Genomic DNA, 230,686 nt, shown 5'->3' on the forward strand with positions numbered 1-230,686 from the left:
GGTTCATCGTATACGAAACCTGACGGTCGCCAAGAACGATGTCTGTTGCAATATAATCTGCTGTCTTCGACTTGATGCCGTAAGTAATCACCTTACCTGACACTTCAGGCAATAAAGAAATCACGTTCTCGTCATCTGCACACACAATCGCAGTGCCGTCTTCACGTGTCTGGTTCATAAACTGTACGTAAGCAGCCTTGAGACGGTTAAAATCTCCGCCGTAATTCTCCAAGTGATCTGCTTCCACATTCGTGACAATTCCAAGCCAAGGATGATAGTGCAAGAAAGAGCCATCGCTCTCATCCGCTTCCGCCACTACATAATCGCCTTGTCCTGCCTTTGCATTCGTACCGACATTCATAATCTCTCCGCCGATAATATACGTAGGATCAACTTCACACTCTTCCATTACAAGCGCGATCATGGAGGAGGTAGTTGTTTTACCATGCGCTCCGGCAACGGCTACCCCTTTACGTTCGTTCAATAAACGAGCCAGCATTTGTGAGCGGTGCAGAATTGGAATCTTAAGACGCTCTGCTTCCACCCATTCCACATTATCGCTGGACAAAGCCGTAGAGTACACGACCAGATCCGCACCTTTTACTTGTTCTGCTGTATGCCCAATATAAATCTTGGCACCTTTAGCAATCAATTTATCCGTCAATTCTTGGGCAGCCACATCGGAGCCCGTAACCGTATATCCCATTTCTAGCATTACTCGGGCAATCGCGCTCATACCGTAGCCGCCGATCCCTATAAAATGCACACGTTCAGTAGTATCCAACAGTCGTCACCAGCCTTTTTCAGTATCGGGTTGCTGCAAAAGTGTACCGCGCACGTCAGAAATCAAATACAGCGTACCAGATACGACGGCAAGGTCATCCTCCGCTGTAATCGACTTCAGTTGTTGCAGCGCTTTTCCCCAATTATGTTCTACTATGATTACCAAGTTTTCCTTGGCATATTTATCCCGCAGACTTTCTGCGATAACCTGCAGATGCTCCGCGTCCATTTTGTTCTGGAAATCCGGTTCGGTCAGGATGAGCGTATCCACTATAGGCAGTATATGCTTAAAGTAGGATTCATGATGCTTATTTGCCATCATTCCCATAAGTAAATTTAATTTACCGTATTTATAGAGCTGTGGCAGGCTTTTGGCAAGGCTCTCCGCGCCTTCCGGATTATGTGCTCCATCCAGTACGATCCTCGGAGATTTACTTACCTCTTCCAGCCTTCCAGCCCAAAATGCATGACGCAATCCTTCCAGAACATCTTCATCCTCTAACATGAACGCCATATACTGGCGCAAAACTTCAAGAACCATCATGGCTCCTGCCGCATTGCTATTCTGGTGTTCGCCTTTCATCACAATCCCAAGTTCAAGCGAACGGAAGGGACCCTTAAAGTTAAAGGTCTGCACATCCCCATGGATTCCAGTAGCTTCATAGCTAAAATCTTCTCCGGCAAGATAAAGAGTAGAGCGGCAAGCCGCCGCTTTCTCCTTGAGTACAGCCACGACTTCCGGTTGATTTACGCAGCTAACAACAGGTACACCGGGTTTGATAATTCCGGCCTTCTCCATTGCAACCTTCTCAAGCGTATCTCCCAAAATATCCATATGGTCATGGCCGACATTTGTAATCACCGACACGATCGGAGTAACGATGTTCGTTACATCCAGCCTTCCCCCAAGCCCAGTCTCCCATACGACAACATCCGGACAAGAAACACCCGCAAAAAATAGAATGGCCACAGCTGTAGTTACCTCAAACATCGTTGGTGAGCCAAATTCCGTTTCTGCAATCTCATCTACCAAAGGACGAAGGGTATTCACTAGCTCAAGAAGAGTTTCTTCAGGAATGTCCGTATTATTATATTGGAACCTGTTCGTGAACTTCGTAATATACGGAGACGTGAAGGTGCCGACAGAATAGCCGCTTTGCAAAAGTGCGCTTGTCAAAAAAGCACAGGTGGAGCCTTTGCCGTTGGTACCCGCCACATGAATAAATTTCAGCCGACGGTGCGGGTTTCCCAGCTTGTCCATCAACATCTCAATTCTGTCTAAACCTGGCCGGATTCCAAAAGGAATCAAGCCCTTGATCCAGTTAACCGCTTCGGTATATGTCGCAAGAGGGGCGGTGCTCCCGCCCCGATTTAGGTCATCCATGTCTCTTATCCTCTCAGCTCTGCTATGCGGGCAAGTACTTTCTCACGTTTGGCAGAATAATCTGCCTGCTTCGCCTGCTCCTCTTCGATAACTTTTGCGGGAGCTTTGGCCACGAAGCCCTGATTGCTCAACTTTTTCTCTACGCGTTCTACTTCGCTGTTCAGCGTCTGCACTTCTTTTTCCAGACGAGCGATTTCTTGTTCAATATCAATCAGCCCCGACAAAGGCAGAAGCAGTTCCGCTCCCGTTACTACAGCGGACATTACCTTGTCTGGCGTTTCCGGATTCAGACCAGCTTCGAAAGAAGAGGTATTGCAGAAACGTCCAATGTAGTTGTCGTTACGAGTAATGATGCTCAGCGTTTCTTCATTGCTCGCTTTAATAATCAATTCAACCTTCTTGCTCATCGGTACGTTCACTTCAGCACGGATATTACGAACGGCCCGGATTACATCCATCAGCAGGTTCATTTCCGCTACCGCTTGCGGGTTCTCCAGAGCAGCATCATACTCAGGCCATGCAGCCAGAGTAATTGTCTCTCCTTCATGCGGCAGATGCTGCCAGATTTCCTCCGAAATAAACGGCATAAACGGATGAATCAAGCGCATCGTGCGGTCGAGTACATAAGCAAGTACGGACTGTGTCTTCGCTTTGGCTGCGGCATCCGTTCCGTAAAGCGACAGCTTCGCGAACTCAATATACCAGTCACACAAATCGTCCCAAATGAAGTTGTACAGCTGGCGGCCAGTCTCGCCGAACTCGTACGAGTCAATTAGACGCGTAATTTCACGAGAAGTTTCGTTCAGGCGGTGTAAAATCCAACGGTCAGCCGTAGTTAGCTCACCAGTAATGTCAATATTCTCGAAGCTAACCCCTTCAAGATTCATGAGGGCGAAGCGTGACGCATTCCAGATCTTATTAGCGAAATTACGCGCCTGCTCTACCTTTTCCCAGCGGAAGCGTAAATCCTGACCCGCTGTGCTGCCGGTAGAAATCATATAACGCATAGCATCTGCGCCGTACTTCTCGATAACCTCAAGCGGATCTACACCGTTGCCGAGTGATTTGGACATTTTTTGTCCCTCAGCATCCCGTACCAAACCATGCATCAATACGTCGGAGAATGGTTTCTCTCCCGTGAATTCCAGTGCCGAGAAGATCATCCGCGCTACCCAGAAATAAATAATATCGTAGCCCGTTACGAGCACATCGTTCGGATAGTAACGTTTGAAATCTGCGCTGTCTTCATTCGGCCAGCCTAGGGTTGCAAACGGCCAGAGGTTGGAGCTAAACCAAGTATCCAGAACATCCTCGTCCTGTTTCAAGTCGGTTAGGCCGCTGATCCGGCGCGCTTCTTCCTCATCATTCGCCACAACCAGCTCACCGGTAGATTCAGAATACCAAGCCGGAATACGATGTCCCCACCAAAGCTGACGGGAAATACACCAGTCGCGTACGTTTTCAATCCAGTTCAGGTAGGTTCTTTCGAACCGTTCAGGTACAAAGTTAACCCCATTACCATCCTTCTGTGCATTGATGGCAGCTTCGGCGAGCGGCTGCATCTTCACGAACCATTGTGTGGACAGGTACGGCTCAACAACCGCTCCTGAACGTTCACTGTGTCCAACTTGATGCACATGATCTTCAATGGAGATCAGAACACCCTGCTCTTTCAGATCCGCCGTGATGGCCTTACGGCATTCACTCCGGTCTTGACCTTGGTAAGGTCCTGCTTCTTCGTTCATTGTGCCGCTCTCATCCATTACGTTGATCTGCGGCAGATTATGACGTTGACCTACCTCGAAGTCATTTGGATCATGAGCTGGCGTGATCTTAACCGCACCGCTGCCAAACTCTTTATCTACATACTCGTCAGCGATAATTGGAATCTCCCGGCCGATAATCGGCAGGATCAGCGTTTTGCCAATCAGATCTTTATAACGATCATCCTCAGGATGAACAGCAACTGCCGTATCACCCAACATCGTCTCCGGACGTGTGGTCGCTACAGTGATATGTCCGCTGCCATCTTTAAGTGGGTAACGCAGATGGTACAGATGACCGTTAACTTCCTTATATTCAACCTCGATATCCGACAACGCCGTACGAGCCGCCGGGTCCCAGTTGATGATACGTTTACCGCGGTAGATCAAGCCTTTATTATAAAGCTTAACAAATACCTCGCGAACTCCCTTCGACAAACCCTCATCGAGGGTAAAACGCTCGCGGGAGTAGTCAAGGGAAAGTCCCATTTTAGCCCACTGCTCATGAATGGTGTTTGCGTATTTGTCTTTCCAATCCCACACCTGCTCCAGAAACTTCTCACGTCCGAGGTCATGTCTGGAAATCCCCTGCTCGCGCAGCTTCTGCTCTACCTTCGTTTGTGTTGCAATACCTGCGTGGTCCGTACCTGGCAACCAAAGCGTATCGAAGCCCTGCATCCGTTTGGTACGAATCAGGATATCCTGTAATGTGAAATCGAGCGCATGCCCGATGTGCAGCATTCCTGTTACGTTTGGCGGCGGGATCACAATGCTATAGGCTTGAGCATCCGGACGCTGGCCTGCACGGAAATATCCGCCCTCTGTCCAGTAGGAATACCATTTCTGTTCTGCTGCCTTCGGATCATACGTTGTTGGCATCTCGTTTTTAGATTCATTCGTAGCGGCAGCATCTGCCGCTGTTAGATGGTTTTGGTCAGCCATTCTCTGATACCTCCACTAGTTTACTTGTAGTTGCTTATAGTTGTTAATAAAGTTGCTGTATAGAGCGCACAGGTCTCTGAAAAAAACAAAAAGACCCCTCGTCTCAAAGGACGAAAGGTCATTCTTTCGCGGTACCACCTTTGTTTCGCGCCAATGAAAAATAAAACTACACTTCTTACCCAACGGATTCAGAAGCTTAGCGCGACACTCGTACAGATAACGGCTGCTACCGGCCACAACCTAACTTATCCTTCATAGATATGAAGATAAGCTCAGAAGGGCGACTCCGGGGCGACTTCGGGGGCTGTTTCCTACGGAATGTCACAGCACTTGCAATTCCGCTCTCTGAAGGGCTGACCGCCTACTCTTCCCGTTCCCAGTCTTTACTTAGATATTGCTTACTCCATAATACATTTTGAGCCCCCCCTAGTCAACCTGGATACGCCTTTGCAGCGGGACTTTAGGCTGAATTTCGACTTATTTCTTCTGAAGCATTCATTCCAACAATGAAACAGCAAAAATCCCGACCCTAATACCTGATCGGGATTCACCTATTCATTTGTGTACGCATCACGATTCGATTACGGGATGTACAACACTTGGCCTTCCTCTACACTCTGCCCGGACAAGCGATTATACATCACCAGCTCCCGCGCACTTAGCTGATACTTCTCTGCAATGGTATCCAGTGTTTCTTCACGCTGTACAATACACAGCCGAACTTTGCGGAACATGTTAGCTCCGTCCGCGCTGGCAATGAATCTGCTCTTCCATTCCGTATTATTACCAACCTCTGGAACGTCCACTGCTGCAGATGTGTTTCCTTCCGACTGCAGAGCTTCCTGCTCTTTACGGACACGACTGGAGCTTAGTAAAGAGGAGAAGGTGAGATGTTCTTTTTCCGGAACCTCTGCTTCTTTTTTACTGCCCAAGGCGATCTTAAGATCTTGTTTCTCCTCATGAGAAGCCACACTCTCTTGTGAAACAAAAACTTCGTTCGCATTCTCATGGATGGGTTCAGCATTCTCATCCTGTTCATGAAGCTCATGATTAGCCTCACTCTCAGAAGCAAATACAGGTATATCTTGATTCGCTTCTGCACTAGCCGTTGGAACAACGGTCTCTCTAGAAGCAAAAGAATATTCCTCTTCCGGCTGCTGCTTCTCTTCGCTCACATAACTTGCTTGATTCAGCTGGGACACTTCAGCTTCCTTGATCTGTGGCTCGGCTTTAAACCAGTAATCGGATAAACCCGCTTTGGCATCCTCTGCTTGTGACTCTAGACTATGTGTCCGGGCTTTTGCGCCCTTGTCCTTCTCCTGAGCGGATGAGAAATTGACTACAGGGGACGTATGAGCCGCTCCGCTTGAGACTAGTAACTCTTGTGCGTCCTCAGCCGCATCGGCCTGTTCATGTTCTTCTACAGCAACCTGTGATGCATCTTCACCAAAGGTCCACTGTGAATTTTCATAAAGGGTATCATTTTCGTGTTCTTGGTGCTCAGCAGTTGCTTCTATCACCCTGTCATCATTAACAGGAGAATAGGCGACTGTATACTCCTCTTGCTGCCAGGCCGGTTGAGGTTGAGGATCCGTACTACCGATCCCCCGCAGCGATAGTACGCCTGTTATATTCACAGTGCGCATCGTGAGCAGATCAATATCAAAATTCTCGATCTCCACCCCAATATCTTCAATCGAGCTGACGCGTGTAAGCGGAACAGTGATTTCGACGGGAATGGCATGCTCCAGACGTTGTGTTCGGTCATCTTCACTCCGGTAAAGCCCGGTAAGCAACAGCTGACCATATAACTCGGCCCGATCCTCCCGCTGAATCACCTGAATTTCCGGAAGTAGTTCAACCTCCTCCAGCTCAGCTATTCCCGGAAGCTCTTCCGAAAGGTGAATGCGTTCGTAAATATCAAACCGCAAGCCGTGGGACTGATCAAACACGGGATATGTCCTCCTTCTTGGCATAATCTAACCCTGAGACAGGCCCAGAGCATAAGCCCAAAATGTTACTCCCCACATGTATATGCTTCAAACAGAGAGGCATGACAACTTTGGTAGTACTAACCGGACAGGATGCTAATAAATTTCATGAATTTAAGAGCTCATCAAACCTTAAGCCTGCTGATAGATGCACTACTTCGTAAGAACAAAGTATTATATGCTGCTTTTATTAATAAGACATGGATAGATGTTTTTTTTCTGAAAAAAATAGAAAAAGAACAGCAAAACCAGCTTTTGCTGATTCTACTGTTCTTTAGTTGCTTACGTATCCGTCAGGGTGCTTCAGACAGCAGCTCTCGCAGCTGCAGCATATCCTCCGGCCACGGATCGCTGACTTCCAGCTGTTCTCCGCTCCAAGGATGGCGGAAGGACAACGACTCGCCATGCAGGGCATGGCGGCCGGCAGCGCTGGAAGCCCAAACCGGGCCGCCATATAGTTCATCCCCATACAAGGGATGACCCATATGGCTGAGATGGACGCGAATCTGATGCGTCCGCCCGGTCTCCAGCTGCACATGCACCAGGCTTCCGCCATGCAGTGCCTCGCGCTCGATGATTCGCGTCGCGGCAGATTGTCCGCCGGGCGAGACCCGTCTGCGCGCAGCGTGATGCCGATCGCGCCCAATCGGGGCATCGATCACCTTAAGCACAGGCGGCACTGTGCCTTCGACGATCGCGGCGTAGTGCCGTGATATGCTTTTTTCACGCATATTCTCGTCCAGAACTAACTGTGCGAACTCATTTTTTGCATACATCACCGGACCCGTTGTATCTTTGTCCAAGCGGTGAATATGGCGCACAGCCACACTCTCGCCGGAAGTGATATAATGCGCAGCTACGAGGTGATCCAGAGTTACACCTGTTCCACTGCCATCTGGATGAACCGCCATCCCAGCTGGTTTATGAGCTACCAGGCAAAAATCATCCTCGTACAGCACCTCAAGCTCTTCCCATATCGGTTCAATCCCCGCTTCACGATCGGGAAAAAGTGCCAGCCGAAGCCGGTCACCTTTCCACTGAATACCTCCCTCGCGGCGTAACCGCAGATGAAGTTTCTCGGGCATGCCCACAGTTTCTAGCAGCCACTTATCAATCGTCGCCTGCGTATCCTCAGCTCCAGTAATGATTTTGCCGGGTGTTACCTCCAGCCATTCTCCACGCCGAGTCCAAGCGCCACCACCGGTTGTTTCTCCGGCTCCGATGCTCAAAGGGCCTTCAGGGCATTATAATGGCCCTCAATGGTATCATCAATATCCTGCTCACTATGTGCAGCCGATACGAACATACCCTCAAACTGTGAAGGTGGCACACTGATGCCTTGGCTCACCATATGACCAAAATAACGACAGAAAAGATCCGTGTCACTCGTCTTAGCCGTTTCAAAATTGATTACAGGTCCTTCAGTGAAGAATGGACAAACCATTGATCCTACCCGGTTGATCGTGAGCGGAATGCCAGTCTCGATTGAATTCTTTCTCAAACCCGCTTCCAGACGTGCACCCAACTGTTCCAGTCGGTCATATACTTCCGGTGTCAACAGCTTGAGCGTAGTATATCCGGCTGCCATCGCTAATGGATTACCACTTAGTGTGCCCGCCTGATAAATCGGTCCAGTAGGAGCGATTTGCTCCATGATCTCTCTTTTCCCGCCATAAGCACCCACTGGAAGTCCGCCGCCGATAACTTTGCCAAAACAAGTAATATCCGGAGTAATCCCGAACAAGCCTTGAGCACAGCCGCGATTAACACGGAAGCCTGTCATAACCTCATCAAAAATAAGCAGCGAACCATTGTCAGAAGTTAATTTACGCAGCCCTTCCAGGAAGCCTGGAAGCGGTGGAACAACGCCCATGTTGCCGGCAATCGGCTCTACGATCACTGCCGCAATCTCATTGCCAAAACGTTCGAAAGCAATCTGAGTGGACTCCAAATCATTGTAAGGAACCGTAATGGTATTCATTGCAACGCCTTCTGGGACACCCGGGCTATCCGGCAATCCCAATGTAGCTACACCAGAGCCAGCCTTAATAAGCAAACTATCCGCGTGACCGTGGTAGGAGCCTTCGAACTTCAAGATCTTGCTGCGTCCAGTGTAACCACGTGCCAAACGAATCGCGCTCATCGTAGCTTCCGTTCCGGAGTTAACCATGCGCACGATATCTACAGATGCCACACGTTCAACAACGGTTTTTGCCATTTCCGTTTCGAGTAGCGTTGGGGCGCCAAAGCTTGTCCCTTTTACCGCCGTCTCCTGCAATGCCTTCACAACCTCAGGATGCGCATGACCCATAATCAGCGGACCCCATGAGAGCACATAGTCGATAAAGCTGTTGCCGTCGATATCAAAAATACGCGAACCGATCCCATGATCCACATAAATCGGAGTCAGACCTACGGATTTAAACGCCCGTACAGGGCTGTTCACCCCGCCGGGAATATATTGTTTTGCTTCATCAAAAGCCTTCCGGGACGCTTCCTCTTTACGCGCCATTGGCACATTACTCATGTATCTTCACTCCTATTCTCTTCTTGGTTACACAAGCTTGTACAAACATATATTAGCTGCCGCGATGTCGGTGTGATGAAGATTAGCCTCGCAGCCAGCGGGCTGCATCTTTTGCAAAATAAGTAATAATAATGTCCGCACCAGCGCGTTTCATGCCCGTCAGCATTTCCAGCACAACGGCTTGCTCGTCGATCCAGCCTTGTAATGCCGCTGCTTTTACCATGGAATATTCTCCACTCACATTATAAGCCACCAAAGGAAGATCAAACTGATCACGAATCGTACGAATCACATCTAGGTAAGCCAGGGCTGGCTTCACCATTAACATATCCGCGCCTTCCAACACATCGGATTCTGCTTCACGGAGCGCTTCGCGCAGATTGGCAGGGTCCATTTGATACGTTTTGCGATTCCCGAATTGTGGCGCTGAATCCGCTGCTTCGCGGAAAGGGCCATAAAATGCCGAAGCATATTTGACCGAATACGACATAATCGGCACATGCTCAAAACCGTTCTCATCAAGTCCCGCACGAATCGCGTGAACGAATCCATCCATCATGTTGGAAGGGGCGATAATATCTGCTCCAGCTTTTGCTTGGGATACCGCCGTACGAGTCAAAAGCTCCAGCGAAGCATCGTTGATAACATCGCCATGTACCACACCATTCACCGTATGCGTATGCACCATTCCACAATGTCCGTGATCCGTAAATTCACAAAGGCAGGTATCTGCAACGACCAACAGCTCTGGGTACCAGTGCTTGATCAAGCGAGTAGCCTCTTGCACAATTCCATCCTCTGCAAAACCGGAAGAACCGATAGCATCCTTCGTCTCAGGAATCCCGAACAACAATACAGCCGGGATGCCTAGTGCGGCGATCTCGTCCACTTCTGCTTTTAACGTATCCAGCGAAAAATGATACACGCCCGGCATCGAGCTAATCTCATTCTTCACACCTGTTCCATAAGTCACAAAAATAGGCTGTACCATATCCAGCACATTCAGTATCGTCTCCCGCACCATGCCACGAATTCCAGCAGAACCGCGCAAACGGCGGTGACGTGTAATTGGAAAGCTCATTTGTTCATCCTCCTGAAAAATAAAATATAAAACCAAATTATGTGTCTGGCAGCAAACCACAACTAGCCGCAGCCAAGTCCAAATTAGCCGCAACCAAACCGCCGACCACTGGCTAACTGCGTATAGTTGTAGTTTGTGCAACTATCTCGATGTTTTGTCCTAATTGTAAGCTTTAGTTGCATTCTCTACAGTTATTTATTACAAAAGAGCGAAGATTCCTCATTTAGCGGATATTTAATTGTACATACTACAACTAAACTCGACTTTAGCTGATATATAGGAAATTTAATTGTATGAAGTACAACTAAAACTAAAATTCAAGCAGATCTGATCACATTAACCTACTGCATATTCTCTACATACCAGTTAGTTTACAACCAAATATTATACTCCGAACTCCATAAGTAACTACTTTCGGAGTTCAATTTATATGTTACTTGAAGGTTGCGATGTGGCACTTTTGAGCGTAGATATAACGGCGAGCAAACCAACACATGCAATTAGTAAATGTAAGCGCAGACTCAACTACCAATTCACACGTAAACCCAACTATTTAGCAACTACCAGCTCACATGTAACCACCAACTATTCAGTAACTACGAACTCACATGTAACCACCAACTATTTAGTAACTACCAACTCACATGTAACTACGAACTATTTAGTAACTACGAACAAAACTCTAGCCTGTAATGTAACTAATTATAAGCTGAGCGCTATATTTCTAAGCAGGCACTGCCTTTCTCCGTTGAACAGCTACTACTCTCCCCGCAGAGTAATCAGCTTCTACCTTCCCACCAGAAAGTAAGCTAAACAAGCCAAGCTCACCAGTAAACTATTGCTTCGTTCTATCCTCGATCCGAGCGCTACTGCAGCTGAGTCTCCGCATTCCAGCGGCAGAGCTCCTGCACCAAACCATCTATGGTTGCCTCTTCAGGCAAGAGTCCCGGTGTCAGTCCCGCTTCTACCGCAGTCTGCTCCGTTAACGGGCCGATGCAGGCGATTTTCACGTTTGCAAGTAGCGGGAGCGGTTCTTCAAGTCCCATCCGTTTCAGGATGTGTATGAAATTACGCACGGTTGACGAGCTGGTGAAGGTTACCGCGTGTACGCGACCTTCCTCTAGCAGCTTCAACAACTCGTCGTCATCCTCACCAGTGACAACCGTCTCATAAGTATCCACGTCTGTCACCTGTAGGCCAAGCTCTCTCAGCTTGTCCGGCAGCCAGTCCCGCGCCAGATCGCCGCGCGGCAAAAGCACGTTCTGCCCCGGCAGCAGCTGGGGACCGAACGTCTCAATCAGACCTTCCGCCTGAAACTTCGCCGGAAGTTCCTCAGCGATCACCCCGCGCTGCGCCAGCGCGGCGGCTGTGCCTGGCCCCACCGCTGCAATACGCGCGCGGTGTAGCCCGCGAATGTCCGCCCCCAGCTCCGCCAAGTGGCGCCAAAAAAACTCCACGCCGTTCGGGCTAGTGAAGAATACCCAGTCGTACGATTCCAGCGCGCCAAACGCCGCTGCAATCTTCGCCTTCTTCTCTGCCCCTTCCGGCATGATCGTCTCGATCACCGGGAACTCGTAGGGTTCCCCGCCGAGTTCTTCAATTCTATCCACCAGCTCGCTTGCTTGGCTGCGAGCCCGTGTCACCACGATGCGTTTGCCGAATAACGGCATCGCCTCGACCCACTTCAGCTGCTCACGCTGCAGCACCACGTCGCCGACGACGATGACTGCCGGCGGCTGAAAATCCGCCGCCTTCACCTTCGCCTCAATATCGGCGAGGGTTCCCGTCAGCGTCTCCTGATCCGCGCGGGTGCCCCAGCGCACAAGTGCCACTGGTGTTTCTGGCGGCCGCCCGTGCTTGATCAGCTGAGCGCTGATATAACCTATTTTAGCTACGCCCATCAGAAACACTAACGTGCCTGTGGCGTTCGTTACTTTATCCCAATGTATGGAATGATCCAGTTTATCCGGACTCTCATGCCCGGTGATAATCGACAGGGAAGAGGCATGATCGCGGTGCGTAACAGGTATACCCGCATAGGCAGGTACACTGATCGCTGACGTGATGCCTGGTACGATTTCGTAATAGATCCCATTTTTGCGCAGCAGCTCCGCTTCTTCACCCACTCGGCCAAAAATCGTAGGGTCCCCACCCTTAAGCCGCACCACTGTTTTCCCCTGTAAAGCCAAATCAACTAACAATTGATTAATCTCTTCCTGCTTCATCGTGTGGCGATCCGGGAGCTTGCCCACATAAATCTTCTCCCCGCCGGGTTTCATGCATTTCAGCAATCTAGGACTTGCCAAGCGATCATACACCAGTACGTCGCTTTTTTGGATACACTCGAGGCCTTTCACAGTAATCAGCTTTGCGTCCCCGGGACCTGCACCTACCAAATAAACCTTCCCCGTCAATCCACTCATCCCCTAACGTCTGACAGTATCTTCTCCGCTCCTCTTGCAATCAGCTTTTTAGCGACTTCTTCGCCGAGCTGTACCGGGTCAATCCCCGTGCAAGTTTCTTTCAAAATCGTTGAACCGTCCGGTGTTCCCACCATCCCCGTTAACGAGATTACTTTGTGCTCAGCGGTAGCAGCTTTGTCGGCTGCGTCAAGCACCGCATGAGCACCAATCGGCACTTGGCAGCCGCCATTCAGCACGCCAAGGAACGTGCGCTCCGCCGCTACCGTCAACGCCGTATCGGCATCGTTGTATAACGCCAGCAGCTTCCGCAGGTCAGCGTCATCTGCGCGGCACTGGATGCCGAGTGCACCCTGCCCTACTGCGGGCAGGCAAACCTCCGGCGGCAGGTAGGCGCTCACGCGATCCTGCCAGCCCATGCGCGACAGCCCCGCCGCTGCCAGCAGGATTGCGTCGTATTCCCCGCTCTCCAGCTTGCGCAGCCGCGAGTCAATGTTGCCGCGCACGGGCTCAATGACCAGATCAGGCCGCAGCGCAGCAAGCTGGCTGGATCGGCGTAGGCTGCTTGTGCCTACGCGTGCACCCTGAGGCAGCTCGTCTAGCGAGACGCCTCCGTTAGAGATCAAAACATCACGCGGATCGACACGCTTCGGCACAGCACCATTGATCAGCCCATCCGGTAACTCGGATGGCATATCCTTCATGCTGTGCACCGCCATGTCGATTTCTTTTTCCAGCATCGCTTGCTCGATTTCCTTCACGAACAACCCTTTGCCGCCTACCTTGGATAAAGTAACGTCAAGAATGCGGTCACCTTTGGTGACGATCTTTTTCACTTCAAAAGTAAATCCAAAACCATGCTCTTCGCTAAGTCGCTCCAAATCAGCAATCACATGTCCCGTTTGCGTCAACGCAAGCGCGCTCTGTCTACTCCCCACTATAACCTTACGCATTGTCCATTCCTCCTGGTAACGTTCGCCTCTTACTCTTCACCACAGAACCTTGCACTAGAAATCCAAACCCAAACTAACCAATTAACTACTCTCACTCTAAAAAAGGCATTATTGCCTTTGAATTCGCTACTTCGGATGACTCCCACCAACCTGAGGCATTCTTGCCTTTCATTTGGCTCCTTCGGCGACTGTGGCTCGTTTAGAGGGCATTGTTACCGTTCATTCCGCCATCACAGCTACTTAAGTCCAATTCAACGGGATTTATACCGTTCATTCCACCCTCTAAGCCACTTCAGCCGAATTCAACAGTATTTATACCGTTCATTTCACCAAACTAGCTACTTCAACCCAATTCAACGGGATTTATACCGTTCATTTCACCATTCCAGTTACTTCAGCCCAGTTCAACGGGATTTATACCGTACATTCCGCCATTCCAGTTACTTCAACCCAATTTAACGGGATTTATACCGTTCATTTCGCCATTCCAGCTACTTCAACCCAATTTAACGGGATTTATACCGTTCATTTCGCCATTCCAGCTACTTCAACCCAATTCAACGGGATTTATACCGTTAATTTCACCATTCCAGTTACTTCAACCCAATTTAACGGGATTTATACCGTTCATTTCGCCATTCCAGCCACTTAAACCCAGTTCAACGGGATTTATACCGTTCATTTCACCATTCCAGCTACTTCAACCCAATTCAACGGGATTTATACCGTACAATTCACCATTCTAGCTACTTCAACCCAATTCAACGGGATTTATACCGTAGATTCCACCATTCTAGCTACTTCAACCCATTTCAGCCATTCATTATGGTTACCCAAACAACCGCTCATCACTTCATATCTTAATCTAACCCAATTTTCTAATCTTTACAGTGTCCATGCGCACTTTTACTCCAACCGCTGCTCAGCAATCCAAGCGTCCATATCCTCCGGGCTCCACGCTATAAAGGTACCCTTGCTCATCTCGTTCAACACATCCAGCGCCCCAAGCTTCAGCAAAAGCCTTCCACGAACTTCAGCAGAAGGTTCTTTTTCCTTAATCCGGGTTCGCATGGCATGCACAAAATCCAAATATGGCTCATACGCCGCATCCAGCGCTTTTTCAAGCACATTTTTGATCTTCGTTGCCGCAAGCGGGCCAGCACCCGAAGTAGATACAGCTACCGTCAAACGTCCCCTCCGAACCACTCCAGGCGTGATAAAGTTTCCCGCTTCGGCATGGCTGGCCACATTTACATGAATTCCAAGCCGTCTAGACTCCCGCGCAACCTCTTCATTAACCGCCCTATCGTTAGTGGCTGCATATACGAGAAAGGCCCCACGGAGATCTCCGGGAGCATAAGTACGGTCCATCCAGATCAGGAGACCTTTTTCAGCTAGAGAATCAAGCGAATCTGTCAAAGAAGGACTAATCACCTTAACCGCCGCTCCAGCTTCCAACAGCCCGCTCACCTTACGTTCAGCCACGACACCACCGCCAATAACCACACAGTGCTGCCCTTCACAATCCAGCATTATGGGTAAATAACGCGTCATGCCCCTCACTCCCCGCTCCAACCGTGAAAATCAGACCAAGAATTCAACAGAAAATTTAAGATAATAAAAGCATATCCTAAAATCGCCCAGCGAGCCATACTTACTCCACTTTTCCGCCCGGACTTCTTAAAGATAATATAAAATATGTAAATCCCAAGACCGATAAGAGTCGTTAATACTTTTAAATCCTTCAATAAAAGCGTCCGTCCCTCAGATACTATAGATAAACCAGCCACCACCAGTGATATTCCCAGCAAAGGAGTGCCCACCAAAATAGCGGTGTAAGAGTATTTATCTGTAGTCTCCAGGTTCGGCAAACGACGGATCCGGTCGCTCCATTTCTTGCTTTTGAGTCTGGTGTGCAGGAACAAGTACAATATTGCAAAAACCGTCCCTAACGTCAGTGCTGCAAAACTCATATTTGCCAAAATCACATGCATCGTCAGCCAGCCATACACCGCACTCCAAGTCTCAAGCGTATGCCCACCCGCCGTCAGCCACACCCGATTAAGCAGAAAAACACTAAACCCGGCCATACTGAGCAGCAAAATCGTAAACTCGCCTCCACGTGTAAAAGCCACCGCAAGCGAAGTCAGCACAATACTAAACGCAAACCAAAACAAGAAATCATAAGGTGTGAAAATAGGCAGGCCTTTCTCCTGAGAGAAACGAATTCCAAGTCCTGCAACTTGCAAAAGACCTACAACAACAAGAAGCCCCGTGCCTAGCCGCTTCCCACCCGGACTCCTTTTAAGGCAATCCGAGAAAACAAACAGCAGGCTCAGGGCATAGACCAGCAGAGCGGCATCATATATTCCGTTCAGCAGTTGCATATTATTCACCCACCCAGCAAGCCTGCCGGAGCAAGTGCCGTCTTAGGCACAGAAAAATCAGCGCTGCCAGCCGTACGTTCTCCAGAACTAGACTCCTTAACCGAGGCAATATCTCCATCATCTGAATCGGATTTGAGCTGTTCCTGCAATGCAAAGATTTTGGAAAAATAATCAAGAGCTTCATTCCCCTGCTTACCGCCGGACAGCTCTTTAATTACATTGATCGGATCATGCATCATCTGGTTCACGATACTTTTAGTCAGACGGCGGATTACTTTCCGCTGATGCTCGTCCAGCTCGGGCAGCTTATTGAACAGACTCTCCATCGTTTCTTCATGAATCGTATTCGATTTATCCTGGAGCGCCCGGATCACCGGTCTTACCCCAAGCGTCTTGAGCCACAGCTGGAACTCATCCATTTCCTCACTGATCATCACTTCGATCTTCGCAGCTTCACTTCGGCGCATTTCCAGATTGTTCTCCACAATGCCCTCCAGATCATCAATATCATACAAAAAAACATCCGGCACATTTGCCGCCGCAGGATCAATATCACGTGGTACAGCAATATCAATCATAAAAAGCGGCCGCGAAGGGCGGCGTTTCATAGCATGCGCTACCTTATCAGCCGTAAGCACATACCCATCTGCTCCTGTTGAGCTGATCACGATATCTACTTCATTTAGAGTTGTTAACGCATCTTCAATCGTGCTCGGCTTACCCGAGAACTTCTCCGCCAATTCAATCGCACGCGACAGCGTACGGTTAGCGACAATCACTTCTGCCGCACCACTACTGTATAGATGCTTCACGGTAAGCTCGCTCATTTTTCCGGCGCCGAGAATCAGTACTTTTTTCCCAGTGAACATGCCAAAAATCCGCTTGCCCAGCTCCACAGCCGCATAACTGACAGATACTGCACTCTCGCCGATTGACGTTTCACTATGTGCTCTTTTGCCCAGCGTCACCGCTTGCTTGAACAACCGATTGAACCAAGTTCCAGTTACACCCTCAGCCTGAGCTGTGAGAAAAGAACTCCGCACCTGTCCCAGGATCTGCGTCTCCCCAATCACCATGGAATCCAGACCGCAGGTCACGCGGAACAAATGCGCAATCGCCTGTTCGTCTTCATAAATATACATGTGCTGAGCAAATTGCTCGCTTTTCACACCAAACCATTGCTCCATAAAGCCGCGGATGAAATAACCAGCCATATGAAGGCGGTCCATCACCACATAAATTTCCGTACGGTTGCAAGTAGCTACTAAGACCCCTTCTAGCACACCCTTCGTCTTCATCAGTTGATGGAGCGCTGCCGGAAGGTCACTTTCCGCAAAAGCAAACTGTTCCCGAACCTCCACGGGAGCCGTACGATAATTCAGGCCAACGACGACGATGTGCATCGATAGTTCACCATCCTAGTCTCTATAAGTTACTGAAATCCAGTTATATAAATTAATATCTTACATACCGTTCACTTTCACAACATCCCAAAACACTGTGTTAAGTATATCACACGAAAATAAGACTTTTTACAGATTTTTTGAACGCTTTATGAAATCCAGATAATAATTATTATAAATAAAAAACCGTAGGTTCGCTACGGTTAGGATGAGTTATTTTTAGCTAATTTATAAGGTTGTGGAAGTGAGAATGAAATATTATGGCCTACTAGTTCTTAAAATCGTCAAAAAGTCCGTTCTCCAAAAAAAATAAGTCACTGCTAAGTGACTTAAAACTTCTCAGGTTTCTTAACTTTTATCGACGCTACTTCTCCACACCTTTTGCAAAATGTGAAGATAACTGGTGAGCCAAAAGAGAAGGCTTTCCCAATAGGCATGACGTTAGCATATCCGTTGCTCATTTCGCCTTTAGCGAATGTAGTATTCCCACATGATTTACAAACTAAATTGTCTTGACTCATGAGATCACCTCGGAAGTTGGACAAAAATATTAATTATATAGTAGACTCTACCCTTTTTAGAAGTCGCCGATGCTTAGACCAAACTTTAACCCAAACACGATTTTCATCATCTAGATAAAAACGAATATTCACTAATTTTAAAGGCGTCCATATTTCGTTAAAATAGTAATTAGGCATTTGGCGTCTCTCCCACGAGAATAATATTGATATAGTTATAAGTATAAAACTATTAAACAATATTGTTTGTCGTAATGCGCCTTAAGCCAAGATAAGAAAAAAACTGTTTTTGTCGGATTATAGTGTGAACATTCTACAGCAGATTAGCGAAACCAGTTCTTAATCTGATCAAGAGTACTTTTTGCCTCCGGACCATTGTAACCAAAGGTGTTGCCGATCATTTTCACATATTCGTTGAACGTTGTTTCTCTACTTTTTCGGTCACTCCACCAGCGTTTAGCGTTATATCCTGATGCAGAACCCACATACGTCAGCTCGATCTCCGATTTTTTGTACATACGACCAAAAAGAAATTTCACCCTCCGCATGTGAAAGTCAGAGGAAATAACAATCGCAGATTTAAAACCGTATTCTTTCATTATAGGAAGAGTGTGCTCGGCATTCTGATGAGTGCTTTTTGCCGCGTTCTCAGTATAAATAACATTCTGGGGTATGCCTAAGGCTAGGGCATTTTGGACCATGTCACCCGACTTACTTGTAGACTCTTTAGCATTGGAAAGAATTATATAAGGCGCATAGCCTGCTTTATATAACTCAGCTGCCTTTTCTACACGACCTTGACCTCCGCTTAGGACGATGATCACATCTGATTGTTTGGGAGATTCAGTTAGAGCTAAGAAGTGGCCTGCACTGAAGAAACCAGTAATCAACAATAGTAAGCATACGAAAAGGACAAATCTTCTATTCATTAAATTACCTTTTCTTTTCTTAACCGTTAAGTCGTGCATAAATCACTTATGCGATTCGTTACTAAGGATTTGTTGCCACCATTCAGCATTATCAATATACCATTGGATCGTCTGCGCAATTCCTGTCTCAAAAGTATAAGTTGGCTTCCAACCTAAATTCTCAAGTTTCGTTGGATCAATGGCGTAACGTTTATCATGTCCTAATCTATCTGTTACGAATTCAATCAAATCATCAGATTTCCCCAAGGTACTGATAATCGTCTTAACTACTTCAAGATTAGTTCTCTCATTATGACCACCTACATTATAAACTTCACCACTTACGCCTTGGTGCACGACAAGATCAATGGCTGCGCAGTGGTCCCAGACATGGAGCCAGTCGCGAATATTTTTTCCATCTCCGTATACAGGAACTTTCTCTTCGTTTAATACTCTTGAAATGGTTAGTGGAATCAGTTTCTCAGGAAAATGATAGGGGCCGTAATTGTTCGAGCAGCGTGTTATGTTCATTGGTAAACCAAAGGTCTCATAATACGCACGAACTAACAAATCAGACGCTGTTTTGCTAGCACTATAAGGACTGTTAGGCTGCAAAGGTGTTTCTTCGGTAAAAAATACAGTAGGATCAAAATCGAGTTCACCATACACTTCATCCGTAGAGACATGGAGGAATTTAGTAATGCCGAATTTTTTAGCTGCATCCAGTAGTACCTGTGTCCCCATAACATTCGTACGAACGAATATCGCAGGATCAGTAATTGAGCGATCCACATGACTCTCCGCAGCGAAATGAACAACATAATCGAATTTCTCCAACTCAAAAAGTGACAATATTGCCTCTCGGTCAGCAATATCAGCTTGAACAAACCGATAGTTGGATTTGGACTCAATATCCTTATGTTTCGTTAGATCACCCGCATAAGTTAGCAAATCCAAATTCACAATATCATAATGCGGATATTTATCTACCATATACTGTACGAAGTTGCCTCCAATAAATCCGGCACCACCCGTAACCAGCATCTTTTGCTTACTCAATGAACGCACTCCCGATCTATTAGCTTTATTAGTTATTGTAAAAAAAATTCAAATTAGCATCTTTTAATAAAGGCGCCTTCTCATCCTTGGCAGATAATACAGGTGTAATATGAAGAGGCCATTCGATGCCAATAGAAGGATCATTCCACAGAATACCCCCATCACATTCCGGGGCATAAAGCTCATCGCACTTATACTGAACCTCTACGTCTTCTGTTAGCGTCATGAATCCATGTGCGAATCCTTTTGGGATCAGCAGTTGCTTTTTGTTCTCAGCATTCAGTTCAATGCCGAACCATTTACTATAGGTAGGACTACCTTTTCTAATATCTACGGCTACATCAAAAATAGCACCACGTGTACACCGAACCAGCTTCGTCTGTGCCTTAGGATGTAATTGAAAATGCAAACCACGTAATGTTCCTTTAGTCGCAGAGTAGGATTGGTTGTCTTGTACAAACTCCATGTCAATTCCATGCTCTTTAAACTTAGCTCCGCTATACGTCTCCATAAACCAACCACGGTGATCCCCAAAAACAGCCGGTTCAACGACTAATACGCCTTGCAAAAAGGTTTCTGTAATTTTCATCTCTGCCACACTTTCAGTTATTAGTATTGTATTTTACCTGTTGCTACTTTCATCAAATACTGACCATACCCCGTCTTACTTAACTTCTCCCCGCAATTCCACAAGTCTTCTTTAGTAATCCATCCATTAATATATGCAATTTCCTCCGGAGCGGCGATCTTGATTCCTTGATGATCTTCAATAGTCCGTACAAAGTTAGTTGCGTCGACAAGACTTTGATGAGTTCCTGTATCTAACCAGGTGAATCCCCGACCTAGGAGTTCCACATCAAGCTCACCAAGATTTAAGTAAGCTTCATTAATGGAGGTAATCTCCAATTCTCCACGTGAAGAGACCTCAACGTTCTTAGCAATCTCAATAACTCTGTTATCATAAAAATATAGACCAGTAATTGCGTAGTTAGATTTTGGCTGTGTTGGTTTTTCTTCTACGCTCAATACTTTACCTTCTTCATTAAACTCTACCACACCGAAGCGCTCTGGATCTTGCACGTGATATCCGAACACCGTTGCTCCTTGTTGTTTAGAAGAAGCACGTTGCAACATCTTCCGCATTCCATTGCCATAGTAGATATTATCTCCAAGGATCATGGCAACTGAATCATCACCTATAAAAGATTCACCCAAAATAAAAGCCTGCGCTAAACCATCAGGACTTGGTTGAACTTTGTATTGTAATGAGATGCCAAATTGAGAACCGTCACCTAATAAACTTTCAAATCTAGGCGTGTCCTCTGGAGTGGAAATAATTAGAATTTCTTTAATGCCCGCTAGCATTAATGTAGATAGTGGATAGTAGATCATTGGTTTGTCGTAAATAGGTAAAAGCTGCTTGCTTGTGACCATTGTTAATGGATATAGGCGCGTACCGCTACCGCCTGCTAGGATAATGCCTTTCATAATGTCGTAACTCCTCTTCGTATTATTTCTCTTTATAATAATCTACATACCAATTAGCAAATCTCTGTAAACCTTCTTCAATGGAAGTTTTTGGCTTAAATCCTACAGCTTGTTGTAATAAATCCGTTGATGCATATGTTGCTGGTACATCCCCTGGTTTAATAGGCTCAAATACTTTATTAAATATCACTTCTCTACCAGTAGCCTTGCTTAAACACTTTTCTAATGTTTCAATAAATACCATTAACTTTTCCGGGCTGTTGTTTCCTATATTAAAAACCTTATGAGGAACTGCCTCTGTCGGTGCTTTACTTAGAAGTCTCTCAATACCCTCAACAATGTCGTCTACGTAAGTAAAGTCCCGATAAAGATCATTTTTAAAATCACCATTATTAAATATTTTAATAGATTCACCAGCAAAATACTTCTGAGTAAATCCGAAATACGCCATATCTGGACGACCCATTGGACCGTAAACAGTAAAAAAGCGTAGACCAGTAGTCGGTATCTTATACAGATGACTATAAGTATGCGCCATTAGCTCATTCGACTTTTTCGTAGCTGCATAAAGCGATTCCGGATGATCTACAACATCTGATTCTTCAAAAGGAACCTTTTTATTAGACCCATAAACTGAGCTAGATGAAGCATATACAAGATGGTCAACAGGATAATTTCTACAAGCTTCAAGAATGTTAAAGAAACCTACAATATTGCTTTGAATATACACATCTGGGTTCTCTATAGAGTAACGCACTCCAGCCTGAGCTGCAAGATTCACCACAATATTCGGTTTATATTCTTCAAAGATCTTTGTAATCATGTCCTTATCTGATATATCAACTTTTACGAATTCAAAACGGCTAAATAACTTTAGTTGCTCTAAGCGAACGTGTTTGAGGTTGACATCATAATAATCATTTATATTATCAACACCGATCACTCGACTCCCTTGCTCCAATAACCTTTTAGATAAATAAAATCCTATAAAGCCAGCTGTTCCAGTAATTAGATATGTTTTCGTGTGATCTACAGGTATATCATTCAAATAGCTCGCCCCTTCAACTATCTTCCGATGGAATAATACTCCACACCAGCTTCTTTCATATCTTGAACCCCATACAAATTCCTGCCGTCATACACTAACGGCGTTCTCATTAAATCTTTATAAACTTCCGGCTCTATTGCTTTAATTTCTCCCCACTCAGTAAATACAAAACAGACATTCGCACCTTCAAGAGCTTCTTTTATGCTCTCAACATATTTGATACCGCCCTTACCATTCCTACCTTCTGGATACTCCTTAGAAAAATTCACTTTTCCTACAGGATCAAAAGCATAGATTTCTGCTCCCTGATTTAATAACAAAGGTATATTTTCTAGCGAAGCAGCTTCCCTCAAGTCATCGGTCCCAGGTTTAAATGTCAGTCCTAGCACCGCTACTTTTAGACCATTAAAGGTGATAAGTCTTTTAGATGCTTTTTTAAAAAGAATTGTCTTTTGGCTAGTATTGACATCAATAGCTGCTTTAACGGTTTTAAGCTCATATCCATTTTGTCTCGCTAAGTACTCTAGTGCCTTCGTATCCTTAGGAAAACAGCTACCTCCATAACCAATACCTGCATTTAAGAACTTGCTTCCAATGCGTTCATCAAACGACATTCCTCTTGATACATCTTGAATATCTGCTCCTACCAATTCGCAAAGATTAGCAATATCGTTCATGTAAGATATTTTCAGAGCAAGAAAATCGTTAGATGCATATTTGATCATCTCTGCAGATCTTCTTTTAACAGATACAACTGGGATATTAAACGGCTCATAGATTTTCATAAGAATATCTTCTGCCCATTTGCTCTCAGTTCCAATTATGATTCTTGCTGCTTGCAAAGTATCCCTAACAGCTGTACCTTGTGCTAAAAACTCTGGATTAGATGCTACTTCAACTCTGATGTCTCTACCTACTCCATTACCGTTACCAACAAGTTTTTCTCCTTCACGAGGTAGAAAATCATGTATAAACTGCTGCACCTTATCATTTGTTCCTACAGGAACAGTAGATTTAACCACAACAAGGCAATCTTTTTCTATTGTTTCTGCTATTTGTCTTGCAACTGTAGCTATGTATGAAAGATTAGCCGATCCATCAGGCTGCTCAGGAGTTCCAACACCAATAAATATCGCATCTGCTTCTTTATAAGCTGACTTATAATCAGTAGTATATTCAAGTCTACCTGCTGCATAATTCTTTTGCATAAGTTCTTCTAAATCCGCTTCATAGATTGGTGACACACCAGATTTCATCAACTCAACTTTGTTTTCATCGATGTCCACACAGGTTACTTGATGGCCTACTTCGGCGAAACATACGCCTGCTACTAAGCCTACGTAGCCGGTTCCTGCTACTGCTATTTTGAACAAAACAGTACCCCTCCTTCATTCTATATCCGTATTAATTGCTTGATGTCTTTAAGTGTATTGATAATATCTTTTTGCTTTATTACTAAATACACCGAATAAGCTATAACATATATTAATACTGCAGTCCAAGAATTAAGATACCAGCCTGTAATAATAAAAATACATGTTAAAGATAATTCCAAGCCTACATCCTTAAATATTGATATCCCTAATATTCTTGATAAAAATACTTCCGACAGGATGCACTTAAAGACCAATATAAATACAATGGATAGTATTGCTAGATCCAAATTTTTTATTATTACAGTAGTAACCACTGTAATAATAAAGCTCAATAAAAAGGAACATAAATTTAATTTCAACATTAGATTTTCTTTTCTCAAGGTTTTAAAATATGTACTTATCAGAAGTGACATCTTCCCCTCATAAACACACATTGGAAATAGTATCGCCATATACATTAAACTATCCGCATACTGAGGTAACCAGTTTGATAATACAACTTTAAAAGGATAATAACTGATAAGAATACCTAGCAAGATTATCATTAGAAAGTTTCGCATAGTTGCATATATTTTTGGTAGCTTGGTTTCATCCGTTCTTCTAAGAATAGGAAACATAACAATACCTACCGCATTAATAAAAATCATTAGTAGATTAGAAATACTTAATGTTAAGGATACTTTACCAAATGTGGCGACATCCCATGATCGTTCAATTCCGAATCGAACAACTCCAATTATCAACATACTTGCAATAGTTGCAAACATTAGATTTATTCCAACCGTAATATTCTGGATCATTTCTTTAAAGCTAAAGTAATAAGTCGAAAATCTATTAAATACAATATCTTTACAACAATACATAGAGTAAATTAAAGATAGTAACTTCCCAACCAAGTCAGCAATTATCATTAATTTATATTCTCTTACTCCAACAGTTAATAAGATTATGATCAAACAGCAATATATTAACCTATCTAACATTGTTATCTGTGCATATTCTTTAATTCTATTAGTACTTTGCAAAACATAAAGCAACATAAATCTAAGATTTACAATTATCGTACATAAAGCTATCATTTGAAGTATAAACTTTCTATCAACATCAATAATAGCAAAATATGAGATAGTCATTAGAGCTATAACTATTATTAATTGTTGTGCAAGCAACATGTAAAACTGTGAGCAAAATAACTTTTTATCCAAGTCTCTATACTCTTTCCCACCATACCTAAGGTATATTCCATCAAGCCACCCAAAATGTAAAAATCCCACATAAGAAGAATAAAATAAATATAGCTGCCAATATCCATATTCCTTGATACCAATCAACTTTGGTATTATTAGAATTACTAATGTTGACACCATAATAGAAACGAAATTCGAAGTTATAGTATACGAAAAATCTCTGATGAATTTTTTAACTCGATCATTCAATATAGTATCCTCAGCATTCTATTCTTTATTTTAAAATCTAGAAGAAATAATCAATAATTTTAAGTATAAAGTTCCCTTTACAGTATCTCTTTTAAGTTTTTTATTAAATAGCAATTTAATCTTCTTTGATAAAGAAGATTTATAAGTACTAACATCATTTAACATACCATAATCTTCAGCAGTTAATTGATCACCATAACCTTCTAATATTTCGCTTGCCAAGATAGAATGGAAATTCTTATTAATTTTCAACTGCTTTAATCTATAATTAAAAACTTCAAGTAAGGAACGTCTTCCACCGAAGATATTATTAGTATGTTGTCTATAAAGGATGTAAGAATTCGCATCATAAATAACCCTTCCTAAAAATAAAACTAGCAATGGTAGCCAGAAATCATGTGCATATTGTTGTTTAGGTTTATATTTAATAATTAAATTTCTAGTGTTGGAATTAAATACCGTAGTACATCCATGGGCAAATCCTTGTGCCAAAGCTTTAATCTTACTCGTAGGTATCATATTCTCCTTAATATTAAGTAAATTGATGTAATTCAAATTATTATCAACCAATATACAATTAGAACAATACACTACTGCTAGATCCTCTTCGATCTCACTGATTTTCCTAACCGCCTCTGATAATTTTTCCTCTTTCCATATATCATCTTGATCGGCAAAAGCATAGTAATCAAAATCCCCAGACATTTGTACTAGTGTAAAAAAACTAGACTTATATCCTACATTTCCATCAAAAACAACCTCTAAATTCGAATATTTCTGCTGATACTCAGATAGTATAAGCCTAGTATTATCATCTGAACCATCATCTCTCACCAAACAGTGTACAATAACTCCTTTTTGATTAAAGATACTATCTAATTGTTCTGATAAATACTTTTCTCCATTATACGACGATAACAAAACTTGAACCTTTTTCATAAAAATAACCCCAGTTTATATCAATATAGTTTAACAGATAATACTTAACTAGAGATACTATCATTCGATTGTTCGCTCTCAAACTTTCCAACAATTAAGAATCCTTTTCTAGTAAATAACCAAAACCAAAAAATAAGTTGTAACCATGTTGATAAAATTGTTAAGTACTGATCAGAAAAAAATTGATAAATTAATGGAAAGTAAAAAATAGAATGCAAAGCTATAAAAAAAGGAGATAATGTTGTTGAAACGACTGCTTTTTTATATAAAAAACCATGAGTTAAACCCAAAAGGGTAAGTATTACAAACGAATAAGTCAAACCATAATCAGCTGCATAATAATGTAAGACCGTAAAGACATTAGTTCTATCACCATAAACAATAACGAAATCCTGTACCGTACTTGAGACATCAAAGTTATACCCTATTACATTCAAGAACTCAATAAAGAATCTAAATGTATTCGTACCATATAAATAATAATTAAAAGTTTCCATCCATCGTACAAATGCTATCATAGAAGTTGTAAAATAAATTCTAAATTGCTTCATTACGAATTCAAAGGTATTACTTTGATCTTCATATACATATTTCATATAAGCAAAGGCGATAAAGGTAGTAAGTACTATAGACAATAATACAAATAAAATAACTAAAATCTTCTTGTTTCCATATTTTTTAATAATAATTGCACTAAAACACACTCCGAATAGAAGCATGAAAATAATCCCTCTACTGCCCCCTGTTACTGTGAAAAACAAGGCTATTATAAAAGATATCAAAAAGTAATTTTTATTTTTTTTCGTAGGATTATTAAAATATGCGATACTACAAACAATAGTCAGCGCGATAATTGCGTTTCTTGAATATGAAATTATTAAACCTTCTGTGAACATTCCAGTTGCTTTCCCAATACTTAAGGTTTGCCAAAAATTATAGGCGAAATTTCCAGAAATATAAAGAGTAACCTTCACAAGGAAAAACAAAAACAAAGCTATCTCTATAAGAATAATTATCTTCATATTAAATGAATTAAATCTGATTTTCCCTGGATTTTGCCCAGATATTGAACTTATTGTTCTTTTAGAATTCCTAACTATAAAGTAAAAGCCTATTGTAAAAAAGAGAAGTCCAATAACAAAAGAAGAATAATATATGCTACTTAAATCAACAGTTTCTTTTCTAAGTAGCAGTGCCATATACATAATGGTCCATATAGTTCCTATAATAAAAGGTGGAGCAAGGATATCTTTCGATTTTTGCCAAATGAAAAACAATATTATTATGCATCCTATTATACTAGCATATACCATTTAATAATCCCTCTCTGTCATCATGTCAAGAAATGACTGGACATGAAAGAGACAGCCTTTCTTAAAATGTACTTTAACAGTTTTTAAAATAATTACTTTCCATATACTCATTCTTTATATGTACCCATATTATTTAACCGAGCGTCTTTTAGTCCCTTTAGGCCCATTTTTATCTTTTTGAATTTCATATCTTCGTAGAGTAGTATTTTAATAATAAATTTATACAAATGCACATCAATAAACGAGTTATAATTATCCCATTTTTTCTCAAGATACTTTTGATTTCTAAACAAGTAATATGTCCTTACTGGTGAGGCAAATGATGGATAAATAGTCTTCCAAAAAAATTTTTTGGGTTTGGAATTTCCAAATCTTTGATATATAATCGCATTCCCTATTTGTATTATTTTTCCACCAAACTGATCAAATTTGATAGCTATATCAATATCGATATGCGCAATAAACAAGGACTCATCAAATCCCCCAGCTTTTTGATAATCTTTCAGACACATTAACGAACCTGAGGTCATTACCCAATTACGCTCAACAATCTCATCATTTTTTAAATGAGTGTATGCAATTTCATCCTGATTCGAACTCTCATCATAATAAACTGAAGATACATTTGGTGAAACAATTGAATAATGAACTGCTGATTTCTCAATAAAAGAGATCATTTTATTCACAGCAAACTTTTCAAACCTTGAATCCTGATCCATTGTTAATATGTAATCAAAACCATCCAACACTGCTTTTCGACACCCTAAGTTTAAAGCATAAGCCAGTCCCATATTTTCACCTAATGGAATATACTCTAGTTTTTCCCTTGTTCTTATTTCATTCAACAAAAGGTTATTTTCAACTTTTGAATTATCTATGATATATAATTTCGACACTGATTCAAGATAAGAATCAATATTTATTCTTACGTCATCGTCAGGATTAAATAACACAACAACTCCACAATACTTCTTCATGTATATACTTCCTTTATAAGCATTTTCGAATAAAATTTTTCTAAAAATTCACTTGATTCAGCAATATTATATCCGCTCTTTTTCACTTCGATATAAGCATCTAACCTGTTATTAATAATTTCACTATTTAATATTTCATTAGCCCATTCGGTAGCACTTAGTGATAATGATAATGATTTTATCAAATTTGTAACATGTGCTTCTGAAGGTACTGTATCCGAAACAATACAGGGAAGCCCGGCTGCTTGTGCCTCAATAACAACCATTCCTAATCCTTCGAAATGTGAAGGAAACACAAAAATATCCATAATCTGCATAAAATCATTCACATTAGATATGACACCAGTAAAAATAACTTTCTCCTGTATCTCTAGATCTAATATGCGTTGTTCCAAATCCCCCCGTAGTTCTCCATCTCCAATAAGCAACAATACCGCATTGCTTCTACTTTTTTGCAATTCAAAAAAAACTTCCAGTAAAAATTCATGATTCTTCTGTATGTTAAATCTCCCAACATGGCCTATCACATATTTATCGCTAAGGTCTAAACTTTTCCTCATATTGTTCCTCAGGTGATCATTGTACATATAAGAATCGCAATCAATAGAGTTTTCAATAATTCTATATTTCTTATTATTTATGACGTTTTTACCGAAGAGCCATTTACCAGCATCATCAGAACACGCAAACAGATAATCTGCAATATATCTAATCGGAATTTGCATCACGTTTTTAATCACAGCGGCTACTCCACTACCAGAAGAAGTATTGTGACTGTGTGCTATTGTTTTCAATTTATACTTTTTAGCAATATTTAAATATATAGCAGCAGTACTCCTCAAATGACCATGAATAATTTTATACTCAGAGTGTAATCGAAAGAATTTATGCCATACATTTTTATAAACTATATGATTCTTACCATTATAACGTGGAACCCTATAGATCTCTCCTCCTAATTTTTTGATTTCATCTTCATAATCACATTTTTCTGTAGTATGTATAATAAAATCAAATTGAATTTTCGAACGATCAATATTACGATATACATTCATAACCATCGTCTCTGCACCACCTCTGTTTAACCCTCCCAACACATGTAGTATTCTTATTTTTTCTTTCATTATATTACTCCTCATTAATAGATTAAATAAGATTCAATCAATTAGTATTAAAAAACAGAGATAAAATAATGGATATAACAAAATCATCCAATTGTGATTATCTAATTAAAATGTAAACAACATTTAAAATAGATGAAAAAATAAATTTTCACTCCAAAGTCTTAACCTTTTCTAATTCTTCTATATATGCTTCAATTACAAACCGTCTATCAAATTGTCTTTCCACCTTTTCTCGCCCAAGTTGCCCCATTTGATTCCTTTCATTATTTGATAATTGTATAAATTGCTCCAATTTAACAGATAAGTCACCACGACTACCTGTTTCAAATAGATAACCTGTAACACCATCAGTAATAACATCATTTGAACCATTAATGTTTGATGCGATACAGGCACGTCCCATTGCAGCTGATTCTAATAAAACATTAGGTATACCTTCTCCTCCATGTGACGGAAGAACAGTACAATGACATTTTTGAATCCATGTTTTAATATCCTTTTGAAAACCTATGTATTTAATAATCCCTTGATTGCTATATTCCTTAATAATTTTTTTATACTTATCCTCTTCTATAAATCCAGCAATATAAAAATTAACATTAGAATATCTCCCTTTTAAAATCTCTGCGCATGACAAATACTCTTCAATTCCTTTTAATTTCATTATTCTTCCGATGAAGATGAAATTGATCTCACTTCCACTAGGCATATCAGTAGCAGAATATTGCTCCAAATTCACGCCTGATCCCGGTAAAACTATATAGTTATCCCGTATCATTTTATGATCTATAAAGAAATCTTTATCTCCACTATTCTGAAAAAAGACCATCCATGAATTCTTCACAGAAATCTTATATAACAAAATTACTAATCTACTTACAAAACTTTCTTTTAGAAATGTTGCACCCGTTCCAGTTATATTATTAACTTGTATTCTTTTTGTTATATTTGAAGCAATTGAACCATATATATTAGGCTTAATCGTATATGAAAAAATAATATCAGGAATTATCCCCTTCATAATTTTGACATACTTACACAATAAATAAAAATCCTTAAATGGATTTATTCCTCTTCTGTCAACAGAAGTTTCAACTATCTTGCAACCCATATTAGAAAAATAAGAGTTTTCATCAGATTTAGGAATTGAAAGATATACTTCATGTCCATCCTCTATAAGTCTTTTTATCAATTCTTTTCTAAAGGAGTAAAGTGTAATGAAATGATTGGAAAGAAATAGAATTTTCATAATCTAAAAGTCTCCTCATGGTTTCTATCTCCGATAGATGAAAATCCTGTTTTCACTTTCATTAAATCTCTAGATCCTCCCTCTACTACCCCATCACTCTTCAGGACCTTAATTATTGTAAAAAAAAAGCATTTCACATCCAACCCCATAGTCATTTTATTAACATACTCCCCATCCAGACTCGCCTTCTTCTCAATAGGCAACTCATCTCTACCATTAATCTGAGCCCATCCAGTCAACCCAGGTTTAATATCATTAGCTCCATATTTATCACGTTCAGCAATCAAATCATATTGATTCCATAATGCAGGACGAGGTCCCACGATACTCATTTCACCTTTTAGGATATTGATAATCTGAGGCAATTCATCCAAGCTTGTTTTTCTTAGGAACTTACCTACTTTAGTAATGAAGAAATCAGGATCTTCCAGTAGATGCGTCGGCATGTCTTGTGGTGTATCCGTACGCATTGTTCTAAATTTTAGTATGTAGAATTCCGATTTATTTTTACCTAAACGTTTTTGTTTAAATAATATAGGGCCTTTGGAAGTTGTCTTAATTGCGATCGCAATGATTAAAAAGACTGGCCATAACACTAGCATCCCAATTAAAGCTAATAGAAAATCTATGGTTTGTTTCGTGTAAACATAAGGTCTCATAAGTTCACCTGATCCTTTTAGTTACTATTTCTCCATATATGTAGATCATCTCTATGCCAAATGAGCATAGAGATGATCTTCTTACTACTCTCTTAATTCGCCATCTTCTCAGCTATATCTTTACCCGCCTGAAGCTGTGCCTCAAATTCACTTTTATATTGACTAATAATCTCCGTGCTATAGCCGTTGCTGTTCAGTTTTTGTTCAGTGTCAGTAACTATACTATTGAAGCTAGCAGTAAATGAGGCCAGCTGTTGCAACCCTTTTTCTTTAATGCTTTTCTTACTCGCTTCATCTGTCGCTCCAAGATACTCAAACCCAATACTCATTAATGTCGATTGACTTTGATTTTTAAGCGCCGTAAGCTTAGCTTCTGTGTCACTAGTGATAGTTTCATATGAAACCTTTCCAGTTCCTGCAGAACCACCACCTGGTGCACCTGTTGTATCCGTTGGCGCTGGTGTCGCTACTGGAGATGGTTCCTTAACATTGTCATTGTTTGTCGATCCATTAGTGGCTTGTTCCTGATAAGCCTTGGAAGCTGCAGTAATGGTCTTCGTCTTCTGATCCCAGCTAATGTTATGACCTACAGATTCCGATAAAAAACGTAGAGGCACATATAAGGAACCATTCAGGATGAAGCTAGATTGACCTGTAGGCAAAGCCTTGGTTGCATCGTTAAATACATAACTTGCCTTAACTTGATTGAGGACAATATTCTTCGCTGCTGCTGAAGTACTATTCCCGTTCTTTGCATTCATTAGATATTCTTTAATCACAACTAGCTCTGAGCTGCTAGGCTCTGCTACGGTAACTTTAACATTCTTAGCATCCCAAGCTACACTCTTTTGTAAAGCATATGACATAAACCGTAATGGAACATAAGTTGTATTGTTGTACATGAATACATACTGGCCTGCGGGTGGCTGAATACTCACGCCGTCAAAAATCAAATTCACGTTCATACTTTGCACTTTAATCGTATTAGTTGCTGCCTTAGTCGTTGCACTTGGTACTGCCGCTGCTGATACTGATATAGGTGCGGATGCTGTTAAGGGTGCTAAACCAATTGAAGCAATTAATGATAAAGCTACGACTGATAGTATTGCTTTAGACATGCTTATTCACTTCCCTTTTCTTTCGCTTTTAATTGTTCTTCTTCAGCAATGATTTGGTCATGTGTTTTTCCTTGACTGACTCCGTACTTCTTAGCAATCTGAGAAAGCTCATTGTACTGCTCTGTGGATACTTTACCTAGGATGATACTGCGCGCCTCACGCTTCTCCTCAGTCGTTAAGCCACCCTTTGCCAAATCTTTAAGACGATTAATATCGGATACGCTAAGTTGACCAAGAACAATAGAAGCGACATCTGCTTTATCTTTAATCGTTACGTTTTCTTGAATTTGCTTAGCTTTATCTGTGGAGACCTGTGCTGTATAACCATCTGAATTCGCATTTTTTGAATCTGATGATGGAGCTTTGGTCGGTTCACTAGTAGTAGAAGCTGTTGTTTCTCCACTAGGTTTATCGTTATTTTCACTACTTTGATTACTACTTCCCTCATCATTTGCTGGTGGAGTAGTAGGCACCGCGGACTCTACAGGATCGACATTACTATCATCAACTGTATCAGTTGGCGCTGTTCCGTGATCTTGACCACCACCAACATTATCCTCAGACTCCAGATCAAAGCCATCTACCATTGAATTCATCAGCTTATCGACAGCATAATTTGCGGCGAACAAGCCGCCAACACCCAGCACTACAATAACTGACAGCGTCCATAAAAGGATCTTTTTCCATCGTTTGTTGAACACTTTATATCCCCCTTTATGAATTAGTTAACTAATAGCAACTTGAGCAACGGGCTGCATCGGCACAATCTGATTGATTATTTCGCGTATAACTTCTGGTTCCTCAGCGAGAACACGTTCCAAACGTTTAAACTCCAACTCTAACTGATTTAGACTTATTACATTAGGCCTACCAATGAAAATTCTTCCATGATCTGTAGAACCTAGATTTTCTTCATCTGTAAGCAACTCTTCATATAACTTCTCACCCTCACGAATACCGGAGAAATGAATATCAATGTCCTTATAGGGTTCATATCCAGAGAGCGTAATTAAGTCTTCCGCCAACGTTAGAATCTTAACCGGCTCTCCCATATCCAGAATGAACACTTCTCCGCCTTTGGCGAAAGAACCAGATTGGATGACAAGCTGAACAGCTTCTGGAATCGTCATGAAATAACGCACCATTTCTGGATGAGTGACAGTGACTGGACCTCCGGCAGCGATCTGCTGCTTAAAGGCTGGAATTACACTGCCGCGACTACCAAGAACATTCCCAAAACGCACAGCAGAGAACTTCGTTTGACTTGTAGTGTGCAGGCTCTGCACATACATTTCCGCAATCCGCTTAGTGGCACCCATCACACTGGTTGGGTTAACCGCCTTATCAGAAGAGATCATTACGAATCTCTCGGCACCATATTTATCTGCACAATCCGCAACATTTTTGGTGCCGAAAACATTATTTTTAATAGCTTCCGAAGGATTACGCTCCATTAAAGGAACGTGTTTATGTGCTGCTGCGTGAAAGACTACATGCGGTCTATGGCCACTGAATATGTCCATCATTCGACTGCGATCCTGCACATCTGCTATCACGGTTACAATGTTCAACTCCGGAAAACTCTTACGAAGTTCCATTTCAATCGTGTAAATACTGTTCTCACCGTGTCCAAGTAACATTAGCTTGTCCGGACCAAAAGGAGCAATCTGCCGGCATAACTCTGAACCAATAGAGCCCCCAGCCCCCGTAACTAACACCGTCTTATGATGTACATAACCTAAAATACTGTTCAAATCAGCTACGATCGGTTCACGACCTAATAAATCTTCTACGCTAACATCGCGAAGTTTCTTAACTGATATTTTTCCAGCGATCAGATCATTAAGAGCCGGTATAATCTTCAGCTTTGCTCCAGTCTTTTTGGCAAGATTAATAATTTCAGAAATCTCAGTACGTGAAACAGAGGGCATGGCGATGATAATCTCATGAATTTCTCTTTCTTTCACAATCGCTGGGATTGCATAACGATTTCCAATTACAGGAACACCCATAATGTACATATGGTATTTATTCGCATTATCATCAATGAAACCGACTAATTTGGTATGCGCAAAAGAGGGTCCCATCATTTCCCGAGCAATTAATATCCCACAATCACCAGCACCTACAATTAGTGTATGGGTCTTAGTGTCTTTGTAATTGATTCGGTCATTATGAAGTACTCTCCACAAAAATCGGACTCCACCTACTAATAAAAGAATAGTCTCCATGGACCGAACTTCTATGGCAAGAGGTACTCTATCCGGCAAAATTAGATATGCCAGTGCAAATGAAAATAAAGACCCTACTACAATAGCTTTAGAAACCGATATAATTTCACCGATACTGGCATATTGCCACATTCTTCGGTAAAGACCGAAGTATATCAGGCTTCCACCAAATGCAAATGTTGCAATCAAACCAAATTGCAGCATCTGTACAACGTATTCCTGAAGAGCATGGTTAGGGTACCGAAACAAATAAGATGTCACAATACTGAACCAAATGATCGCAAGATCAATGAAGAATAAAAGAATCACTCTAGATTTCGCTGTCATTTTCAGTGCCTCCAAAAATAACATTTTCAATTATGAATAAATCAATTTCCATAGTAGTAGTAATAGTACCCTTCACTAGCTTTACGTTTTACATTATTGAGAACAACGCCAAGCATTTTTGCACCCACGCGATCCAGATTAGCTTTAGCTTTTACTGCGATATCGCGTTTTACCTTACCATAACTTACAACCATAATAACGCCATCACTCTTCGAGGCCACAATTTGTGCATCCGTAACCGCTAATAATGGTGGAGTATCAATAAGAATGACATCATACCGCTGACGCAAGTCCTGTAAAAGAGTGCTCATCCGATTAGATGCCATCATTTCCGCCGGGTTGGGCGGGATTGGTCCAGAGGTCATGATTGAAAGATTATTAACACCGGAGTCTTGGACAGTGTCCTCAAGAACTGCCTGTTGCGACAGTAGGGAGGATAAACCAAAACGGTTGCTTAGTGTAAAAGTCTTATGTGCCGTCGGCTTCCGCAAATCGGCGTCAATCAACAATACTCTTTTATCTGCTTGTGCGTAAGCTGCCGCCAGGTTAGCAGATACCGTAGATTTACCTTCTTCCGGTCCGGATGAAGTGACCATAATCACTTGAATAGTCTGATCTACAGAAGAAAAATCAATATTCGTGCGCAATGCGCGAAACGCTTCAGAGACAGGAGAGCGTGGGTTCGTAACGGTGATCAGATGGCGTTGTTTATTTGGAAGCTGTGACATGTTCGAGGTCCCCCGCCTTTCTGGATGATTGTTTCTGTGTTTGTGCGGCACCTTGCTTGCTTTCATCTTGACCCAATCTTGTAATCATAGCTATGGTAGGCAAACCAAGATACTTCTCAATGTCAGCTTCTGTCTTCAGGGTGTCATCCATATATTCCAACAGGAAGGCAATCCCTAACCCAATCATCAAAGAGACGATAAAAGCAATAGCCATGTTCAGTAAAACATTTGGTTCTACCGGCCGTGGCTCAACAGTTGGATTCACTTTAGCTTCATTCAGAATCGATACATTTTCCACATTAAATAGACTTGGAATTTCTTCCTTGAACACAAGTGAAATGGCATTCACGATTTCAGCAGCCCGCTGATAAGAATTATCTCGAACGACAAGTGTCATCACCTGCGTATTATTTACGGAACTCACATTAACCTTTTTTAATAGCTCTTCCGCAGTGATATTGAATTGCGGATAATCCTTTGTAACAATATCAAGGATGGCCGGAGTCTTAATAATTTCCTTATACGTATTAATTAATTGAATATTGGTATTAATCTGGTTTAAATCAAGCTGCCCCACCGCTGACTGCGTTGGTGTTTGGTTAACGATAATCTTCGTGGATGCCTCATATACCGGGTTTTTAATATACAGACTATATACACCAGCAATACCGCACACCAATACAACTATGCTGAAAATGAGCCATAGTCTCTTCCTGACGATCTGAAAATAATCGCGAAGATCCAATTCTTGTGATGACAAGTGAAATTACCCCCAAGCTATTTCTGAAATATTTCGATGCCTGTTCAAATCTTCCCTATTTGCAAAAAAATCGCCTCCTCTCACCTACATGAGAGGAGGCTGTATACTATAAGTTTTATTTACTTGAAGTTAATAGTACGGTAGATAATTACTGCTGCTTCAGCACGGGTAGCTGTATCGTTCGGGTTGAACTTGCCAGCATTTCCGATAACCAGGTTGTGGCTTGCTGCAAACGCTACGCCATCTCTTAGGGATGCGCTGATCTTAGCAGCATCAGAGAATTTGCTGATTGCAGTAGAATCGGTTTTTGCATCAGGATTGATAGATTTCAACGCACGGGAGATCATTGTTGCCATTTCTGCACGTGTAATAGTTGCATTAGGATCAAATTTGGCCGCACTGCGTCCAGTAATAATCCCTTTTTCTGCTGCAACTGCTACATATGGTGCATACCAAGCAGTTGAACTTACATCGCTAAAGCTTTGTACAGCAGAGTTGTTTTCCAGGTTAAGCGCACGAATCAACATTTTGGAGAACTCAGCACGAGTTACGTTGTTCTTCGGTGCAAATTTACCTGCTCCGACTCCTTCAATCGCACCTTTAGCAGCTACGACTTGAATTTGTCTACCAGCCCATGCTTGTACAGCAGCAATATCATTAAAGGAGACTTTATTCTCAAGTACTGCATAAGAAGAGAATGTATCACGTGGTTCTACGATGAAATCTCCATCAAGAACTCCACCTTGGAATTGCAGGTCGCCGTATACAAGTTTACCAACGGAAAGCAATTCTTTATCAAGACCATCAGTATTCTTAAGTGGCAATTTGATAGTAATTGGTTGTTTAAATGTGCTTTGTGCTACACCGTTCACACTAAGTGTGAATTCATACACATCCGAAGCCAATTTCAGCTTGGTAACGGAAGTTACAACTTCTGGTTTAGCAGTAGTTACTGTCAATGAAATCGCTGTGCTGAATTGGCTTACAGGAATCGTTACAGTTACACCGTTGAAAGTAACGGCGATATTCGCAATACCTTTAGCTTTTGCAGCTTCAATAATGGCTTGGGAAAGTGGAACTTCAACTGTAGTAGCGTTTACTGTTCCCAGATTCAGGGTCAAAGTAAGACCAGTTTTACCAGGGTTCGCTGCAACCAGCTTATCAAATTCTTTAATTACATCAGCATCAACCAATTTCAAGGTTGCTTTACCGTCAACAATGCTTACGAGCTTAGATACGTCGTAGATTCCTGGAGTTTGAACAGGAGCTACAGGCGTTGTAACACTTCCATTCCCACTTCCACTGCCACCGCTACCAGGACCGACTTCGCCGCCAGTACTAAATCCATAAGCTTTAACGTAAGCAACAGCAAGTGATTTTGCCGCAGGTTTTGCGGATTTAATATTATTGTTCAGGTTTTTCAATGTTTGCTTAACATCATTAGCAGTAACTCCAAGCTTGTTCAAAGCCTGACTTACTGTAAGAGCTCCTGCACCTGTAGTGTGGTTCATCACTTTCGCAATGGCTTCATCCAACAAAGTCTCGTAACCAGATTCAGATGTAAGAATTGCCAACAAATCTGCTGATGACTTGTTACCTACCAGATCACGAAGTTCTGTTTCAATACTGCTCAAGAATTCAGCAACACTATCAACAGTAAGTCCAGACACACCCGCTTTAGCTGCAATTTTGCTTACCAAAGCAATGTTTTTGTCATCGTTACGGATCACTTGGATTCCTGAGTAGTCATTTTCATAGACATCGTAGACTACACTAGTAACGCTTTGGAACAATTTAAGTGATGTTTTTGTTTCTTCTCCATCCAGTGAAAGCTTGTTCAGTACTGGAGCAAAAATTTCTGTAAATTCTTTCTCACTCAGTGCTGCAACCTCAGTCTTCAAATTGTAGAGATAAACTGCATCAGTTGCGGTCAATTGTTTGTAAACAGCAAGAACCTTATCCTTAACTGCTGCACTACTACTAACTGTAGCCGCAGATGCTGTGCCTACTGCTCCAAGGCTTCCCAACGGAAGACCCGCTACGGATGCTGCTACCATACTTGCTGCTAATGTTGATACTACTAGTTTCTTTTTCAAAGTCACTAAATATCCACCTCTTCTTATGTATTAAAATACTGTACTACCATAGACCTAGAACAATTCGCCCAAATGCTACGCTATTACGTATAGCACTAAATCACCCAATAAAACCCATTCTACCACTATTAGGTAGATTAGTCAGCCCTTTCGGAAAAAAAATCCAAACAATTTTTGTCGGTTTCCCCTTGTTTGTACGTGTTTTCCATGAATAACCTCGCCATTGGTCATAATTTGCTGAGCATTGCCGCGAACATAGTCACGCATCTCAGGGCCTAATTCTTTCTCCATAACCACATAAGCAGCGTTTAATCCAAAAGGACGATGAACACTGTCATGTGCATCAGAGGCCAACACATGTACTGCATTTCTACGGCATAGCTCCAGCGACAATTTCTGTAGCTTATTCCCGAAAACGCCTGCAAGACTCTGTGCGGTTACCTGCCCAAGTGATCCTAGCTCTATCAGTCTCTCTAGTTTAGAAGGATCAGCGGCTATTTCAGCATTGCGCTCCGGATGGGCGATGACCGGAACGAACCCTTGAATGATCAGCTCGTGGCAGATTTCTTCCATGTTACGTGGTACTCGTGAAGAAGGCATTTCCAGTAAAATATACCGCGAATCTGCAAGACTCAGCAGTTCCCCCCGCTCCAGATCATTCAGAAGCTCCCCGTAGATACGGACCTCTTGACCTGGAAGAACAAGCAGTGGATTACCAGCCTGACGAAGTCTCTCATTCATCAACTCCACAGCTTCTTTAATCTTGGGGGCGTTATTCATATATTGACCGTTGGCATGATGTGGCGTGGCGATGACTGAAGTAATCCCTTCTCTGTGGGCGTCTTGCGCCATGGCAAGAGCAGCTTCCCAATCAGAGGCTCCGTCATCCAAAAAGGGTAAGATGTGGCAGTGAATATCTATCATATGTTATCTATCGGTCCTTTTCCATAGAAATTTTAGTTTTATCAACAAAAAAATACAACCATTCCCACCAGGAATGGTTGCTTGATTGTAAATGAGTTCATATCTTACGCTTCGGTTGACTCCTCTTGCTGAGATTCATTTGCTATCATTTCAGCATCCTCTGAATCCGGAGATTCATTCTCAGAAGGGCGAATATACCCATCAATTAAGCCCCAAAGCTCGTCTTTGCCGAGACCAATTTCCGAGGAGAATGGAATAAAATTATCCCCTGGCAGCACGCCCAGCTCCTGCTTCATGGTCTTGATATGCTTTTGCCAACGTGTCTTAGGAATTTTATCCGCTTTGGTCGCTACAACACACATAGGAAGATCATAATGCTTCAACCAGTCGAACATCATCTTATCATTGCTGGTAGGCGAATGCCGCAGGTCCACAATAAGCAGAACAAGCTTCAACGTATCGCGCTCAGAGAGATATTTTTCAACCATTTTACCCCATACCGCGCGTTGCGTCTTGGAAACCTTGGCATACCCGTAACCTGGAAAGTCAACAAAATACATGCTGTCTTCATTGATACGGTAATAGTTCATGTGTTGTGTCTTACCAGGCGTGGAGCTTGTCCGAGCCAGATTCTTACGGTTAATCATTCGGTTAATGAGGGAAGACTTCCCCACATTGGAACGCCCTGCCAGAGCAACCTCTGGCAAGGAATCATCAGGGTACTGATCAGGGCCTACGGCACTGATAATAAATTCGGCAATATTAACTTTCATAGGACTTCCTTTCTAATGCACACTACTCGGTGGCTCACTGCTAATTTCATTATGATGCTCAACTAACGCATGATGCAAGACCTGATCCATATTAGATACCGGTACGAACTCAACATCATTACGTACGCTCTCAGGAATATCTTTCAAATCCCGTTCATTGTCTTTGGGAAGAAGGATCTTTTTATATCCAGCTCGGTGAGCGGCAAGAGATTTCTCTTTCAATCCACCAATTGGCAATACACGTCCCCGCAAGGTGATTTCACCCGTCATCGCCACATCCTTGGAAACATACCTTTTCGTGAGTGCGGAGATCAATGCGGTTGCAATCGTAATCCCTGCTGACGGACCATCTTTCGGAATTGCACCTTCCGGAATATGGATATGAATATCAATCTTCTCATAAAAATCGGGCTGGAGCCCCAGCTCCTCCGCCTTCGAACGAGTATAGCTGAATGCGGCCTGTGCTGACTCCTTCATTACATCGCCCAGCTGTCCGGTGAGGGTTAGTTTACCTGTTCCCTGCACAACCGTAACTTCGATCAGCAGTGTATCCCCACCGACCTCAGTCCAAGCCAACCCAGTGACGGTACCAATCTGATCTTCAAGCTCGGCCATACCGTAACGATATTTGGAAGCCCCAAGATAATCCTTGATGTCGTCAGGAAGAATGATCACTTTCTCTTTTTCCTCAGACACGATTTGTTTCGCAGCTTTGCGGCATAATGCTGCAATCTGCTGCTCCAAATTACGCACACCGGATTCACGGGTATATTCGCGGACAATGCGTAATAAGCTATCGTCTTCGATAATCAGTTGATCTTCTGCAAGACCGTGGTTTTTCTTCTGCTTAGGCAATAGATAACGGCTGCCGATTTGCAGTTTCTCCAGTTCCGTATAACCTGGAATGAACAGCATTTCCATCCGATCCAGCAAAGGACGCGGAATATTATGCACTACGTTCGCTGTTGTTACAAACATTACGTTCGACAAGTCGAACGGCAGTTCTACAAAATGATCACTAAACGTGTTGTTTTGTTCTGGATCCAGTACCTCAAGCAGCGCTGAAGATGGATCTCCACGGAAATCCGCAGCCATCTTATCGATTTCATCCAATAGGATAACCGGATTAATCGTACCCGCCGTCTTCATGCCTTGGATAATCCGGCCCGGCATCGCACCTACATAAGTCCGGCGATGACCTCGAATCTCCGCCTCATCACGTACACCACCTAACGAGATACGGACGAACTTGCGGTTCAGCGAGCGGGCGATGGAACGAGCCAGTGAGGTTTTCCCCACCCCTGGAGGACCTACAAGACATAAAATCGGACCCTTAAGCTTCTTAACCAGCTGCTGAACGGCCAAGTATTCCAATACCCGTTCCTTCGGTTTTTCCAAACCGTAGTGATCCTCATCAAGTACCTGCTCGGCCTTTTTGATGTCAAGATCATCCTCTGTCTGTTCACTCCAAGGAAGACTGAGCAGCCAATCCACATAGTTGCGAATGACGCCACCTTCCGCAGAGCTGACTGGCATTTTTTCCAGCCGATCGATTTCTTTCTCCATCTTTTCTTTCACACGTTCTGGAACATTTTTCTCTTCCATTAGCGTCCGCAGCTCTTCCGCTTCTCCTACCCGGCCTTCCTTCTCGCCGAGCTCTTTCTGGATCGCTTTCATTTGCTCACGCAAATAATATTCCTTCTGCGTCTTTTCCATTTGTTTTTTGACACGTTGATTGATCTTACGTTCAAGCTCCAGCACTTCACGCTCGTTATTCAGAATATCAAGAAGCTTCTCCAGCCGTTTACTAACATCAATCGTCTCAAGAATTTCTTGCTTATCCTTAATTTTTAGCGATAAATGACTCGTAATGACATCCGCAAGTCGACCAGGCTCTTCTATATCGGATACAGCAGCGAGGGTCTCTGGGGTCACTTTTTTGGATAACGTAATATAGTGTTCGAACTGATTGAGTACTGTACGCATCAGCGCGTCACATTCTTGATCGCTATCTACATCTTCCGGCAGCTCACGCGCCATAACCTCATAGTACTCATCATTATCGATATAATTAATAATTTCGGCCCGTTCTACACCTTCAACCAGTACACGTATCGTACCGTTTGGAAGCTTCAGCATTTGCCGCACAATGGCGACAGTACCGACCCGAAAAATATCGTCCTGACCTGGCTCTTCAATATTCACTTCCGACTGGGAACAAAGAAGAATCAAATTATCTTCAACCATAGCTTTCTCTAACGCCCGAACTGACTTCTCACGGCCCACATCCAAGTGAAGAACCATGCTTGGGTACACAAGAAGCCCTCTTAGCGGCAATAAAGGAAAACGACGACCTTTTGTTTTATTTGTCATCATCGCTTTCGCACCTCCCATGGCTCTCAATTAATCTCATATGCATTCATTCTAACAAAAGCAGCCCCAAAACACCAACAGAGTCCTTAGATTTCAAGAAGAACCGACTTGCTTTTCCTTAAATAGAGACAACGTTTCTTGTAGCATTTAAAAAGGAAGCAGCAGAATTGCCTGCAGCCTCCTTTATTTTACAGCGACAAATCTCACCTTATTCTTCGAATTAGGGATCAATTTAGTTTAACCCTTTGCAGATTCACCAGCGGCATCGGCCTTTAGGAGTGAAGGTGCTGCGGAGAACAGCTCTCCAGCAACTGCAGGCAGCCTTACATCTGCTGTATCGGCACCGAACAGGTGACGGAACACCTCTTCTACTGTTTCCATTGGAATAACGCGTAATGGCGCGAGGTCAGCGAAGAGAGACTGCCAGTTTTCTTTTGGAATAAGCACTGTAGTGGCTCCAGCTTGAAAAGCAGCTTCTACTTTGGCAATTACACCACCCACTGGCTTAACTCGACCATGGATGCCTATCTCGCCTGTGATCGCTACCGTGTTATCCACGGGAAGTCCACGAATAGCAGAGACGATTGCTACTGCCATCGCCACCCCTGCCGAAGGTCCGTCAATCGGAGTACCACCTGGGAAATTCACATGTAGATCATAACGATCGGGCTCCAGATTCATCGTACGTAGTACAGTCAATACATTCTCAACCGAACCCTTTGCCATACTTTTTCGCCGAATCGTGCGGGAGCCTCCACCGATCTCTTCTTCATCCACCACACCTGTCACGTTCAATCTGCCCTGGCCGTTCACAGCAGGCGCTGCGGAAACTTCGATTTCGAGCAGAGTACCCATCCCTGGCCCATACACGGCAAGACCATTGACTAATCCAATCTGCGGTGCCGAAGGAATCTTGCGTTCCGTACGCAGCGGAAGCTGGCTGCTGCCCGCTACCCATTCCACATCAGCAGCATTTAGTGTATCTCTCTGTTCAGTTAAAGCTAAACCGGCAGCCAGTTGAATCATATTAACTGCTTCCCGGCCGTTGGTTGCATATTGCTGCACCACAGTGACAGCTTCCGGACTTGGTTTAAGCCCGATTTTCTGTATCGCGTCACGCGCGATGACGGCAATCTCATCCGGCAGCAGCGGGCGGAAATAAATCTCCATGCAGCGCGAACGCAATGCAGGTGAAATCTCATCCGGAGAACGCGTAGTAGCGCCAACTAGCCGGAAATCAGCAGGCAATCCATTTTGAAAAATATCATGAATATAAGCCGGAGTATTATTATCCTCCGAATTATAATAAGCGCTCTCTAGCAGTACCTTCCGGTCCTCAAGCACTTTAAGCAGCTTATTCATCTGAATGGGGTGAAGCTCTCCTATCTCATCCAGAAAAAGAATCCCGCCATGCGCCTTAGTCACCGCTCCCGGTTTCGGCTGTGGCACGCCCGCCACCCCCATGGCTCCTGCACCCTGATAAATAGGATCATGCACGGATCCGATCAACGGGTCAGCAATACCACGCTCATCAAAACGAGCGGTAGTGGCATCAATCTCTGTGAATTTGGCGTCACTTTTAAAAGGAGAAAGCACATTCTTTTTCGCCTCTTCCATGACAACACGCGCTGCCGCAGTCTTGCCGACTCCCGGCGGACCATAAATAATCACATGCTGCGGATTAGCGCTGCAAAGTGCGGCTTTCAGGGCGCGCAGCCCATCTTTTTGCCCGACAATATCTCCAATAGAAGCCGGACGTGTTTTCTCCGACAATGGTTTAGTTAATGTAATCATCCGCATTTTCCGTAACTTGTCCAGTTCCTTGCGCGACTCTCGTTCCACCGCTGTCTTATTTGTCTTCTGACCCCGCAGCAGATTCCAAAAGTATACGCCGATAACCAGCGCGAAAAAGAGCTGCACGATCATCACAACTATACTTAATTCCATAGGTCATCCTCCTGTTTCGTTCAGTCTACCTTTCCACCCTTGGCTACTATTAGGTAGTATAGCCGTTTCGGTAATTAGTAAACGCGAATTTGAGGATTTGTTGAATTGTTGCAGTAGGATAGACTCTGATAATTAACTATAAGGGCATTAATGAGTGTGGGGAGTGCAAATGTAGCTTATGTAAATTTTAAAAAGGAGATTGTTGAGGTGGTTAGAGCTGAGGTTGAAGAGGACGGAATGAGGAGGAATGAAGAGGAATGAAGAGGAATGAAGAGGAATGAAGAGGAATGAAGAGGAATGAAGGTTGAATGATGGAGAGCTTAATGGGAATGGAATTGAGGAACTGTGGTGATATATCGAGCCGTTGAACTTAGTAACTGAGGATCGTGATCTATGCTATGTCGGGTGAGGAACCTAATTCTGCGACTTTACGGCTAAGGGTGAGGAAGTTGGGAGTTTCCTGTGGATGTTAGTTAGTTGAGTTCGTTGAGGTACTTTTAGAAGCTGAGTTACTCTAGAAACTGAGTCAACTGGGACGGTGAGCTACTTCTAGAGGTTGAGTCAGCTGGGAATGGTGAGCTACTTCTAGAGGCTAAGTCAGCTGGGCACGGTGAGCTACTTCTAGAGGCTAAGTCAGCTGGGCACGGTGAGCTACTTCTAGAGGCTAAGTCAGCTGGGCACGGTGAGTTACTTCTAGAGGCTAAGTCAGCTGGGCACGGTGAGTTACTTCTAGAGGCTGAGTTAGTTAAGTTCGGGGGACTGCCTTTAAGACGCAGAGTTAACTTAGTTTGCTGAACGTATGAGTTTGTATCTTCTATGTTCGTAGAAACAACCTATTTAGTACAAAATCTAAGTATCATTGGTACCCAGCCAAATAATTAGGGAAATACTCCCTATTTATCAGTAATTCACGACCTTTCAACTGCTAATTAGGGAAATCCTCCCTGATTATCGGTCAAATCACACATAAATGAGGGAAATGCTCCTTTTATTAGGGAGTTTTTCCCTAAAAAGCATGATTTCGAGCCATAATCGGCTTATTTCAGGGAGAATTTCCCTAATTGTTGCGTTTTACTTCATAACGGACTTCACATCAAGCTCCTTCACATACCTTCTTTTCAAATCCCCACCTTCAGCAAAAGTCATGGCCAACATTGTTACGCCTATATGATCAGCTCCATCAAACCACTTCAGCTACACCTGCTCCATCAGCCACTTTTACTACTTTATCCATTTCAACATTAGCTACGTCATCTACACCAGTTACATCAGCTACAATAGCACCAACAACTCCATAAGTTCCACCAGATACATCAATTACATAGGCTAAACTGTTACATTAATTACTCCTACATAAACTACTTCAATAATATAGCCTCCATCAACCATCAACCATCAACCATCAACCATCAACCATCAACCATCAACCATCAACCATCAACCATCAACCTTTACAATTATCAATCCCAGTAATAAAGAACATCACGAGCCAGCTTATACTCAACATTTTTGACGCCTATTCCCCTTCTTATAGGGGTTAGCCAGCCTTTTTCACAGAGATTCTTTAGCATCATGCGTACTGTTTTGGGATCTAGCGTGAAATAATCAGCGACTTCTTTAGGGCGTATCACCCCAGCTTGACGCACCACTAAACGCATGATTTCCTTCTCAGCGATTAGCAGTCTGTCACGTGGCGCATCTAAAATTTGGTAGCGGCTTAACGCCAAACGCAGCAGTGTAACACATAACTCAGGGCGCTGTTCAACATCATCATAGGCAAATGAAATTACTTGATAACCCATTCCGTACAGAAAAGTTTCACGATTTAGCTCATTACAATACTTCAGCCTATCCATGTCTCTTACATGAGCTGCATACCCTTTAATCTCGAACAAGAGCTTGATCGGCCCCGGCAAAAAAGCAAAATCAGCAAAATAAGCTCGTCTCTGTAAATCCAGCACCTCATACTCCGGATGAAGATCATTGAAGTCACCACAAAGCGGCCACCAGACGTTCTGCAAAAATAATTTTTCTGCGTGGCCATGACCTCTCTCTAGCCTCCCCCGCCGTTCGCCCGTTCTGCTTGCAAGATGCTGCGCAATAAATTTTTCATGGGCTTGATCATAGTTCATGTTTACTCATCCCTTCCTCCAAAATGGAAATAAACGCAAAAAAAAACGCCCCATGGACCCCAGATTTACCGGAGCTGCACAGGGCGTTCTTCGCCACTTAGATCACCACTTACCTAACGTCACCCAAAATTACTATACGATGCTAAGAAGTGTTTATAATATTATGAGATTGAAAATTCTTATAAATACCATTCAGACCAAGTTACTTCGACTGCACCGGAGGTGCAAGGTTAGCGTGGGCGCGGCCTGGGATTTCGCCCGTTGCCTCGTAAGCCACCACGATCGCATCAATTTCCTTTTTCAGCTCGTTCACGAGTTCAGCTTCAGGCACTTTACGGATCATTTGTCCGTAACGGAAAAGCAAACCTTCCCCACGAGCGCCAGCAATACCGATATCTGCTTCACGTGCCTCACCAGGACCATTAACAGCACAGCCAAGGACAGAAACTTTAATAGGCACCTTAAGCTTCGAAATATATTCTTCCACCTCATTAGCGATGGAGAAAAGATCGATATCCAGTCGTCCGCAAGTCGGACAAGAGATCAGCGTCGCCGCGTTAGAGATCAGACCAAACGTCTTCAGCAGCTCACGCGCCACCTTAACCTCTTCAACCGGATCGGCACTAAGCGAGATACGCAGGGTGCTGCCGATGCCCATAGAGAGCAGTGCACCGATACCAGCGGAGCTTTTCACTGTACCCGCAAACAATGTGCCGGATTCTGTAATCCCCAAGTGTAGCGGATAAGGAATGACTTCCGCAGCCTGACGATAAGCTTCGATGGCCATTGGCACATCTGATGCTTTTAGAGAGACGATAATGTCGTGGAAATCCAGTTCCTCCAGAATACCAATATGGTATAACGCACTTTCTACCATGGCTTCTGGGGTTGGGTATCCGTATTTCTCCAAAAGGTGATTCTCCAAAGAACCGGCGTTTACACCAATCCGAATCGGAATTCCTTTTTCTTTACATGCTTTAACTACCGCTTCTACCTTTTCGCGGCGACCAATGTTCCCCGGATTAATCCGTACCTTATCGATGCCGTTCTCAATAGCCATCAACGCTAGCTTATAGTTGAAATGAATATCCGCTACGAGTGGGATATGAATCTGTTTCTTGATCTCCTTGATTGCGGCAGCCGCCTCTTCATTGTTGACAGTTACGCGTACCAGCTGGCAGCCTGCTTCCTCAAGCCGCAATATTTCAGCTACAGTAGCCTCCACATCAGCGGTTTTGGTTGTACACATGCTTTGAATCGCAACCTCGTTGTTTCCCCCAATAATGAGCCCGCCAACATTGACAGGACGGGTTTGGTGTCTCAAGAACATGATTTTTCTCCCCCATAACGCCAAAGCTCCACCCCTTCGCTCCCGCTAATGTGAAGCGGGATAAGCGGAAGAAAGGTGGAGACTGTGACATGTATTGTTAAGGAAAAGCGGCTTACGCGCTTTCCTCTTTCTTCTTGTCTTTCTTAAGGTTGAGCTCAGGCAAAGCTTTCTCCTGAACGACCTGTTCCGTGATCACACAATCTTTAATATCATCGCGTGAAGGAACTTCATACATCACATCGAGCATGATGCTCTCAATAATCGCGCGCAGTCCACGGGCTCCCGTATTACGTTTGATCGCTTCCTTGGCAATTGCTTCGAGTGCCAATGGTTCGAATTTCAACGCTACGTTGTCCATTTCCAGCAGCTTGATATATTGTTTAGTGAGTGCATTCTTAGGCTCGGAAAGGATACGTACAAGCGTATTCTCATCAAGCGGCTCTAAAGTCGAGATGACTGGCAGACGACCTACAAATTCAGGAATAAGACCGAATTTGAGCAAATCTTCAGGCAATACCATCGACAAATATTCGCCAGGCTTAAGATCCTTTTGTCCTTCAACTGCTGCGTTGAAGCCAATGATTTTTTTACCGATACGGCGTTTAATCATTTGCTCCAGACCGTCAAAGGCACCGCCAACGATGAACAGGATGTTCGTCGTGTCGATCTGAATAAACTCCTGGTGAGGGTGCTTACGTCCGCCCTGCGGAGGCACAGAAGCAACAGTTCCTTCCAGAATCTTCAGAAGCGCCTGCTGTACACCTTCGCCGGAAACGTCACGAGTTATGGACGGATTCTCGGATTTACGTGCTACTTTATCAATTTCATCAATATAGATAATGCCGCGTTCGGCTTTCTCCACATCGTAATCTGCAGCTTGAATGAGTTTGAGCAGAATGTTCTCAACATCCTCGCCGACATAACCAGCTTCCGTCAGGGAAGTAGCGTCTGCAATAGCAAAAGGAACGTTGATAATCTTCGCCATCGTTTGTGCTAACAAGGTTTTACCAGAACCTGTTGGACCAAGCAAAAGGATATTACTCTTCGTCAGTTCAACATCTTCGATCTTGCTTTGGCTGTTCACACGCTTGTAGTGGTTATACACCGCTACAGAAAGAGATTTCTTCGCTTGCTCTTGACCGATTACATATTGATCCAAAATATCGCGAATTTCCTTTGGTTTTGGAATATCCTTCAGATCAAGCTCTTCCTCATGACCGAGCTCTTCTTCCACAATTTCCGTGCAAAGCTCGATACATTCGTCACATATATAAACGCCCGGTCCTGCTACAAGCTTACGAACCTGCTCTTGTGATTTACCGCAAAAAGAACATTTCAATTGCCCTTTTTCATCATTAAATTTAAACATCTAACCACCCCTTTAAGATTTCATCGGTGAAGAAAGAACTTGGTCAATAAGCCCGTATTCCTTGGCTTCTTCCGCGCTCATGAAGTTATCGCGGTCTGTGTCCCGTTCGATTTTTTCAAGGGGCTGACCTGTGCGATCTACATAGATTTGATTCAGCTTCTGTTTCGTCTTAAGGATCCAGTCAGTGTGAATCCAAATATCAGACGCTTGACCCTGAACACCGCCGAGCGGTTGATGAATCATAACTTCGCTGTTGGTCAGCGCATATCTTTTGCCCGGAGCCCCAGCTGTTAGAAGGAGCGATCCCATGCTTGCTGCCATCCCTACACAAATGGTTGAAACATCCGGTTTGATATATTGCATCGTATCGTATATACCCATGCCGGCTGTTACTGAACCACCGGGTGAGTTGAGGTACAAGTGAATGTCCTTCTCGGGATCATCTGCTGCCAAAAACAGCAATTGAGCAATAACCAGATTGGCGACATCATCGTCAATCGCACTGCTTAAGAAAATGATGCGATCCTTGAGCAATCTGGAATAGATATCGTATGAACGTTCTCCACGACTTGTTGATTCCACAACCATTGGTACCAGACTCATGCCACCAACCTCTTTTCTCTGTACAGATTAGTCTTATCGTTTCAGAAATATTTTAACACGTTCAAGGCGCGATGTCATTTTTTCACTACAGTCGACTGTCTGCTGCTTGTGATTTGTGACGTTACTACCCCTATTACCTTATTGCCATACGTTCATACGGATACCTATGTAGTCACATATATTTGCGGCCGAGGATAAAAATAAGGCACGTAACGAAACTTACGTGCCTTATCATATCTGTATGGAGGCCGTGTAACTTGGCCGTTCTAGGTAGTGTCAAGCTAAAACGCCTTCGGCGTCCTTTTGAGGACGGTAAGCGTTTATGCGAGAATTATAAGAATAAAGTATAAAGTGAAACTTATACCTTCTTATAATTTTAAAATATCCTACTCAGCTTTAGTGTCTTCAGCAGCTGGTGCTTCTTCTACTGCTTCAACTTCTACACTATTGCTAACAAGGAAATCAATGGTTTTACGAAGCGAAAGTTCTTCGCTCAAGCTGCCCAGTGAACCGTTAGCTGCCAAGATGCTGCGGATTTCTTCTGGAGTACGTTTGTAAGCTTCAGCCATAGTAGCCAACTCTTCGTTAACTTCTTCTTCAGAAACTTCAATGTTCTCTTGTTTTGCGATAACTTCCAATACCAGGTTGTTGCGAACGCGTTTTTCAGCATCGCCTTTCATTTGGTTCTGCAAGTCTTCACGAGTTTGGCCGGAGAAGCTAAGGAACATATCCATGTTCATACCTTGTTGACGAAGACGAGTGTCGAAGTCACGAACCATATTCTCAACTTCACTGTTGATCATAGCTTCAGGGATTTCAACTTCAGCGTTAGCTGCTGCTTTATCAACAACTGCATTCTCACGAAGGCCTTTCAGTTCTTCCTCTTTACGGGATTCGAGCTGAGCTTTCAGATCTGCTTTGTACTCATCCAAAGTTTCGAATTCACTTACATCTTTAGCGAACTCATCATCGAGTGCAGGAAGTTGTTTGCGTTTGATTTCGTGCAGCTTCACTTTGAATACTGCTTTTTTACCCGCAAGGTTCTCTGCATGGTATTCATCAGGGAAAGTAACTTCCACATCTTTGAAATCTCCAGTAGCCATTCCTACCACTTGCTCTTCGAATCCTGGAATGAAGGAGTTGCTGCCAAGCTCAAGAGAGTGACGTTCAGCTTTTCCGCCTTCAAACGGTACATCATCAACATATCCGTCAAAATCGATTACAGCGATGTCGCCGTTAGCTGCTGCTTCTTCTTCAACTACTACAAGCTCAGCATGACGTTCTTGCAGACGAGCAAGTTCAGCACTCAACTCTTCTTCAGTCACTTCAGCTTTTTGTACTGGAACTTCCAAACCTTTGTAATCGCCGAGCTTCACTTCAGGTTTAACCGTGATCTTCGCTTTGAAGATAAAGGATTGGCCTTTAGCGAATTGCTCAATATCAACTTCAGGACGGTCTACAGGGAAGATGTCAGTTTGTTCAACTGCTTCACCGTAAGCTTCTGGAAGAAGAATGTCGATTGCATCTTGGTACAAGCTTTCTACACCAAAACGGGATTCAAAGATCGGCCGAGGTACTTTACCTTTACGGAAGCCTGGTACGTTAGCTTTTTTAACGACTTTGTTAAAAGCTTTATCAAGTGCTGCTGTTACGCGTTCTGCGTCTACTTCTACTTCAAGAACTCCAAGGTTCTTCTCTATTTTTTCCCATGTTGCTTTCATATTATACTTTTCCCTCCAAAATATAGGTTCACAAGTTTACTTCAAATAATGATACAATCCACGCACAGAATAACCATTATATTATATACAACATTACTTTATTTATCAAGTAGAGAAGTCTTTACAAAACCCTTGAGAGCACGATAAGCTCCCTCAAATTGAAAGCGCATGCCGTCTGTGATGCCATACATTCCACGTGTCTCTTCCTCTTGTCGGGAGCCGTTTAAACTCTCAGAAACAAATTGGTGCAACGCTCCTGCCCAAATATCCAGCAAAACGTCTTCGCCTTCCAGCAATTTCCGATAATCATCCGACCCATAAATCGACATGATGAACTGACCCCAGAGCTCTTGTGCAAAATAATACAGCGTAGGCTCATGCACCTCAGCCTGCCCGGCTACCCGCTCCAGCACATGACTCACCTGCGGAGGAAAATCCTCCGTCTGCAGTGGCACGCTCTCGATCTCTACAAGTACCTTTTCATGTCCGCGAATCAGCTTCACTGTTCCCTGCATCCCACGCCGCTTAAGCGTCTGCAAGGTCCGAAATTGCAGCAGTGGATGAACATTATCCCCCTGTAGCCAAGTGGTCAGCTCCTCGTCAACGCCGCCACCTTCCAGATAGGATAGCTGCTCTAATGCAAGTATTGTCGCCTCAGACAGAGGCTCATTCATCACCCGCTGCAGCAGCTTTTTGGGATACCCCGTATCCTCGTTCATTTTAGATTTGGCCAAAAAGCGGGCCATATCCTCTTCCCTTAAGTCTTCGTCTTCGGGGTGAACAGCTCCCTCCGCATCTCCATTCTGGGACGCGTAAGGAAATGCCGTTTCGAGCCATTCCAGCAGAGACCGCCATTCCTCGTAATTTCGCTCTTCCTGTCCTTGACACTGCAGCAAAAAACGAAGCAGCTCCATCGCTTCCCCGTAGCGTTCACTTTCCAGCATCACCGTCAGCTGGATTTGATAATAGTCCAGTGTCTTGGGGAAAAGGACGATATTCTCTTTGGTGGCGGGGGAATCCGAATGTTTAATGAGGGCACCTCCTTATGTCTACTTATGTGAATGGAATCCTAACCATTATAAAAGTTATTAATACCTTAAGCTTCTTCCGAAACTTAATAATTGTAGATTATAGCATACCCCGTACTCTTTTTAAAAAACAGCTTGAAAAAGATCATCCCATATGATATGATAATTCCTGCTTGCTTTTCTGCCAGCAACCATGTCCCGGTAGCTCAGCTGGATAGAGCATGCGCCTTCTAAGCGCACGGTCGGGGGTTCGAATCCCTTCCGGGACGTCATATAGAAACAGCCTTCCTTCGGGAAGGCTGTTTCTATTTTCAGGGGAAGGGTTGGGCGGAGCTCAGGGAGTCACTACTGGGACGAATAGACGACTGAACGACTGAGCTTAAGATTCGCGGCTCTGGATTACCCGAGTTTCAGGGATTCATGGAGCTTGGATTCGAAGCTCAGAACCTGATGAAAACTTAGCCTCGTCGGGCTATGAGTCGATGGAGCTTAACTTTTGATGCTCGCTCGGACTTGGTCACACTTAGATCTCGTTGGGGCTCAGGGTTCTGTGAAGCTTAGCAATCGATGATCAGTTTCTATGAGTCAGTACCACATCATACCCCGCCGCATTAGAACATTACGGCTGCTCTTCCGTAGAAACGCAGCTACATGCTATCTAATTGCATTTTCTGCAACTAAAAGTACCCTTTTACCTCCAAAACTCGCTTTAGTTGCATTTCATACACTTATATTCTCAGATTTACGCCTAGAATGGTCTTTTCACCATTTTTAACTGCACAAAGTACAATTAAACCCAAACAAACCTATCACCATCAAAAATAAGTGCATAAAGTGCAATTAAAAACCACTCTTATCACCACTACTCATCACTTATTACTTATTACTCACCAACCACCAATCATTACACACTACTCACTACTCACTACTCACTACTCACTACTCACTACTCACTACTCACTACTCACTACTCACTACTCACTACTCACCACTCACCACTCACCACACATTACTCACTACTCATCGACTATTACTCTTCACATTCCCATTTCTGATTTTTAAATATGGGATTAGCTCTCTATAAGCGTGGCCAATCTAATTACTCAAAAGACACGCGCATTAGCAATATTATCGAAGGATGAGACTATCCTGCTTATTTAATCGAGAATAAAAAAACTGTTCACGGCGTTTTCTTCCGCCGAGAGACAGTTTTTTATGCATGTTCTTCCTTTATAAGCGAATCAGCGCCCTTTGCGGCGATTTCCAAGCCAGAGCGGAAAACGGAAAGCAAAGTTAATAAACAAAACTACAAATACTAGTACTGCCGCTGATTTGTCAGCGATTTGCCGCGCATCTTCTACAATTGCCTCAGATTGTACATACCAAAGGTGTACGGCCAGGGTTTCTCCCGGCGAGAACAGATTAAAGTCCCACATTTCGCCCGAGGTACTGAGACCAGCGGTAAGGATAATAACCGCAGACTCCCCGAAGGCGCGTCCAGCAACGAGACAAATCCCAGTAACAATGGCAGACATTGCAACGGGTAGGACAACTGTGCGGATCACGTGGAATTTAGTCATGCCCAGTGCATATCCAGCTTCACGCATCTCCCCAGGAACAGCACGGACCGCTTCCTCCGTCACACGTGCAAGCATAGGCAGATTCAAAAGCGCCAAGCTTACCCCACCGCCAAGAATCGTCAGGCCGATCCCAAAATATTCAGCAAATATCGCAAGACCAAGCATACCGAATACAATCGAGGGAACCGAAGAGAGCGCCTCTACACATATACGCAGGCCACCTGTAAAAGCATTATCCGGAGCGTACTCCGCCATATAAATTCCTGCACCTAAACCGATAGGGACGGAAATAAGCAGCGAGATGAACAAGATATAAAAAGAGTTGAAAAGTACAGGACCAATCCCGCCACCTACGTCTATCTCTTCAGGCTGTTTGATCAGGAAATCAGGTCGCAGCGCTGGCAGGCCTTTACTAAGAATCGTGAAGAGCAGCCAGAAAATTAGCAGCATGACTAAAGCCCCAAGCGTATAAAACCCAATAGTCGCGAGCTTATTGCGTCTCTGAGCACGCGCTGTATGCTTTGTACTTGCGAATCCGTTCACGCTGCATCCCTCCTTTTTCTACCCAGCACGCGGATGATCAGAATCAGTACAAAGGAAATCACCAGCAGAAGAAAGGCCATCATATGTAGGGCATAATTCCAGGTTGACTCAAACTCTACATTCGAGATTTGCATAACGATGTTACTAGTCAAGACCGAAGCAGGTGTAAATAAGGTTTTCGCCAACTGTGGTGTGTTTCCGATAACCATAACTACAGCCATTGTCTCCCCCACAGCACGAGTCATCCCGAGGATGACCGCGGAGATAATTCCTCTGCTAGCCGCAGGTAAAACAACACGCATAATGACTTGCAGACGGGTAGATCCAAGAGCGTACGCAGCATCCCGATATTTGCGTGGGACAGCGACGATAGCATCATCACTGATTCGACAAATCGTTGGCAGGACCATTAATGCGAGTACGAGGGCCGCAGCCAGCAAACCATCACCCAAGCTCTCCCCACTAACTCTACGCAGGAAAGGAAGTAATACCGTTAAGCCTAAATAACCATATACTATAGAAGGAATACCAACGAGCAGATCGAGCACCGGGCGAATGAAGGTCTTCATCCACTTCGGAGCAATCTCCGCACAGAGAACGGCCATGCCTACCGAAATAGGAACTGCGATCAGCAGGGTCAAAGCTGTCAGTGAAAGTGTATTTACAATGAAGGCAGCAGCCCCAAAGGAGTCCTCTTCAGGCGTCCAGTTAAAAGAAAAGAAAAAGTCCGCAGGCGAGAGATGACCAAACAGAAGCAGCGCCGTTTTGCCGATAAATAGGATTACAAGTCCAAGCACGAAACAAAGTGCAAGAATGCTGAATAAGAAATAAAAGCGGAATAATCGGTTGCTAAACATATGTCTACTGTGACGTTTGGAGTTGGCGCTAACTTCTGTAACGCCCTCCTTAACCTTAGTTGCCAGGTTGTGGACTGGTGCCCCCATACTTTCCCTCCTGTAAGCGGCCAACCCCGTATCAAAATCGGGGCTGGCCGCTGTTACCATTCAATATGATCTTCAGATGTTATTAACCCTTCATTGCTGCGATCGGAATGAATTTAAGCTTTTTCAGAGAACCTTGTTGGAACTTTTTACTTTGTACGTATTCGATAAATTCTTTAGTTGCGCCAGTAGGCTGGCCTTTAGTCATGTAGTAACCATAAGCCCAAATCTTATAAGAACCGTTAATTACGTTGTCTGTAGTAGCTGCGATACCGTTGTGTTTCACTGCTTTTACGTCGCCACTTACATAAACAAGGTCGATATAACCGATGGAGTTAGGAGTTGTTCCTACTGCTGTTTTCATGTCGCCGGATGAACCTGTTTCTTTGTAGTTCTTAGCTTTTTTAACGATATCTCCGCCATCCAAAGCTTTAGCCTGATAGTTAACGCGGGTACCAGAACCGAATGAGCGAGTGATGACAACGATATCTGCATCTGCGCCGCCTACTTCTTTCCAGTTGGTGATTTTACCAGCGAAAATACCTTTAAGCTGTTCTGTTGTAAGGTTATCTACACCCACATTTTTGTTCACGATCGTGGCAAAAGGAATGACAGCCACTTTGTTCGCTACCTGTCCGTCAAAAGCTTTGAAACCTGGTACGTCGATGCTAGCATCCCAGTCGCAAGCGCCGATATCAGCGATGCCTTTTTTTACAGCTTGTGGTCCAGTTACAGAACCTTTACCAGATGCTGCGATTTTCACTTTAGGATGCAGCTTTTGGAATTCTTTTGCCGCTTGCAACGTCAATGGAAGAAGTGCGGTCGAACCGTTAACGGTGATTTTGCCACTAAGTGAATCTGCTGCTGCTGCAATCCCTGCAAAAGATGCGGTTACCGCGATTACGGCTGTTAAAGCCGTTACTGTTAATTTCTTGAAGATTTTCATTGTACTATTTTCTCCTCTCGGCTCTAGGCCGTTAAAATATGTTTGAAATAATAATTATTTAGTCAGTTGCAGCCCTTTACCGCCTTGGATAACCCATACGCTGTCGCCGCTCACAATCGCAAGCTTGCTTCCGTCTTTAGATACAGATACTTCAGATACATCTTCAGTCGTACGGAACAGTTCGGTCTTTGCACCACTACCATCGATAGAATAGATCACTGTGCTTCCGTCTGCCGTAGTACCTGCCACTACCAAACCATTGCTAACGCCAGTGGACCAATTCACTTCGATATCAAGTGCAATATTAGTGCTGGTTATGTCCGCTTTTACAAGCTTCAGGGTATTCTTCGCATTGCCGTCTGCATCTGCGCTCAGGTATGCCACATTTCCATCAGCCAAAATCTCTGGGTAAAGCTTGTTATCTGCTGTAGTTGTTAGTGCAGCTGGTTTAGCATCTTTTGTAGCCAAATCAAGCTTGTAAAGCTGCTCTCCTGCCGAGCTAAAGTCAACCGTAAGAGAATCTTCTGTGCTGTCTGCATCATTTTTAGCAACACCCGTCAAATTAACGATATAAACGGCGCTTTTTTCGTCAGCAGAAATACGCAGTTCGGATTTATTCTCAACCTTGTCAGCCAATACGGATTTAACATCACCAGTCTCTACTGAGATTTTAGCGATTTTTTCTTGCTTGTCTCCTTGGATGAAATAAATGCTTTTCCCATCTTTGGACCAAACCAGATCTGTCTTCACACTATTGTCGGTGCCTAGTGTTTTAACAGCTCCGCTAGACAAGTTAATCAGATTCAGCAAACCTTTCTCATCATTAAAAGCTCCCCACTGCTGATCCGGCGATACTGCAAAGTCCACTGCACTGTCATTTGACGAAAACACTTCATAGTTACCTGGTTCTGTACTGAATTTGATAAGCTGAGTAGTTTCAGCATCACTTTTGTTCGCAATCAGGTTGCCAGCTGCCGTCCAGTGCAAAGTATCAAACAAACCTTCAGGACGTGCAAAGCTCAAAATCGTGCTAACATCAGCGTCCAGCTCTCCACCTAATGCAGTAACTAACTTAGTAAGCTCTACATAGGTTTTACCGTTATAAAACACTGGAGCCACTGTGAACGATTCGGAATTACCATCTACTTGATAGCTCTTTGAGCCTGTTTTGAGTTGCACATTATGTAGTCCTTTGCTGTCGTTAAGTTCAAACCCGCTTGTTCCCAGTACTACCTTAGCCCCAATTTCTCCAGCTACCTGAGTCAGCGAGTAAAGCTTGTAACCACTGCTGTTAATGGTGTTAAACACAATCGGCGTTCCGTTTACATTCCAAGTAGTTGTACCTTCTTTAACTGCTGTTGCAGCAGCGACTTGATTGGTAGCTACAAATTTTACATTACTGCCGGTGCTAGCTGCAGATACACTTCCAACGCCTACTGTTGCAAGAAGTGCTGAAGCCAACGTTGCGCTAATCCATTTACTGTTTTTCAATTAGATTCACCCTTTTCGTATAGGTAACTGCTAATGTCATTTTCGTCTACAATTGTCAATTCTGTTGCAGAGGAATGTAATGGAAATATTAACTAGTATTCTTTTTTTAAAAAAACCAGGTAACCAAATGAACTAAGCAGCAAAAACAGCCTCTTTTCGTAAAAAGGTGCTCGGTGCAGCTGCCTTATTTAGTTGGAGAATTGTTTGGGATCTTGGGGTGACGTAGGGACTAATTTGATATTGCAGGCGCGTGGAGGGAACTTGTTGCTGAGGTGGGTGGAGTATATTGCGGAGGCAGCTTGGGTGTGCGGGGAAGCTTGTTGCTAAGGACGATGGACACTTGGAGTATATTGCGGAGTTCGCTTGGAGTGTGGGGAACGTATTACGGTGGTCGCTTGGCGCGTGGGGGAAGCTTGTTGCTGGGGTCGATGGGCACGTGGAGTATATTGCGGAGGTCGCTTGGTGCGTGGGGAACGTATTACGGTGGTCGCTTGGCGCGTGGGGGAAGCTTGTTATGTGGCTGCTGCTTACAATTTAAAAACTAACTGGTCTGTTGTGGCGCATTCTGCGTAAGGGTCATCGTAGGAGATTCGGCTGATTGTACGGGATTTATACCGTTCTTTTGAACTTTAGCGGGATAGACCTCATTGTACGGGATTTATACCGTTCTTTTGCTAACTTCAGTAGGATTGGGCTCATTGTGCGGGATTTATACCGTTCTTTTGCTAACTTTAGCGGGATTGAGCTCATTGTGCGGGATTTATACCATTCTTTTGCTAACTTTAGCGGGATTGAGCTCATTGTGCGGGATTTATACCGTTCTTTTGCTAACTTTAGCGGGATTGAGCTCATTGTGCGGGATTTATACCGTTCTTTTGCTAACTTTAGCGGGGTTGAGCTCATTGTACGGGATTTATACCGTTCTTTTACTGACTTCAGCGGGATTGGGCTCATTGTACGGGATTTATACCGTTCTTTTGCTAACTTCATCGGGATTGAGCTCATTGTACGGGATTTATACCGTTCTTTTGCTGATTTTAGCGGGATTGAGCTCATTGTACGGGATTTATACCGTTCTTTTGCTGATTTTAGCGGGATTGAGCTCATCGTACGGGATTTATACCGTTCTTTTGCTAACTTTAGCGAGATTGAGCTCACTGTACGGGATTTATACCGTTCTTTTGCTCACTTTAGCGGGATTGAGCTCATTGTGCGGGATTTATACCGTCCTTTAGCTAACTTCATCGGGATTGAGCTCATTGTACGGGATTTATACTGTTCTTTTGCTAACTTTAGTTTAGGTATATCGACGCCTTTCAAGGGAATTTATACCCTTCTATTACCTAGTTTAGGTGGACTGACGCTTTTTAGTGGCACTTTTGCCTTTCATTCAAATCATCTCTATATACATAGTAAAAGGACAAGTTGAATTAACAAACCTCAATTGGGATTAAGCTAATACTGTGGGATACATTTGTATAAAATATATGGTTTACAATTCCTAACTTTTGACGCAAGATAATGAGTGAGTACTCACTCATTATCTAATCAGAGTGTACAGAGCAGTATAATTCAGGAATATCTCAACACCTTCTACACCTTCATCACCATCACCATCACCATCACCATCACCATCACCTTATCAGCAACATCTTCAACTCAAGCAAGTATCCCAGAACATTCAGAATCGAGGAGATAAACATGGGTTCAGAGGTTCCAGTTATTTCAGTGAGCCATGTCGGGAAAGCGTTTGGAGAGAAACAGGTGCTCGAGGATATTTCGCTTCAAGTGGAACGTGCGGAAACCTTTGGCATACTAGGGCCATCCGGCTCAGGAAAAACAACATTAGTGAAGCTGCTTACAGGTATCCATGAGGTAACCTCCGGCGAGGTGAAGATACTTGGCGTTACGATGCCTAAGCTGACTATGCTGCAACAGATTGGGTATATGGCTCAGTCTGATGCCTTATACACGGAGCTTAGCGCGAAGGAGAATCTGGAGTTTTTTGCAGCGCTATATGGACTAAAGGGGGAGCAACGCTCCAAACGCATCACAGCCGTAATGGAGATCGTTAATTTACAAGATCATTTGCGAAAAAGAGTAGACCAATACTCCGGCGGGATGAAACGCCGCTTATCATTGGCGATCGCGCTGCTGCATGAACCGCCGCTGCTTATTCTTGATGAACCTACAGTTGGTATAGACCCGGTGCTGCGGCTATCCATCTGGAAAGAACTAAAAGCTCTGAACCAGAAAGGCACCACCATTGTGCTGACCACGCATGTCATGGATGAGGCTGAAAAATGTGACCGGCTCGGAATGATCCGTGATGGCAAGCTACTTGCCGCCGACACGCCTGCCGGACTACTGCAAGCCACCGGTTCAGCTTCTATTGAAGAAGCCTTTTTATATTATGGAGGTGTGCGTTCATGAGAATCCGAGCGATCACCTTAAGGATTTTGCGGCAATTTATTCATGATAAAAGAACGATGGCATTAATGTTCATTGCACCGCTCCTCGTTCTAAGCTTAATGAGCTTGGTCTTCAACGGTGACGCCTATGAACCAAAAATCGGTGTGTCCGGTGTACCTCTAAATATGTCAGCTGCGTTAAAAGAACAAAATGCCACCATCAAAGAATATGCCAGCGCAGAGCTGGGAAAAGGCGCTTTAGTAGAAGGAAAAATTGACGCTTTGATCACTTTGAACGGAACCGCCGGAGATTCGCAAGTTACGCCTCAAGTGCTGTTAGAAGGTAGCAACCCTACAGCCAACAAGGCAGTAATCATGACGCTTCAACAAATCTCCCAGAAGCTTCTTCCAAGCACAAAGGAACAATTACAGCCGCAGATCAGCTATCTTTACGGTTCTGAGAATATGAAGACGATCGACCGTTTCGGTCCCATTATGATTGGCGTATTTGTTTTCTTTTTCGTATTCTTGATTGCAGGTGTATCCTTCTTAAGGGAACGAACCACAGGCACTCTTGAACGCCTACTTTCGACTCCATTAAAAAGATGGGAGATTGTGCTCGGGTATGTATGTGGTTTCGGCATATTTACCGTTTTTCAGGCGCTATTGATCTCATGGTATTCCATACAGATTCTTGGCATTATGATGACAGGCAGCTTTGGTTACGTATTGCTGATCACATTGCTCCTATCGATGACAGCGCTGACGTTGGGCACACTGCTGTCGGCTTTTGCAGCCAACGAGTTGCAGATGATTCAGTTCATTCCGCTCATTATAGTGCCACAAATCTTCCTCAGTGGATTATTCCCGCTCGATACCCTTCCACTGTGGCTCCAGCGCGTTGGCCTCGCTACACCGATCTATTACGGATCAGAAGCTCTGATGGACATTATGGTCCGTGGCAAAGGATGGAGCGCAATTGCACTGGATGTCTATGTACTAATAGGGTTTTCGCTGCTATTTATGCTGCTGAATGTATTGGCACTGCGCAAACATCGCAAAATGTAATTTCACAAAAGCTATTATCATTGAAACAAAATGAATCAAGCATGGAGGGTTATTGTAATGAAAGAGCAAGTTTCTACGGAACAAAATATAGAAGAGCAGTGGATAGAAGAGCTGCTGACCCTTGGCAAAGACGAGAAACTGACACCGAAGCAGATTTCTATTCTACAAGCGGCGATTGAGGTATTTTCCGAAAAAGGATACTCTGCGACTTCAACGAGTGAAATTTCTCAGAAAGCGGGCGTGGCGGAGGGAACGATTTTTCGCTATTACAAGACTAAAAATGATCTGCTGCTTGCCATAGTAGGTCCTACCATGAGTCGCATGCTTGCGCCTTTTGTGCTGCGGAATTTCAACGGCGTGCTCGATATGCCCTACGACAGCTTCGAAGAGTTCCTGAGGGCATTTATGATCAATCGGCTGGATTTCGCCCGCAAGAATTTTAAAATTCTTAAGATTCTTATTCAGGAGATTCCTTTTCAGCCAACAGTTAGAGCGCAGTTTGTAGAGAATATTCTTAGCAAAATACTGGAGCGCGTGATTGATATTGTTGAACATTTTAAAGAAAAGGGTGAAATCATCGAGGTGCCTACACCCACACTTATACGCTTCACACTCTCATCTGTCGTAGGTTATTTGATGAATCGCTTGCTGCTGCAGCCAGATAAGGACTGGAATGATGAGGAAGAAATCAACCTGACGATCGCTTTTATCATGCATGGAATAAGTAAAACAACACCCCCTATTTGATGCGCACGCCCGTTCTGTTATCATAAGTACTATATTAAATTCGGACTTTTCAAGATCAAGTTATGAGGAAGGAATTATGTTATGGGCTTTAGTGTATCAGAACGGGTAATCAAACTGCTGTGTGGCAAGTCTATTTTTGAAAAAGGATTAGCTTATTACCAAACTGAAAGTGTCGATATAATTGAAGTTGAAGAATACAATGACTCCATTCCAGATCTGCCCCGCTCTCGATATGAAGCCATTGTTCAGGGGGCGATCGACTATGAAGTTATGGTGGTCATTGATATTGATGGGGACGTCCAGGCAGAGTGTAATTGTCCAGCCTACTCCCATGGCGGGCCATTCTGTAAACATATCGCGGCTGTGCTAATCAACGTTGACGCCCTTAAAAATGGCCGAGATCGTTCAGAGCTTACCGGAGCTTCGCACCTGTCTTCTATAGAAGATACTGAGATTCTAACCCCACGTATTTTTACAGATACTGCGCGAGACAACGGGGGAAAGTCCAGAGATCAACAGCTCGTGAGCAGCCTACTGGGGATGTTCGGCAACCATACACCGCGTCCTAGCGGTACGGGGGCTTTTGTAGATAACAGACTTCCTCTAAATATAGAGTTTACATGCAAGCCATTCACCTATAGTTATAGCCACACCATGCTGGGTATAGAAATGAAAGTCGGTCCAAAACGTCTATATATTGTTCAGAAAATAAGAGGATTTCTAGAAAGTGTACACCGCGGAGAATCCTTTGAATTCACGAAACATTTTATCTATGATCCTGCCATTTACAGCTTTCGGAAGGAAGATAATGTTGTTCTACAGAAGCTGATTGATATTGTATTAAATGAAAAAATGTACCGTGATAACGTCACTCCTTACTCACCTTATGGGGGGAGTATTGGGGGAGATCGGTTGCTGGCCGTCCCTCCTTTTTTCTGGGAGTCGCTTCAGCCTGCGCTTTCAGAGGTCTCTTCGGTATTTTTGCAACAAGAAGAGATGCTGTACGAAGGCATCCATGTGTCTAATGAGGCACCTCCACTCAGCTTTGAATTTGAACAGGCAGAAGAGGACGGATATCATCTGGATATTCAAGGACTTGAGCAGATTTCGGTCTTAGAAGATTACGGGATGGTACTATCGGAAGGTAAGTTGCTGAAGCTATCCCCTCAAGAATGTATACGCCTTGCTGAAATGAAAAAAATGCTGGATTCCTCCCGCCGAAATGGTATCGATATTGCCCCCGAGCAAATGGAGTCTTTTATGGACAAGGTTATTCCTGGTCTGAAAAAGCTGGGCAACGTCCATATCGCCGACTCCATTGCGGATCGGATTGTTCAACATAGGCTTATCGCGAGACTTTATCTGGATCGTGTAAGAGATCGGCTGCTCGCCGGACTAGAGTTCCAATATGGTGACATTGTGATCAACCCTTTAGATGAAAAAGCCCATGTTCGCGGGACGAATTTGATTCTTTTACGAGACGGGGAGGGAGAAGCTCGCATTCTGGAGCTGATGGAGCACGAATCTTTCGCTAAAACCGAAGGCGGATTTATTATGACAGACGAAGAGGGCGAATACGATTTTTTGTACCATACCATTCCGCTGCTGGAACCGCTACTTTCGGTTTATGCGACCTCCGCAGTCAAAGCAAGACTGTTCACGAGCACTACACCCCCAAAGGTGAGCATTAGTTGGAATGAAAAGACGGACTGGCTTGATTTTAAATTCGATATGGGCGGGATTCCAGAAGCTGAGATTGTTATGGTTCTGAAATCCCTGCAGGAAAAACGCAGATACTACCGCTTGCCTGATGGAGCCCTGCTACCGCTGGAGAGCGAGGAGCTTCAAGAAATCATTACCTTTATGAATGATATAGGCATCCGGGAAGGTGAGATCAAAGGGGTGGAGTTTTCTCTGCCCGTTGTTCGTGGGTTACATTTGACCTCCACGGATGCTAAGAGTGACTCCATTAAGCTGGGCAGATCCTTTAAAAGGTTACTTGCGAACATGCGGAATCCTGAGAATCTTGATTTCCCTATACCTGACAGTCTGGTTCCTGTGCTAAGGGATTATCAACAGTATGGGTTTCAGTGGCTGAAGACGTTGGCCCATTACCGTTTTGGTGGTATTTTGGCGGATGATATGGGGTTAGGCAAAACGCTGCAAAGTATCGCTTTTCTACTGTCAGAACTTCCAGAGATCCGCCAGAATGGGCTGCCTGCCCTAATTGTCGCTCCTGCGTCTCTCACTTATAACTGGCTTAATGAGCTTAAAAAATTCACGCCAGAGATCAAAGCTGTCATTGCAGACGGTAGTCTAATTGAGCGCGGGCGGATTTTAAAAAATACAGCAAAAGCTGATGTAATCATCACCTCTTATCCGCTGCTCCGCAGAGATGTTCAGTTGTATGCCAAAAAGTCTTTTCATACCCTGATTCTCGATGAAGCACAAACTATAAAAAACCATACTACACAGACAGCCCAAGCTGTAATGGCGCTTCAAGCCCGGCACCGTTTTGCACTTACGGGTACTCCTGTGGAGAATGCGTTGGAAGATTTATGGTCCATTTTCGGCACCGTGTTCCCTGGGTTATTTCCAGGCAAAAAAGCTTTTCACGATTTACCAAGAGAAACGGTTGCGAAGCGGGCGCGTCCCTTTTTGCTGCGGCGCTTAAAGAGTGATGTGTTAAAGGAACTTCCGGACAAAATTGAGTCCGTACAAGCATGTGAACTGCTGCCGGAGCAAAAAAAGTTATATGTAGCTTATCTTGCCCGTTTGAAAAAAGAGGCGCTTAAGCATTTGACCCAAGATAGTTTCGGCAATAATAATCGGATCAAAGTTCTGGCGGGACTAACTCGTCTGCGCCAGTTGTGCTGCCACCCTGCTCTTTTTGTCGATGGATATGAAGGAAGCTCTGCTAAATTCGAGCAGCTGCTCGAAATCATAGAAGAATGTCGCAGTTCGGGTAAACGTATGTTAGTATTCTCACAATTCACAGAGATGCTGGGCCTGATTGGGCGTGAACTAGGATATCAGGGCATTCCATACTTTTATTTAGATGGTCAAACGCCTGTTTCTCAACGAGTAGATTTATGTAATAAATTTAATGAAGGAGAGCGGGATATTTTCTTAATCTCCTTAAAGGCCGGCGGGACCGGGCTCAACTTAACTGGGGCAGATACTGTAATCCTTTACGATTTATGGTGGAACCCTGCCGTCGAGCAGCAAGCAGCGGATCGGGCTCACCGGATCGGACAGAAAAATGTAGTACAAGTAATTCGTCTCGTCACCCAAGGCACCGTAGAGGACAAGATGTATGAGCTGCAGCAGAAGAAAAAGAACTTGATCGATGAGGTCATCCAGCCAGGTCAGGAAAGCTTGTCTACCCTCACAGAGCAAGACATCCGGGAGATTCTGATGATCTAAATAACAATGTTTGAGAAAAAATCAGGGATATCCTGCAGCCTCTATGGCTATCGGGATATCCCTTTTCTTCAGATTATGCAATTGTAACTCCTGCACTAGCGTAGCCAGCAACAGTAGTTGCAACGTCAATGCCAGCCGTGACCGTCGAAGTGAAGACCAACAACAAGCGTTCTCCCACAGTTACAGGAATGCTTAAGCCTGTGGTATTACCACTGCTAATAGTTCCAAGAGCAATTAATCCTGTAAGCGGAGGACTTAACGTAACTAAAGCCCCAGGTACTGCTGTGAAGGTATTGTTAGGTGTAGTAGATCTGTATAATTGAGCCGTGATTGTTACCGTAGAACCCACCAAACTAACGGAAGATGTCGCACTGAAATAGGCTGCCATAGACGTAAGCGTTCCTGTTCTAGGAACCGAGAACGCAAAGTTCAGCAAGGTTCCAGCCGCTCCAGTAAGATCTATAGTACCGCCTGTAATACTGATATTGGTCGCACTGCTACCAAAACCAACTGCACTTGAAGTATTCAAAAGACCCCCTAATACAGTGGTCATAGCAACTGGAAGTCCAGAAGAATATGGAATGATTGCGCCTGCGCCAGCAGCACCTGTTGCTCCGGTTACACCAGCACTTCCCGTGGCTCCCGTTACGCCAGCACCTGTCGCTCCGGTTACACCAGCAGTTCCTGTTGCTCCCGTTACGCCAGCACTTCCTGTCGCTCCCGTTGCTCCAGCGGTTCCTGTTGCTCCCGTTGCTCCTGCACTTCCTGTCGCTCCCGTTGCTCCAGCGGTTCCTGTTGCTCCGGTTGCTCCAGCGGTTCCTGTCGCTCCGGTTACACCAGCACTTCCTGTCGCTCCCGTTACGCCGGCAGTTCCTGTTGCTCCCGTTGCTCCAGCGCTTCCTGTTGCTCCCGTTGCTCCAGTACTTCCTGTCGCTCCCGTTACGCCAGCACCTGTGGCTCCGGTTACGCCAGCACCTGTTGCTCCCGTTGCTCCTGCACTTCCTGTTGCTCCCGTTGCTCCGACGCTTCCTGTCGCTCCGGTTACGCCAGCACCTGTTGCTCCCGTTGCACCAACGCTCCCTGTAGCCCCAGTAGCACCTGTAATTCCTATATTTTCTCCATATAATTCAGAGTAGACAAGGCGATGAGCAGTCACTAGTTGGCCTGTGCTGCTTTTTCCCCAAACTGAAATTTGAATGGGATCATCAATCATAGTAGGTGTTATGAATAAAAATTCAAATGAATCAAAGTTTACATAATAGTCATTAGTAATTACTTGATTAGGAGCTACATTAACCAGCTCACTTACATATAAAGTTCTTGTCCCATTCATATAATAACCTTCGACTTGAACCGTTGACGGAGTGTCATCGCTCTGATTAACAATTTTAAGAGTAATAAGCTGAGTAGGTCTTACGCCGCCTACCAGATTATTTTCTATGGGACCAGTAGATAGTTGACTCAATTTTCAACACCTCATTTTTTATGAAATTATAATACTCGTATTATTTGAATTTCGAAAATCAACTCACCTGAACAAAACTATCCTCAAGAGTTTCGTATAAACTAGGGTTTTATCTATAATCATTCCTCCCACCTGCTCTAAGTTGATAATCTATGAGCCTACAAATCAGTTCATATTTTTTGGCTCTTTATAGTATTATTCTTATTTTGAATTAAGGTGTGGACATCCATTTAAAAACTACCAATATATTTTAGAAACATTGAAGTCGCTTGAATTTTCATAATGGTAGTACAGTAAGATATAATTCTAAAAAACATTTTTTCGCTCCAGTCGACTCGCGACATATCCTTAACAAAAATAGAGATAACCCGGAAAGCCATACTAATAGCTACCGAGTTACCCCTATTGTATACATCTAACTTAGAGATAATTTAAGTTAATTCATGAATAGACCATACAATCCCTGATGTGTTGGCACCACCCAGATTCAAATTTAAGGTCAAGCCATTCGCTACATAGAACAATCCAATAACATCCCCAGTCGTCAGTGAAAATTCTCCAGCTAGCGTTACTGTTCCGCTTCCTAATATTGCTCTTAAACTCAATACAAGCGCAACATTCACGTCCAGTATAGGGAACAAACCAGTTATTAAGTTTGTTGCTATAGGGGTAGTTCTCTGAACTACGAAAGCAGGATTGACTCCTGCCCCAAGACTTATCGAAAGCGCAGCCGTTGTGGAATAGTTGATGGTCGCTTCAATAGAATATCTGCCTGTTGTTGGAACTGTGTAATTACCCGAAACTGGATTAAAGGACGGACTAGTAAAAGAAGGAGAAGTCACAGTCCATCCCGTAAGTTGAGAAGAAGCAGCAACTGCCAAAGATGACAGACGTGCAGAAAATCCCTCAGCTTGAACGTTCGGTCCGGTTGCTCCTGTTGCTCCTGTTGCTCCTGTTGCCCCTGCTATCCCCGTTGCTCCAGTTTCTCCAGTTACACCTGTTACCCCGGTCACTCCAGCTACTCCTGTTGCTCCGGTTACTCCGGTTGCCCCTGCTACCCCAGTTGCTCCAGTCGCACCTGTTACTCCAGCCGCTCCTGTTGCTCCCGTCACTCCTGCTCCGGTGGCTCCGGTGGCTCCCGTTGCTCCAGCCGCTCCATTTGCACCAGTCGCACCTGTTGCTCCAGACACTCCCGTTGCTCCATTTGCTCCTGTAGCACCCGTTGCGCCAGTTGCTCCATCTGCTCCGGTCGCTCCTGTTACCCCCGTTGCTCCGGTCTCTCCTGCTCCGGTCGCCCCTGTTGCACCTGTTACTCCATCGGCTCCTGTTGCTCCAGTCACTCCTGCCCCGGTAGCTCCCCTTGCTCCATCTGCTCCTGTTGCTCCAGTCGCACCTGTTACTCCAGCCGCTCCCGTCGCTCCAGCCGCTCCCGTTGCTCCAGTCACTCCTGCCCCGGTTGCTCCTGTTGCCCCCGTTACACCTGTTACTCCGGCCGCTCCCGTTACTCCGGCCGCTCCTGTTGCTCCAGTCTCTCCTGCTCCAGTCGCTCCCGTTGCACCAGTCGCGCCAGTTGCTCCATCAGCTCCTGTTGCCCCTGTCTCTCCTGCCCCGGTCGCTCCCGTTACTCCATCCGCTCCAGTCGCTCCAGTTGCTCCAGTCCCACCAGTTGCTCCGTCTGCTCCTGTAGCTCCAGTCACTCCTGCCCCGGTCGCTCCCGTTGCTCCATCCGCTCCAGTTGCTCCAGTCCCACCAGTTGCTCCAGCCGCTCCTGTTGCTCCAGTCGCACCAGTTGCTCCATCGCCTCCAGTTGCTCCAGTCACTCCTGCTCCGGTGGCTCCTGTAGCACCCGTTGCTCCAGTTGCTCCATCTGCTCCTGTAGCTCCGGTCTCTCCTGCTCCAGTCACACCTGTTACTCCAGCCGCTCCCGTTGCTCCAGTCGCTCCAGTTGCTCCATCTGCTCCTGTAGCTCCGGTCTCTCCTGCTCCTGTAGCACCCGTTACTCCATCCGCTCCAGTTGCGCCAGTCGCACCTGTTACTCCATCGGCACCAGTTGCTCCAGTCACTCCTGCCCCGGTAGCTCCCCTTGCTCCATCCGCTCCAGTTGCACCAGTCGCCCCAGTTGCTCCATCTGCTCCTGTCGCGCCAGTTATACCTTGCGTTGCACCAAGTAACTCTGTATGCACAAGTCGATGAGCAGTCACGATTTGGCCAACGCTATTTTTTCCCCAGACTGAGATTTGAATCGGATCATCTTCCAGACTTGTAGTTGTAAATATAAATTCGAACGCTTCAAAATCAGCATAATAATCACGTGTTATGACTTCATTAGGTGCTACATTTACCAGCTCACTTACATATAAAGTTCTTGTCCCATCCATATAGTATCCTTGAACAAGAGCCATTGATGAATCAACGTCACTTCGGTTATCAATTTTGACAGTAACATGTTGAGTAGGTCTTACACCCCCTACCATACTATTGTCTATCGGTCCGGTAGATAAATAACTCAATTCCTCATCACTCCTTTAACGTTAACTGTTTCACTAAAAGAATTATTAAATTAATACTGCCTGCTTCTCCCATGCAACTATGCGATGAGGATCTACCAATGCTCCGGAATTCTGTTTTCCCCAGACTGAAATCCCAATCTCTGCTTCAACTTCTTCTACTGTTGTAAACACAAATTCAAATGCGTCTAAGTCGGCAAAATAGTTCTTAGTTAAGACTTGATTGGGTGCTAGATTTACTGTTTCATTCACATACATCGTTCTTACTACATCTAATACAAAACCTTGAATTACAAGGTTATAAGGATTGATAGCATCGCGATTTACTATGTTCACTGTTACGATTTGTGTCTCTCTAACTCCCATAAAAGAACTGTTATCTATAGGTCCTGTTGTATATATTGCCATCTTTTTTGTTCCTCCCCTCTATTACAAATTGAAAGTTTAGTACGGCAACATTAGTTCTATGATTCGAAATGATTAGCTATATACTGCTCTATACAGCTCTATACAGAAATATTCGTAGCTTAAAGTTACGTGTGGACGTTTTTACATAGAATTGTCAGATTTTTTTATTGAAGAACTCATTTCCTATACCCGCAATCTACTAAACTGTTAATTTACATGCTGTATACATTAGACAAGCAAGCTCAAAATCCACTGTTATTGTATCGCTATCCTTACAACGTTGCCGGAAGAAAGCATCACTGTTAAGATATACTGACTTTTGCAATCAATCAAAAGATGTGCCTTATAGCTAAACCAGAACATGTCTTCAGAGCTATTCTTCACTTATATTAATTTTCATGTCACAAAAATCCTCAGACGGAATAGAATAATTAGATAAATTCTTTTGAAGTACATCTTTCCAAAAAACTTCAAAAAAATGTGTAGCTCACCTATAAAAAGGTGTACTGCTCAGGTTGGTGAAGCTAGACAGGTTGTACAACAATTGTCTGGATCATGAGGGGGTAAATAATGATTAACAGGAATAGTTTGTTTCAAAGAGTTATGGAAATACAAACTGATTCTTCCTTACATGATTTTGGAGGGGGGAGCCCTCTGAATAAATGTTATGTTATGGCATACTTAATCAAGAAATTCGACCTTAAGAATTATGTGGAGATTGGTGTTTATAAAGGAAGAAGTATCTTTTCTGTATCACAAGCTATTAAAGATAATACTGGAACTGCTTATGGAATAGACCCCTATGAGCTCAGTGAAGCCATGCAATACAATATTGATGAAAACTTAAGAGATCAAGTAAATCACTTTGTTGAAAAATTAAATTTCGAAGATCTATATATAAATTTTATTTTAAAGCGAGAAGCATTTGGACTTAAAAATGTAATTGAATTAATCCGAAAAACCTCATCCGAAGCTGTTATAGATTTACAACATATCGAAATTGATATGCTCCATATAGATGGCAATCATGAATATAAGCATGTTCTTGAGGATCTCACCAATTATGCTCCGCTTATTAAAGACGGGGGATTCATTGTTTTTGATGATATCCATTGGGATTCAGTAAGACAATGCTATGACGATATTAAACAGGATTATATTGTTTTATTCGAAACGATGTATTATGGAATTCTAATGAAAAAAGAAAAAACTCAAAAAAATGTAGACCTTGCAAATTTAACCTCAAAAAAGCTAAAAAGTCTTTATACTAAGCTCCGTAATATTGAACAACAAATACAAAAAAAGAAACCTACGGTTAACGTAGGTGTTCTTGCATATAACCATGAAAAATATATTCAACAATGTCTTCAATCTATTGTGACTCAAAAAGGTGACTTTAATTTAAAAATCGTTATCTGTGACGATAAATCGACAGACAAAACAGCCGAGTATATCGAGTCGTTTATTAAAAGCTCTCCGATTCCTAATGGAGTAAACCTTGTATTCTTAAAGGGTGAAGAAAATGTGGGAATGGTTAAGAATTTACAACGCCTATTGGAAGCTTGCCACGGGAGTGACTTTTTAGCATTAATCGATGGTGATGATTATTGGAATGAAGAACATAGGCTGCAAGAGCACATAGACTTCTTAGGAAGCCATCCAGAATGTGCACTTTCGTTTGATAGTATTATTTTATATTGGGAGAACCAAGGTGTATTTGGACCTCATCCCTTACAGCACGCTAAAACTAAAGAGATTTATACTACTGTAGATATCATTCAGTCTAATATAATCGGAAACATCTCCTGTTGTTTTTACGATGCGAGCTACCTGAATCAAATCCCAGATGATCTATTTACCTCCTCCTTTGTTGGGGATTGGATATTAAATATATTCTATTCTCAGTTTGGAGACATCGGTTATATTAATAAACCTATGACCGTTTATAGAAAGCACGATGATGGGATTTGGACTGGAAATAAGACATTTAATCAATTTGAGAAGAAGAAATATCTAATTGAAAGTGTAGATAAATGTAACCAGCTTTTAGATTTTCTTTATGATGAAGAGTTTACTAAAGTGAAAAATCAACTACCAAGATATCTTTGAATCTACCTAACACTTTAAACCAGTGATATGACCATAGGCATATCTCAAATCTAAGAGATATGCCTATGAAACACATTCAGGTGCACATCACCGGATCGATTGTATCGTGAGAAATTTGTCCGAGAAGCTCAAACGCCCCTAAGGTTCATAATAAGTTGAGTTAAATCTTTTCTTAACGACTGCAGGGATACCAGCAGCCAAAGTAAAATCGGGAACGTCGTCTTTGACAAACGCTCCTCCACCAATCGTAGACCAACAACCAATATGGCGTTTCTCACGGACCGAAGCAGCGATACCAATATAAGCGCCTTCATCAATGGTTACATTACCGGCTACATTAACACCAGGAGATATAGTTACGAAATCACTAATTATTACATCATGACTGAGACTAACGCCTTGGTTAATAATAACATGCTGGCCGATCCTGATATTTCCAGATAAGATAGCCCCTTGAAAGATCATACTTCCTTCTCCGATGATGTTACTTTGAGAGATTCGAACACGGGGATGTATCAAAGGGGATGCAATACGGAATCCTGATTGGATGGTTTCATGAACGAATCTTTTTTTCAAACTCGTATCACCCACCCCGGCGCATACTAGCTCTACCTCGTTTTTTAATAGCTCAATATCAACCAAAGTTCCCAGAACGGGAACGCCATCGACAATCCGGCCTTTGAATTCAGGTCGTTCGTCTAAAAATCCCATTACTTGAACGTCTAATTCTTCGCATAACCAGTTAATCTCTCTGGCATGACCACCAGATCCCCAAATGACTAGTTTTCTCATCGGTTAGCTTCTCCCAAGTTTCCAAGAAATTTAGTAATTCTTCGAATCTTAACCTCATCCAGTTCCTCCCACAAGGGTAAGCTGACAATATGTTCGGCGGTATATTCGGTAACCTTCACGGATGCTCTGGGATAACCTTGGAATTGCTTATGTTGATGACATGCCGGGGAAAAGTAGGTTCTGGCTTCAATGGAGTTAGAGGATAACCTTTCGACTACTTCACTGTTGCTATGGGACTCTGGACTGAGGATGGAAATAAATTGATGAACAACAGATCCTTGTGATTTATGCATGGACCAGCCCTGTTCAAATAAACCTTCTTTGTCCAGTTCTTGAAGATACATTTCATAAATCGCCTTTCGATTCTCCTGTATGGAGGGGAATTGATCTAGAGTAGCTAAGGCAATAGCTGCGGTGTACTCTGACATCTTACTGTTTAACCCTTGGATAACGGACTCTCTGTTGCTGGAGAAGCCAAAATTCCCTGCTTGACGTATTCGCTTAATAAGATCCTGGTCCATACTGTAGACCAATCCACCTTCTCCAATTCCGAATGATTTGGTGGCATGAAAGCTGAACACTACCGCTCCTCCGAAACCTTTGCCAAAATGAGTGGCCTCCTCTAAGGTTTTAGTGCCAAAACTAGAAGCAGCATCAATAACTACTGGAACACCTTGCTGCATTAGCCTATTATATAACGATAAATCTATGGCTGTACCAAATGTGGCATAAGGAACAATAACCGCAACCTCATCTCCAAGCTGTTTGACGGTATGTTCTAATTGCTCCCTATTCATTTGTAAATTGTCCGGTTCAATGTCTAGGAAATAAGGTTCAAGTCCACACCATTGTGCGGCAAGGGGGGTGGCAGCAAAAGTGAAGCTTGGCATAATTGCATATTTTCCTTTGGAGCGCTTGGATTGAGAAATTGCTACCATAAGTCCGACAGTAGCATTATGAACGGTCACAGCGGAACCGGTCCCTCCGAACATTTCCGTAATGACACGTTCTTCAAATAGGTCGTTTAAGGGTCCATAATTAGAATAGATTCGGGTTGCCTCAATCTTCTCATAGTAAGTAAGAAATTGTTCTTTTTTTACTAAGTTAGGTCGTAAAAAGGGGATTTCAAACATGAACGGACCCTCCTTCATTTGTAACAATTAAATCTAAGATAGGAGTTTCTATAAGGTGGTTAATATCATTTCAATTCGCTTGATATCATTAAAAAATTGATGATGATCTTTTACACGATTAAGATAAGAATGGAGGGCAGCTTTATATAAATCATTTGTCTCTAGAAATCCATCATCTCTAGCGGCGATAATAATATCCAACCATTCAGAGAATACATTAGGACCAAGTGTTTGATTATTTTGATTAGGATGTATGCGGAAATAGCTTAGAGGTTCTGGAATATACACTGCTTTTCCTTTGGATAGTAAGTTTAACCAAGAGGCTAAATCATTGAGAAGAGAATACTGTTTTCCTGAATACACTCCAAATCGATCGATAAGATCGGCTTTTTTGAATAATACCGTTGTAGGTTCACCTATTACATTTAAGCAACGACTTAATGCAATATTTGCAAGCTGCTTACCGTCCATGATCCTTGTTTCTTGATATAACCTATTCGTTGCATAGAGAGGAGGGATAATTACACCTGATTCATTAATCGTTTGTCGGTATGAGGTAACCAGCGTAATGTTTTCAAATTCTCGAAAATAGCAGATCATCTTTGCAATTTTTTCTTTATGAAATACATCATCATCCATTAAGTAATTGATATATTCCCCGGATGCCAAGTTATAGCACTTATGCCAATTTTCAAGAAAAAGATTTTTTTCATTTTTGAAATATTTTATTTGAGGAAACGCATTTAAATAGGGAACTAGCATCTCTTGTACATTATTATTCGAGCTATCATCACAGATGACGATTTCTATATTCGGATAGGTCTGTTCGAGTACACTATCAATGGCGATTTGAAGCGTATGCGGTCGGTTATAAGCAGGTATTACTACACTCACTAAAGGGTATTTCACATGAATCCACCTTTCTAATTCGGCAATGTGGATTTTTTTCATTTGCTAACATACACATAAACACTCCCATATATATATTAATGAGGCATCGAAATGATGATAAAAATGTCTTCACAACTAGTAAAGGGGAATGTTCATGTCACTCGATTTCACTCCATTATTGACAGCTCATCTTTTTGTAGCTGATACGGTGTTAAAGAAAGAGCTTGAAAGGTTTGTAGAGAGAATGGAAGAAAGCCATATTACCGTAAATCAGTATGCAGCAGGCCATCCTTTACAAGAGACTTTTTTCCAAGGACCTCACATCTATATTTCTTTGGGTGAGGGTTGGGGCGCGTTTAGTGCTCTTATTGAATTGCCTAAGCATGAAAAAAAACGCTGGTTGCACTTTCATTCACCTAACGAAATTCAGCCTGAACATTTATTTTTCTGCTGGCTCAAAGCTACAGACCCTCTCCCAGAGAATCGGATGATTCCTCCAACTCGTTTTTCATCAGGCACACCCTTAATATCCGTATTTACTGCCGCCTACAGATCCAAAGAGAAAATTGATCGGCCTTATCAATCCTTATTGAAACAGACATATACAAATTGGGAATGGGTAATCGTAGATGATTCCGGTGATGATGATGAGACATATAGACAATATTTACTTCCACTAAATGACTATCGTGTTCGCAGATATCGTCAAGACTCACGTAATGGTTATATCGGGGCAAATAAAAGGTATGCTGCAGGGCTATGCAGAGGAGAAATATTAGTAGAAGTCGATCATGATGATGAGCTGACAGCTGAATGCCTTGAGAAAATCGTCAGTGCGTTTAAGCAAAATCCAGATTGTGGATTTGTATATGGGGATTGTGCCGAGGTGTTTGCAGAAAGTAACTATGCGCATTGGTACGGTTGGGACTGCGGCTTTGGTTACAGTATTCATTACCGGGTCTGGCTGCATGACATGAACCGCTGGCAAAATGCTCAGAAACATACAACTATTAACGGGAAGACCATTTCTCACCTTGTCGGTTTGCCTAATCACCCTCGTGCTTGGACAAGAGATTGCTACCATCTAATCGGAGGACATCGAGATGAATTATTGGTAGCAGATGATTACGACATGCTGGTACGTACATTTCTTTGTACTAAAATTGTACAGATCCCTGATTTGTTATACATCCAATATCGCAATGAACATGGGAATAATACCACTTTTTTAAGGAATAAACAGATTCAAATTCTGGTTCGGCAATTAATGAGAGCATACAATCAAAGAATTACAATGAGATTAATCGAGCTTGATTTACCGGAAAAAATACCGTATAACCGCATATGGGAGACCTCCGTTAATGATCCTGCCCGGAAATCTGCGCATGTGATTCATGAGGATTCTTCCCGTTACTCAATACTGTTTCCGATTCCATATAGTTGTCCTAAAGAGCACATCCAATTAATGAAAACACTCCAAAGGGCTGTTGAAAACAATTTTAAGAACACAGAGATAGTGGTTGTTGGAAGAATTCCGGAGGAAGTTGAAATCTATGCCTCTAAAGCTCCTACCGGTGCCATACGATGGTGGCCGATGCAGCAAAAGGATTCACTCGAAACTTGTATACAATATGCCAAATACATTGCTTCGTGTAAGGAAAAGGTGGTTGTATTACCGTAAGCCGGAGCCTGTGTTTGGCGATATAAAGAATAACCGTGGTTTTAAGAGATCCCTACTTCATCGCTTACCAAAAGTAAGTATAGAGGTCGGGTGGCTTTCTCTTGCCCACAATCTACTAAAGAAGGCTTCAGTGAACGCAAAAAAAAACACGAAGGAGCTAAGCATCTACAAACCGCTTAGCTCCTTCGTCCATTCGTATTTCAGTAATGTTTGGCACTTAGGTTATTCCAAAGATACTTTTGGGACAGCCCCATTAAAGTACACCATTAACTTGAATCCCTCAGGATCTATTATAACACTGTAGGTCCTTGTGGTCCTTGATCACCTTGTGGTCCTTGTACGCCTTGAGGTCCTTGAGGTCCTTGATCTCCTTGTGGTCCTTGTACGCCTTGAGGCCCTTGATCTCCTTGTGGTCCTTGATCTCCTTGTGGTCCTTGTACGCCTTGAGGCCCTTGATCACCTTGTGGTCCTTGTACGCCTTGAGGTCCTTGATCTCCTTGTGGTCCTTGATCACCTTGCGGTCCTTGTACGCCTTGAGGTCCTTGATCACCTTGTGGTCCTTGATCACCTTGTGGTCCTTGTACGCCTTGAGGCCCTTGATCTCCTTGTGGTCCTTGATCACCTTGTGGTCCTTGATCACCTTGTGGTCCTTGATCACCTTGTGGTCCTTGTACGCCTTGAGGTCCTTGATCACCTTGTGGTCCTTGATCACCTTGCAGTCCTTGTACGCCTTGAGGTCCTTGATCACCTTGTGGTCCTTGATCACCTTGCGGTCCTTGATCACCTTGTGGTCCTTGTACGCCTTGAGGTCCTTGATCACCTTGCGGTCCTTGATCACCTTGCGGTCCTTGATCACCCTGTGGTCCTTGATCTCCCTGTGGTCCTTGAACACCCTGTGGTCCTTGATCTCCCTGTGGTCCTTGATCACCTTGTGGTCCTTGTACGCCTTGAGGTCCTTGGTCACCTTGCGGTCCTTGGTCTCCTTGCGGTCCTTGATCACCTTGTGGTCCTTGTACGCCTTGAGGTCCTTGATCACCTTGTGGTCCTTGTACGCCTTGAGGTCCTTGATCACCCTGTGGTCCTTGATCACCCTGTGGTCCTTGATCACCTTGCGGTCCTTGTACGCCTTGAGGTCCTTGATCACCTTGTGGTCCTTGGTCCCCTTGAGGTCCAGTATCACCCTGAGGGCCTTGAACACCTTGCGGCCCTTGATCACCTTGCGGTCCTTGTACGCCTTGAGGTCCTTGATCACCTTGCGGTCCTTGGTCCCCTTGAGGCCCTTGAGGTCCTTGGTCTCCTTGCGGTCCAGTATCACCCTGAGGGCCTGCGATCTCGGTTCCTAAAAGTTCATCAGAGACTAATCGATGGGCAGGCACGAATTCCCCAGCAGCATTTTTACCCCATACAGAAATTTGTGTTTCATTCTCAGCTGGTCCACTTATGGTAAAGACAAACTCTATTGCATCGAAATTAGCGAAATAGCTTCTAGATAATACTTCATTAGGACCTATGGTTACTAATTCTTGTACATATAATATTCTGGTACCATTTAAATGAAAGCCCTCGATAACAACATTAGAAAAATTTACAGGATCACGATTATCCAGTTTGATTAACACGGTTTGAGTGGACCTAACACCACTAACCGGATCATTAGCAATAGGTCCTGTTGATAGTACTGCCATTACGGCACTCCCTCCTTTCTGGAAAATACAGTTAATCAAGATTTCTTGTTAAACTGCTCTTTTTTATAATATGTTTCAACTATCTATTAAGAATGTGGTTATTACCCTGCATATATGTTGAATTTATGTTTCTGACTGCTCCTCTGCAACAACTCGTTGAACATCGATAATTGCACCACTTTCGTTTCTCCCCCAAACTGAAATCTCAGTGCTTATTTCAGCAAAACCGTCTGTGGTGAACACGAATTCATATGCATCAAAGTCTGCTCCAAAATTTCTCGTAATAACTTCATTGGGTGCAATAGATATTTCTTCTAGTACGTAGAGTGTTCTGAGACTGTTTAATTTGTAACCTTGAATATGAACAGAAGAAAAATTGATAGAATCACGGTTTACAATTTTGATAATAACCGTTTTAATTGTTCTGACACCACTAACAGGATCATTTGCAATGGGTCCTGTTGATAATACTGCCATTGAGCTATTCCCTCCTTTATTAAGTATTTTTCAAAAATTCAGATTAAAAAAATACAAAATTTAAAATTGGGAAAAGGTTAATAATTCCCCTTGTATTGTATTAATGATTGGTTTCATTTGATTGTTTGAATGCCCAAAAATTTTATATTGATTTAGCTATGATTTGATAGTTTTTGAGACTTCTAAATCCCTGCAAGATGCTCAAGGAAATTGGGATTAGCTCCACCACCCTTGCTTTTTTCGAAATATTAGTTATACTGATAAAAATTATTCAAGCATCGATGAGCGGGAGAGTAGTTAACGAGATCTAGTCCTCAGCGAGCCGGGAGAGTGTAAGCCGGTACAGATCCCTTTAATGAAGCGCACCCGTGAGATGGACTTCTGAACCTTAGTAGGAAGTCCCGGCTGAAGGCCGTTATCCCGTAAGGTGGCTGAACAACTTGTTCAGCAACGAGAGTGGTACCGCGAGCGCTAAAGCCCTCGTCTCTTTTGAGACGAGGGCTTTTTTGTATTTTCAAAGGAGGGTATACCATGTTAGATCAAATCATCAAAGACGGAATCAAGCACAGTGTACACCGTGTATTCAATACTTTAGGAGCTGACTATCCAGAGGACATTGCCATTCTGATCGAACAGCCAGCAAATCTAGAACATGGTGATTATTCATGTAATATCGCTATGCAGCTAGCCAAAACTCTACGTAAATCCCCAATGGTCATAGCAGAATTAGTGAAAGCAGAACTTCAATTCAAAGGGCGTTTCGCCGGTCTATTGCAAAAAGTTGAAGTCGCTGCTCCCGGATTTATCAATTTGTATATGAATTGGCAAAGCTGGGCTGAACATTCCTTTGAACTGCCTGCCAGCACTGGGGAAAAAGTCATCATCGAGCACACTTCTATCAACCCCAACAAAGCCGCTCATGTAGGTCATCTAAGAAACGCCTGTATTGGCGATACTCTAGTCAGAATTATGAAAAGAACTGGGTATAACGTAGAGGTCCATAACTACATTGATGATCTCGGCAATCAGCTGGCGGATACAGTTGTTGGATTATTAAATATACCTTTAGAAGGGGAACATCAACGTTTCGGTGATTTTTGCTGGGATCTTTATGCCAAAGTGAACAAAGAATATGCGCTGAACCCTGAGATGACACACAAGCGCACAGATATACTGCACTCCCTTGAACAAGGTGGCGGCAATGAAGCCTGGCTGGGCAACCTTGTAGCTGAACGTATCGTTAGAGAGCATGTAGAGGAAATGAAACATTTTGGGATTTATTATGATTTGCTGGTATGGGAGAGCAGTATTTTAAAAGAGGGATTTTGGGCAGCCGCAGCTGAGCTACTGAAGCAGACAGCCGTTTTTGTACAAGAGACTGAAGGTAAACTCGCAGGCTGCTGGGTGCTGAAGCAAGGAACAGAGGCTAACATTGGAGCGGATTCAGAGGAGCATCATCTCGATAAGGTGCTGGTGCGTTCGAATGGGATTTTAACGTATACAGCCAAAGATATTGCCTATCATCTCTGGAAATTTGGTCTTTTAACCAAAGATTTCTCCTATAGCGAATTCTCGTCCGGTTTATGGACAACAGGATTAACTGGAACCCAAGAGTCTTATGGGCAGGCGGACAGAGTCATCAATGTGATTGATTACAGACAGGAATATCCACAACAGATGGTTAAGCAAGCCTTAGGGGCACTAGGTTATAACGAGCAAGCAGACAAACTCCATCATGTGAGTTATGGTGTTGTATCTCTTAGTCCCGCCTCGGCTGCCGAGCTGGGTATAGATATTTCAGAAGGCAAATCTTCTTATGCTATGTCCGGACGACAGGGAATCGGGATTAAGGTAAGCGATCTGGTGGAACTCATGGAACAGAACATCGAACACTCACGTTCCGATAAAGACGGCCTCTCCAGCCGAATGATTGCCACTGCTGCGATTCGCTACTATCTGCTACGGTTTAATTTAGGAACGGAAATCGTGTTTGATTTCAAACAGGCTACCGAAATATCCGGCAATACCGGAGTTTATCTGATGTATACTTTTGCGCGTGCGACAAGCGTTTTGAGTAAAGCTACGATCCCAATCCTTACAGCTGCCGCACAGCTTCAGTTCCCTTCCAAATTGGAAAAAGCAGAGCTTGCGCTGCTAAGACAGCTAAGCCTCTGGCCGGAGATATTACATTCAGCAAGTATAGAGTTAACGCCAAATACGCTCTGCACTTACGCCCATACCCTAGCTACCCTGTTCAACAACTTCTATTCTGTATGTCTAATTCTAAAAGGCGATTCAGCCACGATCGAATTCCGCCTCTGGCTCACTTCAAGATTCAAGGACATCTTGGGAGATGTGCTCGAAGTGCTTGGGTTACCGACACCGAGCCGAATGTAAAAAACACAAAAAAAGGGCAATCTCCGCGTTAACGCGGAGATTGCCCTTCTATATATAATGTTACTTATAAATCTCTATCACATTTCCAGCTTCCGTGCTGAGACGGTCAAAGTCCGCACGCTTGATGCGAACACCACCGCTACGATAGCGGTTAGGTGTACCTTCTGTTTGCACTTCCGTACCGTTGATAGTAATTCGACTGATCTCACGACCTGTAAGATGATAGATAAAATCTACCTTAGTGCCTGCATATTCAAAGCTAAAGTGCATTCCATCCAGCGATTCCGGCAGAATCGGGTCAACAATTAAGTCTCCACCTTCCGTACGGATCCCCAGTGCATTCGAGATTAACTGGTTCATATAGATCCCAGGACCGCTGGAATAGATTCTCCAGCCACCTTTAACAGCTACGTCACCATTGCGCAGTTTATCGAAATTCTCCTGTGCCTCATAACGGGTGTTAAATTTACCATCCGAGCTACTGAAATAGGAGTTAGCTTGACGTAGTTCAGCGTTTGGCACCACATCGCGGATTCCGATCGGATTAATCGCTGCCAGACCCTTCCAGACCTGATCGGTTTTACCGAGCTTGGCCATAGCCTCTACATAACGGATATGTGCATGCACATACTGAAGTCCAATTTCCCGGCCAAAGTTAGCCGCTTGCTCCGCACGTTTGAAATGAGTGCTGACCCCGCCAACATATTGAGCTGGACGATTCATCAGACGTACACCGTCAGGGCAGAATAGTTTATCCTGAATGACATCATAGTGTGCTTCGGCCTGTTCCGGAGTAAGCAGCTCACTGATCATACTGCGCGTCATTGGCAGCAGACGGTACTGGATACCTGTTTCTGTGTCACTTGGGTGCACCATAAGCTTAATCTGCTCAGGGTCCTCCATATACAGGAAGCCAGGAATCACTTCGGATTGAAGCATATGAGTATGGAAATCCTTACGGATTCCTTCCACCATCGCCTTCAGTTCCTCTGCCTCAGCTTGATCAACTGAACGAAGTACCTCTGAGAACTGATTAAGTGTCTGATAGGTAAGCGCCACTGTCCAGCTGCTAACCATATACTGCTTCAGCTGTGGATTTGCAGGCTGGAGTGTATCATCCCAGTCTCCATCACCGTAAGAAGACAGATGTGTGTCATGCAGGAAATGATCCTTAATATAAGCAATTTCCTTCCGCGCATGATCCAGCAACGTCGCTTTTTCTTCTGTAAAGTCAAAGCTGTGCTTACGGGTATACGGCACTGTTGCTCCCAAGATGCTGTAATCCTGAGTTACTGCCAAGTAGTCTCCAAGCACCTTAAGCGGCCACACAATAATATCTCCATGGCTCTCTTCTTGTTGTATCTTCGTGTATTTATCAAACATGAACCATTGTGGCCAGTTGCCATCATCTTCATATTGATGACTATACAGCGTCAGCAAAATTTCACGAACCTGTTCGTATTTTTGCGTAGCCATGAAATATTCCACAGGTCCCTGACATACATCCCGTGTTCCCCAAGCAGCGCCACCATATTGCTCTAAACCATGTGGAACCGAATAGTGAACCAGCATGTTATGTGTGTACCACCAAGTCAGAGCATTAACCTTAAACAGTTCACCTTCTGTTCCGTCCCCAAGCGTCAGGCGGAAGCCATTCATCACACCAGCATAAAATGCGCGATAAGCAGAAATCTCTTCCTCAGCTGAACGATTTCTTGGAGCAAGTGACTTACCATCCAGAAGGCCTTGAATATTCAAGGTCCATTCACTGCTGGCAGACAGCTCCAGTACTGCTAACGGTGCTTCAGTTGGTTGAACAGGAGAGACAAGTCTACCTTCATCCTGCAGAGTTAACTCCGCACCCTGTACCTGTAATTTATACTGTAAGTCAGGATATTCACCAGCACTTAGTGCGCTTCTGTCAGCCGAGAAGATTACTGCTCCACCTTCTTGCTTAGATTGATATGGAAGCTCGTATTCGTTAACGTTCATGGTGATTTGATTAGTGACTAAATAACGATAAGCTCGTCCGCTTTCCGAACGCACATTCAGGAATATCTCTGGCGAATCTTCGGTGGTGTAGTTCGTAATAATGAAGCATTCACCATCTGTTCTGTAATACCAACGAGCATAGTTGAAACCAACCTCAAATAGAGAAGGCATGGTCAGCAAACGATATTCACCGTTCCACTCTACATAAATGCGTTGTCCTGAAGCTTTTGGAATGTTAAGCGCATTTCTTGGATTGGACATTAGCTTGTTAAAATTGGTATTTCCAATTACCACCTGGGAGTTAAAGATCCCGTACATATATGAAGTTGTTGTGATGACCTTATCATTAAGCCGAGCGTTATCCCCACTCATCAGGATATGGCCGTGTGGCCGTTCTACGCGCATTTCTTTCTCTTTTAATACTACGTGCTCATAATTCTCCGTGAAAAAGGAAAGTAGTGTGTCTCCTTCTCTCTCCTCCTGATAACGAACCGGAAACAAGACCTCGATCTCTTTCTCTGTCAGCGAATCTGCAGCCAGCGGTGCTCCCAGCTCCTTCGAGAAGAAAGAACGTTCAAGTGCTGCTTCAGCTTCTAAAGGTAAATCTTTAACAGCATCCCAAGCCGCAGCAATATCATTAGCAAATTCTAACGCAGTGATCGCTTCTGGATGATCTTGCTTAAACAATCCGTAGAACACAAACCGTGTTTCCCCGCTCAGCTTCACCCGTTCCGATTGCAGCGCAGTATATGCGAATTCATATTGATAGATTTCATTACTTAATTGCTCACGACCCAAGCTCTCTGGTTGGTTGGTTTCTTTATAGGACAGTCCAAAGAATTGAAAACCATCTGTTGAGAAGCTCGTTGCCTTGGTAAGTGAACCCTGTTGCAGATATGGGAATTTCCCGCCCTGCGGCTGATTCTGTCTAGAGCAAACAACGTACCCGTTAGATTGATCCTCAAATACCGCATGATCGATATACTGTGACAGGTAAGCTTCATTACTGCGGACAGCGGCGATATCAGCAATCCCTACATCCTGTCCGTACACGAGATCTACCTCTGCATTTTGTCCAGTAAGCTTCACATCCCAGAACCAAGTTCCTCCTGCAGTAGGGGTGAAAATAACTTGATATTCTATATTTTCAGCAGTACCTTCCCAAACCAAACGGTTTCCAGCCTTACGTACAGTGCTTGAAGAATGAATGCCAAGCAAAGGAATGGCTTGAATGTTTCCATCATTGTGCACTCGCAAATATAGATTGGATAATGAGCCGTCCACAATGCTTGGCAGCAATTGATTGATCATTGTCCGTTCGTAAAGGACTTGGAACAAGTCCCCGCTGTTTGTAAAAGTGAAGGATAGATCCCCGGCGTTTAAACGGATGTTAGTATTCAAATTAGTAGTCATATTTTACACTTCCTCCATTACGGCGTTACTGCCGTATATATTCTACTTATGCTAATGTTAAGCAAAAATCCCGTTCTTTAACCTCATTGCTGTTCGAACCGACGAATAATTTAAATCGTCCCGGATCACTGCTAAAGCTTAGATCGCTATGATAATAACGAAGCTGCTGTTCGGTAAGGGTAAAGATCACTTCACGACTTTCCCCTGGTGAGAGGTTGATTTTGGCAAAATCCTTCAGTTCCTTCATTGGTCTGACGACCTCTCCGGAAATGTCTCGGATATACAGCTGCACTACCTCTTCCCCATCTACTTCTCCAGTATTGGTCACCGTAACTTTTATTTCAATAGGCTGATTTTCAGTCATGATTTCACCGGACAGAATTGGTTCACTATAGCTAAATGTCGTATAGCTTAGTCCAAAACCAAATGGCAAAAGCGGCTCATTAGGAATATCCAGATATTGCGAGACATAACGTTTGTCGGCACCCGGAGCATGAAGTGGGCGTCCAGTGTTGAAATGATTGTAATAGACTGGAATCTGCCCAACGGATACCGGGAAAGACATCGTTAATCTTCCTGAAGGATTCTCATCTCCATAAAGTAGGCTGGCAATTGCCGCTCCGCCTTCACTGCCTGGGAACCAGGCTTCCAGAATAGCATCTGCATGCTCGTACACACCGGCCAAGTCTAGTGGACGTCCATTAAACAACACCACCACGATAGGCTTATTCAGCTGTTTCAGACGTTGTAAAAGCTCAAGCTGCGCTTCCGGCAAACGGATATCTGAACGGCTGCCCGCTTCTCCACTCATCTCTGAATGTTCACCAAGCGCCAGTACAATCACATCAGCTTGCTTAGCAGCCGCTTCCGCCTCCAGCCACTGTTCCTCTGTAAAGCTATCGACTCCAGAACCTTCTGCAACAGTAATCTTACCCGCACCTGCGCGAGCTTGAAGTGCCGGTGCAAGACGGCTTGCTTCTTCCGTTGAACCCAACCAGGACCACGGTCCAAGAATATCTCCGCTAGTAGCAAACGGTCCAATTAGCGCAATCCGTTGCTCTGCAGCGAGCGGCAGAACCTGATCATTCTTGAGCAGTACGCAGGATTTAGCCGCCAACTCACGCGCCGCATTTCGATGATCTTCACAGAAGATTACCTCACGCTCTTTCTCGACGTCAGCTCCGCGGAACGGATGCTCGAACAAGCCCAATCTTTGCTTCAATTTCAAAATACGAAGCACAGCTTCATCAATAATCTTCTCATCTACTTGTCCATCTGCAACAAGCGCCGGAAGCTGATGAACGTAACAAGCCGTCATCATCTCGATGTCTACACCAGCTTTGATGGCTTTAAGTGCTGCCTCAGCCTCATCCTCGGCGACACCATGTGGGATCAGTTCCTTCACTGCACCCCAATCCGAAATCAATACGCCATCAAATCCCCATTCTTCACGAAGCAGCTGGCGAAGCAGCTTGACGTTGCCGCTTATCGGAATCCCATCAATCGTATTAAATGAAGTCATGACCATTTCTGCACCTTCATCCAGTGCTGCACGATAGGCCGGCAGATAATATTCACGCAGCTGCCGTTCCGATAAATCCACCGTATTATAATCGCGGCCGCCTTCGGATAGACCATAGGCAGCAAAGTGCTTAATACAAGCCGCCAGACGATCTACATCACCAGTCAAGTCACTTCCTTGAAATCCGCGCACAAACGCACGGGCAAACCTACCATTCAAATATGGATCTTCTCCTGTAGACTCCATTACTCTTCCCCAACGCGGGTCCCGTACAAGATCCGCCATTGGCGCATAAGTAACGTGCACACCGGAGACTGCCGCTTCTTTTGCCGCAATCTCGGCGCTCAGCTCTGCGCGATCCATATCCCAAGAGCAGCCAATTGCCAGCGGGACCGGAAAAATCGTCTTGAAGCCATGCACAATATCCGCCATCATCAGCAAGGGAATGCCCAATCTATTTTTGCGTAAATGGGCTTCCTGAACCGCAATGACTTGCGCTGCACCTGATAGACCAAGTACAGAGCCGCTGCTCTCGATCATGTGGTCCGTAATTCCCATGGATGCCATAGGGCCAGTGATTTGTCCTCCATCCTCTGCCCCTTCATAGAAATTAGCGGCTAGCTGCTGCAATTGTGCAATCTTTTCTTCAAGCGTCATCTGGTTCAACAAGGTAGTCAGTTGCTGCTCATTCATTTCAAATCCTCCATTGTTCAATTCTGCCGATGCCTATGAATGGAAAAACCCGTGTGCAAGAATTGCACGCGGGTCCTGTAGGTTCATTCCTACATGCATAGGGCGAAAGCTATTTTTTTAGATTGTTTAGTTCATCTAGAACCGGCTGAACGAGGGATTGTTTGCTCTTAACCCATTCTTTCCAGTTCGTCTCTAGATCGCCTGGTTTCAAAATCAGGTTAGTGTATTCTGTAGCATAGTCAAAGGAAGCCTGATTTTTAGCCTTGGAATCATACAACTGGTAATCCCAGTCATATTCAGCCGTTGCTTTGTCTTTTAAAGCAAGCTCAGCTTTTTCTTTGAACAGTTCTACAGAACGATCGCGATATTCTTTTTTGATCGCAGGGTTCACGATACTAAAGTCATCCGCCAAGACATACAGTCCTTCAAAACGGTTCGGATATTTCTTATCCAATGTTGTTCCTTCAGGGAGTAAGCTGATTAATTCGCCATTTTCGCCTTTTTTCCAATCTGTTCCTTCAAAGCCCAAGTTAACGGTCAATTGACCTTCTTTACTTGTTGTATATTCCATGAAGTCCATAATCCGTTCAAATTTCTCTTTGCTAATATCTGGCGAGAAGATTACAGCAGACCAGAAGTTAACTTGATCGAGGTTACGATATTTACCGTCATCGCCAAGTACAATAGCTGTGTGCACTAGGTCATCACTATTTACACCTAGGTTATCTTTCATTTTAACGTCCATGTCTTTTCTGTAAGAAGCCAAACCACCTAGACTCGTAATACCGGAAACACCGTTAACTGTGAACTTTTGGCCAGATTCGCCATTTTTCCAAGTATAAAACTCAGGGTGCAGCAGTCCTTCTTTATAAGTAGTTTGAAGTTCTTTCAGTGCCGCTAACGTTTCATCGTTGGCTGGACCCCATTGGTATTTGCCATCTGCATCTTTATAGAATGCCGACTCTACTCTGGAATGCACGCTATTAGCCATTACAATATTAGTCAAAGCATCGTTGATGTCATAAGAAATAGGAATGAGTTTATCTCCTACCTTGCCAGGGTCTTTCTCTTTAAGCAATCTAGCAAATTCCATCAGTTCTGTAGTAGTGTAGGCATCTTTCAATTCAAAACCAACGGCTTTAGCCCAGTCAGAACGCAGAGCAATTACTCCGATTTGGTTAATGAGCGGATCTGCCGGCTTGTTCTCAAAGTATACCGGTCTTGGCAGAACATAAGTGCCACCTACCGCTTTCTCCAATTCATCGCCAAGTCCTGTCAGCTTATAAGCGGCTGCCACATTCGGCCAACGTTCTTTCCAGTCATCTGGCAGCTTGTACAGCAGCCCTTGATCAATGTAATTAAGAGCATCACCGTGAACATAGTTCCAGCTTGCTACGTCAGGAAGATCACCGGAGTTAATCCACAGGCGCAGCTTCTCAGCCCATGAATCCCATTCAATATAGTTGTAATCCCATTTAATATTGAACTTATCCGTAAAATATTTATGATACACGTTATCAAAATCAGATTCTGTTGTCTTAATGGTGCTGGCTAACGAAATCTTCAACTCATCTTTATATCCATCTGTTGGATTGCCTGAATTTCCGCTATTAGCATTATTGTCTGAGCTTGAGCATGCTGCCAACATGATTGGAGTAAGACATAAAACACCGGCAAGGATTGACTTTACAGATTTTCTTTTTAAAATATTCATTTTGTCCTCCTTAAATTGTGTGACTGACCCTCTTTTATATGGATAAATCATAAACCACTAGGTCTTGATAGCCCCTGTAAGTACCCCTTTGGCAAAGTGCTTTTGGAGCATTGGGAAGAAACACATAATAGGAACCATGGTAACGAATACTGCCGCCATTTTCATACCCATGGAGAATGATTGTTTACCCACTGCGTCAACACTTGTGGCATTCGATGCATTCACTTGGGCTTCCATAATGATAGATCGCAACACGTTTTGCAGTGGCATCTGATCCGCTTTCCGCAGGAAGATCATGGCGTCATACCATCCATTCCAGAAGGCTACTCCGTAGAACAGTGTGATGGTAGCTACGATTGGAGCAGATAATGGCAGGACTACAGAGAACAGGATTCTCCATTCCCCAGCACCATCAAGTCGCGCAGATTCCATCAGGGACTCAGGCAGACTGCTAAAATAGTTCGACATCAGAATCAGGTTAAACGCACTGAAGCTTCCAGCCAGAATAACTGACCAAAGGTTGCCTGTCAGATGCAGATCCTTCATCACCAGATACAAAGGTACAATCCCGCCATTAAAAATCATTGTGAACAGGACAAGCATAAAAATCAGCTTTTTACCCGGGAATTTATTGCGGCTAAGGCCGTAAGCCATACTTGTCGTTAAGAACAAGCTAAGCGGGAGTCCTAAGATTAAGATCTTAAAGGTATTCCAATACCCTGTCCCGATCCGCCCATCAGCAAAGAGTGCCCGATAGGATTCCAGTGTTGGGTTCTTCGGAAATAACATCATAGGGTTATCAGCGTATTCTTTTTGCGTAGAAAAAGAAATCATAATGACATTCCAGAATGGAATAAGAATGGCCAAAGCGCCCACACTCAGAATTACGAAAATCACATAATCCATAGCGGTCATTTTTTTATGGTCTTGCATAATTGTCAGCTTTTTTTTACTCATACATTTGCACTCCTTTCTTACCGGAATAAACCGTCTCCGCCCATAAGTTTGGCAGCTCTATCTGCCAGAATCAGCAGAATCATATTAACAAGTGAACGGAACAAACTGACTGCAGTGGAGAATGAAAAGTCTGTTGAAGACTGGAACGTGATTCGGTAGATATACACATCTAGTACTTCTGAGACGTTTTTCGTTGCAGCGTTGCTCAAGTTAAAGATTTGGTCAAATCCAGATGACATCAGGCCACCGACGGAAAGGATAAACATGATCGTAATCGTCGGAAGAATGTTAGGCAGAGTAATGCGGAACATTTGCTGCAAGCGTGTGGCACCATCAATCTGTGCGGATTCATATTGGTCTGTATCAATACCAGAGATAGCGGCCATAAAGATAATGGCTCCCCAACCTGCTGATTTCCAGATATCCGTAAGATACAACATCGGAACGAACATTTTTTCAGAACCTAGGAAGTTAATGCCTGTCCCGCCAAACATTTGAATGAGGCTGTTGACCAGACCATCATAGGAAAGCACATTGATAACAACCCCGGATACTACGATCCATGACAGGAAGTTCGGAAATGTAAACACCGTCTGTAAAGCTTTTTTGTAACGATTCATGCGCAGTTCATTCAGCAGCAATGCCAATATGATTGGAAAAGGGAACTGAATAATCAGCTTACCGATGTTAATGGTTAACGTTCTCCATACGGCGTCAATAAAAGCTGGGTCACGGAACACATAGGTGAAATTCTCGAATCCGCTCCATGGGCTGCCCCAAATTCCTAAATTCGCTTTAAAATCTTTAAAAGCCAGAGATAGACCACCCATCGGCAGATAAGCGAATAGGAAAAGCCACACTAGTCCAGGAAGCACCAGAGTATAGACCATTCTGTTCTTCCAGACTTCTCTTAGGAACAGTTGGAATCTGCTGTCGTTCATTTTTTTAGCCGGTATTGCAACTTCGGATTTCAATTTGCATCTCCTCACTCTGCTTATGTCTTTTAGTTGTACAAGAAATCAAAGGTTGTCTTCAGATGTTCCTCCCAGAATCGCCATTCATGAGTTCCAGGGGTCTCAACATACTGAAATTCATAAGGGGTCGTCTCCAGGTAAGCTGCGAATTCCCGATTCATCTCCACAAACGGATCTTCCGAACCACAGCAAGTCAGAATCGAAGGCAGGTTACGTCTATCGTCGACCAATTTAGTGGCTAAAGCGTACAGATCCTGATCCGGCTTAATTTGTAAGCGTTTTCCAAAAGTACCCGCCATCTCCCTCGCCATGTCCTTGGACATTTGCGGATCGTTTAATCGTTTCTGAAGATCGGTAACCCCTGATAACGAAACCACTTTGCTGTAACGCTCGGGATAGGTAAGTCCACATTTCAGAGCGCCATACCCGCCCATCGATAAACCAGCGATATACGTCTTCTGCGGATTATCATCCAACCTCATCATTCGACCACAAAGCTCGGGAAGCTCATGGGTCACATAGTGGAAGTAGTCCAGTCCGTACTCCATGTCTGTATAATAGCTCCTGTTTACTTGCGGCATTATGACTGTACAACCATATTGACTTGCATACTGCTCAATAGTAGTCATCCTGTGCCAAGTACTGGCGTTATCACCAGCACCATGCAGCAGGTAGAGCGTTCCTCCAGACATGTTGCCTGAATCGACGGGGGAGATAATACTGATGGTCGTTGTCATTCTCAAAGTAGGAGAGCCTGTCTCAACTGTTAATAATGCCATGAGTTATCTCCTTTTCGTTCTTATTCATTTGTTTATTTTCTTGCAAGATCCCCGCTTAACCAGTACGGATTCGAATACCATATGTTTGTTTTGCGAATCACCTGTGATCAGGTCAAACAAAATTTCAACACTGGCCTTCGCCATATCCACTCCGGGTTGGCTGATCGTATCCAGAGATGGATGATAATATTCTGCCATTTCAATCCCGTCGAATCCGATAATCGAAACATCATTTGGAATTGATAAGCCCAAGGACAATAACGCCTTAGCCGCCCCAATGGCAATCGTATCTGATGCAGCAAAAACAGCAGTGATATCTTTTTTCTTATTGAGCAGACGTTTGGTAGCTGTAAAGCCAGAGCTGGGACTATATTCACAATCCTCTACCATTGAAGGGTCGTACTCAATTCCATGCTCCTCAAGCGCTTTGATATATCCCATAAGCCGCCGGTTGCCTGTTGTATTTTGCACCAGAGGAAATCTGGCCAAAAAACAGATATTGCGATGTCCTAATGAAATTAAATAGCTGACAGCCTTATAAGATTCCTGAAGATCATCAATGATCACGCTTGAAAAAACAGCAGGATCGACTTCTTTTGTAGTCGTGATGGTAGTCAGAACAAATGGAATTTTTAATTGTTTGAATTTATCTTCGGAGTGATCATACGTTCCGCCCATAAAAATTATGCCATATAGATTTTTTTCTTTTACAAGCTGTAGAGCGATATCGATCTCGTCTACTCCATCTTCTACATGCTGGATCATTAGCGGACATCCCCGCAGGTTCACCTGGCGTTCAACTTCCTTGATCATGTCTGCAAAAAACGGGTTTGAGATCCCTTTTACCATTAGCGCTATGGTATTGGATCGCGTTTTTTTCAAGTTGCTCGCATTACCATTTGGAATATAGTTATGTTCTCTAACAACCGCCATTACTTTAGCTCTAGTTGTATCGCTTACAACACCGCTATTATTGATTACTCTGGAGACTGTGGCGATACCCACGCCTGATAGCCTTGCAATATCTTTGATATTCATATTTACCTTGCTCCACTCCTATGATGAGTCCCCCCTTCACCCGATGAAAATCAGGTTGTGGAAACGCATGAAATGATGGGAAACGTTTCCCACGACATCATTTTGAGTCCTTAGCGTGTTTTTTTCGCTTACTTCGTCCATTATGAACAGGTAATTTTTATAAGTCAACTAAAAACACAAAAAAAATTGTGATTCATCACTTTTTATTTGGTTAAAATTACAATAAGTCTATAGTTACTCAATCTATAAATTAGAAATAAGTGGTATTTATATATCAAACAATAGTTTTCCTTGCTTTATTGACTTTAAAATAAGAATGGAATACCATCAATTTAGTGATTTTTATCGTTTTAACAGAAAACGTTTCCACTCATTTTTCTAGTTTTTCTTTTTGTCACTTCGCTATCCTAGCTAGGAATATCAAGAGAAAGAAGGACTCTTTTTATGTTGAACATGGCTCAATTCGCAGCTAAGGCTCGTGAACGAAACCTGAATATCTTCAATGTTCGTGTGCTTCAAAACGGAAACCTTGTGGGAAAACTGGATCTCACGGAGGATATTCGGCGCTTGCAGCATTCCGTCAGCAAGTCTTTTACTTCTATGGCAGTAGGTCTTGCCATTGATGAAGGGAAGCTGACACTGGAAACAACGCTTAAAGATGTTTTTCCGGAGTATGCCTCTCCTCTTAAACAAACACCCCCTTCCATGCAGCCCGGAGATATAACTTTGTTCGATTTGCTGCGAATGAGTACAGGGCACGACTCCCCTCCATTTTGGGCGGAAGAGAGATTAGCCTTGAAGGATAAAAATTGGGTGCAGCATTATTTATCTCTGACTTTAGACAGAGCTCCCGGAGAGAAATTTACATACAGCAGCGGAGATACCATTATGATCTCTGCAATGGTGCAAGCCCGAGTCGGGCAAACCGTAAAGGATTATCTGGTACCTCGTTTGTTTGCACCTCTGGGTATAAACAATGTGGATTGGGAAACAACACCTCAAGGGGTAACCCTTGGCTGTGCCGGACTTCAGATTAACACGGAAGAGTTAAGCCGGTTTGGACAGCTGCTTTTACAGCAAGGAAAGTGGCAGGGCCAGCAACTGATTCCCGCAGCATGGATCGATTTTGTTACACAAAAACAGATCGACAATGATGGAATCGGCGACTGGGGAGAAGGATACGGCTGCCAATTCTGGCTCTGCTCCCACGACGCTTACCGTGCCGATGGCGCTCATGGACAATTCTGTCTTGTGGTGCCGGACGCTCAAGCAGTCATTGCAATTAACAGCATGGAAGATAACATGCAGGGCATCCTGGATATCGTCTGGGAGGAAATCTGGCCGCTTCTTTAGGAGCGGTCTTTTTTATGGCTTGAGGTTAGCGTGCGCATAATGGGTAATTTACATTCTTCGGCGATTAGTACATAACACCGCCAAGTAACCAGCACTTGCTGAGACTGAGGAGGCTTGCGGACTCAGATGACGTTATTTGCTCATTTATCGCCTTTTGAGATACGTTTCGGACTCCACTGCAGCTATTCCTGAGAAAGCGGCTCTTTTGGGACACGTTTGGCACCAATAGCGACGATGGAGTCCGATAACATCGAAAATCCCACACTTTTCAGCATTTAAGGTCATCTGGGTCCGATAGCAGCTGGGTATGTGCAAATATGGTCTAGATGTTCGAAGTTTGATGTTCAACGATGATTAGTAGCTAAACACGCCCAAGCGTTCACACCAATCGATGCTCAAACCGTAAGTCCCCACCATCAAACTCGCCATGCAGTCAACAACAATAGATGCACAACACCAAGTAACCAGCATTACTCAGACCGAGGAGGCTCGCGGACTCAGATGACCTTATTTGCTCATTTATCGCCTTTTGAGCAACGTTTCGGACTCCAGTGCAGCTATTCCTGAGAAAGCGGCTCTTTTGGGGCACGTTTGATACCAATAGCGACGATGGAGTCCGATAACATCGAAAATTCCGCACTTTTCAGCATTTAAGGTCATCTGGGTCCGATAGCAGCTGGGTATGTGCAAAATAAGTAACTCAACACACCAGTAACCAGCACTTTCTGTTGCTGAGGAGGCTCGCGGACTCAGATGACCTTATTTGCTCATTTATCGCCTTTTGAGATACGTTTCGGACTCCAGCGCAGCTATTGCTGAGAAAGTGGCTCATTTGGGCACGTTTGGCATCAATAGTGACGATGGAGTCCGATACCATCGCAAATGTGGCACTTTTCAGCATTTAAGGTCATCTGGGTCCGATAGCTACTGCGTATGTGCAAATATGGTCTAGATGTTCGAAGTTTGATGTTCAACGATGATTAGTAGCTAAACACGCCCAAGCGTTCACACCAATCGATGCTCAAACCGTAAGTCCCCACCATCAAACTCGCCATGCAGTCAACAACAATAGATGCACAACACCAAGTAACCAGCATTACTCAGACCGAGGAGACTCGCGGACTCAGATGACCTTATTTGCTCATTTATCGCCTTTTGAGCAACGTTTCGGACTCCAGTGCAGCTATTCCTGAGAAAGCGGCTCTTTTGGGGCACGTTTGATACCAATAGCGATAATGGAGTCCGATAACATCGAAAATCCCACACTTTTCAGCATTTAAGGTCCTCTGTGAAGCTAGAATAAAAAGTGGACAGTAGTTAACAGACTGGCGATAATGAGTCCACGGAGGTGTGTTCACATGGGAGAACATCGACAACGGTATAACGAAGAATTTAAAAAACAGACAGTGCAGTTCATTCAAGAGCAAACAAAGACAGTGGGCGACTTGGCGGAAGAGCTCAACATCCCAAAAAGTACCCTGCATCAATGGATGAGCCAGTATCGAGAACTAAAGAATGAACCGGCAGCTAGCGTGGATCGAGTACGGGAACTCGAGGCACAGTTGAAAGAAATGAGCCGTCAACTTCAAGAAAAAGATAACAAGATTGCTGATGTGGAAGAGGAATTAGCGATCGTAAAAAAAGCAGTGCACATCTTCAGCAAACCAAGGAACTGAGATTCCAGTTTATTGAAAAACATCGCTCCGAGTTTCTCTTGGAGAAGATGTGCATGACCCTACATGTGTCACGGAGCGGGTACTACAAGTGGCGGACAGAAAAAAACAGTACGCATATGCTTCGTAAGGCTGCGATAATGAAGCGAATTCAGTATCATTTTGCAGACCATCAAAAGCGGTATGGGAGTCCGAAGATCACCCGCCTGCTACATCAAGAAGGTTATACCGTTACCGAACGCACGGTGAGTGTGTACATGCGACATATGAAGCTTCGCTCCATTGTCGCCAAAACGTATCGCGTACAGACCACCGACTCCAATCATGACCATCCGATTGCCCCAAATACGCTGAACCAGCAATTTAAAATACTCAAACCCAATTCAGTATGGGTTACCGATATTACGTACATTCCTTGCCGGGGAGGGCGCTTGTACCTGGCTAGTGTGATGGACCTTTGCACGCGCGAAATCGTGGGGTGGCGCTTGGAAAACCATATGGAAACTAGCTTGATTTCTGGCGCTTTACAAGATGCTTACGAAGCTAAACAACCGGAAAAGGGTCTATTACATCACTCCGATAGAGGTTCTCAATATACTTCTCATGAATACACGCAGCAGTTGAAAGCGTATGGCATGGAGTCCAGCATGAGCCGCAGAGGTAACTGTTATGATAACGCCTGTATCGAGTCGTGGCACAGCATTTTGAAAAAGGAGCTCATTTATTGTAATCCACGCTTCAAAACTAAGGAGCAAGCCTACCAGACACTTTTTCAATATATTGAGTTTTATTATAACCGCAAGCGAATGCATGGCGCGCTGGGGTATCTTTCTCCAGTTCGTTTTGCTGAGCAATTGACTAGAATGTCTGTTGCGTGACTGTCCACTTTCTTGACAGAGGTCCTCTGAGTCCGATAGCTGCTGCGTATGTACAAATGTGATCTAGTCGTTTGAAGTTTAATGTTCAACGATGACTCGAATTTCGACGTTTAATTCAAGAAGGAAGACAAAGGTATCCCGTGTGTGACCTCGAACTAAAACTCGCGCACGCAAAAACAGCCTTCCCGAAGGAAGGCTGTTAATTGACGTCCCGGAAGGGATTCGAACCCCTGACCGTGCGCTTAGAAGGCGCATGCTCTATCCAGCTGAGCTACCGGGACATATAAGAAATAAATACTATGTATTGACGCAACGATATTTATTATACCTTATTCAGCGGATTTTTCAAGTCAAAACAACTTAGAAAAATAATAAAAGAGTTTTCGGTGCGGGTTTTTCACACGTCAGCGTAACCACAGGAAATGAAAAGAACGGCATTTCTGCCGTCCTTTTCAGCGATTCCAGTGTACACTTTACAAGCCTTCGTTATTTACTCCAGCTTTCGAAAACGCTTCTCCAGCTGCTTTTTCAAATCCCCAAAAGTGAGTAATTCTCTTTGAAACTTGGAATGCTCATCTTCTGGCGACATGAAGTTGCTGCCTGTAAATGCACTCGAGGTCACATCTTGAAAAGCGTCATGCATATTGTTATCAAACCAATCGGTAGAGGTATCAGCATCATTAGTCAGAATACGGACAATCTCATATCCCTCTTCACGCCGATCCTCAACGATATACACCAAAAGCGCAGGATCACTAACAGCACCCGGCAAAACACCCACTTCTGCACAAGGCGCACCATCGTACTCCATCATTCTGCGAATTTTGGCGTCTTTAATATAATACACCTGTCATCCTTCCCTCCTGGCAAATTCCCCTCTCCCCTAGTGTTCGGATAAGGACATACATTTTATGCCTTCCTTCGGCATATATCTGTATTACTTGGCAAAAAAGTAAGGACAACAATCGCACAAAAGAGAGGATGAACCATCATGTGCGGAATAACCGGATTTATCCAGTGGCGCGGAGATCTCACTCAGCACTCGCAGCTGCTGGTCAAAATGACTGAAACTTTAGCAAACCGCGGCCCCGATGCAGCCGGAACCTGGATCTCAGGCCCCTGTGCTTTCGGTCACCGCAGACTTAGCGTTATCGATCCGGAGAACGGTGCCCAGCCCATGATCACCCGCCATGAGGAACAGGTATACGCGATTGTTTACAACGGCGAATTATATAACGCCCTCGAACTCAAACAAGAACTTAAACAGCGAGGGCATCAATTCCGCACCCAGTGCGATACAGAAGTGCTACTGCATTCCTATATCGAATGGGGGCCGGATTGCGCAGAGAAGCTAAATGGAATCTTTGCTTTTGCAGTATGGGACGGTCTTCGCGACCAAGTCTTTTTTGCACGTGACCGTTTAGGTGTGAAACCCCTGTTCTATAGCAAGGTTGATGATGTGCTAGTTTTTGGCTCAGAGCCTAAAGCGTTGCTGCAGCATCCTAAGGTACAACCAATCGTGGGTCCTGAAGGTCTCGCAGAAATCTTCATCATCGGTCCAGCGCGTACACCGGGTCATGGTGTTTATAAGGATATGCAAGAGCTTCGTCCAGGTCATGCTATGATCTATAGCCGTGAAGGTCTGCGCAGTTATGCCTATTGGAAGCTGGAGAGCGCAAAGCATACTGACAATGAAGCAGAGACAGCCGCTAAGGTGCGTGAACTGCTCCAAGATACACTCGAACGCCAACTGGTCTCAGACGTCCCTGTTTGCTCTCTTTTGTCGGGAGGGCTGGATTCCAGTGCGCTGACGGCACTTGCAGTGGATTACTACAACCGGAATGGTCAGGGACAAGTGGATACTTATTCCGTAGACTATGTAGATAACGACAAACATTTCAAAAGTCATACTTTCCAGCCGGGAGCAGATGGGCCGTGGATTAAACGAATGGTCGATGAATTGAATACAAACCACCACTACATCTCGTTCGATACCCCGGAGCTTGTAGAAGCGCTGGATAATGCTTTGTACACTAGGGATTTACCAGGGATGACCGATGTAGACTCTTCTTTGTACTTATTTTGCCGGGAGATTAAAAAGAACGCGACAGTAGCTATTTCCGGTGAAGCTGCGGATGAGATTTTTGGCGGATACCCTTGGTTCCACCGTGAGGAAATGCTCTCCTCAGGCACTTTTCCTTGGTCAGTTGCTCCGAAAATGCGTGCAAGTCTACTTTCCCCAGAAATTAACGAGTGGATCCGTCCACTGGAATATTTGGGTGACAGATATAGCGATGCGGTGGCTGAAGTTCCGAAGTTGGATGGAGAAACGGGAAAACAAGCACAAATGCGCGTAATGTCCTATCTGAATATCACCCGCTTCATGCCTACTCTGCTAGACCGTAAAGACCGAATGAGCATGGGCGCAGGGCTAGAGGTACGTGTTCCTTATTGTGATCACCGACTCGTTCAATATGTATTTAATATTCCGTGGGAAATCAAAAATCTGGGGGGCCGTGAAAAAGGGATTTTACGTAAATCTCTTGAAGGCATTCTTCCAGACGATGTGCTCTACCGCAAAAAAAGCCCTTACCCCAAAACTCATAATCCTGCCTATTTAAATGCGGTACGAACTCAGGTATTAAACATTCTGGATGACTCTACTTCACCCATACTTCCATTAATTGATGCTGCCAAAATCCGTGAGATCGCCGCTTCTCCGGAATCCTCAACCAATCTGCCTTGGTTCGGCCAGCTCATGTCCGGTCCTCAGCTGTTTGCTTACCTCGCCCAAGTGGATCTCTGGCTGCGTAAATATAACGTCTCCATCCAATAAGCGCGTAGAGAACTGAGATAATCGACAAGCCAAACAGCAAGTCCCCGTATCCGGTGACTTGCTGTTTGGCTTGTATTTGCAATAATTACTCTACGATCTTATCTGAACGATCCTTAAAAGTTAAAGTTGTCCGGGTCCGGGCCAAATCGATGGTCTTTGTTCAAGCCCTCGATAGTTTTGACATCCTCATCACTAAGCGTAAAGTCAAAGAATCCCGCATTCTCCTTGATTCGATCCGCATGTACGGATTTAGGTATCGTAATGACACCTTGCTGCAAATCCCAGCGAAGTACAATTTGAGCAGGGGTCTTGCCATACTTCTCAGCCAGCTCGTTTAAGAGCGGTAGATCAAGATTCCCTTGCATTAATGGACTCCATGCTTCAAGCTGAATGCTCTGTTCATTGGCATATTTCAGCAGCTCACGCTGAGTCAACAGCGGATGGAATTCCACCTGATTCACCACTGGTACCACTCCGGTATCCTCGATGATATCTTTCAGATGATGAACCTGAAAATTGCTCACGCCGATAGATTTGATGAGGCCCTCTTTTTGCAGATGAATTAAGGCCTTCCATGTCTCACGATATTTTCCTGCCACCGGCCAGTGTATGAGATACAGATCTAGATAGTCCAGACCTAGCTTGCGCCGGCTATCCTCGAACGCTTTTAGCGTAGACTCATAACCTTGATCAGGATTTCGTACTTTAGTCGTAATAAACAGCTCATCCCGGGCCACTCCACAATCACGAATAGCTTGTCCTACGCCTTCTTCGTTATTGTATCCGGCTGCCGTATCAATACTTCGATATCCTAATTCCACTGCGGTTTTGACCGCATGAATAACCTCTTCGCCATCTTTAGTCTTATACACGCCAAGACCCAGCCACGGCATGGTCACCCCATCATTTAAAGTAGGACCACCCGAGAACGGTGCATTCAATTCACTCATCACTTAACCCTCCAAGCTTATTGTTATTTCGTTAAACATACTTAACCTTTTTACCCACTTAAGAAGCAAACGCTACCATAAAAAGTATAGCAGATGGCTTCATCATTCCCCAAATCCTTATAAAAAAACGGAGGCGTAAGCGCCCCCGCTCTTCTTTATTTCTCAATTAGTTTGAAATCATCAAAATGGAATTCAGGAGAAACAATACAGGATACCAGCGTCGGCTCTTTGCCTAACGAACGCGCGGCCTGCCATACTCCCGCTGGAACAACCACTTGTGGCTGCTGGCCTGCAGCAATATCGAGACCCAGAATAACTTCCTGCACATCCTCAGGCTTATCTCCATTACCTCCGAGACTAAGCACGATTGGACTACCGGAATGCCACAACCAAACTTCATCGGACAATACAGTATGCCAATCAGATTGTTCGCCTTCGTGAAGCAGAAAATAAATTGAAGATGCCGAATGACGTGATCCAGAATAGCTATCGCCTAACACTTCCTGCGAAATTTCAAATTCCGAATTCCAAAGTCTTTTGTACCAACCACCCTCAACGTGAGGCTGTAATCCAAGCAGTTCAACTAGCGGTGAAATTTCTTTTTGCGTCACAGTAGCTTCTCTCCTTCAAAGTTAGCATGAACAACAATAGCTTCATATGCATAAGGTTGTTTTTGCTTTTTACTTTAACGGAATAAGCTCGAATTGTAAAATCTATTTACTGTCCTTGCTCGCTTTGAAGACTTCCGCAATCGCTCCAAGACTTCCCAGCGTTTCAACAGCGCTAGTTGGCAAGAACACTTTATTAGCAGGGCCTTTGGCAATCTCAGCCAGAGCCTCGAAGGAACGATAAGCCAGCACCTGCTCATCCAGACCTGCTGAACGAATCAGCTCAATGCGTGATTTTTCTGCTTCTGCCACGGCTTGAATCGCTTTAGCCTCACCGTGTGCTTCCAGTTCCTGCGCCTGCCGTGAACCCTCTGCTTGACGGATACGCGCTTCTTTATCGCCTTCTGCTTTTAGAATCTTACTCTGTTTATCCCCTTCAGCGCGTAGGATCATATCCTGCTTGGCAGCTTCCGCTTCCAAAACAATGGCACGTTTGCTCCGCTCTGCTTTCATCTGCTTATCCATCGCTTCCTGAATATCCAACGGCGGTTTGATATCGATAACTTCCACACGCTCGATTCGCACGCCCCACTTCTCAGTAGCTTCATCGAGGGCAAGACGGATATCCGTCGAAATCTTTTCCCGTCCAGACAAGGTCTCATCCAATTCCAGCTTACCGATGATTTGCCGCATCGTTGCCGTCGAAATGTTTCTTACCCCATAGACATAATCAGAAATACCATAAGTAGCTTCCTCTGGTCCAACCACCTGGTAGAAAATAATCGTATCAATCTGCACCTGCACGTTATCCTTTGTAATTACCGTTTGCGGAGGTACATTTGCTTGTTGAATCCGTAAATCATGGTAGGTGCGCACCTGATCAATTACAGGAATCAGAATGTTCAGCCCCGGTGTCAGCAGACGATTAAATTTACCGAGCCTTTCCACTACGCCTACCCGCTGCTGTGGTACGATTTTGACTGTTAATGCCACAAAAACTACGACCACTACAATAATAATTGCGATAATTGCCCATTGCATTAGTTCATTTCCCCCCATCGTTCTACTTCGATAATCGTCGTGCCTCTTTTCACTACTCTTACAACCTCATCCTTGCCCAGAGACTGTTCAGAGGTCGCGCTCCACGTATCTCCGCCTACCTTCACTTGCCCGTAACGTCCCTGCTCTATCGGCTCAACAACTACTCCTTGCCTACCGATGATTTCTGTACCTGTATCCTTGAACCCACGTGAATGGCGAAATCTAGAAACCAGTGGTTTCGAGAATATAGTCAGACCAAGTGCGACCAGTGATCCAAGGACCACCTGAAACAAAATGGCTTCGGGAACAATCAGCGACACCAAACCTGCGGCCAAAGCACCAATACTAAGCCACAATAAATAAAAAGTAAGCGTCATCATCTCTACAACAAACAGGACACCGGCTGCGATCAGCCAAAACACCCACACAACCATCGGTGAGCCCACCACCTTCCGTATGATACTACTATAACGAAAAGAAACATCGATGCGTTGCATAGTTCCATAAAAAAATATTTCAGGCATGTATATAATTTATATTCATTACATCGGTGGTTATGTGTTTCTTCATGAGTTTCTTGATAAAAGGCGAGTATACAAATCCAAAAGGGTTCACTTTTTGACAAGTCACTATAAATTAGAAAATTCTCCCCCTATATCACCTGATTTTATCCCTAGCGCAATTGCAAGCTATGCTTGAGAATAAGAGTTACCATCACCCATTTATATCTAATTCATCCTAATTATCCAACTTCCAAACATCCTCCTCTATTCATTCAAACCATACACAGCATGTTACATCTTTTAAAATCAATGGAAACAGCAGCACACAAAAAGCATAAAAGAAAGCGCTTACTGATTGGGTAAGGCTTGATTTGGACCGCTGCTTTTTTGCTGCTGAATCTACGAATTGAACTTCAATAGAATGATAGGGACGCCAAGGGTGATGGTGCACTACAACCGACGGGAGGTGAAGGTCAGGACATCTTGCCGAAAAGAATTTCGAACTACACTTTGAATCTAGGAGGTAGAAATTCAATGATCTTCACGAAAAAAGCTTCACGCAAAACCTTTGCAATTGCGATGATCGCCGCGCTTGTTCTGACACTCTTTTCCACCCTGGGTGGCAGTCCCAAAACAGCCAACGCCGCACAGGATTACAAACTGGTTGGTTATTACGCTTCATGGGCCGCTTACGGGCGTGCTTACAATGTAACAGATATCGATCCTACCAAAATGAATGTCATTAACTACGCTTTTGCGGATATTTGTTGGAATGGCATTCATGGCAATCCCGACCCCACCGGCCCTAATCCGGTGACCTGGTCTTGCCAGAATGAACAAGGCCAAGCCATCAGCGTTCCGAACGGTACGATTGTTCTTGGTGACCCTTGGATTGACACTGGAAAAAGCTTCGGGGATGACAAATGGGATGATCCCATCAAAGGTAACCTGAAGCAGCTATGGAAGCTGAAGGAAAAGAACCCGAACCTGAAGACCCTAATCTCCGTTGGGGGCTGGACCTGGTCGAACCGTTTCTCGGATGTAGCTGCGACAGCTGCGACCCGTGAGGTTTTTGCCAATTCCGCGGTTGATTTTATTCAAAAATACAAGATGGACGGCGTGGATCTCGACTGGGAATATCCAGTAAGTGGTGGACTCGCAGGCAATAGCTACCGTCCTGAAGATAAAGAAAACTATGTACTGCTGCTGCAAAAAGTTCGCGAAAAGCTAAATGCAGCCGGCGCGGCGGATGGAAAAACCTATCTGCTGACCATTGCTTCCGGGGCAGGCCCAACGTATATCAACAACAATAACCTGGCCGGCATTGCTTCCGTTGTCGACTGGATCAATATTATGACCTATGACTTTAATGGGAGCTGGAACACCACCACCGGACATAATGCTCCGTTGTACTATGATCCCGCAGCTTCCGCTTCGGGCTTAACCGAACCGCAAAATTTTAACATCGATAAAGCGGTAACCTCCTATCTTGCGAATGGTGTACCTGCGAACAAGCTTGTACTTGGCATGGCTTTTTACGGTCGTGGTTGGGGCGGAGCTCCGGCTTCAGGAAACGGCCAATATCAGGTATCCGCTGGCATCTCACCAACAGGAACATGGGAAAAAGGCAGCTATGATTTCTATGATCTCGAAGCTAATTATATCAACAAAAACGGCTATACCCGCTATTGGAATGATACATCCAAAGTGCCTTATCTCTATAATCCAACAAATCAAACCTTTATCAGCTATGACGACGTAGAATCCTTTGGCCACAAGATCAGCTACCTGAAGTCCAAGGGTCTTGCAGGTGTCATGTTCTGGGAAACAAGTGGTGACCGGAACAAAACACTAACCAATAAACTAAACGCCGATCTTGGTGGCGGAGTGGTGCAGCCGACACCGACACCATCCACATCACCAACACCTACGGCAACTCCAACTCCTACGGCAACAGCAACGCCAACGCCAACTGCAACCGTGACGCCAACCCCAACGCCTACACCGGGACAATGTTCGGCAGCGGCCTGGGGTGCAACAACCGTATACACTGGCGGACAGCGTGTCTCCTACAATGGCTCAGTCTATGAAGCCAAGTGGTGGACGCAAGGGGATCGTCCTGATCTTAGCGGACCTGATGGGGTCTGGAAATTCATCAGCGTATGCGGAACAGCGACACCAACGCCAACTGCAACTGTGGTCCCAACTTTAACACCTACGGTAGTACCAACGCCTACCGCAACCGTTGCACCTACGCCTACTGTCGCGCCAACGCCAACTGCAACCGTTGCACCTACGCCAACTCCTTTGCCTACCGCTACACCTACTTCGGAAGGGTCTAGCTGGGGAACAGGCGTTGCGTACAAAACAGGTGATGTCGTCGCCTACAACGGAAAAACATATACCTGCTTGCAGCCCCACACTTCACTTCAGGGCTGGGAGCCAGCCACCACACCTGCTCTTTGGAAGCTCAATTAAAGTCATGCAGGAAGCAGCGTTCCCTAAATAACATTATCCCCCCTTGGAGGTATATTAAATATGATTGCAAAAGCACGTGCTAAGCGCAAAATATCCATAAGTTACCTTGCTGCGCTAATGAGCCTAATCGTTCTGGTTCCACTTTACACCGGGACAGGTGCATCCTTACCAGTGGCCCATGCAACGGAAACAACACCTTCCGCTCCCGCTCCAGCAGCTGACCATCCTCGCAAAATCGTTGCTTACTTCCCAGAGTGGGGCGATCAGGAGAACAAAGGATTTTACACCGTAGACAAAATTCCGTGGGATAAAATTACCCATATTAACTACGCCTTCGCCAAGGTAAATCCTCAAACGAACAAGATTGATCTCATGGACCGTACAGCTGCAATCGAAAAAGACTATCCCGGTCAGCTGACTACCCTGCCTTTTAAGGGGCATTTTAACCAACTGATCAAGTACAAACAGCTCTATCCTGATGTACGCACCCTGATTTCTGTTGGCGGCTGGTCGGGTTCCGGAGGATTCTTCAACATGGCGAATTCGGAAGCCGGGCGAGAAGCTTTTGCCAATAGTGTTGTGGATTTTCTGCGTACCTATCAGTTCAACGGAGTGGACATCGATTGGGAGTACCCTTCTGGCACTGGGCAGTCCGGTAATCCTAACGATTTTGCCGTGGCAGAACCGCTGCGTACAGTTAATTACAACAACTACGTTCTTCTTATGAAAAAACTTCGCGAAAAGCTCGATCTGGCAGGTTCACAAGACAATCAGAAATATGACCTGACTATTGCGGCCACCGCCTCTTCCTGGATTCTTGGGGGCATGAAGCTTGGGGAAGCCAATCAGTATTTAGACTGGGCGAACCTTATGACCTATGATTTCCATGGTGCGTGGAATGGTTATGTAGGGCCGCATTCTGCACTGTACCCGGATTCCCGCGATACTGAAACTGCTGCGCTGGGTACTCCGGTTCTGAATACCGACTGGGCGGTCCGATACTATCTCGGTACGCTTCCTCCGGAAAAAATCGTGATCGGAGTTCCTTATTATTCACGAGGCTGGAAAAATGTGAATGGAGGCATCAACAATACCGGCCTTTACGGCACAGCTCCGACAACCGGTGGGGGAGCAGATGGCCAATACGGCATCTGGAATGATCCCGCACCAGAGCAGCCTGCTGGTGCAAATCCGATCTGGCATGTGCTAAATCTGCTCAAAGATCCAGCGAATAAACGTTACTTCGACCCTGTTACCAAAACACCGTACTTGTTCAACGCAGACAAGAAGGTTTTTCTTACGTATGAAGATAAGGAATCTCTAGGCTACAAGCTGGATTACATTAAACAAAAAGGCTTGGGAGGCATGATGTTCTGGGAATTAACGGGCGATTACTCTGAGCAGAGCGATGGCACTTATACGTACGGCAATTCTCTGACCGATTTTGCCTATGATCAGCTGAAAACAGCCACGCCGCCGGGCGGAGCTCCTAAGCCGCAGTTGCCTGAACCTAAAAACTTCAACCTCAGCTTCAGCGGCGCTTATGATCATCCGAACTATACCTATTCATTAAAAATAACGAACAACACCGGTGCGGATATTCCCGGTGGCTGGAAGCTAGAATTCGACCTGCCAACAACTACAACCCTAACATCGGCATGGGGAGCCGGTAGCGTTGAGCAAATCTCCACGGCCTGGGATTTCAACCGCTACCGTATTACAGGTACAGCTACTCAAACCATTGCAAACGGAGCTTCACTTGAAATTCCGGGTATGATGAAGCTGAATTTTTCAGGCGGTCCACAGCGAATCACCCTGAACGGAAACTCGTCCCAACAGGAATACGATAAACTGTACGGTGGCATTACGCCAACGCCAACACCAACACCGTCTGCATCACCGTCTGCATCACCGACAGCAACACCTACTCCGACGACTACACCAACAGCAACACCAACGGCAACACCTACAACAACACCGACTCCGACGGCAACCGTGACGCCAACGCCAACTGTAGCGCCAACACCTACTCCTACGCCGGGACAATGCTCGGCAGCGACCTGGAATGCGGCAACCGCATATACTGGCGGACAACGCGTTTCCTACAACGGTTCACTCTATGAAGCCAAGTGGTGGACACAGGGAGATCGTCCCGATCTTAGCGGACCGGAGGGTGTCTGGAAATACATCAGCGTGTGTGGAACAGCAACGTCTACACCAACGGCAACTGTAGCTCCAACGGTAACACCGACTTTGACACCAACGGTGGCTCCGACGCCTACAGCAACCGTAACACCCACGCAAACTCCATTACCGACTGCTACACCTACTTCGGGAGGGTCTAGCTGGGTAACAGGAGTTGCTTATAAAGTAGGTGATGTCGTTGCCTACAGTGGAAAAACGTATACCTGCTTGCAGCCTCACACTTCACTTCAGGGGTGGGAGCCAGCTTCTACACCTGCTCTTTGGAAGCTGATATAATCGGGTGCTCTCTTTGATTCCAACAAGAAGATTGTCCCATTACAAGGAGAACATCCCATTATTAGTGCAGAGTCATACTCATTCTCTGGGGCTTACGTTAAGGACCCAGTTGACGTTATTTACAAATTTCAAGCCTTTGGAGCTATGTTTCGGACTCCAGTGCTGCTATTCCTTATGAAATGCTTCTTTTGGGGTGTTTTTCGTGCCCATAGCGACTTTGGGGTCCAGTAGAATCTCAATTATCGGAAATAGCTACGTTTAAGGTCAGCTGTGTCCGGGTGGCAGCTTCATACGGGTAAATGTGTTAGAATCGAACGAAGTTTGAGGCTTAGTTCAAAGGGAAGGTATAAAAAACGGGGGTGCCCAGCAGTGATATGCTCCCCATATAGTAGACAGGTGAAATAATAAAAACCTGTCGCTGTATGGGGAGCATTTTTATGGAACAAAAAAAGTATACAGCACTGGAAAAGTTAACGATTCTCCAAGAAATTGAACGGGGCGACATTGGTTTGAAAGCTGCGGCCCGGAAGTATGGAATATCCAAAAACTCTATAGTGAAGTGGCGGCAACGTTATCAATTGTATGGATACGAAGGGCTGGAAGTCCGAAGCTACAATCGTACGTATTCTGCAGAACTTAAACTCTATGCCGTTAAGGATTATCTCGAGGGAGGATTGTCGCAAAACCAAATCATCTGCAAGTATAAGATTGCAAGTGCAACCCAACTCGCCAACTGGATTAGGAAGTATAATGGTCATAGCAACAGCTTAACAGCTCATTCAGGAGGAACTAAAGCTATGACCAAAGGACGCGTAACCACTTGGCAGGAACGGATAAATATCGTGCTGTACTGCCTTTCGAACGGAGAAGACTATGCGAAGGCGGCAAGCCATTTTCACGTGTCTTACCAACAAGTATATAGCTGGGTAAAGAAGTACGAAGCAGGTGGTGAAGAGGCATTACGAGACGGTAGAGGACGCACCAAAGCGCCTGAAGAACTTACGGAAGCAGATCGCCACAAACTCGCGATGCAAAAGCTGGAATACGAGAATGCACGCCTGCGTGCGGAGAATGCTTTTCTAAAAAAGTTAGAGGAACTCGAAAAGAGGAGGCGTTAAGAACCATTCGCCAGGTGAATATCTACCTGGCCATTCAGGCTGTTCAGCAGGAACAGTCTTGCTCCATTCGGCTTTTGTGTGACATCGCAGGGATTTCACGGTCAAGTTATTACAAATGGTTGAATCGCAAACCCAGTTTTCGAGAGGCTGACAACGAGAAACTGACAGAGGCCATGCTCCTCTTGTATGAGAAGGTGGAACGAACCTTTGGGTATCGCCAATTGACCCTGCATTTGCGCAGACAAATGGATAAATCTATTAACGCAAAGCGAGTGTACCGGCTGATGAGATGCCAAGGTATCCAGTCAGTCATCCGCAGAAAGAGAAAGAAGTATGTAGGCTCCACGCCTCAGCAGGTTGCAGAGAATGTGCTGAACCGTAATTTTGAGGCTGAAGCTCCAAACCAAAAATGGGTAACGGATGTAACGGAATTCAAATACGGCAACGGCAAGAAGGCGTATTTAAGTGCAATAAAAGATCTGTATGACAAGTCCATTGTTGCTTACGTTCTGGGTCATTCCAATAATAATTCGCTAGTTTTTAACACACTGGAATTAGCTTTGCAGGCAGCACCGGAGAGCCGAACCTTACTCCATAGCGACCGTGGTTTCCAGTATACCTCTCTGCATTTTAAGAAGATGCTGGACGATGCAGAACTGAAGCAAAGCATGTCCCGAGTAGGCTGCTGCATTGACAATTCGCCGATGGAATCCTTCTGGGGAACATTGAAATGTGAGAAGTACTACTTACATACCTACCAGACCTTTGAAGAACTCCAAACAGATATTGATACCTACATTCACTTTTATAATAACGAACGGTTACAGGCAAAACTAAACGGCCTCAGTCCCATTGAATTTAGGACTAAGGCCGCTTAAACTACTTTTATTTTTTGTGCTGTCTACTTGACGGGGTGCAGTTCACAGCCATTTCGCGGCTTTTGGACACCCCCACTTTTTAAAAAAACTCTATTCCGGCGATAGGCCGCCTTCAGCCGCCAGTTTCTTCTCCAGCTTCGCCGTCAGCAGTCGCAGTGCAGTTCCTCGATGGCTGATCTGCTGCTTCTCCTCCAGCGTAAGCTCGGCCATAGTTTTTTCATGTTCCGACAGGTAGAATAGCGGGTCGTAACCGAAACCACCGGCACCTGATGGTTCTGAAGTAATCCAACCTTCGACCGCACCTTCTGCGGTTAGCTCCTGCTTGGAAACTGGATCGTACAGCGATAAAGTACAGACGAACCTAGCCGTGCTCAGCAAAGGCTGATCTGTGTCTTCCCCCTGTTTCAATCTCTCTAGCTCGCTAAGCAGCTTTAGGTTATTTTCCCCATCCGTAGCATCTTCACCTGCAAAACGTGCAGAGTACACACCAGGTCTGCCATCCAAAGCATCTACACAAAGACCCGAATCATCAGCGAGTACCGGAATTCCAAGTGCGTCACCTACGGCTTTGGATTTTTTAAATGCGTTTTCTGCAAAAGTAGCTCCGTCTTCTACCACATCGGGCAGATGCGGATAGTCATACATACTCTTAACTGTCAGGCCCAGCGGGGCAAAAGCGTGCTCGAATTCGCGCACCTTCCCCTTATTCTTCGTAGCGACAATGAGAATATTGCCTGTGGAATTCATGTTACACCTCTTGGCCCGGCTGGCCGGAAGGGATTTTCAGAGCAATCGCTCCGAGCGCTTCTTTTTGTGCGGCAATCAGTTCATAAATCCCTTTCTCACCTAGACCCAACAAAAGATCCAGCTCTTGACGCGAGAATGGTCTTTCTTCGCCAGTTCCTTGTACCTCAACAAAAGCACCGCCGCCGGTCATGACTACATTCATATCCACTTTGGCTTTGGAATCCTCTTCATAATTCAGATCGAGCAGTGTTTTATCCCCTACAACACCTACACTAATTGCTCCCAAAAAGTCTGTTATAGGAAAAACAGCCAGCTTGTGCTGTAGTGCAATTTTATTAATAGCAAATGCCATGGCAACAAAAGCGCCTGTTATCGAAGCCGTCCGAGTTCCCCCATCCGCCTGAATCACATCACAATCCAGCGTAATGCTGCGTTCACCTAACGCTTGTAAATTCACCACGGAGCGAAGCGCACGGCCGATCAGCCGTTGGATCTCCATTGTACGTCCGGTAAGTTTACCGCGTGCAGCTTCACGTTGATTACGGGACTGGGTGGCCCGTGGAAGCATCGAATATTCGGCAGTTACCCAGCCTTTTCCTTGTCCTTTAAGAAACGGAGGCACTTTTTCCTCTACAGTAGCCGTACAAATGACTTTGGTGTCTCCCATCTCAATGATCACGGAGCCCTCAGCATATTTATTCGTTTGGGTCGTTATTGTCAGCGGTCGTAATTGGTCGTCAGTTCGCCCGTTTGATCTCATCTTTTCTGCCTCCTACATCGTATAGCTAATAGTTTAGTGTGAGTCCCGTTTCCCTGTTGTTCATTGCGGCAGTTCACCGTTCGGGACGTTACGTCTTTTTGAGCAACTTTTATTCTACCAAAGAGGAGGCACAAAAGCATCTTTTAAACCTTAGAAGGTCATTCTATAACGGGAGCTCGTTCAAAAATTCAGGTGCAGAAACAGGTTTGCTATAGTCCACATTGTCAGTGTCGGTAATCGATTGTTTGCCGTTCAAACGAATTTGAACTAAAGCATCTTCCGTATTTTGCGCAACAGTCAGAACAACCGATTCCAGCAATTCGGCAGGAACTTCCTTCCCATCTGCGAACATATCGTCATTCAAGGATACAGTAACAACACCGTTTTGTCCGGCTTCAACCGAATCAAGTGATGTGCCCTGTGTCATAACCATTTCCAGACCATCTCCAGATTCAGGTCCCGCAATCAGTTCATTTATAGCAGCTGTCAGCTGTTCTTGCCCTGCGGGTACAAAGCGCGTAACCGGAACATAATATTGGATACCGTCAGGAGATGTTGTGGAAAAATAAACAGTAACCGCACTAGAGTTCATCAAAGATGGACCTTGTTTAGGCAGGTTAATGCCCATTGTGCGGGACAGCGGGCGATCCAGCGGAGTACCTTGAAGCGGCATTTCCGTAAGCTTTTTACCATCTACCCAGAACTGTACACCTTTAATGTCATCTTGACCGGTCAGCGTCCAAGTGATCGCTTCAAGGATTTTGCGTTCATCCGCAGCATCGTAGTTGTTAAATTCCGAATTGAACTCAACAACTGCCAGATTCGACTTGTCTACCGTAATGCTTTGCACCTCAGTTCCAGCTGGTAGAATGCCTTGGAAGCCTTCTGGCAATGAGGACGCATATTCTCCCTTATTCACTAATGCCATTAAAGAGTTCTTGAGCGTGCTGGAATCTTTGCTTTTTGGCAGATTTAGCGACACTGGAGCGAGTAAGCCGTTTCCATCTTCCAAATATACGGTCGTCCGGTCACCGGAAGCCGTTGTTTTATCCGTTGCTTTAGCGGTTTTGGTGCTGTCCTTAACAGCTGTTTGTGCATCATCCTGAGCCACTGGACCAAATACACCTGAATCCAAAGTGTTATTTCCCTCTGTCTGTAGCATCTGCGCTTCAACCTCAGGTGGCGGAGCATCAATCGATGCTGATTCCGAACCGAACAAGCCACAACCGGACAGTGCCAGTGGAACTGCGAGTAGGCAGACCGCGGAAATCCCGCGGATTTGTTGCATTGTTTTCATCATTTATTACCCCTTTCAAGGTTAGATAGCATTTGTACTGCTATGTATACGAGACCTTTGTCCAAAAAATAACAACTGCTTATCCTAAATTGTTGGAAAAGCCTGTGTACTTTATTTTCAGGTTGGGTTGGATCTAGATTTTAATTCACATAGACTCCGCTTTCTGGACAAATACTTCTTCTAAACGTACAATCTGAGATAACACCAGCGCTTAACATCATGCTAACGAACGTTGTAATGCAAAGACTTAACTTACGAGGTGACTAATCATGGCTGATGAACCAATCGCAAAAATACCTTACAGTCTGAACAGCAAGGCAGTCGCAGATGCGACCAAAGTGTGGTTGAATAAGCGTGGAGTGAACCTGCAGGAAATCGCAGAGCTCGTTATGTTTCTGCAAAAAAAATATTATCCAAACTTAACAATGGAAGAGTGTGTCCATAACGTTGAGATGGTACTCAGCAAACGGGAAGTGCAAAATGCAGTACTTACGGGCATTCAATTGGACATGCTCGCGGAGGAGGGGAAGTTGTTTCCGCCGCTTCAGGATATGATCGAAAATGATGAGGGATTATACGGAGTGGATGAGATTCTGGCTTTCTCCATCGTAAATGTATACGGCAGCATTGGCTTCACCAACTATGGTTATGTGGACAAGCTTAAGCCAGGCGTTCTTGAACGGTTGAACGACAAAAACACCGGGCAGATCCACACCTTTCTGGACGATATCGTCGGAGCTGTAGCCGCTGCAGCTAGTAGCCGAATCGCACACCGTAAGCAAGCGGAGCGTGAGATAGACCTCGAACTTCCGCATTCACCTGAGGATCGCGAAGAAGCTGCAAGGAAACTTGCAGAACATGAAAAACAACCGGAGTAACCGGTGTTTTGGGTACACTCTGAGAATTAAAAAGCGATTGTTTCGTAGCCCTTGCGGGTTATGAGACAATCGCTTTTTTTGAGGTTGGGTTGGTTGGGTTGGGTTGGGTTGGGACCGTTTTAGGGAAAAACTCCCTAAAAAATACCGAAAATCGTTCAAAACCTAAGTTATTAGGGAATTCTTCCCTAATAACTTTACGAAAACCTTAATTTATAGCTACATTCGTAGAATATTAGGGAGAAATTCCCTAATATCCACTCTACACCTCAACAATCCTCAAAAAACAGGGAGGAATTCCCCAATTAGTCAATACCAACACTTAGTTACTCGGCAAGATGTGTTTCTACCCACGAATAGCGGCATCTGAGTCCGAATGATCTGTGTGACGCATGAGTAAAGTAATCAAATGTTAGTCCGAATGTTCAGCCTGACGCATGAGTTAAGTAATCAAATGTTAGTTTGGTAATGCGTTCGGACTCAGGTGACACTATACTCACAATCCCCTTAGATTTGGACACTTTCGGACTCCAGAGTCGCTATTCACTCAAAAATGACCAATAACTACCCTCTGCACTAGCAATAACGCCTCTCCGGTCCGATACTAACCTCAAAAGTCCCAAAACCCACGAATAGCGGCATCTGAGTCCGAATGATCTGTGTGACGCATGAGTAAAGTAATCAAATGTTAGTTTGGTAATGCGTTCGGACTCAGGTGACACTATTTCCATAAAACACCCTTGATTTAGTCACTTTCGGACTCCAGAGTCGCTATTCACTCAAAAATGACCAATAATAACCCTATGCACTATCAATAACGCCTCTCCGGTCCGATACTAACCTCAAAAGTCCCAAAATCCACGAATAGCTGCATCTATGTCCGAATGATCTGTGTGACGCATAAGTAAAGTAATCAAATGTTAGTCCGAATGTTCAGCCTGACGCATGAGTTAAGTAATCAAATGTTAGTTTGGTAATGCGATCGGACTCAGGTGACCCTATTTCCATAAAACTCCCTTGATTTAGTCACTTTCGGACTCCAGAGTCGCTATTCACTCAAAAATGACCAATAACTCCCCTCTGCACTATCAATAACGCCTCTCCGGTCCGATACTAACCTCAAAAGTCCCAAAACCCACGAATAGCGGCATCTGAGTCCGAATGATCTGTGTGACGCATAAGTAAAGTAATCAAATGTTAGTCCAAATGATCAGCCTAACGCATGAGTATGTAATCAAAGGTTAGTTTGGTATGCGATCGGACTGAGGAGCTCAATATTCATATAAATAGCACCGAATTATACTCTCTCCTTAGTCACTAAAACCAAAACCAAAAAAAGAGCAGTCCCAATAACACAGGACTGCTCTGTACCTCTACTCGATCATAACCTTCACATCTCAATTCATTCCATCAATCATCATTCATCACTCTTCGAGCCCGCTAGAAACTCTAACTAACATGGTCTCCAGCACTTTCAGATGCTGCAAACAATATAGCACCGTCCGCCTCTATCATCACAGCCCGCTCCCGGCGCATCAGCTCCGCTAAATGCGCCAGTGTCTCACTCATCGCAAAGCGCATCTGGTGAACGGTGGTTACCCGGCTGCGAAACAGAATTTCGCAGACTGCGAAGCCGCTCAGCGGGCCGTTTGCGAGCAAGGCTGCAGCGGTATCCAGCCGCTCCTCATGATGAGCGAGCAGGCTGCTGACCCGGTGCGTGAAGCCCGTGAACGGTTCCCGATGACCCGGGAACGCCATGCTGACCGGATAGCTGCCCAGCTCCCGCAGCCCCTGAAGAAACGTCTGCAGCGGCTGTGGATCGCTGCCTGGAAGCAGGCTGACATTGGGAGAAATCTGCGGCAGCACAGCATCGCCGCAGATCATTTGCCCGCTGCCCGCATGATACAAGCTCACATGTCCCGGTGCATGTCCGCCAGTTACAATCAATTGCCATTCACGGCCACCCATCCCAAAAGGCTCTACCTCATTCAGATAAGTTACAACCGGCTGCGGCTCCACTTGCGTGTCAAAGCTCTCCAAATGCGCTTTAATTCCACTCGACCATTCTTCCGACATTCCGTGTCCGATGAAATATAACGGCAAAACTTCATTGATATCCGTGTCACTGCCCCACATCAACATCGCTTCGGCATGAGCACGTTCAGTCATCCATACCTTACATCCGGTCTGTAACTGCAACCATCCCGCCAATCCATAATGATCGGGATGATGATGTGTTACGACGATATCCCGCACGTCCTTCCACGACAATCCCAGCTCCTGCAGGATCGCCTGCCAGCATTTTTCTGTCTCCGGGCTACGCGGACCGGGATCAATAATAGTAATTCTGCCATCCTCATCGGGCAGAATATAGCTGTTCACTTGACGAAGCGGCGAGTCCATGGGCACCGAGACCTGAAGAATGTTCTCGTCCCATGAAGTGATATCCGCCTTAGACATGGTGCGATCACCGCCTTTGAATCTTTTTCCTGATACCATTACGATCGAATTCCACTAAAAATCATCCGCGTGGAGCTTTCTGCATTATAAACCTCATCTTCATAGCTGCCATGCACAGCTTCGAGCTGTAAACCCGCTTCCTCGATCATCCCGCTGAATTTCTCCAAGGAATACAGCTTCACACGTTCATGATATTGGCGAGGTGTAGAATCATTTTTAGAGGTTAAAATGATGTCCTTCTTCACGTACCCATCCTCGATCCGCCGCGACTCATCAATCAGATTTTTTCCATCCTCGCGGGTAGAATGCGGCACCAGATGACGAATCACATACGCAGGATTCAGATAATCAATAACAAACTTGCCACCCGGCTTCAACATCCGATAGATTTCACGCAAAACCTTTACCTGCTCCTCATCCTCTTCAAAATAACCAAAGGAAGTGAATAGATTAACCACAGCATCGAAACCTCCAGTTAACGGTAGGTCACGCATGTCAGAACGCAGCCAAGTTACCTGCTCCGCTCCTGTTTGAGATCTTGCCTCACGCAGCAATACCTCTGATAAGTCCACTCCAGTTACCTCGTACCCTGCTTCCGCAAGCGCCAGTGAATGACGTCCCATCCCACAACATAAATCCAGCACTTTGGAGCCTGGTGGTAGTCCCAGCCACGAGATCATTCGTTCAACTTCTTTACGAGCTCCACCAAAGTCTCGATGTTTGTATACGACCAGATAATCCTCTCCGAAGCTCTTTTCATACCATTCAGTCATGTTGTCTCTCCTCCCACAGGCGTCTTCCTGTAACTCCACTCTATGTATGTTAATGTATCGCCATTGTACAGTCTTTTACTCACAAACTCAAAGAAGAGTTGTCACAGTGAGCGTTCAGCCCCTTCATGACAACTCATTCCTGCAGCTTCCTTTACACAAGCTGCTGCAAATATACTCGTGCTTCATAAGGTCGAAGTTTAAGCGGTTGGATCTGCTCATCTTTTTCCACGGAATAATTAGAAATTAACAGCTCTATATTTTCTGGTTGGAACTCTGCTGGCCATTCGAATACAGGCTCTCCATCATAAAAATTCAGAATAACCAGCAGCCGCTGATCTTCCAATGTCCGGGTATACGCATATATCTCTGTATGCTCTGCAAGCAACAACTCGTAGGCTCCATAAACGATGACTTTATGTTTTTTTCTCAGGGCAATCAGCTGTTTATAGTAGTTGTAGATGGAATCGGGATCTTTAATCGCGTTGCCAGCGTTGATCTCCATATAGTTGGAATTCACTTCGATCCAAGGAGTCCCCGTCGTAAAACCACCTGCGTGACCATCGTCCCACTGCATCGGGGTGCGGGCATTATCCCGGCTTTTATGATGAATGGCAGACATAATCTGCTCTTCTGGAACGCCGTTTTTTCGCTTTTCTTCATAATAATTAAGCGTCTCTACATCCCGGTAATCATCAATGGATTCGAAACAGACATTCGTCATTCCAATTTCTTCGCCTTGATAAATATAAGGTGTGCCTTCCAGCATGTGAATGAAGGTCGCCAGCATTTTGGCCGAAGGAATCCGGTAAAAAAGGTCGTTTCCGAACCGGGAAACCGCACGCGGCTGGTCATGGTTGCAGAGATAATTCGCATTCCAGCCTTTGTCATGCAGAACCGTCTGCCAATTACTCATAATCTTTTTCAGCTCCAGTAGACTCCATGGGACGACATCCCATTTTCCACTACCTGCCGAAGCGGCATCCAGAAACATATGCTCAAACTGAAAAGTCATATTCAGCTCCCGGCGACCATCACCTACATAATCTAGCGCCTGCTCCGGTCCAAGTCCTGAGGTCTCTCCTACCGTCATAATATCGTAGAAATACAGCACTTTATCATATAAATTCTGTAGCAGGGTATGCACATCTGCCAGATTGGAGAACATTCCATAAGCCCGTACGGTAGGTGTTCCACCTGGATTATCCGCATCCGGGTAACCTTTCGTCTTCACGATATGTGCAATGGCATCAAAGCGAAATCCGTCCACACCCTTCTTCAGCCACCATTCCACCATCTCATGCAGCTTATCAATGACCACCGGATTCTCCCAGTTCAGATCAGGCTGATATTTGGAATAGAGGTGAAGGTAATATTCATCGGTCCGCGGATCAAGCTCCCACACCGAACCACTGAAATAAGACTCCCAGTTATTCGGGGGACCTCCATTTTTTCCTTTTCGCCAAATATAGTAGTCCCGTTTCGGATTATCCTTCGACGATCTGGATTCAACAAACCATGGGTGCTCATGTGACGTATGGTTCAGAACCAAATCCATCATCAGCTTCATCCCACGTGCGTGCATCTCCCTCAGCAAATGGTCAAAATCATCCATCGTGCCAAATTCCTTCATAATGTCACAGTAATCACTGATATCATAACCGTTATCATGGTTTGGTGATTTATAAATAGGGCAGACCCAAATCACGTCTACACCTAAATCCTGCAAATAATCCAGTCTGGATATGATTCCTTGCAAGTCTCCAATCCCATCTCCGTTACTATCCATGAAGCTAATCGGATAAATTTGGTACACGACACTTTCTTTCCACCATTTCGGGTTCATTTCTCGGTTACCTCCTATTTAGCTATATGTAGAGTTTAACCACACAAAGCCTAGTAGATAACAATTTGCTCCTACTTCCCTAGTCCCTTTTGATATTGTGAGGGCGTAAGTCCGGTCCATTTCTTAAAAGTAGCACTGAAGTGGCGTTCTTCCCCGTAGCCTACTAACTTTGCAACAGCGTACATTTTTAAGTTTTGGCGGAGCAGCTTTTTTGCCTCTTCTACCCGGTATTGATGCAAATAATCGAGAAAATTCACACCCAGCTCCTGACGGAACAGTGAACTTAAATAAGTATTAGATACATAAGCTTCCTTCGCAACATATTCCAGAGACAGATTGGTATTATATTTGTTACGGATGATCTCGAGCGCTGTAACTACTGTTCGATGCAGAGGGCGATGTTTAGAAAAAGCCTCCACCACATTCTGCATGATCTTATTCAGGATCGTAGACAATTCTTCCAGCGTCTCGATCTGTGGTGCCTGCTCCATCCAATTGACCAAATGCTGCTTCCATTCGAATCCAGCTACTTGTTTTTCCTGCGCAAGCCTCTTAAGGCGAACGACAAAAGCTGTTGCCCGAATATTCACCTCCTGCTTGAGGCATCCGGGGTTTCCGCGAAAACGTTCCAGCCATTGCTCCAGCAGATCGAGGGCAAGCTCATTACTTCCTGCACCGACTGCCACAAGCATCTCATCCTCCAGCACATTTAATTCAGGATCATCTAAAATCCCGATCTCCTGTGCGCCACCCCCAATAACTCCCGAGCCTTCTGTATAAAAATAAACGCCGCCTTTCCCGTTCAGAAAGCGGGATTCCATGGCCTGAAGCGCTTCTTTATAAGACAGGTGAGCTTCCGAAATATCCGCACGACAGGAGCCTACAGCAATACTGATTGACAGCTTGAGGTATTTCTCCAGATTGCTTTGCAGCATCCCGATTTGCTCTTTTAAATAGATGGGGGTTCGGTAAGACTTGCGGGAATCCGTTCCAGCTAAACCACTGCCGATCCAGAGCAGGAGATTGCCATCATGAAAGGTCTCGATTTTTCCTTTATAGATAGGAGACAAGGTCTCACTAATAATATTTAGGGCCGCGTAACGTAAAAGTACAAAATCCTGTCCAGACCCACCAGCAGAGGGAGGATCAAAATCAAAGCTGACCAGCCCAATCTGCGGACCTTCATGGCTAATAGCCATAGCTAACTCACCGATCAGCTCCTGCCGCCGCTCCAGCGGAACCGGAGGATGATGAATCCATTGGGACAGCACTTGGCTTTTGACAAGCGGTGCATTTTTATGCCAGGAACGATCTCTTTTTAGCTGTTCATTCTCCTGACAACGCTGCCTTTCAATTAGCTCCTTAGCCTTGAGTACCGTCTTCAGAATTTCTTCCGGCCGGCACGGCTTCAGCACATAATCGACAACCCCCAGCGCAATCGCTTGTTTCGCATAAGAGAACTCATTGTATCCAGATAAAATAATCGAGCGAAAGTCGTAACCGCGACGCCGTCCAGCTTCGATTAGCTCCAGACCATTCATCTGCGGCATGCGGATATCCGTTAACAATAAATCCGGCTGTTCAGACTCCATCAGAGCCAGCGCTTCACTTCCGTTCCCCGCCTCGCCCATTACCTCAATCTGATGCGAATTCCAGTCAATCATATTGACGATACCCTCACGGATGGTGTCTTCGTCTTCAGCAATCAGCAGCTTCAGCTTCATCATTTAGGGACCCTCCACAGTGATATGAATGATAATACGTGTGCCTGCTCCTTCTACACTCTCTACTTGCAATGAGGCTCCGGCAAAAAACAAAGCTAAACGTTCCTGTACATTCGAGAGTGCAAACCCCGAACGTCCAGCATTCTCCTCTTCCTCCGAAATAGAGCTTCCTCTCGCTAAACGCTGATGTAGCTCCTGAAGTCTTTCCGGCGTGATTCCCACCCCGTTATCTTGAACCTCGAGTACAATAGTTCTATCTTTGCGGAAGGCGCGAATCGAGATTAGTCCACTTCCAGCCAGTGGCTCGATCCCATGAATCACTGCATTTTCCGCCAGTGGCTGGAGCAGCAGCTTCGGAACTGTGAAATCCTTGATACTCTCATCCAAGGCAATTTCGAACTCAAAACGTTCTCGAAACCGATTTTTTTGCAGGAACAAATAATTCGTCACAAGCTCTACTTCCTGTTCTAATGTAAACGTATCCCGCCCATCATTTAAGCTCAGCCGGAATACTTGAGAAAGCGAATAGACCATATCCGCTATTTCTTTGTCGCCCTTCTTCTCAGCTTCCCAACAAATCGTATTCAGCGTGTTATATAAAAAGTGCGGCCTGATCTGCGCCTGAAGCGTTTTCAATTCTGCTTCCTGCTGCTTCAGTTTGGAGGCATATACATCATTGATGAGCGATTTGATCCGCTGCACCATTAGATTATAACCATGGCCCAAGAGACCAATCTCATCATTTCCTTCAAAAAATACGCGCTGCGTGAAATCCCCTGTCTGGAATCTGCGCATGGAGCGGGAAAGCTTTTTCAGCGGTTTGGTTATTGAAGCGGCGGCGAGCCAGGTAACCATTAAGCTAACTGCTAAGCACAGAAAAGCGATCGTCACCGTGACCTGTGAAATCTGTCCCAGCTCTTTGACAAGCTGCCGTTTGGAATGCACCACCACTACATACCAACCCGTCGTTTCTGACTGCAGATGCGAGACAATCCACTGTTTGTGATCCGCTGTAGACTCCAGCCTCTCCTTTAGGCTCAACTTAGGATCGCTGTCCGCAAAATACGGAAGATCAAGATCTCTTTTGCCGATCCAGCTCTTGTTAGAAGCCGTAATGATGAGCCCGTCTCGATCTACCACAAACATATCTACATCATCTTCAGAGTTGTCTAGATATTGGCTTCCAATCTTACCAGCATCGACCCCGATCACCGCAAGCCCTGCCGGTTTTAAAGTATATACATTCTTGATAATTCTGGAAAGTACAATCTTATGATAATGATCACCAACAAATATGCCATCCGTGGGTCTGGACAATCCAAAGGTTGGACTGCCTGCGGCTTCAACGGCTTCCTTGTAGTACGAGGTTTGGATAAAGTTAGAGAACTTCATGCCAGTTGTCAATCCGGCTTGGTTCGCAGCAAAAGGCTCCGCCCCGTTATTCTGGTCTTCCAAAGCGTATAGAATCAGGGATTGAATCGAGTTGCCAGCGACCATCAGGTTGGTGACCGTTTTAAATACGGAATTTCGTTCTTTTTGTGCTTCTGACGACACTAAGAGCCGCTGCACACTTTCATCCAGAAAGAGTGTATTGGAAAAAGAAATCATTCCCCTCACCATCTCATCAATCTGCTCTGCTGTTTTTCGGGTCAGGTGATCCTGTGACTGTTTCATTTTCTCCACCACCTGCTGCGAAGAGATCTGATAGGAGTTCCACCCCATAGCGAATATAGTCACGAGAAGCAGCGGCACAAACCATAATAACAGCTTAAACTGGAGAGGAAGATGGCGATAACGGCTTAATAAGCGGATGTTTCGATTCATGAGAACCACCTTCATGTATAATCAATAAATGTGTAAACCAAGTATAACTGAAATCATTAAACCCTGAACCAGCTTTTTACAATCACTGAAAAATGCCTACATAGTTCTTAAATATGGACCATGTTTCTATCGGTCATAAACTCTTAAGATGGGGATGCAAGAAGAAACGACATTGTCGTCCTCGTTTGATGACAGCCGTTCTCGTGGAAATATATCTCATAAAAAAGGTGGGTTTTTGATGAAAGGTAAAGGAATAAAGCTAGCACTTATGAGTCTAATGCTACCAGCTCTGCTGGCAGGCTGCGGTGGCGGAAATAACAATGCGAAAGCTACCAATGCACCTACAAATGACAAGGCCGAAGCTACTGCCGAAGCAACAGCAAGTGCAGGGGAAAACACAGCCGCCGAAAAAATCACACTGAAGTTCTTCACCGCGCTCGCGGATCGGGCAAATGGTTCAGGTAAGGTAGAGCAAGACATTATCGATGCTTACATGAAAGAGAACCCTAACGTCAAGATTGAAGTGGAAGCGCTTCAAGATGAGCCTTACAAATCAAAAATCAAAGTGTATGCCTCCAGCAATCAGCTGCCTGATATCATTCAAGCCTGGGGTCAGCCCTCCTTCCTGAGTCCGCTGCTGGATAACGATCTGCTGCTTGAACTGAACAGCGCTGACTTCGAAGGTAATCAGTTTGTGTCCGGATCCATGGACGGCTTCAGTAAAGATGGTAAACTTTACGGCTTGCCGCGTGGTGCCGACTACATGGTCATGTACTATAACAAAAAAATATTCGCTGACAACGGCATCGAGGTTCCAAAAACCACAGATGATTTGCTTGCCGCCGTCAAAACACTTCGTGCCAAGAAAATTAACCCGATCGCTATGAATGGTATGGACGCTTGGACACTGCCTATCTGGTATGAATTTGTAGCCCAACGTCAGACTGGCGATTTCAATACAATGGATGAAGCTGTTGCGCGTAAAATATCCTTTACAGATCCTAGTCTCGTTGCAGCCGCAACTGAAATGCAGCAATTTGCCGATGCTAAAGGTTTTGCCGATGGCTGGCTGACTGCCGATTACGGTGCTGCACGCAACTTGTTCGGACAAGGGCAAGCTGCCATGTTCTTTATGGGCGCTTGGGAGTCGGGTCTGGCAACAGACGAGAACTTCTCTGAAGAATTCCGCAATAACGTAGGTGCTTTCGCTTTCCCAGCTTCAGATAAAGGTAAAGCAACCGATGATGCCGCTTGGTATGGTGGTGGATATGCAGTCAGCAAAAATTCCAAACATGTTGAAGCCGCTGTTGATTTTTTGAAATATTTCTTCGCTCCAGAGCATTGGTCTAAAATGCTATGGCAAGCCGGCGCGGGTACACCTGCGCAGCAATTCGATCAATTCCTAACGGGTAACGAAACCCAGCTGCAAAAAGAATTGATTGAAGTGTTCAGCTCGATGACATCCTCCAGCGGTACTCCACTGCAGGATGTGGGTGACGATGAGTTCAAGCAAAAGGTAATGGAGGCGCATCAAAGCCTGCTTTCTGATGCAATTACCCCTGAAGAATTCGCCAAAGCACTGGATGCTGCATCCGATAAATTCGCTGGTAAATAAACCAGAGACTACAAAAAACATGAACCTTAGCGCTCCTGAAGTAACCTTATAGATGGCAGTGCGCAAACCCCGGCTTCCCCCAGAGGCCGGGGTTTTGTTTTCGAAAAAATGTATACACCGATCTGAAATTTACGGCATGTTCCGGTGCCTGGCTTCCCGTTACGATGGTAATAGATAGATTACTCTTTAAAAGGACGGAGATTTCCATGCACAGAGTGTTAAGCGACAAAAAAGCGATATTCTTACTCATCGCACCTGGACTGTTCCTATTTGCTTTTATGATCTGCATCCCTATCTTCATGAGCGCTTATTACGGTTCTACGGATTGGGGCGGAATCGGCAAATACAATTTCATCGGCTTTGATAACTACCGTGAAATTCTATTTCATGACAAAGTGTTCTGGAGATCGCTAGTCAATGCCCTGCTCCTGACCGCCGCCACTGTATTTTTACAACATCCCTTTGCCATTCTCATGGGGATATTCCTAACCAATTCCGGCAAATACGAAAAAATATTCCGGACGATCTTTTTTATCCCCGCTGTAATTTCCGTCGTCGTTACAGCCAAGCTGTGGACCGGAATTTTCCATCCAAACTACGGACTGCTCAACAAGCTGCTAAGCGGAGTTGGATTGGATGCACTTACGCATGATTGGCTCGGTGATCCAAAGACGGCCATCTGGTGCATCATCATTGTTGTTATGTGGCAAGGCTTTGGGTATGCACTGCTACTGTATTATTCAGGTCTGCAAGGCATTCCGGAAGATTTAAGCGAAGCCGCAAGAATCGACGGCGCCAACAACTTCACCCTCTACACGCGTATCATCATTCCGCTGCTTTCGCCGATGATGCGGGTTGCCATCATCATTGCCGTCACCACCTGCCTTAAGCAAATGGAAACCGTATTCTTAATGACCAACGGTGGCCCTGCAAATAGCACACAGTTCCTAGGGAACTATCTGTACAAAACTGCCTTCTCATCATCGCTATACGGTTATGGTAATGCCATTTCGATTCTGTTTATTGTGTTCTGCCTGATCCTAACCGTTATCCTCAACAAGATTTTAAAGAAAGATATCGGAGAATTTTAAAGAAACCCTGTAACCGGAGGAAATCCTATGAATAATTCCTTATCGCCTGCCGCTTCACCCCCTAAGCTAAACCTTCACAAACAAGAACGCAGAAAGCCTACAACGGGCAAAATCCTAATGATGGTGTTCCTGTGTATCATCGCGTTGATTCAGTTATTTCCGCTTATTTGGTTGATCGATTATTCCCTGCTCAAGAGCGGTGAGTTCTTTGGAAGCTCATTTCTGAAATGGCCCTCTCCACCCCAGTGGGAGAACTATCGAAACGCTTTTACCTACGGGCGTGTGCCACGTTATTTTGCCAACAGTCTTATCATTACAGTGATTACTGTTATGCTCTCTGCGCTGGTGTCCCTGATGATGGGATATGCGTTTACCCGGATGAAATGGAAGCTAAGTGGCATCGTCCTCTCTCTAATCATGTTAGGCATGATCATTCCCATTCACGCCACATTGCTGCCAAACTTCATTCTGTTTAACAAGCTTGGGATGCTGAACAATATGTACACATTGATTTTGCCTTACTCAGCCATTGTCATCCCCATGAGTGTCCTGATTATGACCGGGTTCCTGGAGACCATCCCACGGGCTATTGAAGAGTCCGCCGTTATTGATGGCAGTGGCATTTACGGGTTAATCTTCCGTATCATCCTGCCCATCACCAAACCGGCGCTGGCAACCATCTGTGTACTCAATTTCATCAGCACTTGGAATGAATTCATTATGGCGAACACCTTCCTCACCTCGGAAGATCTTAAGACGATTCCCTTCTCCATTATGAAATTCACTGGTGAGTATTCATCCAACTATGGTGCACAGTTCGCGGTTATGACGATCATCGCTATCCCAACCATCCTGATCTACCTGCTCTTCACAGAACAGATGACCAAGGGAATTACCGCCGGGGCGGTTAAGGGCTAACACAATAAACTTAATCATAACAACATAAAAAAGCTGACAAGACAGGTTTCGTACCCGTCTTGTCAGCCTTTATTCATTCTTACTGATATCTCTTACGGTCGTTGCCAATCCTCCCTCAGCCATTCAACCAAGAGGAGTTCTGGCACATTCACTTTATTAACTTCGGCATAATCTCTCACCCGTTCCAGCAAACGTCCCGCGGTTCCCGCACTAACCTCTAAACCATGTGCGTTCAGAACATGCATGATTCCACCACTTCCGGAATGTTTACCTAACACAAAATGATGTGCTCTCCCCACCTCAGTGGGATCAAAGGTCTGGTAGGTGGCTGTTTCTTTCAACAAACCGTCAACATGTATCCCAGATTCATGTGTGAAGGCGAGTGATCCGACGATTGGTTTGGCATCGCCGACACTTCGGCCCGAGGCTGCGATCACCCTATCCGCCACCCCCTTCAGACACTCTGGACGCACGCTGCTCTCCCCGCCATAAAGATAACGCCAAGCCATCACTACTTCTTCCAATGCTGCATTCCCGGTGCGTTCACCAATCCCTGCCACCGTAGTGCTTGCCCAGACCGCACCCGCGGCAATACCGCTAAGTGTGTTTGCAGCCGCAAGACCAAAATCATTGTGGCAGTGTACCTCAAGCTCTACATCTGCAGGAACAGCACTAAGTAATGTGCTTACCCGCTCTGCCATTTGACCCGGATGATGAGCAGATACCGTATCTGCATAACGGAACCAACGAATGCCTTCTTTATATAATGTATTTACCAGTTCAACCAAGTACTCCATACTCGCCCTTGAAGAGTCCTCCATCCCCACCGACACAGTCATTCCTAGCCGTTGACCATATTCCGTCGCATGCAGTAATCTTGTCAGACCTTTGGCAGGTGTTAAACCTAGCTTACCTTGTAATTGAATTTCCGAGACAGGGATCGATACATGACTCCAGTTCACACCCGTCGCCCACGCTTTGTCGATATCACTTTCCAAGGCCCGATTCCAGGTCATCATCTTCATAGGAAGACCTAAATCAGCGATAGCCGCAATATCTTCTTGCTCTTGCTTGCCCATGGCAGGAATTCCTACCTCTGCTTGCTCCACTCCGCATTCCGACAGCAACCTTGCGATTTCCAGCTTTTCTTCCCTCGTGAATGAAACTCCAGCCGCCTGTTCACCATCCCTAAGTGTCGTGTCACATAGCCTGAGACTTTTCACGGTTTACCTTCCTCTCCGCAGCAAGTGCAATTCGGATTACGGGTAATATGGACGCTGTAACAGGCGAAGTCGAGTGAATTGAAGCGATGCATTACGCCCGCATAAGTCGTCCCTACCCTTGTAACCCATTTTACGGCTTCCAACGCAGCCAGACAACCCGCAATTCCGGAGGTTGCTCCCAATACTGGAAAGCCAAACGGTTCCCATTCTGGATTCACATCCGGATAAAGACACTCTAAGCAAGGGGTTTCACCAGGTATAACCGTTGTTAGTGAAATCTCAAATCCATACATCGCCGCCTCTACCATTGGCGTGCCGGTTTCTACACATAGGCGGTTCAACGCATATCTTTCCGGAAAATCATACCGTGCATCAATCACTATATTGGCTTGCTCTACCCAAGGTTTTGCCATATTGTATTCAATCTTCGAATTATATCCTTCAATTTCAACATTTGGATTCAGACGTTTTAGCTGCTGAATTGCTGTGCTCATCCTTTCCATACCCAAATGATCACTGTCCATCAAAATCTGTCGATTTAAATCTGGAGGCACAATGTTTCCTTCATGCGCCAAGATCAGCTTGCCGATTCCGGCAGCAGCTAGATAAAGTGCGGCAGTGCCTCCAAGCCCACCAATTCCAGCAATCATCACTGTAGCTTCTTTTAGCGCTTTCTGCCCGCCTTCTCCAAGCAGCTTCAATTGGCGAGCGTATCGTTCCAGTTCGGTGCCGCCTACAAGCTGCTCCATTTTGCTCCCTCCCTGTGGCTGAGCTGCATCATTGGAATCTAACCCTCCAGACCATCCGTTCCATAGAGAGCTGTCATTTCATTAAATTTATCCATAAAGGCTAACCCTTCTTCCACACAAGCAACGCCGTAGCGAATTACTTTCTCCTCAGAGGTAAAAGGAAACGGAAAACCTGCTCTCAAGCTTTTTAACACAAGAATAATCCGATCACTATATAAAAGAGCACGCCCAAATCCTTCCCCATTTATTTCAGAAGAGCTTTGAACCAGAACCCCACTTTTCTCCTCGATCACGCCCGCCACCGCCTGAAACAAGAGAGGAACCTGCAAACGGACCTTTGGAGAAACCGCGCAGTTAAAATCAGATTTGTTCTTGTCTTCAGGGGAAGCGAGAAACAATCGTTCGATCTTCTTCTGTGGTGAAAGAGAAGCATGCCTTCCAAAAAAGTCTTCTGTATCAAGCAATTGACACAACCGGCGTATGAGCATCTCTGCTATATCTTTATCCAGCTTTTTCTCCGTGGTTCGACAACGACGTTTTAATACTGCCGCTTCCGGAGCAACCCGGCCCATTAATGCAGAACTCTCATTAGCTATGGGATCCATCTACACTCGCCCCTTCCGCTTCATTTTCAGCATGTAATACCTTGGCTAGCCACATCGGTGGTTTGCCCTGTAGCATTTCAACAATCCGCTTCACTTGCTCATCAATAGGACTGCCTGGCGGAACCTTTACCGGCATAATTTTACGACGTGTGACTCTTGCCGCTGCTGAGGCTCCAATCTGCATGATGAATATTAGCGTGCAATCCTCTACCACCTCCAGACGACTCTCTATTTTGCCTGCTTCATCCTGATTGAGAATCGTTGGCAGTTTACGAAGGCCTATAAGCTCCCCGCCACCTTTGGTAACTTTATAAATTGCGAACATCGGACTCTGCCCAAAATGGGCATTCACTCTAATTCCATCCTCTGTAGCGAATGCTACTTTCACGATGTTCCTCCTCCCTTCGCATTAACAGATTCGCCGCTTTATTCGTCCACTCCATCGCTCCCCGATACCCTACAGAGGTGGCCATATAAGCACCAAGCTCATTCCAAACGGGAAATCCAGCCGCCATAAAAGCAGCATCTAACCGCGCCGCTCCATTTATCCCATGTGAGTTACCGATCCATAAATCTGCACCTTTGCCCAAAAGCTCAACATCATCCAGATCACCGACCCATACCTCTCGTTCCATCTCAACCACCAAAGGAGTTTCATAGGAGGTGACCAGGGCCTTTTGCTCCACCCCCAGCTCTTCGAGCCAAGAAGATACGGTATACAAATGATCTGGCTCCAGCGCGACAAGTGCAGACATCCCCGCAAATTGAAAATGAGCATCCAGCATGCTATCCAATAAATTCTCCCGTTGCCAGCAATAACGAAGCTGTACCGGCTCCCCGCTAATTTGATGCAGGAATTGCAAAATATCATCCGTTGCTTTAAGCCCCATCGCACTCTCGAATACTTTGTAGGGAGTTCCCAGCGCATTATGCAGTCTTCTAGCTGGACGCTCCATACTTCCGCCGATGGCAATGGTTAGACCCGAATGCAAGCTTTGCAGCATCGAATCTAGAGGCACCCCACCTCTTGTCAGCGGTGAAAATCCTGTCAGCAGATGCCCAGACAAAGAGGTCGAAATATCAGGTAGAGCGATTACCTCAAAACCGAAGGAGGATATCATTTCTTTCAGCTCCATCACATCACCCGGCGTCAGAAACGATCCCGGCAAGAGGGTAATCTGACGTGTATTTACACTCCTTGAACCCCGATGGCCTACCTGCTGAATCATCTCATCAAGCATCGCCTCCACGGTAGAGCTGAACCCCGATTCCAATGAACCACGAAAGTCTGGTAAGGTGACGGAAAAAGCAAGCCCACCCCGCATGTTCCGCTCCCTTTTATAGGTCTTGAGCATGGATTGATAATCCACTCCTGCCACATCCGTCAGCTCAGTCCCAATAATGCCTATAATGTCTGGTCGGTGTTTACTGAGTATGGTATTTAGAGCTTCCTCTAAATTACGATTCGCATCAAAGATTACATCCATCTCCTGCAAAGCAGAGGTCTGTACGGCTATAGGCTCACGAAAATGCCGGGTAAGCAGTGCCTTCGGAAATGCGGAACAACCTTGCGCACCATGCACAATAGGCAATGCCTTGTAGCAACCCTGAAATGCCAGTACGGAACCAAGGGATTGGCCTATTTTCATTGGATTAACCGAAGTCGGTTTACTCCTTTTGTTAACGGTCATAGGAAGGTTCCTCCTTATCCCAGGGAGCGGCACTGGCAGCCAGCTTCCAGATTGGATTAGCAAGAGAATACGTCAGCTCCTTTGCCAGCCTTAGTAAACCTTCGTAACCAGCATAGGCCTTGTGTCTTTCTTGATTAATATCGATAAACGGAATCTGCTCTTTCATTGCCACATACATATTCCGTCCGCCAGCAATCATAATATCTGCCTTACGATCCCGGACGGTTTTGATAATTCGGCTTGCCCCGCCCTCCGGGATATATTCGGTGTCATCACCAACACGATCCGCTATACGCCGTACATCATCTTCCGTGCTTTTGTTCGTGCCTACACCTACCACCTGAACGCCTAACTCCTTCAGTGCGGAAATAATCGACCAGCTTTTTACTCCACCCGTATAGAGAACTGCTTTCTTTCCTTTAAGCAGCTTGCGGTAGGGCCGCAGCTCCTGAATCAGTCTGTTTTCCTCTCGTTCCGTCAACCGATCCACACGCCGCTCCATCTCACGGTCATTCAGCAAATAAGCCATTTGACGTAAGGAATAAGTTGTCTCTTTGGCCCCATAGAAGGAGCCTTCGAAATAGGGAATGTGGTATCTTGCCTCCATTTCTTTTGCCAGACCTAACAATGCACGGCTGCACACAACCATATTCACTTTTGCATGATGTGCCCATGTAATTTCCTTATATCTTGCATCCCCTGTAATTCTGGACATTAGCGTAATTCCAACACTCTTCATTAATTTCTCGATATCCCACATTTCACCCGCGATATTGTACTCTCCAATCAAATTCACACCTAAAGGAATCTCAATCTCTGGTTCACCTGTGCCAATGACATATTGTAGCAGCGCTTCACCAGCCAGCCGATTTCCAAGATTCTTACTGCCTACGAATCCAGGGCTGTTCACGGGGATCACAGGAAGCCCCAATCTGCCTGCCGCTTCCTTGCATACCGCATCCAAATCCTCGCCAATCAATGCTGTCACACAGGTCGCATATACAAATATTGCCGGAGGCATAAAGCGCCCGGCAATATAGTCAATGCTATCTTTAAGTTTCTTTTCTCCGCCAAAAATAATGTCGTTATCGTTGAGATCTGTAGTAAATCCGTATTGTGAAAGTGATGGCCCGCTTGACAAAGCCCCTCTACTTTCCCAGCTATTCCCGGCACAAGCAGCCGGCCCATGGACGAGATGCGCAGCATCCATGATCGGCAGCAGCGTGATTTGGGCTCCGTCGAAGGAGCAGCCCCCAGCCGCTTCGCCCGGCTTGGGGCGTGGACATGGCTTCGATTTCGGAGTTAAGCTCCCGCAAGCTTGCGCGTCGAATACATCGTTTCTGATGGACTCCATCGTACCACCTCCCGTAACTGAATACTCCTTACTCTTAAAATGCTCAATTATTCAGTGTCACTACGATAAATATTGGACTAACGAACAAGATCGTGGTTGAAGCCAGATGAATCCTCATCCAACCCCTGCAGGATTGTATTTACTATAGTAGTTAACAAGTTCAAGGCACCTTGATAACCGATAATCGGATAACGATGCAGATGATGGCGGTCAAAAACAGGGAAGCCTACACGGATCAAAGGAACGTCGGCATCTTTGGCAGCAAATTTAAGATGAGAGCTTCCAATGGCCAGATCCACAGGATCATCAATCAGCAGAGAGCGCATATGCCACAAATCATTTCCGATATGAACCGTTGTTTCTGCTCCGTAGGGACTGGCAGCAAGCAGAGCTTTCGCTTCTTCTTTAAATCCGTTTTCCCCATTGGAGCACACAATATGAATAGGCTCTATACCGACTTCCAGACAGAATTCAATCAGGCCGATCAGCAAATCCGGATCGCCAACTAAAGCCACTCGTTTGCCATGCAGATAAGGGTGGCTATCGAGTAAAGCATCCACTACCCGGCCACGTTCTTCCACAAGCTCAGGCGGAATGGGCAATCCCGTTAATTCACTGATAGACTCTATTAGCCGATCTGTCGCATTAATGCCCAGTGGAGTCGACATCGCAACGGTCTGTTGTTTCCATGTGCCGCTGATGTATTCCAACGTTTTTTTGACAGAATATTTCTGAAGTGATAGAGTTCCCAACGCATTAGCTGCTTTCGGCACATCTGCCAGCTTCGTTCCCCCATAATAATAGGAATATTCTCCTGTAGCCGGGGAATCAAAATTGCCGCTGTGGTCACCAAGGAAGGTGTAGCCTGTATCAAACGCGGCAAGGATTTTTCGAATTTCCGCAAAATTCCCCGTATAAGGCTCAAACCCTAAAATGACATTCAGCTTCTCTCCAGTTCCCTCTCCACTGCCAGGGGTAGCTTCAATCCCAGAGCGGATGAACAAGGTACTGAGGATGGACTTTAACATGGAATCGTAACCTGTAATATGTGATCCGGAAAAACTTGGTGTGTTGGCGTAGGGTACAGGAATTTCTTTCGAAATTGCACCCTTCTGGCGGGCATTGGATATAAAAGCCTGCAGATCATCCCCTATAACCTCAGCCATACATGTAGTGGATACAGCTATCATCTCTGGCTTATAGAGCGCCACACTATTTTCAAGACCATCAATAAGATTGTTCATCCCTCCGAACACCGCACCATCTTCTGTCATAGAAGAAGAAACCGCGGGGGTTGGCTCCTTGAAATGACGGCTCAAATGACTACGAAAATACGCAGTGCAGCCTTGGGAGCCATGTATAAACGGCAGAGTTTTTTCGAATCCCAGCGCAGCCATCAAGGCTCCTAGGGGCTGGCATGCTTTATGAGGATTAACTACCAGTGAGGTGCGGGCAAAATTCTTATCCTTATATTCAGACGACTTCGAGTAGGCTAATGCTTCCGCTGTCTCTTGCTCACTGCAGGGTGCCTCGAATGCTTTTTTCCCTTCACGTTGCTTCACATAGGGTTCAGTTTGAAATAATGTATTGTAATCCGGGATCTCCAGTTTGTCCTTCATACGCCCGCCTCCTTTTTAGGGAGTGATCCTGTTTTCCCTGAATTGATCAAGCTCCACACTGGGCTGTTAATGGTCATGTCCATGTCCTTAGCAAAAATCTTAAACCCGTCATAGCCATGGTAAGGACCACTATAATCCCAAGAGTGCATTTGCCGGAAAGGAATACCCATCTTGTGATACACATATTTCTCCTTCACACCCGAGCCCATCAGATCAATATCAAGTCTTTGCGCAAGCTCTTCCAGCTCGTAAGCGGTTGGATCATCGTAGATAATAGTGCCTTCCGGCAGTTCAGGGAATGTTTTCTCGTAATCATCCTTGTGAGCGAACTCATAACCTGTGCCCACTACCTCCATACCCAGATCCTCATAAGCCCCCAGTGTATGGCGGGCACGTAATCCGCCTACCAGCAGCATGACCTTTTTACCTTCCAGCCGGGGTTTAAATTTAGAGATAATCGCCTCCATTTGTGGCGTGTATTTAGCGATGACTTTCTCGCAATTTTCCTGAATATACTCATCAAACCTTGCGGCGATGGCTCGAAGGCTTTCAGCTGTTTTGGTCGGCCCGAAAAAGTTGTATTCCAGCCAAGGAATCCCATATGCTTTCTCCATCGTCGTTACCATATAGTTCATGGAGCGATGACAGTGAATCAGATTGAGCTTCGCCTTATGCGCGATCGCCAATTCATTGATGGTTCCATCCCCAGACCACTGCGCAATAACACGCAGACCCATTTCCTCCAGTAAAATGCGTGAAGCCCAAGCGTCCCCACCGATGTTATAATCTCCGATAATATTAATATCGTAAGGACCACATTCCGCAAGCTCCTTCTTCCCCATCAGAAAATCACGGATCGCATCGTTAGCAATATGATGACCCAAGGATTGGCTAACCCCACGGAATCCTTCACAACGAACGGGAATGATCGGGAGACCTAGCTCGATAGACATTTTTTTGGACACCGCTTCAATATCGTCTCCGATTAGCCCCACAGGACACTCTGATTGGATCGAAATTCCTTTAGCCAGTGGGAACATTTCTTTAATTTCACGGCAAATGACTTCAAGCTTCTTGTCACCGCCAAATACAATATCTGTCTCCTGAAAATCACTCGTCACCTGCATAGCCGTAAAATTATCAATGCCCAGTGTTCCGTTGGCATAATTCCGTCTTGTTCCCCAGCTATATTGCCCACAACCTACAGGACCATGGCTGATATGCACCATATCCTTGATCGGGCCCCAGACCACGCCCTTCGAACCGGCATAAGCACATCCTCTTTGGGTCATAACCCCCGGACGGGACTTCATATTCGATTTGATGGCGCATTTGCCACAGTTTATTAACTCTTCATTATTGATTTCAAAATGCTTCTGACGATCCTTCCGTGCCTTTTCCGGGTAAACCTCAAGAATCTCTTCGAGCATCTTTTGGTTATCTTCGATATTCAGCCCCATTCTGAATCCTCCTCATCCCTTAGAGTGATCCGGTGAACAGCCGTCTCTCCACTCCTGTTCACCGGACGAACCTAATTATTGGCCAGATGCCTTCAGCTTTTTCAGCGCCGTCTCTTCATCCTCAATCACACCAAATTCCATGAGTAAATCCTCCAGCTCTTCCATAGAAATCGGGGTCGGGATTGTCATCATATTGTTATTCAGGATCTTTTCTGCCAAAATCTCATATTCTCTCGCTTGCTGATGATGAGGATTATATTGGGCTACGGTCATTCTTCTCAGTTCTGCATGCTGAACCACATTATTCCGCGGGACAAAATGGATCATTTGCGTATTCAAACGGCGTGCCAGCTCCATAATGAGCTCATCCTCACGGTCCGTATTACGACTGTTGCAGATCAGACCGCCCAATCTTACGCCACCGCTGTTGGCATACTTTAGAATTCCGCGCGCAATGTTATTGGCCGCATACATAGCCATCATTTCCCCGGAGCATACGATATAAATTTCCTGTGCTTTATTCTCACGGATCGGCATTGCAAATCCACCACATACCACGTCACCAAGTACGTCATAGGATACAAAATCCAATCCTTCATAAGCCCCTTGCTGCTCCAAAAAATTAATCGCTGTAATAATCCCGCGGCCGGCACAACCCACACCCGGTTCAGGTCCACCGCACTCCACATTAAGAATGTCGCCATATCCCAACTGAACTACATCCTCAAGCTCCAAATCCTCAACCGTTCCTCTTTCAGCTGCCAATTGGAGCACTGAATTCTGAGCTTTGGTGTTCAGAATCAACCGTGTGGAGTCCGCTTTAGGATCACAGCCTACGATCATTGTTTTTTGACCAAATTTAGTGGCGAGCTGCGCCAAAGTGTTCTGCGAAGTTGTGGATTTACCGATACCGCCCTTACCGTAAAAAGCTATTTGTCTCATCATTCATCATCCCTTCGAAATCGATATATTTTCAAAATAAGAGCTGATCTTCACACTTTCGAGAATCACATCCTGTATTTCACCTTTACGCACCAGAGGCAATACTCCGGCTTTATTTAAGCTGGCGCGAGGGACATCGCCAATGCCAGAGCAGAGCAATATTTGACAGTCCTGTAATATAGAAATAATTTCTTGTAGCGTGGTATTCTTATCCCCATTACAATCCGCTTTACCGTGGCAATAGGCCTGAATCTTTCGGACACCTAGCAGCTTCACGCTTACTCCATCTGTTTCATAAACCATGAACTCTGTCGCGTGGCCAAAATGTTGATTGACCTTATCCCCACCACGTGTAGCAACAGCGACTTTGGTGGTGTGCTGCCCTTGCTGGAAAGAGTTCTGCCTTAGCTCTTTGGCTTTGACACGCTGACGGATTTTGGCATCGAGTTCACGTTGAAAGAGCGCTCTAGCTTGCTCATTTATAACTGGATTTTCATCCATCTTTTCTAATATAAAATCCTGATTACGATCCTGACCTAGCAGCCCAATGGCATCAGCACGGCATTGTCGACAATGGCGCATGACCTTCATTCCTTCGCGCCCAAGCACTTCCTGCAGGTTGTGCAGTTCTTTAGGACGCGGCGCCTTGCGCCCATCCCGTTCATACTGACTTCCCGGTGCGATAATTAAAGGCGTCACATTATGCAGAGTTGCCCCGAGCGCTTTAACTGTTCGCGATACTTCAGGGAGATGATGATCATTGACCCCTGGAATCATAACGGAATTAACTTTAACAAGAATACCTTGCTGTGCCAGCAGCTCCAAACCTTGAAGCTGGCGGCTGATCAGCAGCTCCGCTGCTTCTTGTCCTTCGTACCGGACCCCTTCGTCAACAACCCATGGATAAATTTCACGGCCCACATTGGGATCAATGGCATTGATGGTGATCGTGACATGACGGATACCTAGCGCTAGTATGGCGTCTACATGCCTGTAAAGGGTCAATCCATTAGTACTCAGGCAAAGGGTAACATCAGGGATCTGCCGCTTGACTCGTTCGAACGTGTCAAAGGTTCGTTCTGGATTCGCCAGCGGATCACCCGGACCTGCAATCCCAACTACCGACAGTTGCATCAGCTGTGCGGCTACACCTTTCACTTTTCTTTCAGCTTGCTCTGGAGTTAGCACTTCACTAACTACACCAGGCCTGCTTTCATTCACACAATCGAATTTTCGGTTGCAGTAATTACATTGGATGTTACAGGCGGGAGCAACCGGGATGTGCATCCTAGCAAAAAAACGATGAGCTTCCTCGCTGTAGCAGGGATGGCGGCTGAGCTCCTCCTCTGCTTCAATGGATAACCTCGATGACGTCTGCGGCATTTCCCCACCTCCTAAAAGTTTTATGCAACATGAACTTCTAGTACTTCTTCGCAGTAAAACTCACTTCAACAGAACGACTGATGTAATTTTAGTTAACACAAACCATGTTCGATTGCTTTGATTAGTTTCATCATATTTTCATCAACCTACATCGTCAATCGAGTTTTTCCTTTTTAAGTCCTGTTTTTCCTTATGTTTGCAGTTTCGTCATATTAAATGTTAGTTTATATAACCTAAATGTATCATGTTTCCGTTTCCATTTTTATTCAATCTCTGTTGATTTCCGTCATCATGTCATGTTTCTGGCCATTTTAATGATTCTTAAAAGATAGAATCCATTTATTTCTGCAACTTTTATTGACAATGACTTTCATCTCGTATATGATCTCTTTAGGCAAGAACACATTGAATAATCTTAAAAATTTAATATATCCCGTAAAGGGGAGTAGCTGTTAAATAAAGTCGTCAATACGAGAATATGAGGATATTCTCCGGCTTTATTGGCAATTCACATTGTTAGCGAGACCTTTACCAATCAGGTTAGACCTTTATTCCAAAGGCTAATCTGTTTGGTAAAGGTCTTTTTTATATAAATTTGGTTAAAATGGTAGGGTAGATATCTTTTGGTAGATATTTGCATTCAAAAAGGGAGGACAACAGTAATGGATTGGGGATTATTATTAGAGTACGGTTGGGTATTGCTTGTTCTGGTAGCACTAGAGGGACTACTCGCCGCAGATAACGCATTGGTATTGGCAATTATGGTTAAGCACCTTCCTGATGAGGAAAGAAAAAAAGCGCTGTTTTACGGATTAGCGGGGGCCTTCGTGTTCCGATTCGGTTCGCTATTTGTCATCTCCTATCTGGTCGATATCTGGCAAGTACAAGCCATCGGCGCGATTTATTTATTATTTATCGCGGGTAATCATATTTTCCGAAAACTGTTGTTTAAGAAGCCCGTCACAGATGAAGCTGCTGAAAGCGGCACTGACGGTGCGGTCAATAAAAAGAAATCCAGCTTTTGGTTTACTGTTCTGAAGGTAGAAGTCGCTGACATCGCCTTCGCGGTCGATTCCATCCTAGCCGCAGTTGCACTCGCGGTTGCTCTTCCTGCAAGTGGTCTTCCAAAAATCGGAGGCCTCGATGGCGGACAATTCCTCGTCATCTTTGCCGGTGGATTTATCGGTCTGGTCATTATGCGTTTCGCAGCTTCCTTCTTCGTTAAGCTGCTGCATTCCCGTCCAGGACTTGAAATTGCAGCCTTCTTTATCGTAGGTTGGGTGGGTGTTAAGCTGTCAGTCATTACATTGGCGCACCCTTCACTTGGTGTTCTGTCCGAAGATTTCGCTCATAGTACCTGGTGGAAAGCCACCTTCTACGTTGTGCTCGTACTCATCGCTGTAATCGGCTGGTTTATGAGTAGCCACAAGGTTGAAGAGAATGTTGGCGAGAATCCGGTTAGAGAAGTAGACAAACAACTCGGTAAATAATCGTTAAAATACAGCCACAAACAATACCCCGTAAGATGCACCTTCTGAACAGGTGTACGTCTTTCGGGGTATTGTTATTTATCCTCGTTTTTGCTCTCGATATTCCTGCGGCGTACAGCCAACGGTTTTTTTGAAGAATCGAAAAAAATAGTGCTGATCACTAAACCCGAGCTGGCCGGAGATCTCGTGCATTTTTAGAGCAGTTCCAAGCAACAGCTCCTTACTCAGCTCCACTTTTTTCTCCAGAATATAATCAGAAATCCCCTTCCCTGTCGTTCTTTTATACCAGCGTGACAGATAGGACGGATTAAGTGAGACTTCCTGCGCAATCCGGGTTAAGGACAAATCATCGGCCAGATGGGATTTAATATATTGGTGGATCATGGACAGGATATTCGATTCATCATGTTTATAGGTAGCGCTTCTGTTCGAGATAATCCATTCAAAAAACGTGTGATAAAAAGAGATGACGTCCGACCAGTGTGTATTGATATTAAAATATAACATACGTGATAAATTCATACCGCTATGGGCTTTTTCCGTTAAACCTAACTCTTGTAAAGTCTGCAGCAGGGTGTTACTGATCCCAGACATTAATCTTAATCTCAAAAAAGGATCCTCCGGCCCACCTTCCCCCGAGAGCTCCACCCATTTGCGAAAAGATGTGCCCCAATCGAGATCACCTTCAAGCAGCCGTTGTTTTAAATAGTCGAGCAGTAGTTCTGCTGTTGCATTTCGATTATGCATAGAACCTGGACTTGGGCTCACTTCCTTGGTATTTATCCTCAGCAGCTTTTCCATCCCAAGTCCGGGGCTATCAAAAATGGCTAATCGTAAACGGTTCAAGGCATAGTTCAGCTCATGCCAATGCACTTCCTGATCACTGGCGATAATAGACACAGATAGTTGCAGACATTTGCCACAGGCTTGCTGAACGGATTCCATGGTTCCATGGACGAAACGGAGCGTTTTTAACCAGAGCTCTTCTTCCTTGATTGAGGATACACTTTCACTTTTAGGCTGAACAAAACAAGCTATCGTCCCCGGGTCCAGATCCACAGCCTTAACTTCAACTTTGTCGCTGAGCAGCTCCTCCGCAATATTGGCTACCGCATAACGAATTAAGCTCCGGTCTGAAGCGGTTTCATAATTTCGCCAAGCCTCCATTCGCAGAATAATAGGCAGGACGGGTCCATCCGCTTTGAACGGGAGCTGAATGGCGTCAAATTCAACCTGTAAGCTCTGCCGGTCTATCCGTTCAGTGCGTCTTAGAATATCGTGTAATAATTGCTGCTGTAACTGGGGCAGAGCACGCGGGAGCTTATCGCGAAGCCATTGGCTTTTATAGAAATAATCCTCTTCTGAAGATATTTTCTCCAAAGTCAGCTCCACAGCGGCACGAATTTTATCCATCCCCTCTGTCTTCAATAAATAGTCAACTACACATGGATTTCGGATCGCCTGATGGGCAAAATCGAATTCATTATGTCCTGTCAGCAGAATTACTTTACAACGCGGCCAGCGGTCGACAATTTCCTGAATTAACGCCATCCCATCCATTCCTGGCATACAGATGTCACTAAGCACAATATCTATTTTTACGGTATTAAGCCAATCTATGGCATGATCCGCTGAATGAACCTTTATGATCTCCAAATCTTTAAAATCTGCCTTTACAAAAAATTCGTACAACCCATCCAAAATATTAGGCTCATCATCAACTATCATCATTCGTTGCATCCTGCACATCCCCTTTAAGCGGTAAATTGACTCTTACACAAAGCCCGCCCAAACAACTTCTCTCTGCCTGCAAGCCATAAGGAGAACCAAATTTGATCCTCAATCTCTGATTCACATTTAATAAACCCGTGATTTCCCCCTGAATAGCATTCTGCTCGGAGAACTGGCGCTGCAAGAGATTTAACTTGTCCTCACTAAGCGAGTCACCGTTATCTTCTATTATAATAGTCAGCGTATGCTCAACTTTTTCATAACTCATTTTTAATAGGCCATTGCTGCTTTTTTGCTTAAGCCCATGCTCGAATACATTTTCAATAATGGGCTGCAGGAGGACCCGTGGGACTTTGATGTCCCGGCAATCCGCTGCAATCTCATCTACTTCAGCTCTAATTCTCGCGCCAAAACGAATCCGTTGTATAGCCAGATAGACCAAAGCATGCTCCTGCTCTTGCCGCAAAGTAACCTCCTGGGCGGAATCCCGGGTCATGTACCGAAAATATTGCCCTAAATAATCAGAGAACTCCTTGATCAGCTCTACATTTTCCACCTCAGCCATCTGTTTTATGCTAAATAGACTGTTGTAGAGAAAATGAGGTGTGATCTGCGATTGTAAATGTTTAAGCTCCGCTTCCCCTGTCCGGATACGCTGCACGTAGTTCTCATCAATTAGTGTATTTAAATGCTTAAGCATCTCATTGAAACGAGAATATAGATACCCAAACTCATCCCTGCGGGAGTGAGTAATAAAGATCCCCGTCTGCCCCTGCTCCGCTTTCTTAAACCCTCTGATAAGAATAGACATCGGTCGATGAATCATCCTGTACGTCCATAAAGAGAACAAGATAATGATCACTATCGAGACAACGAACAACAGCCACAGCAGCAATGAGTACACATGAATCGGCTTCATGAGCACCGTGTTGGGAATATTTGCGGTCAGCCTAAAGTTATTGCTGTGATCGTAGAGCGAATAATAAAAAGAGTCATCATAACGATACCGCTGCACACTTACAGTCTCTTCACTATTTAGTGGTTTCTCTATGGGGAACAACCTGGGCTTCTGGTCAGAAGTTGATATCACATAATCGTTATTGCCGAAGGCCAACGTAATATCGCTCCCCCCTGATACAGCAAATTCTTTCAAACGCAACTCAAGCTCAGGCGAGGAAAGCTTCACTCCCAGCAAAAAATTAGGTGAAAGATTGCGATCCAGGTTATAGGGATTACTGCGCAGTAAATACAACTCGTCTTCGTATTTAGATAAAGCGCCCTTAAGATTGCCCATAGTGGCCAGCAGACTTTGCCATTCCTCATTGGTGACATCCCTAACCCCCACCACAGCGCTAACCCGCTTATTAATTTCTGGTACATAATACACAACATCACTAATATAAGGACTGGTTTCTTTGATTTGTTTTAGCTTGGTGTATATATTGTTCAGATTAGAATCCACTTCGTACCGGCTCATAATTGGAATACGGGTACTGAAGGTAGCCAGCGTTTCATCCTGAGAGTACTCCGTGACTAAGCCCGTTATCCGTTGCAGCTCAAATTCAAGATGGCTATAGTAAAAATGAACCTTCGATTCGTTCGCCCTCTCCACTTCAGCTTGCATTTGGTTGGAGCTATAGTAGGTAATAGATATACTCAGCGCACAGAGTGGAAGCATGACCAATAGGAAAGCTCCGATCAGCTTGATCACAATGGAATCGGGGTTCCACCCGATGGAGAATGATTTCATTGGAATTTTCCCCCTCTTCTATCGAATAATAATAAAGAAGGAGCCATGTTCAGGCTCCTTCTTATATTTAGGTCCAGTCCAGTTTAACCCTTTACACTACCCACGACTAGTCCATGCACAAAATATCTTTGCAGGAACGGATAAATCGCCAGGATCGGAATGATAGACAAGAAGATCTGGGAGGCTTGCGTTGTACGGTCTGAGATTTGATTTAATAACGCAGCTTGTTCAAAAGTAATATTTTCAGTCTGGATCGATACCTGCTGAAGTATGGATTGTAAATAGGTGGCCAGCGGATAATGTTCCGGGCTTCTCATATAAATCATACCATCGAACCATGCATTCCAGTGCCCCACCAAAGCGAACAACGTAATGGTCGCAATACTTGGCATAGATACCGGCAGATACACACTCCATAACGTACGTAAGTGTCCTGCGCCATCCATCCATGCGGCTTCCTCCAATTCTTTTGGCAAACCTCTGAAGAAATTGAGCATAAGCAGAACATTAAAGATCGGCACCGCGCCCGGTATAACAAGCGCCCAGATGCTATCCAGCAGCCCCATTTCTTTTACAATTAAATAGCCAGGAATCAGACCCCCACTGAAGAGCATCGTGAACACAAAAACCCAGGCATACACGGTCCGTGAGCGGAAGGACTTTGCCTCTTTAGACAATGGATAAGCTACTAGAATCGTAAACAACAGGTTAACGGATACGCCAAGCACTACCCGGAGCAGACTAGTTCCGAAGGAGTGAATGAACTGGTTGTTCTGAAGGATATATTTATAGGAAGAAAGTGTGAAATCCACAGGCCAGAAGGTTACGCTACCCGCGTTAACAGCTGCGCTGGAGCTAAAGGAGATCGCCAGAATGTTCACGATCGGAAAAAGACAAAGCACTGCGAGCAAAGTCAGAAATACATAATTGCAGCGGAGAAACCAACGATAAGCAGTTGAAGTATGGTGCATTTAGTCCACTCCTTTCTCTCTAAAAAATCCGATATTTAGCAAAACGATACGCCAGATAATAACCCAGCCCGATAAATACGAAGGAAACTACCGATTTTATCAATCCTAGTGCGGTCGATACAGAGTATTGAGCATCCTGAAGACCAATTCGGTAAATCATCGTGTCCAAAATATCGCCTGATTCATACACTAGCGGATTGTACAGGTTGAACACTTGGTCAAATCCCCCGTTCAGGACGTTGCCAAGACTGAGTGTAAGCATCAGGATCATAATCGGGCGAATGCCCGGAAGCGTAATATGCCAGGTCTGCTTCCATCTTCCGGCACCATCGATTACAGCAGCTTCATAAAGAGAGGAGTCAATGCTGGTTAAAGCCGCCAAATAAATGATCGTCCCGAATCCAAACTCCTTCCATTGATCTGTGATCACTAGTACGTATGGGAACCAGCTATTGTCGGCTAGAAATTGAATAGGCTGCATGCCTAGTGCTTTTAAAAGCATGTTGACAATCCCGCTGCTCGGAGACAGTACATCTACGATAATCCCGCCCAAGATAACCCATGAGAAAAAGTGCGGCATATAAATAATCGTCTGAATTGAACGTTTGAAGCCGTTTACACGAACCTCATTAAGCAATAAAGCCGCTATAACTGGCACGGTCAGGCCAGCAATAATTTTCATGACGGAGATAAATACAGTATTCCATACGACCTGTCCAAAACCGGGAAGCTCAAACAAATAACGAAAGTTTTCGAGCCCTGTCCAGTTCATATTCTTAAACCCTGAAATCGGGGAAAAATTCTGGAAGGCAATTACAAGGCCAGCCATCGGAATATAACTGAAAATAATGATTACTATTAAGGCAGGTAAAATCATTAAATGGAGCGGAATATTACGTAGAAATTGCTTAGTATTAAAGTGCATATGCTTTCTCCTCCTTGTATCTCAATTATAGAGCAGCCCCAAATTGCCTTAATAGTGTAGCGTATTGACTTTAAGTATCTTTTGTTGACCTGGTTATCGAACCGAATAGCTGCTCAGCCAAAAAAAGAACTGCCCGTTTGTCATTATCATGACTAGGGGCAGTCCTCTTCTGCGTCGTTTTTACTAGTTAGCTTTTACGATATCATTTACTTCTTTCGTAATTTGATCTCCACCGAGCTTTTTCCAGTTGGCTACGAATTTGTCGAATTCATCGATAGGAAGACTTCCGTAAATGATTTTGACGAAGGTCTCTGCACGCAGTTTATCCAAGGTAGCCGCTTTGCTGTTCATCGTTTTAGTTGGGGCATAAATGAACTCGTTCATCAACACCAAGTCATTGTCGCGGTAGTGTTTGATAACCGATTGTGAGCTAAGCGGCCCAAAGATCCGTTCCATATGCCATTTATCAAGATCTCCGCCGCGGTAGCTTTGAATATCATCATAGAATAATTTAGCTTCAAGGCCCATGTTTGAGGTATCCCCCGATTCAAGGGCTTTTTCCACTTCATCCTGTGCCTTTACATTTTTGTTCGGTGGCAGGTTGGATACAACCGCGTTTTGGAAGCCCAGACCTGTGTCCCCGTTCAAATATTTTGCCCGTTCTGTTTTAGCGGACTCCCCAAACATTTTCTCTGCTTGGAAGTTAAGCAGCTTGATCAATGCCTCCGGATGCTCGTAGCCCTTACGGACCGCGAATACGCCACCAATTGTAAGATGGTTTTGGGTTTTGGCAGGTTGGTCATCAATAGATTGTACTGGATAAGGCACCCAGTTAACATTTTGATCTTTTTTAATCATGTCCTTTACTTGGAAAGGGGCCCATTGCGGCAAAAATAACATACCGGATTTACCAGCATTCACATCCTCCATCGCTTTGGCAAAGTCTTTTACCCCAAACTCTGGATCAATGACTCCTTCTTTATACAATCTTTGCAGCTCCGCAAGTCCAGCTTTTACCTCCGGTTGAATCGTACCATTCACAACCTCGCCATCGGCATTTTTGATCCAAGTTTCCAGGTAGGCATGGTACCCGAGAAGAAACGCATTGATTGGCAAGTCCTTGTTCAACGAAATGCCGTAAGTGTCCTGTTTGCCATTTCCGTCTGGATCTTTAAATGTAAAGTCTTCTGCAATCTTAATAATATCCTGCATGGATGTTGGTTCTGCCAGACCCAGCTTGTCCATCCAGTCTTTTCGAATCCATATCATATCAGAGGAATCCAGCGAACCCGGGAAGCTTACCATCGCCATCAGTTTTCCATCTTTCGTAACCGGCTTTAGTCCTGCTCCGTCTTCTTCAGCGTAATATTCTTTGACAAGATCCGAAGCATATTTATCAAACACCCCGGTCAAATCCTCCAACATGCCAGCTTCATAAAGCTGCTCGAATTGCACCGTGGACACCTTTAACAAATCAGGCAAATCGCCGCTCGCCAAGGTAACGTTCATTTTATCGTTATAGTTGGCATCAGCCACAATCCAGTCATAGGACACTTTAATCCCAAGTTCTTCCTCGTATCCTCTGGTCCAGATGTTATTGGAATGTGTATCGCCCTGCGCCAACGTCTCTTTGCCTGTTTCGTTCATCGTGGAGCGAAGTTTGATCGGCGGATCATATTTGGTTAAAGGACCGCCTTCCATTTCCGTTTGCGCACTAGTGTTTCCCTCTGCGGAACTACTACTGTCTCCACTATTATTGCTGGAGCAACCACTGAAAACTAATGATAAAACAATGGCCGATGCCATTAAAGGCAAGCCTTTAATCTTACTTTTCATCTATTGAACCTCCCTTATTTTCTATATCCTAATTGTAAGAAGAAAGCGTTAACACAGCGAGTGTGAACCGTTTACATTCGGTATCTTTTCTTTACCTATTCATGTTCGCCTAACAAAGCTCCGCTTTAGGATCACTCTGATTATCATAATACTGTGAGATTGTAAGTGTCTATGTATTGGTAATTAATTACACAAAAAGAGGCTGATCCTTATGCTATCCCTTAAGAATCTTAGCCATCAAGATTACCTATAATGAGCCGGCGGTGCATAGTGTAGGAGGATTGCGCTGAGAATTGCGTTGTGGATCGCGCTGAGGATTAAATTAAGCATTGAATTACGCGGCATTACGCGTTTAATTGTATTTAGTACACTTATAATGCATCAAATCACTCGGACAAAGGATATAAGTGTATTTCGTACACTTATATTCTTGCTTTTCTCGCCGATAGGTGAATTCTCTAGTTTTTAGTTGCAGAGAATGCAATTAAAGATTCACATTCACCTTTTGCACAAGAAATAGCTGTATAGAATACAGTTATTTTCCGGATTCCAGCAAGAATCGGCGCACAAAAAAAATGCTGGGTGGAGACCGAAAACTGCATCTGCCAGATAGAGATGCTTCAGTCACTCCGCCGCGCTGCAAACTAAAAAACCAGGCAGCGCTTCTCCAATCGTCGGAGAATCGCTGCCTGGCTGTCTTTTTAACACTTATTGACCTATGATCTGATCAGTCTTTCCTTGCAGCTCCACTAGCTTCATGATCACCGAAGCCGCCAGCGCTTTTGTTACATTCTGCTGCGGATTAAACTTGCCGTTGTCATCCTTTAAGAGTCCCAATTTCACAACAAGAGCCACCGCCCCCTTATTGTTTATAGCTGAGCTATCACTAAACTGACTTACAGTCACATCTTTATCAAGATAAGCTGTAAGTTTATTGTATTTCAAGAAATTAGCCAGATGAACAGCAAGCTGTTCCCGGGTTAACTTACTCTCTACTTGCAGGCTTTCATCCTTATTGATCCATTTACGATCTGCTGCAAAAATAACAGCGTCATAATATGAATTCTCTGGCTTCACGCCTGCTACAGTTTTCCGTTCATTATTATTATAATAATTGGTGAAATTTGGGCTAGAAGCTTTGGCAAGATAGGTTAACCAATCACCGACAGTTATTTCTTGATCCGGGTTCACTTTGCCATCGGCATCCGGTGTAATCACATGGTGGTTTACCAATTCTGATAATTCCCGCTCTGCTGTATGGCCTTTGATATCCGTTGCAGATAGTTGAGCATCCTGCTGACCGAGATAATCATAGACCGCAATCCATTTTCCAGTGACTGCATCCAAAACCTGATTCAATCCGTTAGATTCATCAAAGGTTGTATCATATACCAGCTTCACCTTCGGTGCGACATAGTTTCTATAAGTATTGTATCCACCAACCTGAGTATACTTCAGCTTAGTCTGATATTTAGGTTTATAACTTTCGAGCGCTTCTTTCTTGGAAATTGTTGCATCAGGCGATAATGTGATTTCATCGATACTGCTTATCCGATTCCCCATGTAAGAAGTCAGTCTGCCGTAAAGATCCAAGCTTACCGTAATGGTGCTGCCACTCACAGGAATTCCTTGATGATATCTAATAAACTGATATCCATATCCTGATCCGTCTGAAGTCAAACTCAAATTATCCCCGTATTCTACCAGCTTTAGCTTCTGGCTCGCCTGAGGATATAGACTATTAATTATACTAAGCGCTTTCACCTTCGCTTCAGCCTCACTAAGCTTCTTACCTCCAGCAGGTGCCGGCTCTTCCTTCTTCTTATCCTGAATAGCACCATAAGCTTGAACCTGGTACTGCAATACTTCACCGGTCTTTGCATCGATCTCGGCAGAGGATTGTTCTGGAAAGCCAGCACCAACGTAACGATCATTTCCATTACTGCCCCAGTATAGCTGCCAGATTTTTCGATCTGAATCCTGATAGTCATTTCTCAAGGTTTGCGAGATCAATTTACGATCTGCTGGAATATAAGCAACCTTCTCTACAAGCTGTGCTGCTTCTTTTGCAGAAAGCTCTGTACTAGAACTTCTTGCCTGAAAAACATCCTTACTCTTCGCTACTTCTGAATACACGACTGAGGTGGATACGGATTCGTTTCCTTCATAATCTATCCGCTTGCCCGTTAATGCATCGATAGGATATAGAGACTGATCTATTGGACGCCAACCTAGAATCCAGTTGTTAGGTTTTCCGTTCTTATAAATAGGAATGTAAAATAGGCCCACATCAAACTGTTCCGCAAATTGCTTCTGTGCTTGCTCCAAGGTAATCTTGGGCTGTGCAGACGGGTACTCAAGCCCTTGAGAAGACTTAGAGAATTGCGTTACATTTCCGTTACCATCCACAACTATGTTAATGCTGTCCGATCCAGAAGGAATACCATTCTTCAGAATACTGAAGTTATACCCATATTGAACAGGACCGAATAATGATTCCGAAAAATAACTATAACCGACATTCTCATTTAATTGCAGCTCACTGCTCTTAACTGATGAGGCTGCCTTAGCCACAAAAGTCTTGGCGATCTCCAATGCCTGAGTCTGCGATACTTTCGGTGGATAATAGGACTCGTTCTTTTCCTGCGAGAATGAGAGATAGGTATTGATGATATCACCATTAATGGCGTCTACCTCACTGCTAAAACCATATCCCATATTCCCTTCTTGAACCTGCCACTGAATATGCCAGATCATTTGATTTGCTGGTGCTGGGTAGCTTTGGTTAGATCCCAGTTGAACATTGTTTACAGTTGCATCTTTTAGGGATGGGAATAGTTCTTTTAACTTTGCAATGGCTTGCTCCTGCGTGAATTTCACTTTTGTAGGATCAGCCTCAGAGTTCGTAGTCGTAGCTGGAGCCGCTGATTGCGTACTAACCTGCGTTACGGAAGTGTTGCTGCTAACAGATATAGAATCGGCTGCGGCTAAGCCAGGGGGTAAGAGTAACGCGAGTGCAACTGAAGTGATCAATACCGTTTTAGCCGTTTGATGAACAAAAAGAGTACTATTGCTTTTCAAAAGAATTCATCCTCCTCTAACACGTGATTCATATTATTATACAGATATTTTCTTGTATTTTCCATAATTATTTAACGACAGGAAATTACGACATTTTGGTGATGTGAGCTATAATGGTAAACAGTTGCAGCTATAATTCATCTAGAAAGGGGGTCACCGACATTACTGACTGGAACCTTCAGCCGCTTATTGACGGTATTACTAGCCTAGACATTCGCAGTTGTCTAATCGTTCAACATGGAGAAACCATACTGGAGCATTACCGTGATCCACAAATCGCTGCAGAGCTTGGCAAAATCAACTCGTGCACCAAAAGCGTACTTTCAGCCTTAGTTTGCATAGCCATAGATAAACTAATCATTCCACCTCCAGACACACCTATTTCTTTATTTTTTCCTTCATTAAAAGAAGATCGTGACCCACGTAAAAGAGAGATCACTATCGAACACTTATTAACGATGACCGGAGGCTTTAACTGGACAGAGTTCGGTGGGCAGAATTCTTTTCCGGCCATGACTAAAACCGCGGACTGGATAAAATACGTGCTTGCACAGCCATTAGCTCATACACCAGGAACCGTGATGACCTATAACTCAGGCTCCTCCCAGCTTTTGTCCGCAATCCTGCGTGATTGTTCTGGACAAGCGGTTGCAGAATTTGCCGAAGACCAGCTGTTTCAACCGCTTGGTATTCAAAGCTATCACTGGGAGAGCGATCCGCAAGGCATACATACCGGTGGGTTCGGACTTCATCTGAAGCCAGAGGATATGCTGAAATTCGGCTTACTTTATTTACAGGAGGGACGCTGGAAGAATCAGCAGATCCTTTTTTCGGATACAATTCAGCAATCCACTCGCCCTTACGTTGAAGCCAATCATCCGCAAAAAGGATTCTACGGCTGGCATTGGTGGGTATCCCAGTTCAATGCAGGTTCAGAACAGCAGCCGAACGAGATCCCTTATTATTTTGCACTCGGCTTCAAAGGTCAGCATATTATTGTAGTTCCTGCTTACGAGCTGGTTGCCGTTATCACCGCGGATAAGTACAAAAAAGGCTCTCCTGCAAATGTTTTCGGCCGGTTTATTGTACCTGCTCTTCTAGGGCAGTAAGAACCAGGAATCACATGCAGTTCTATGTGTGGATACCACACAATCCATAAAGCAGCCACAGCCATAGACTGATAAAGTCTTGGGCTGTCGCTGTTAGATTTGTACAAATGATTGCTATTAATTTTTCTTCAACTCGTTTGCTGCATGCTTAAATGACACCAAAATTCTTTAATGCGTAGGCTATCCCGCCTTCACTTGCTTTTTTTGTAACAAAATCGGCTTTTTGTTTTAACTGTTCCACACCATTTCCCATCGCAATGCCCAATCCCACATACTCCAACATGTCGATATCATTTCCACCATCACCAAACGCGATAGCTTCCGACTTGCAAATATTCAGATAATCCAGCACTTGTTTAATCGCAATTGATTTAGAAACTTTTGTTTCTTCAAGCACATTCATAACGTATCCGTGAAAACGTTCGAACCGTAATTCAGGAAATCTATCTTGGAATTTTTGCGCTTCATTTTCGTCCGCATACAAGCATATACAGTAAACCTCCTCTGGCAGAGCGCTCATTTTTTCGGGATATTGTGTAAGACTCAAAGTCTCCTTTAATGCCTTCATAACGCGCTCATCCTCGGAACCCATTCCGTTCATGGTTATAAGTTCGGTTAAATAGGACATGCCATGTCCGTTCAACTCAGCAAAAGCCGAGAGTTCCCGCACGGTTTCTGTTGAAAGCATTGATTTATAGATAACGTTATCCTTACATTTGATAAGCGCACCGTTAGCAGAAATAAAGGTATCAATGCCCATAGACTTGAACTCTTCACATAAGTTATGCGGTCTCCCTGTTGCAACTACGACATTAATTCCTCTCTCTATCAACTTCTCAATTGCTTCTATCGTGCTAAGCGGGATGCTTCTATCAATTTCACTTACTAGAGTACCGTCCACATCAAAAAATACAATCTTATACATATTATGAAATAAGCCTCCCCGTTCGAACGTAACTAGATAGATTATATTTCATGGGATCTAAAACAAGAAGGAAGCCGATCACATGGATCGGCTTCCTTCTTGTTTTCTTATTCAGCTTCGGCACAACAAGCTTACGTCGTTAATTTTGCATATACCACAAAAAATAACATCATTTCACCAATGATCAGGTAATTAGGTATAAGGAACAACAAATCTACTGCGAAAAAAACACCAAGTAAACCTAATAATAACGCCAAATGGAATATCCCTAACCGTTGCTGTATACGTCTATATTTATGGAAGACCAGTGAGGTAGAGAAGAAGTAAAGCAGGACCGATCCAAAAATAAAACACACCATAAATATATAATTTAATTGATCTAAAAATAACAGTTGGATCGAAGCTGCAATCATACTCAAGGATACATAAATAAATAAATGCCCATAAATTATGGTTTGCCCGGCAGTCTCTATAGTCTTGTCCACTTTCTTTTCAACATTATCAAAATATTGCCACCACATAGCTATAATTAATAGAAAAGTTAATAATGCAAATACAATAGATTGCCACGTCCAGTGGCTAGACTGTAAAACCGCAAGGATACTGACCACTGATTCCCCAAGCAGAATAAGCGTAAACAACGAGAAGCGTTCTAATAAATGATGAGTATTGATCGGACTTTTCACCAAGTATTTCCGACCGACTAATGGAAGCAAAATGTCTACAGTAATTCCCGCATACAAAACTACATAACGCATCCAAGAGTCAAAGAAAAGTGATAAAGAAGAGATCACTAATCCAATCCAAAATCTGCTTCCCAGATACCGGGCAGTGCCCTTTCTATCATCCTCTTCATTCTTATTTACCGTAAGATATTGAATGGCTGTCATAGCTCTTAAACCAACATAACCTATTAAGAATGGCATATAATATTGATCAAAGTTAACCGATAAACTCGCCGTCATTATTAATACAAAAAATAATTGTAGAATCAAGAATATCCGATGTGAAAAGATGTCTTGCCCAAACCGATTCACAAAAAGAGATTGCCCTACCCAAGCCCACCAGATCGGAACAAATATCAAGATAAATTTGGATAAGTATTCAAGTGGGATTGTACCCGCCTCTACATGCAATAGGACATGGCTCGCTTTTGAAACTGCTGCTACAAAAAGCAGATCATAAAATAGCTCCAGCCAAGTAACTTTCTTCTCAGCAATGGATGCTGTACTGTGCTCAAATCCCGATGTGCGTTTATTCATCGTCTGACTCCCTTGGTTTGGATGTGTATTTCTAATACAGTTTATCGAATACTTATCCATCTTAACCGAATTGATATACTAATTTGAAGCCCCTTTGCCTAAAATAAAACCAGCAAGCCCCCACATACGGGAGGCTTGCTGGTTTTTTCTGACTAGAGCTTTGTTCTTATTCCCCGGCAATACCGGAGCGTTCCACACTTTCTACGAAATGACGCTGTACGAACAAATACAGAATCAGAATTGGCAGAATGGTTAGAATACACGCCGCCATAACCTGATTCAGTCCAGTTGGGGCCATCCCAATAGAACCCGAAGTCATTTGCGACATCGTCTCCGCTGCCTGATTATTGGAACCATAAAACATCGCTAATCGCTGCGACAGATTATAGAAATCCGGTGTTGTTAAATACGTATTCGGTTCAAAGCTGTCATTCCAGTGCCATACCACAGAGAACAAGAATACGATCAGCATTGCCGGCTTGGCGATAGGAAACATGATTTTCCAGTACGTTCTGAATGCGCCCGCACCGTCGATACGTGCTGCTTCCTCCAACACTTTAGGCATTCCGCGGTAGAACTGAATAAAGATCAGTACGAATAATGCCCCCTTCAACCCGTGCCCAAACATAGAGGGAACCACAAACGGCAAATGTGTATTAATCCACCCCAAGTCACTAAAGAACAAATACAGTGGCACAACAATCGTCTGCGGTGGAACTAGAAAAGTAAACAACAGCAGAACGAAACATACTGCGTAGCCTGGGAAACGGTATCTGGCAAAGCCATAACCGATTAAGGAACAGCTTAAGATTTGCAGAACCGCACTCCCGAAGGAAATAATCGCACTATTTGCGAACCCGGCCCAGAATTTAAGCGAATCCCATGCCAGAAAATAGTTGCCAAAACTAATCTTTTTCGGAAGCCATTGCACTGTGGCATCGGCCACGTCTGTTACTTGCATCATGGATTTGGATACCATGTATAACAAGGGATATAGGAATACGAACGTTAAGCTGAGAATAACCAAGTAATAAAAAGCGATATTCAGCACCTGAAGCGAACGTTTCACGACCCTGTCCAGCTTGCCGCTTGCTTTTAGACGAGTTGTCAGATGTTCCATGTTCGTTGTCCGAACCTGCTTTACGGATTCCTTCAACATCTTCTACTTCCTCCCTTCGGTGGCACCGAGCGACTTGCTGAATAACAGGAAGACCAAACCCAGAACCAAGAAAATAAACACAAAATAAATCCAACCCATCGCTGAGCCATATCCAAAATCATTATTCTTAAAGACGACATTCAAAATATGACTCATGATTTGATTATCTGCCTTCGTGAATGAGCTGACGATACTAAACAATGTGTTTACGAGCATCATCGGCATAATCATCGGGAAGGTGATTTTCCAAAAGCTTTCCCACGCGGTTGCTCCATCACATTTGGCCGCTTCATACAGTGAAACAGAAATCGTCTGTAACCCCGCTAGAAAAATCAGAATTTGCACGCCAGAATCCCACATCACCAGCGTTAAAGATTCTGCATATTTCAGCAACGACTTCAAAATGTCGCCGGGGATAAAGTTATGGAGCTTATCATATAAATCCTGATTATAAAAAATCGGTAAATTTGCGGCACCCTGATCCATCAATTTGCCCAGGATCGCCCCTGAAGCAATGATGACCGGCAAAAAGAACACGCCACGAAAAAAGGTTTTTCCTACGAGTCCGCGATTTAGCAGAATCGCACAAAAGAGCGAAAAGATAAGAATTAACGGAACCTGAGTCACCGTCGACACCATCGTCGATTTGAGCAGAGGCAAGAAATTAACATCTGTAGTAAAAGCGGCGCGATAATGCTCCATCCCAACAAAAGTGGCCAGTAAGCCACCTTTGCTCACTTGGAGATCCTGAAAGGAATAATACAAGGAACGGCCCAGCGGAACAGCCATAAACACCAGAAATCCGACCAGCCACAGGCCGATGAAGGAATATCCTTCAACGAAATAACGCGCTCGCATCGATAGCTTTGATTTTTTCACTTCATCATCCTCCTGTTACCGCATAGCTGAATGCCTCGACGGTCTGACCAGACACGTCAACAGACTGCTCATTATAGTTGACTATAATGCTCACACCGTTTGCATAAGTCGTCCGAAAGACCTTACTTTGCAGCTGCTCATGATTCGTCATTTGCTGGTTACTAATGCTGTCATAGACCTCTTTCAATGCGAGATAATTCTGTACAGAAGGTGCCAGCCAGTTCTCAAGACTAGAACTGAACAGCCGGTCTGCCATGGTTCTCTGAAGATCGCTAGTCGGAGCATAAGTTAATTCATAACTTGGAAGGGCTCCATATTCCAGCGCCCGTAAGGTTTGGTTACGGGAATCATCGTACAGATTAACCGGGCTTGCTGTATAAGGCACTAAGCCGTGTAACACTAGTTGATAGAAAGGAATCGCCCGATCTGTATAGACAAATTGACTGGAGTCGAGCGGCACTTGATCAATCCGGTTCACATGTCCTAATGTATAGGCAAAACCATAATCTACTGCCGTGTTAAGCTCACCCTTACGGAAGTTATCCAATGCATTAACATAAGTATCTTCTGTAAGCTGGCGGTCCGTATTGGATTTATTATCCTCATCGGAGTATAGCAAGCTTCCAAAGTGTTCAAACTGTACACCCTTCACACCCAAATCCTGGAACTTGCTCAGCTCAGCATTACTGCGTTTTGCGATAACACTAGGTTTCATTAAATAGAAATAATCATCCGTATTCCACCGGGTAGAGAGATAATAAACGTACTGCTTCAAGACTTCACGATTAATGCCGCGCACAGCATCTCTGCTTGCCTTCACGCTGTTGCTATCTTGGTAAGGTTTCACGTAGTTAGCTTTCAAATAAAGATTTACGCCCTTGCCTGCGGCATATTCCTGAAGCTCTTTAAGTCCCTTTTTACCTCCCAGCTTCTTTTCAACCGGAAATTGTTCTGGCTGGTTTCCGTATAAACCATTTTTGGACCATCCCTCGATCGTAATCTCTAGCTGAGTAACACCCTCTGCCTGATATTGATCAATCATGTCCTTGATTTGTTTAAACGTAGCTGCTTCTATAAAAGTTGAACCGATGACTTCATCACGAGAAATCCCACCGAGCACTTGAAGATACAATGGCGTTTTCTCAAGAACTACTTCCTTGACCTTTTTCTCTTCCATTAAGTAATTACGGTATTCCTTCGCCATCCCAACGTAGTTGGCTTCCTCGCCTTGGAGCAGAACATAACGTACGCTACGATCGGTTTTGATCATCTCACCCTGATAATAAGGAATTTGGCCGGAATTGCCGACAAAAATAACATCATCCTTGCGCAGGGTAAATTCACTTGATGCTCTATAAAGCGAAATAGCGCGAATGCCTGATGGAACACCGTTTATTTTAGCGTCGGTATCTCCCTTAGTAACAATTGCTAAATATCCTGTGTCTCCCTGATAGATCCCAAACACTGGCAAAGCGATAGCTTTTTTAAGAGGTGCCGCCTTTTGCCAAGAGTTATCCGTAATTTCATGATTTTGTTTCACGAAGGTTTCGTCCCCGCCGTAAATGTACTCAGAATAACCTTTCAAATAAACGGGATGTTCTTTACGAAACTCCAGCAATGCCCCTGAACCATCTGGAAGCATCATTGCCCCCTCTGCATCTTCTCTAGCCGCATGAAAAAATGGCAGAACCTCCAGACTCGTGAATTTCGCATTCCCCTCTTCCTTCAAATACTCCTGTGGAATGGAAACCTCAAATCCATTAGCCGTCAGTCTGTACTCCAGAGCAAAAGAAAGCTTCAGGCTAATAAAAGCAAACTCCGCGCGGACGACATCTTGCTCAATCGTTACGGTAACCGTGGAGTCCTCATCTTTAAGTGGGTAGACCTGTGTAATGTCAGCCCCCTGTGTGTATCTTGCATAAATCGGCGCGGTCGTGTATTTCTTAATATTTGGCATGGCTGTTCGCTCCAGCTGTGGAGATCCAAGCCACTCCTTGTTTGTGATTTTGTCTGTGATGCGAAGATTTCCCGATTTCTCATCTACATATAAAATATAGCGTTCGTTCTCCAATGCTTTTGTTCCAGGCGTGACCGGCTGCAGCTCAACCTTCTGAACAGGTGCTGCTAAGACGGCTGGGGTCTGCTCTTCTGCAGGAACCACAGTCTCCTTTTCTTGCACGGCTGGGGTCTGTTCTTCAGTTGGTTCAGTTACCACCGATGTTTGCTCTTGCCCAACCTCTTTGCTTTCTTCAGTCTGAACAGACTGCGCAGCGGTGGACGGATCGGCGGAACTGTGTAGGGGTTGAACATTTATCACTGCGAACAGCATCATCACAACAATACAGAGAATGCCCCGCACTTTAACTTTTTTTCTCATCGTGTTACCTTTCCCTCCTTACGCGCGCAATCTCAACTCTTTGAGCAGATCGACAATAAATGAAACAAATTGATTGGAAATACCAAACAGCAAAATACCTACGAACCAGATAATGGCGATTCCTATTACACTGATTATGGTGATAAAAATAACCTTGCGAATCTCAAAATCATGCAGGATCTTCACCTTCATTAAAATCAACCAAGCCACCCAAAGAATCACAAACTTGTGCAGCAGATTGAAGGTTGAAGCCTCATCCAGCGAAAGGACCAACGTTAACAGTGTGACTGGAAGGATAAAGAGCATGTATGGAACAAGGGCAAAGGCACTGCCCACAAAAATCTCTTTGAATTTCCCCTCACCATCCATAATCGTACTGACACCCCAGTTCGAGACACACCAGGTCAACCAAGGAACGATAAGCCAAATAAACTCATGAAACATGGAGATTTCATGCGGCTCTCTAGTTTGAAAAGCATACCCTGTAATCAGAATCGAGATCATTCGTACCACAAAGGTCAGTAGAACGATGGCAATCCCCTGTATCCAGCGGATACGCTGCTTTCCTTGAATATCGTTATAGAACTGATAAGGATGAACTACAACCTGATGAATCATTCGCAAAGTGTTCATCCAATCTCCCCCTTTGCCGGATCCAATACTGCCTTGTTTCCTCTATACAGCCAGGCATGGAATTTCCGGTATAATCTCGGCGCACTCCAGAGCAGTACTAAGAACAGCCCGATTCCGCCGGCAAAGAAATAAGTAAAGTGCTCCCGGATAAACAATTTACGATATTCGCGGAAAGCGGATGAATAGTCAGCTTTGAAATTTGAAAGCTTGAAATAGCTCATAGATTCTTTATATTGCTCTGCTTTATAAAGAGCTTTGCCGATAGCCTGATAAGCCATATCATAATTAGCATTCAGCCGCAGTACCTCTTGCCATAAGGATTGCGCTTCGTCATAGCTGCCATCTACATATAGCAAAGATGCCTGATGAACCAAATCCGCAAACGGCGTGGTCCGGAAGCGATCGATTCTGCCCCGTCCTTTATCCACTACATAGATCAGGCCATCAGCGGTTTGATCTACGGCGGAAGGAGTCACGAAGAGTCCATTCTGATCCCCAATCCCGCCAAAGCTGAATAACAAATTCCCCAGCTTGTCATATTGGAAGACTTTACTGGACTGCAAATCCAGCGCAGTTATAAATCCGTTCTTATCAATACTGATCCCCATAAAGGAAGCCATACTGAATGGACCCTCAGAGTAATAATCACCGTACCAGCGTTTACCAATGTTCAGCGTATCTACGCCTACCGGAGATAACCGTTTGATCTGGTTGTACTCTTCGCCCAAGGTTGTGCTGTAGATAAACCCTTCTTCATCCAGATCCACGTTCGAGAACTCAGAAGGTTTAACGGTCGCCAGCTGGTTCTGCTGCTCTTTAGTAGCCACCAGCTTAATTAAGAGACGTGTCCATGAGAAACCTACATGGTTTGCCCCATAGAACCCCTTGAACTTACCGCCTGAGTCAATTTGCAGCAAACCCTGCGTGTTACCATCGCTCACCACATACATATAATCACGCTTATCTACGACTAATTTAGAAGGTGAATAAGAGAAATTAGCACCCAGTAATGGGCTATCAGGCTTTAGAAACTCTTTTACGAACTTGCCATTTTTATCAAAAATAGCAATACGCGCGTTTTTTGTATCTGCTACATATACCGTTCCATCCTCTTTCACGAATACACCCTTCGGCTCTTGCAGCTTGCCGCTGCCTTCCGTATCGCCGATCAGATTTAGCAGACGACCGTCCTTATCCATATGAACAATACGGCTATTGCCCGTGTCTACTACGTAGAGTGAATCGTCATCACTAATAAAGAGAGATTCCGGATTTTTGAAGGACCCCGTATCTGTTCCTGTTGGATCGATAGAAGAATCGTAGAGATAACCATTAATCGAGCGGACCTCATTGCCGGACTGATTCCACGTATACCCCTCATATGGGGCTTCACCAGCTAGCGCCTGCCCTGGAAGCAGCAGCACTGGCAGTGTCAGCGTCACCAGTAGCCCTGTTAGCAGCATTTTTTTCATATTACGTCCTATCATCATGACTCCCCCTATTCCTTCAGCCCCGAATGGGCCATTGTCTGAAGCACCATCCGCTGCGTTAATATAAAGACAAGAATAGTCGGGAGAATCATCAAGAAGCTTGCTGCTGCCAAAGTGCCTACCCTAGCAACGACTCCGGCTCCACCACTGATAGTTTGGATGGCGAGCGGCAATGTCTTCATTTCCTGAACAGTCGTATAGACCATTGAAGGATACGGATCATTCCAAGCAGAAATGAAGCTAAATAAAGCAAAAGTCGAAATCGCCGGCTTAAGCATTGGCATCACAACCACCCAGAATACCTTCCATTCTGAAGCCCCGTCTATGCGGGCCGCCTCTAATAAAGCGTCTGGAAGCTGCCGCAGGAACTGGGTCATAAGAAACATTCCCATGGGTGCAGCCAGATAAGGTAAGATCATTGCAAAATACGAATTCATTAATCCGCTGCGGCTAATCAGCAGATATTGCGGTATTTGCAATACTAAGGGTGAGAACATCAGCGCCGCCACAATCATACTAAAGATAGCGCTTTTAAATGGCATATTGTGCTTGGCAAGCGGATAAGCCGCCATTGCTGAAATTAAGACACCCCCGACCACAATCCCCGATGTAACGACCACGCTATTGAAAATAAACCGTGAGAACGGCACCGCCGAGGTTCCGGTAATTAACAACAAATCACGAAAGTTCACCAACGTCGGATTCACTACGAAAAACCGCGGTGGGAACAGGAATAGTTCGCTTGTTGGTTTTAAAGCAGTCACTGCCATATAGACAAGTGGCAGCAGCATAATTAGGCCAAACACCGTTAAGAACAGATATAAAAAGATGCCGCCATAGTCAATACGCCGTAAATTTATTTTGTGCATCCTAATCCCTCCCCAGCACTTTGAAGATGAGACGGTTGAGCCCAAGCATCAAAGCGAACAGTAATACAGCAATCGCTGACGCATATCCCATCTCAAAGCGGATAAATGCGTAGTCGAACAGATGCGCCATAATAGTATGGCCTGCATAAAGGGGACTCGGAAATCCAACAAGCCGCATACTGACGTCAAATACGGTAAGCGAACCGACCACCTGCATCACCGCACCGAATAACAGCTGCGGTTTGACGCATGGAATCGTAATGTACCAAAGCTCCTGCCAGCGGTACTTGACCCCATCAATTGAGCCAGCTTCATATAAATCTGTCGGTACATTTTGAAGTCCGGCCAGAAAAGCAAGGAAACCTACCCCCATACTCATCCATAAGGAAACTATGATGATAACGGGTACAATGGAATCCACATTTTGCAGAAATAAATAAGGTTCATTGATAATCCCCAGCTGAATGAGCCAGTGATTAAGCAACCCCTTGCGGTCGCCGGCGAACAAATACAACCAAACCACGGACATCGCTACTGCACTTGTAATCGATGGCACATAGTAGCATAAGGTATAGAAAAAACGGAACTTCTGCGGAATCTGGCTAATCAGCCAGGCCAGCAAGAAGGCCATAATATAACCTATCGGACCTGTAATAATGGCAAATTTCAGCGTAATCCCAACAGCTTTAAGAAAGATATCATCGTCTACAAACAACAGCTTATAGTTAGAGAAGCCAATGAATCTCGGTGTCTCAATAATGTTGTAATAGCTGAAGCTTAGAACGACGGACATGATAATAGGAACAATAGTAAAAACGGTGAACAGAATCAGGAAAGGGGCCAAGAAATAATAGGAAACTTTATTTTTCTTGATATCTAACCAAAGCTGAGTCCATTTCCCGGGAGTTTTCGTCGGCTGCATCTGTACGGCTTCGTTCTGTGCCGGTGTAATTATTTCACTACTCATTTCTGACCTCCTTCCTCTTTGGCGCTTGAAGTCTGGGAAGTTTCAATTCCGAACTCTTCGCGTTTCTTACTAAGCTCTTTATTGATTTCACGCACACCTTGCTCCATCGCCTCCCGCGGGAATTTACCGTTGAGCACAATTTCATTCCAGATGTTGGCGATATGCCGGGTCGTGTAATATCCTCCAAGCACCACTTCGCGCTCTTTAAACCACTCCCACTGTTCCATAATGGCGTCGATATCATCTTGCTGCCACGGCAGACGTTTGAGTGCTTCAACATTGGCTGTATTCCAACGAGCTTCAACACCCAGCAAAGACTCAAGCTCTGAGCCGAAGTTCTCCTGTGCATCCGCACTGGTCCACCATTTCAGGAACTCCCAAGATTCTTCTTTCATATCCGTATCCTTAAAAATAATTCCTGTCTGTGCAAGCCCGCCTGTAGAACGGTTAATCTGTCCATCTGCTTGTTCAATACCCGGCATTGGTTTCATGCCCCACCAGCCTGTCAATTCAGGTGCGGCTGTAGATAACAGAATGTATGTGGAATAATCAGCAACGCCGATTGGCATCTCTCCAGAACGGAAACGGTTATAGAAATCCGCTTGTTTCTGCAGCTTGTAGTTCGTAAAGAGTCCCGTCCACATTTTCATAGCTGTCAGTGCTTCTGGTGAATCCAGATCAGACAACATCCCATTATTCTTATAGAAATCCCCGCCATACTGGAATAAGAACGGCGCAAACTCATTAATTGCTAGACTTGGATTGTTCGGGGCATGTGGATAATAGAAGTCCATCCCGTTTTGTTGCAGCACAGGAATCAGTTCCATAACCTCTTGCCACGTATCCGGAATATCCTTCTCGCTAATGCCCAGCTGTGCCATAATATCTTTCCGGTAAAAGAGCATCGTGAAGTTCTGATTCTCAGGTAAGGCAAAATCTCCGTTATCATACTTATAAGGAATCAGTGCACCCGCTCTGAAACGTTCAGCAACCTCTTGATAATCTGAGAATTCATTCAGATTCACGAGTGAATTCCGCACCGCGAAGTCAATCGGCACTTCACCCTCAACCCCCAGTGCCACATCGGGAGCAAGTCCGGCAGTATTGGCTAATAACAGAATCTGCTTCTGATCCGCTGCAAGCGTAGGAATAATATTGACGTTCACCTTGATGCCCGTGTTTGGTGTAAAGTCCTCATCCACCATTTGCTTAATGATCTCCGCCCAATCACGTCCACGAGAGATCCAGACATCCAGCACCTTTTCATTTTTGTACGTATTTCCTATGCCGCTGTAATCCTTTGTAAAAGAACTAAAGAAGTCATACGTCATCGTCCCTACACGGGTATACCAAGGAGCCGCGTCTTTAGGCCATGGCTGATCTTCCGACTTCACTTCAATATAGTCCATTACAATACTCTGCTTCATTAATCCGTTGACCCATAAGCCCAGCGATGACTGCAGATCCGTAAATTGCTGAAGACGACCTGGAATACTTGAGGTATCCTTCGCCATTTCCAGGAACCGGTCACGTGCTTCATAAAGCGTACTCAGCTCAGAGCTTCCATCAGCAACGCCAAAAGCATACATATCCTGCACGGCATCATCCAACGTCCGCGCCATCAAATGTAAACGTGGCACAAGATTAGGAATGTTCTGCTCCAGCTGCCAATCCCCGTTTGGATCGGGGTTCGTTCCCGTTACCTGCGTGATTTCACGTCCCAAAAGAGACATTTTATGTGTAGTGTTCAGCACAGCTTCAATCATTCCGCCTACACCCGATACTTGAACCTCCATCCGCAACGTATGCTTGCCTTGTTCGAGATAAAAGAAGTATTCTCCGTCCTCATTCCCCAGCTTGTTTACTTGCCATTCCGCTTTGTAAGGGAATTTCAAGGCATTCAGCTCTTGGAACGGTACCTCGCCATCAATCATAATCCGGCGTTCCACCGGTATCCCGTTTAGGAACCACTGGCCGTAACGAATTGCGATATTGTAGAGCCCTGACTCAGGAATCTCGAAATCCCATTCCGCCCATTGTCCACCCGTACGCCACCCGACACCCCCAAAACTATTAAGCACAATAGCATCTTTGTTAAAAGGTTCGGTGAGTGGCTCCCGGTCCTCGATCCGCTTCAGCGTTGGATCTGAACGAAGGGAGGATTCTTCTGCCTGAATTTTAATCACTTGATTCTGAACAGGCTTGTAACCCTTATTCTCATACTCCTGCTTCACTTCCGCATAAGTCGGGAGCGGTTCTGGAGAAAATATTCTCAGTTCACTAAGTGCAGCCGGTTCCCGGATGGCTTCCAGCTTCACCGTATGCTCCCCTTTGGTCAGATAAAAGCGAAAGGGATCCGCAGTTCTGGCCTCGGCATCTCGAAACTCCCGATATTGCCAGCCTGTTACCTCTTCCCGCTTGGGATTAAATTCATTCCCTTGATTGTCCAGCCATGGCTCTGCACTTTCCTTCCACATCCGCTGGAATTCCATTTTTTTTACTTGAGAGAATAAATACTCCCCATCAATCTTTACGCTTCGAATGATCGAGGATCGTTTACCAGGAAGGGCATAATACTCCATCCCCATCTGATACAACCCATCTGCCGGAACCGTAAATTTATATTCCACCCAGCTATCCTCTGCTTTAAGCGCTAGTACCTTGCCGGGTTTTCCACCAAGATCCGTCATTACCTCTGTACCTTCAGAACTAATGGCCTTATAATCCCCCGAAGGAATAGCAAGCGTAAAATCCGATGAGTCCTTTGCTCCATCCTGCTGTTTTTCCTCGTAATAGCTTAAGTAAGAGGCTTCGAGTTTTGAATTCACACTATCGCTTTCTAAAATAGAGCTTTCATCAACATCCGCATAAACGGGGATGCCATCCATCGCTGAATTATCAAACCCTCGTGATTGATTCCACCACACTAGGGAGACTCCTAAAAGTACCAGTAACAACAAACTAATCTTATATTTTCGCAGTATGCGTAACACGCATCGGTCTCCTCCCATCTTTACGGGCCTCTCGGACTTAAGTGAATACAAGCAGGGCAGCTCTGGCAATTGCAGGCTGCCCCTCCTGTTATTAGATTTCCTTACGGCTGCATTCCCATTGCCTTTTTAAAGGCAGCAATTTCTTTGGAAGCTTGCTTCAAGACATCATCACCAATTTTTTGAATAGCCGTCTTGGAATCTGTGTTCTTAGCCAGTGCATCACCGATCGCCGTTATAAAGATTTCCCAGCCCTTGTTATCTACTGGTGTAAGGTGTTTGACAGGAATATCATTGCTTAATTGTTCATATAGTTTAAATTCCTCTTGCCCACCCAGATATTCATTTTTAGTGTTTGCGTACCAATCAAGACTGGAAATATCCTTGTAACCTGGCTGAATGGAATGTTTTGTCCAAATTTTCCAAGCATTTTCACTTCTCATGCTCCATTGAATGTAAGCCCATGCTGCTTCTTTATTTTTGCTTTGCGAAGGGATAACAAAGCTTGATCCGCCCATTCCCACGTTAATGCCTACTGGCAAACGGGTTACTTTCCACTTTCCGGAAAGCTCAGGGAATGTTTCTTGAAGTCCGCGCGCTCCGAATGAACCCGATACGACACCAACCAAATCACCTTTTAGAACTAGCTGTTTACCTTCGTCTGAGCCATAACCGATATGTGGTGCCCAGCCCAGCTGTTGTCCACGTTTTGTAATATCGAGAACCTTCACCATTTTGTCCGTATTACGTGTCCAGTTCATATCCTTATCAAAGTAACCGACTTCATCTCCTGCCCATACGATCGGGCCATCGCTCCACTCCATAAAATATTTACCGTTAGCTTTCAAAATTTGAGCCAGGTTCAAGAGATTCTCTTCATCTTGCATGTATTCACCGAGCTCAGCAGGATCACTTGGCAATCCAAGCTCTTCAAAAATGTCTGCACGGTAGTAATAAACCCCCGGGGTCATATCCCAAGGCATACCAAGCAGCTGTGAGCTGTCCGGTGTCATCCAACGTTCCCAGTTATACGGAACAACCAGATCTTTATATTTTCCAGCGTTATAAGGCTCTTCCAAAAGATTCTCCAAAACATTTCCCGCCATATAACGGTTCAACTGGTACATCTCTACTTCTGCTACGTCCGGTGCCCCGCTACCTGCGGCGATTGTGGTTTGCAGCTTGTCATGCAGGTCGCCAAAGGGCATAACTACCGTCTTCAGCTTAATACCAGGATATTCAGCCATAAATGCAGCGCCGACTTCATCAAATACTTTTTCATTAAAGGCCCAAACCGTAACCTCACCTTGAATATCTTTGCTTGGCAGGTCGTTGGCAGGATCTGTTGCTTCCGTGCCCTCTGTAGCTGTTGCATTGGTTGGCTCACTAGCATTATTGGTTTTTTCAGTGTTCGTTTTCCCGTTGTTAGCTGCATTTTGATTCGTTGTTGAGCTTCCAGCGCTGCTACAGGCTGACAGAATAAGCACAAAAACCATTAACATACATACGACTAAACTGCTCGTTTTTCTTTTCGAAATCATAACCTAACCTCCCTCTTAAATTGAACAAATAAATGCTTGTTTATAGTGAAGGAGTGAACCTCCCTCCATGACCGGCTATTTCCCCCCTTCCTTTAGTCTTAACACGGTCACGGAATATTTCGGGAATTCAAACTCCAGACTACCTTTGTCTACACTTACCTTTTGAGTTACAGGTGCCACCTTGTCAGGTTCAGCGAAGCTATTCTCAGCATTTAAATCGTCCGACTGAAGTACGGTAGCTGTTCCTCCCAGGCTTGATGTGGCAAGTCCGGCAAAAGAAACATCCGTGCGCTGAGCAGTGTCACCCGCATTAACGACTTTAACGATCAGCTCACCTGTGGCAAGATCACGGCTTGCAGTTTGGAACAGCGGCCCTGCTGGACTTTCATCGTTCACCTCTTGTATAAGCTCATCGTCGAGATAGAGCCGGATATTAGCACCTGATAATTCAATGCGGATATCATACAATTTCCCAGTCTCAATCCTTACAGGAACCGTTCTTCCGATGACTGCTCTTGTTCCACCTACTGATTTTTCAATCGCGCTCTGCGTATTTCCCCAGCCGCCAAGATTCCACCAATAGAAATTGCCTTCATCTTTAGAGCCGAACATAATGAGCATGCCTTCTGCTCCGCCAGTCTTTTTCGCCTTAAGAGAAAGTGTATAATCACTCCATGAAGCCTCACCGGCAACTGCGCGAATATCAATATCATTAGAAGTCTGCTTAAAAGTACCCTTGGATTGTTCCCAGTCCCCATTGTTTAGAGTCCAGGCTCCGGAATCCTTCTTGAAATGATCTTCAAAAAGAACGTCATCACCTTTCGCTACTCGTATATCGCTGTACTCTACCTGGGTGGCCCAAGTCCCCAAACCAATTCCACCTTGAATGGATTGCTTACCGGAGGTTTCTTCTTGTCCTAGAGCCACAAGTGAGGTTGGAAGAACTACATCCCCCTTATTGCTTCCGAACATCTGCTGCACATGATAAGAAGGTGTTCCGTAGCTAGTCGATGAATCAAATACAATAGCGTCCGGGTTCCAAGTACGATCCTTCGTATTCACAAACAACGGAGCATAGGAGGACATTTTCACGATATCAGAATTCCGTTCCATACCCATCATAAAAGCGGCCTCGCCGATTGCAGCGTTCAGATTGCCTTCTCCGGCACCCTTGGTCACCGCATACTCACCAACATAAATCTCAGGACCACTACGGTCATAAGTATCGTATCTGTTCGAGTTGCTGAGGAACCATTCAGAGGTTTCATAGTAATGCTCATCAACCAGTTCGATAGGCTCCCCTTCAACTGCCGCATTGGCAATGAGATGAATCTCTGGATACTGCTCTTTAATTGCCTTATAAAACAAGCCATAACGCTTAATATATTCACTCATCTGGAAATTGTTTTCGTTACCAATCTCTACATATTTCATATTAAAAGGCTCCGGATGACCATTGGCGGCTCTTTGTGCCCCCCATTTGCTAGTAACCGGTCCGTTTGCATATTCAATGGCGTCCAGCGCATCTTGTATCCACGGCTGAATTTCACTGACTGGAACGGTATTCTGCTTGGCTATAGGATCTCCGTTATGTGAAATCCCGATATAAGCTACATATAATGGTTCCGCTTTCAGATCTTCAGCCCATTGCAGATATTCGTGGAAGCCCAGCCCATCTGAGGAGCGATAATCCCAATATCCCTTATGACCGGGACGCGTCTCAATCGGTCCAATGGTATTCTTCCATTGATAAGCATCTGTTGGCGTTTTTCCTTCCACAAAACATCCCCCCGGAAAACGAACGAATGCGGGTTTCATCGCAGCTACCTTTTCAGCCAAATCGATGCGAAGTCCATTCTCCCTGTTGTTCCAAGTCTCAGGAAACAAAGACACCATATCGAGATAAACAGTACCTACATTTGCAGCAGAGATTACAATTCGTGCGTTTGCTACAGTACCTGTAGAAGTCAGTGTGTATGTATATGGGTTCCATCCTTCTTTTAACTTATCAACGGTCTGTTCTGCATATAGCTCTTTGCCATCCGGGCTTTCTAACGTTATACGCAGTGGCATATTGTCCCCTGGCTCTGGCCGCGCATAGAAAGACAACTTGTAACTGGCATCCTTCGTCAAAGCGATCCCCCAGTAACCGTTATTCACAGCAGATACCGAACCGCCCTCGGCAGCAGATGATACTGTTAAAGCCATTGCCTGGGTCTGAGCCTCGTTCAAAAGCTTAGTGCCGGTCAGAGCAAGCTTCCCTTTACTGCCTCCTTTTTCATCAATCCACCAATTGAACAATGTGACCGAACTATCCTCAAAGGAACGATTGGAAATCAGCTCTGCATATAGCCCTCCATCTCCCGCATGATTAATCTCTTCGAAAAAGGCTCCGTACAACATCGGGCTTATCTTAGCTCCCGGATTTTCCGTATCCACGGTCAACGTATACGCGGGTCCACTACTTGTATTAGCTGCTGTCGCCGGTGGAACAGTTTCCTTTCCCGCTTCACCCGTTGCTTCTACGGCAGATTCCTTAGACTGAGACAGTGGCGCGGTGTTTTCTCCCTTAGAAGCCCAATAATACGTCAGACCGCCAACTACAATCACGAAAATCAGCACCGTAAGCCATAGTTTTCGTCCATATTTATTCAAAGATATTTACCCCCAACTTTTTATTAGCATTTTCATTTTCTTATGAAGCGAACAAATCCTTCCATTCGTAAAAACTTAAAATCATTCCGTAAAACCTAAATGAATCCGTTTCCATTGATAAAATACCATACTAAAATCTGGTTGTAAATAAATTAAACTAAACCTTTTTATACTTTTATGAATATAATTTCCAATAGATATGCAAGAAATTAAGAGATTTATTAGTTTTTTTAAAATAAATTCCCTCTTTTCATCTCACCATCTTTATATTCCTCTAAAATAAACGGGGGTTTACAGCTATAAGTAAGTTTATTTTTCATTTTTTCCTCCATTTATTTTACTGTTTTATTTTTCCATTCAAATAATAATGAAATTAAAATTAATTTTATTCTCACCAAAAAATCATATAAAAAAAGCTCCCCTTTGCCTAAACTCGGGCAAAGGAAAGCTATAGTTATATCTCAACTAAATTTAATTCCGCCACTTCATAAACTTGTAATCAAGAAAATCAACAAGCAAGAAGAGAATAAAACCGACCAAACTGAACAACATAATTCCCGCATACATCTCCGGATAATCTAATCTTAACCACGCATCCATGATGAAAAAGCCCATGCCGTGCTCTGTTCCATAAATCTCCGTAAAAAACAGTACAGATATCGCTGTCCCTAGCGAAATACGAATCGTACTCAGAATCACTGACAATGCACCCGGCAGTGTCACATGCCAGAACTTCTGCACAGCGCTGGCACCTATACTAGTTAAGACATCATAGGTATTGTCCGGAATAGCCTTAACCCCATCCCTTACAGAGATGATGATCTGAAACAATAGAATCAGCATGATCATTAGGATTTTGGACGTTTCCCCAAGCCCGAAGAACAGCATCACTACTGGAAGCAGGGCAATTTTGGGAACCGGATAGGTCAAGTAAACCACAGGGTCCAGCAGTTTGTTCCAGGTCAACGAACGTCCCATTAGAAGACCTATGAGCAGTCCAATAATTAACGCCAGCACCACACCCGCAAAAATTCTGAACAAGCTATACCCCACATTTATAGCAATATCCTGCGCCCCTAACTGAAACATCGCTTTATATACAGCAAAGGGACTTGGCAAAATCGAATGATTCATAAGTAAAAATGCGATATACCAGACTACATTCATACAGACAAATACAAATAGAAGCCTTACTAGATGATGAAGTCGACGTTTGTTTACCATATCTCCTGCATCACCTTTCTAATCCGCTTAGTCTGCTCAAAGAAATCTACACTGTCCCGCTTATCCTCATGCTTCATATGAAACACCAACTGATTATCAATAATCTCAGGTGTAGTTTCTTTGTTGGAAGGCATGACAATAATCTTTTGCCCCAGCAGAATCGCTTCTTCCACATCATGAGTGACAAATAACGTAGTCGTAGGGTTAGCCAGCCAGTTATCTAAAAAGAGGACCTGCAGCGTTTCCCTTGTTATCGCATCGAGTGCAGAGAATGGCTCGTCCAGCAACAGAATAGTAGGCAAAATGGCAAAAGCTCTGGCAATCGCCACTCTTTGCTGCTGGCCTCCACTAAGGGATAAGGGATAACGTTCTGCTAAATCAGAGATCCCCATCGACGAAATCCACTGCTTAATCTGCGTCTCCCGTTCTTGCTTGGATGAACTTGCCGTATGCGTAATCTTCATCGCTATCTGAATATTATCATGTACAGTCTTCCAAGGAAGAAGCCCGTAGTTCTGCGGCACCAGCCCGATTAACGTTTCTTTCTCATGCACAGATTTCTCATTAAAAAGAATGTGTCCCTGATAGCTAGGCAGCAAGCCCGCAATCGCCCGTAATAAAGTTGATTTCCCGCTGCCGGAGGGTCCGATAATGGTGTAAATCCCGTGCTCCGGCAAAGTTAAATCTACCTGACCCAAGGCCAATTGTCCGCTCTTATATTCTACTTTCAGATCCTTTATAACGAGTCCTTTATTTCTTGAATTGGACATCAGAAATCACATCTTCGGCCGAGATATTTTTGCTGAGCAAACCTTTTTCCCGTGCCCAAGCAAATGCGGCCTCTACTTCCTTCACATCCACTTGATAAGCTGGTACATAATCTGGTACCTTGATTTCATCTTTTAATGTTTCCGGATATCCTACTTCTTTGATTACAAGATCGATATATTCGGATTGCTCATGGGATTTCATATAAGCTACTGCTTCATCATATGCAGCATACATACTGCGGATAGCCTCTGCTTTGGCATCAATTGCAGTTTGCGGGAAAGCTAAAACGAACGGATTTACTCCCGCAGTTAGCGTTGAGCTCAGTACACGCAACCCTGAGGTTTTGCCCATAGTTACAAAAGGTTCCGGCAAAATAGCCGCATCCGCCTTATTATTCTTAAGCAATTCTAAACGGGTCGGAATCTGTGGAACCTCTGTGACTGTAATATCATCTTCGGTCAGGCCCGCTTGTTTCAGCATCATTGCCACTGTATATTGTGTGGAGGTATTTTTGGACAAAATCACGGTTTTACCCTTCAAATCCTTCACATCCTGGATGGATTCATTTCCAGTCAGCAAATCAAACTCTCCAAAAGTTGTACTGGCGATCTTCACATCCAGTCCAGCCTCATTGTAAATGGAGATCGCAACCAGGTCAGCGCTTAGACCATCCAGCTTGCCTGCTTGAAAAGCTACATCCCGATCTTTGGCGCTTTTAAATGTTTGGATATCCAGCTCCACACCGTGGTTTTTATCGAAACCTTGTTCATGTGCGATGATAAAAGGAATAGCATCAATCGAGGGCAATAAACCTAGCGACAAGGAGGTAACTTCTTTTGCAGCCTCTGGAGCAGCTCCCTCTGACGATTCTGTATTTGTATTATTTTTCGAACCACAGCCGACTGCAAGTGCAGCGATGACAACAACCATCATAGATAACAACAACATTCTCTTTAGACCTTTATTCTTCATTTAACTCTCCTGCCTCCATTATTCTTTCTATAGTGTAATTCTCTGTAATATTCTTTGCTCACTCATAAATGTGCATGCAAAAAAATCCTTAAGCTCTACAAAAAAAGCTTTAGGCATGTTAAGTTTACCACCAATCTTTATATTTTGTATATTTATAAATTTAGATATAAGTAAATAGAAGCGACGCAAAAAAAGCTGACAGCGGAATGGTTCCGCTACCAGCCTCAATCTCAATGTTATGGAGTTAGTAGATTTGTGTGGATTTTAATGACAGCTTTTTTAATCTGCTGCCCCGGTTGACCCATACCCGGTCTGTGAACATCATGAGGGAAAAAGACCGCGAACATGCCAGGCTTCAAAGATAACAATATTTCATCTGCTGATGGGGGATAAAGCGCATATTCTCCTTGGGCATCGTAAGGCTTAATGGGTTCGATCCCTTCTTGCAGGGTTGCCCAGCCAATCGTTTCTTCACCTTCGATCAGATAATGCACATCAATATAGGCCTCATGCTTCTCTGCGACTTGTTCCTCCAGCGATTTTGCCTCAAGAGCCATAATCGAAGCATACATTTCGTTCCCGCGAATTTCGATTCGTCCAAGATCAGGATCATGTTGTAAGATTACTTTCAATTCCTCGATAGCCTCAACAATGACAGGATTCTCATACTTGATATGCTCTTCCCAAGATGACAAAGAACCTAAGATCATAGCTTTCCATTCCCCTCACATCTTAATGTACTAAACCAGTTTCTCACTGACTGCTGAAGCTGTTGTTTCTTTATTAATTATGGATTGCTCACTAGTCTTCTTGAAATATTCTACATATAAAATATCAAGCAGATAGAGCTGCGATATCTTTGCAGATAATGAACCCCCTTGCAGCGGTCCTTCATTAGCACCACATAGCAGGGTCAGATCGGAGTACGAGGTTAGCGGTGACTTTTCAAACCTAGTAATGGATATTACTTTGGCTCCTCTTTCCTTTGCTTTTCTCGCAACCTCAATGCTATCCTTGGTCGAGCCGGAATAAGAAATCACAACAGCGACATCCCGGTTAGACATCAGTGCTGCCGACATCATCTGCAGATGTGAATCCATTAAACATTCCGTTTTGTTCGTAATGCGCATAAATTTAATTTTGGCTTCCATAGCTGTGACTAGAGAAGAGCCCACACCGAAAAATAATACACGTTCTGCATTAATCAAATACTCAATAGCCTCACTGATCTTCTGTATATCAATTAAATTATAGGTCTCGTTGAGTGCACTTACATTCGTGGTCAGCACTTTAGAAGCAACAGCTTCAATCGTATCATCCATCAGAATTTGATCGGTAAGCTGCGGGATCTCATTCTCCACAGTGATGCTATGTGCCAATGCGATCTTGAACTCTTGATACCCTTTATAACTTAAAGATTTGCAAAATCGAAATATACTTGATTCCCCAACATCACATGCATCTGCAAGATCAGTAATCGACATGTAGACTACACTTCTCGTGTTCTCCAGTACATAGTCCGCTACCTTCTTCTCCGTATTCGTCAAATTATTGTATTTAGAATGAATTGAAGAAAAAATACTGATTGTCCGCAAAAAAGCCCCTCCTTTTCAATAAATTAATGTACGAATAAGGAGGAAGCTCCCAGCAGACCTGCCTTATTCCCTAATGAGGCTTTAACAATTCTCACTCCCGCAAAGCTTTCCATAAGCAAAGACTTCGTTCGTTCTTCTACCCTTCGAACCAAATCTTCTTGTTCCATTACGCCGCCACCAATAATAATCGCGGATGGATTGAAGATATGAGTGATAGAAGCTAAACCAACAGCCACTTCAGTAATCCATAGATCTAAAATACGTTCAAGCTGCTCATTTCCGCTCTGTATTTTATCAAATAAGGCTTTTCCATCCGTGCATTCGGGATCTGCCAGCTGAGCCATCTTCACTAAAGCTGTAGTTGAAGCGTATTTCTCATAATATGGCAGTCCTTCTACTCCGGATGTGGCCGACAATGGGTGAGTAAAGATATGGCCAAATTCAGCCGCTACCCCATTAGCCCCTTTATAGATTTGGCGATTAATGACGATTGCACCGCCAATGCCTGTGCCAAAGGTTAGACATAAGAAATTGTTAAAGCTCTGAGCAGCCCCAAAATAAGCCTCGCCTAATGCTGCTGAATTCACATCGTTCTCTACCATAACAGGTTTATGAAAATGATGGGTGACAATATCCTTAATTTTCATTCCAGTATATCTAGGTATATTTTCGTTAGCATAGACAATAAATCCTTCTTCTGCATTAACTTGGCCCGCGGTGCTTATGGCAATGGCATCAAAATGATCGTATTCTGCAATCTTTTCCAGCATTCTTGAGATTACATGAGGTCCCCCCAAGTAGCTTTCTGTTGCATACTCCTTGAAGTCATGTACATTCCCCTGTTTATCGCATATACACATCTTGGTATTGGTACCGCCAATATCTACGGCTACAATCCTCATTTCCATCTACCCTCTCTGGCGTTCTACTGAATAGCGTTCACAAACCGTTTCGTAATCTCCATCGGTCTCGTGATCGCAGAGCCAACCACTGCTGAATACACACCTAAATCAAACATGGTCTTTAATTCTTCAGGAGTGGAAACCCCACCTTCAGCTATAACGGGAACAGAGAAGTTGTTGACGATTTGTTGAACCAATTCAAAATCTGGCAAGTTGCGCCCTTTAGTAGCCTCTGTATAACCGCTCAAGGTAGTTCCAATCAGATCAAATCCCAGCTCAACAGCCTTCGCAGCTTCCGCAAATGTAGAACAATCCGCCATAAACAGTTGATCTTTGTAAGTCTCTTTTAAAAGTGGAAAAAGTTCAGAAATGGTAGATCCATCCGGGCGAATACGGTCTGTAGCATCCATAGCAATGATATCTACCCCTTCGCGGTACAGCTCATCGACTTCCTTTTGAGTGGGTGTAATAAAGACTTCAGAGCCTTCATACACCTTTTTGATTATCCCAATGATCGGCAGATTCACTTGCTTTTTGATTTCTTGAATATCCGCTACGCTGTTTGCCCGAATTCCAGAAGCCCCGCCTAAGTAAGCAGCATAAGCCATTCTCCCCATAATAAACGGGCTATGCAGCGGTTCTTCTGGTAAGGCTTGACTGGAGACGACTAATTTATGTTTTATTTTTTTAAGTACATTATTTTCAGTATTCATCAGTAACCCACTCCACATTTTTATTTATTCTTTAACTGCTCCTGCCGTAATCCCATTGGTGAAGAACCGTTGGAATAACATGAACACTAGCAACATCGGAATTGCAGCGATGGTAGCTCCGGCCATTTTATAAGCGAAATTAGGATTCAAATCCTGCATTAAGGTCGCAGTACCAACCATTAATGTTTTCATTTTGTTCTCTTGGCCTATAACCAGCTGCCACAAGTAATCATTCCAGACTTGCACGAAATTCAGAATAAATAAGGCTCCAATACCAGGTTTGACAATAGGCAGCATGATGCGTGTGAAGATTCTCCATTCATTTGCACCATCTATTCTCCCGGCTTCTCTTAAGGCATTAGGAGTTAAATCGAAGAATCCCTTTAATAGGAACACTCCAAATGCACCCGCCACGTTCGGCCAAATCATACCGTTATAACTATTTACCATTCCAAATTGTTGGGTGATCCGGAATAAGGGTACAATCATAATTTCTTTAGGAATCATCAAGCTTGATATAAAGATAATGAAGATTATATTTTTACCTTTAAAATTAATCTTTGAGAATGCATAGGCGGCCATAGAGCCTACAACAATAACCAAAATAGTAGAAACACCTGATACATAAATACTATTAAACGTCCATCTTAAAGCCGGCTGGTTCTGAAATACATCCACATAGTTGGAGAATGTAATCGATTTGGGCCACCAGTCTGGAGGCATTTTCACAACATCCGAGCTGTTCTTGAGTGAACTTGTGAATAACCAATATAGTGGAAAAAGATTAAGGAGTGCGAAGAGGATAATGATCACATTCGATATCACATCAAACTTCTCTCTCTTTTTCTTGTTTTTAATCTTCGACATGTTGTATTCCCCCTCACTTCACCTTAATCATGCTTCGTAGCTGTGGCACAGACAATATCAATGTAATCACGAACATGATAACCCCTACCGCAGAAGCTACGCCGAGTTGGTTATATTTAAAGGCATTATTATAAAGGTAGTACATCAGTGTTACGGAGGAATTGTTCGGTCCGCCACCGGTCAGTAACTGAATGACTACAAAGATTTTTAATACGGCAATAATATTGATAATCGTAATATAAGTTGTTGTAGGTCCTACCGAAGGAATCAGGATCTTTGATATCACTTGCCATCTGCTAGCACCGTCGATTTCGGCTGCTTCAAAAAGCTCTTTCGAGACACCAATCATCGCAGCTATATACAGAATAATTGCCTGGCCCACGTTAGTTGCGAAGGTTACAAATATCACGACTGGCAGAACCGTCTTTGGATTTCCCAGCAGATTAATCGTCCCTAGCCCCATATCTTTATATAGATAAGAGATAAGTCCGTTAGCCGGATTCAGCAAAAAGCTCCAGACCATACTCATAACCACCATGGACACCATTACCGGGATATAATAACTTCCTCTAATAAAGGAAACGTACTTAGCATTTTTATCAAATACCGCAGAGGCTACGAACAATGCAAACCCCACTGTAAGTAGAACGATAAATATTACGAACACAACGGTGTTGATGGTAGCCTTAAAAAATACCGGATCATTAAACAATGTGGTGTAATTGGCAAAACCCACAAATTTCTCACTGTCATAATTAATCTGGTATAGACTCAGCCGCATCCCTTCTAAGATCGGATAGACAAGAAAGGCTAAGAATACTATCATCTGAGGTAAAATAAACAGATAACCTGTAATATTCTCTTTTAGGTAATTACTACGTAGTTTCATATCGTTTACCTTTCTAATTAACAGCCCCAGAGTCTCTTCAGACCCTAAAGGCTATCAATCGTGTATTGTTTATCTGGTCTTAGATTATTGGAAAATTACAGAGCCAGCTTTATTGGTCTCAATCACCTTGTTGCCACTTGCCTGATAATCTTGCGCAAACTGTTCCGGTGTCTTAGCTCCCATGTAAAGTGCTTGTAGCTCTGGATATAAGACCTCTCTTAATTGGCTGTATCCTGGAACGTTGCCTGTGAAGTTGAACAAATATTTAGAGTTGGCATCGTAAGCTGCAAACAGTGGATTCTCCGCTTTAAGTGCTTCGGCTACAGAACTTCTTACAGGAATACCATTCTTAGAGGATTTAACTAACTCAGGATCGCTTGAGAAGAACTTCACGAAATCTTTAGCTACTTCAGTCTTCTTAGCATCTTTGGACTTGAATACACTAGCGCCTACTACATAAGTAAAGGATAGAGGATCGCCGCTTTCCGACGGAATATTAGCAAGTCTCATATCAAATTTCGCTGCCGTACCATCCGCCATATTAGCTTTCGTACCATTAAACAGAATCGGATTAGTGAAACTGATCGCTAATTGCTGATTTTGGAACATAGCATTGGCATCATTTGAAGAAACAGATTCTGCTCCTGGATTTGTATATCCGCCGTCATATAGGTTTTTCAGCCAAGTTGCAGCTTTAACTCCGTTCTCATCGTTCAGGACAATGTTGCCTTGATCATCAAAGAACTTATTGCCGAACATTCTCATATAGGCAAGGTTCCATGTATCGCCCTGATTATTTACAGCGAATAATGCCATTGGATATGCATTCGAATACTTATCCTTCGGCAGATTGTTTTTCAGACCCTCAAGAATTTGTTGATATTCATCCAAGTTCCAAGTTTTGATTTCGGATTCTTCACCCACAAACTTTTCTAAGCCTGCTGCTTTAAACATGTCCGCGTTGTAAACCAAGGTGCCTGGGTTGTGCTGGAATGGATAGAAATAAATATCTTCTCCGAACGTTACAGCGTCCCAGTAGTTTTGAGCAATATCGCTCTTCGCGTCTTCATCAATGATGTCGGTCAAAGGAACCAATGCTCCACGGTGAACGTAATCCCCCATCGGGAATACACTCTCAAAGAACACATCTGGAGGTGTTCCTCCGCTTAAGTTAACGTTTAGCAATTGATCGCGCTGATCTCCAGCAATGACCTCTATTTGAATATCCGCATCATATTTATCATATTGTGCTTTGAATTTCTCAGCGGCGTGCTTTAGGAAGCTATCATAGTCCGCGCCTGCCTCCGTGGCATCCACAACACCCTTCCACTGTGGAGTCAGCCATACTCTGATCCCCACTTTTTCCTTCCCAGATGCAGAAGAATTATCGGATGTATTAGAGCTCGCAGCATTGTTACCTGAGCAACCTGAAATTAAAGAAATAATCACCATTAGCACAACCATTGTCGAGAGTAAACGTTTTTTCTTCATTTATAAACCTCCCTAAAAGTTTTGTGAGCATTATCTTCTGTGAATCGCTTCGTACAAAACTCGCTTCGAAAGCATACGCTTAAAGTTTTGTGAGCATTTTCTTCTCTGAATCACTTCGTACGAAACTCGCTTCGAAAGTATAGAACCCTTAATTTAAAATCCGTTTGGCATGGTATTGCACTAAATCGGCCATGCTGCGATGTCCTTGCGGATCAAGATGCATATAATCAATTTCATTCATCGATACATGATCTCTGGAGTCTATAAAGTGGATGCCAGTTTCCGTTAGTAAAGCTGCAAGATGCTCAGCGAGCTCCATAGACTTCTCACTACATCCGCTACCCATTGGTTTGCCAATAGGGGTATGAATATACTCTGCTCCAATCGGAGGGGGCGCGATTACTAGAACCTCTGGAGCCTTCCCCTCGGGTCCTGCACCGCTATCTTTAGCTTTAAGAGCCAACCTAACAATACCTTGTGCGATGTTATAAGAAGTTAGTCCAAACCTTTCTTTTGTATCATTGGTCCCAAGCATGATCACAACCAAGTCTAATGGCGAATGTGACATCAGGCAGGGATAGATATAGGAGATTCCAGAAAGTCCTTCAAATAGAGGGTCCTCACTGACACTTGTTCTGCCGGGAAGCCCTTCTTCGATCATTCGGTAGGCGTCACCCAATTCTGTATGAAGAATTCCCGTCCAACGAATATCATCCTTAAATCTGCGGTCTGTCTCTGCGTCGTAGCCCCAAGTATTAGAATCGCCAAAGCATACGATGGATTTCTTCATTATCTTAACCGCAATATCTTTCAATAGCTTGATCAATCAATTTCATAATGTCTGCGATCGGACCAGCATCCTCAGCGGCTACTGCCTCAAGCGGTGCTCTTACGCTGCCAATGTTTACGCCTCTTAATTTTAGAATCTCTTTTATTCCGGCATACATGGCACCTTTGAGCGAACAAAGGGCGATGATAATATCGTTGATATCGCTTTGAATTTGTCCAGCTTCTTCGAACTTACCAGCCTTAACAAATTCATTTGCTTGCAGGAACAGCTCAGGCATAACCGCATAGGTTCCACCGATTCCCGCATCCGCTCCCATGATTCTTCCCGCAACATACTGTTCATCCGGTCCATTAAATACCACTACATCTTTTCCACCCACTCTTTTGAATCTTTCAATATCCATAGTCGGCATGGAGGAGTTCTTCACACCAATCACCTTTTTGTTCGCAAGCAGCTTCTCAAATAGGGACGGAGTCAGTGTATATCCAGTAGTCTGAGGAATGTTGTATATGATGAAGCTTAGAGGGGTTGCCTCCATAATCTCGCTCCAATATTTATAGACTGCACTATCAGGTAACTTGAAATATATAGGCGGGATTGCGGATAATGCATCGTATCCTAAGGTTGCAGCATGTTTCGCTAACTCAATGCTATCTCTAGTGGAAGGGGCACCCACGTGGGCAATCAGTGTCATTTTACCTTTCAGGTTACTAGCTACGTAGCTTAGTACCGCTTTGCGTTCGTCGAGACTCTGGTAAATACATTCTCCTGAGCTGCCTCCCACATATACACCTTGAACTCCTTTTTCAAATAAGTAATCACATAAAGCATGCGTCCGGGATTCCGAAATATTTCCTTGATCGTCATAGCAGGCATAAAAGGCAGGTATAATTCCGTGGAACTTTGTGAGTGTCATTGTTAATCCCCCTTAAGTTGTGAGCGGTTTCTTTTCTACATAAACAAAATATCATTATATTTTGGTTTTGTAAATTATTTTCTCTATTTTTAGAAAAATAAAATTTATTTCCACCAATCTTATTTATGATTAGCACAATAATGGTTTTCAGTGCACCTCGCAGCTAATAATCATTTATTTTTCCATATTCATTAGAAAATAATCCTGTAAATATTCCACCCTAAATTTATTTCTTCAGGTTAGTATTTGTTGGATATACGGATGTAAAAAAAATTAAAAAAGTGGTACTAATGAGTATCCTTTCAGCTCCACTAAAAATGTCTCCTACAGGGAGACACTTCTCTCCAGATGAAGCACAAAACCTAAATAACACACAATGTTCACTGAATAATCTGTGTTTTTCAGACGGACACACCTTTTAAAAAATGGAGTTTAGGATTATAATGAAAGCGTAAACAAAGAACTACAAAATCTATTTTGTTTCTTCGCCAAAGGAGGCTGGAGGAAATGCTAGCAGGACTTAAGGAACTTAAAAATTGGGTGACAGAAAACTGGAATCCAACATTGAATACAGGTAATGAGGACTACCGGAAAATGGAGTACTCCGTGGAGCGTCATCTGCACACTCCGCAATCTCCGAAACCACTTAGCTATGAAGAAGAGGCTCGCATCAAGACCGTTAAATTTCATTAACTAACCCTTTCAGATAAAGATTGATTCATAACGAAGACATCAGACCGCCAGATCCGGAAGCAATTCCAGTGGATGCGGTCTTTTATTATGCCTTGTAGTTGTATAACGAAAAAACCTCCCCCACCCTAAAGGGTGAAGAAGGCTAATAGGTTACTTTCGAGGACATGGCAGTAGGTTATCAATCCAAACGCCTTGTTTAGTTCATCCTTCGATAAACCTCAGCGCGCGTTCCGATTGATAATCAGCTAGGCCTTGGGCGAATTGTTGGTCAGGAAATCCTCTATGCAGCAGCTTTAATCCACCTGAAGTTAAGGAGACATGATGGTGGAATTGATAAAATAACAGCCTATCATGATCCAGAGCATCGCTCTTTAAGTACCGATAGAAATCCCCAAATCTCATCTGTAAAAAACTATGTTCATGCTCAATGTCATAGTACATTGCCCCTTCAATATCTATCAGAAAGGGCTCCAGTTTATCATTAACCATAACATGGTCAGGTCCCAGTTCCCCGTGAATAAACCCATATTGCTGTCTGGGTTGAATTTTTGATTCAAGCTCGTACAACTTATCGAGCAGTTTGCTTTGATTAGACCTGATCTTCTCAATATGTTGGGAGGCATAGGCTAGCTGCACTTTCGCATTTTCCATTTGTAATAAATGACATTCGCTCATGCTGCTCTCGTTAGCATTTGCTTTCCCAAAAACATGCCTCTCGTTGGTATGCATAGCAGTAAGCATTTCCCCCACACGCTGAAAAACTTTATCTTGAACACGTGAATCGGGATGATGAAAATAGGTTTCTGCCATTCTTCCATCTATATATTCAACCAGAGCATAATCGAAAGAGTAACGATCTCTTGCCTTATTCAGATCATAAAGAGCAGGGGTCTGAATTCCATGTTGTCTTAAGTACCTGTTATTTAATTCGAATAAATGACTTCCATAGGATTGTTCATTTATATCTTCATTTGCTTTTTCTTCTTTAAAATAATTCATCGAAAGATCCCACACATACAAAACGCAGGAAAATCCATTACTGCACTCAATCTTGTAGACCACCTTTTGTGCACCGCCATGCATACGCGAAACACGAGCAACGAAATAGCTGCTGCCAAAAACCCTACTAATATAATCCTGTAAGTCAGCCTTATCGAGATGACAAGTAACGTCCATTAACAACACTCCATTTATTAGGTTTTGCCGGCTTCACAATAGTAAATAAAATCCAGCCGAAAGTATAGACTTATTCTTTCCGATCAATTATGATGTTGAATAAGGTCTTGAAAAAAACAAGCATACAAAAAGCCGTTGGAATCAATTTCAACGGCTTTTTTTTATGAAATATCTAAACAAATATAGAGGAGTACTTTCACAACATGTTCAAACGACTAACTGCACTATTTTCGATTCCCTCTTATGGCTTACTCTTTTTATGCATGTTACTGCAGGGGATGGGGATTTCACTCAGCGCACCCTTTTTATCCATTTATTTTACGGAACAGCTTGGAGTATCTGTCGGGCTGTTTGGTGTTTTTCTGGCCACCACGTTAATTGCCGGAATATGGATCAGTACACTAATCGGGAGACGCTCTGACCTTGGCTTAAATCGAAGAAACATTTACCTTGTCTCCACGCTCTGTAATGCCCTTGCTTATAGCGGATACTTGCTCATTGGGGATTTTACGATCTTATTCATTTACATGATTGTGTTCACCGCACTCGGTGCACCAGGGATGCCTCAATTGTTCGCCATAGCTAGAGAAGCAGTGAATAAGAGCGATTTTACGGATACTGCGTTTGCAAATTCTACCTTGCGTTCTGCTTTCTCTCTCGGCTTTATTACAGGTCCTTTAATCGGTACTCTGCTAATCGCTGCTGTTGGATTTAAGGGGATCTTCTCGGGCACCATCGGGGTATTCCTGCTTGTTGCCTTACTTATTTCACTATTCCTGAAATCAAATACAGAAGTGAAAAGCAGTACTGCAGAAGTAAAAGTAAAAAGTTTCCGGTTGGGTCAGAACCGTAATGTCCTGCTTCCTTTTCTGATTATGATACTCATGTATGTAGCCCACTGGACGAGTAGCATCAATACTGCCCTCTTTATTACCAACAATCTAGGGGGAACAACAAGCGATGTCGGTTTAGTCAGCAGTATTTGTGCTGCGCTGGAAATTCCATTTATGATCATGCTGGGACTGCTCAGTGCGAAATACAGTAACCGAATCCTGATGATGTGTGGAGCCATTTTCGGAGGAGCTTATTATCTCGTTGTTATTACTTCAGGCGCGATGTGGCAGATGCTTGCAGCCCAAATTTTGCTTGCCTTTTTTGTTGCTGTTATTTCAGCCATTGGCATTAGCTACATTCAGGATCTGCTTCCAAACATGCCTGGGTATGCATCCACGCTCTACTCTAACTCATCCACGATTGGCAGACTGATTGGCAGTCTTGTTGGCGGGTTATTAGCTAGTGTTGTTGGGTACCGGTATTCATTTGTGCTCTGTTTCATACTCGTCATTATTTCTACAATCATGCTTGCGGTAAGCGGACGTTACTCTGTAGATGATCCACAAAAACTAGCGATTTAATCTAGCGGTTTAATCCGCTTTTTCGGGCTTCATTCAGCCCTTGAAACTTCTCCATATCTTCTCGCGACTAACTAACATATCCTCAAAAAAAAGGTAGGGGTTAGATGTTAAAAACTATTGCAAGAATGGTCATGTTGATGTCTTTAATCTTTCTGGCAGCATGTGCAGGGGACGTTAAACCAATCGAGGAGCCGAGCACAGGAGCAAATACGCCAACCCAAAGTCCAGTGATTAATACGCAGAAGCCGCAAAACACAGAACCCCAGCAGCCAAATGAAACCAGCTTTAAAGCAGAATTGTCGATAAATCTGAAATCATATTCAGATCAATTGACAGAGAATGATCTCCCCGCACTTGAAGTGCTGGAAAAAAACCTAACCGCTTTGGTTGAGCATGACCACACACTTTATCAATCCGGGTTCGTAAACAAAAAACTAGCAGAGGCTATGGAGCCTTATTATAACGAACAATATCAGTACAAATTCACAGACATTGAAAGCATCGATTCCATGTTACCCAACGAACATCAGGTGAATATAACGGTAATCGGACAACGCTTGGATATGGCCGCAGAGACCGTTGAAAATGTAAAAATGCTATACGCTATTCGGCCAAACGATCAAGGGAAATGGGTCATTTATATCATTGATTGATTGACTGACTGACTGACTAGCTTATGAAAAATCGTCGTCCGATTCCTGACAGGGAATTTGAACGGCGATTTTTTTGTGAAAAAAACCAATTTCTCACCTTGCTAGCTCAGTTACACATTAATCGTTCGGAAGAGCACCGTGAAATGCCTTCCCATTATGCGAAGGATACCCTGCTACTAGCTACAGACAGCAAAAGTAATCTTCATCCTTTGTGAGATGAGGAGAATAGAATCATGTTTGTGGTAACCTTCTAGCTACCTACCCGATCTAATATTTAAGTAACGTTACGAACATCCTAAGACTTCTAGTCAAGAAAGCAGGTAAATCTTTGCATATAGATCCTATTGTCGTCAAAGCCAAAGCTGGGGACCCTGAAGCATTCGTGAAGTTGATGCAGGAGATAGAGTTACCTTTATACAGAACTGCAAGGTCCATCGTCAACAAAGAAGAAGATTGTGCAGATGCCCTGCAGGAGACGATGCTAAAAGCCTTTAAGAACATCCATACACTCAGAGAGCCCGCATTTTTCAAAACGTGGATCTTCCGGATTCTGATTAATGAATGCAATAAAATGCTCAAAAACAACGCAAGAACCCTCCCATATGGAGAACTTCCCGAAGTCCCTTCCACTTCCAAGGATTATGAGAAAATCGAATTATGGGATGCCGTTCAACATCTTGAGGAGAACCTCCGGATTGTCATTCACCTTCATTACCTACAGGACATGCCGATCAATCAAATTTCCGACATTCTCGAAATTTCTACGGTAGCCGTGAAGACCCGGCTGCATCGCGCCCGCAAAAAGCTAAAGCATTCATCTCAATTCAATCAAGAAATGAGGTTGCGACATGGTAAACACTAAGTTAGAAAAACAATTAAAGAACTGCCAAAGCTTACTTCCCGATCAGTTATCGGATATTGCCCGCTCCAAGCTGAATGAGACTTACCAAATCATCAGGGAGACCGATAATTCTATTTCCCCCATTCAGAGAAAGATAGATGTATCAAGAACTTTTAATAAATGGTGGGTTTCCACTGCAGCCGCTGCAATCCTGGGAGTTACACTCCTTGCTTCCGGCTTTGTATCGCCCGCAATAGCTGATGCACTCAAGCAAATTCCGGTTCTGGGACAAATCTATTCATTATGGGGCGAAAAAAACTTAGATCCCGGTGTTCAACAAGCCGAGGATTTCATCACAAACGTAAACCAAAGCGTGACCCATGGCGATGTGACGATGAATATCCCAACATTGTTATTTGACGGAACCCGAATTCTTATGAACCTAACCACTCCTGGAAACCGTCTGGCTTCGGAGCCCAATTCGCCGCCTTCCGATGCCAATAAAGGGGCGGTGGATAAGTTTGAGGTTCTCTATAAAGGCCAACCTCTGCTCTGGAGTTACGAACACATGGATGGTGAGACTGCTTCCAGCATAATGGTTCAGGTTTTGAACACTTATTATGAGCCGAGCACAACAACACAGACTGTCCAGTTCCCTGATCAGTTTGACTTGACTGTAAATATAACGTTAAAGGGTTACGATGTCCCGTTCGAATTCGTTCTGCCTGTTACCACATCAACGCCTGTTACCGCCCTAACTTCAGAGGAGACCAAGCATCACGATAACATTAACTTGCAGATCAGTAAGGTAGAAATCACCCCAATCACAACGCAGGTATCCATTGAGTACAAAACCAAACCGGGCCAGAGCGTAGAAGAAATGCTCGCTTCTATCCCTTCGAAATATAAGGGTGCTAACGGGGGCGTCATCGCTCTTCAATTTGACATTGTGGATGAACGTGGCGTTCAACTGAAGCCTGTCGGTGCTCACCCCGTAAGCGAATCTTATAATGTTCATTTTGAACCCTTCAAGACTATACCGAGTACCGTAACCATCAAACCGTACTTAGTCGTTTCCGAAGGTCAAGCCCCAGCTGGGACTAAAGGACTGTGGGAAGACAACAATATGGTCAAGGAATATATCCCTGAGCTGGAGACTGTACTTTCGGTCCAATAGTTCATTTGTAAAAGGGACCTTATTTTCTAGGATGAAAAGGGTATGCAAAACTACAAAAGACGAAGCCATAATAGGCTTCGTCTTTTATTTAGATGACTTCAGGTAGGTTCAATCCAATAAGGTTATTTTGATGAAGCCAGCTTCGATAATTTGTCGGCAATATCTTCAGCTTGTAACAAGGAGGAGTATGAATCTGCTGCAAAATATTTTTCCATATCAATCTCAATAATTCGATTGTTTTTGACCGCATCCAACATCTTCCATGTTTTGTCAAATGATAGGTGGCTTGTCGAACACATTTGAATGGATCAAATCTGATGCCCCCGGAGAGTCTCCAACCAAGTCGATATAGCCAAGCCACCTCAGCTCTTATCTGCGGGATTTATCCCGTACATTCCAGCATCTCAACCACCTCAACTCATTTGTACGGGATTTATACCGTACATTCCAGCATACTAGCTACTCCAGCTCTTTTCTACGGGATTTATCCCGTACATTTCACTATTCCAGCCACCTCAGCTCTTTTCTACGGGATTTATACCGTACATTCCAGCATACTAGCTACTCCAGCTCTTTTCTACGGGATTTATACCGTACATTTCACCGTCCCAGCCACTTCAGCTCTTTTCTACGGGATTTATACCGTACATTCCACTATTCCAGCCACCTCAGCTCTTTTCTACGGGATTTATACCGTACATTCCAGCATCTCAGCTACCTCAGCTCTTTTCTACGGGATTTATACCGTACATTTCACCGTTCCAGCTACCTCAGCTCTTTTCTACGGGATTTATACCGTACATTCCAGCATCTCAACCACCTCAACTCATTTGTACGGGATTTATACCGTACATTCTACCGTTCCAGCCACCTCAGCTCTTTTCTACGGGATTTATACCGTACATTCCAGCATCTCAGCCACCTCAGCTCTTTTCTACGGGATTTATACCGTACATTCCAGCATCTCAGCCACCTCAACTCATTTCTACGGGATTTATCCCGTACATTCCAGCATCTCAGCCACCTCAACTCATTTCTACGGGATTTATCCCGTACATTTCACTATTCCAGCTACCTCAGCTCTTATCTGCGGGATTTATACCGTACATTCCAGCATCTCAGCTACTCATGCAAAATAATTGTGAAGTAGGCACGCTACTCCAGTTTTCGTTGCTCTATATAATAAATTCGGCCTCTTGAATGGGAGTCCATTCCCATAGATAACCTACGCAAATTATCTATACCGAAAAGATTTAGGGCCATCCTTTTATAGGATGGCCCTCTCATTGATTAAGTTGCAATTTTGCTTACCTTAATACTCTCCTTTAATTACAAAAAACGAACCCCGAATTGTTCCAGCTAGCTTGGACTTCTGCCTAGCAAACTTAAACTTCTCTTCTAGCTCCTTTGGGATTTCCATCCCCTCAGAAAGCTTAAAACCAACGGCCCGCTTCTTAGGGTCATCAACCGTATACATAACGTTGACCGCAAGGCCATCCTCATAAAAGACATAGGCATATTTAATATTTTCCACTTGAAAACGCGACGTTTCTAAAGGATTGGCCGCAAACTCAATATCACGTTCTTCTTTTAAAATTCGGTTCACATAATCAAGGGTCTCCTGGCTTTCGCTGGCTTGTACAACCGTAAATTCATGCTTGTATTTGTTCATAAAGTAACGGGCCTCATTAGCACGCAGACCAGCAAGCGCATCTACTACAGGAGAAGACTCTAAACCAACCGTAGACACATTTTTAAAATCAACGATATAGGACATTTCCATCTCTCCTTTTCTCTCATTATTCCCAAAAAAACTTATCGTTACTTAGGATACAGTTCGCGTGCTGTCTGTAACGGCAAGTTTCTGTGTTAACTGCTGTGCTCTTTTTCTATTAAAGTGACCATCTCACGCTTCCACTTTTCTCGCTCCTGTGGCGGTATCGGCTCCCCTTTGTCATACAGAAATCTAATCATATAGAACCCATCCTTCGTAAGCAGGCTGGTAACAAGTTCATGCTCTAATACATTATTGTTCATCAACTGCGTCTCCACTACAGAGCTATTATCAGTCTGATGCAATACTTGAGCGGTCAATAAGGTCTCTTGAGAGATATAATCCGCTGTATGCTTCTCTACAGAAGATGCCTCTATCTTATCAAAATAATTAATCGTGAACGTATGCGAAGGTTCGTACCGATGGCATTCTCCTAGCGGATAATATCCGATAAATTGACTGTTACTGTAGATATGGAAGGTTGCAGGTACATAGCTATTAAGCTGAAAATACGGGATGAATCGCGCAATGCCTGAATTGATCTCTTCTCCAGGAGGAATGACCGCATCCACACCACTAAGGAAATCACCCTTCTTATCTACAAAAATCGTGCTATAAGGGCTGTACCTCGTAATCCAAATTGAACCATTCTCCTTCACAGCCTCAACGTAATAACTGATAATTTGATTTCTTTTTTCCTCACGTTCATCGGCGGGGTTGATACAGGTATGAATATGCTTCCGAGTGTATGTAAAGACTGCTTTAGTAGCATCCATTGACAGCAATTCAAATTCGAGAATTTCAGATTTTATATTATAGATTTGAAATGTCATCATTAATTGAAAGTGATTTAAAAAGGACATTCCCCTCTTATCTGGATGAAATCTTTTGCTCAAACCTTCTTCATCCTTATCCATATAAGCCTGCTCCAAGCCTTCAACCAGGGCCTGCAGTTCCTCTTTTGTGATGCCTTTATTTCTCTTAAAGAAAAACATGTCTTCTCTCCCCTCATCATCAGTCTACTTCCAATTACTTACTCCTATTTATTATACGGGCACACCTGTGTACTTTTCTAGTTATGTATAAATTCCCCTTTGGTAGTACCTAAAGGAAGATATCATGTTAAACATTAGGTCAACTAGATAGATGATCGCAAAATATTATGAAAAAACCATTCCTGACAAAGGAATGGTTTCTTTGAGTAGGTATACCTTACAGTCATCCCTACATTTTAAAATGTTCACGAACTAACCTAAATTGTTCTTCTACGCTCATGTTTGGTGTTCTTTCTATAGTTTTGATGTCCACCTGTCCACCTTAGTGCAAGCGTTCTTTATTTCATTGGAGAACTTAATCATAGATTTATTACTGTGTTTCTCAATCTCCGTATCGGATGTATAAAAACATATCATTCTCTCTTCCGGGATAAAAGGTAATATAAATTCAGGCATTATTCCCAAATCTATTAGGATTGGTTGGTCATCAGGTAAACTTCAGCAAGTCAATAATAAAGAATTCCATCATCTCTTCGACCACTTGAAATACCCATTGGCAGTGTTCATCTACAGGTTTATTAAATCACTTATTCCAATCTAAACTAGGATTAGGGAATTGAAAGGAAGGATATTCCATAGGACTAGAGAATGGTCTATATTTTAAGAGATCATCCTCTAATGTTTGAAAACCTAATTCCTCTACAAACTTCTTGGTCATAGTATATAATTATTATTTATCTTTATCCAACACACCCCATTTATATTTCAAAAAGCTTACTCTGACACGTTGGTTGTGAGGGGTTGGCGGATTCTTATCTTTCTAGACAAAAAAAGCCTTCCCCACCTAAAAGGGTGAAGAAAGCTTAAATGTGTATCCCCAAAATATGGGCAGCTATATTAGGTTTTCGTACCCGAGGGTGTCTTAGCCAACTGCTCCTCCAGCCACCTTATCGCCTCAGCCTCTCCGGAGAAAGCACCTCCGGGGCAGCCGTAGGTTCTTTTAGTGGACAACGCTGTAACTGGCTTGTAGACAGCAAGCAACTTAGCATTCTGCATTACGACCGCGATGCCTGAACAATATTGGGCGATTTCCCGCTTGTTCATCTTGCACCAGTTCATATACAGCTGTGTGACCGCACGCTCTGGACGTGTGTTTTTCTCTGCGGAATGCACCATCAGCAGGCCGAAGGCAGATCGGCGCGCGAGCAGCTCTTCCCAATAAGCGATATATTCTTCTACTGTCTCCTGATCAAACGCCTCCCCCAAACTAAGGCTTATGATCGGCCAAGCGGATTCATCCTTTGTTATAGCCATACGTATCCCTCCTGAGCATTGCCTAAGATGTGATGCGGAATCCGACGGATTGCTGTTGCAGCTTCCAGAGCCGGTCGTACAGTCCGCCGCGCAACAGCAGGGCTTCATGTCGTCCCTGCTCGACCAGCCGACCGTCTTCCAGTACGATAATGTTGTCCGCACCGCGTATAGTTTTCAGCCGGTGGGCGATAACAATGACGGTTCTGCCCGTAATCAACGCATCAATTCCTTTCTGGATTTCGGCCTCATTCTGCGGGTCAAGCGATGCAGTAGCTTCATCCAACAGCACAATTGGAGCGTTCTTGAGAATCGCACGGGCAATGGAGATCCGCTGCTTCTCCCCTCCGGAGAGCGTGCTTCCGCCTTCGCCTACCGGCGTATCATAACCAAGCGGTAATTTCATGATGAAACCATGGCAGTGAGCCATTTCCGCTGCCTGCTGAATATCCCGCTGCGACGCCCCCGGCCGCCCAAAAGCAATGTTGTTCCCGATTGTATCTTGGAACAGGTACACATCCTGAAACACCACCGATACGGATCCTAGCAGATGTTCTGGATCAATATCCTTGATGTTGCGTCCACCTAGCAGAACGCTCCCTTCTTCAGGATCATAGAAACGTGAGATCAGACGCAGCACTGTACTCTTGCCGCTGCCTGACGGACCCACAATCGCAGTCAGTGAACCTTGCGGCATTTCCAGACTTAAATTTTTGAGAACAGGCTCCCCTCCATAGCTGAAGGTAACATTATCAAACCGAATGGTACTGCTCTTAGGAAGAGGACTCGTATTTCCTGTCATTACCGGCTGGCGCAGCAGGTCTACTATACGTTCACCCGCTTGTTCGTTGTAGCGGAATTCGGCATAATTGGCTAGCGCCGTGGTCAATGGATCATAGATTCGTGTGCCGACAATAAGGAATACTGCCAACTGCAAAATACCGAGCTCCCCGCCTAATAATAGATGAACACCTACGTATATCATTAAGGTCAGCCCCGCACGGAGAAGAGCCATAGCGGTTAGAATAACCGGACCGAACATCCCTTCCAGCTTCACACTTTCCTTCATCAAAGTTTTAAAAGAGTTATCCAAACGGACAAATCGTTCTCCCGTCAGGTTATAGGCTTTCATCACCCGTATGCCGTTCAAGTATTCTTGCAATCGGTTCGCAGCGTTCAGCTTGGCCTTCATATGATCCGCTCCGAGTCTCCGCCGCAGCTTGCCCGATAGATACATGATCAGAAGAGCAACCGGCAGCGCTACGAACATGGAAATCGCCATCCGCCAGTCCAGAAACAGTAAACCAGCAAGTGCAAATATCGGCAGTACAAAAGCCCCCGCAAGCTGTGGCAGCAGATGTGAAATGCCCGTCTCAACGAGCGTGAAATCGCCCATCATCATATTGGCTAAATCACCTGGGTCCCGGCGAGTCAGGTAACCCAGCGGAAGCTTCCGCAGATGTTCTGCTAATTCCGCACGTCCCTGTGCAGCAACATTGTATGCCCCGCGGTAAGCGGTGCGATAGGCGGGAATCTCACTCAGGAACATCAGCACCATGACGGCGACAAGCCCTGCGCAGATCCACCAAAGGCGTTCTGTCTGAAGTTCTGCGCCCACAGTAATATAAGGAGCAAAAATCAACCGCACCGCCTCAATTACAAGCGCGAACGGAAGCACACTAACTAGATTAGCCAGCAAGGAAAAAAGTACAGGCTTCAGCAACTGCTGCGGTTTGCCGGCAGTAATATTATGCAATACCTTCATAGCTGATCCCCTCCTTTTTCCATATGCCAATCTCCGGCGTCACTGTAGGCATGCCACATTTTGGCGTAAAGCCCGTCCGCCTCAATCAAACCTGCGTGCTCTCCACGTTCCACGATTTCTCCATCCCTCAGCACCAGAATTTGTGCAGCTTCACGTATAGAGGAGAGTCGGTGAGCAATGACAATAACCGTCTTGCCGCGCATAAGCTCCGTAAGTGCTAACTGCATATGAAACTCATTTTCCGGGTCGGCAAAAGCAGTCGCTTCGTCGAGCACGAGCACTGGTGCATTTTTGAGAATAGCCCGAGCTACCGCAATGCGCTGCTCCTCACCACCCGAGAGATAGACACCGCCTTCACCAATTAAAGTATCGTATCCCTGCGGCAGCCGAGTAATGAACTCGTCGCATTGTGCCGCTCTGGCTGCAGCCTGGACTTCCTCCAGAGTCGCTCCCGGTTTGCCGACAGCAATATTCTCATACAAAGTGTCATAGAACAGGAAGGTTTCCTGAAATACAAAAGCAACTGTATTCATTAATTCATGGATTGCCATATGGCGAATATCGACTCCACCGATACGGATCGCACCCACTTGCGGGTCCCAGAACCGCGGCACCAGGCTGGCCACCGTCGATTTTCCCGAACCTGACGGCCCTACCAGCGCTGTAACCTTCCCTTGTTCCGCACGGAATGAGACTTCGCTGAGCGCCGCTGCAGTCCCTGCATCTTCACTGTAGGAGAAGGTTACATCCACAAATTCAACGTCAAAAGTATGCGGGGATAGCGGTTCTGCTATTTCTGGTACAGGCTGCTGTGCCAAGAGACGGTCCATCCGCTCCACGCCTTCGCCAATATCCCGAGTGCTTGAAGCCAGCAGAAGTAGCTTGTAGAGCGGAGATGAAACGCCGGGCGCCATAATTAGAAAGAACAGCAGCACAAGCGCAAAAGACATGGAATCCGGTCGGCCGCTTAGCATGAAGATGCCCACCGGCAAAATAAAGGTAAACGGTGACGCCAGCAATGTTTTGAATAAGATATAACCTGTTTGATAACGGTCCGTATACTCCAGACAATAATCGCGGTAGCTGGTCATATCACTGTAGAACTTTCTGAAAGAATGCACCGTCTGCCCGAACACCTTAACCGCCGGCATCCCCCGTACATACTGCACCGCCGAAGTATTGATCTGCTCCAACGAATCATGATACTGCTTCACACTGGCCTTGCCTCTGCTGCTCATCATAAGCGCTGACTGCACACCTAATCCTATAATTATCGGCAGCAGGCAAGCTACCGCCAACGGCGGACTAAGCCAAAACATCGCCACGATCATCAGCACCGTAGAAGCCAGCACGCTGACTAAATCGGGAAGCTGATGCGCTACGAAATTTTCCACCTTGTCGACATTCTGCTCTAGCGTTTTCTTGACCACGCCAGTTGATGTCCCATTCAGGAAACCGAGCGGCAATCTGCCCAAATGCTCGGTCATTCGCACACGCAAATTATATTGAATTCGAAAAGCCGCAATATGCGAGCACATAATACCACAATACGAAGTCACCAGCCCTCCGATTAACCCTCCAAGTGCAATCCACCCCCAGCGGATCATATACGCACCGTCGACCTGTCCAGGCGATGAAGCATGGCGCAGCAGCTCTGCCAAAATGAAATAAACAGACAAAAACGGAATCAGCATTAATACAGCGCTGACAGATGACAATATTCCGGACAAGAGCAGCAAACCTCGCTTCTCTCCGGCGATCTCCAGCAGCCTTGGCATGCCGGTTTTGGTTTTACTCACAGCTGTTCCCCCACTCTTGGTAATTACGCACAAAAAAAAGTGCACTGAGAATGATTCTCTGTGCACTAGTGTATAGGAACGTTGTTCACGATTGCTACCGTTTAAGGGATTATAATTAACCAAATCAGGAGCATCTGTGCAGAATACGGACTTACATCTTAATACCGAAGAGACGCTGCCTGCCGCTGATCAGATATTCTCCTGGACGCACACCGAACTTTTTGCGGAAGGCTGCCGAGAAATGACTCACATTACCGTATCCAACCCTGGAGGCTGCTTCACTTACAGTCATACTCCCTTGTTCCAGCAGCTGCTGCGCTCTCTGCATCCGTTGTTCGATAACGTAAGCATGCACGGTATAACCAAACATTTCCTTAAAGCCCTTTTTCAGCTTAAACTCATTGAGGCATATAATGCGAGAAAGGCCTGCAAGCGTTGGCGGGTGCAAATAATCACGCTGCAAAATCTCCTTAGCGAGCCGCAGGCTCTCCATATCCTCTCTGGACAGCTTGACCGAGCACGGAATCCGCTCTGCTTCATATAAAGATTCATTGAGATAGACAGCCATTAGCTCCAGCATTTTGCCCTCCAGATAAAGTTCACGCATGCCATGGCTATAGGAACAATCCGCAATCTGCGACAGAATGAAGCGGATGGATGGTGTGATGTTATTTTTTCCAAAAAACAAACCCGCACCAGCTCCAATGCGAAGCCGTGTATCTTCGGTCAGACCACTGGTCATCCGCTCAAATTGTGCCGGGCTCATATCTATGCTGATGAATCGGTACCCCGCCCCACTCAGGTATGTGCAGTTTTCACTTCTTACCCCGCCATGAAACAGCGCAATTTCTCCCGTATCTATAATAAAATAGTCCGATTTCAGCGAAGTCCCCCACTCAATGCCATGCCCTATGCAGAAAGCCAGCTCCGTACGCGGAGTGCTAAAATTGCCCTTTGCTTCGATATCCCGATTAAACCGGAGATTAAAATCTGTCATCTGGATATACCCATGGCTAAGCAGGCTGCGGCAACTGCCTTCCCCTATTTCGACTGGGGGTTTAATCTCAAAATGAGCCCCATTAAAACGGTAATTATAATCTACCCCTTCACATGTAAGCGTCTTATGGGCATCAATCGTTTCTGCTTCTTTCAGTCCATTGCTTCGCTCCATGCTCATCCCTGCTTCCTCTTACTTTGGGTTAATTATATATGCAATGAGAATGATTATCAATTAAACATTACGATTTCCTCTTCGTTCAAACTGAGCAGTTGGGCAAATAAGCTGGAATATAAACAAAAAACCTTCCCCACCCCGAAGGGTGAAAAAGGCTTACACGCATCACTTCAAAGACATATCTAGCATTCCTAGCTATTCTCGTTTCTTGCCAACTGCACCAAGATAGATAACAAATTCTTCATCGCCGTCTAATTCTAAAATCTCATCTATCAACTTTTGATCATAGATTCCAATTGCGCAAGCACCTGCACCGATGGATTCGCTGGCTAAATAAAGGTTCTGGCAGACATGTCCAACATCGATGAGGATTTTTTTGTGAGCAGAAATATCGTACTTCCATTCGGAGCGGTAGGGTGTGGTACTCCAGGCAAACAATACAGAAGCCTTTTTGGCAAAGTTAGGGACAAAGGGCTGATCCAAAGTAATAGCATCAATCTTTTGTTCAAGTTGATCTAATTCAAACATAAATAAGAGCTTATGTTCCACAGGCAGATATCTGTAGATCCCTTGCCCAATACCCTCTACACGCATAATCATTAAATAGGTTTCAAAGGTGTGCGTCGCCCCGCTGCAGGGTACAGTCCGCAGCGTAAGTCCGTTCTTATTCATACCGCTAATCCCTTGGGTAGCCCATAATAAATAGGATAACTCCTCCAGACTCACAGTATCCTCAGAATAGAACCGTGTACTTCTTCTTTGATCTATACAATCAAAAATATTTTCTTTACTCACAACGTCTTTGCTGACCTTGGGCAAATCAATAATTAGTGCATCTGAATCAAATGGCTTAACAATTGGCGGTTGTGCAATTCCCTTGATCTTATCTGTTTTGATATGTTTGAATTCATGAAAATTGGATTTCAGAAAATTTCTTTGTTGTTCATATCTGGTCATAACAGATCCTCCTGAACTACCTTAATATCTCTAATTTATCATGTCATAAAAATCATACGGTGATCTAACTCACTCTTCAGTTGTTTTGGTGAGTAAACAAAAAACCTCCCTTTGCCCCGAAGGGCAAAAGAAGGCTTAAACGCGTCACTTCCGAAGACATGGCCAGCTATATTTTCAGCTCCCCAAGCTTGATCAGCTCGACAACCGCTTGTGAACGGCCTTTAACGTTTAGTTTTTGCATTACATTGGAAATGTGGTTTCGAACTGTTTTTTCGCTGATAAATAATAAGCCAGCGATATCACGAGTCGTTTTGTCCTGCACGAGAAGCTCAAAAACTTCGCGCTCACGATGAGTCAACAGAAATTTGCTGTGGTGTTCGTTCCCCTTCAATGGTGTCACCCCTCCTTGCCCTGGGTTTGTTTGGTATAACAAGGTAAAGGGATACAGTCAAAACATATTATGTATTGTTGATGTTAATGGTGCTGTAACAATTATAAAATGGGCTTAGTTCATTCAAATGCAAAAGCCTGAAATTTTCATGAATAAGAACATCTTTTTTCAGGGTAAACTACGGTTTGTTGTTCCTTATTAAAGGAGGTGTATGTATGAGCCATTCAAAAAACAATCAACCCACCAAAGCAGAAGTACAAACTACGAAATTAAACAAATTACCACTCGTAGGTAAATTCGAACCTGAATTTTCTGCTGAGGAAGCTGCAGAAGTGTTCGAAAACCAACCCTCTGCCGATCATGAATCCCATAATGAACGATAAAAAGCAGATGACCTTTGATCTTATTCTTAAGCAGATCAAACCTTCAAAGAATGGGACTGTCGCATTAACAGCTTAATTAACTATAAATGAGACGGTTCGCTTCATTTAAACATCGTAAACAATATAGAGCAGCGATTCGCCATTAATGGGAATCGCTGCTTTATGTTGTGGACCGTCGGCTGCCCGCTCCAATAGTGTATTCATCAGCCCCTACTGAGGCTTTCGGACCCAGATGGCGTTATTTGCAAATTTATCGCCTTTTGAGCGAAGTTTCGGACTCCAGTGACGCTATTCCTTAGAAACAGGCCCATATTCGGTACTTTTCAAGTCAATAGTGACTATGCGGTCCGATAGCGACTCAAATATCGAATAATGCTGCATTTAGTGTCATCTGAGTCCTTTAGTTACTGCGTATGCCCAAAGATCAACTTGTCGGTTACTGCTGACTACGCATAAAGGTTCGCTGGGGCCTTTACTGCTGCGTACGCGCAAAGGTTCGCTGGGGCTAGAGCTGAGTTCGTTGTTGCTGAATATGCGAAGAGAATAGTTGGGCCGATTACATAGTACTGTGTACGTTCGCTTGTTCGCTGGGGCGGTTACTATTCTGCTTTTTCAATTGTAATCGGATACATTACCACAAACCATACTCCCAACCCTGGGAGTTTTTTGTCGGGCAATTATTACAATGAGATACATCACATTTTTATATTGACAGTAATTGTATACGGACTTATGATAAGTCCAGCATAATTGATAACGATTATCATTTAGATATAAAAAAGGGGTGTTTTTTTAATGAAATTTACTTATGCGGTGCCTGCAGGTCTGCTTGCAGCCTCCATACTATTTACCGGATGTGCCAATAACAACAATTCTACAAATACTGCTACCAACAGCACTACAGCCACCAACACACCGACGACTGCTGCGGCTACCAACACACCGGAGACTGCCGCCGCTGACTTCACGTCAGCTATAGATCAATATCGCACATACGTCATCCAGCAATGTGATGAATTTGTTAAGCAAACAGAGAGTTTCACCAACGCTGTAAAAGAGGACAAGATTGATGAGGCTAAGGCGCTCTATGCTCCTGCCCGCATGTATTATGAACGGATTGAGCCTATTGCAGAAGCACTTGGCGACTTGGACCCAAATATCGATGCCCGGGAAAATGATGTAGATGCGGCAGAGTGGCGCGGTTTCCACAAGCTTGAGAAAGCACTCTGGCAGGACAATACAACTAAAGATATGACAGAAGTTGCTGACCAATTGTTGAAGGATGCACAGCTGTTACGTGCGAAAGTTGAGACCGTTGAGATCGACGCGAATCTGCTCGTAACTGGTGCTGTTGAGCTTTTAAATGAAGTCTCCTCCTCCAAAGTAACCGGAGAGGAAGAACGTTACTCGCACACAGACCTGTATGATTTCGTCGCAAACGTTGAGGGCGCGCAAAAGATATACGAGCTGTTAAAACCAGAACTAGCTAAAAAGGATGCCGATCTTGAAAAAACCATTGGTGAACGATTCGCTGCCTTGCAAGCTGAGCTTGCCCCTTTCAAATCCGGAGATGGATATGTTTCCTATGAAGAGCTGAAAGAAGATGAAGTACGTAAACTGAGTCAGAATTTGGACGCCTTGGCTGAGCCATTGTCCAACATGGGAACTATTCTAGGAGTGTGACCCTCATGAATAAACATAACAAGTTCACTGGAGTACCAGGTAATCCTGAAAGTCCCCCTCTTAATGATCAATCGAAGAACCAGCCTATATTTGGTAAAAAATTAAGCCGCCGCGATATGCTGCGGCTTACTGGCGCCACTGGCCTTGGTCTTTTGTTAGGGGGCGGAGGTGTCGGTGGAATTATAGCTGCGCGTAATGCTGTAGCTGAGCCAACGAAAGCCGCAGAAGGTGATTCCAGTTCCATTCCTTTTTATGGGAGCCATCAGGCGGGAATTTTGACACCTGCACAAAACTTTATTTATTTTGCTGCCTTTGATTTCACCACAACCAAACTGGCCGATGTGAAAAAACTAATGCAAGCATGGACCACTGCCGCTGCCGCTCTTACTACTGGCGAGCTTATTGGTGACGTAAATGACAATCCCAATCTTCCGCCCTCAGACACCGGGGAAGCGGACGGGCTAAACCCTGCACGGTGTACGCTGACCTTTGGTGTTGGCCCTTCCTTTTTTGATGAAAGATTCGGCTTAGCTTCGAAACGCCCAGCCCTATTGGCCGATCTTCCGGCATTTGCGGGTGACAATCTTGATCCGAAATGGTGTGGCGGGGATATTTGTGTGCAAGCCTGTGCCGATGATCTGCAGGTTGCATTTCATGCGATCCGCAATCTGGCTCGTATTGCCCGGGGGACTGCTGTACTACGCTGGACACAGGAAGGTTTTCAACGCACTGGAGCAGCGGATCCCAAGGGGGCTACGCCACGCAATCTTTTGGGTTTCAAAGACGGCACGGGCAATCCCGATACAACTGATAACGCTGAAATGAACAAAGTGGTCTGGAACAGCAGCAGTGACGGTCCTTCTTGGATGAGCGGCGGCACTTATATGGCGGTACGCCGGGTGCGTCTGCGTATTGAAGTCTGGGATCGGTCTTCGCTAAGTGATCAGGAGGCTACCTTCGGGCGTTATCGTCACACCGGAGCTCCACTCGGAGCTAAGGATGAATTCGATGAGTTGGATCTTTCAGCGGCGGACGCTTTCGGGAAACCTGTCATTCCGGCGAATTCACACTCCGCATTGGCGCATGGTGACGGTACAGTCAAAATGCTGCGCCGCTCCTACTCTTTTTCCAGCGGTTTGGATGTCACCACGGGCCAGCTTGATGCAGGTTTGTTATTCATAAGCTTTCAACGTGATTTAATGAAACAATTCGTTGCCATTCAGCAGCGCCTCTCTAAGACTGATCTCCTGAACGAATATATGACTCACACCGGCAGCGCGGTATTTGCCTGCTTCCCGGGTATCCGCAGTGGCGGCTTTATCGGGGAAACACTACTAAGCTAAATTTATGGCTGTCCATTATTGAAGGGGGATTATCCCGATGTTATCTCTTACGCATCCTAAACGGCAAATGCCAAAGGTTGCCTTGCTGATTCTTTTTGGCTTTTTGTGTATGCTTTTGCTCTCCAGCCCCGCGGGGGCGGAGGGCGATGGCACGGTCGACGAGCTCCTGCCGCCGGTCGGCAGCGCGCTCGTCGAAGCCGGCCAGAGCCGCTGGGACGCGGCCGCCGCCGATGTAGAAGTGTTCGCTGCGCTGTGGCGCACCGCGAACACAGGCACGCCGGACCCGGCACTCGCCGGTCCGGCTGCTGCCGTTGACGCCGCGCTTGCAGACGCGGCGAAAGCCCTTGCGGCGGGCGGCGGCGAGCCCGCCAAAACCGCACTGTCCACGCTCGCGAGAAGCGTGGACGCGTACGTCACCGCCGCCTCCGGCACGGTCGGCGGTGACACTGGAGCCGCCGGACGCGAGACGGCGGCGAAGCTTTTGCCCGCGGCGGAACGCACGCGGGATGCGGCGCGCAGCGCCGACTGGAGCGCGGCAGCGGCAGCGTACCGCGACATCGTCAGCGGATGGAAGCCGGCGGAGCGCAACATCCGGGCGGACGATTCCGCCGTCTACAGCCTGCTGGAGACGCGAATAAGCCTGCTGCGGATTGCGCTGCAGGCTGAACCGCTCCGTGAGGCGTCGGCGAAATCGGAAGCAGAAGCACTATATCAGCTGCTGGCTGATTACAGTGAAGGCAAAACCATTGACGCTGGGGACACTTCCAGTGAACCAGCTTCTATAGAGGGATTAATCAACTACCTGAACAAAGCATCCTCCGCTGCCAAAGACAATAACAGCACAGAGGCCGCTAACATCATGGAGCAATTCATCGTAGCCTGGCCTTCTGCCGAAGGGCAAGTCCAGATCGCCTCACCAACAGTCTACAACAATATCGAAAACGAGAGTGCGGCTGTCACAGGTTACCTGCTCTCAAATCCACCTAAACTGGATCAAGCTTTAACCATCATGGACAATATGCTTAGTGAACTAACGCCTTTGGCTGGTGAGACCACTTATAATGCTTGGGATGCCGCTTTGATTCTGTTGCGCGAAGGACTTGAGGCTATTCTCGTCTTGTCAGCTCTTCTTGCTTACCTGAAACGTGATGGCAACGCCAAAGCGCAAAAATGGATCTGGTCCGGTGCAGCTGTCGGCCTCACCGCAAGTATCGGATTGGCTGTTGTGCTCACTTATACCATTTCTCGGGCAGCTTCCGGGGGAGCGCGGGAGATGATTGAAGGGATTACTGGTCTTGTCGCGGTAGTTATGATGCTCACCATCGGACGCTGGTTGCATAGCAAATCAAACACTGCGAACTGGAACAACTACGTGGGTAGGCAAGTTGATGGCGCGCTGGCCAAAGGAAACCTTTGGTCACTGTCCTCCGTTGCAGCGCTTGCGATTTTACGTGAAGGTGCAGAGACTACTATTTTTTATGTGGGCATGGCTCCATCCATCAAGCTGTCTCAATTACTGCTTGGGATTGGATGTGCTCTGATTATTCTTGGTATTGTAGGTTATGCAATGATTGCCTTGAGTGCAAAATTACCGATTGCCGCCTTCTTCCGTACAGCTACAATTCTTATTTATTACCTAGTATTCCGCTTTCTTGGGGAGAGCATTCACTCGCTTCAGGTCGCTGGCAAACTTCCTGCGCATGTACAAGAGGGCTTGCCTTCAATTAACTGGCTTGGCATGTATCCAACTTGGGAAACCTTGCTTCCACAGTTGCTTGTCCTGCTGTTTATTGTGTGGGAGCTGCTTCGGAACAGATCGCCAAAAGCTTCACGAACAGCTTAGTTTTATTAATACAATAGATCTACCGGTCCGTCACGCCCTTGTGGTTACGCCGGTTTAGTCCGGTAATCTCTTGCATTTACAGTCTAATTTATGAAATGGATTCCATAGCAAGCTTTTTATTTGGGAGGTTATTTGCGGACAATATGATAAAATAAAATGACTATACACAAGCACCAAAGGGAGGCTGTTGTACTCTAATGGCTAATATTAAAGAAATTGCCCGTATGGCTGGTGTTTCCGTGACAACAGTCTCGCGGGTGCTCAATAATCACCCTTATGTAAGTGAAGTCAAACGAACCGCAGTTCTAACTACAATTGAAAAATTAAACTACACGCGTAATATGAACGCTGTGCATCTGATCACTGGGCGGACTCAAGCTATAGCTGTTATTATTCCGTATACCAACTTATTTTATTTCTCAGTCATTATAGCAGGCTTGGCTCAAGAAGCACTGCTGGCTCAATACCGGCTCGTTCTGTGCCAAACCGATTATCGTACTGAAGAAGAAATTAAGGTGCTTGAGATGCTGCGCAATAAAGAAATTGACGGTGTGGTTATGGTCTCTTCAACAATGAGCTCAGAAGCTATTGAAGAATATACAGCTTATGGCCCTATTGTGGTATGTCAGGATAGAGGAGAACGCCAATTTTCTTCTGTATATATTGAGCATTATTCTGCTTTTCGCAGCGGCCTTCAATATTTGAATGATAAAGGTTACCGCCATATTGGCTACTGTGAAGGAAGACCATACGGCAGCAGCAGCTCTATCCGACAAATTGCCTTTAGAGACTTTCTGGCGGCTACAGATCATCCTTACATTGATGAATGGATGATCTATAACTGTGTGACCGAAGAGGACGGTGCCCGCGTACTACACCAACTGCTGCAGATGAAGAATCGTCCTGATGCCCTGATTATTTCAGCAGGCGATCATATAGCGGCTGGTTTAATCATCGAAGCTTGGAAAAAGGGTATCCGCATTCCTGAGGATCTGGCCGTCATCGGATTTGATGATCAGCCTATCGGCCGAACGTTAGGTCTGACCACTGTAGATAATCAGTTAACTGAAATGGGCATATCCGCTTTTCAGATTATCTATGATCAGATCCAGCGAAATGATGGACAACCCGTTCACCGCAAGCTTGAGTACCGTATTATAGAACGCAATACAGTATAGCATCCCTTTTATCTTATATCTCCGTAATTACATCATTTAACGGTCCACTTTGCAGCCTTCTGCGAGTAGGCCGTTTTTTATTTTTGCATATTCCCCTCTAGTATTCATTTTTATCCCTTGCTTCCGAATGGAATTTGTTTTATCCTAAGTATGAAAATAATTTTCTACATTTAGTTAATAATTATAAAAATAATTTCAATACCCCATTGAAACGAGGTGGATGAATGGATGTCCCCAATACTGCACGCACTCGAGCATGAGAAGGCCAAGCTCTCTCAAATGGAACGAAAGCTGGCTGAACGAATTCTCTCCTCACCAGGCGAAATCGTTCATATGGGCATTACAGAATTAGCAGAACAATGCGGAATAAGCCCGGCAACGATCACACGTTTCTGTAAGGTGCTTCATTTTAAAGGCTTCCCCGACTTCAAGGTGAAGCTGGCAGCAGAAATTGCTCATAGTGATGCCGCGCCGCAGGATGGTGGCTCTTCTTATCAAGATATTGTAGCAGGCAACCCACTCTCCGTGATTGTGGAAGCGATGCAGACGAACCATCTGACCTCCATCAGGGACACTACTTCCCTGTTAGATCTGGAGCGACTGCAGGCAGCAGTTAATTTATTGTGCCAAGCACGCCGCGTTGATCTATACGGGATGGCGACCTCTTCCATTGTTGCTCAGGATTTCTATCAGAAGCTGATCCGCATAGGCGTAAATTGCACTGCTTTTGCTGATTCCCATATGCAGATTACCTCTGCTTCATCACTCTCCGAAGGTGATGTCGTGTTCGCAGTATCCTATTCGGGAGAGACTCCCGAGACCATTGATGCCTTGATGTGTGCGAAGGCTAGCGGAGCAAGCACTATCGCACTAACCTCTTATGGCAGCAGCACCTTGGCTACTCTGGCGGATATCCCCCTATTCTCCTCATCTTTAGAGAAAGGTATGCGCCGGGGAGACATGGCCTCACGCATAGCTCAGCTTCACATCATTGATATTTTGTTCACTGGAATGGTCAGCACCCGTTTTGGGGATTTTATTCCTAGACTGGAGCAATCTTATCTCAATGTCCAACAATACCGAAACAAACGAGGAGGACAATCCTAATGAATATTCTAAAGTTCCATAGTGATGAAGATTTCGTACAAACGGGTGCGAATCTTATCGCCAGCCTACTGCAAAGCAATCCTAAAGCCGTGCTCGGTCTTGCGACCGGAAGCTCCCCAGTTGGTGTTTATGCCAAATTGGTTGAAATGCACCAAAAAGGACTTGTGAGTTTCTCTAAAGCAACTTCCTTTAATCTGGATGAGTATATTGGCTTGCCTGTCGACCATCCACAGAGCTATCGCAGTTTCATGAACGAGCAATTATTTAACCATATAGATATTGATCCAGGACAGACACATATCCCTAACGGAAACGCAGCGGATATGGAAGCAGAATGCCTTGCATACGATAAAATGCTGGAAGAAAACGGACCCGTTGACTTGCAGATTCTCGGTATTGGCAGCAACGGCCACATTGGATTCAACGAACCCGATGCTAACCTCAGCAGCAAAACCCATGTCGTTGACCTGCTTGATGATACCCGGGAAGCGAATGCCAGATTCTTCGACAGTTTGGACGAGGTACCTCGGCAAGCGATCACAATGGGCATTGGAGGCATCCTAAAAGCACGCCAAATTCTCTTATTAGTTCGTGGTGCCGGCAAAGCTGAAGCCATCCGCAATGCTGTTGAAGGCCCGATTACAACCCAATGCCCTGCATCCTTGCTGCAGAGCCATCCAAATGTAATCGTTCTCGTAGATGAAGGAGCAGGCAAATGGCTGAAATAAATAAAGAACTAGAACAGTTGCTGTTCGGTAAGGTACTGACTCCCCAAGGTTTAATTGAGCATGGTGTGATTGCCGTATCTGGAGAGCAGATCCACTATGCTGGCGATGCGGCTTGGCTCCCAGAGCGTTACGCTCATTGGCCTGCCAGTGGTCAAGCAACGGATCTTCTGATCCCCGGATTTGTAGATGTACATGTTCATGGTGGAGCTGGCCACGACTTTATGTACAGTGATACTGAATCGCTGAATGCCATCACTAAGTTCCATAGTTCCCAAGGAACAACAACAATGCTGGCTACAACTATGACCGCTTCCAAGTCTGCTATTGACCAAGTATTCTCCGAAGTCAGCGCTTATCGTGCTGCTGAAATGCCTTACACACAAATTGCAGGCATGCATCTGGAAGGACCCTTCATCAGCCCGAAATGGTCCGGCGCACAAAATCCAGAGCATATTGTTCCTGCCAATATTGAGTGGCTAGCACAATGGGAGAACGATTATCCAGGAATGATCCGGCAAGTCACGCTTGCTCCGGAACGTGAAGGTGCCCTCGAAGCTATTCTCTGGCTGCGCAAGCACGGTATAACTGCAGCGCTCGGGCATACGGATGCTTCCTTTGAAGAGGTTATTGCCGCAGCAGATGCTGGACTTAACCAAGCTGTGCATATGTTCAATGCGATGACACCCCTACATCACCGTAAACCTGGAGCGGCTGGAGCTATTTTGTTCGATAAACGCATTCGCGCAGAGATTATAGCCGACGGGATTCATGTTCATCCCGCAGCCATTTCTATATTGACCCGTCTCAAGAAAGAGAACAATTTATTACTGATTACTGACGCCATGTCTGCAACTGGACTTAGTGATGGTGAATATACAATTGGTGATTTACCTGTACTCGTTCAAGATGGCATCGCCACCCTTAAAGATAATCCTGCTGCTCTAGCTGGAAGCACACTAACGATGATTCGCGGCTTCCGTTATCTGATCCAAGAGGTAGGACTCAGCTTGGAAGAAGCCTCCCGTGCTGCAAGCCTTACGCCAGCGGCGTCCATTGGAATGGAGCGTAGCATTGGTTCCTTGGAGGCTGGAAAACGCGGCGATATCCTGCGCCTTGATGCTGAATTTAATATTTGCGGCGTATGGATCGGCGGACGTCCAATCACCACTTCATAAAATTAGCTCCAAACAAAAAAGCAACAATTCTCTCCAGATGGTGAGATTGTTGCTTTTTTATTTAGATCACAATAATCATTAATAATTACGTGTTGGGAAAATTCGTTCAACCATGGTACGGAATTCATCCACAAATCCTTTTATCGGATGACCAGCACGAGCCTCTTCAGCATAAACATTAGCGCGTTCCACGAAGTCAGGATTTGCTGATACGTATACATCCTTAATTCTCGCATCATGTTTTTTAACTTCTGCAGCAATTTTATCTTTAATTGCTTTGGTAACTGTTTCTGTTTCTCTTGTATTTATGGTGTTATTTGTGTTATTTGAGTTATTCGTGCTATTGGTGTTGTACATATGCGTCGAATTACTTCTGTAATTCGTGTCATGGGTACTAGGAGTGGTACTGCGCATGCCCATGCCCATGCCCATTCCAGTTCCCATACCTTTTCCCATCCCCATATCTACATCATGTTTCGAGCCATCGCTGTTCAGCAGAGGACCATTATTATAAGTATGGTTTCTTGTCGTACCTGTTCCCATAGTACCTGTACCTGTACCCAACATACCCGCTCCCAAATTACCCATACCATTGATTCCATTTCTGGTTGCCGGTCCAGTACTTGTTGTACCAGGAACTGTATTTACAGTACCTCTTAAGGCTCCGTTCATACCATTTGTTACGGCTCCAGTATCATTCATTCCATCACGGCCAATTTTCACTCTTCCTGTACCAGACATTACGCCAGTCGGTCCATAATTGTGAGGAGTGGTTGAAGATTTTGCCCGATACGATGGAGTCCCTTTGGCACGCAAGCCAGCAGTTGCATCATTTAAAGTTACTGCTACATACGCGCTTTTACCTGCAAGCATTACATTCGCTGAACGGACTTCAGGCATAGCAGCAATCCGGTCTGCAAGCTCCTGACTAACTTCCATCTTAGTGATGTTATGCGTGCCACCGCGTACGGAATTTACACCAATACGCCCATCATCTACTCCCCGGACACTATTGGTTTGCACATTAGATTTTTCTGCCGTATTGGTTCCACACCCTGTAATACTCACCAAGCCGAGAAGCAATGCAGCTGAGACTGACATACTGATCTTGGATCGCAACATGAATTCATCCTCCATCTCTAATGTTGTATGTGTGCAGTGTACGATCGTTAGGATGACCTTCTGAAGAACAAGCTATCCTGAAAGGATTTGGAACTATGCCACTTTGACCGTCACCCGCGAGTGCAGATCGGCGTATCTTATAAACAGTAAGCCATATCTCAACAAGTCGGTATTGCTCCGCAAAAGTCAGGAGGCTTGTGCATGAAAGTTCTATTTACGTTTTATGTACCGAGTGGCGGGGTGGAGACATTAAATAAGCTGCGATGTGAAAGTCTCCAGCGAAGTGGGATCGAATGCCATGTTTTATATCTAATGCCGGGTTCAGGCCAGAATACGACCAATTTTCCGGTATTTGTCTCATCTTCAGATGAAGAAATTAAAAATTTGCTGGATACCCATAATTACGATGCTATTATTGTTACATCAGATTATTTATTACTGAAACGTCTGCGTGAACTCGGTTACCGCGGTATTATGATATACGAATCTCAAGGCCTTGGAAAACGCAGTCATGCGGAAACTCTGATCAGAGATGCTGTCCCTTATTTACGTTCTTATTGTAATGCGGTACTAATCCCGCCAACCGATCATTTGTTGGAGCTGTTTATTGAAATCTGTCCCTGGCTGCATCGTTATGTAATTCCGAATATTGTTGATGTCCAGTCCTTTCAGCATATCCCTGCTGAACCTCCGGCTAATCCGGTTATCGCTTGGGTAGGCCGGCTAGAGAGCAATAAAAATTGGCGGGAATACTTGAGAATCGCCCATGAAATTCGCCTTTATAAACCAGATCTTCATTTGTGGATGTTCCATGATCCTAATTTAGCAGCAGAGGATCAAAAACAATCCTTTCAGGAGGAGCTACACGCCTTAGGGCTGAATGATCGTCTAAGTACTTTTACCAATATTCCTAATCATGTAATGCCGATTTATTATTCCTCGATAGCCAATTCTGGTGGATTCCTGTTAGCCACCTCCATTACAGAAGGATTTGGATATGCTGTTGCCGAAGCGATTTGCTGCACTTGTCCAGTACTTAGTACAGATTCCGATGGTGTCAGATCCTTTATTGTTCATAATGTCACGGGTAAATTTTACCCGCTTGGCAATATTCCAACTGCCGTCAACGAAGGACTGGAGCTTATGAACAATATTCCTCTGCGAGAGGGTCTCCGTCAGCAAGGAAGAGGATATATGGTCTCACGCTTCGGAACCGAGAAGTATGCGCAGTCTTTTCGTGAAATGATGAATTCATATGCCATCTTCTAACCGAAATCAAGCAAAAAAACCTTCAAGCCACTTCTCAAGTGGTACTGAAGGTTTTTTATATTTTAAGGACATATTACTAAGAGTTCCTCGCTACGATCTCAAACAGTGCATTCTGAAACAATTGTGTGCTTTTTTCCCAAGTGAAATGCTGTGAATCCTGCTCCCCCTTACGAGCCAGCCGCTGGCGTAAATCCGGGTCTTTAATTAAGGTTATGATATCATCCGCGAGCCGATTCTCAAACCGGTAGGACATTAAGCAGTTGTGGCCATGCCTGCCATATTCCATATTCCCACCGGAGTAAACAGTAACGAGTGCTGCTCCACAACGCATAGCCTCGATGCCTGGTAGCGATCCCGTATCATACGTACTTGAGCTTACAAAAATATCACTCTCACTATAATGGTAACAAAGTTCAGTATCATTTGCAGGAGTCCTTATATGATATCTTTCATCCATTAATAAAGTTTGCAGTGTAGTCGACTCAGCAAATTCACCAGGAGGAATAATCAAATAAAGTTCAACTTCTGGATGAAGTCTTCTGACCCGATTTAACTGTTCAAGCAAATAATCTTGTTCACGATGACCTGAGAATCCTCCCTCCGGCTTTCGCATAACCGCGGAAACTACAAGCTTATTTTCAGGTTCACGAATGTTCAGGTTTCTAAAAACAGGATTCACACCAATGGGCACGATTGTCCCCTTAATGCCATGATTCATCTGGACGATTTCTTGCTGCCAGCGGGAAAGTACGAGCAGATTGCTGGTTAAACTATAAGATGCAAAAGAACGGCTATTGTCAGGTAAAAAAGTGGGCTCGTAGCAAAGTGCTAAGCGAATATGAATCCCTTTCCCCTCATTACTTGCCTGCTGCGATACCTCGACTGTGGTATAAAAGTTGGAGACAATCACGTCCCCCACTGGAAAATCGCTGGCCGACAAATCATCATCTGCCGCATAACGCAATTCACAATTTATCTCGTATTCAACGACACCATCGCTGGGCAAGAGGATCGTAATTTCATGACCGATCTCTGACAGACGATTAGCCAGTTCTGCCAGCATCCGTTGTGCTCCGCCCCTAGATAGAGTTAGAACAGGAAATATTAATTTCATTCCCCTCTCTCCTTTAGCAGCAGATGCGATAGAACCCCGTGATGTTTTGCTTGTACCAGTTCTATCTCTCTTTTCTGCGCCTCACTATGAATCACTGAGCCCATCTCTTGATGCACTCGATAATCAAGCTGCGGATGCTCAATATAAGACCAGCTAAAATGCGGTAAAATACGCAGCCATAAATCATAATCTTGAGTATATAACAACATTTCATCGAACGTTCCTACAGCACGAAATATATCCATATGAAGAAGAACTGTACTCCCATTCACCGGACAACCCAACATCATAGTCTCAATAAAATGGGCCCTGCTGCTAAAAAGCATACTTACCGTATCTGAGATCCGTTCTCCCTGCTCATTTATATAATAATAGGCTGTATAGTTAAATAAAGTGCCCGTACTTTTGAGCTTTTCTATTTGGTTTTTGATTTTATCCGGGTGAAATTGATCATCTGCACTGAGCCAGGCAAAATACGTTCCGGTAGCCACTTCTATCCCTTTGTTCAAAGCAGAGGCCGTCCCGCCATTATCCTTTTGTATATAAATGATCCTGTCACGGAAGGGAGTCAACTTCTCCAGCCATAGGGTAGAACCGTCGTCGACTACAATGAGTTCTATATTCGGATAGCTTTGATTCAAGACACTTTGGATGGCGAGATCCACATACGAACAGTTATAAAATGGGATGATCACCGATACTTTAGGTTCTTCACTCATACGCGCTCACCTCCTTCACCCGGAGCTCAACTTTTTATACTGTTTTACAAGCAAGCAAGGCATCTACTGGTGCATGGTCTTCACCGAACGCTTCTCGAAACGATGGGTTTTGGGCATGATGGAAGCCTTTCAGTACCGTTACCTCATACCCCAGTGCAATAAAATCCTCCGGCTCCCATCCGCTCCGGTGCTTTTGATAATGCTCCCCCTGCAAATGATAATGATCCATACCCTCCTGTGGAAAAAAGCCCCGAGGGGTAAATACAACTACTCGGTTATTGGCGATTCTTTCGGCCATCCCGAGCAGTGTCTTCGCTTCATTTTTATTAAAGTGCTCTATTGAATCAATAAAGGTAACCGCTGAAAATGTTTTGGGGAGGAACAATTTATCCATATGACTGGCATCTGCATGTACCGGAATAATATGAGGTGACTTATATTGACGATGCAGCAGGTACGGCCTGTGAATTTCTAATCCAAGCACTACTGCGGCTTCATATCGTTCAAGCAGGGTACCGGTGCCGCTGCCGATATCCAGAATACTCTCGCAGAATTTCAACTGTTCCAGTAAGACTGGCAGAAAGTCATTCACTTCAATTTCCCGGTACATTACCTTCAGCCCCCCATAGAAGAAATCAAGTGCTGCAGCGAATTCTTGTAGCGGGCATTGGTCGCAGCTGCCTCTGCCATAATTACATCAAAATATTTGATCGTTCCCATGCCATCATGAGTCCGGTAAGCTGTAAGTGATTGATTCAACATCACAGGTGGATATCCGTTCAGAATGGCGCGGAACCATAAGTCATAATCATGTGTGTAAGGAAGTGATTCATCAAAAAGCCCTATGGCTCCAAACACCTCTCGTTTAAACATCACCGTACAGCCATTAATAGGATTACCGTGTAAAAAACAACGTAAGTAATCCAGGTGACTAGGAAACAATGGCGCAGCATTCAGCTGAACCAGCTGCGATTGAGCGTTAATATAATTAAAGTTGGTATAGGAGATTAACAAGTGGTTCTGCTCCATGAACAGAACCTGATTGTTGATCTTATCCCGATAAAATAAATCGTCTGAACTAAGCCAGACCACATAGTCCCCTGTTGCATTCAAAATGCCGTGATTCAGTGCGGAGGCGGTTCCCCCGTTGCCTTTGCCCAAATAATGAATTCGGGAGAGATACGGTGTAATTAGATTGCTATGAGCGTGCGAGCCGTCATCGACAATAATGATCTCGTAAGGTTCCCAAGACTGGGAGAGCGCACTTTGCAGGGCGTGTTCAATATAAGGACAATTATAAAAAGGAATCACTACCGAAACCTTCGGTCTCATAACAACCTCCCCTCCCCGTTAACTCGGTAATAATTCAAAATATCCATTAACGATTGGCTAAGCCCAATCTCCGGACGCCAGCCCAGTGAAGACACATCAGCCTCAGGGGTTGATGCTTCTGAATGAACCTTCTTATCGGCTGTGGCTGCGATCTCTGAAATAGCCCGTTCAGCATCTGCAGGTCCCCAGTCCATTGGCACTGGTCCTACAGAATGACTGAGCAGCTGCTCCGCGATCTCCCCGAGTTCCCGCTGCTTCCCCGAATCGATGCGATAGATGGTTCCATTTGTACCTTTACGCAAAATGTAGTCATAAGCTCTAACGGCATCTCTAACATCTAAAAAATCACGCAGCGCATAACGAGAAGAGAGCTTAAATGGAGGTATTTCCTCATCTGGCTGGACTTCACTTCGAACAATGTGCTGTGCTAATAAAGAGCAGAAGCCGGTGGAAGGACCGGGACCAATCAGATTACACGGCTCAGCCAGCAGAACCGGCTGTTTAAATAAGGTGCCCCAAGCGAGGGACACCAGCTCTTCTATTGTTTTGCTAAGGCTATACGGGTGTGGTGGCCCAGCCACCACACCCGGTTTGAACTTAAGTCTGGAGCCTGCCACTAGAATCCGACTGCTCGGCAAGCTTCGCATTGCCTCTAGTAAATATAAGGTGGCCATCACATTGGTCTCCATATAAAGCAAGGGATTAAGCCATGACTCGGGTACGGAGTTCTTCCCAGCCAAATGAAGGACAGCGTCCGGCGCAGTTTGCTTGATCATCTCAGCTACTGCTTTCCGGTCACTTAAATCACAAACATATATCTTTACTCCTTCTGGAAAAAGAGTGGAGGCAGCTGTCGATTGCGGCCGCAATACAGCGATAACCTCAGCCCCTCCTGCCGAAAATAATCGAACCGCATGTTGCCCGGTGAATCCACCGGCTCCGGTAATCAGAAGTCTTTGCCCTGTCATAAATACATCTCTGACTGTTTCATCCAGTCAGCCAGTTCCTGCAGCATTAAAGGATATGAAGGCAGCGGCAAGAGGACATCCGCTCTTGTATTCACTAGTGTACGATCCTGAATATGTTCATCCTCAGGGATGATCTCCACATTTTCTTTATGAAAAGCCGCCTGAATATGCTGAAGCAGCTCATATTTACTTACTGGCTCTGGATGCGCTAAATGGATCAGCCCCGATACGGAGGAATCCAGCATTACATCCACTGCTTTGGCTAATTGGAGCGTTGTGACCCCGTTCCACATCACCCGCCGGTATCCTGAAACTTTACCACTCTGCGCCAGGAACCAATCCATCAGACCAATACCGCCTGAGCGGATTTCGGGGCCAATAATGGAAGTGCGAATCGTAAGATGCCCGGGTTTTTGCACCTCACCGAGGCTTTTCGAAATTGCATATACAGAGGTTCCATCAGGAGCATCCTCTTCGGTGTACCCTCCGCGTGTTCCTTCGAACACGCAGTCGGTACTGATATGGATGAGCCTTGCCTGAACATCCTCCGCCTTTCGCCACAAGTGATGAGGGAGAAAGCCATTCACGTGGTAAGCCCCAATTTTGTCACGCTCCGCGAATTGATTGAGAACCCCCATTGCATTGATAATGCAATGAGGGGAAACGATATCGACCAGCTTCTCAACTCCGGCTATATCGTTCGCATCTACATACAGCCCGCCAAGATCGCTCTTATCCCGGGTTGTATGGAAGACGTGATGCTTGCCCTGGCGGCGAAAATAATCCGCCAGCATATGCCCCGCCATACCGTTTCCACCTAGGATAAGCAGCTTCATTGCAGGAACCCTCCCCGGATCAAGATGCTTTTGATCTCTTCCCGATCCATCAGATTCGTCTCTGAACTGAAGCTATTGAAAGAGACATGAGGATAAGCGCTATAATGTGCCTTTAATTCCGGCATGTTCAGCGTAGGGAGAATTACTAGATACTGTTCATCGTAGACAACGGTAGTTAAGCTTTCGAAATCGCTCATCAGAATCTCGTGGATTTTCTCCCCCGGACGAATCCCGGTCTCGACAATACTCACATTGGACTCTCCGGAAGCTTCAATCAGCACCTCAGCAAGATCGATAATTCGGCAGGTAGGCATAGTCATGACGAAGATTTCTCCACCCAAGCTAACCTCAGAAGCTTTAAATAATAATGTAATAGCATCGCGTAGGGTAAAAAAGAAGCGGGTCATTTTCATATCCGTAATGCGTACCTGACCCTTATCCTTAATCTGCTTCATGAACAAATGCACGACGCTGCCGTTCGTTCCGAGCACATTACCTCCGCGTACAGTAACGAACCGGGTGTTTGAGCCAATCAGATTGGCATAAACGAACAATTTTTCCCCGATCGCTTTGGTCATTCCATAGAAGTTGGATGGGTTCGCAGCCTTATCGGTAGAGATGTAAATTGCTTTTTCAACGCCATTTACAATGGCAGCTTCGATCACATTTTGAGTTCCCACTACATTGGTTTTGAGTGCTTCATAAGGCTGATCTTCACAGACTGGAACATGTTTGAGCGCCGCCAGATGAAAGATGTAATCAACGCCACGGCAGGCTGCAATCAGCGCATCCTTGTCACGGATATCGCCAATGATAAAGCTGAGACGTTGATCTTCAAACTCCCGGCTCATCGCCACTTGAGCGGATTCACTGCGGGAGAATACGATGATTTCCTTAGGATTTTGTGGCAGAAGTTGCCTAATCAGTTCATGCCCCCAGGAACCAGTTCCGCCTGTGACCACAATCCTTTTATTATTGAACATGCAGGTTCCCTCCAAGCAAGAATTTAACTACCTTGACCGAAACATCCGGAGTCATGTATCCTTCCGGTGCCTCCCAATCCCGATTGAGCGCCGTCATCAGCTTGACGCTGCGCAGAATACTTTTCTGATCTACACCTGAGACTACATTGCTGCCACAATCCACTGTTTCTGGACGTTCCGTCGTTCTGCGAATCGTAACTGTTGGCACTTTCATCAAGCAGCATTCCTCCTGTACAGTCCCGCTGTCGGTGATGGCACATAAGGCGTGCTGTTCCAAATAGACAAAATCAAAAAATCCGAAAGGTTCATGAAATTCAACTAGAGGGTTCATTGGAAGGGAAAATTGCTCGGTAAGTTTGGAGCGAGTGCGAGGATGAATGCTGCATATTAAACGAATTCCAAAATGCTCAGCCACTGCGTTAAGACCCGACATAATTTGTACAAGGGACTCTGGATCGTCTACATTCTCAGCACGGTGGGCCGTGACTAGAAAATACTGTCCTGAGGTAAGCTTCAGCTGCTCCAGAATGTCGCTAGTCTGGATTTTGTGCTCAAAATGGGTCATGACCTCATGGATCGGATTTCCTGTTAACACGATACGCCTGCTGGGGAAACCTTCGCTGATTAGATGTCTTTTGCTCTGCTGCGTATAAGGCATATTAATGGTCGAAACGGCGTCGATGACACGGCGGTTTTTCTCTTCTGGTACTTGGAGGTCATAGCAACGGTTGCCCGCTTCCATATGCACCACCGGAATTCCCATACGTTCAGCCAAAATCGCGCATAACGCGCTGTTCGTATCGCCCAGAAGCAAGACACGATCTGGCTGTTCTTTTAGTAAAATGCTTTCTAACCCTCCGAACATGGCGGCAAGCTGACCGCCTAGTCCTGCTTGTTTATCCTGCAGCACATAATCCGGTGCCCGCAGTCCCAGCTCAGCAAAGAAAATGCCGCTGAGACTGGCGGTGAAGTTCTGGCCTGTATGCACCAGGATGTGCCGCTCAGCATGTTCGTCGAGAAGCGGAATGATTACACTGAGGCGAATGATTTCAGGTCTCGTGCCTAAAATCGTCATGATCTTCATGAGTTCACTCCCCTGCCTGTTTAATTATAGTCTGACTTGGCTCAGTCAGCGGACTGTGCTCTGTGGTTGCTGGATTGAGCTCATTTTGCGGGATTTTACCGTTCATTTGGCTCAGATTGCTGGATTGAGCTCATTTAGCGGGAAATCTACCGTTCATTTAGCTCAAGTTGCTGGATTGAGCTCTATAAGCGGGATTTTTACCGTTCATTTGGCTCAGGTTGCTGGATTGAACTCATTTAGCGGGAATTATACCGTTCATTTGGCTCAGGTTGCTGGATTGAGCTCATTTTGCGGGATTTATACCGCTCATTGCGTTCAGATTGCTGGATTGAGCTCTTTTTGCGGGAAATGTACCGTTCATTTAGCTCAAGTTGCTGGATTGAGCTCTTTTTGCGGGATTTATACCGTTCATTTGGCTCAGGTTGCTGGATTGAGCTCATTTTGCGGGATTTATACCGCTCATTGCGTTCAGGTTGCTGGATTGTGCTCATTTTGCGGGATTTTTACCGTACATTTGGCTCAGGTTGCTGGATTGAGCTCTTTTTCGGGACTTATACCGTTCATTGCGCTCAAGTTGCTGGATTGAGCTCATTTTGCGGGATTTTTACCGCTCATTGCATTCAGATTGCTGGATTGAGCTCATTTTGCGGGATTTTTACCGTTCATTTGGCTCAGGTTGCTGGATTGAGCTCATTTAGCGGGAATTATACCGTTCATTGCGCTCTGGTTGCTGGATTGAGCTCATTTAGCGGGAATTATACCGTTCATTGCGCTCTGGTTGCTGGATTGAGCTCATTTTGCGGGAATTATACCGTTCATTTGGCTCAGGTTGCTGGATTGAGCTCTTTTTGCGGGATTTTTACCGTTCATTTTGCTCTGGTTACTGGATTGAGCTCATTTTGCGGGATTTTTACCGTTCATTTGGCTCAGGTTGCTGGATTGAGCTCATTTAGCGGGACTTATACCGTTCATTGCGCTCTGGTTGCTGGATTGAGCTCAATGAAGAGCATTTTTATCTCTCTTTGTACTCAGCTTGCCACTTCGCTGCAATCGAGGCATTTACGCCGCGCGCCGCCGTCCACCGCGGCGGGCCCGGCGGCGCTTGCCCCCGGCGGTGCTGCGCCGCCGGGCAGAACCTTTACGCCGCTTGCGAGCAACGCGGCGCAAAACCAACGGGCGCCCGCTTCGCCGGCGCGCCCGGGCTTTGCCGCGCCGCTTGCGGGCGACGCGGCTTGGCAGGCCCTTGCTTCGCGGCGGCAAAGCCGGCGACGCTGCGGGTAAGTCAGGCTGGACAGCGGGTGGTTCCACCACCACCACGCTGTCAGCCTCGCGCACCGCGGGTGCGCTGCAATAGCGGAGGTTCCACATCTCCGCAAGACCCTGCAGGCGGCTCCGATAAGCCGCCGGACCATAGACGGCGTCGACGCGCTCCCGCGCTTGACTGCCTATAGTTAACGCCATTCCTGGCTGCGCCAGCAAGACGTTGACTCTTTCTGCCAGCGCGGAAATGTCCGATGCTGGCACGAGATTTTCGCCGCAGCCCGCTGCGTGCAGAATTTCTCGTAAACCCCCAGAGTCGTAAGCGACCACGGGTTTTCCAAAAGCCATTCCTTCCAGAGCAGTCATGCCGAAGCCTTCGCGGATCAGACTAGGAACCACTAGCACATCCATGGCGCAATAAGCGGATGGAAGGCATTCAGCATAACCAACAAATTTAAACCGGGTGTACAGTCCCTCAAGCTTCACCTTGCGGACACAACGCTCATAGTAGCTTTTATCACCAGCAGACCCAATGACAACAAATTTCGAGCTTGGATGAACCGCGTGCACAAGCACAGCCATTTTCACAAAATGTTCTAGCCCTTTTTCCTTGTTGATAAAAGAAGAAATATAACCGACCAGCTGTTCATGCGGTTTAACCCGCAATTCCCGCCGCCGTTCGCTCCGAAGCTTGCTCCAAGCCTCAATCATCATCTCTTTATCATTCCAAGAGGGAGGCAGCTGGATCACTTTTTCCGCTCTCACGTCCTCTGGAAAGCAAGCTGCAGCTGTTTGTGAAATAGCTAATATCTCATCACTATTCCGATGAATCAGCCCTACACTAATAGGTGTATATTCATTGTCTGTTATCGTCTCTGATATTTTCCATATCACCGGAATGCCCAGTGACTTTGCAGCCATTGCTGGCAGAGCATGCACACAGGTACTTGTAATAACAAACGCCGGGCCCAGGGAATTCAGCCAGTCTGTTAACTCGTGGTACTCCCTGCTTTCCTGGAATTTCTGAGCATCTGCCTCCAACCCTGCATAAGGAGTGTACATTCCATATAAAAGAGGAATCGAAAGCAACTGTACACTTATTCCACAGCTTCGAGCCTGAGAAGTCAGCTTGCCGTCCTGAGGCGCAACGAGGATACAATTAAAGTACGGAGAAAGCTCCTGAGCGAAAAACAACAATAGCTTCTCCGCTCCCGTAATACTGCGTGTATTGGATACATGTGAAAAGAGGACGATTGTAGCTTTGTCAGCCATGGCGTTTCGGCGCTCCCTAACGAGGGGCCTGGAGCAGCCATTCACCTCCTTAAAAAATTTACAAACTTTGCGCTAAGTTCTATCCTTCGCAGTAAAACTCTCTTTGAAAATGGTCGCTCCTGTGACTCGCAACATCGCTTCCGCTTAGCTCTAGAATCTCGTCAGTCAATTCACTTCGCTCCCGAGCTTCGCCCCTTCGCTTCCACTCTGCTCTCGAATCTAGCCAGTCGCTTCCGCTCCGCTATACAAGCCCGCTCCAGACGTTGCTTCTTTTCATCAGGCCACAGGCATAAGCTGAGGTTCGGTTCTACAGTATATCGAGGAAAAACAGATGCCGGCACGACACCTGTCCCCTGGTAAGCGCACATTTCCATTCCATTTTCGGGCATATGACCTAGCCGTAAATTACTGTTAACAGCTGGTGTATACGTTTAGTGTAGGTGTGATCCTTAAGCGTCCGTTCAAAAGCGCGCAGGGCTATCGCACGGCGTTCTTCCTCATGAGTCAGGTAATAACGGATTTTATCCATCATTTCTTGAGGGCTTGCAAAAGTCTCAATTTCTTCACCAGGTTTGTAAAAGGATCCCATATCATCTCTGGCATCCACTAATTGCAGCGTACCCGTTGCCGCGATTTCAAAAGTACGCGGATTAGGAGATACCGCCGGAATCGAAAGCGTATTGTTGTTCACTACTTCATCAATGTGCGAGCGGTGGAGGTTGATGACGATTTTGGATCCGCTGTAAGCTACCGCGGTTTCTTGTGGTGACATCCATTTGCCGATCTCAATTCGATCTCCATAAAGCGCTGCTTCAGGCAGACGATCCCACCAGATGCCATTAATCACCGTGTTATAGTTCATCAAATCCGGAAGAATCTCACGGAAGAAATTAACCCGGTTCCAATAGGCAGAGCCAATAAAACTAACTTCGCGATTCAATGGTGAACGTGTTGTAGTTGGACGGTAATGCTCGCGGTGAGCGGCAAAAGGAAGATAATGAACTTCAGGGCAGCCAAGTCCCTTATAAAAATCAATACAATTACGCTCAAGTGTGAACACAAAATCGTAATGCGCCACAATTTTAACTGTAAAATCAGTGTAATAAGGATCATCTGTAAGCCAAATGGCTGTCTTAATCCCGCTAGCCCGAAGAACGGAGATCTGCTCAAGCGGTAAATCCATACCGTCCAGCACAAGTACCAGATCCGGTCTTTGCGCGGCGGCTAACTCCACTAAGTTTTGACGTACATCTGTTATCGTGACTTGTGCGGTTAATTTTTGCAGCGCGTAGAGGACTGCATCGTCTAATGGAGAGTAGGGATATCCTTTACCAGAAGCCACATACATTACATGAATATTCCGTACGGGAAATACTTCTTCTGGCCGACCATCCAAAATCGCAAGCCGCCCCCGTAAATATCCCTCATCATATCCGCCCTTAAAACCACTCAGACGACCACGAAGCTTTTCTTCCTCTGGAGGTGTCAGAGGTAGCGGTGGTGCAGGCATAATAAATTCATTGTTGTTCATCATCATCCTCGCTCCTTTGTCCCGTTATAGATTTCATACACTTGAAGCAATCACATTCAGCAAATGAGGCAAACGCGCAGTGAATGTATGGTTGCGCATGGTTGTCTGTAGTCCCCGTAAAGCGTAAATTCGGCGCTCTTTTTCATGCTTCAGATAGTACTCAATCTTCTCCTGCAATTCCTTAGCAGAGCCAAAAGTATCCAAGTCATAACCTGGTCGATAATAATTGCCCAGATCCTCACGAACATCCGTAAGCTGCATAGTACCGCAGGCACTGATCTCATAAGTACGCGGATTGATAGAGCGTGATGGTAAACGGAAGCTATTCCGGTTATCCTGCCCCTCCTCCCACGGACGGTGAATATTAATGACTAGCTTTGCGCCACTGTAATAGTTCGCAGTTTCCTCAGGCGGGATAAAGCCATTGCTAATAAAAGGGGCAAGCTGGTCATAAGTCGCAAGCCGTTCCCAGAACCCCCCAGCGATCAGCACCTTCTTATCCTTTAGATAGGGGGCAAGTTCATCAAACAGCGCTGTCCGATTATGAAATGCATTGCCAATAAACACAATGTCGTACTTATACTGCGGTGCCGTACGGCGCGGATAGAACATCTTTGGATTGACGCAAAGCGGTAAATAATGAACGGATGGAACCCCAAAGGATTGATAAAACTCCACACAACCGAGCTCATGCGTAAAGACGTGATCATAATGCCGGCAAATCACTGAAGTATCCTCTGTAAAATAAGGATCATCCACAAACCAGATCGCAGTCCGAATGCCCAGCTTTCTGATTTCTGTAATCTGTTCTAAATGATTTTCCGGAAAAACATGCAGTCCATTCATAACCAGCACTGCCCCGGGCATCTCCCGAGCCGCAGTCTCCAGCATAGCTTCTGGAGTGCTTATCACAAGCTCACTTACAAGCTGCTGAAGCGCCTCAATTACCCCAGTATCGATTGCATGGAACCCTTGAGGAACATACATTAGCTTAAATGGCCGAGAGGCTTCGACCTCTACAGTACTCCGACGCTGCACAGCCTCACACATGCCGAGACGATATCCTTCGTGATAACCGTCGCGATAATCTCGCGGACGCTTGTGTTTTCTCCTTTTTGCTTTCACGGCCTTCACCCTGCCCCGTTGTATTCTCAAGACAGTATAACTATATGCGGAGTCAGCACTCGCCTCATGGACATCTGTCATTACTAGAATTAAATTGGCAGATGTACCCTGTCTTTTGCCCGGCTTGCCCGAACTCCGTCAAGATTTCATCCACTCGCTGGATGCTGTTATACTATAAAGGTCTAGCTAGAGGCACTAAACTTGTCATCTCTGTCCAATCTGTCCGAAGATGATTATTTTTTGAAATTCACAAGGGGGGGAACTATGAATAACACCACGTTGTATTTGCGACACGCGGAGCTGCTGCGTGATCTGGTGCCATCCTTTCAAACCTATCCTTTTCATCTGCCTGCTGTTCGAACGCTGGATCGCCTGACTTTTCAAAAACCAGTGACCTTTCTTGTTGGAGAGAACGGCACGGGCAAATCAACCTTGTTAGAGGGAATTGCTGCTGCTTGGGGCTTTAACCCTGAAGGTGGAACGCTAAACTTTTCTTTTAACACTCGTTCCTCGCATTCGAGTCTCTATGAGTATTTTAGAATTGCTAGAGGGGTTAGACGGCCGAAGGACGGCTTTTTTCTACGTGCGGAGAGTTACTATAATGTGGCTTCTTATATTGATGAGTTGGATGAACAACCCGGTGGCCCACCGATCAAAGACTCCTACGGAGGCAAATCTCTGCATGAGCAGTCCCACGGAGAGTCTTTTTTAGCTACGTTCGTTCACCGTTTCGGCGGCCGCGGTCTTTATATCCTCGACGAGCCTGAAGCAGCGCTTTCCCCCTTACGTCAAATGTCTCTGCTGGTGCGTATGCATGAGCTGGTCGGGCAGGATTCACAATTTATTATTGCTACCCATTCGCCGATTCTGATGTCCTATCCCGGTGCTGAAATTTTTCTCTTGGAGGGAGAGGGAATACGTTCCGTCGCCTTGGAGGAAACTGAACATTATACCGTGACCAAAGCGTTTATGAACGATCGTCAAGGGATGCTGCGTGAGTTATTTGAGGATGAACAAGCATAAATGCCTTCGACGGCTATAAGGACGGTAAGCGTTTAAGCGAGAAATATAAGGATAATTTACAATATGGAACATATAAATTCTTATATTTTAATAAAAACAGCAAGTCTCCATAATCGGAAACTTGCTGTTTGATTTGTTCCATAAGCTAACGTCTTACAAATCCCACTACCTTGTGAACAATCCACCCAAACATGACCACGACCATCATATCGAAGCACACATTAAACAAGAATAAATGCTTACCGATGTCAGCCCTTCCGTCCCCAAGAATCGGAACCAAGAAGGAGAAAATCCCTATTAGCCCTAGCAGCATCAGCAGCTCGCCGGCAATTTTGCCGCGAATATCTCTGCTGCGGAAATACTGGAACAAGGCTCCCGCAAAATACACCAGATAGAATATGGAGAGAAATCCGAGCGTGTGCGGAATATGTTTATTTTTGAATTGGCTCCATCCACTGTAAGTATAGGATAATGCACCTGCTGGTTTATTCTCGCTTTTCTCGTAGTTTCCTAGATAATACGGGCGAATCGCCATGCTGTTGCTCGCAGCATATTTCATATTATCTATCAACCGGTCCGGATGCTTCAGATAGAAGAACAACACATCTTTATGAGATACACGGTCATAGAAGTCCGGAACCAGCGAAGGATCATCCTGCTTAATCACTGTATCGGTCTGAAAATAATTCGTACCCGCCAGTACCTCCAGCCGCTCCGGTAATCCGAGATCCTGCAAGTCGCCCTTCACATCCGGCGATTCGTTTAAAATCCCAAAAAACACCGTTTGATACAGATTAATATGCTTCAGATCTTTTGGCGCTGCCACATACAAAACGATGGATACAAGAAAGATGGCAATCGAAAAACGTAAAGCCAGCTTCCTCCATTTGCCCTCTCCGTCAAGCATCATAAACCGCAAGAAAATCAGAGCAAAGGCAATCCCAATCGGTGCATTCTGGATTTTGGAGGTGACCAGAAACAGAATCGCGATAAAAAACAAAGTTAATCCTTTAGTGGTTGGCTTCTCTTGGCTAGTTAATCTTAATCCTAATGCAAATGTCAGCAGCATAAACACCATCGACACCGGTTCTCCAAACAAGGAGTTGAAATAGGCCACATACCCGATATCGTAAAATACAAATAAGATAGCTGCACCCAACAGCAGCCCTGTAACATAAGAGCCACGAGCATTATACTTCACCAGCAGCCAAGTTGCCGCCAGTAAAAGAAGCCCATAAACTGCACCCAGCAAACGAACATCAAAAAAGCTGCCATGGATGAGCCCGCCGATCAACCTCGGCACAAGCACTATAAAAATCTGTGAGGAAGGATAAAAGCCCCTAAACAAATCCTCATACGCAAAACGAGAATGGCTAAAGCTGAAAAACTGATCGGCATACGATGCAGCAGTATCGTAGTAGTTCAGACCGATGGTATTCATCATACGCAGAAAATCTCCATTATCGGCAACACCAATAAATGGCCCTACGAATAGCAAATAAATAATGATACCGCAGCCGGCAAGGCCTACGAGATACTCCGGTTTCCAGAACTTTTTCATGATTCCCCCTATCTCTGTGGTAACAGCTTCACATATTCGTCGGACAAATTCATTAGCTTCAAAATATAATCATAATCAGTCTGATATTTTGTAAAATCCGATACTGGCTTAAGCGTATCCAGCGACACAGCTTCACCATCAGCAAAATCTTTACCAGGCACATAGAGAATATCATCATTAAAAAATGAACCGGAAGGTAAATAATACCGCATCCCTAACACGTTACGATCAATGTTCAAGAGGTCATGACCAAATGCTGTATAACCTTCTTCCCTTAAAGAAACCCCCAATAGGTTAGCTATTGTAGGAAGAATATCCAACTGTCCACCTGTTCGCTCTACTACCTTCCCTTGCTCCATTCCTGGTACATGTACAATCAATGGAATATTAAAGCGACTGATCCGGGAATCGTATGGAATCCCCAGTGCACTTTCCACTTGCTCCGGTGGAACATCCTGCGGCTGCAAGCCAAAATGATCACCATACATCACCAGCACAGTGTTATCCCACATTCCGTTTTTCTTCAAACCCTCTATTAAAGTTCCAATGGCATAATCAGTATAGTTAATAGCAGTCAAATAATCGCCAAGCATCGTGTTTTTCAACTCATCAGGCACTGAGATCTTCTTAAAAGAGTCCGGAATTTGGAAGGGATGATGGCTGGATGCCGTCACCATTTGTGCGTAGAAAGGAGTTCCTTTCTTCTGCAATTCTGCCATTTTCTCGACACCCGTAATATAAAGCTGTTCATCGGAAGCACCAAACGCATTAAAATGATCATTAGTAAAATAATCTTTGTCATAATAACCGTTAAAGCCAAGCGCTGGATATAGCTCGTTCCGATTCCAAAAGCCTACTTGATTCACGTGAAAGGTGTACGCCTCATATCCTTTATCTCTCAGCAGACGTGGTAGGCTCGGCAGTTCTCTGTCTCCGAATCCAGTGGACATTGCCAACGTCCCGATTGGATAAATCGACGTGTTGCTCATAAATTCAGCGTCAGAAGTATTGCCCGGACCAATCTGCTGGTAGACATGGGGAAAGTAAAATCCCTCATCTGCCAACTTGTTCAACACTGGAGTCAGCTCTTGACCCTTCAGGGATTGATGCAACGGGAAGTTTTGAAAAGCTTCCATTTGAATGACAATTACATTTTTGCCCTTTTGCGAGCCGAAATACTCAGGTGCTGTGCCCGCGGCTTTACTACTATAAGGATAGGAAGCTTGCAGCTCATCAATCTTTGCGATTGTATCCTTAATATCTCCGGTTCCAATGAGATTGTTATCTTCCTTGACCTTGATTGCGGCAACGACCTCATAATTCAGGAATCCGGCACTTTCTGCCTGCACAAGTTCATTTGTAATTCCCCGCGCAGAATTGACAGAATTGGCCGAAAAAGCAAAACCTCCAAGAATAGCCACCAGAATCACCATCATATGTGCCAATCGTGTGTTCCGGGAGCTGAATCGCTCACGCTCATGCGGATAGGCTTTTCCATGCTTCCATCTGCGGATCAAGACATAGATCACCATGATCACAAGATCAGCGAAAAATAAATAATCAATAGTCTGTATCGTTGATTCTACGCTTGCCTTCACTTGAAATACCTGATTCAGTTCATATAAAGCCAGATACGTCGGAACAGAACCAAAGTGATTGAAATATACACTGGCTGCGAACAGCAGCAGCGATAATATCCCGTTAAATGTCCAATAGACGGCTGTTCTCACCCGCGAAGGAGTAATGACCGTCAGAATCCCCATGATGAAGAGGACTGGAGCAACATCTGCTGCAATCCACTCCCAAGCAATTCTATCAAAGAACAGCACTCTCAGCAGGAGCAGCTTCAACCATAGCAGCAGGACAACAATATAGAACTGAGCTCGATTCGGCCCGTGCTTTTTCACGTTTTAATCCCCTCTTACCTTTTCATTTGTTCTGATTATGAAATCTATTCATCTTTTCTGTAAAATATCAGATTGTTCTAGTATAACAATACTTACTTTTTTTATCAAAAATGTGCACCGTTCGCTCCCACTACAAATAGGGAAACCCCACGCCTTTTCGGCTGTGGAGCCTCCCTATTTAAGCCTATTATGTTATGCCTTTCAATCTAAGACTGGCTTGCTGGCGAATCCTCTTTCACCTTCCAGATCGTTAAATCACTATCATAATATACAGTGATCTCAGGACTGCCAAGCTTATGAAAGGTGAGATTCCCGGGCTCCTGATCTCTTTTAAGCAAGCTATATTCACCCACATCAGCAACGCTAAATATCTTAGTCAGCAGAGGCGCGGCCTTCTCACGTAGACGATCCCCATCAATTAGAGACAGCTCACGGTCTAATACCGTTAGTTGTTTGGGATCTGTTTTATCACTAGCACGAGGATTTGAATCACTAATCTGCTCAATCCTTCTAGTAACAGTATTTAGCGTAACCGAAACCTTTGATCCGTATTGCAGCGTAAGTCTATCCTGGTCCTTGTCCATAGCCCGAAATACTAAACTAAGCTCTTCATCACCTCCGGTACCTCTCAACATCTTCAATGCCTCTTCCCCAGCTTGACGCATCTCTTCTGATACCGCCGAGGCCTCAAGCGTGGCTGATGCGTAATCGAATTCACCATTTACAAATCCGATACGCCATTTCTCCGCCCTAAAGTTATTTTCAATTTTCACGCCAGAAGAATTTTGTGTAGCATCATATTCAACATATCTGAGCACATCATAAGCTGAATCATTCGCATAACCCAGTTTGCCCTTGATCTCTTCCGCACGGGTTTTCATTTCAGCGTCGATCTCCGCAGCTGTCAGAATCGTACTCATCTTCGTTTGCACCAGTTCTCCTGTCACATAATTGATCCAGATATATGCGGAGTCCTCACCTTTCTGGTAAGAGTAAAATATCTGCTGTTGCTCCTTAAGCCATTCCCGGTGATCTAGCGGATAAGTCTTTCCAAGTAAACTCTGCATCACCTGATCTGCGTTCCGCTGTAGCTCAGCCTCCGTGAAATGCGACGAAACCTCAGTTTGCGCAGGGTTGCTTGATTCATTACCAAGGAACCTTCCGTTCAGAAAGAATATGCCTAAGCCCAACAGTACAATAAAACTTGCCACAGCCCACATTTGCACAGATAGTCTTTTTCCTGAAAAAGATTTCGTTCCCTGTTGATCTTCTTGAATTCGGCGAATGACGTTGTCTGCATGCCTCATAGTAAACTTTTCATTTCCAAAAGGTCCTTTTCGGGCCTGAGCATACCATTCCGGTTGATGATCCTCCATCATTCTACCCCCTTTAATTTGTTCTGAATTTTTTGCCGCGCTCGGTGCAATCTTGATTTTACCGTTCCATGACTCAAGTTCATCAGTTCAGCTATTTCTTTTATAGAGAGCTCATATTTCAAATCCAGGACCAATACTTCGCGCAGCTTGGGAGACAATGCCATAATTAAATCCCATATCTCACCAATGGACTGATTACCCAAATACTCCATCTCCGCAGATCGGGCTGTGCCAAGAGGTTCAATAGTTTTTTCCCGCTGCTCCACATCAACCGTGGACAATGGCTGTACACCGCCCCATAAGCCCGAACGAAAAAAGCGAGATTTCCAGTGCGAAAAAACAGTATTCCTAGCAATCGCAAGCAACCATGCTTTAAATGAAGAATTCCCCCGGTACGTGCCAATCCGGTAATAACATTTAATGAATACTTCTTGGGCCAGATCATCGGCCTGTTCAGAATTTTTGGTAAGATAATAGATATAATTCCATATATCCTCTCCGTAACGGCTCATGATTTCTCTTAGTTGCTGTTCATTCATCGTCTCGCTATGCTGAAGACCTTCCAGTTCCAATTAGCTTCACCTCACTTAATACGACCTCATAAAAGGCACTTTAGTTCCCTTATGTTCATATTTTCTCATAAAAAAACAGGGGGTCCAGTGATCCCCTGCAAATGATAAGATATCCGAATCGACCTCTCTCCTCAAACGATCGAGGTATGCGTAAGTAATCTTTTAATAGAACGGTTAGCTTCATTTAGTACAATTTCTTTATCCACAGTCTTTAGCAAACCTCTTTCCATCACGATCTCCCCGTCGATTATCGTTGTCTCCACATCTGCCCGCGTAGCGGAATATACAATTCTAGAGATGGGATCTACGTCATAAGAGGGAAAAGTATGAAAATTGTAGAGATTGAGGAGCACTAGATCTGCTTTTTTGCCTACCTCGATACTCCCGATCTTATCTTCCATCCCTACGGCCTTCGCCCCACCAATAGTAGCCATACGGAATACGCTGCGGGCATCCATGGTTGTGGGTCCGTGATGAGGCTTTTGAATAATCGCCGCCAATCGCATCTCATTAAACATATCCAGATTGTTATTGCATGGAGCGCCATCCGCTCCCAGACTAAGAGAAACATGCTCATGAAGCATCCCTGGTGTGTCGGCAATTCCGGAGGCCAATTTCAGATTGGAACCCGGGCAATGACTTACATGCACTCCTCGATCCCGCAAAATCCGCCGCTCCTCAGCATCCAGCCACACGCAATGCGCCAGTATAAGCCTTTCATTAGCTAATCCTAGATGATCCAGATAGACGATGTTACGCATGCCAGTCATGGCCTGCACAATCTCAATTTCCTCTAAATTCTCAGACGCATGAGTATGCACCTTCACATCGTATCTTGCGGACAGATCCCGCACCTCGGTTAATAAAGGCTCTGTACAGGAAATCACAAAACGTGGAGAAAATGCATACTGAATCCGGCCGTTTCCATAACCATTCCATTTTTCCAGTAGATCGACACTTTCCTGCAATGAAGATGCGGTATCCTCCTGCAGCGCCTCAGGCACATCTCCCCCTTTTTGATCCATCATCACCTTGCCGGACAAGGCCCGGATTCCACTTTTAGCTATAGCCTGAAACGCAAAATCCGTATGATGGACAGTCTCCATATCCACAATCGTCGTCGTGCCGCTGGTGATCAGTTCGCCGATGCCAAGCATAGCCGAATAATATAAGGATTCTTCATCATGCGCGGCCTCTAATGGCCAGATTCGTTTGCGCAGCCAATCCATCAGCTCCAGATCGTCCCCTTTACCACGGAATAACGTCTGGCATAGATGAATATGAGTTTGGATAAAACCTGGAATTAATGTACGGTTCGTAGCATCAATGATCTTCTCGTCACCCTGCGGGATCAGGCCAGTGCCGATTTCAACGATGAGATCATCCTTAATCCGGACATCCCCGTGTAAAATTTCCTCTTGCTTGTTCATCGTAATGATTTCGGCATTTTTGATCAAAATATTTCCCATAGCCCTTCTCCCCCTCATTGAGTTAATTCCAGCACAACTTCACGCTTGTAACACAAAAAGGCCACAAAAATATGCCTGAGCATATTTTCGTAGCCAGAAATTTACGGTTCCCGGTAGAGACCCTTAAACCAATTATTAAGGATATACGAAAAAAAGACTATTCATTTGTAATTTGAATAGTCCAATAATAATCTAAAGACAGGTTACATGTCAATATACATGACACACAATATCGATTATGTATTTTAAATAGTGATTTATAAAAGGAATTCAGCGTTTTGCGTTATGAAAAATAACATTAATTCGTTTTATGATCACGAATTCTTACGTTAAAATATTTTCGATTATGCTACGCTGTGCATCGTGTCAGACTTACTGTCAGGAAAACATGGAAAATAAGCTATCCGAGAGCTATTTCATGGCTTAAGAGACAGTCGTTTCGGACGATTAGGTCGGCCATTTCGAATGATTAGATCAGCCATTTCGGACAATCTCTGCTTACTCTAACGCCTTGTGGTAAACCGCTGTGCGCATATAGCGCGGTATGGCAGACTGGTCAGAGCCCGCTAGTGCACGCCTAGCTCTATTCATCTAACTGACCTATGCCGGGCCCTACTGCTACTCAACTGCTACTTCTGCACTGCTACGGCTACTACACTACTCCTACTTCCGCCCTTCTGCGTTCCCCTTGTGCCTATTCCACTGCTACGTCTGGAGCTTCTGCTTCTGCTTCTACTGATCTCGCTACGTCCACACCACAGGCGAGTCATAATCCTCCCAAGTACTTTCGGACCCAGATGACGCTATTTGCACATTTATCGCCTTTTGAGCAAGATTTCGGACTCCAGTGGCGCTATTTCCTCGTTACAGGTCCAAATGCAGTGTGTTTTATACCAATAGCTGCTCTGGAGTCCGATAGCATTCCAAATGTGGTGAAATGCCACGTTTAAGGTCTGCTGGGTCCGTTACTGTCGAGTCACACTCAGCCACTGATGCTTTCGGACCCAGATGACGCTATTTGCACATTTATCGCCTTTTGAGCAAGATTTCGGACTCCAGTGGCGCTATTCCCTCGTTACAGGTCCATATGCAGTGTGTTTTATACCAATAGCTGCTCTGGAGTCCGATAGCATTCCAAATGTGGGGAAATTCCGCATTTAAGGTCTGCTGGGTCCGTTACTGTCGAGTCACAATCAGTCACTGATGCTTTCGGACCCAGATGACGCTATTTGCACATTTATCGCCTTTTGAGCAAGATTTCGGACTCCAGTGGCGCTATTTGAACATTTTCGCTTATTGATCAGGGTTTCGGACTCCAATGACGCTATTTGCACACTTATCGCCTTTTGAGCAGGGTTTCCGTAAGCGCAAATTGCTACCTAATCAAACAAAGTTTTTGTTTAGAAAACGGTGTTATTTCCACAAAAAAAGGATATCTCAGTAGCCATTAGATGGCTCATGAGATATCCTCTGGTTCTCTCGCTATGTTACGCTTCCGAATTCCCGTGCTTTTCTAGAACCTTCTCGAACACCGGAAAATTAGCGGTACGCCCTGGAAAAGTTACCTCACCCCTGAGGTCATAACCCAGCTTGGGATATAGGGCGAGTGCCCCAGTGTTCTTAGCATATGTGTCCAGACGGATACTTGAATAACTATTCTGGCGAGCATATTCTTCTGCATAAGTGCTAAGACGGCGTGCAATTCCCTTCCCTTGAACTTCAGGATGCACAGCCAATCTATGCATAATTAAATGAGGCCCTTGCGTTTCTGTCCAGTCAATCTTCCCATACTGCTCGGATTGGTGCTCGTCCAACACTAGAATGCCGGCCACCGCATTGTTCTCCTCACATACCCATAGATTGCCACGTTCAATATCAAGGGAGATGATCTCCCGGTTCGGATAATGCTCGTCCCACTGATCGCTGCCACCTGCTTGCATCACCTGTACGCATTTGGCAATCAACTCCATAATTTCATCAATCTCATCTTTGCGTGCTCTGCGAATCTCAGTATCCATGAATCATCCCTGCCTTCATCTTAACCTCATATTATTTTCACTTTCATTATGAAGTTTATCACATCGGCAGCGCAGCAAACCAGTCCGCACGAAAACCGCAAGACCCGCTCACGGGCGGAGCGGATCTTGTCATCTGTGTCCCCTAGCTGAATTCCAGCTTATGCCCGTCCTCGAAGCCCTTGGCGAAACCGGCGTCGAACCCCACGTTGTATGCTTCGGTGTAGCCCTGTTGAAAGGCGTCTGCCGGGGGCGTTTCCGGCGAAACGCCCAGCTCCGGGGGGAGCGGAATTACCTGTGGAGCAGGCGGAGCCTCGCTCACGGGTACCACAAGCACCGGTGGCTGTGAAACCCTTACTTTACGAACAAGCTTACGACGAAGTCTTCTTTTCTTGCGTAGCAATAGGCCTTTTTTCGACTTCCCATAACGAGCAGTTTTCCGGGCAAGAACTCTGCGGGTTTTACGGGCTAGCCCTTTACGAACTTTTGCTCTCCGCGAGAGCAGCAATGTGCGTCTACGGGTTCTGCCTGAACGTAGCGTTCTGCGGCTTTTCTTCTTCATGCTTCTACTCCTCCTGTGCTCCATGTTCTCTGGAGGTTCCTACGGCGTATGCCTTGCTCAGCCATGGCGCAGCAGGAATTCCCCGTTTAGGACGATGTAGTGAAATCCCGGACATCATCCGGCACATCGCACTCTGATACCCACTTAAAATCCTGATATTGTCGCTCAATTTGCGGGCCGTCAACTCAGATTGCTCCGTCAATTCGGCGATGCTCTCCAAGATGGCCGCCAAAGCAGCCTGACTGCGCGAAATGGAGCGAATCATCTCCAGCTTGACGGCATGTTCAGAGAGACGGTCCCCGCTCATTTGCTGTCTTCTCCAAAACTAAAGCCATCACCTGACATGTCTCCAAAACCTTCCCCGCCACCATCGTCTTCACCACTGCCCAGCACTGCTTTTAAATTGCTGTAGAGTCCGTTCTCCAGTTTGGTCAGCCCTTCGACCATCTCCACGATGACCTCGTGTATAGAGAGGGACTCCTTCAGTTGCTCACTGTGGGAATCAAAGGCTCTAGCGTGGATATGATGCTGTGCCCACTGCTTTACCTTTTCAGCTTCAACCGCCTTAGCTTCCAGAATCAACGCAACGTTCCACTGGATGGCGGCGGTGGACTCCAGCATTTGCAGATAAGCCTTTTCTCTGCTCATCTTCCGCCTCCCGCTCCTATAGCGTTACTCTTCTTCTTGACCGTTCAATTCCTTAATCACTCTGCCTACCCCATCAGCCATCGCTTCTTCCAGATCTGCAAGTGCATTCAAGTAAGCAATAATATTCTTGTTTACCTGAGTTGAGCTTTCGATCATCCCGCTGATCCCATCAAAATCAGGTTCCGCATCTGGCAGATCGTGGACAATTTGCGACATACGGACAGCCACATGGCGCTCAGCGTCTAGAATCCGCGCCATCTGTTCGTGCGTATGGGCCATGTGCTGCAGGACTTTAGTTATTTTACTCTGCACCTTCATGTCTCCTTTGCTCAAACGCCCTGCTACAGCATATGCGGTAGGAGCCGTTACGGTGCCGGGGATCCTCGACAAGTTAAGGCTCTATAAGTGACTGGATGACATAAAGATTACGTTATTGCTAAGTACATTTAAAAGGATTAAAATGTGAAATGCGCAATCCTGAGTTTACCAATGATTGGTGGGGAATATATGAAGCTTGAAAGCCAGCGGATCGATCTAATACCTTTAACTGCCCCAGAGCTCTCACTAGCAATAGATAACTATTCGGAGCTACAGCAACAATTAGGCTTAGCTGCCATCAGTGCGGCGCTTGATGATGAAATGCAATATGCTATGCAGATCAGGCTAAAAAAGGTGCAGCAGGACCCCGACCATTACCTATGGTTAACGAACTGGGCCATCGTCCATCGGGAAGATCATTGTATTATAGGATTCATTATCCTTAAAGGTTACCCGAATGAGAAAGGCGAGGTTATTATAGGATATGGGATTGATGAGAAATATAGAAGAAAAGGGTATGCAACAGAGGCACTACGCACAATTACTGCATGGATTTTCTCCCATCCCCAAG

186 protein-coding genes, 2 tRNA genes, 1 riboswitch and 2 other annotated features (2 of these 191 running past the window's edge) are annotated in these 230,686 nt (G+C 44.7%); of the genes, 41 read left to right on the top strand and 147 right to left on the bottom strand.

The window, feature by feature from the left end; genetic code table 11:
• From murC to MKZ16_RS26090, 41 genes are all read right to left on the bottom strand, one after another.
• Positions 1-784, bottom strand: the 5' portion of a protein-coding gene (gene murC / locus MKZ16_RS25890) for a UDP-N-acetylmuramate--L-alanine ligase (RefSeq protein WP_036685137.1). It extends 593 nt beyond the left edge of the window; the window shows 784 of its 1,377 coding nt (coding positions 1-784); it begins with the start codon at positions 782-784; its stop codon lies off the left edge, out of view.
• A 6-nt stretch (positions 785-790) separates the two neighbouring features.
• A complete protein-coding gene (locus MKZ16_RS25895) occupies positions 791-2,167 on the bottom strand; it encodes a folylpolyglutamate synthase/dihydrofolate synthase family protein (RefSeq protein ID WP_076105531.1) in 1,377 nt (458 codons plus the stop codon).
• Between the two features lie 5 nt (positions 2,168-2,172).
• Complete coding sequence (locus tag MKZ16_RS25900; RefSeq protein WP_076105532.1) at positions 2,173-4,872, bottom strand: valine--tRNA ligase; 2,700 nt, start codon at positions 4,870-4,872, stop codon at positions 2,173-2,175.
• Positions 4,873-4,975: 103 nt separating this feature from the next.
• Positions 4,976-5,259, bottom strand: a binding site (T-box leader).
• A 194-nt stretch (positions 5,260-5,453) separates the two neighbouring features.
• Positions 5,454-6,824 carry a LysM peptidoglycan-binding domain-containing protein gene (locus MKZ16_RS25905; protein ID WP_076105533.1) on the bottom strand — a complete coding sequence of 457 codons (1,371 nt, stop codon included), beginning with the start codon at positions 6,822-6,824 and terminating at the stop codon, positions 5,454-5,456.
• Positions 6,825-7,156: 332 nt separating this feature from the next.
• Positions 7,157-8,092 (bottom strand): RluA family pseudouridine synthase, encoded by a 936-nt coding sequence (locus MKZ16_RS25910; protein ID WP_249267762.1) that lies wholly within the window; start codon positions 8,090-8,092, stop codon positions 7,157-7,159.
• Positions 8,089-9,375 (bottom strand): glutamate-1-semialdehyde 2,1-aminomutase, encoded by a 1,287-nt coding sequence (gene hemL, locus MKZ16_RS25915; RefSeq protein ID WP_076105548.1) that lies wholly within the window; start codon positions 9,373-9,375, stop codon positions 8,089-8,091. Before hemL ends, MKZ16_RS25910 begins: the two co-directional genes overlap by 4 nt.
• Positions 9,376-9,472: 97 nt before the next feature.
• Positions 9,473-10,471, bottom strand: coding sequence for a porphobilinogen synthase (gene hemB / locus MKZ16_RS25920; protein WP_038573042.1), 999 nt, complete (start codon positions 10,469-10,471; stop codon positions 9,473-9,475).
• 866 nt (positions 10,472-11,337) lie between these two features.
• The gene (cobA, locus tag MKZ16_RS25925; RefSeq protein ID WP_076105550.1) at positions 11,338-12,885 is read right to left on the bottom strand and encodes a uroporphyrinogen-III C-methyltransferase; all 1,548 of its coding nucleotides are present in this window, start codon (positions 12,883-12,885) and stop codon (positions 11,338-11,340) included.
• Between the two features lie 5 nt (positions 12,886-12,890).
• Positions 12,891-13,844, bottom strand: a complete 954-nt coding sequence (gene hemC / locus MKZ16_RS25930) for a hydroxymethylbilane synthase (protein WP_076105534.1) — start codon at positions 13,842-13,844, stop codon at positions 12,891-12,893.
• A gap of 906 nt (positions 13,845-14,750) precedes the next feature.
• On the bottom strand, positions 14,751-15,398 hold the full coding sequence (locus tag MKZ16_RS25935) for an NAD(P)-dependent oxidoreductase (RefSeq protein ID WP_076105535.1): 648 nt from the start codon (positions 15,396-15,398) through the stop codon (positions 14,751-14,753).
• Positions 15,399-15,403: 5 nt separating this feature from the next.
• Positions 15,404-16,231: a cytochrome c biogenesis protein CcsA gene (ccsA, locus tag MKZ16_RS25940; protein WP_036685126.1), complete on the bottom strand. Its 828-nt coding sequence runs from the start codon at positions 16,229-16,231 to the stop codon at positions 15,404-15,406.
• 5 nt (positions 16,232-16,236) lie between these two features.
• Positions 16,237-17,634 carry a glutamyl-tRNA reductase gene (gene hemA / locus MKZ16_RS25945; RefSeq protein ID WP_076105536.1) on the bottom strand — a complete coding sequence of 466 codons (1,398 nt, stop codon included), beginning with the start codon at positions 17,632-17,634 and terminating at the stop codon, positions 16,237-16,239.
• 841 nt (positions 17,635-18,475) lie between these two features.
• Positions 18,476-19,081, bottom strand: a complete 606-nt coding sequence (locus MKZ16_RS25950) for a YdcF family protein (protein WP_179090022.1) — start codon at positions 19,079-19,081, stop codon at positions 18,476-18,478.
• A 42-nt stretch (positions 19,082-19,123) separates the two neighbouring features.
• On the bottom strand, positions 19,124-20,119 hold the full coding sequence (gene rfbB, locus MKZ16_RS25955) for a dTDP-glucose 4,6-dehydratase (RefSeq protein WP_076105538.1): 996 nt from the start codon (positions 20,117-20,119) through the stop codon (positions 19,124-19,126).
• A gap of 28 nt (positions 20,120-20,147) precedes the next feature.
• Complete coding sequence (gene rfbC / locus MKZ16_RS25960; RefSeq protein ID WP_076105539.1) at positions 20,148-20,708, bottom strand: dTDP-4-dehydrorhamnose 3,5-epimerase; 561 nt, start codon at positions 20,706-20,708, stop codon at positions 20,148-20,150.
• Positions 20,709-20,728: 20 nt separating this feature from the next.
• Positions 20,729-21,607, bottom strand: coding sequence for a glucose-1-phosphate thymidylyltransferase RfbA (gene rfbA, locus MKZ16_RS25965; protein ID WP_076105540.1), 879 nt, complete (start codon positions 21,605-21,607; stop codon positions 20,729-20,731).
• 22 nt (positions 21,608-21,629) lie between these two features.
• Positions 21,630-22,655 carry an SDR family NAD(P)-dependent oxidoreductase gene (locus tag MKZ16_RS25970; protein WP_076105541.1) on the bottom strand — a complete coding sequence of 342 codons (1,026 nt, stop codon included), beginning with the start codon at positions 22,653-22,655 and terminating at the stop codon, positions 21,630-21,632.
• A gap of 17 nt (positions 22,656-22,672) precedes the next feature.
• Positions 22,673-24,028, bottom strand: coding sequence for a UDP-glucose/GDP-mannose dehydrogenase family protein (locus MKZ16_RS25975; protein ID WP_076105542.1), 1,356 nt, complete (start codon positions 24,026-24,028; stop codon positions 22,673-22,675).
• A 20-nt stretch (positions 24,029-24,048) separates the two neighbouring features.
• Positions 24,049-25,398 (bottom strand): hypothetical protein, encoded by a 1,350-nt coding sequence (locus MKZ16_RS25980; RefSeq protein WP_339814913.1) that lies wholly within the window; start codon positions 25,396-25,398, stop codon positions 24,049-24,051.
• Positions 25,399-25,497: 99 nt separating this feature from the next.
• Positions 25,498-26,406 carry a glycosyltransferase gene (locus MKZ16_RS25985; RefSeq protein WP_076105544.1) on the bottom strand — a complete coding sequence of 303 codons (909 nt, stop codon included), beginning with the start codon at positions 26,404-26,406 and terminating at the stop codon, positions 25,498-25,500.
• A 44-nt stretch (positions 26,407-26,450) separates the two neighbouring features.
• A complete protein-coding gene (locus MKZ16_RS25990; RefSeq protein ID WP_076105545.1) occupies positions 26,451-27,719 on the bottom strand; it encodes an O-antigen polymerase in 1,269 nt (422 codons plus the stop codon).
• Positions 27,720-27,826: 107 nt separating this feature from the next.
• Complete coding sequence (locus MKZ16_RS25995) at positions 27,827-28,696, bottom strand: glycosyltransferase (RefSeq protein WP_076105546.1); 870 nt, start codon at positions 28,694-28,696, stop codon at positions 27,827-27,829.
• Positions 28,693-29,820, bottom strand: a complete 1,128-nt coding sequence (locus MKZ16_RS26000; protein WP_076105547.1) for a glycosyltransferase family 1 protein — start codon at positions 29,818-29,820, stop codon at positions 28,693-28,695. Before MKZ16_RS26000 ends, MKZ16_RS25995 begins: the two co-directional genes overlap by 4 nt.
• A gap of 148 nt (positions 29,821-29,968) precedes the next feature.
• Positions 29,969-31,069 carry a glycosyltransferase family 4 protein gene (locus MKZ16_RS26005; protein WP_076105980.1) on the bottom strand — a complete coding sequence of 367 codons (1,101 nt, stop codon included), beginning with the start codon at positions 31,067-31,069 and terminating at the stop codon, positions 29,969-29,971.
• Positions 31,066-31,728: a sugar transferase gene (locus MKZ16_RS26010; protein WP_076105983.1), complete on the bottom strand. Its 663-nt coding sequence runs from the start codon at positions 31,726-31,728 to the stop codon at positions 31,066-31,068. Before MKZ16_RS26010 ends, MKZ16_RS26005 begins: the two co-directional genes overlap by 4 nt.
• 92 nt (positions 31,729-31,820) lie before the next feature.
• Positions 31,821-32,846: a copper amine oxidase N-terminal domain-containing protein gene (locus tag MKZ16_RS26015; RefSeq protein WP_076105985.1), complete on the bottom strand. Its 1,026-nt coding sequence runs from the start codon at positions 32,844-32,846 to the stop codon at positions 31,821-31,823.
• A 2-nt stretch (positions 32,847-32,848) separates the two neighbouring features.
• Complete coding sequence (locus MKZ16_RS26020; protein ID WP_076105988.1) at positions 32,849-33,547, bottom strand: hypothetical protein; 699 nt, start codon at positions 33,545-33,547, stop codon at positions 32,849-32,851.
• A gap of 24 nt (positions 33,548-33,571) precedes the next feature.
• The gene (locus MKZ16_RS26025; RefSeq protein WP_076099441.1) at positions 33,572-35,404 is read right to left on the bottom strand and encodes a nucleoside-diphosphate sugar epimerase/dehydratase; all 1,833 of its coding nucleotides are present in this window, start codon (positions 35,402-35,404) and stop codon (positions 33,572-33,574) included.
• A gap of 41 nt (positions 35,405-35,445) precedes the next feature.
• A complete protein-coding gene (locus tag MKZ16_RS26030; RefSeq protein WP_036685074.1) occupies positions 35,446-36,132 on the bottom strand; it encodes a CpsD/CapB family tyrosine-protein kinase in 687 nt (228 codons plus the stop codon).
• A complete protein-coding gene (locus MKZ16_RS26035) occupies positions 36,113-36,892 on the bottom strand; it encodes a Wzz/FepE/Etk N-terminal domain-containing protein (protein WP_036685072.1) in 780 nt (259 codons plus the stop codon). The genes MKZ16_RS26030 and MKZ16_RS26035 overlap by 20 nt, the downstream gene beginning before the upstream one ends.
• A gap of 119 nt (positions 36,893-37,011) precedes the next feature.
• Entirely contained in the window at positions 37,012-38,994 is a 1,983-nt protein-coding gene (locus MKZ16_RS26040; RefSeq protein WP_076105990.1) for an S-layer homology domain-containing protein, read from the bottom strand.
• Positions 38,995-39,129: 135 nt separating this feature from the next.
• Complete coding sequence (locus MKZ16_RS26045) at positions 39,130-39,912, bottom strand: CpsB/CapC family capsule biosynthesis tyrosine phosphatase (RefSeq protein ID WP_076105992.1); 783 nt, start codon at positions 39,910-39,912, stop codon at positions 39,130-39,132.
• Between the two features lie 104 nt (positions 39,913-40,016).
• On the bottom strand, positions 40,017-40,685 hold the full coding sequence (gene yihA, locus MKZ16_RS26050) for a ribosome biogenesis GTP-binding protein YihA/YsxC (RefSeq protein ID WP_036685063.1): 669 nt from the start codon (positions 40,683-40,685) through the stop codon (positions 40,017-40,019).
• A 12-nt stretch (positions 40,686-40,697) separates the two neighbouring features.
• The gene (gene lon, locus MKZ16_RS26055) at positions 40,698-43,061 is read right to left on the bottom strand and encodes an endopeptidase La (RefSeq protein ID WP_076105994.1); all 2,364 of its coding nucleotides are present in this window, start codon (positions 43,059-43,061) and stop codon (positions 40,698-40,700) included.
• A gap of 234 nt (positions 43,062-43,295) precedes the next feature.
• Positions 43,296-45,005 carry an ATP-dependent protease LonB gene (lonB, locus tag MKZ16_RS26060; RefSeq protein ID WP_038573063.1) on the bottom strand — a complete coding sequence of 570 codons (1,710 nt, stop codon included), beginning with the start codon at positions 45,003-45,005 and terminating at the stop codon, positions 43,296-43,298.
• Between the two features lie 1,460 nt (positions 45,006-46,465).
• Positions 46,466-47,137: a BlaI/MecI/CopY family transcriptional regulator gene (locus MKZ16_RS26065; protein ID WP_076105996.1), complete on the bottom strand. Its 672-nt coding sequence runs from the start codon at positions 47,135-47,137 to the stop codon at positions 46,466-46,468.
• Between the two features lie 202 nt (positions 47,138-47,339).
• Entirely contained in the window at positions 47,340-48,467 is a 1,128-nt protein-coding gene (ispG, locus tag MKZ16_RS26070; protein ID WP_036685055.1) for a flavodoxin-dependent (E)-4-hydroxy-3-methylbut-2-enyl-diphosphate synthase, read from the bottom strand.
• Between the two features lie 112 nt (positions 48,468-48,579).
• Positions 48,580-49,836, bottom strand: coding sequence for an ATP-dependent protease ATP-binding subunit ClpX (gene clpX / locus MKZ16_RS26075; RefSeq protein WP_036685052.1), 1,257 nt, complete (start codon positions 49,834-49,836; stop codon positions 48,580-48,582).
• A 12-nt stretch (positions 49,837-49,848) separates the two neighbouring features.
• The gene (gene clpP / locus MKZ16_RS26080) at positions 49,849-50,439 is read right to left on the bottom strand and encodes an ATP-dependent Clp endopeptidase proteolytic subunit ClpP (RefSeq protein WP_036685049.1); all 591 of its coding nucleotides are present in this window, start codon (positions 50,437-50,439) and stop codon (positions 49,849-49,851) included.
• Between the two features lie 386 nt (positions 50,440-50,825).
• Entirely contained in the window at positions 50,826-52,160 is a 1,335-nt protein-coding gene (gene tig, locus MKZ16_RS26085) for a trigger factor (protein WP_036685045.1), read from the bottom strand.
• Positions 52,161-52,258: 98 nt separating this feature from the next.
• Positions 52,259-53,104 carry a hypothetical protein gene (locus MKZ16_RS26090; RefSeq protein ID WP_256715525.1) on the bottom strand — a complete coding sequence of 282 codons (846 nt, stop codon included), beginning with the start codon at positions 53,102-53,104 and terminating at the stop codon, positions 52,259-52,261.
• A gap of 279 nt (positions 53,105-53,383) precedes the next feature.
• Here MKZ16_RS26090 and MKZ16_RS26095 point away from each other — a divergent pair.
• Positions 53,384-53,457 (top strand) — tRNA-Arg (locus tag MKZ16_RS26095).
• A 972-nt stretch (positions 53,458-54,429) separates the two neighbouring features.
• On the opposite strand, the gene pstA is transcribed toward MKZ16_RS26095, so the two are convergent.
• The 4 genes from pstA to MKZ16_RS26115 all read right to left on the bottom strand — a co-directional run bounded on the left by pstA (position 54,430) and on the right by MKZ16_RS26115 (position 58,689).
• Entirely contained in the window at positions 54,430-55,311 is an 882-nt protein-coding gene (gene pstA, locus MKZ16_RS26100; RefSeq protein WP_036685040.1) for a phosphate ABC transporter permease PstA, read from the bottom strand.
• On the bottom strand, positions 55,308-56,255 hold the full coding sequence (gene pstC / locus MKZ16_RS26105; protein ID WP_036685038.1) for a phosphate ABC transporter permease subunit PstC: 948 nt from the start codon (positions 56,253-56,255) through the stop codon (positions 55,308-55,310). The genes pstA and pstC overlap by 4 nt, the downstream gene beginning before the upstream one ends.
• 82 nt (positions 56,256-56,337) lie before the next feature.
• Positions 56,338-57,198: a phosphate ABC transporter substrate-binding protein gene (locus MKZ16_RS26110; protein ID WP_038573065.1), complete on the bottom strand. Its 861-nt coding sequence runs from the start codon at positions 57,196-57,198 to the stop codon at positions 56,338-56,340.
• A gap of 54 nt (positions 57,199-57,252) precedes the next feature.
• The gene (locus MKZ16_RS26115) at positions 57,253-58,689 is read right to left on the bottom strand and encodes a stalk domain-containing protein (protein ID WP_076106000.1); all 1,437 of its coding nucleotides are present in this window, start codon (positions 58,687-58,689) and stop codon (positions 57,253-57,255) included.
• 286 nt (positions 58,690-58,975) lie between these two features.
• Between MKZ16_RS26115 and MKZ16_RS26120 the strand changes: the two genes are divergently transcribed.
• The 6 genes from MKZ16_RS26120 to MKZ16_RS26145 all read left to right on the top strand — a co-directional run bounded on the left by MKZ16_RS26120 (position 58,976) and on the right by MKZ16_RS26145 (position 66,341).
• Complete coding sequence (locus tag MKZ16_RS26120) at positions 58,976-59,227, top strand: hypothetical protein (protein ID WP_076106002.1); 252 nt, start codon at positions 58,976-58,978, stop codon at positions 59,225-59,227.
• A 60-nt stretch (positions 59,228-59,287) separates the two neighbouring features.
• A complete protein-coding gene (locus tag MKZ16_RS26125) occupies positions 59,288-60,118 on the top strand; it encodes a hypothetical protein (RefSeq protein WP_076106006.1) in 831 nt (276 codons plus the stop codon).
• 272 nt (positions 60,119-60,390) lie between these two features.
• Positions 60,391-61,122, top strand: coding sequence for an ABC transporter ATP-binding protein (locus MKZ16_RS26130; RefSeq protein ID WP_076106008.1), 732 nt, complete (start codon positions 60,391-60,393; stop codon positions 61,120-61,122).
• Positions 61,119-62,168 (top strand): ABC transporter permease, encoded by a 1,050-nt coding sequence (locus MKZ16_RS26135; RefSeq protein WP_036685018.1) that lies wholly within the window; start codon positions 61,119-61,121, stop codon positions 62,166-62,168. Before MKZ16_RS26130 ends, MKZ16_RS26135 begins: the two co-directional genes overlap by 4 nt.
• Before the next feature lie 57 nt (positions 62,169-62,225).
• Positions 62,226-62,915, top strand: a complete 690-nt coding sequence (locus tag MKZ16_RS26140; protein WP_036685015.1) for a TetR/AcrR family transcriptional regulator — start codon at positions 62,226-62,228, stop codon at positions 62,913-62,915.
• Positions 62,916-62,996: 81 nt separating this feature from the next.
• Positions 62,997-66,341, top strand: coding sequence for a DEAD/DEAH box helicase (locus MKZ16_RS26145; RefSeq protein ID WP_076106011.1), 3,345 nt, complete (start codon positions 62,997-62,999; stop codon positions 66,339-66,341).
• A gap of 73 nt (positions 66,342-66,414) precedes the next feature.
• Here MKZ16_RS26145 and MKZ16_RS26150 read toward each other — a convergent pair whose 3' ends face one another.
• The 3 genes from MKZ16_RS26150 to MKZ16_RS26160 all read right to left on the bottom strand — a co-directional run bounded on the left by MKZ16_RS26150 (position 66,415) and on the right by MKZ16_RS26160 (position 70,721).
• A complete protein-coding gene (locus MKZ16_RS26150) occupies positions 66,415-67,806 on the bottom strand; it encodes an exosporium glycoprotein BclB-related protein (RefSeq protein WP_076106013.1) in 1,392 nt (463 codons plus the stop codon).
• A gap of 431 nt (positions 67,807-68,237) precedes the next feature.
• The gene (locus MKZ16_RS26155; protein ID WP_339814923.1) at positions 68,238-70,316 is read right to left on the bottom strand and encodes a collagen-like protein; all 2,079 of its coding nucleotides are present in this window, start codon (positions 70,314-70,316) and stop codon (positions 68,238-68,240) included.
• Positions 70,317-70,361: 45 nt separating this feature from the next.
• Positions 70,362-70,721 carry a hypothetical protein gene (locus MKZ16_RS26160; RefSeq protein ID WP_076099427.1) on the bottom strand — a complete coding sequence of 120 codons (360 nt, stop codon included), beginning with the start codon at positions 70,719-70,721 and terminating at the stop codon, positions 70,362-70,364.
• 570 nt (positions 70,722-71,291) lie between these two features.
• Here MKZ16_RS26160 and MKZ16_RS26165 point away from each other — a divergent pair.
• The gene (locus MKZ16_RS26165) at positions 71,292-72,830 is read left to right on the top strand and encodes a class I SAM-dependent methyltransferase (protein WP_076106016.1); all 1,539 of its coding nucleotides are present in this window, start codon (positions 71,292-71,294) and stop codon (positions 72,828-72,830) included.
• 138 nt (positions 72,831-72,968) lie between these two features.
• Here the strand turns inward: MKZ16_RS26165 and MKZ16_RS26170 are convergent, their stop codons facing one another.
• Genes MKZ16_RS26170 through MKZ16_RS26180 form a run of 3 tightly spaced genes read right to left on the bottom strand, consistent with a single transcriptional unit; the run spans position 72,969 to position 75,664 of the window.
• Complete coding sequence (locus MKZ16_RS26170) at positions 72,969-73,622, bottom strand: acetyltransferase (RefSeq protein WP_076106018.1); 654 nt, start codon at positions 73,620-73,622, stop codon at positions 72,969-72,971.
• The gene (locus MKZ16_RS26175) at positions 73,619-74,755 is read right to left on the bottom strand and encodes an aminotransferase class I/II-fold pyridoxal phosphate-dependent enzyme (RefSeq protein ID WP_076106021.1); all 1,137 of its coding nucleotides are present in this window, start codon (positions 74,753-74,755) and stop codon (positions 73,619-73,621) included. Before MKZ16_RS26175 ends, MKZ16_RS26170 begins: the two co-directional genes overlap by 4 nt.
• 48 nt (positions 74,756-74,803) lie before the next feature.
• On the bottom strand, positions 74,804-75,664 hold the full coding sequence (locus tag MKZ16_RS26180; RefSeq protein ID WP_076099423.1) for a glycosyltransferase family 2 protein: 861 nt from the start codon (positions 75,662-75,664) through the stop codon (positions 74,804-74,806).
• Between the two features lie 136 nt (positions 75,665-75,800).
• Between MKZ16_RS26180 and MKZ16_RS26185 the strand changes: the two genes are divergently transcribed.
• Positions 75,801-77,327, top strand: coding sequence for a glycosyltransferase (locus tag MKZ16_RS26185; RefSeq protein ID WP_076106023.1), 1,527 nt, complete (start codon positions 75,801-75,803; stop codon positions 77,325-77,327).
• A 280-nt stretch (positions 77,328-77,607) separates the two neighbouring features.
• On the opposite strand, the gene MKZ16_RS26190 is transcribed toward MKZ16_RS26185, so the two are convergent.
• Together MKZ16_RS26190 and MKZ16_RS26195 are read right to left on the bottom strand one after the other, a co-directional pair.
• Positions 77,608-78,642, bottom strand: a complete 1,035-nt coding sequence (locus MKZ16_RS26190) for a hypothetical protein (RefSeq protein ID WP_339814926.1) — start codon at positions 78,640-78,642, stop codon at positions 77,608-77,610.
• Positions 78,643-79,135: 493 nt separating this feature from the next.
• Positions 79,136-79,489, bottom strand: a complete 354-nt coding sequence (locus MKZ16_RS26195) for a hypothetical protein (protein WP_076101005.1) — start codon at positions 79,487-79,489, stop codon at positions 79,136-79,138.
• Positions 79,490-79,761: 272 nt separating this feature from the next.
• Positions 79,762-79,980: a binding site (T-box leader), on the top strand.
• A gap of 40 nt (positions 79,981-80,020) precedes the next feature.
• Between MKZ16_RS26195 and argS the strand changes: the two genes are divergently transcribed.
• Positions 80,021-81,886, top strand: coding sequence for an arginine--tRNA ligase (argS, locus tag MKZ16_RS26200; RefSeq protein WP_076106961.1), 1,866 nt, complete (start codon positions 80,021-80,023; stop codon positions 81,884-81,886).
• A 60-nt stretch (positions 81,887-81,946) separates the two neighbouring features.
• Here the strand turns inward: argS and MKZ16_RS26205 are convergent, their stop codons facing one another.
• The 7 genes from MKZ16_RS26205 to MKZ16_RS26235 all read right to left on the bottom strand — a co-directional run bounded on the left by MKZ16_RS26205 (position 81,947) and on the right by MKZ16_RS26235 (position 92,968).
• Positions 81,947-85,291 (bottom strand): cellobiose phosphorylase, encoded by a 3,345-nt coding sequence (locus tag MKZ16_RS26205; RefSeq protein WP_076106598.1) that lies wholly within the window; start codon positions 85,289-85,291, stop codon positions 81,947-81,949.
• A gap of 46 nt (positions 85,292-85,337) precedes the next feature.
• Entirely contained in the window at positions 85,338-87,506 is a 2,169-nt protein-coding gene (gene bglX / locus MKZ16_RS26210; RefSeq protein ID WP_076106596.1) for a beta-glucosidase BglX, read from the bottom strand.
• 109 nt (positions 87,507-87,615) lie between these two features.
• Entirely contained in the window at positions 87,616-89,220 is a 1,605-nt protein-coding gene (locus MKZ16_RS26215; protein ID WP_038573076.1) for an extracellular solute-binding protein, read from the bottom strand.
• Between the two features lie 57 nt (positions 89,221-89,277).
• The gene (locus MKZ16_RS26220; RefSeq protein WP_036686985.1) at positions 89,278-90,177 is read right to left on the bottom strand and encodes a carbohydrate ABC transporter permease; all 900 of its coding nucleotides are present in this window, start codon (positions 90,175-90,177) and stop codon (positions 89,278-89,280) included.
• 17 nt (positions 90,178-90,194) lie between these two features.
• Positions 90,195-91,118, bottom strand: a complete 924-nt coding sequence (locus MKZ16_RS26225; RefSeq protein WP_036687012.1) for an ABC transporter permease subunit — start codon at positions 91,116-91,118, stop codon at positions 90,195-90,197.
• 62 nt (positions 91,119-91,180) lie between these two features.
• The gene (locus MKZ16_RS26230) at positions 91,181-91,930 is read right to left on the bottom strand and encodes an alpha/beta hydrolase family protein (RefSeq protein ID WP_076106595.1); all 750 of its coding nucleotides are present in this window, start codon (positions 91,928-91,930) and stop codon (positions 91,181-91,183) included.
• Positions 91,931-91,954: 24 nt separating this feature from the next.
• Entirely contained in the window at positions 91,955-92,968 is a 1,014-nt protein-coding gene (locus MKZ16_RS26235; protein ID WP_036686978.1) for a LacI family DNA-binding transcriptional regulator, read from the bottom strand.
• 444 nt (positions 92,969-93,412) lie between these two features.
• Here MKZ16_RS26235 and MKZ16_RS26240 point away from each other — a divergent pair, with 444 nt between their 5' ends.
• The 3 genes from MKZ16_RS26240 (at position 93,413) to MKZ16_RS26250 (ending at position 96,872) form a co-directional block, all read left to right on the top strand.
• Positions 93,413-94,321 (top strand): serine hydrolase, encoded by a 909-nt coding sequence (locus tag MKZ16_RS26240; RefSeq protein ID WP_076106592.1) that lies wholly within the window; start codon positions 93,413-93,415, stop codon positions 94,319-94,321.
• Positions 94,322-95,679: 1,358 nt separating this feature from the next.
• A complete protein-coding gene (locus tag MKZ16_RS26245) occupies positions 95,680-95,997 on the top strand; it encodes a transposase (RefSeq protein ID WP_036683594.1) in 318 nt (105 codons plus the stop codon).
• A gap of 11 nt (positions 95,998-96,008) precedes the next feature.
• Positions 96,009-96,872 (top strand): IS3 family transposase, encoded by an 864-nt coding sequence (locus MKZ16_RS26250; RefSeq protein ID WP_339815975.1) that lies wholly within the window; start codon positions 96,009-96,011, stop codon positions 96,870-96,872.
• A 207-nt stretch (positions 96,873-97,079) separates the two neighbouring features.
• Here the strand turns inward: MKZ16_RS26250 and MKZ16_RS26255 are convergent.
• Positions 97,080-97,153 (bottom strand) — tRNA-Arg (locus tag MKZ16_RS26255).
• A gap of 209 nt (positions 97,154-97,362) precedes the next feature.
• Positions 97,363-97,719, bottom strand: a complete 357-nt coding sequence (locus MKZ16_RS26260) for a hypothetical protein (protein ID WP_036686975.1) — start codon at positions 97,717-97,719, stop codon at positions 97,363-97,365.
• Positions 97,720-97,863: 144 nt separating this feature from the next.
• Between MKZ16_RS26260 and asnB the strand changes: the two genes are divergently transcribed.
• Positions 97,864-99,708: an asparagine synthase (glutamine-hydrolyzing) gene (gene asnB / locus MKZ16_RS26265; RefSeq protein ID WP_076099465.1), complete on the top strand. Its 1,845-nt coding sequence runs from the start codon at positions 97,864-97,866 to the stop codon at positions 99,706-99,708.
• Between the two features lie 113 nt (positions 99,709-99,821).
• Here asnB and MKZ16_RS26270 read toward each other — a convergent pair whose 3' ends face one another.
• The 4 genes from MKZ16_RS26270 to MKZ16_RS26285 all read right to left on the bottom strand — a co-directional run bounded on the left by MKZ16_RS26270 (position 99,822) and on the right by MKZ16_RS26285 (position 102,831).
• A complete protein-coding gene (locus MKZ16_RS26270) occupies positions 99,822-100,658 on the bottom strand; it encodes an aldo/keto reductase (protein WP_076099466.1) in 837 nt (278 codons plus the stop codon).
• 155 nt (positions 100,659-100,813) lie between these two features.
• The gene (locus tag MKZ16_RS26275) at positions 100,814-101,269 is read right to left on the bottom strand and encodes a cupin domain-containing protein (RefSeq protein ID WP_036686965.1); all 456 of its coding nucleotides are present in this window, start codon (positions 101,267-101,269) and stop codon (positions 100,814-100,816) included.
• 102 nt (positions 101,270-101,371) lie between these two features.
• Positions 101,372-102,307, bottom strand: coding sequence for an SPFH domain-containing protein (locus MKZ16_RS26280; RefSeq protein WP_036686962.1), 936 nt, complete (start codon positions 102,305-102,307; stop codon positions 101,372-101,374).
• Positions 102,307-102,831 carry an NfeD family protein gene (locus MKZ16_RS26285; protein WP_256718601.1) on the bottom strand — a complete coding sequence of 175 codons (525 nt, stop codon included), beginning with the start codon at positions 102,829-102,831 and terminating at the stop codon, positions 102,307-102,309. The genes MKZ16_RS26280 and MKZ16_RS26285 overlap by 1 nt, the downstream gene beginning before the upstream one ends.
• Before the next feature lie 513 nt (positions 102,832-103,344).
• Here MKZ16_RS26285 and MKZ16_RS26290 point away from each other — a divergent pair.
• The 3 genes from MKZ16_RS26290 (at position 103,345) to MKZ16_RS26300 (ending at position 109,765) form a co-directional block, all read left to right on the top strand.
• Complete coding sequence (locus MKZ16_RS26290) at positions 103,345-105,288, top strand: glycosyl hydrolase family 18 protein (RefSeq protein ID WP_076099467.1); 1,944 nt, start codon at positions 103,345-103,347, stop codon at positions 105,286-105,288.
• Between the two features lie 60 nt (positions 105,289-105,348).
• Positions 105,349-107,769, top strand: a complete 2,421-nt coding sequence (locus MKZ16_RS26295) for a glycosyl hydrolase family 18 protein (protein WP_076106600.1) — start codon at positions 105,349-105,351, stop codon at positions 107,767-107,769.
• Positions 107,770-108,206: 437 nt separating this feature from the next.
• Positions 108,207-109,765 (top strand): IS3 family transposase gene (locus MKZ16_RS26300; RefSeq protein WP_094903917.1). Its coding sequence is split into 2 segments (ribosomal slippage): positions 108,207-108,840 and positions 108,840-109,765, totalling 1,560 coding nucleotides; the frame shifts between segments, so codons are not numbered across the junction.
• Between the two features lie 90 nt (positions 109,766-109,855).
• Here MKZ16_RS26300 and MKZ16_RS26305 read toward each other — a convergent pair.
• The 3 genes from MKZ16_RS26305 to MKZ16_RS26315 all read right to left on the bottom strand — a co-directional run bounded on the left by MKZ16_RS26305 (position 109,856) and on the right by MKZ16_RS26315 (position 112,569).
• Complete coding sequence (locus MKZ16_RS26305) at positions 109,856-110,512, bottom strand: XTP/dITP diphosphatase (protein ID WP_038573081.1); 657 nt, start codon at positions 110,510-110,512, stop codon at positions 109,856-109,858.
• A gap of 1 nt (position 110,513) precedes the next feature.
• A complete protein-coding gene (rph, locus tag MKZ16_RS26310) occupies positions 110,514-111,272 on the bottom strand; it encodes a ribonuclease PH (RefSeq protein WP_036686952.1) in 759 nt (252 codons plus the stop codon).
• A gap of 163 nt (positions 111,273-111,435) precedes the next feature.
• A complete protein-coding gene (locus MKZ16_RS26315) occupies positions 111,436-112,569 on the bottom strand; it encodes a GerMN domain-containing protein (protein ID WP_179088460.1) in 1,134 nt (377 codons plus the stop codon).
• 269 nt (positions 112,570-112,838) lie between these two features.
• Here MKZ16_RS26315 and MKZ16_RS26320 point away from each other — a divergent pair, with 269 nt between their 5' ends.
• Complete coding sequence (locus MKZ16_RS26320; protein WP_036686950.1) at positions 112,839-113,447, top strand: phosphatidylglycerophosphatase A; 609 nt, start codon at positions 112,839-112,841, stop codon at positions 113,445-113,447.
• Between the two features lie 1,446 nt (positions 113,448-114,893).
• On the opposite strand, the gene MKZ16_RS26325 is transcribed toward MKZ16_RS26320, so the two are convergent.
• The 5 genes from MKZ16_RS26325 to MKZ16_RS26345 all read right to left on the bottom strand — a co-directional run bounded on the left by MKZ16_RS26325 (position 114,894) and on the right by MKZ16_RS26345 (position 122,068).
• Positions 114,894-115,904, bottom strand: a complete 1,011-nt coding sequence (locus MKZ16_RS26325) for an MBL fold metallo-hydrolase (RefSeq protein WP_076103729.1) — start codon at positions 115,902-115,904, stop codon at positions 114,894-114,896.
• Positions 115,905-115,942: 38 nt separating this feature from the next.
• Positions 115,943-116,677 (bottom strand): class I SAM-dependent methyltransferase, encoded by a 735-nt coding sequence (locus MKZ16_RS26330; protein WP_076099469.1) that lies wholly within the window; start codon positions 116,675-116,677, stop codon positions 115,943-115,945.
• 151 nt (positions 116,678-116,828) lie between these two features.
• Positions 116,829-118,520, bottom strand: coding sequence for an alpha-glucosidase (locus tag MKZ16_RS26335; RefSeq protein WP_076099470.1), 1,692 nt, complete (start codon positions 118,518-118,520; stop codon positions 116,829-116,831).
• Between the two features lie 71 nt (positions 118,521-118,591).
• Positions 118,592-120,247, bottom strand: coding sequence for a response regulator (locus MKZ16_RS26340; RefSeq protein WP_038573084.1), 1,656 nt, complete (start codon positions 120,245-120,247; stop codon positions 118,592-118,594).
• Positions 120,248-122,068 (bottom strand): sensor histidine kinase, encoded by a 1,821-nt coding sequence (locus tag MKZ16_RS26345; RefSeq protein ID WP_076103657.1) that lies wholly within the window; start codon positions 122,066-122,068, stop codon positions 120,248-120,250.
• Between the two features lie 238 nt (positions 122,069-122,306).
• On the opposite strand from MKZ16_RS26345, the gene MKZ16_RS26350 reads away from it, so the two are divergent.
• From MKZ16_RS26350 to MKZ16_RS26360, 3 genes are all read left to right on the top strand, one after another.
• A complete protein-coding gene (locus MKZ16_RS26350) occupies positions 122,307-123,683 on the top strand; it encodes an extracellular solute-binding protein (RefSeq protein WP_076103658.1) in 1,377 nt (458 codons plus the stop codon).
• Between the two features lie 206 nt (positions 123,684-123,889).
• Positions 123,890-124,774, top strand: coding sequence for a sugar ABC transporter permease (locus MKZ16_RS26355; protein ID WP_036679565.1), 885 nt, complete (start codon positions 123,890-123,892; stop codon positions 124,772-124,774).
• Between the two features lie 27 nt (positions 124,775-124,801).
• Complete coding sequence (locus tag MKZ16_RS26360; RefSeq protein ID WP_036679567.1) at positions 124,802-125,692, top strand: carbohydrate ABC transporter permease; 891 nt, start codon at positions 124,802-124,804, stop codon at positions 125,690-125,692.
• 92 nt (positions 125,693-125,784) lie between these two features.
• On the opposite strand, the gene MKZ16_RS26365 is transcribed toward MKZ16_RS26360, so the two are convergent.
• The 10 genes from MKZ16_RS26365 to nifB all read right to left on the bottom strand — a co-directional run bounded on the left by MKZ16_RS26365 (position 125,785) and on the right by nifB (position 136,718).
• Positions 125,785-126,915 carry a homocysteine methyltransferase gene (locus tag MKZ16_RS26365; protein ID WP_038573087.1) on the bottom strand — a complete coding sequence of 377 codons (1,131 nt, stop codon included), beginning with the start codon at positions 126,913-126,915 and terminating at the stop codon, positions 125,785-125,787.
• Positions 126,912-127,664, bottom strand: a complete 753-nt coding sequence (locus MKZ16_RS26370) for a HesA/MoeB/ThiF family protein (protein WP_038573088.1) — start codon at positions 127,662-127,664, stop codon at positions 126,912-126,914. The genes MKZ16_RS26365 and MKZ16_RS26370 overlap by 4 nt, the downstream gene beginning before the upstream one ends.
• 38 nt (positions 127,665-127,702) lie before the next feature.
• A complete protein-coding gene (locus MKZ16_RS26375; RefSeq protein ID WP_076103660.1) occupies positions 127,703-128,269 on the bottom strand; it encodes a DUF269 domain-containing protein in 567 nt (188 codons plus the stop codon).
• Positions 128,253-128,657: a NifB/NifX family molybdenum-iron cluster-binding protein gene (locus tag MKZ16_RS26380; protein WP_036679578.1), complete on the bottom strand. Its 405-nt coding sequence runs from the start codon at positions 128,655-128,657 to the stop codon at positions 128,253-128,255. The genes MKZ16_RS26375 and MKZ16_RS26380 overlap by 17 nt, the downstream gene beginning before the upstream one ends.
• A complete protein-coding gene (nifN, locus tag MKZ16_RS26385; protein ID WP_038573090.1) occupies positions 128,623-129,960 on the bottom strand; it encodes a nitrogenase iron-molybdenum cofactor biosynthesis protein NifN in 1,338 nt (445 codons plus the stop codon). Before nifN ends, MKZ16_RS26380 begins: the two co-directional genes overlap by 35 nt.
• Positions 129,950-131,314, bottom strand: coding sequence for a nitrogenase iron-molybdenum cofactor biosynthesis protein NifE (gene nifE, locus MKZ16_RS26390; protein ID WP_038573091.1), 1,365 nt, complete (start codon positions 131,312-131,314; stop codon positions 129,950-129,952). The genes nifN and nifE overlap by 11 nt, the downstream gene beginning before the upstream one ends.
• 77 nt (positions 131,315-131,391) lie before the next feature.
• The gene (gene nifK / locus MKZ16_RS26395; RefSeq protein WP_076103662.1) at positions 131,392-132,933 is read right to left on the bottom strand and encodes a nitrogenase molybdenum-iron protein subunit beta; all 1,542 of its coding nucleotides are present in this window, start codon (positions 132,931-132,933) and stop codon (positions 131,392-131,394) included.
• Positions 132,930-134,393, bottom strand: a complete 1,464-nt coding sequence (gene nifD, locus MKZ16_RS26400) for a nitrogenase molybdenum-iron protein alpha chain (protein WP_036679590.1) — start codon at positions 134,391-134,393, stop codon at positions 132,930-132,932. The genes nifK and nifD overlap by 4 nt, the downstream gene beginning before the upstream one ends.
• A 75-nt stretch (positions 134,394-134,468) precedes the next feature.
• A complete protein-coding gene (gene nifH / locus MKZ16_RS26405) occupies positions 134,469-135,338 on the bottom strand; it encodes a nitrogenase iron protein (protein WP_235219430.1) in 870 nt (289 codons plus the stop codon).
• Positions 135,339-135,341: 3 nt separating this feature from the next.
• A complete protein-coding gene (gene nifB / locus MKZ16_RS26410; protein ID WP_076099475.1) occupies positions 135,342-136,718 on the bottom strand; it encodes a nitrogenase cofactor biosynthesis protein NifB in 1,377 nt (458 codons plus the stop codon).
• A gap of 662 nt (positions 136,719-137,380) precedes the next feature.
• On the opposite strand from nifB, the gene MKZ16_RS26415 reads away from it, so the two are divergent.
• Positions 137,381-138,208, top strand: a complete 828-nt coding sequence (locus MKZ16_RS26415) for a TerC family protein (protein WP_036679597.1) — start codon at positions 137,381-137,383, stop codon at positions 138,206-138,208.
• A 78-nt stretch (positions 138,209-138,286) separates the two neighbouring features.
• Here the strand turns inward: MKZ16_RS26415 and MKZ16_RS26420 are convergent, their stop codons facing one another.
• From MKZ16_RS26420 to MKZ16_RS26445, 6 genes are all read right to left on the bottom strand, one after another.
• On the bottom strand, positions 138,287-139,939 hold the full coding sequence (locus MKZ16_RS26420; protein WP_339814934.1) for a response regulator: 1,653 nt from the start codon (positions 139,937-139,939) through the stop codon (positions 138,287-138,289).
• Complete coding sequence (locus MKZ16_RS26425) at positions 139,926-141,689, bottom strand: histidine kinase (protein WP_076099477.1); 1,764 nt, start codon at positions 141,687-141,689, stop codon at positions 139,926-139,928. Before MKZ16_RS26425 ends, MKZ16_RS26420 begins: the two co-directional genes overlap by 14 nt.
• Positions 141,690-141,772: 83 nt before the next feature.
• Positions 141,773-142,660, bottom strand: a complete 888-nt coding sequence (locus MKZ16_RS26430) for a carbohydrate ABC transporter permease (RefSeq protein ID WP_076099478.1) — start codon at positions 142,658-142,660, stop codon at positions 141,773-141,775.
• 19 nt (positions 142,661-142,679) lie between these two features.
• Complete coding sequence (locus MKZ16_RS26435) at positions 142,680-143,585, bottom strand: ABC transporter permease subunit (RefSeq protein ID WP_036679607.1); 906 nt, start codon at positions 143,583-143,585, stop codon at positions 142,680-142,682.
• Between the two features lie 183 nt (positions 143,586-143,768).
• On the bottom strand, positions 143,769-145,421 hold the full coding sequence (locus MKZ16_RS26440) for an extracellular solute-binding protein (protein ID WP_076099479.1): 1,653 nt from the start codon (positions 145,419-145,421) through the stop codon (positions 143,769-143,771).
• Positions 145,422-146,129: 708 nt separating this feature from the next.
• The gene (locus MKZ16_RS26445) at positions 146,130-148,502 is read right to left on the bottom strand and encodes a YcdB/YcdC domain-containing protein (protein ID WP_076103663.1); all 2,373 of its coding nucleotides are present in this window, start codon (positions 148,500-148,502) and stop codon (positions 146,130-146,132) included.
• 113 nt (positions 148,503-148,615) lie between these two features.
• On the opposite strand from MKZ16_RS26445, the gene MKZ16_RS26450 reads away from it, so the two are divergent.
• Positions 148,616-149,611 (top strand): serine hydrolase, encoded by a 996-nt coding sequence (locus MKZ16_RS26450; RefSeq protein WP_081393314.1) that lies wholly within the window; start codon positions 148,616-148,618, stop codon positions 149,609-149,611.
• Between the two features lie 148 nt (positions 149,612-149,759).
• On the opposite strand, the gene MKZ16_RS26455 is transcribed toward MKZ16_RS26450, so the two are convergent.
• The 24 genes from MKZ16_RS26455 to MKZ16_RS26570 form a co-directional block, all read right to left on the bottom strand.
• Positions 149,760-150,536, bottom strand: a complete 777-nt coding sequence (locus tag MKZ16_RS26455; protein ID WP_076103665.1) for a Cof-type HAD-IIB family hydrolase — start codon at positions 150,534-150,536, stop codon at positions 149,760-149,762.
• Between the two features lie 131 nt (positions 150,537-150,667).
• Complete coding sequence (locus MKZ16_RS26460; RefSeq protein ID WP_038574808.1) at positions 150,668-151,756, bottom strand: low temperature requirement protein A; 1,089 nt, start codon at positions 151,754-151,756, stop codon at positions 150,668-150,670.
• A gap of 208 nt (positions 151,757-151,964) precedes the next feature.
• Positions 151,965-152,957, bottom strand: a complete 993-nt coding sequence (locus tag MKZ16_RS26465; protein ID WP_051491074.1) for a carbohydrate ABC transporter permease — start codon at positions 152,955-152,957, stop codon at positions 151,965-151,967.
• Between the two features lie 3 nt (positions 152,958-152,960).
• The gene (locus MKZ16_RS26470; RefSeq protein ID WP_081382489.1) at positions 152,961-153,836 is read right to left on the bottom strand and encodes a sugar ABC transporter permease; all 876 of its coding nucleotides are present in this window, start codon (positions 153,834-153,836) and stop codon (positions 152,961-152,963) included.
• A 4-nt stretch (positions 153,837-153,840) separates the two neighbouring features.
• Positions 153,841-156,213, bottom strand: coding sequence for a DUF5696 domain-containing protein (locus MKZ16_RS26475; RefSeq protein ID WP_076103667.1), 2,373 nt, complete (start codon positions 156,211-156,213; stop codon positions 153,841-153,843).
• Positions 156,214-156,231: 18 nt separating this feature from the next.
• On the bottom strand, positions 156,232-156,846 hold the full coding sequence (locus MKZ16_RS26480) for a YIP1 family protein (protein WP_076103668.1): 615 nt from the start codon (positions 156,844-156,846) through the stop codon (positions 156,232-156,234).
• A complete protein-coding gene (locus MKZ16_RS26485) occupies positions 156,843-158,336 on the bottom strand; it encodes an NHL repeat-containing protein (protein ID WP_143758971.1) in 1,494 nt (497 codons plus the stop codon). The genes MKZ16_RS26480 and MKZ16_RS26485 overlap by 4 nt, the downstream gene beginning before the upstream one ends.
• An 8-nt stretch (positions 158,337-158,344) precedes the next feature.
• Positions 158,345-159,205, bottom strand: coding sequence for a carbohydrate ABC transporter permease (locus MKZ16_RS26490; RefSeq protein ID WP_036679629.1), 861 nt, complete (start codon positions 159,203-159,205; stop codon positions 158,345-158,347).
• A 1-nt stretch (position 159,206) separates the two neighbouring features.
• The gene (locus tag MKZ16_RS26495) at positions 159,207-160,172 is read right to left on the bottom strand and encodes a sugar ABC transporter permease (RefSeq protein ID WP_052097291.1); all 966 of its coding nucleotides are present in this window, start codon (positions 160,170-160,172) and stop codon (positions 159,207-159,209) included.
• Entirely contained in the window at positions 160,169-163,099 is a 2,931-nt protein-coding gene (locus MKZ16_RS26500) for an extracellular solute-binding protein (protein WP_076103671.1), read from the bottom strand. The genes MKZ16_RS26495 and MKZ16_RS26500 overlap by 4 nt, the downstream gene beginning before the upstream one ends.
• Before the next feature lie 167 nt (positions 163,100-163,266).
• The gene (locus tag MKZ16_RS26505; protein ID WP_076103673.1) at positions 163,267-164,703 is read right to left on the bottom strand and encodes an extracellular solute-binding protein; all 1,437 of its coding nucleotides are present in this window, start codon (positions 164,701-164,703) and stop codon (positions 163,267-163,269) included.
• Between the two features lie 75 nt (positions 164,704-164,778).
• Entirely contained in the window at positions 164,779-167,358 is a 2,580-nt protein-coding gene (locus MKZ16_RS26510) for an alpha-L-arabinofuranosidase C-terminal domain-containing protein (protein WP_081393315.1), read from the bottom strand.
• 471 nt (positions 167,359-167,829) lie between these two features.
• Complete coding sequence (locus tag MKZ16_RS26515) at positions 167,830-168,582, bottom strand: ABC transporter permease (RefSeq protein ID WP_081383954.1); 753 nt, start codon at positions 168,580-168,582, stop codon at positions 167,830-167,832.
• Positions 168,576-169,352 carry an ABC transporter ATP-binding protein gene (locus MKZ16_RS26520; protein WP_076103674.1) on the bottom strand — a complete coding sequence of 259 codons (777 nt, stop codon included), beginning with the start codon at positions 169,350-169,352 and terminating at the stop codon, positions 168,576-168,578. Before MKZ16_RS26520 ends, MKZ16_RS26515 begins: the two co-directional genes overlap by 7 nt.
• Positions 169,333-170,325, bottom strand: a complete 993-nt coding sequence (locus MKZ16_RS26525; protein ID WP_094902111.1) for an ABC transporter substrate-binding protein — start codon at positions 170,323-170,325, stop codon at positions 169,333-169,335. Before MKZ16_RS26525 ends, MKZ16_RS26520 begins: the two co-directional genes overlap by 20 nt.
• A 236-nt stretch (positions 170,326-170,561) precedes the next feature.
• A complete protein-coding gene (locus tag MKZ16_RS26530; protein ID WP_076103676.1) occupies positions 170,562-171,035 on the bottom strand; it encodes a YhcH/YjgK/YiaL family protein in 474 nt (157 codons plus the stop codon).
• Between the two features lie 30 nt (positions 171,036-171,065).
• Entirely contained in the window at positions 171,066-171,920 is an 855-nt protein-coding gene (locus tag MKZ16_RS26535; protein ID WP_051491079.1) for a MurR/RpiR family transcriptional regulator, read from the bottom strand.
• Between the two features lie 23 nt (positions 171,921-171,943).
• A complete protein-coding gene (locus tag MKZ16_RS26540) occupies positions 171,944-172,822 on the bottom strand; it encodes an ROK family protein (RefSeq protein WP_076103677.1) in 879 nt (292 codons plus the stop codon).
• Between the two features lie 23 nt (positions 172,823-172,845).
• Positions 172,846-173,535, bottom strand: coding sequence for an N-acetylmannosamine-6-phosphate 2-epimerase (locus MKZ16_RS26545; RefSeq protein ID WP_036679646.1), 690 nt, complete (start codon positions 173,533-173,535; stop codon positions 172,846-172,848).
• Between the two features lie 24 nt (positions 173,536-173,559).
• The gene (locus tag MKZ16_RS26550; RefSeq protein ID WP_080742596.1) at positions 173,560-174,402 is read right to left on the bottom strand and encodes a carbohydrate ABC transporter permease; all 843 of its coding nucleotides are present in this window, start codon (positions 174,400-174,402) and stop codon (positions 173,560-173,562) included.
• 13 nt (positions 174,403-174,415) lie between these two features.
• On the bottom strand, positions 174,416-175,291 hold the full coding sequence (locus tag MKZ16_RS26555) for a sugar ABC transporter permease (RefSeq protein ID WP_036679648.1): 876 nt from the start codon (positions 175,289-175,291) through the stop codon (positions 174,416-174,418).
• Between the two features lie 84 nt (positions 175,292-175,375).
• Complete coding sequence (locus MKZ16_RS26560) at positions 175,376-176,782, bottom strand: extracellular solute-binding protein (RefSeq protein WP_076103679.1); 1,407 nt, start codon at positions 176,780-176,782, stop codon at positions 175,376-175,378.
• A 148-nt stretch (positions 176,783-176,930) separates the two neighbouring features.
• On the bottom strand, positions 176,931-177,608 hold the full coding sequence (locus MKZ16_RS26565) for an SGNH/GDSL hydrolase family protein (protein ID WP_218918660.1): 678 nt from the start codon (positions 177,606-177,608) through the stop codon (positions 176,931-176,933).
• Positions 177,577-178,488: a dihydrodipicolinate synthase family protein gene (locus tag MKZ16_RS26570; RefSeq protein WP_038573110.1), complete on the bottom strand. Its 912-nt coding sequence runs from the start codon at positions 178,486-178,488 to the stop codon at positions 177,577-177,579. Before MKZ16_RS26570 ends, MKZ16_RS26565 begins: the two co-directional genes overlap by 32 nt.
• Positions 178,489-178,995: 507 nt before the next feature.
• Between MKZ16_RS26570 and MKZ16_RS26575 the strand changes: the two genes are divergently transcribed.
• Positions 178,996-179,181 carry a hypothetical protein gene (locus MKZ16_RS26575; protein ID WP_036679656.1) on the top strand — a complete coding sequence of 62 codons (186 nt, stop codon included), beginning with the start codon at positions 178,996-178,998 and terminating at the stop codon, positions 179,179-179,181.
• Between the two features lie 201 nt (positions 179,182-179,382).
• Here MKZ16_RS26575 and MKZ16_RS26580 read toward each other — a convergent pair whose 3' ends face one another.
• Positions 179,383-180,312, bottom strand: a complete 930-nt coding sequence (locus MKZ16_RS26580) for an aminoglycoside phosphotransferase family protein (RefSeq protein WP_076103735.1) — start codon at positions 180,310-180,312, stop codon at positions 179,383-179,385.
• 248 nt (positions 180,313-180,560) lie between these two features.
• Between MKZ16_RS26580 and MKZ16_RS26585 the strand changes: the two genes are divergently transcribed.
• From MKZ16_RS26585 to MKZ16_RS26600, 4 genes are all read left to right on the top strand, one after another.
• Positions 180,561-181,772 carry a sugar efflux transporter gene (locus tag MKZ16_RS26585; protein WP_052097297.1) on the top strand — a complete coding sequence of 404 codons (1,212 nt, stop codon included), beginning with the start codon at positions 180,561-180,563 and terminating at the stop codon, positions 181,770-181,772.
• A 104-nt stretch (positions 181,773-181,876) separates the two neighbouring features.
• Positions 181,877-182,425 (top strand): hypothetical protein, encoded by a 549-nt coding sequence (locus MKZ16_RS26590; protein ID WP_076103681.1) that lies wholly within the window; start codon positions 181,877-181,879, stop codon positions 182,423-182,425.
• Between the two features lie 328 nt (positions 182,426-182,753).
• On the top strand, positions 182,754-183,287 hold the full coding sequence (locus MKZ16_RS26595; RefSeq protein WP_038573112.1) for a sigma-70 family RNA polymerase sigma factor: 534 nt from the start codon (positions 182,754-182,756) through the stop codon (positions 183,285-183,287).
• A complete protein-coding gene (locus tag MKZ16_RS26600; RefSeq protein ID WP_038573113.1) occupies positions 183,274-184,443 on the top strand; it encodes a DUF4179 domain-containing protein in 1,170 nt (389 codons plus the stop codon). The genes MKZ16_RS26595 and MKZ16_RS26600 overlap by 14 nt, the downstream gene beginning before the upstream one ends.
• A 122-nt stretch (positions 184,444-184,565) precedes the next feature.
• Here the strand turns inward: MKZ16_RS26600 and MKZ16_RS26605 are convergent, their stop codons facing one another.
• Complete coding sequence (locus MKZ16_RS26605) at positions 184,566-184,742, bottom strand: hypothetical protein (RefSeq protein ID WP_218641681.1); 177 nt, start codon at positions 184,740-184,742, stop codon at positions 184,566-184,568.
• On the opposite strand from MKZ16_RS26605, the gene MKZ16_RS26610 reads away from it, so the two are divergent.
• Positions 184,743-185,582: a hypothetical protein gene (locus tag MKZ16_RS26610; protein WP_339814946.1), complete on the top strand. Its 840-nt coding sequence runs from the start codon at positions 184,743-184,745 to the stop codon at positions 185,580-185,582. It abuts the gene before it with no gap.
• 173 nt (positions 185,583-185,755) lie between these two features.
• On the opposite strand, the gene MKZ16_RS26615 is transcribed toward MKZ16_RS26610, so the two are convergent.
• The 8 genes from MKZ16_RS26615 to MKZ16_RS26650 form a co-directional block, all read right to left on the bottom strand.
• On the bottom strand, positions 185,756-186,220 hold the full coding sequence (locus tag MKZ16_RS26615) for a phage tail protein (RefSeq protein WP_076103684.1): 465 nt from the start codon (positions 186,218-186,220) through the stop codon (positions 185,756-185,758).
• A gap of 92 nt (positions 186,221-186,312) precedes the next feature.
• Positions 186,313-187,212, bottom strand: a complete 900-nt coding sequence (locus tag MKZ16_RS26620) for a hypothetical protein (RefSeq protein WP_076103686.1) — start codon at positions 187,210-187,212, stop codon at positions 186,313-186,315.
• Positions 187,213-188,109: 897 nt separating this feature from the next.
• On the bottom strand, positions 188,110-188,526 hold the full coding sequence (locus MKZ16_RS26625; RefSeq protein WP_081393316.1) for a hypothetical protein: 417 nt from the start codon (positions 188,524-188,526) through the stop codon (positions 188,110-188,112).
• A 22-nt stretch (positions 188,527-188,548) separates the two neighbouring features.
• Positions 188,549-190,288: an ABC transporter ATP-binding protein gene (locus tag MKZ16_RS26630; RefSeq protein WP_076103687.1), complete on the bottom strand. Its 1,740-nt coding sequence runs from the start codon at positions 190,286-190,288 to the stop codon at positions 188,549-188,551.
• Entirely contained in the window at positions 190,285-192,066 is a 1,782-nt protein-coding gene (locus tag MKZ16_RS26635; protein WP_076103738.1) for an ABC transporter ATP-binding protein, read from the bottom strand. Before MKZ16_RS26635 ends, MKZ16_RS26630 begins: the two co-directional genes overlap by 4 nt.
• Positions 192,067-192,238: 172 nt before the next feature.
• Complete coding sequence (locus MKZ16_RS26640; RefSeq protein ID WP_076103689.1) at positions 192,239-193,264, bottom strand: AraC family transcriptional regulator; 1,026 nt, start codon at positions 193,262-193,264, stop codon at positions 192,239-192,241.
• A gap of 192 nt (positions 193,265-193,456) precedes the next feature.
• Entirely contained in the window at positions 193,457-194,218 is a 762-nt protein-coding gene (locus tag MKZ16_RS26645) for a SagB/ThcOx family dehydrogenase (RefSeq protein ID WP_036679680.1), read from the bottom strand.
• 166 nt (positions 194,219-194,384) lie between these two features.
• Positions 194,385-194,609, bottom strand: a complete 225-nt coding sequence (locus MKZ16_RS26650; RefSeq protein ID WP_019908812.1) for a LuxR C-terminal-related transcriptional regulator — start codon at positions 194,607-194,609, stop codon at positions 194,385-194,387.
• Positions 194,610-194,824: 215 nt separating this feature from the next.
• Between MKZ16_RS26650 and MKZ16_RS26655 the strand changes: the two genes are divergently transcribed.
• The 8 genes from MKZ16_RS26655 (at position 194,825) to nagA (ending at position 204,049) form a co-directional block, all read left to right on the top strand.
• Positions 194,825-194,992 (top strand): hypothetical protein, encoded by a 168-nt coding sequence (locus tag MKZ16_RS26655; RefSeq protein ID WP_169744806.1) that lies wholly within the window; start codon positions 194,825-194,827, stop codon positions 194,990-194,992.
• A gap of 795 nt (positions 194,993-195,787) precedes the next feature.
• Complete coding sequence (gene efeO / locus MKZ16_RS26660; RefSeq protein ID WP_036679682.1) at positions 195,788-196,675, top strand: iron uptake system protein EfeO; 888 nt, start codon at positions 195,788-195,790, stop codon at positions 196,673-196,675.
• Positions 196,676-196,680: 5 nt separating this feature from the next.
• Positions 196,681-198,018 carry an iron uptake transporter deferrochelatase/peroxidase subunit gene (efeB, locus tag MKZ16_RS26665; RefSeq protein WP_036679684.1) on the top strand — a complete coding sequence of 446 codons (1,338 nt, stop codon included), beginning with the start codon at positions 196,681-196,683 and terminating at the stop codon, positions 198,016-198,018.
• 400 nt (positions 198,019-198,418) lie between these two features.
• On the top strand, positions 198,419-199,861 hold the full coding sequence (locus tag MKZ16_RS26670) for an FTR1 family protein (RefSeq protein WP_254924636.1): 1,443 nt from the start codon (positions 198,419-198,421) through the stop codon (positions 199,859-199,861).
• 197 nt (positions 199,862-200,058) lie between these two features.
• Positions 200,059-201,039, top strand: a complete 981-nt coding sequence (locus MKZ16_RS26675; protein ID WP_076103691.1) for a LacI family DNA-binding transcriptional regulator — start codon at positions 200,059-200,061, stop codon at positions 201,037-201,039.
• 228 nt (positions 201,040-201,267) lie between these two features.
• Positions 201,268-202,146 (top strand): MurR/RpiR family transcriptional regulator, encoded by an 879-nt coding sequence (locus tag MKZ16_RS26680; RefSeq protein ID WP_036679688.1) that lies wholly within the window; start codon positions 201,268-201,270, stop codon positions 202,144-202,146.
• Positions 202,146-202,874, top strand: a complete 729-nt coding sequence (gene nagB / locus MKZ16_RS26685; protein ID WP_036679689.1) for a glucosamine-6-phosphate deaminase — start codon at positions 202,146-202,148, stop codon at positions 202,872-202,874. The genes MKZ16_RS26680 and nagB overlap by 1 nt, the downstream gene beginning before the upstream one ends.
• The gene (gene nagA, locus MKZ16_RS26690; protein ID WP_036679691.1) at positions 202,862-204,049 is read left to right on the top strand and encodes an N-acetylglucosamine-6-phosphate deacetylase; all 1,188 of its coding nucleotides are present in this window, start codon (positions 202,862-202,864) and stop codon (positions 204,047-204,049) included. Before nagB ends, nagA begins: the two co-directional genes overlap by 13 nt.
• A gap of 78 nt (positions 204,050-204,127) precedes the next feature.
• Here nagA and MKZ16_RS26695 read toward each other — a convergent pair whose 3' ends face one another.
• Positions 204,128-205,171: a YhcN/YlaJ family sporulation lipoprotein gene (locus MKZ16_RS26695; protein WP_076103692.1), complete on the bottom strand. Its 1,044-nt coding sequence runs from the start codon at positions 205,169-205,171 to the stop codon at positions 204,128-204,130.
• 201 nt (positions 205,172-205,372) lie between these two features.
• On the opposite strand from MKZ16_RS26695, the gene MKZ16_RS26700 reads away from it, so the two are divergent.
• Positions 205,373-206,440 carry a glycosyltransferase family 4 protein gene (locus tag MKZ16_RS26700; RefSeq protein ID WP_036679693.1) on the top strand — a complete coding sequence of 356 codons (1,068 nt, stop codon included), beginning with the start codon at positions 205,373-205,375 and terminating at the stop codon, positions 206,438-206,440.
• Between the two features lie 76 nt (positions 206,441-206,516).
• Here the strand turns inward: MKZ16_RS26700 and MKZ16_RS26705 are convergent, their stop codons facing one another.
• From MKZ16_RS26705 to wecB, 8 genes are read right to left on the bottom strand one after another with little or no spacing between them, the layout of a single operon-like run.
• Positions 206,517-207,554, bottom strand: coding sequence for a glycosyltransferase family 4 protein (locus MKZ16_RS26705; protein ID WP_036679694.1), 1,038 nt, complete (start codon positions 207,552-207,554; stop codon positions 206,517-206,519).
• On the bottom strand, positions 207,551-208,273 hold the full coding sequence (locus MKZ16_RS26710) for a glycosyltransferase (RefSeq protein WP_036679696.1): 723 nt from the start codon (positions 208,271-208,273) through the stop codon (positions 207,551-207,553). Before MKZ16_RS26710 ends, MKZ16_RS26705 begins: the two co-directional genes overlap by 4 nt.
• 34 nt (positions 208,274-208,307) lie before the next feature.
• Entirely contained in the window at positions 208,308-208,883 is a 576-nt protein-coding gene (locus MKZ16_RS26715; RefSeq protein ID WP_036679697.1) for a class I SAM-dependent methyltransferase, read from the bottom strand.
• A 5-nt stretch (positions 208,884-208,888) separates the two neighbouring features.
• Positions 208,889-209,605, bottom strand: coding sequence for a glycosyltransferase (locus tag MKZ16_RS26720; RefSeq protein ID WP_036679699.1), 717 nt, complete (start codon positions 209,603-209,605; stop codon positions 208,889-208,891).
• A complete protein-coding gene (locus tag MKZ16_RS26725; protein ID WP_036679701.1) occupies positions 209,602-210,573 on the bottom strand; it encodes an NAD-dependent epimerase/dehydratase family protein in 972 nt (323 codons plus the stop codon). Before MKZ16_RS26725 ends, MKZ16_RS26720 begins: the two co-directional genes overlap by 4 nt.
• Complete coding sequence (locus MKZ16_RS26730) at positions 210,570-211,409, bottom strand: SDR family oxidoreductase (RefSeq protein WP_076103694.1); 840 nt, start codon at positions 211,407-211,409, stop codon at positions 210,570-210,572. Before MKZ16_RS26730 ends, MKZ16_RS26725 begins: the two co-directional genes overlap by 4 nt.
• Complete coding sequence (locus MKZ16_RS26735) at positions 211,406-212,392, bottom strand: polysaccharide biosynthesis protein (protein WP_036679704.1); 987 nt, start codon at positions 212,390-212,392, stop codon at positions 211,406-211,408. The genes MKZ16_RS26730 and MKZ16_RS26735 overlap by 4 nt, the downstream gene beginning before the upstream one ends.
• The gene (gene wecB, locus MKZ16_RS26740; protein ID WP_076103696.1) at positions 212,382-213,476 is read right to left on the bottom strand and encodes a UDP-N-acetylglucosamine 2-epimerase (non-hydrolyzing); all 1,095 of its coding nucleotides are present in this window, start codon (positions 213,474-213,476) and stop codon (positions 212,382-212,384) included. The genes MKZ16_RS26735 and wecB overlap by 11 nt, the downstream gene beginning before the upstream one ends.
• Here wecB and MKZ16_RS26745 point away from each other — a divergent pair.
• Positions 213,466-214,062, top strand: a complete 597-nt coding sequence (locus tag MKZ16_RS26745) for a hypothetical protein (protein ID WP_076103698.1) — start codon at positions 213,466-213,468, stop codon at positions 214,060-214,062. The genes wecB and MKZ16_RS26745 overlap by 11 nt on opposite strands.
• Positions 214,063-214,535: 473 nt before the next feature.
• Here the strand turns inward: MKZ16_RS26745 and MKZ16_RS26750 are convergent, their stop codons facing one another.
• From MKZ16_RS26750 to MKZ16_RS26765, 4 genes are all read right to left on the bottom strand, one after another.
• On the bottom strand, positions 214,536-216,008 hold the full coding sequence (locus MKZ16_RS26750; RefSeq protein ID WP_076103699.1) for a glycosyltransferase: 1,473 nt from the start codon (positions 216,006-216,008) through the stop codon (positions 214,536-214,538).
• A 170-nt stretch (positions 216,009-216,178) separates the two neighbouring features.
• The gene (locus MKZ16_RS26755) at positions 216,179-216,376 is read right to left on the bottom strand and encodes a hypothetical protein (protein WP_141118501.1); all 198 of its coding nucleotides are present in this window, start codon (positions 216,374-216,376) and stop codon (positions 216,179-216,181) included.
• Positions 216,377-216,402: 26 nt separating this feature from the next.
• Positions 216,403-217,518, bottom strand: a complete 1,116-nt coding sequence (locus tag MKZ16_RS26760; RefSeq protein ID WP_036679773.1) for a glycosyltransferase — start codon at positions 217,516-217,518, stop codon at positions 216,403-216,405.
• A gap of 54 nt (positions 217,519-217,572) precedes the next feature.
• Complete coding sequence (locus tag MKZ16_RS26765; RefSeq protein ID WP_036679709.1) at positions 217,573-218,673, bottom strand: DUF3880 domain-containing protein; 1,101 nt, start codon at positions 218,671-218,673, stop codon at positions 217,573-217,575.
• 255 nt (positions 218,674-218,928) lie between these two features.
• Between MKZ16_RS26765 and MKZ16_RS26770 the strand changes: the two genes are divergently transcribed.
• Positions 218,929-219,687: an AAA family ATPase gene (locus MKZ16_RS26770; protein ID WP_036679711.1), complete on the top strand. Its 759-nt coding sequence runs from the start codon at positions 218,929-218,931 to the stop codon at positions 219,685-219,687.
• Positions 219,688-219,832: 145 nt separating this feature from the next.
• On the opposite strand, the gene MKZ16_RS26775 is transcribed toward MKZ16_RS26770, so the two are convergent.
• The 10 genes from MKZ16_RS26775 to MKZ16_RS26820 form a co-directional block, all read right to left on the bottom strand.
• Positions 219,833-221,248 carry a hypothetical protein gene (locus MKZ16_RS26775; RefSeq protein ID WP_076103701.1) on the bottom strand — a complete coding sequence of 472 codons (1,416 nt, stop codon included), beginning with the start codon at positions 221,246-221,248 and terminating at the stop codon, positions 219,833-219,835.
• A gap of 8 nt (positions 221,249-221,256) precedes the next feature.
• Positions 221,257-223,155 carry an LTA synthase family protein gene (locus MKZ16_RS26780; RefSeq protein WP_076103703.1) on the bottom strand — a complete coding sequence of 633 codons (1,899 nt, stop codon included), beginning with the start codon at positions 223,153-223,155 and terminating at the stop codon, positions 221,257-221,259.
• A 206-nt stretch (positions 223,156-223,361) separates the two neighbouring features.
• Positions 223,362-224,534: a hypothetical protein gene (locus tag MKZ16_RS26785; RefSeq protein ID WP_179089311.1), complete on the bottom strand. Its 1,173-nt coding sequence runs from the start codon at positions 224,532-224,534 to the stop codon at positions 223,362-223,364.
• Complete coding sequence (locus MKZ16_RS26790) at positions 224,531-225,070, bottom strand: RNA polymerase sigma factor (protein WP_179089966.1); 540 nt, start codon at positions 225,068-225,070, stop codon at positions 224,531-224,533. The genes MKZ16_RS26785 and MKZ16_RS26790 overlap by 4 nt, the downstream gene beginning before the upstream one ends.
• A gap of 164 nt (positions 225,071-225,234) precedes the next feature.
• A complete protein-coding gene (locus MKZ16_RS26795) occupies positions 225,235-226,572 on the bottom strand; it encodes a 5'-deoxyadenosine deaminase (RefSeq protein ID WP_076103707.1) in 1,338 nt (445 codons plus the stop codon).
• A gap of 70 nt (positions 226,573-226,642) precedes the next feature.
• Positions 226,643-226,741: riboswitch (purine riboswitch) on the bottom strand.
• Positions 226,742-228,059: 1,318 nt separating this feature from the next.
• Positions 228,060-228,590, bottom strand: a complete 531-nt coding sequence (locus tag MKZ16_RS26800) for a GNAT family N-acetyltransferase (RefSeq protein WP_076103709.1) — start codon at positions 228,588-228,590, stop codon at positions 228,060-228,062.
• A gap of 142 nt (positions 228,591-228,732) precedes the next feature.
• The gene (locus MKZ16_RS26805) at positions 228,733-229,149 is read right to left on the bottom strand and encodes a hypothetical protein (protein ID WP_076103710.1); all 417 of its coding nucleotides are present in this window, start codon (positions 229,147-229,149) and stop codon (positions 228,733-228,735) included.
• A 4-nt stretch (positions 229,150-229,153) separates the two neighbouring features.
• Positions 229,154-229,456, bottom strand: coding sequence for a hypothetical protein (locus MKZ16_RS26810; RefSeq protein ID WP_051491084.1), 303 nt, complete (start codon positions 229,454-229,456; stop codon positions 229,154-229,156).
• Positions 229,453-229,797, bottom strand: coding sequence for a hypothetical protein (locus tag MKZ16_RS26815; protein ID WP_036679724.1), 345 nt, complete (start codon positions 229,795-229,797; stop codon positions 229,453-229,455). The genes MKZ16_RS26810 and MKZ16_RS26815 overlap by 4 nt, the downstream gene beginning before the upstream one ends.
• A 24-nt stretch (positions 229,798-229,821) precedes the next feature.
• Positions 229,822-230,109: a hypothetical protein gene (locus tag MKZ16_RS26820; protein WP_036679726.1), complete on the bottom strand. Its 288-nt coding sequence runs from the start codon at positions 230,107-230,109 to the stop codon at positions 229,822-229,824.
• 195 nt (positions 230,110-230,304) lie between these two features.
• Between MKZ16_RS26820 and MKZ16_RS26825 the strand changes: the two genes are divergently transcribed.
• Positions 230,305-230,686, top strand: the 5' portion of a protein-coding gene (locus MKZ16_RS26825; protein ID WP_256715424.1) for a GNAT family N-acetyltransferase. 134 nt of this gene lie beyond the right edge of the window; 382 of the gene's 516 nt are visible here — the first part of the coding sequence; its start codon is at positions 230,305-230,307; the stop codon falls past the right edge of the window.

Source organism: Paenibacillus sp. FSL R5-0928 (assembly GCF_037970385.1).
GTDB classification, from domain to species: Bacteria; Bacillota; Bacilli; order Paenibacillales; family Paenibacillaceae; genus Paenibacillus_AQ; species Paenibacillus_AQ odorifer.

Bases quoted from the DNA above. Each gene is read 5' to 3' on its own strand.
- MKZ16_RS25895 (WP_076105531.1), bottom strand. From the start codon at position 2,167: ATGGATGACCTAAATCGGGGCGGGAGCACCGCCCCTCTTGCGACATAT.
- MKZ16_RS25900 (WP_076105532.1), bottom strand. From the start codon at position 4,872: ATGGCTGACCAAAACCATCTAACAGCGGCAGATGCTGCCGCTACGAAT.
- hemL (WP_076105548.1), bottom strand. From the start codon at position 9,375: ATGGCGCGTAAAGAGGAAGCGTCCCGGAAGGCTTTTGATGAAGCAAAA.
- hemB (WP_038573042.1), bottom strand. From the start codon at position 10,471: ATGAGCTTTCCAATTACACGTCACCGCCGTTTGCGCGGTTCTGCTGGA.
- hemC (WP_076105534.1), bottom strand. From the start codon at position 13,844: ATGCGTAAGGTTATAGTGGGGAGTAGACAGAGCGCGCTTGCGTTGACG.
- MKZ16_RS25935 (WP_076105535.1), bottom strand. From the start codon at position 15,398: ATGACGCGTTATTTACCCATAATGCTGGATTGTGAAGGGCAGCACTGT.
- ccsA (WP_036685126.1), bottom strand. From the start codon at position 16,231: ATGCAACTGCTGAACGGAATATATGATGCCGCTCTGCTGGTCTATGCC.
- hemA (WP_076105536.1), bottom strand. From the start codon at position 17,634: ATGCACATCGTCGTCGTTGGCCTGAATTATCGTACGGCTCCCGTGGAG.
- MKZ16_RS25950 (WP_179090022.1), bottom strand. From the start codon at position 19,081: ATGAATAGAAGATTTGTCCTTTTCGTATGCTTACTATTGTTGATTACT.
- rfbC (WP_076105539.1), bottom strand. From the start codon at position 20,708: ATGAAAATTACAGAAACCTTTTTGCAAGGCGTATTAGTCGTTGAACCG.
- rfbA (WP_076105540.1), bottom strand. From the start codon at position 21,607: ATGAAAGGCATTATCCTAGCAGGCGGTAGCGGTACGCGCCTATATCCA.
- MKZ16_RS25980 (WP_339814913.1), bottom strand. From the start codon at position 25,398: ATGGTGTCAACATTAGTAATTCTAATAATACCAAAGTTGATTGGTATC.
- MKZ16_RS25985 (WP_076105544.1), bottom strand. From the start codon at position 26,406: ATGAAAAAGGTTCAAGTTTTGTTATCGTCGTATAATGGAGAAAAGTAT.
- MKZ16_RS25990 (WP_076105545.1), bottom strand. From the start codon at position 27,719: ATGGTATATGCTAGTATAATAGGATGCATAATAATATTGTTTTTCATT.
- MKZ16_RS25995 (WP_076105546.1), bottom strand. From the start codon at position 28,696: ATGAAGAAGTATTGTGGAGTTGTTGTGTTATTTAATCCTGACGATGAC.
- MKZ16_RS26000 (WP_076105547.1), bottom strand. From the start codon at position 29,820: ATGAAAGAAAAAATAAGAATACTACATGTGTTGGGAGGGTTAAACAGA.
- MKZ16_RS26005 (WP_076105980.1), bottom strand. From the start codon at position 31,069: ATGAAAATTCTATTTCTTTCCAATCATTTCATTACACTTTACTCCTTT.
- MKZ16_RS26010 (WP_076105983.1), bottom strand. From the start codon at position 31,728: ATGAGACCTTATGTTTACACGAAACAAACCATAGATTTTCTATTAGCT.
- MKZ16_RS26015 (WP_076105985.1), bottom strand. From the start codon at position 32,846: ATGTCTAAAGCAATACTATCAGTCGTAGCTTTATCATTAATTGCTTCA.
- MKZ16_RS26025 (WP_076099441.1), bottom strand. From the start codon at position 35,404: ATGACAGCGAAATCTAGAGTGATTCTTTTATTCTTCATTGATCTTGCG.
- MKZ16_RS26030 (WP_036685074.1), bottom strand. From the start codon at position 36,132: ATGTCACAGCTTCCAAATAAACAACGCCATCTGATCACCGTTACGAAC.
- MKZ16_RS26045 (WP_076105992.1), bottom strand. From the start codon at position 39,912: ATGATAGATATTCACTGCCACATCTTACCCTTTTTGGATGACGGAGCC.
- yihA (WP_036685063.1), bottom strand. From the start codon at position 40,685: ATGAAAGTTAATATTGCCGAATTTATTATCAGTGCCGTAGGCCCTGAT.
- lon (WP_076105994.1), bottom strand. From the start codon at position 43,061: ATGATGACAAATAAAACAAAAGGTCGTCGTTTTCCTTTATTGCCGCTA.
- lonB (WP_038573063.1), bottom strand. From the start codon at position 45,005: ATGGAATTAAGTATAGTTGTGATGATCGTGCAGCTCTTTTTCGCGCTG.
- MKZ16_RS26065 (WP_076105996.1), bottom strand. From the start codon at position 47,137: ATGAACTATGATCAAGCCCATGAAAAATTTATTGCGCAGCATCTTGCA.
- ispG (WP_036685055.1), bottom strand. From the start codon at position 48,467: ATGTTCTTGAGACACCAAACCCGTCCTGTCAATGTTGGCGGGCTCATT.
- clpX (WP_036685052.1), bottom strand. From the start codon at position 49,836: ATGTTTAAATTTAATGATGAAAAAGGGCAATTGAAATGTTCTTTTTGC.
- clpP (WP_036685049.1), bottom strand. From the start codon at position 50,439: ATGAGTCTGGTACCAATGGTTGTGGAATCAACAAGTCGTGGAGAACGT.
- tig (WP_036685045.1), bottom strand. From the start codon at position 52,160: ATGAAAGCAACATGGGAAAAAATAGAGAAGAACCTTGGAGTTCTTGAA.
- MKZ16_RS26090 (WP_256715525.1), bottom strand. From the start codon at position 53,104: ATGCTGGAAAGTGAACGCTACGGGGAAGCGATGGAGCTGCTTCGTTTT.
- pstC (WP_036685038.1), bottom strand. From the start codon at position 56,255: ATGGGGGCACCAGTCCACAACCTGGCAACTAAGGTTAAGGAGGGCGTT.
- MKZ16_RS26110 (WP_038573065.1), bottom strand. From the start codon at position 57,198: ATGAAAATCTTCAAGAAATTAACAGTAACGGCTTTAACAGCCGTAATC.
- MKZ16_RS26130 (WP_076106008.1), top strand. From the start codon at position 60,391: ATGGGTTCAGAGGTTCCAGTTATTTCAGTGAGCCATGTCGGGAAAGCG.
- MKZ16_RS26135 (WP_036685018.1), top strand. From the start codon at position 61,119: ATGAGAATCCGAGCGATCACCTTAAGGATTTTGCGGCAATTTATTCAT.
- MKZ16_RS26140 (WP_036685015.1), top strand. From the start codon at position 62,226: ATGAAAGAGCAAGTTTCTACGGAACAAAATATAGAAGAGCAGTGGATA.
- MKZ16_RS26145 (WP_076106011.1), top strand. From the start codon at position 62,997: ATGGGCTTTAGTGTATCAGAACGGGTAATCAAACTGCTGTGTGGCAAG.
- MKZ16_RS26160 (WP_076099427.1), bottom strand. From the start codon at position 70,721: ATGGCAATATATACAACAGGACCTATAGATAACAGTTCTTTTATGGGA.
- MKZ16_RS26165 (WP_076106016.1), top strand. From the start codon at position 71,292: ATGATTAACAGGAATAGTTTGTTTCAAAGAGTTATGGAAATACAAACT.
- MKZ16_RS26170 (WP_076106018.1), bottom strand. From the start codon at position 73,622: ATGAGAAAACTAGTCATTTGGGGATCTGGTGGTCATGCCAGAGAGATT.
- MKZ16_RS26175 (WP_076106021.1), bottom strand. From the start codon at position 74,755: ATGTTTGAAATCCCCTTTTTACGACCTAACTTAGTAAAAAAAGAACAA.
- MKZ16_RS26185 (WP_076106023.1), top strand. From the start codon at position 75,801: ATGTCACTCGATTTCACTCCATTATTGACAGCTCATCTTTTTGTAGCT.
- MKZ16_RS26195 (WP_076101005.1), bottom strand. From the start codon at position 79,489: ATGGCAGTATTATCAACAGGACCCATTGCAAATGATCCTGTTAGTGGT.
- argS (WP_076106961.1), top strand. From the start codon at position 80,021: ATGTTAGATCAAATCATCAAAGACGGAATCAAGCACAGTGTACACCGT.
- MKZ16_RS26205 (WP_076106598.1), bottom strand. From the start codon at position 85,291: ATGACTACTAATTTGAATACTAACATCCGTTTAAACGCCGGGGATCTA.
- bglX (WP_076106596.1), bottom strand. From the start codon at position 87,506: ATGAATGAGCAGCAACTGACTACCTTGTTGAACCAGATGACGCTTGAA.
- MKZ16_RS26215 (WP_038573076.1), bottom strand. From the start codon at position 89,220: ATGAATATTTTAAAAAGAAAATCTGTAAAGTCAATCCTTGCCGGTGTT.
- MKZ16_RS26220 (WP_036686985.1), bottom strand. From the start codon at position 90,177: ATGAGTAAAAAAAAGCTGACAATTATGCAAGACCATAAAAAAATGACC.
- MKZ16_RS26225 (WP_036687012.1), bottom strand. From the start codon at position 91,118: ATGAACGACAGCAGATTCCAACTGTTCCTAAGAGAAGTCTGGAAGAAC.
- MKZ16_RS26230 (WP_076106595.1), bottom strand. From the start codon at position 91,930: ATGGCATTATTAACAGTTGAGACAGGCTCTCCTACTTTGAGAATGACA.
- MKZ16_RS26235 (WP_036686978.1), bottom strand. From the start codon at position 92,968: ATGAATATCAAAGATATTGCAAGGCTATCAGGCGTGGGTATCGCCACA.
- MKZ16_RS26240 (WP_076106592.1), top strand. From the start codon at position 93,413: ATGTTGAACATGGCTCAATTCGCAGCTAAGGCTCGTGAACGAAACCTG.
- MKZ16_RS26245 (WP_036683594.1), top strand. From the start codon at position 95,680: ATGGGAGAACATCGACAACGGTATAACGAAGAATTTAAAAAACAGACA.
- asnB (WP_076099465.1), top strand. From the start codon at position 97,864: ATGTGCGGAATAACCGGATTTATCCAGTGGCGCGGAGATCTCACTCAG.
- MKZ16_RS26270 (WP_076099466.1), bottom strand. From the start codon at position 100,658: ATGAGTGAATTGAATGCACCGTTCTCGGGTGGTCCTACTTTAAATGAT.
- MKZ16_RS26280 (WP_036686962.1), bottom strand. From the start codon at position 102,307: ATGCAATGGGCAATTATCGCAATTATTATTGTAGTGGTCGTAGTTTTT.
- MKZ16_RS26285 (WP_256718601.1), bottom strand. From the start codon at position 102,831: ATGCCTGAAATATTTTTTTATGGAACTATGCAACGCATCGATGTTTCT.
- MKZ16_RS26290 (WP_076099467.1), top strand. From the start codon at position 103,345: ATGATCTTCACGAAAAAAGCTTCACGCAAAACCTTTGCAATTGCGATG.
- MKZ16_RS26295 (WP_076106600.1), top strand. From the start codon at position 105,349: ATGATTGCAAAAGCACGTGCTAAGCGCAAAATATCCATAAGTTACCTT.
- MKZ16_RS26305 (WP_038573081.1), bottom strand. From the start codon at position 110,512: ATGAATTCCACAGGCAATATTCTCATTGTCGCTACGAAGAATAAGGGG.
- rph (WP_036686952.1), bottom strand. From the start codon at position 111,272: ATGAGATCAAACGGGCGAACTGACGACCAATTACGACCGCTGACAATA.
- MKZ16_RS26315 (WP_179088460.1), bottom strand. From the start codon at position 112,569: ATGAAAACAATGCAACAAATCCGCGGGATTTCCGCGGTCTGCCTACTC.
- MKZ16_RS26320 (WP_036686950.1), top strand. From the start codon at position 112,839: ATGGCTGATGAACCAATCGCAAAAATACCTTACAGTCTGAACAGCAAG.
- MKZ16_RS26325 (WP_076103729.1), bottom strand. From the start codon at position 115,904: ATGTCTAAGGCGGATATCACTTCATGGGACGAGAACATTCTTCAGGTC.
- MKZ16_RS26330 (WP_076099469.1), bottom strand. From the start codon at position 116,677: ATGACTGAATGGTATGAAAAGAGCTTCGGAGAGGATTATCTGGTCGTA.
- MKZ16_RS26335 (WP_076099470.1), bottom strand. From the start codon at position 118,520: ATGAACCCGAAATGGTGGAAAGAAAGTGTCGTGTACCAAATTTATCCG.
- MKZ16_RS26340 (WP_038573084.1), bottom strand. From the start codon at position 120,247: ATGATGAAGCTGAAGCTGCTGATTGCTGAAGACGAAGACACCATCCGT.
- MKZ16_RS26345 (WP_076103657.1), bottom strand. From the start codon at position 122,068: ATGAATCGAAACATCCGCTTATTAAGCCGTTATCGCCATCTTCCTCTC.
- MKZ16_RS26350 (WP_076103658.1), top strand. From the start codon at position 122,307: ATGAAAGGTAAAGGAATAAAGCTAGCACTTATGAGTCTAATGCTACCA.
- MKZ16_RS26355 (WP_036679565.1), top strand. From the start codon at position 123,890: ATGCACAGAGTGTTAAGCGACAAAAAAGCGATATTCTTACTCATCGCA.
- MKZ16_RS26360 (WP_036679567.1), top strand. From the start codon at position 124,802: ATGAATAATTCCTTATCGCCTGCCGCTTCACCCCCTAAGCTAAACCTT.
- MKZ16_RS26370 (WP_038573088.1), bottom strand. From the start codon at position 127,664: ATGGAGCAGCTTGTAGGCGGCACCGAACTGGAACGATACGCTCGCCAA.
- MKZ16_RS26375 (WP_076103660.1), bottom strand. From the start codon at position 128,269: ATGGATCCCATAGCTAATGAGAGTTCTGCATTAATGGGCCGGGTTGCT.
- nifN (WP_038573090.1), bottom strand. From the start codon at position 129,960: ATGACCGTTAACAAAAGGAGTAAACCGACTTCGGTTAATCCAATGAAA.
- nifE (WP_038573091.1), bottom strand. From the start codon at position 131,314: ATGGAGTCCATCAGAAACGATGTATTCGACGCGCAAGCTTGCGGGAGC.
- nifK (WP_076103662.1), bottom strand. From the start codon at position 132,933: ATGAAGGACAAACTGGAGATCCCGGATTACAATACATTATTTCAAACT.
- nifD (WP_036679590.1), bottom strand. From the start codon at position 134,393: ATGGGGCTGAATATCGAAGATAACCAAAAGATGCTCGAAGAGATTCTT.
- nifH (WP_235219430.1), bottom strand. From the start codon at position 135,338: ATGATGAGACAAATAGCTTTTTACGGTAAGGGCGGTATCGGTAAATCC.
- nifB (WP_076099475.1), bottom strand. From the start codon at position 136,718: ATGCCGCAGACGTCATCGAGGTTATCCATTGAAGCAGAGGAGGAGCTC.
- MKZ16_RS26415 (WP_036679597.1), top strand. From the start codon at position 137,381: ATGGATTGGGGATTATTATTAGAGTACGGTTGGGTATTGCTTGTTCTG.
- MKZ16_RS26420 (WP_339814934.1), bottom strand. From the start codon at position 139,939: ATGATGATAGTTGATGATGAGCCTAATATTTTGGATGGGTTGTACGAA.
- MKZ16_RS26425 (WP_076099477.1), bottom strand. From the start codon at position 141,689: ATGAAATCATTCTCCATCGGGTGGAACCCCGATTCCATTGTGATCAAG.
- MKZ16_RS26430 (WP_076099478.1), bottom strand. From the start codon at position 142,660: ATGCACCATACTTCAACTGCTTATCGTTGGTTTCTCCGCTGCAATTAT.
- MKZ16_RS26435 (WP_036679607.1), bottom strand. From the start codon at position 143,585: ATGCACTTTAATACTAAGCAATTTCTACGTAATATTCCGCTCCATTTA.
- MKZ16_RS26440 (WP_076099479.1), bottom strand. From the start codon at position 145,421: ATGAAAAGTAAGATTAAAGGCTTGCCTTTAATGGCATCGGCCATTGTT.
- MKZ16_RS26450 (WP_081393314.1), top strand. From the start codon at position 148,616: ATGGTAAACAGTTGCAGCTATAATTCATCTAGAAAGGGGGTCACCGAC.
- MKZ16_RS26455 (WP_076103665.1), bottom strand. From the start codon at position 150,536: ATGTATAAGATTGTATTTTTTGATGTGGACGGTACTCTAGTAAGTGAA.
- MKZ16_RS26465 (WP_051491074.1), bottom strand. From the start codon at position 152,957: ATGTTGAAGGAATCCGTAAAGCAGGTTCGGACAACGAACATGGAACAT.
- MKZ16_RS26475 (WP_076103667.1), bottom strand. From the start codon at position 156,213: ATGAGAAAAAAAGTTAAAGTGCGGGGCATTCTCTGTATTGTTGTGATG.
- MKZ16_RS26480 (WP_076103668.1), bottom strand. From the start codon at position 156,846: ATGAACACTTTGCGAATGATTCATCAGGTTGTAGTTCATCCTTATCAG.
- MKZ16_RS26485 (WP_143758971.1), bottom strand. From the start codon at position 158,336: ATGATGATAGGACGTAATATGAAAAAAATGCTGCTAACAGGGCTACTG.
- MKZ16_RS26490 (WP_036679629.1), bottom strand. From the start codon at position 159,205: ATGCACAAAATAAATTTACGGCGTATTGACTATGGCGGCATCTTTTTA.
- MKZ16_RS26495 (WP_052097291.1), bottom strand. From the start codon at position 160,172: ATGAGTAGTGAAATAATTACACCGGCACAGAACGAAGCCGTACAGATG.
- MKZ16_RS26505 (WP_076103673.1), bottom strand. From the start codon at position 164,703: ATGATTTCGAAAAGAAAAACGAGCAGTTTAGTCGTATGTATGTTAATG.
- MKZ16_RS26515 (WP_081383954.1), bottom strand. From the start codon at position 168,582: ATGGTAAACAAACGTCGACTTCATCATCTAGTAAGGCTTCTATTTGTA.
- MKZ16_RS26520 (WP_076103674.1), bottom strand. From the start codon at position 169,352: ATGTCCAATTCAAGAAATAAAGGACTCGTTATAAAGGATCTGAAAGTA.
- MKZ16_RS26525 (WP_094902111.1), bottom strand. From the start codon at position 170,325: ATGAAGAATAAAGGTCTAAAGAGAATGTTGTTGTTATCTATGATGGTT.
- MKZ16_RS26530 (WP_076103676.1), bottom strand. From the start codon at position 171,035: ATGATCTTAGGTTCTTTGTCATCTTGGGAAGAGCATATCAAGTATGAG.
- MKZ16_RS26540 (WP_076103677.1), bottom strand. From the start codon at position 172,822: ATGAGGATTGTAGCCGTAGATATTGGCGGTACCAATACCAAGATGTGT.
- MKZ16_RS26545 (WP_036679646.1), bottom strand. From the start codon at position 173,535: ATGAATACTGAAAATAATGTACTTAAAAAAATAAAACATAAATTAGTC.
- MKZ16_RS26550 (WP_080742596.1), bottom strand. From the start codon at position 174,402: ATGTCGAAGATTAAAAACAAGAAAAAGAGAGAGAAGTTTGATGTGATA.
- MKZ16_RS26555 (WP_036679648.1), bottom strand. From the start codon at position 175,291: ATGAAACTACGTAGTAATTACCTAAAAGAGAATATTACAGGTTATCTG.
- MKZ16_RS26560 (WP_076103679.1), bottom strand. From the start codon at position 176,782: ATGAAGAAAAAACGTTTACTCTCGACAATGGTTGTGCTAATGGTGATT.
- MKZ16_RS26570 (WP_038573110.1), bottom strand. From the start codon at position 178,488: ATGACACTCACAAAGTTCCACGGAATTATACCTGCCTTTTATGCCTGC.
- MKZ16_RS26575 (WP_036679656.1), top strand. From the start codon at position 178,996: ATGCTAGCAGGACTTAAGGAACTTAAAAATTGGGTGACAGAAAACTGG.
- MKZ16_RS26585 (WP_052097297.1), top strand. From the start codon at position 180,561: ATGTTCAAACGACTAACTGCACTATTTTCGATTCCCTCTTATGGCTTA.
- MKZ16_RS26590 (WP_076103681.1), top strand. From the start codon at position 181,877: ATGTTAAAAACTATTGCAAGAATGGTCATGTTGATGTCTTTAATCTTT.
- MKZ16_RS26600 (WP_038573113.1), top strand. From the start codon at position 183,274: ATGGTAAACACTAAGTTAGAAAAACAATTAAAGAACTGCCAAAGCTTA.
- MKZ16_RS26605 (WP_218641681.1), bottom strand. From the start codon at position 184,742: ATGTGTTCGACAAGCCACCTATCATTTGACAAAACATGGAAGATGTTG.
- MKZ16_RS26615 (WP_076103684.1), bottom strand. From the start codon at position 186,220: ATGTCCTATATCGTTGATTTTAAAAATGTGTCTACGGTTGGTTTAGAG.
- MKZ16_RS26620 (WP_076103686.1), bottom strand. From the start codon at position 187,212: ATGTTTTTCTTTAAGAGAAATAAAGGCATCACAAAAGAGGAACTGCAG.
- MKZ16_RS26625 (WP_081393316.1), bottom strand. From the start codon at position 188,526: ATGGCTATAACAAAGGATGAATCCGCTTGGCCGATCATAAGCCTTAGT.
- MKZ16_RS26630 (WP_076103687.1), bottom strand. From the start codon at position 190,288: ATGAAGGTATTGCATAATATTACTGCCGGCAAACCGCAGCAGTTGCTG.
- MKZ16_RS26635 (WP_076103738.1), bottom strand. From the start codon at position 192,066: ATGCCAAGGCTGCTGGAGATCGCCGGAGAGAAGCGAGGTTTGCTGCTC.
- MKZ16_RS26640 (WP_076103689.1), bottom strand. From the start codon at position 193,264: ATGAGCATGGAGCGAAGCAATGGACTGAAAGAAGCAGAAACGATTGAT.
- MKZ16_RS26645 (WP_036679680.1), bottom strand. From the start codon at position 194,218: ATGACCAGATATGAACAACAAAGAAATTTTCTGAAATCCAATTTTCAT.
- MKZ16_RS26655 (WP_169744806.1), top strand. From the start codon at position 194,825: ATGAGCCATTCAAAAAACAATCAACCCACCAAAGCAGAAGTACAAACT.
- efeO (WP_036679682.1), top strand. From the start codon at position 195,788: ATGAAATTTACTTATGCGGTGCCTGCAGGTCTGCTTGCAGCCTCCATA.
- efeB (WP_036679684.1), top strand. From the start codon at position 196,681: ATGAATAAACATAACAAGTTCACTGGAGTACCAGGTAATCCTGAAAGT.
- MKZ16_RS26675 (WP_076103691.1), top strand. From the start codon at position 200,059: ATGGCTAATATTAAAGAAATTGCCCGTATGGCTGGTGTTTCCGTGACA.
- MKZ16_RS26680 (WP_036679688.1), top strand. From the start codon at position 201,268: ATGTCCCCAATACTGCACGCACTCGAGCATGAGAAGGCCAAGCTCTCT.
- nagB (WP_036679689.1), top strand. From the start codon at position 202,146: ATGAATATTCTAAAGTTCCATAGTGATGAAGATTTCGTACAAACGGGT.
- nagA (WP_036679691.1), top strand. From the start codon at position 202,862: ATGGCTGAAATAAATAAAGAACTAGAACAGTTGCTGTTCGGTAAGGTA.
- MKZ16_RS26695 (WP_076103692.1), bottom strand. From the start codon at position 205,171: ATGTTGCGATCCAAGATCAGTATGTCAGTCTCAGCTGCATTGCTTCTC.
- MKZ16_RS26700 (WP_036679693.1), top strand. From the start codon at position 205,373: ATGAAAGTTCTATTTACGTTTTATGTACCGAGTGGCGGGGTGGAGACA.
- MKZ16_RS26705 (WP_036679694.1), bottom strand. From the start codon at position 207,554: ATGAAATTAATATTTCCTGTTCTAACTCTATCTAGGGGCGGAGCACAA.
- MKZ16_RS26710 (WP_036679696.1), bottom strand. From the start codon at position 208,273: ATGAGTGAAGAACCTAAAGTATCGGTGATCATCCCATTTTATAACTGT.
- MKZ16_RS26715 (WP_036679697.1), bottom strand. From the start codon at position 208,883: ATGTACCGGGAAATTGAAGTGAATGACTTTCTGCCAGTCTTACTGGAA.
- MKZ16_RS26720 (WP_036679699.1), bottom strand. From the start codon at position 209,605: ATGAGACCGAAGGTTTCGGTAGTGATTCCTTTTTATAATTGTCCTTAT.
- MKZ16_RS26725 (WP_036679701.1), bottom strand. From the start codon at position 210,573: ATGACAGGGCAAAGACTTCTGATTACCGGAGCCGGTGGATTCACCGGG.
- MKZ16_RS26730 (WP_076103694.1), bottom strand. From the start codon at position 211,409: ATGAAGCTGCTTATCCTAGGTGGAAACGGTATGGCGGGGCATATGCTG.
- MKZ16_RS26735 (WP_036679704.1), bottom strand. From the start codon at position 212,392: ATGTTCAATAATAAAAGGATTGTGGTCACAGGCGGAACTGGTTCCTGG.
- MKZ16_RS26745 (WP_076103698.1), top strand. From the start codon at position 213,466: ATGATCTTCATGAGTTCACTCCCCTGCCTGTTTAATTATAGTCTGACT.
- wecB (WP_076103696.1), bottom strand. From the start codon at position 213,476: ATGAAGATCATGACGATTTTAGGCACGAGACCTGAAATCATTCGCCTC.
- MKZ16_RS26750 (WP_076103699.1), bottom strand. From the start codon at position 216,008: ATGGCTGACAAAGCTACAATCGTCCTCTTTTCACATGTATCCAATACA.
- MKZ16_RS26755 (WP_141118501.1), bottom strand. From the start codon at position 216,376: ATGTGCGCTTACCAGGGGACAGGTGTCGTGCCGGCATCTGTTTTTCCT.
- MKZ16_RS26760 (WP_036679773.1), bottom strand. From the start codon at position 217,518: ATGCCTGCACCACCGCTACCTCTGACACCTCCAGAGGAAGAAAAGCTT.
- MKZ16_RS26770 (WP_036679711.1), top strand. From the start codon at position 218,929: ATGAATAACACCACGTTGTATTTGCGACACGCGGAGCTGCTGCGTGAT.
- MKZ16_RS26775 (WP_076103701.1), bottom strand. From the start codon at position 221,248: ATGAAAAAGTTCTGGAAACCGGAGTATCTCGTAGGCCTTGCCGGCTGC.
- MKZ16_RS26785 (WP_179089311.1), bottom strand. From the start codon at position 224,534: ATGATGGAGGATCATCAACCGGAATGGTATGCTCAGGCCCGAAAAGGA.
- MKZ16_RS26790 (WP_179089966.1), bottom strand. From the start codon at position 225,070: ATGAATGAACAGCAACTAAGAGAAATCATGAGCCGTTACGGAGAGGAT.
- MKZ16_RS26795 (WP_076103707.1), bottom strand. From the start codon at position 226,572: ATGGGAAATATTTTGATCAAAAATGCCGAAATCATTACGATGAACAAG.
- MKZ16_RS26800 (WP_076103709.1), bottom strand. From the start codon at position 228,590: ATGGATACTGAGATTCGCAGAGCACGCAAAGATGAGATTGATGAAATT.
- MKZ16_RS26805 (WP_076103710.1), bottom strand. From the start codon at position 229,149: ATGAAGAAGAAAAGCCGCAGAACGCTACGTTCAGGCAGAACCCGTAGA.
- MKZ16_RS26810 (WP_051491084.1), bottom strand. From the start codon at position 229,456: ATGAGCGGGGACCGTCTCTCTGAACATGCCGTCAAGCTGGAGATGATT.
- MKZ16_RS26815 (WP_036679724.1), bottom strand. From the start codon at position 229,797: ATGAGCAGAGAAAAGGCTTATCTGCAAATGCTGGAGTCCACCGCCGCC.